The 230,686-nt window shown below is 37.8% G+C and carries 236 protein-coding genes and 1 other annotated feature (1 of these 237 cut by a window edge); of the genes, 19 read left to right on the top strand and 217 right to left on the bottom strand.

Translation table 11 applies throughout. From position 1 onward, the window contains the following. From glnA to rpsP, 109 genes are all read right to left on the bottom strand, one after another. Nucleotides 1-784, bottom strand: partial view of a type I glutamate--ammonia ligase gene (gene glnA, locus FHR85_RS01180; protein ID WP_208379565.1) — the 5' portion only. 551 nt of this gene lie to the left of the window's left edge; the window shows 784 of its 1,335 coding nt (coding positions 1-784); it begins with the start codon at nt 782-784; its stop codon lies off the left edge, out of view. Between the two features lie 27 nt (nt 785-811). After that, the gene (locus FHR85_RS01175) at nt 812-1,216 is read right to left on the bottom strand and encodes a MerR family transcriptional regulator (protein WP_167260199.1); all 405 of its coding nucleotides are present in this window, start codon (nt 1,214-1,216) and stop codon (nt 812-814) included. Nucleotides 1,217-1,322: 106 nt separating this feature from the next. Further along, complete coding sequence (locus FHR85_RS01170) at nt 1,323-2,558, bottom strand: methionine gamma-lyase family protein (RefSeq protein WP_167260197.1); 1,236 nt, start codon at nt 2,556-2,558, stop codon at nt 1,323-1,325. Nucleotides 2,559-2,564: 6 nt separating this feature from the next. Then, nucleotides 2,565-3,800 carry a GTPase HflX gene (gene hflX / locus FHR85_RS01165; RefSeq protein WP_167260195.1) on the bottom strand — a complete coding sequence of 412 codons (1,236 nt, stop codon included), beginning with the start codon at nt 3,798-3,800 and terminating at the stop codon, nt 2,565-2,567. Nucleotides 3,801-3,917: 117 nt separating this feature from the next. Further along, entirely contained in the window at nt 3,918-4,139 is a 222-nt protein-coding gene (hfq, locus tag FHR85_RS01160) for an RNA chaperone Hfq (protein WP_167260193.1), read from the bottom strand. A 24-nt stretch (nt 4,140-4,163) separates the two neighbouring features. Beyond that, on the bottom strand, nt 4,164-5,117 hold the full coding sequence (gene miaA, locus FHR85_RS01155; RefSeq protein WP_167260191.1) for a tRNA (adenosine(37)-N6)-dimethylallyltransferase MiaA: 954 nt from the start codon (nt 5,115-5,117) through the stop codon (nt 4,164-4,166). A 17-nt stretch (nt 5,118-5,134) separates the two neighbouring features. Further along, the gene (gene mutL / locus FHR85_RS01150) at nt 5,135-6,979 is read right to left on the bottom strand and encodes a DNA mismatch repair endonuclease MutL (protein WP_167260189.1); all 1,845 of its coding nucleotides are present in this window, start codon (nt 6,977-6,979) and stop codon (nt 5,135-5,137) included. 23 nt (nt 6,980-7,002) lie between these two features. Further along, a complete protein-coding gene (mutS, locus tag FHR85_RS01145) occupies nt 7,003-9,552 on the bottom strand; it encodes a DNA mismatch repair protein MutS (protein ID WP_167260187.1) in 2,550 nt (849 codons plus the stop codon). A gap of 100 nt (nt 9,553-9,652) precedes the next feature. Next, complete coding sequence (gene cotE, locus FHR85_RS01140; protein WP_167260185.1) at nt 9,653-10,183, bottom strand: outer spore coat protein CotE; 531 nt, start codon at nt 10,181-10,183, stop codon at nt 9,653-9,655. Nucleotides 10,184-10,611: 428 nt separating this feature from the next. Beyond that, nucleotides 10,612-11,022 carry a YlbF/YmcA family competence regulator gene (locus tag FHR85_RS01135; RefSeq protein WP_167260183.1) on the bottom strand — a complete coding sequence of 137 codons (411 nt, stop codon included), beginning with the start codon at nt 11,020-11,022 and terminating at the stop codon, nt 10,612-10,614. Further along, nucleotides 11,023-12,594: a tRNA (N6-isopentenyl adenosine(37)-C2)-methylthiotransferase MiaB gene (miaB, locus tag FHR85_RS01130; RefSeq protein WP_167260181.1), complete on the bottom strand. Its 1,572-nt coding sequence runs from the start codon at nt 12,592-12,594 to the stop codon at nt 11,023-11,025. It lies immediately after the preceding gene. 141 nt (nt 12,595-12,735) lie between these two features. Further along, nucleotides 12,736-13,638, bottom strand: a complete 903-nt coding sequence (locus FHR85_RS01125) for a dipeptidase (protein WP_167260179.1) — start codon at nt 13,636-13,638, stop codon at nt 12,736-12,738. Nucleotides 13,639-13,768: 130 nt separating this feature from the next. Beyond that, nucleotides 13,769-14,029, bottom strand: coding sequence for a stage V sporulation protein S (locus tag FHR85_RS01120; RefSeq protein WP_017186088.1), 261 nt, complete (start codon nt 14,027-14,029; stop codon nt 13,769-13,771). A gap of 112 nt (nt 14,030-14,141) precedes the next feature. Next, nucleotides 14,142-14,939, bottom strand: coding sequence for a TIGR00282 family metallophosphoesterase (locus FHR85_RS01115; RefSeq protein WP_167260177.1), 798 nt, complete (start codon nt 14,937-14,939; stop codon nt 14,142-14,144). Nucleotides 14,940-15,029: 90 nt separating this feature from the next. After that, nucleotides 15,030-16,595, bottom strand: coding sequence for a ribonuclease Y (gene rny, locus FHR85_RS01110; protein WP_167260175.1), 1,566 nt, complete (start codon nt 16,593-16,595; stop codon nt 15,030-15,032). A 243-nt stretch (nt 16,596-16,838) separates the two neighbouring features. Beyond that, nucleotides 16,839-17,879, bottom strand: coding sequence for a recombinase RecA (gene recA, locus FHR85_RS01105; protein WP_167260173.1), 1,041 nt, complete (start codon nt 17,877-17,879; stop codon nt 16,839-16,841). An 87-nt stretch (nt 17,880-17,966) separates the two neighbouring features. Further along, complete coding sequence (locus tag FHR85_RS01100) at nt 17,967-19,208, bottom strand: competence/damage-inducible protein A (RefSeq protein WP_167260172.1); 1,242 nt, start codon at nt 19,206-19,208, stop codon at nt 17,967-17,969. After that, nucleotides 19,205-19,783: a CDP-diacylglycerol--glycerol-3-phosphate 3-phosphatidyltransferase gene (pgsA, locus tag FHR85_RS01095; protein ID WP_167260170.1), complete on the bottom strand. Its 579-nt coding sequence runs from the start codon at nt 19,781-19,783 to the stop codon at nt 19,205-19,207. The genes FHR85_RS01100 and pgsA overlap by 4 nt, the downstream gene beginning before the upstream one ends. A gap of 59 nt (nt 19,784-19,842) precedes the next feature. Beyond that, on the bottom strand, nt 19,843-20,802 hold the full coding sequence (locus FHR85_RS01090) for a helix-turn-helix domain-containing protein (protein WP_167260168.1): 960 nt from the start codon (nt 20,800-20,802) through the stop codon (nt 19,843-19,845). 17 nt (nt 20,803-20,819) lie between these two features. Continuing rightward, on the bottom strand, nt 20,820-21,614 hold the full coding sequence (locus tag FHR85_RS01085; protein WP_167260166.1) for a DUF3388 domain-containing protein: 795 nt from the start codon (nt 21,612-21,614) through the stop codon (nt 20,820-20,822). Between the two features lie 189 nt (nt 21,615-21,803). Then, nucleotides 21,804-22,064 carry a DUF3243 domain-containing protein gene (locus tag FHR85_RS01080; RefSeq protein WP_167260164.1) on the bottom strand — a complete coding sequence of 87 codons (261 nt, stop codon included), beginning with the start codon at nt 22,062-22,064 and terminating at the stop codon, nt 21,804-21,806. Nucleotides 22,065-22,134: 70 nt separating this feature from the next. Further along, nucleotides 22,135-22,863 carry an elongation factor P 5-aminopentanone reductase gene (gene ymfI, locus FHR85_RS01075; protein WP_167260162.1) on the bottom strand — a complete coding sequence of 243 codons (729 nt, stop codon included), beginning with the start codon at nt 22,861-22,863 and terminating at the stop codon, nt 22,135-22,137. 1 nt (nt 22,864) lies between these two features. Further along, nucleotides 22,865-24,154 (bottom strand): EF-P 5-aminopentanol modification-associated protein YfmH, encoded by a 1,290-nt coding sequence (gene yfmH / locus FHR85_RS01070; RefSeq protein ID WP_167260160.1) that lies wholly within the window; start codon nt 24,152-24,154, stop codon nt 22,865-22,867. After that, complete coding sequence (gene yfmF / locus FHR85_RS01065; protein ID WP_167260158.1) at nt 24,147-25,436, bottom strand: EF-P 5-aminopentanol modification-associated protein YfmF; 1,290 nt, start codon at nt 25,434-25,436, stop codon at nt 24,147-24,149. The genes yfmH and yfmF overlap by 8 nt, the downstream gene beginning before the upstream one ends. A gap of 66 nt (nt 25,437-25,502) precedes the next feature. Continuing rightward, entirely contained in the window at nt 25,503-27,797 is a 2,295-nt protein-coding gene (locus FHR85_RS01060; protein ID WP_167260156.1) for a DNA translocase FtsK, read from the bottom strand. A gap of 91 nt (nt 27,798-27,888) precedes the next feature. Beyond that, complete coding sequence (locus tag FHR85_RS01055; RefSeq protein WP_167260154.1) at nt 27,889-28,104, bottom strand: YlzJ-like family protein; 216 nt, start codon at nt 28,102-28,104, stop codon at nt 27,889-27,891. Continuing rightward, nucleotides 28,101-28,766, bottom strand: a complete 666-nt coding sequence (locus tag FHR85_RS01050) for a ClpP family protease (RefSeq protein ID WP_167260512.1) — start codon at nt 28,764-28,766, stop codon at nt 28,101-28,103. The genes FHR85_RS01055 and FHR85_RS01050 overlap by 4 nt, the downstream gene beginning before the upstream one ends. 653 nt (nt 28,767-29,419) lie before the next feature. Then, the gene (gene dapA, locus FHR85_RS01045) at nt 29,420-30,286 is read right to left on the bottom strand and encodes a 4-hydroxy-tetrahydrodipicolinate synthase (RefSeq protein ID WP_208379564.1); all 867 of its coding nucleotides are present in this window, start codon (nt 30,284-30,286) and stop codon (nt 29,420-29,422) included. An 18-nt stretch (nt 30,287-30,304) separates the two neighbouring features. After that, nucleotides 30,305-31,519 carry an aspartate kinase gene (dapG, locus tag FHR85_RS01040; protein WP_167260152.1) on the bottom strand — a complete coding sequence of 405 codons (1,215 nt, stop codon included), beginning with the start codon at nt 31,517-31,519 and terminating at the stop codon, nt 30,305-30,307. A 14-nt stretch (nt 31,520-31,533) separates the two neighbouring features. Continuing rightward, the gene (locus FHR85_RS01035) at nt 31,534-32,583 is read right to left on the bottom strand and encodes an aspartate-semialdehyde dehydrogenase (RefSeq protein ID WP_167260150.1); all 1,050 of its coding nucleotides are present in this window, start codon (nt 32,581-32,583) and stop codon (nt 31,534-31,536) included. A gap of 72 nt (nt 32,584-32,655) precedes the next feature. Further along, on the bottom strand, nt 32,656-33,246 hold the full coding sequence (locus tag FHR85_RS01030) for a dipicolinate synthase subunit B (protein ID WP_167260148.1): 591 nt from the start codon (nt 33,244-33,246) through the stop codon (nt 32,656-32,658). A gap of 15 nt (nt 33,247-33,261) precedes the next feature. Then, complete coding sequence (dpaA, locus tag FHR85_RS01025) at nt 33,262-34,137, bottom strand: dipicolinic acid synthetase subunit A (RefSeq protein WP_167260146.1); 876 nt, start codon at nt 34,135-34,137, stop codon at nt 33,262-33,264. Between the two features lie 113 nt (nt 34,138-34,250). Then, nucleotides 34,251-34,484, bottom strand: a complete 234-nt coding sequence (locus FHR85_RS01020) for a YlmC/YmxH family sporulation protein (RefSeq protein WP_167260144.1) — start codon at nt 34,482-34,484, stop codon at nt 34,251-34,253. Between the two features lie 33 nt (nt 34,485-34,517). Beyond that, nucleotides 34,518-35,738 carry a M16 family metallopeptidase gene (locus FHR85_RS01015; protein WP_167260142.1) on the bottom strand — a complete coding sequence of 407 codons (1,221 nt, stop codon included), beginning with the start codon at nt 35,736-35,738 and terminating at the stop codon, nt 34,518-34,520. A gap of 57 nt (nt 35,739-35,795) precedes the next feature. Further along, entirely contained in the window at nt 35,796-37,910 is a 2,115-nt protein-coding gene (gene pnp, locus FHR85_RS01010; protein WP_167260140.1) for a polyribonucleotide nucleotidyltransferase, read from the bottom strand. Between the two features lie 157 nt (nt 37,911-38,067). Continuing rightward, nucleotides 38,068-38,337 carry a 30S ribosomal protein S15 gene (rpsO, locus tag FHR85_RS01005; protein ID WP_167260138.1) on the bottom strand — a complete coding sequence of 90 codons (270 nt, stop codon included), beginning with the start codon at nt 38,335-38,337 and terminating at the stop codon, nt 38,068-38,070. Between the two features lie 127 nt (nt 38,338-38,464). Next, nucleotides 38,465-39,412: a bifunctional riboflavin kinase/FAD synthetase gene (locus FHR85_RS01000; RefSeq protein WP_167260136.1), complete on the bottom strand. Its 948-nt coding sequence runs from the start codon at nt 39,410-39,412 to the stop codon at nt 38,465-38,467. Nucleotides 39,413-39,426: 14 nt separating this feature from the next. After that, complete coding sequence (truB, locus tag FHR85_RS00995; RefSeq protein WP_167260508.1) at nt 39,427-40,341, bottom strand: tRNA pseudouridine(55) synthase TruB; 915 nt, start codon at nt 40,339-40,341, stop codon at nt 39,427-39,429. Between the two features lie 68 nt (nt 40,342-40,409). Continuing rightward, nucleotides 40,410-40,754 (bottom strand): 30S ribosome-binding factor RbfA, encoded by a 345-nt coding sequence (rbfA, locus tag FHR85_RS00990; protein ID WP_167260134.1) that lies wholly within the window; start codon nt 40,752-40,754, stop codon nt 40,410-40,412. A 25-nt stretch (nt 40,755-40,779) separates the two neighbouring features. Then, nucleotides 40,780-41,058, bottom strand: a complete 279-nt coding sequence (locus FHR85_RS00985) for a DUF503 domain-containing protein (RefSeq protein WP_167260133.1) — start codon at nt 41,056-41,058, stop codon at nt 40,780-40,782. Beyond that, nucleotides 41,059-43,284, bottom strand: a complete 2,226-nt coding sequence (gene infB, locus FHR85_RS00980; protein WP_167260131.1) for a translation initiation factor IF-2 — start codon at nt 43,282-43,284, stop codon at nt 41,059-41,061. It lies immediately after the preceding gene. A gap of 17 nt (nt 43,285-43,301) precedes the next feature. Next, nucleotides 43,302-43,604: a YlxQ family RNA-binding protein gene (locus FHR85_RS00975; protein ID WP_167260129.1), complete on the bottom strand. Its 303-nt coding sequence runs from the start codon at nt 43,602-43,604 to the stop codon at nt 43,302-43,304. Further along, the gene (rnpM, locus tag FHR85_RS00970; protein WP_167260127.1) at nt 43,601-43,873 is read right to left on the bottom strand and encodes an RNase P modulator RnpM; all 273 of its coding nucleotides are present in this window, start codon (nt 43,871-43,873) and stop codon (nt 43,601-43,603) included. Before rnpM ends, FHR85_RS00975 begins: the two co-directional genes overlap by 4 nt. 15 nt (nt 43,874-43,888) lie before the next feature. Next, complete coding sequence (gene nusA, locus FHR85_RS00965; RefSeq protein ID WP_167260125.1) at nt 43,889-44,989, bottom strand: transcription termination factor NusA; 1,101 nt, start codon at nt 44,987-44,989, stop codon at nt 43,889-43,891. 18 nt (nt 44,990-45,007) lie between these two features. Next, the gene (rimP, locus tag FHR85_RS00960; protein WP_167260124.1) at nt 45,008-45,478 is read right to left on the bottom strand and encodes a ribosome maturation factor RimP; all 471 of its coding nucleotides are present in this window, start codon (nt 45,476-45,478) and stop codon (nt 45,008-45,010) included. 238 nt (nt 45,479-45,716) lie between these two features. After that, nucleotides 45,717-50,024 (bottom strand): PolC-type DNA polymerase III, encoded by a 4,308-nt coding sequence (locus FHR85_RS00955; RefSeq protein WP_167260122.1) that lies wholly within the window; start codon nt 50,022-50,024, stop codon nt 45,717-45,719. Nucleotides 50,025-50,105: 81 nt separating this feature from the next. Continuing rightward, complete coding sequence (locus FHR85_RS00950) at nt 50,106-51,800, bottom strand: proline--tRNA ligase (protein ID WP_167260120.1); 1,695 nt, start codon at nt 51,798-51,800, stop codon at nt 50,106-50,108. A gap of 82 nt (nt 51,801-51,882) precedes the next feature. Further along, nucleotides 51,883-53,139 carry an RIP metalloprotease RseP gene (gene rseP, locus FHR85_RS00945; protein WP_167260118.1) on the bottom strand — a complete coding sequence of 419 codons (1,257 nt, stop codon included), beginning with the start codon at nt 53,137-53,139 and terminating at the stop codon, nt 51,883-51,885. A gap of 16 nt (nt 53,140-53,155) precedes the next feature. Then, nucleotides 53,156-54,301 (bottom strand): 1-deoxy-D-xylulose-5-phosphate reductoisomerase, encoded by a 1,146-nt coding sequence (gene dxr, locus FHR85_RS00940; protein ID WP_167260117.1) that lies wholly within the window; start codon nt 54,299-54,301, stop codon nt 53,156-53,158. 24 nt (nt 54,302-54,325) lie between these two features. Further along, nucleotides 54,326-55,114, bottom strand: coding sequence for a phosphatidate cytidylyltransferase (locus FHR85_RS00935; RefSeq protein WP_167260115.1), 789 nt, complete (start codon nt 55,112-55,114; stop codon nt 54,326-54,328). Between the two features lie 12 nt (nt 55,115-55,126). Next, nucleotides 55,127-55,873, bottom strand: a complete 747-nt coding sequence (locus FHR85_RS00930; protein WP_167260113.1) for an isoprenyl transferase — start codon at nt 55,871-55,873, stop codon at nt 55,127-55,129. An 83-nt stretch (nt 55,874-55,956) separates the two neighbouring features. Continuing rightward, on the bottom strand, nt 55,957-56,514 hold the full coding sequence (gene frr / locus FHR85_RS00925) for a ribosome recycling factor (protein WP_167260111.1): 558 nt from the start codon (nt 56,512-56,514) through the stop codon (nt 55,957-55,959). Nucleotides 56,515-56,516: 2 nt separating this feature from the next. After that, nucleotides 56,517-57,239, bottom strand: coding sequence for a UMP kinase (gene pyrH / locus FHR85_RS00920; RefSeq protein ID WP_167260110.1), 723 nt, complete (start codon nt 57,237-57,239; stop codon nt 56,517-56,519). 81 nt (nt 57,240-57,320) lie between these two features. Beyond that, nucleotides 57,321-58,205 (bottom strand): translation elongation factor Ts, encoded by an 885-nt coding sequence (gene tsf / locus FHR85_RS00915; protein WP_167260108.1) that lies wholly within the window; start codon nt 58,203-58,205, stop codon nt 57,321-57,323. A gap of 99 nt (nt 58,206-58,304) precedes the next feature. Beyond that, complete coding sequence (rpsB, locus tag FHR85_RS00910; protein WP_167260106.1) at nt 58,305-59,057, bottom strand: 30S ribosomal protein S2; 753 nt, start codon at nt 59,055-59,057, stop codon at nt 58,305-58,307. A 148-nt stretch (nt 59,058-59,205) separates the two neighbouring features. After that, nucleotides 59,206-59,766 carry a hypothetical protein gene (locus FHR85_RS00905; protein ID WP_167260104.1) on the bottom strand — a complete coding sequence of 187 codons (561 nt, stop codon included), beginning with the start codon at nt 59,764-59,766 and terminating at the stop codon, nt 59,206-59,208. A 26-nt stretch (nt 59,767-59,792) separates the two neighbouring features. Then, the gene (locus tag FHR85_RS00900; protein WP_167260102.1) at nt 59,793-60,098 is read right to left on the bottom strand and encodes a hypothetical protein; all 306 of its coding nucleotides are present in this window, start codon (nt 60,096-60,098) and stop codon (nt 59,793-59,795) included. Nucleotides 60,099-60,165: 67 nt separating this feature from the next. Continuing rightward, the gene (locus FHR85_RS00895) at nt 60,166-61,674 is read right to left on the bottom strand and encodes a DUF342 domain-containing protein (RefSeq protein WP_167260100.1); all 1,509 of its coding nucleotides are present in this window, start codon (nt 61,672-61,674) and stop codon (nt 60,166-60,168) included. 21 nt (nt 61,675-61,695) lie between these two features. Beyond that, the gene (locus FHR85_RS00890; protein ID WP_424923972.1) at nt 61,696-62,457 is read right to left on the bottom strand and encodes a FliA/WhiG family RNA polymerase sigma factor; all 762 of its coding nucleotides are present in this window, start codon (nt 62,455-62,457) and stop codon (nt 61,696-61,698) included. 18 nt (nt 62,458-62,475) lie between these two features. Continuing rightward, nucleotides 62,476-62,802 (bottom strand): hypothetical protein, encoded by a 327-nt coding sequence (locus FHR85_RS00885; RefSeq protein ID WP_167260098.1) that lies wholly within the window; start codon nt 62,800-62,802, stop codon nt 62,476-62,478. Next, nucleotides 62,802-63,299: a chemotaxis protein CheD gene (locus tag FHR85_RS00880; RefSeq protein ID WP_167260096.1), complete on the bottom strand. Its 498-nt coding sequence runs from the start codon at nt 63,297-63,299 to the stop codon at nt 62,802-62,804. Before FHR85_RS00880 ends, FHR85_RS00885 begins: the two co-directional genes overlap by 1 nt. Beyond that, a complete protein-coding gene (locus tag FHR85_RS00875; RefSeq protein ID WP_167260094.1) occupies nt 63,296-63,925 on the bottom strand; it encodes a chemotaxis protein CheC in 630 nt (209 codons plus the stop codon). The genes FHR85_RS00880 and FHR85_RS00875 overlap by 4 nt, the downstream gene beginning before the upstream one ends. Before the next feature lie 27 nt (nt 63,926-63,952). Then, nucleotides 63,953-64,417: a chemotaxis protein CheW gene (locus FHR85_RS00870; RefSeq protein WP_167260092.1), complete on the bottom strand. Its 465-nt coding sequence runs from the start codon at nt 64,415-64,417 to the stop codon at nt 63,953-63,955. Between the two features lie 11 nt (nt 64,418-64,428). Continuing rightward, nucleotides 64,429-66,474, bottom strand: coding sequence for a chemotaxis protein CheA (locus FHR85_RS00865; RefSeq protein ID WP_167260090.1), 2,046 nt, complete (start codon nt 66,472-66,474; stop codon nt 64,429-64,431). An 11-nt stretch (nt 66,475-66,485) separates the two neighbouring features. Further along, nucleotides 66,486-67,553: a protein-glutamate methylesterase/protein-glutamine glutaminase gene (locus tag FHR85_RS00860; protein WP_167260088.1), complete on the bottom strand. Its 1,068-nt coding sequence runs from the start codon at nt 67,551-67,553 to the stop codon at nt 66,486-66,488. A 3-nt stretch (nt 67,554-67,556) separates the two neighbouring features. Next, nucleotides 67,557-68,423, bottom strand: a complete 867-nt coding sequence (locus tag FHR85_RS00855; protein ID WP_167260087.1) for a P-loop NTPase — start codon at nt 68,421-68,423, stop codon at nt 67,557-67,559. Then, a complete protein-coding gene (gene flhF / locus FHR85_RS00850) occupies nt 68,420-69,565 on the bottom strand; it encodes a flagellar biosynthesis GTPase FlhF (protein WP_167260085.1) in 1,146 nt (381 codons plus the stop codon). The genes FHR85_RS00855 and flhF overlap by 4 nt, the downstream gene beginning before the upstream one ends. Then, the gene (gene flhA, locus FHR85_RS00845) at nt 69,562-71,598 is read right to left on the bottom strand and encodes a flagellar biosynthesis protein FlhA (RefSeq protein WP_167260083.1); all 2,037 of its coding nucleotides are present in this window, start codon (nt 71,596-71,598) and stop codon (nt 69,562-69,564) included. Before flhA ends, flhF begins: the two co-directional genes overlap by 4 nt. A gap of 23 nt (nt 71,599-71,621) precedes the next feature. Next, entirely contained in the window at nt 71,622-72,707 is a 1,086-nt protein-coding gene (flhB, locus tag FHR85_RS00840; RefSeq protein WP_167260081.1) for a flagellar biosynthesis protein FlhB, read from the bottom strand. A gap of 1 nt (nt 72,708) precedes the next feature. Then, nucleotides 72,709-73,488, bottom strand: a complete 780-nt coding sequence (gene fliR / locus FHR85_RS00835) for a flagellar biosynthetic protein FliR (protein WP_167260079.1) — start codon at nt 73,486-73,488, stop codon at nt 72,709-72,711. A 1-nt stretch (nt 73,489) separates the two neighbouring features. Next, complete coding sequence (fliQ, locus tag FHR85_RS00830) at nt 73,490-73,759, bottom strand: flagellar biosynthesis protein FliQ (RefSeq protein ID WP_167260077.1); 270 nt, start codon at nt 73,757-73,759, stop codon at nt 73,490-73,492. A 21-nt stretch (nt 73,760-73,780) separates the two neighbouring features. Beyond that, entirely contained in the window at nt 73,781-74,449 is a 669-nt protein-coding gene (gene fliP, locus FHR85_RS00825) for a flagellar type III secretion system pore protein FliP (protein WP_167260074.1), read from the bottom strand. Beyond that, complete coding sequence (locus FHR85_RS00820) at nt 74,442-75,122, bottom strand: flagellar biosynthetic protein FliO (protein ID WP_167260072.1); 681 nt, start codon at nt 75,120-75,122, stop codon at nt 74,442-74,444. The genes fliP and FHR85_RS00820 overlap by 8 nt, the downstream gene beginning before the upstream one ends. A 22-nt stretch (nt 75,123-75,144) precedes the next feature. Beyond that, nucleotides 75,145-75,507 (bottom strand): response regulator, encoded by a 363-nt coding sequence (locus FHR85_RS00815; protein ID WP_167260070.1) that lies wholly within the window; start codon nt 75,505-75,507, stop codon nt 75,145-75,147. Between the two features lie 21 nt (nt 75,508-75,528). After that, nucleotides 75,529-76,752 carry a flagellar motor switch phosphatase FliY gene (gene fliY / locus FHR85_RS00810; protein WP_167260068.1) on the bottom strand — a complete coding sequence of 408 codons (1,224 nt, stop codon included), beginning with the start codon at nt 76,750-76,752 and terminating at the stop codon, nt 75,529-75,531. Next, on the bottom strand, nt 76,745-77,743 hold the full coding sequence (gene fliM, locus FHR85_RS00805; protein WP_167260065.1) for a flagellar motor switch protein FliM: 999 nt from the start codon (nt 77,741-77,743) through the stop codon (nt 76,745-76,747). The genes fliY and fliM overlap by 8 nt, the downstream gene beginning before the upstream one ends. Nucleotides 77,744-77,774: 31 nt before the next feature. Beyond that, entirely contained in the window at nt 77,775-78,197 is a 423-nt protein-coding gene (locus FHR85_RS00800; RefSeq protein WP_167260063.1) for a flagellar basal body-associated FliL family protein, read from the bottom strand. Further along, nucleotides 78,181-78,408: a flagellar FlbD family protein gene (locus tag FHR85_RS00795; RefSeq protein ID WP_167260061.1), complete on the bottom strand. Its 228-nt coding sequence runs from the start codon at nt 78,406-78,408 to the stop codon at nt 78,181-78,183. The genes FHR85_RS00800 and FHR85_RS00795 overlap by 17 nt, the downstream gene beginning before the upstream one ends. A gap of 41 nt (nt 78,409-78,449) precedes the next feature. After that, a complete protein-coding gene (gene flgG / locus FHR85_RS00790) occupies nt 78,450-79,379 on the bottom strand; it encodes a flagellar basal body rod protein FlgG (RefSeq protein WP_167260059.1) in 930 nt (309 codons plus the stop codon). 83 nt (nt 79,380-79,462) lie between these two features. Continuing rightward, nucleotides 79,463-79,840 carry a TIGR02530 family flagellar biosynthesis protein gene (locus tag FHR85_RS00785; RefSeq protein ID WP_167260057.1) on the bottom strand — a complete coding sequence of 126 codons (378 nt, stop codon included), beginning with the start codon at nt 79,838-79,840 and terminating at the stop codon, nt 79,463-79,465. Beyond that, nucleotides 79,833-80,297 (bottom strand): flagellar hook capping FlgD N-terminal domain-containing protein, encoded by a 465-nt coding sequence (locus FHR85_RS00780; RefSeq protein ID WP_167260055.1) that lies wholly within the window; start codon nt 80,295-80,297, stop codon nt 79,833-79,835. Before FHR85_RS00780 ends, FHR85_RS00785 begins: the two co-directional genes overlap by 8 nt. Continuing rightward, the gene (locus tag FHR85_RS00775) at nt 80,297-81,823 is read right to left on the bottom strand and encodes a flagellar hook-length control protein FliK (RefSeq protein ID WP_167260053.1); all 1,527 of its coding nucleotides are present in this window, start codon (nt 81,821-81,823) and stop codon (nt 80,297-80,299) included. The genes FHR85_RS00780 and FHR85_RS00775 overlap by 1 nt, the downstream gene beginning before the upstream one ends. Nucleotides 81,824-81,855: 32 nt before the next feature. Further along, entirely contained in the window at nt 81,856-82,434 is a 579-nt protein-coding gene (locus FHR85_RS00770) for a MotE family protein (RefSeq protein ID WP_167260051.1), read from the bottom strand. Between the two features lie 17 nt (nt 82,435-82,451). Further along, nucleotides 82,452-82,892, bottom strand: coding sequence for a flagellar export protein FliJ (gene fliJ, locus FHR85_RS00765; protein WP_167260049.1), 441 nt, complete (start codon nt 82,890-82,892; stop codon nt 82,452-82,454). Beyond that, on the bottom strand, nt 82,889-84,208 hold the full coding sequence (gene fliI, locus FHR85_RS00760) for a flagellar protein export ATPase FliI (protein WP_167260504.1): 1,320 nt from the start codon (nt 84,206-84,208) through the stop codon (nt 82,889-82,891). Before fliI ends, fliJ begins: the two co-directional genes overlap by 4 nt. A 7-nt stretch (nt 84,209-84,215) precedes the next feature. Then, the gene (gene fliH, locus FHR85_RS00755) at nt 84,216-84,968 is read right to left on the bottom strand and encodes a flagellar assembly protein FliH (protein WP_167260047.1); all 753 of its coding nucleotides are present in this window, start codon (nt 84,966-84,968) and stop codon (nt 84,216-84,218) included. Beyond that, nucleotides 84,961-85,974, bottom strand: a complete 1,014-nt coding sequence (gene fliG, locus FHR85_RS00750) for a flagellar motor switch protein FliG (protein ID WP_167260045.1) — start codon at nt 85,972-85,974, stop codon at nt 84,961-84,963. The genes fliH and fliG overlap by 8 nt, the downstream gene beginning before the upstream one ends. An 18-nt stretch (nt 85,975-85,992) precedes the next feature. Next, a complete protein-coding gene (gene fliF, locus FHR85_RS00745; RefSeq protein ID WP_167260043.1) occupies nt 85,993-87,576 on the bottom strand; it encodes a flagellar basal-body MS-ring/collar protein FliF in 1,584 nt (527 codons plus the stop codon). A gap of 43 nt (nt 87,577-87,619) precedes the next feature. Next, nucleotides 87,620-87,892: a flagellar hook-basal body complex protein FliE gene (gene fliE / locus FHR85_RS00740; RefSeq protein ID WP_481731103.1), complete on the bottom strand. Its 273-nt coding sequence runs from the start codon at nt 87,890-87,892 to the stop codon at nt 87,620-87,622. Nucleotides 87,893-87,947: 55 nt separating this feature from the next. Beyond that, nucleotides 87,948-88,403, bottom strand: coding sequence for a flagellar basal body rod protein FlgC (flgC, locus tag FHR85_RS00735; RefSeq protein WP_167260039.1), 456 nt, complete (start codon nt 88,401-88,403; stop codon nt 87,948-87,950). Nucleotides 88,404-88,406: 3 nt separating this feature from the next. After that, complete coding sequence (flgB, locus tag FHR85_RS00730) at nt 88,407-88,787, bottom strand: flagellar basal body rod protein FlgB (protein WP_167260037.1); 381 nt, start codon at nt 88,785-88,787, stop codon at nt 88,407-88,409. Nucleotides 88,788-89,007: 220 nt separating this feature from the next. Then, nucleotides 89,008-89,787, bottom strand: coding sequence for a GTP-sensing pleiotropic transcriptional regulator CodY (gene codY, locus FHR85_RS00725; protein ID WP_167260035.1), 780 nt, complete (start codon nt 89,785-89,787; stop codon nt 89,008-89,010). A 17-nt stretch (nt 89,788-89,804) separates the two neighbouring features. After that, nucleotides 89,805-91,199: an ATP-dependent protease ATPase subunit HslU gene (gene hslU, locus FHR85_RS00720; RefSeq protein ID WP_167260033.1), complete on the bottom strand. Its 1,395-nt coding sequence runs from the start codon at nt 91,197-91,199 to the stop codon at nt 89,805-89,807. Continuing rightward, a complete protein-coding gene (gene hslV, locus FHR85_RS00715) occupies nt 91,199-91,762 on the bottom strand; it encodes an ATP-dependent protease subunit HslV (RefSeq protein WP_167260031.1) in 564 nt (187 codons plus the stop codon). The genes hslU and hslV overlap by 1 nt, the downstream gene beginning before the upstream one ends. 15 nt (nt 91,763-91,777) lie before the next feature. Beyond that, a complete protein-coding gene (gene xerC, locus FHR85_RS00710; protein WP_167260029.1) occupies nt 91,778-92,677 on the bottom strand; it encodes a tyrosine recombinase XerC in 900 nt (299 codons plus the stop codon). A 250-nt stretch (nt 92,678-92,927) separates the two neighbouring features. Continuing rightward, on the bottom strand, nt 92,928-95,003 hold the full coding sequence (gene topA, locus FHR85_RS00705; RefSeq protein WP_167260027.1) for a type I DNA topoisomerase: 2,076 nt from the start codon (nt 95,001-95,003) through the stop codon (nt 92,928-92,930). 242 nt (nt 95,004-95,245) lie between these two features. Further along, nucleotides 95,246-96,157: a DNA-processing protein DprA gene (dprA, locus tag FHR85_RS00700; protein WP_341770912.1), complete on the bottom strand. Its 912-nt coding sequence runs from the start codon at nt 96,155-96,157 to the stop codon at nt 95,246-95,248. A 74-nt stretch (nt 96,158-96,231) separates the two neighbouring features. Continuing rightward, nucleotides 96,232-97,134: a succinate--CoA ligase subunit alpha gene (gene sucD, locus FHR85_RS00695; protein WP_167260025.1), complete on the bottom strand. Its 903-nt coding sequence runs from the start codon at nt 97,132-97,134 to the stop codon at nt 96,232-96,234. Between the two features lie 16 nt (nt 97,135-97,150). Continuing rightward, the gene (gene sucC / locus FHR85_RS00690) at nt 97,151-98,311 is read right to left on the bottom strand and encodes an ADP-forming succinate--CoA ligase subunit beta (protein WP_167260023.1); all 1,161 of its coding nucleotides are present in this window, start codon (nt 98,309-98,311) and stop codon (nt 97,151-97,153) included. A gap of 118 nt (nt 98,312-98,429) precedes the next feature. Beyond that, nucleotides 98,430-98,699: an EscU/YscU/HrcU family type III secretion system export apparatus switch protein gene (locus FHR85_RS00685; protein WP_167260021.1), complete on the bottom strand. Its 270-nt coding sequence runs from the start codon at nt 98,697-98,699 to the stop codon at nt 98,430-98,432. After that, the gene (locus FHR85_RS00680; protein ID WP_167260019.1) at nt 98,696-100,876 is read right to left on the bottom strand and encodes a DUF4175 domain-containing protein; all 2,181 of its coding nucleotides are present in this window, start codon (nt 100,874-100,876) and stop codon (nt 98,696-98,698) included. The genes FHR85_RS00685 and FHR85_RS00680 overlap by 4 nt, the downstream gene beginning before the upstream one ends. A 42-nt stretch (nt 100,877-100,918) precedes the next feature. Then, the gene (locus FHR85_RS00675) at nt 100,919-101,689 is read right to left on the bottom strand and encodes a ribonuclease HII (protein WP_167260500.1); all 771 of its coding nucleotides are present in this window, start codon (nt 101,687-101,689) and stop codon (nt 100,919-100,921) included. A gap of 57 nt (nt 101,690-101,746) precedes the next feature. After that, a complete protein-coding gene (ylqF, locus tag FHR85_RS00670; RefSeq protein WP_167260017.1) occupies nt 101,747-102,592 on the bottom strand; it encodes a ribosome biogenesis GTPase YlqF in 846 nt (281 codons plus the stop codon). A 126-nt stretch (nt 102,593-102,718) separates the two neighbouring features. Next, a complete protein-coding gene (gene rplS, locus FHR85_RS00665) occupies nt 102,719-103,063 on the bottom strand; it encodes a 50S ribosomal protein L19 (RefSeq protein ID WP_167260015.1) in 345 nt (114 codons plus the stop codon). A gap of 101 nt (nt 103,064-103,164) precedes the next feature. Continuing rightward, entirely contained in the window at nt 103,165-103,914 is a 750-nt protein-coding gene (gene trmD / locus FHR85_RS00660) for a tRNA (guanosine(37)-N1)-methyltransferase TrmD (protein WP_167260498.1), read from the bottom strand. Beyond that, nucleotides 103,914-104,432 carry a ribosome maturation factor RimM gene (gene rimM, locus FHR85_RS00655; protein WP_167260013.1) on the bottom strand — a complete coding sequence of 173 codons (519 nt, stop codon included), beginning with the start codon at nt 104,430-104,432 and terminating at the stop codon, nt 103,914-103,916. The genes trmD and rimM overlap by 1 nt, the downstream gene beginning before the upstream one ends. A gap of 5 nt (nt 104,433-104,437) precedes the next feature. Continuing rightward, a complete protein-coding gene (locus FHR85_RS00650; RefSeq protein ID WP_167260011.1) occupies nt 104,438-104,824 on the bottom strand; it encodes a YlqD family protein in 387 nt (128 codons plus the stop codon). A 77-nt stretch (nt 104,825-104,901) separates the two neighbouring features. Further along, nucleotides 104,902-105,129 carry a KH domain-containing protein gene (locus FHR85_RS00645; protein ID WP_167260009.1) on the bottom strand — a complete coding sequence of 76 codons (228 nt, stop codon included), beginning with the start codon at nt 105,127-105,129 and terminating at the stop codon, nt 104,902-104,904. A gap of 14 nt (nt 105,130-105,143) precedes the next feature. After that, nucleotides 105,144-105,416, bottom strand: a complete 273-nt coding sequence (gene rpsP, locus FHR85_RS00640; RefSeq protein WP_167260007.1) for a 30S ribosomal protein S16 — start codon at nt 105,414-105,416, stop codon at nt 105,144-105,146. Between the two features lie 193 nt (nt 105,417-105,609). Here rpsP and FHR85_RS00635 point away from each other — a divergent pair, with 193 nt between their 5' ends. Next, on the top strand, nt 105,610-105,987 hold the full coding sequence (locus FHR85_RS00635; RefSeq protein ID WP_167260005.1) for a PH domain-containing protein: 378 nt from the start codon (nt 105,610-105,612) through the stop codon (nt 105,985-105,987). Between the two features lie 72 nt (nt 105,988-106,059). On the opposite strand, the gene ffh is transcribed toward FHR85_RS00635, so the two are convergent. Genes ffh through smc form a run of 4 tightly spaced genes read right to left on the bottom strand, consistent with a single transcriptional unit; the run spans nt 106,060 to nt 112,375 of the window. Beyond that, nucleotides 106,060-107,400 (bottom strand): signal recognition particle protein, encoded by a 1,341-nt coding sequence (gene ffh, locus FHR85_RS00630; protein ID WP_167260003.1) that lies wholly within the window; start codon nt 107,398-107,400, stop codon nt 106,060-106,062. A gap of 12 nt (nt 107,401-107,412) precedes the next feature. Beyond that, nucleotides 107,413-107,739, bottom strand: a complete 327-nt coding sequence (locus tag FHR85_RS00625; protein ID WP_167260001.1) for a putative DNA-binding protein — start codon at nt 107,737-107,739, stop codon at nt 107,413-107,415. A gap of 11 nt (nt 107,740-107,750) precedes the next feature. Further along, nucleotides 107,751-108,773 (bottom strand): signal recognition particle-docking protein FtsY, encoded by a 1,023-nt coding sequence (gene ftsY, locus FHR85_RS00620; RefSeq protein ID WP_167259999.1) that lies wholly within the window; start codon nt 108,771-108,773, stop codon nt 107,751-107,753. A 32-nt stretch (nt 108,774-108,805) separates the two neighbouring features. Further along, entirely contained in the window at nt 108,806-112,375 is a 3,570-nt protein-coding gene (gene smc / locus FHR85_RS00615) for a chromosome segregation protein SMC (protein ID WP_167259997.1), read from the bottom strand. Nucleotides 112,376-112,754: 379 nt separating this feature from the next. Between smc and FHR85_RS00610 the strand changes: the two genes are divergently transcribed. Continuing rightward, complete coding sequence (locus tag FHR85_RS00610; protein ID WP_167259995.1) at nt 112,755-112,976, top strand: DUF1128 domain-containing protein; 222 nt, start codon at nt 112,755-112,757, stop codon at nt 112,974-112,976. Between the two features lie 39 nt (nt 112,977-113,015). On the opposite strand, the gene rnc is transcribed toward FHR85_RS00610, so the two are convergent. The 9 genes from rnc to sdaAB form a co-directional block, all read right to left on the bottom strand. Then, the gene (gene rnc / locus FHR85_RS00605) at nt 113,016-113,729 is read right to left on the bottom strand and encodes a ribonuclease III (RefSeq protein WP_243864117.1); all 714 of its coding nucleotides are present in this window, start codon (nt 113,727-113,729) and stop codon (nt 113,016-113,018) included. Nucleotides 113,730-113,754: 25 nt separating this feature from the next. Then, complete coding sequence (locus FHR85_RS00600; protein WP_167259993.1) at nt 113,755-113,988, bottom strand: acyl carrier protein; 234 nt, start codon at nt 113,986-113,988, stop codon at nt 113,755-113,757. Nucleotides 113,989-114,028: 40 nt separating this feature from the next. Beyond that, entirely contained in the window at nt 114,029-114,769 is a 741-nt protein-coding gene (gene fabG, locus FHR85_RS00595) for a 3-oxoacyl-[acyl-carrier-protein] reductase (RefSeq protein ID WP_167259991.1), read from the bottom strand. After that, nucleotides 114,769-115,713 carry an ACP S-malonyltransferase gene (fabD, locus tag FHR85_RS00590; protein ID WP_167259989.1) on the bottom strand — a complete coding sequence of 315 codons (945 nt, stop codon included), beginning with the start codon at nt 115,711-115,713 and terminating at the stop codon, nt 114,769-114,771. Before fabD ends, fabG begins: the two co-directional genes overlap by 1 nt. Then, a complete protein-coding gene (plsX, locus tag FHR85_RS00585) occupies nt 115,706-116,719 on the bottom strand; it encodes a phosphate acyltransferase PlsX (RefSeq protein WP_167259987.1) in 1,014 nt (337 codons plus the stop codon). The genes fabD and plsX overlap by 8 nt, the downstream gene beginning before the upstream one ends. Before the next feature lie 15 nt (nt 116,720-116,734). Then, on the bottom strand, nt 116,735-117,298 hold the full coding sequence (fapR, locus tag FHR85_RS00580) for a transcription factor FapR (RefSeq protein WP_167259985.1): 564 nt from the start codon (nt 117,296-117,298) through the stop codon (nt 116,735-116,737). A gap of 70 nt (nt 117,299-117,368) precedes the next feature. Continuing rightward, nucleotides 117,369-119,405, bottom strand: a complete 2,037-nt coding sequence (gene recG / locus FHR85_RS00575) for an ATP-dependent DNA helicase RecG (RefSeq protein WP_167259983.1) — start codon at nt 119,403-119,405, stop codon at nt 117,369-117,371. A 6-nt stretch (nt 119,406-119,411) separates the two neighbouring features. Beyond that, nucleotides 119,412-120,296 (bottom strand): L-serine ammonia-lyase, iron-sulfur-dependent, subunit alpha, encoded by an 885-nt coding sequence (gene sdaAA, locus FHR85_RS00570; protein ID WP_167260493.1) that lies wholly within the window; start codon nt 120,294-120,296, stop codon nt 119,412-119,414. 20 nt (nt 120,297-120,316) lie between these two features. Continuing rightward, on the bottom strand, nt 120,317-120,979 hold the full coding sequence (gene sdaAB, locus FHR85_RS00565; RefSeq protein WP_167259981.1) for an L-serine ammonia-lyase, iron-sulfur-dependent subunit beta: 663 nt from the start codon (nt 120,977-120,979) through the stop codon (nt 120,317-120,319). 184 nt (nt 120,980-121,163) lie between these two features. Between sdaAB and FHR85_RS00560 the strand changes: the two genes are divergently transcribed. Then, the gene (locus FHR85_RS00560) at nt 121,164-122,426 is read left to right on the top strand and encodes an NCS2 family permease (RefSeq protein WP_167259979.1); all 1,263 of its coding nucleotides are present in this window, start codon (nt 121,164-121,166) and stop codon (nt 122,424-122,426) included. Nucleotides 122,427-122,834: 408 nt separating this feature from the next. Here FHR85_RS00560 and FHR85_RS00555 read toward each other — a convergent pair whose 3' ends face one another. Beyond that, nucleotides 122,835-124,499, bottom strand: coding sequence for a DAK2 domain-containing protein (locus tag FHR85_RS00555; protein WP_341770910.1), 1,665 nt, complete (start codon nt 124,497-124,499; stop codon nt 122,835-122,837). Nucleotides 124,500-124,529: 30 nt separating this feature from the next. Beyond that, a complete protein-coding gene (locus tag FHR85_RS00550; protein ID WP_167259975.1) occupies nt 124,530-124,889 on the bottom strand; it encodes an Asp23/Gls24 family envelope stress response protein in 360 nt (119 codons plus the stop codon). A gap of 191 nt (nt 124,890-125,080) precedes the next feature. On the opposite strand from FHR85_RS00550, the gene rpmB reads away from it, so the two are divergent. Then, complete coding sequence (gene rpmB / locus FHR85_RS00545) at nt 125,081-125,269, top strand: 50S ribosomal protein L28 (protein ID WP_167259973.1); 189 nt, start codon at nt 125,081-125,083, stop codon at nt 125,267-125,269. 54 nt (nt 125,270-125,323) lie between these two features. Here rpmB and spoVM read toward each other — a convergent pair whose 3' ends face one another. From spoVM to FHR85_RS00475, 14 genes are all read right to left on the bottom strand, one after another. Next, nucleotides 125,324-125,404 (bottom strand): stage V sporulation protein SpoVM, encoded by an 81-nt coding sequence (gene spoVM, locus FHR85_RS14595; protein WP_167260491.1) that lies wholly within the window; start codon nt 125,402-125,404, stop codon nt 125,324-125,326. 26 nt (nt 125,405-125,430) lie between these two features. Further along, nucleotides 125,431-126,075: a thiamine diphosphokinase gene (locus FHR85_RS00535; RefSeq protein ID WP_167259971.1), complete on the bottom strand. Its 645-nt coding sequence runs from the start codon at nt 126,073-126,075 to the stop codon at nt 125,431-125,433. A gap of 18 nt (nt 126,076-126,093) precedes the next feature. Then, nucleotides 126,094-126,744, bottom strand: a complete 651-nt coding sequence (gene rpe, locus FHR85_RS00530) for a ribulose-phosphate 3-epimerase (protein WP_167259969.1) — start codon at nt 126,742-126,744, stop codon at nt 126,094-126,096. 2 nt (nt 126,745-126,746) lie between these two features. Further along, nucleotides 126,747-127,628: a ribosome small subunit-dependent GTPase A gene (gene rsgA, locus FHR85_RS00525; RefSeq protein WP_167259967.1), complete on the bottom strand. Its 882-nt coding sequence runs from the start codon at nt 127,626-127,628 to the stop codon at nt 126,747-126,749. Beyond that, nucleotides 127,629-129,659 (bottom strand): Stk1 family PASTA domain-containing Ser/Thr kinase, encoded by a 2,031-nt coding sequence (gene pknB / locus FHR85_RS00520; RefSeq protein ID WP_167259965.1) that lies wholly within the window; start codon nt 129,657-129,659, stop codon nt 127,629-127,631. Beyond that, nucleotides 129,650-130,411, bottom strand: coding sequence for a Stp1/IreP family PP2C-type Ser/Thr phosphatase (locus FHR85_RS00515; RefSeq protein ID WP_167259963.1), 762 nt, complete (start codon nt 130,409-130,411; stop codon nt 129,650-129,652). The genes pknB and FHR85_RS00515 overlap by 10 nt, the downstream gene beginning before the upstream one ends. A gap of 19 nt (nt 130,412-130,430) precedes the next feature. Next, nucleotides 130,431-131,786, bottom strand: a complete 1,356-nt coding sequence (rsmB, locus tag FHR85_RS00510) for a 16S rRNA (cytosine(967)-C(5))-methyltransferase RsmB (protein ID WP_167259961.1) — start codon at nt 131,784-131,786, stop codon at nt 130,431-130,433. Between the two features lie 4 nt (nt 131,787-131,790). After that, on the bottom strand, nt 131,791-132,732 hold the full coding sequence (fmt, locus tag FHR85_RS00505) for a methionyl-tRNA formyltransferase (RefSeq protein ID WP_167259959.1): 942 nt from the start codon (nt 132,730-132,732) through the stop codon (nt 131,791-131,793). A gap of 27 nt (nt 132,733-132,759) precedes the next feature. Beyond that, nucleotides 132,760-135,168, bottom strand: a complete 2,409-nt coding sequence (gene priA / locus FHR85_RS00500; RefSeq protein ID WP_167259957.1) for a primosomal protein N' — start codon at nt 135,166-135,168, stop codon at nt 132,760-132,762. 9 nt (nt 135,169-135,177) lie between these two features. After that, a complete protein-coding gene (gene coaBC / locus FHR85_RS00495; RefSeq protein WP_167259956.1) occupies nt 135,178-136,374 on the bottom strand; it encodes a bifunctional phosphopantothenoylcysteine decarboxylase/phosphopantothenate--cysteine ligase CoaBC in 1,197 nt (398 codons plus the stop codon). 500 nt (nt 136,375-136,874) lie between these two features. Next, entirely contained in the window at nt 136,875-137,075 is a 201-nt protein-coding gene (gene rpoZ, locus FHR85_RS00490) for a DNA-directed RNA polymerase subunit omega (RefSeq protein WP_167259953.1), read from the bottom strand. Next, nucleotides 137,072-137,692 (bottom strand): guanylate kinase, encoded by a 621-nt coding sequence (gene gmk / locus FHR85_RS00485; protein WP_167259951.1) that lies wholly within the window; start codon nt 137,690-137,692, stop codon nt 137,072-137,074. Before gmk ends, rpoZ begins: the two co-directional genes overlap by 4 nt. An 11-nt stretch (nt 137,693-137,703) precedes the next feature. After that, entirely contained in the window at nt 137,704-137,964 is a 261-nt protein-coding gene (gene remA, locus FHR85_RS00480; protein ID WP_167259949.1) for an extracellular matrix/biofilm regulator RemA, read from the bottom strand. Nucleotides 137,965-138,036: 72 nt separating this feature from the next. Further along, nucleotides 138,037-138,915: a YicC/YloC family endoribonuclease gene (locus FHR85_RS00475; RefSeq protein WP_167259947.1), complete on the bottom strand. Its 879-nt coding sequence runs from the start codon at nt 138,913-138,915 to the stop codon at nt 138,037-138,039. Between the two features lie 126 nt (nt 138,916-139,041). Here FHR85_RS00475 and FHR85_RS00470 point away from each other — a divergent pair, with 126 nt between their 5' ends. Further along, on the top strand, nt 139,042-140,760 hold the full coding sequence (locus tag FHR85_RS00470; RefSeq protein WP_167259945.1) for an Rqc2 family fibronectin-binding protein: 1,719 nt from the start codon (nt 139,042-139,044) through the stop codon (nt 140,758-140,760). Nucleotides 140,761-140,907: 147 nt separating this feature from the next. Here the strand turns inward: FHR85_RS00470 and FHR85_RS00465 are convergent, their stop codons facing one another. The 41 genes from FHR85_RS00465 to FHR85_RS00265 form a co-directional block, all read right to left on the bottom strand. Then, nucleotides 140,908-141,174 carry a hypothetical protein gene (locus FHR85_RS00465; RefSeq protein WP_167259943.1) on the bottom strand — a complete coding sequence of 89 codons (267 nt, stop codon included), beginning with the start codon at nt 141,172-141,174 and terminating at the stop codon, nt 140,908-140,910. Between the two features lie 160 nt (nt 141,175-141,334). Continuing rightward, entirely contained in the window at nt 141,335-141,595 is a 261-nt protein-coding gene (locus FHR85_RS00460) for a hypothetical protein (protein ID WP_167259941.1), read from the bottom strand. Nucleotides 141,596-141,755: 160 nt separating this feature from the next. Next, nucleotides 141,756-142,382 carry an orotate phosphoribosyltransferase gene (gene pyrE / locus FHR85_RS00455; protein WP_167259939.1) on the bottom strand — a complete coding sequence of 209 codons (627 nt, stop codon included), beginning with the start codon at nt 142,380-142,382 and terminating at the stop codon, nt 141,756-141,758. Beyond that, complete coding sequence (pyrF, locus tag FHR85_RS00450) at nt 142,360-143,073, bottom strand: orotidine-5'-phosphate decarboxylase (RefSeq protein ID WP_167259938.1); 714 nt, start codon at nt 143,071-143,073, stop codon at nt 142,360-142,362. Before pyrF ends, pyrE begins: the two co-directional genes overlap by 23 nt. Then, on the bottom strand, nt 143,046-143,972 hold the full coding sequence (locus FHR85_RS00445) for a dihydroorotate dehydrogenase (RefSeq protein ID WP_167259936.1): 927 nt from the start codon (nt 143,970-143,972) through the stop codon (nt 143,046-143,048). Before FHR85_RS00445 ends, pyrF begins: the two co-directional genes overlap by 28 nt. After that, on the bottom strand, nt 143,969-144,730 hold the full coding sequence (locus tag FHR85_RS00440) for a dihydroorotate dehydrogenase electron transfer subunit (RefSeq protein WP_167259934.1): 762 nt from the start codon (nt 144,728-144,730) through the stop codon (nt 143,969-143,971). Before FHR85_RS00440 ends, FHR85_RS00445 begins: the two co-directional genes overlap by 4 nt. After that, nucleotides 144,727-147,927 (bottom strand): carbamoyl-phosphate synthase large subunit, encoded by a 3,201-nt coding sequence (carB, locus tag FHR85_RS00435; protein ID WP_167259932.1) that lies wholly within the window; start codon nt 147,925-147,927, stop codon nt 144,727-144,729. The genes FHR85_RS00440 and carB overlap by 4 nt, the downstream gene beginning before the upstream one ends. Beyond that, nucleotides 147,894-149,018, bottom strand: coding sequence for a carbamoyl phosphate synthase small subunit (locus tag FHR85_RS00430; protein ID WP_167259930.1), 1,125 nt, complete (start codon nt 149,016-149,018; stop codon nt 147,894-147,896). Before FHR85_RS00430 ends, carB begins: the two co-directional genes overlap by 34 nt. Then, on the bottom strand, nt 149,011-150,282 hold the full coding sequence (locus FHR85_RS00425) for a dihydroorotase (protein ID WP_167259928.1): 1,272 nt from the start codon (nt 150,280-150,282) through the stop codon (nt 149,011-149,013). Before FHR85_RS00425 ends, FHR85_RS00430 begins: the two co-directional genes overlap by 8 nt. Beyond that, nucleotides 150,266-151,162: an aspartate carbamoyltransferase catalytic subunit gene (locus tag FHR85_RS00420; RefSeq protein ID WP_167260489.1), complete on the bottom strand. Its 897-nt coding sequence runs from the start codon at nt 151,160-151,162 to the stop codon at nt 150,266-150,268. Before FHR85_RS00420 ends, FHR85_RS00425 begins: the two co-directional genes overlap by 17 nt. 11 nt (nt 151,163-151,173) lie before the next feature. Next, nucleotides 151,174-152,520, bottom strand: a complete 1,347-nt coding sequence (locus FHR85_RS00415) for a uracil-xanthine permease family protein (RefSeq protein ID WP_167259926.1) — start codon at nt 152,518-152,520, stop codon at nt 151,174-151,176. A 140-nt stretch (nt 152,521-152,660) separates the two neighbouring features. Further along, nucleotides 152,661-153,200, bottom strand: a complete 540-nt coding sequence (gene pyrR / locus FHR85_RS00410) for a bifunctional pyr operon transcriptional regulator/uracil phosphoribosyltransferase PyrR (protein WP_167259924.1) — start codon at nt 153,198-153,200, stop codon at nt 152,661-152,663. Between the two features lie 183 nt (nt 153,201-153,383). After that, nucleotides 153,384-154,298 (bottom strand): RluA family pseudouridine synthase, encoded by a 915-nt coding sequence (locus tag FHR85_RS00405; RefSeq protein ID WP_167259922.1) that lies wholly within the window; start codon nt 154,296-154,298, stop codon nt 153,384-153,386. Then, the gene (lspA, locus tag FHR85_RS00400; RefSeq protein ID WP_167259920.1) at nt 154,270-154,764 is read right to left on the bottom strand and encodes a signal peptidase II; all 495 of its coding nucleotides are present in this window, start codon (nt 154,762-154,764) and stop codon (nt 154,270-154,272) included. Before lspA ends, FHR85_RS00405 begins: the two co-directional genes overlap by 29 nt. Before the next feature lie 487 nt (nt 154,765-155,251). Continuing rightward, the gene (gene ileS, locus FHR85_RS00395) at nt 155,252-157,996 is read right to left on the bottom strand and encodes an isoleucine--tRNA ligase (protein WP_167259918.1); all 2,745 of its coding nucleotides are present in this window, start codon (nt 157,994-157,996) and stop codon (nt 155,252-155,254) included. A 60-nt stretch (nt 157,997-158,056) separates the two neighbouring features. Then, nucleotides 158,057-158,269, bottom strand: a binding site (T-box leader). Between the two features lie 84 nt (nt 158,270-158,353). Further along, nucleotides 158,354-158,911 (bottom strand): DivIVA domain-containing protein, encoded by a 558-nt coding sequence (locus FHR85_RS00390; RefSeq protein WP_167259916.1) that lies wholly within the window; start codon nt 158,909-158,911, stop codon nt 158,354-158,356. Nucleotides 158,912-159,000: 89 nt separating this feature from the next. Beyond that, nucleotides 159,001-159,774, bottom strand: coding sequence for a YlmH family RNA-binding protein (locus FHR85_RS00385; RefSeq protein ID WP_167259907.1), 774 nt, complete (start codon nt 159,772-159,774; stop codon nt 159,001-159,003). A gap of 26 nt (nt 159,775-159,800) precedes the next feature. After that, nucleotides 159,801-160,067, bottom strand: coding sequence for a YggT family protein (locus FHR85_RS00380; protein ID WP_167259905.1), 267 nt, complete (start codon nt 160,065-160,067; stop codon nt 159,801-159,803). A 21-nt stretch (nt 160,068-160,088) separates the two neighbouring features. Next, nucleotides 160,089-160,526 carry a cell division protein SepF gene (locus FHR85_RS00375; RefSeq protein ID WP_167259903.1) on the bottom strand — a complete coding sequence of 146 codons (438 nt, stop codon included), beginning with the start codon at nt 160,524-160,526 and terminating at the stop codon, nt 160,089-160,091. A 15-nt stretch (nt 160,527-160,541) separates the two neighbouring features. Continuing rightward, a complete protein-coding gene (locus tag FHR85_RS00370; protein WP_167259901.1) occupies nt 160,542-161,216 on the bottom strand; it encodes a YggS family pyridoxal phosphate-dependent enzyme in 675 nt (224 codons plus the stop codon). Between the two features lie 14 nt (nt 161,217-161,230). After that, nucleotides 161,231-162,022, bottom strand: coding sequence for a peptidoglycan editing factor PgeF (pgeF, locus tag FHR85_RS00365; RefSeq protein ID WP_167259899.1), 792 nt, complete (start codon nt 162,020-162,022; stop codon nt 161,231-161,233). 67 nt (nt 162,023-162,089) lie between these two features. Beyond that, nucleotides 162,090-162,329: a YlmC/YmxH family sporulation protein gene (locus FHR85_RS00360; RefSeq protein ID WP_208379560.1), complete on the bottom strand. Its 240-nt coding sequence runs from the start codon at nt 162,327-162,329 to the stop codon at nt 162,090-162,092. A 148-nt stretch (nt 162,330-162,477) separates the two neighbouring features. Then, nucleotides 162,478-163,260 carry an RNA polymerase sporulation sigma factor SigG gene (sigG, locus tag FHR85_RS00355; protein WP_167259897.1) on the bottom strand — a complete coding sequence of 261 codons (783 nt, stop codon included), beginning with the start codon at nt 163,258-163,260 and terminating at the stop codon, nt 162,478-162,480. Between the two features lie 97 nt (nt 163,261-163,357). Beyond that, nucleotides 163,358-164,077 (bottom strand): RNA polymerase sporulation sigma factor SigE, encoded by a 720-nt coding sequence (gene sigE, locus FHR85_RS00350; RefSeq protein WP_167259895.1) that lies wholly within the window; start codon nt 164,075-164,077, stop codon nt 163,358-163,360. Nucleotide 164,078: 1 nt separating this feature from the next. Then, a complete protein-coding gene (gene spoIIGA / locus FHR85_RS00345; protein ID WP_167259893.1) occupies nt 164,079-164,987 on the bottom strand; it encodes a sigma-E processing peptidase SpoIIGA in 909 nt (302 codons plus the stop codon). Between the two features lie 143 nt (nt 164,988-165,130). Further along, nucleotides 165,131-166,258: a cell division protein FtsZ gene (gene ftsZ / locus FHR85_RS00340; RefSeq protein ID WP_167259891.1), complete on the bottom strand. Its 1,128-nt coding sequence runs from the start codon at nt 166,256-166,258 to the stop codon at nt 165,131-165,133. Nucleotides 166,259-166,318: 60 nt separating this feature from the next. Further along, nucleotides 166,319-167,620, bottom strand: coding sequence for a cell division protein FtsA (ftsA, locus tag FHR85_RS00335; protein WP_167259889.1), 1,302 nt, complete (start codon nt 167,618-167,620; stop codon nt 166,319-166,321). 131 nt (nt 167,621-167,751) lie between these two features. Then, the gene (locus tag FHR85_RS00330) at nt 167,752-168,546 is read right to left on the bottom strand and encodes a cell division protein FtsQ/DivIB (protein ID WP_167259887.1); all 795 of its coding nucleotides are present in this window, start codon (nt 168,544-168,546) and stop codon (nt 167,752-167,754) included. Nucleotides 168,547-168,774: 228 nt separating this feature from the next. Next, the gene (gene spoVE / locus FHR85_RS00325) at nt 168,775-169,881 is read right to left on the bottom strand and encodes a stage V sporulation protein E (protein WP_167259885.1); all 1,107 of its coding nucleotides are present in this window, start codon (nt 169,879-169,881) and stop codon (nt 168,775-168,777) included. Nucleotides 169,882-169,939: 58 nt separating this feature from the next. Then, the gene (murD, locus tag FHR85_RS00320) at nt 169,940-171,286 is read right to left on the bottom strand and encodes a UDP-N-acetylmuramoyl-L-alanine--D-glutamate ligase (RefSeq protein WP_167259883.1); all 1,347 of its coding nucleotides are present in this window, start codon (nt 171,284-171,286) and stop codon (nt 169,940-169,942) included. Beyond that, nucleotides 171,286-172,242 (bottom strand): phospho-N-acetylmuramoyl-pentapeptide-transferase, encoded by a 957-nt coding sequence (gene mraY / locus FHR85_RS00315; protein ID WP_208379571.1) that lies wholly within the window; start codon nt 172,240-172,242, stop codon nt 171,286-171,288. The genes murD and mraY overlap by 1 nt, the downstream gene beginning before the upstream one ends. Before the next feature lie 60 nt (nt 172,243-172,302). Further along, nucleotides 172,303-173,655, bottom strand: a complete 1,353-nt coding sequence (locus FHR85_RS00310; protein WP_167259879.1) for a UDP-N-acetylmuramoyl-tripeptide--D-alanyl-D-alanine ligase — start codon at nt 173,653-173,655, stop codon at nt 172,303-172,305. Between the two features lie 12 nt (nt 173,656-173,667). Beyond that, the gene (locus FHR85_RS00305) at nt 173,668-175,146 is read right to left on the bottom strand and encodes a UDP-N-acetylmuramoyl-L-alanyl-D-glutamate--2,6-diaminopimelate ligase (RefSeq protein WP_167259877.1); all 1,479 of its coding nucleotides are present in this window, start codon (nt 175,144-175,146) and stop codon (nt 173,668-173,670) included. A gap of 65 nt (nt 175,147-175,211) precedes the next feature. After that, nucleotides 175,212-177,152 carry a stage V sporulation protein D gene (locus FHR85_RS00300; protein WP_167259875.1) on the bottom strand — a complete coding sequence of 647 codons (1,941 nt, stop codon included), beginning with the start codon at nt 177,150-177,152 and terminating at the stop codon, nt 175,212-175,214. 207 nt (nt 177,153-177,359) lie between these two features. Next, complete coding sequence (locus FHR85_RS00295) at nt 177,360-179,564, bottom strand: penicillin-binding protein (protein ID WP_424923971.1); 2,205 nt, start codon at nt 179,562-179,564, stop codon at nt 177,360-177,362. Between the two features lie 3 nt (nt 179,565-179,567). After that, nucleotides 179,568-179,948 (bottom strand): cell division protein FtsL, encoded by a 381-nt coding sequence (gene ftsL, locus FHR85_RS00290; protein WP_167259873.1) that lies wholly within the window; start codon nt 179,946-179,948, stop codon nt 179,568-179,570. Between the two features lie 2 nt (nt 179,949-179,950). Beyond that, nucleotides 179,951-180,925, bottom strand: coding sequence for a 16S rRNA (cytosine(1402)-N(4))-methyltransferase RsmH (gene rsmH / locus FHR85_RS00285; RefSeq protein ID WP_167259871.1), 975 nt, complete (start codon nt 180,923-180,925; stop codon nt 179,951-179,953). 23 nt (nt 180,926-180,948) lie between these two features. Then, nucleotides 180,949-181,380, bottom strand: a complete 432-nt coding sequence (mraZ, locus tag FHR85_RS00280) for a division/cell wall cluster transcriptional repressor MraZ (protein WP_167259869.1) — start codon at nt 181,378-181,380, stop codon at nt 180,949-180,951. A 173-nt stretch (nt 181,381-181,553) separates the two neighbouring features. Next, nucleotides 181,554-183,179: a bacillithiol biosynthesis cysteine-adding enzyme BshC gene (gene bshC, locus FHR85_RS00275; RefSeq protein ID WP_167259867.1), complete on the bottom strand. Its 1,626-nt coding sequence runs from the start codon at nt 183,177-183,179 to the stop codon at nt 181,554-181,556. A gap of 43 nt (nt 183,180-183,222) precedes the next feature. After that, entirely contained in the window at nt 183,223-183,594 is a 372-nt protein-coding gene (locus FHR85_RS00270) for a DUF3397 family protein (RefSeq protein ID WP_167259865.1), read from the bottom strand. A 3-nt stretch (nt 183,595-183,597) separates the two neighbouring features. Then, complete coding sequence (locus tag FHR85_RS00265) at nt 183,598-184,467, bottom strand: ketopantoate reductase family protein (protein WP_167259863.1); 870 nt, start codon at nt 184,465-184,467, stop codon at nt 183,598-183,600. Nucleotides 184,468-184,614: 147 nt separating this feature from the next. On the opposite strand from FHR85_RS00265, the gene FHR85_RS00260 reads away from it, so the two are divergent. Then, a complete protein-coding gene (locus FHR85_RS00260; RefSeq protein WP_167259861.1) occupies nt 184,615-185,091 on the top strand; it encodes an N-acetyltransferase in 477 nt (158 codons plus the stop codon). 54 nt (nt 185,092-185,145) lie between these two features. On the opposite strand, the gene FHR85_RS00255 is transcribed toward FHR85_RS00260, so the two are convergent. From FHR85_RS00255 to FHR85_RS00240, 4 genes are all read right to left on the bottom strand, one after another. Beyond that, complete coding sequence (locus FHR85_RS00255) at nt 185,146-185,592, bottom strand: RsfA family transcriptional regulator (protein WP_167259859.1); 447 nt, start codon at nt 185,590-185,592, stop codon at nt 185,146-185,148. Nucleotides 185,593-185,663: 71 nt separating this feature from the next. After that, entirely contained in the window at nt 185,664-186,428 is a 765-nt protein-coding gene (locus FHR85_RS00250) for an enoyl-CoA hydratase/isomerase family protein (protein ID WP_167259857.1), read from the bottom strand. Nucleotides 186,429-186,510: 82 nt separating this feature from the next. After that, a complete protein-coding gene (rpmF, locus tag FHR85_RS00245; RefSeq protein WP_167259855.1) occupies nt 186,511-186,684 on the bottom strand; it encodes a 50S ribosomal protein L32 in 174 nt (57 codons plus the stop codon). Between the two features lie 42 nt (nt 186,685-186,726). Further along, nucleotides 186,727-187,287: a YceD family protein gene (locus FHR85_RS00240; RefSeq protein WP_167259853.1), complete on the bottom strand. Its 561-nt coding sequence runs from the start codon at nt 187,285-187,287 to the stop codon at nt 186,727-186,729. Between the two features lie 186 nt (nt 187,288-187,473). On the opposite strand from FHR85_RS00240, the gene FHR85_RS00235 reads away from it, so the two are divergent. Next, nucleotides 187,474-188,685 carry a nucleotidyltransferase gene (locus tag FHR85_RS00235; RefSeq protein WP_167259851.1) on the top strand — a complete coding sequence of 404 codons (1,212 nt, stop codon included), beginning with the start codon at nt 187,474-187,476 and terminating at the stop codon, nt 188,683-188,685. Nucleotides 188,686-188,763: 78 nt separating this feature from the next. Here FHR85_RS00235 and FHR85_RS00230 read toward each other — a convergent pair whose 3' ends face one another. Beyond that, nucleotides 188,764-189,783 carry a SepM family pheromone-processing serine protease gene (locus FHR85_RS00230; protein ID WP_341770907.1) on the bottom strand — a complete coding sequence of 340 codons (1,020 nt, stop codon included), beginning with the start codon at nt 189,781-189,783 and terminating at the stop codon, nt 188,764-188,766. Further along, nucleotides 189,784-190,572, bottom strand: a complete 789-nt coding sequence (locus tag FHR85_RS00225; protein WP_341770917.1) for a patatin-like phospholipase family protein — start codon at nt 190,570-190,572, stop codon at nt 189,784-189,786. A gap of 123 nt (nt 190,573-190,695) precedes the next feature. Between FHR85_RS00225 and ylbJ the strand changes: the two genes are divergently transcribed. Further along, the gene (gene ylbJ / locus FHR85_RS00220; protein ID WP_243864115.1) at nt 190,696-191,916 is read left to right on the top strand and encodes a sporulation integral membrane protein YlbJ; all 1,221 of its coding nucleotides are present in this window, start codon (nt 190,696-190,698) and stop codon (nt 191,914-191,916) included. Nucleotides 191,917-191,930: 14 nt separating this feature from the next. Here the strand turns inward: ylbJ and coaD are convergent, their stop codons facing one another. Genes coaD through FHR85_RS00200 form a run of 4 tightly spaced genes read right to left on the bottom strand, consistent with a single transcriptional unit; the run spans nt 191,931 to nt 194,630 of the window. Continuing rightward, nucleotides 191,931-192,413 carry a pantetheine-phosphate adenylyltransferase gene (gene coaD / locus FHR85_RS00215; RefSeq protein WP_167259845.1) on the bottom strand — a complete coding sequence of 161 codons (483 nt, stop codon included), beginning with the start codon at nt 192,411-192,413 and terminating at the stop codon, nt 191,931-191,933. Beyond that, nucleotides 192,406-193,005, bottom strand: coding sequence for a 16S rRNA (guanine(966)-N(2))-methyltransferase RsmD (gene rsmD, locus FHR85_RS00210; RefSeq protein ID WP_167259843.1), 600 nt, complete (start codon nt 193,003-193,005; stop codon nt 192,406-192,408). Before rsmD ends, coaD begins: the two co-directional genes overlap by 8 nt. Before the next feature lie 40 nt (nt 193,006-193,045). After that, complete coding sequence (locus FHR85_RS00205) at nt 193,046-193,264, bottom strand: hypothetical protein (RefSeq protein ID WP_167259841.1); 219 nt, start codon at nt 193,262-193,264, stop codon at nt 193,046-193,048. Continuing rightward, nucleotides 193,257-194,630 (bottom strand): hypothetical protein, encoded by a 1,374-nt coding sequence (locus FHR85_RS00200; protein WP_167259839.1) that lies wholly within the window; start codon nt 194,628-194,630, stop codon nt 193,257-193,259. The genes FHR85_RS00205 and FHR85_RS00200 overlap by 8 nt, the downstream gene beginning before the upstream one ends. A gap of 138 nt (nt 194,631-194,768) precedes the next feature. Here FHR85_RS00200 and FHR85_RS00195 point away from each other — a divergent pair, with 138 nt between their 5' ends. After that, nucleotides 194,769-195,158: a DUF7147 family protein gene (locus FHR85_RS00195; RefSeq protein ID WP_167259837.1), complete on the top strand. Its 390-nt coding sequence runs from the start codon at nt 194,769-194,771 to the stop codon at nt 195,156-195,158. Between the two features lie 29 nt (nt 195,159-195,187). Here the strand turns inward: FHR85_RS00195 and FHR85_RS00190 are convergent, their stop codons facing one another. Genes FHR85_RS00190 through ylbD form a run of 3 tightly spaced genes read right to left on the bottom strand, consistent with a single transcriptional unit; the run spans nt 195,188 to nt 196,358 of the window. Then, entirely contained in the window at nt 195,188-195,475 is a 288-nt protein-coding gene (locus tag FHR85_RS00190; protein WP_167259835.1) for a YlbG family protein, read from the bottom strand. A gap of 20 nt (nt 195,476-195,495) precedes the next feature. Then, complete coding sequence (locus tag FHR85_RS00185; protein WP_167259833.1) at nt 195,496-195,942, bottom strand: YlbF/YmcA family competence regulator; 447 nt, start codon at nt 195,940-195,942, stop codon at nt 195,496-195,498. Between the two features lie 56 nt (nt 195,943-195,998). Further along, a complete protein-coding gene (ylbD, locus tag FHR85_RS00180) occupies nt 195,999-196,358 on the bottom strand; it encodes a spore coat protein YlbD (protein ID WP_167259831.1) in 360 nt (119 codons plus the stop codon). A gap of 184 nt (nt 196,359-196,542) precedes the next feature. On the opposite strand from ylbD, the gene FHR85_RS00175 reads away from it, so the two are divergent. Then, nucleotides 196,543-196,920 (top strand): YugN family protein, encoded by a 378-nt coding sequence (locus tag FHR85_RS00175; protein WP_167259829.1) that lies wholly within the window; start codon nt 196,543-196,545, stop codon nt 196,918-196,920. 166 nt (nt 196,921-197,086) lie between these two features. After that, the gene (ytvI, locus tag FHR85_RS00170) at nt 197,087-198,145 is read left to right on the top strand and encodes a sporulation integral membrane protein YtvI (RefSeq protein ID WP_167259827.1); all 1,059 of its coding nucleotides are present in this window, start codon (nt 197,087-197,089) and stop codon (nt 198,143-198,145) included. A gap of 49 nt (nt 198,146-198,194) precedes the next feature. Here ytvI and FHR85_RS00165 read toward each other — a convergent pair whose 3' ends face one another. The 12 genes from FHR85_RS00165 to cyoE all read right to left on the bottom strand — a co-directional run bounded on the left by FHR85_RS00165 (nt 198,195) and on the right by cyoE (nt 210,902). Continuing rightward, a complete protein-coding gene (locus FHR85_RS00165; protein WP_167259824.1) occupies nt 198,195-198,650 on the bottom strand; it encodes a DUF420 domain-containing protein in 456 nt (151 codons plus the stop codon). A 6-nt stretch (nt 198,651-198,656) separates the two neighbouring features. After that, nucleotides 198,657-199,574, bottom strand: a complete 918-nt coding sequence (ctaG, locus tag FHR85_RS00160) for a cytochrome c oxidase assembly factor CtaG (protein WP_167259822.1) — start codon at nt 199,572-199,574, stop codon at nt 198,657-198,659. A 164-nt stretch (nt 199,575-199,738) separates the two neighbouring features. After that, entirely contained in the window at nt 199,739-200,671 is a 933-nt protein-coding gene (locus tag FHR85_RS00155; protein WP_167259820.1) for an ABC transporter permease, read from the bottom strand. A 14-nt stretch (nt 200,672-200,685) separates the two neighbouring features. Next, nucleotides 200,686-201,687 (bottom strand): ABC transporter permease, encoded by a 1,002-nt coding sequence (locus FHR85_RS00150; RefSeq protein ID WP_167259818.1) that lies wholly within the window; start codon nt 201,685-201,687, stop codon nt 200,686-200,688. A gap of 102 nt (nt 201,688-201,789) precedes the next feature. After that, a complete protein-coding gene (locus FHR85_RS00145; RefSeq protein WP_167259816.1) occupies nt 201,790-203,502 on the bottom strand; it encodes an ABC transporter substrate-binding protein in 1,713 nt (570 codons plus the stop codon). A 48-nt stretch (nt 203,503-203,550) separates the two neighbouring features. Then, nucleotides 203,551-204,519 carry an ABC transporter ATP-binding protein gene (locus FHR85_RS00140; protein ID WP_167259814.1) on the bottom strand — a complete coding sequence of 323 codons (969 nt, stop codon included), beginning with the start codon at nt 204,517-204,519 and terminating at the stop codon, nt 203,551-203,553. Further along, nucleotides 204,494-205,513: an ABC transporter ATP-binding protein gene (locus FHR85_RS00135; RefSeq protein ID WP_167259812.1), complete on the bottom strand. Its 1,020-nt coding sequence runs from the start codon at nt 205,511-205,513 to the stop codon at nt 204,494-204,496. Before FHR85_RS00135 ends, FHR85_RS00140 begins: the two co-directional genes overlap by 26 nt. A gap of 211 nt (nt 205,514-205,724) precedes the next feature. Next, a complete protein-coding gene (gene ctaF, locus FHR85_RS00130) occupies nt 205,725-206,054 on the bottom strand; it encodes a cytochrome c oxidase subunit IVB (protein ID WP_167259810.1) in 330 nt (109 codons plus the stop codon). A gap of 3 nt (nt 206,055-206,057) precedes the next feature. After that, nucleotides 206,058-206,678: a cytochrome (ubi)quinol oxidase subunit III gene (locus tag FHR85_RS00125; RefSeq protein ID WP_167259808.1), complete on the bottom strand. Its 621-nt coding sequence runs from the start codon at nt 206,676-206,678 to the stop codon at nt 206,058-206,060. Then, a complete protein-coding gene (gene ctaD, locus FHR85_RS00120; protein WP_167259806.1) occupies nt 206,671-208,527 on the bottom strand; it encodes a cytochrome c oxidase subunit I in 1,857 nt (618 codons plus the stop codon). Before ctaD ends, FHR85_RS00125 begins: the two co-directional genes overlap by 8 nt. A gap of 36 nt (nt 208,528-208,563) precedes the next feature. Continuing rightward, entirely contained in the window at nt 208,564-209,868 is a 1,305-nt protein-coding gene (coxB, locus tag FHR85_RS00115; protein ID WP_341770906.1) for a cytochrome c oxidase subunit II, read from the bottom strand. A 95-nt stretch (nt 209,869-209,963) separates the two neighbouring features. Further along, on the bottom strand, nt 209,964-210,902 hold the full coding sequence (gene cyoE / locus FHR85_RS00110; RefSeq protein ID WP_167259804.1) for a heme o synthase: 939 nt from the start codon (nt 210,900-210,902) through the stop codon (nt 209,964-209,966). 331 nt (nt 210,903-211,233) lie between these two features. On the opposite strand from cyoE, the gene FHR85_RS00105 reads away from it, so the two are divergent. Continuing rightward, nucleotides 211,234-212,142 carry a COX15/CtaA family protein gene (locus FHR85_RS00105; RefSeq protein ID WP_243864114.1) on the top strand — a complete coding sequence of 303 codons (909 nt, stop codon included), beginning with the start codon at nt 211,234-211,236 and terminating at the stop codon, nt 212,140-212,142. A gap of 290 nt (nt 212,143-212,432) precedes the next feature. Here the strand turns inward: FHR85_RS00105 and pyc are convergent, their stop codons facing one another. The 3 genes from pyc to glsA form a co-directional block, all read right to left on the bottom strand. Continuing rightward, on the bottom strand, nt 212,433-215,879 hold the full coding sequence (gene pyc / locus FHR85_RS00100) for a pyruvate carboxylase (RefSeq protein WP_167259800.1): 3,447 nt from the start codon (nt 215,877-215,879) through the stop codon (nt 212,433-212,435). Nucleotides 215,880-216,178: 299 nt separating this feature from the next. After that, a complete protein-coding gene (locus FHR85_RS00095; protein WP_167259798.1) occupies nt 216,179-216,469 on the bottom strand; it encodes an Fpa/YlaN family protein in 291 nt (96 codons plus the stop codon). A 92-nt stretch (nt 216,470-216,561) separates the two neighbouring features. After that, the gene (glsA, locus tag FHR85_RS00090; RefSeq protein WP_167259796.1) at nt 216,562-217,491 is read right to left on the bottom strand and encodes a glutaminase A; all 930 of its coding nucleotides are present in this window, start codon (nt 217,489-217,491) and stop codon (nt 216,562-216,564) included. Between the two features lie 107 nt (nt 217,492-217,598). Between glsA and FHR85_RS00085 the strand changes: the two genes are divergently transcribed. Beyond that, nucleotides 217,599-218,078: a hypothetical protein gene (locus FHR85_RS00085; RefSeq protein WP_167259792.1), complete on the top strand. Its 480-nt coding sequence runs from the start codon at nt 217,599-217,601 to the stop codon at nt 218,076-218,078. Nucleotides 218,079-218,146: 68 nt separating this feature from the next. Further along, a complete protein-coding gene (locus FHR85_RS00080) occupies nt 218,147-218,737 on the top strand; it encodes a YhcN/YlaJ family sporulation lipoprotein (protein ID WP_167259790.1) in 591 nt (196 codons plus the stop codon). Between the two features lie 43 nt (nt 218,738-218,780). On the opposite strand, the gene FHR85_RS00075 is transcribed toward FHR85_RS00080, so the two are convergent. After that, nucleotides 218,781-219,032, bottom strand: coding sequence for a hypothetical protein (locus FHR85_RS00075; RefSeq protein ID WP_167259788.1), 252 nt, complete (start codon nt 219,030-219,032; stop codon nt 218,781-218,783). Nucleotides 219,033-219,167: 135 nt separating this feature from the next. Here FHR85_RS00075 and FHR85_RS00070 point away from each other — a divergent pair, with 135 nt between their 5' ends. After that, complete coding sequence (locus tag FHR85_RS00070; protein ID WP_167259786.1) at nt 219,168-219,371, top strand: YlaI family protein; 204 nt, start codon at nt 219,168-219,170, stop codon at nt 219,369-219,371. An 80-nt stretch (nt 219,372-219,451) separates the two neighbouring features. On the opposite strand, the gene FHR85_RS14315 is transcribed toward FHR85_RS00070, so the two are convergent. Next, entirely contained in the window at nt 219,452-219,781 is a 330-nt protein-coding gene (locus FHR85_RS14315) for a YlaH-like family protein (RefSeq protein ID WP_167259784.1), read from the bottom strand. 130 nt (nt 219,782-219,911) lie between these two features. Here FHR85_RS14315 and FHR85_RS00060 point away from each other — a divergent pair, with 130 nt between their 5' ends. After that, nucleotides 219,912-220,091, top strand: coding sequence for a DUF5325 family protein (locus FHR85_RS00060; protein WP_167259782.1), 180 nt, complete (start codon nt 219,912-219,914; stop codon nt 220,089-220,091). Between the two features lie 32 nt (nt 220,092-220,123). On the opposite strand, the gene FHR85_RS00055 is transcribed toward FHR85_RS00060, so the two are convergent. Next, entirely contained in the window at nt 220,124-220,924 is an 801-nt protein-coding gene (locus FHR85_RS00055) for an inositol monophosphatase family protein (protein ID WP_167259780.1), read from the bottom strand. Between the two features lie 158 nt (nt 220,925-221,082). Here FHR85_RS00055 and FHR85_RS00050 point away from each other — a divergent pair, with 158 nt between their 5' ends. Further along, nucleotides 221,083-221,718: a YktB family protein gene (locus tag FHR85_RS00050; RefSeq protein WP_167259778.1), complete on the top strand. Its 636-nt coding sequence runs from the start codon at nt 221,083-221,085 to the stop codon at nt 221,716-221,718. 434 nt (nt 221,719-222,152) lie between these two features. Here the strand turns inward: FHR85_RS00050 and FHR85_RS00045 are convergent, their stop codons facing one another. The 3 genes from FHR85_RS00045 to FHR85_RS00035 form a co-directional block, all read right to left on the bottom strand. Beyond that, nucleotides 222,153-222,425, bottom strand: coding sequence for a UPF0223 family protein (locus FHR85_RS00045; protein WP_167259776.1), 273 nt, complete (start codon nt 222,423-222,425; stop codon nt 222,153-222,155). Between the two features lie 13 nt (nt 222,426-222,438). After that, nucleotides 222,439-223,398: an NAD(P)H-dependent flavin oxidoreductase gene (locus tag FHR85_RS00040; RefSeq protein ID WP_167259774.1), complete on the bottom strand. Its 960-nt coding sequence runs from the start codon at nt 223,396-223,398 to the stop codon at nt 222,439-222,441. A 104-nt stretch (nt 223,399-223,502) separates the two neighbouring features. Then, complete coding sequence (locus tag FHR85_RS00035; RefSeq protein WP_167259772.1) at nt 223,503-223,607, bottom strand: GapA-binding peptide SR1P; 105 nt, start codon at nt 223,605-223,607, stop codon at nt 223,503-223,505. A 231-nt stretch (nt 223,608-223,838) separates the two neighbouring features. Between FHR85_RS00035 and FHR85_RS00030 the strand changes: the two genes are divergently transcribed. Then, nucleotides 223,839-224,546, top strand: coding sequence for a class F sortase (locus FHR85_RS00030; protein ID WP_167259770.1), 708 nt, complete (start codon nt 223,839-223,841; stop codon nt 224,544-224,546). Nucleotides 224,547-224,813: 267 nt separating this feature from the next. Here the strand turns inward: FHR85_RS00030 and FHR85_RS00025 are convergent, their stop codons facing one another. From FHR85_RS00025 to FHR85_RS00010, 4 genes are all read right to left on the bottom strand, one after another. Continuing rightward, on the bottom strand, nt 224,814-226,160 hold the full coding sequence (locus tag FHR85_RS00025; RefSeq protein WP_167260481.1) for a copper amine oxidase: 1,347 nt from the start codon (nt 226,158-226,160) through the stop codon (nt 224,814-224,816). A gap of 204 nt (nt 226,161-226,364) precedes the next feature. Then, a complete protein-coding gene (locus FHR85_RS00020; protein WP_167260479.1) occupies nt 226,365-227,159 on the bottom strand; it encodes an anti-sigma factor in 795 nt (264 codons plus the stop codon). Next, nucleotides 227,152-227,718 carry an RNA polymerase sigma factor gene (locus FHR85_RS00015; protein ID WP_167259768.1) on the bottom strand — a complete coding sequence of 189 codons (567 nt, stop codon included), beginning with the start codon at nt 227,716-227,718 and terminating at the stop codon, nt 227,152-227,154. Before FHR85_RS00015 ends, FHR85_RS00020 begins: the two co-directional genes overlap by 8 nt. 203 nt (nt 227,719-227,921) lie before the next feature. After that, the gene (locus FHR85_RS00010; protein WP_167259766.1) at nt 227,922-228,836 is read right to left on the bottom strand and encodes a polysaccharide deacetylase family protein; all 915 of its coding nucleotides are present in this window, start codon (nt 228,834-228,836) and stop codon (nt 227,922-227,924) included. Between the two features lie 146 nt (nt 228,837-228,982). Between FHR85_RS00010 and FHR85_RS00005 the strand changes: the two genes are divergently transcribed. Further along, nucleotides 228,983-230,518 carry a glycine betaine uptake BCCT transporter gene (locus FHR85_RS00005; protein ID WP_167259764.1) on the top strand — a complete coding sequence of 512 codons (1,536 nt, stop codon included), beginning with the start codon at nt 228,983-228,985 and terminating at the stop codon, nt 230,516-230,518. Nucleotides 230,519-230,686: the final 168 nt, after the last annotated feature.

Below are 230,686 nucleotides of genomic sequence, written 5' to 3'. Positions count from 1 at the left end.
TTTCATCATAAAAGGCATTTTCTTTGCCAGCAAATAATGACATGTTTGCGTGCATTCCTGAACCGTTCACGCCGAATAATGGCTTAGGCATGAATGTCGCATGTAATCCGTGTTTACGAGCGATCGTCTTAACGACGAGCTTGAACGTTTGGATATCGTCACAGTGCTTAACCGCATCAGAATATTTAAAGTCAATTTCGTGTTGTCCTGGCGCAACCTCGTGGTGTGAAGCTTCGATTTCAAAGCCCATTTCCTCTAGTTCTAATACGATATCGCGACGGCAGTTTTCACCTAAGTCTGTTGGAGCTAAGTCAAAATAGCCACCTTTATCGTTTAGTTCCATTGTCGGCTCACCGCGTTCATCTAATTTGAATAAGAAGAACTCTGGCTCTGTACCAATATTAAATGCTGTATACCCGAGTTTTTCCATGCGCTCTAAATTACGCTTTAAGTTATAACGTGGGCAACCTTCAAATGGTGTGCCATCTGGATTATAAATGTCACAAATAAAACGTGCTACTTTACCTTTTTCAGATGTCCATGGAAAGACAACGAATGAATCTAAATCTGGATGTAGTAACATATCTGATTCTTCAATACGTACAAAGCCTTCAATTGAAGAACCATCAAACATCATTTGATTATCAAGTGCTTTATCTAGCTGACTGAGTGGGATTTCAACGTTCTTGATGGTGCCTAATAAATCCGTGAATTGTAAACGAATAAATCGAACGTTTTCCTCCTCTATACGTTTGTAAATCTCTTCTTTTGTAAATTTAACCAAAATAAACGCCTCCTCAAATTTATTCAGTTAATGGTAGAACCGCGAAAGCTCTCCCTTAACAAGTGATGATTGATTCATATAACCAGACTCCATCAACTCACGTCGTAACATTTTGTGTAAGTCTTTTTCTGACATTTTCTCAGTCTCTTCTGAAGCCGGTTCTTTCTGGTTATGTTGTTCGTGTTGTTCTGTTTTAACTTTCAAGACTTGTTTGATGCCGGCAAGATTGACGCCTTGATCGATCAATTCTTTAATTTCGAGTAAACGATCGACATCGTAAAAGGAAAACAAACGTCTATTTCCCTGTGAACGAACAGGCAAAACTAACTCTTTATCCTCGTAATACCTAACTTGACGAGCGCTTAGCTCAGTTAAATCCGTTACAACGCTCATCGAGAATAGTGGGAGTGCCTTACGATCTTGATCAGCCATCACCAACACCTCCAATATAGATAATATTATATGCAAAGTTATAAGATATGTCAACAGATGTTAAGAAAGTTAACATAAAAAATAAGAAGTACAAAATTCGTACTCCTTACAAATAGTTAAGTTGTTTTAAAGCTGAAATAATAGCTAGTTTAACATGTTCATATGTTAAACCACCTTGAACATACAACGTATAAGGCGCGCGGATAGGTCCGTCAGCTGTTAACTCTAAACTAGCTCCTTGAATAAACGTCCCTGCTGCCATAATAACTTCATGATCATACCCAGGCATAGCACTTGGTTGCGGTGTTACATAGGCATTAACTGGCGATTGCTGTTGAATAATTTGCGCGAATTCAACCATATCATCTTTAGATTGAAAGGTAATGGATTGAATTAAATCAGTACGTGGTTCATCTTGATTAGGATTTGTTGTGAACCCAAGTTTACATAATAATGTTGCGGTAAAGTAAGAACCTTTCAGTGCTTCACCTACTGTATGGGGAGCTAAAAATAATCCTTGGAACATTTCTTGCAAACTATTTAATGATGCGCCTGTTTCCTTACCTAATCCAGGCGCTGTTAAACGATTGGCGCACTTTTCAATTAAATGTTGCCGTCCAGCTATGTATCCTCCAGTTCGTACAATGCCCGCTCCAGGGTTTTTAATCAATGAACCAGCTATTAGATCTGCACCCACTTCTGTTGGTTCTGCAGTTTCAACAAATTCTCCGTAGCAATTATCGACAAAGACAATCACATTCGGGTCAATTGATTTTACAAACTCAATCATTTTTTTGATATCTTCAATCATAAACGATGGCCTATCTGCGTACCCCTTTGAGCGTTGAATCATAACCATTTTAGTCCGTTCATTCAGAGATTGACTTATCAATTCAAAGTCTACGCCCCCACTTTCAGTCAGTTCCACTTCTTTATAATGAATGCCAAAGTCCGTTAAAGAACCATCCGCTTCACCTGATGCACCAATCACACCTTGTAGTGTGTCATAAGGCGCTCCTGTAATACTTAATAATTCATCGTCTGGGCGTAATATGCCGAATAACGTCGTCGAAATAGCGTGTGTACCCGATACGATTTGAGGACGTACTAAAGCATCTTCCGTTTGAAATACTGAGGCATAAAGTGCTTCAAGTTTCTCGCGCCCCAGATCATCATACCCATACCCTGTAGTTGGGTTAAAATGAATATCAGCAATGTGCTGCTCTTGAAAGGCTTGAAGCACTTTGGTCTGATTGAGTGTCACAGATTGTCCTATTTGATTAAATTGATCTGCTAATTTCGTTTCAACTTCATGTATCGTTTGCCAATCTTGTTCGTTCATATGTCCTCACCTTTTTGTTAATGTTGTATGAATAGGGGAACCTTCTGGAACATATCCCTCTAATTCAAATTGTTCTTGATCTTCATTGAACTGTTCGTGTTTGACGATTGTTTCTCGTTTTAATTGATTCAGTAGTTTCCCCTCACTACTTGAAAGAGAAACACGATAATGCGTCCAGTTGTTAAGTAGTGCTTGTTCAATTTCTTGTTTTAAATCATCATAATCAGATGGTTCTAGCGCAGACATTTTAACGCTTGGTGTCGAATAAGGGATGACTTCGTCAGTAATTAAATCCACTTTGTTATAAACCGTCAACATAGGTATATCACCAGCACCTAATTCATCAAGAATGTTATAGACGGTCTTTTCCTGCTCAACTGATTCCTCATTAGATGCATCAACCACATGCAAAATAAAATCAGCTTCTACAACTTCTTCAAGTGTGGAACGAAATGCTGCAATCAATGTTGTGGGTAGATCTTGAATAAATCCGACCGTATCAGATATTAAGAATTCAAAACCACTTGGTAGAGTGATTTGTCGTGTTAAAGGGTCTAAGGTTGCGAACAGTTTATCTTCTTCCAATGAACCTGTTTCACTTAACCGATTGAAAATAGTTGATTTGCCCGCGTTTGTATAGCCAACAACAGCCATTTGAAAGGCTGAATTTTTCTTGCGACGCTGACGATACTGATCTCGCTGTTTAGCCACTTGTTCTAAAGCGCGCTTAACTTCTGTAATCCGTCGACGAATATGGCGCTGATCGGTTTCTAATTTGGTTTCACCAGGTCCTCGCGTTCCGATTCCACCACCAAGTCGAGAAAGTGATGTACCTTGGCCGTGTAAACGCGGTAATAAATATTGAAGTTGAGCTAATTCGACTTGTAGTTTACCTTCTTTCGTTCGTGCACGCATCGCGAATATATCTAAAATCAACTGAGTGCGGTCAAGAATTTTAATTTCCCATTTATCTTCTAAATTTCTAGACTGTGATGGCGTTAACTCTTGATTGATGATCACGACATCAATCTCATAATGATCAATGTATTGCTTAATTTCTTCTACTTTTCCTGTCCCAATATATAAAGCTGAATGCACTTTATCCCGATTTTGAATGAAGGTTTCATTCACATCGACATCGACTGTATAAGCTAAGGCTTCTAATTCTTCTATAGATGACTCGAATAAATGTTCTGGTGTATCAGGTGTATGACATCCGACTATAATGGCTTGCTCTTTCATAAATGGACTCCTTTATCTTCATATAAGTTTATTGTTAACGAAAACTTGTTCGCAGTCAAACAACATGAAATAAGCCTACCACTTATTTTGTGATAGGCTTAATGATTAACATTATTATTATGAGTCCAAATCAATATTTTTAACCGGTGCAAACGTTGAAATGGCATGTTTAAAAATTAACTGTTGGCGCCCTTCTGTTTCAATTAAAACGGTGAAATTGTCGAAAGATTGAATGATTCCTCTTAGTTGGAAACCATTCGTTAAAAATACCGTTAACTGAACCTTTTCCTTACGTAATTTGTTTAAAAAAGCATCTTGAATGTTCGCTGAATTCGCCATAATTCTTCCTCCTCTATCTATCTCTTAATTATTATTATTCTGCTTGTGATTTAAAAATCCTGCTAAATCTGAAAAAATTGTCTCAAAAGTTTTTTCGTAACGATTAGGATCAATGGTGTACCAATGAACGTCAGGGAGTTTATTGCGATAATAGGTTAGTTGACGCTTCGCAAACCGTCTGGTATTTTGCTTAATTTGACTAATGACGTCATCATACGTCACTTCATTTCGAAAATAGGGAAGCCATTCTTTGTAACCAATGCCTTGCATCGCTTGAATAGCTGCCCCATATGCCTGGTATAACGCAGATACTTCATCGTATAGTCCTTCTTCAATCATCTCATCAACGCGACGATTTATGCGATCATACAGCTGTTCCCGTGGCATATCTAATCCAATCATATAAGGTTGATAAGGGGATGCATTAGACTGTACTTGCTCCAGCTGCGACATCGTTTTCCCCGTCCGCTCATAAACTTCTAATGCTCGAACCACTCTTCTAATATTATGAGGATGGATCCTGTTTGCTTGTTCAGGATCAACCTGCTTTAATTTCTCGTAATAAGGATCAATGCCATTCTGTTCGATTCCTTGCATCATCGAGTCTACATAATCTTGGTTACGGTCAACCTCTGAGAAATTAAAATCATAAAGCGCAGAATGAATATAAAAACCTGTACCACCAACGACAACAGGTAATCGATCTCTTGAAGTCATTTCATCTACTAATGACTTCAAATCCGATTGAAAATGAGCAGCAGAATATTGACCATCTTCTGGTAAGAAATCAATTAAGTGATGATCAACACCATCCGCTTCTTCTGTCGTTACTTTAGCTGTCCCTATATTAAACCCCCGATAAAACTGCATGGAGTCGCCATTAATGACTTCTCCATCAAATCGCTTACTAATTTCTATGCCTAATTTACTTTTACCAACAGCTGTTGGACCGATAACGCTGACAACAATCGGTTTCATACTGCCCCTCATTTCTATTACATAATTCGTTTGAACATCCGTTGAATTTCATAATCACTAAAGTGTACAATGATTGGTCGACCATGTGGGCAAGTATAAGGGTCTTGGCACGACCGTAATTCATCAATCAAATAGTTCATTTCTTGTTGGCTCAAGTAATGATTAGCTTTAATCGAGCGTTTACAAGACATTAAAATCGCTGCTTCTTCTCGTATTTTCTCAATACTGATGCCTTTTTCTTGCGCTAAGTCATCCACCATATCGCGAATGGTTAATTCTTCAGCTCCTTCAGGGAACCAAGTAGGATAAGCTCTTACCAGATAACTCTGATCACCGAATGGTTCTAAGTATAAGCCAATTGATTCCAGCTGTGAACGATTTTCTTCTATCGTGATCGCTTCTTGTGCTGTGAAATCGAACGTCAATGGAACGGATAAAGTCTGCAATTCATGATCAGGTTTACCTAATTTCTTTTTAAAGTACTCATATTTAATCCGTTCTTGAGCAGCATGTTGATCCATTAGATATAAGCCTTGTTCATTTTGAGCAAGAATATAAGTGCCATGTAATTGCCCAATCGGACTTAAAAAGGGAATCCGTTCACTTCCCGCTTCAGTCGAACCAATTGGTGACACTTCTGGTTCCTCTTGTTCTGATCGCGGTTGTGTCTCAGTTGTTGAAACGGGCTGATCGGCTGGTTGGTTTGTTTCAGATTGAAAAGAAGTTAACGATTCAGCAATGTGGTGGTTATTAGTTTGGGAACCTTGACCAACCATTACTTCTTGTTTCGTCTTTTCATTCCTGTTTGTTTGAGTGAAATCTAATGTTGTCTGTTCAGATGGTTCTTGCTTTCGTTGTTTCCCTTCAGGTATCAACTTTTGTTCATGTAAGACGTCGTAGATTGTATCTTTAACCAATTCAAATAAAGCATTTTCCTTACTGAAACGCACTTCCGTTTTAGCTGGATGAACGTTTACATCAACTAAATAAGGATCCATTTCAATTTGCAAGACCACCACAGGATAACGACCGATCGGCAAGAATGTATGGTAACCCTCTAATATTGCCTTATTAATTTTAGGATTTTTAATATAGCGACCATTTACGATTAACGAAATATAATGCCGATTAGCACGGGTGATTTCAGGTTTTCCAATATAACCCGTTAAATTATAGTCTAGAGAATGATTTTCCACTTTGAGCATATTTTTCGCGATATTTGAACCGTAGATTTGTTGAATCGTTTGTAATAATTGGCCATTCCCAGGTGTGAAAAATAGTTTTTTTCCATTATGCTCACATTCAAATCGAATATCAGGGTGTGATAATGCCATACGGTTAATGACATCGGTTAAATGCCCAAGTTCAGTGTGGACTGTTTTCAAATATTTTAACCGTGCAGGCGTATTATAAAACAGATGTTCAACAATGATTTCAGTACCTTGTCGTTTCGTATGTTTTTGATGTTCTTCTACTTTTCCCCCGTGAACCACAAGCTCTGTTCCTGTTTCTTCACCTGTAGACGTTCTTAATGTCAATTGGCTAACCGCTGCGATACTAGCCAATGCTTCACCGCGAAATCCTAAAGTTTCAACGCGAAACAAATCTTTTTCATGAGCGATTTTGCTCGTGGCATGACGACCAAATGCTTTGGGTGCATCAGTTTGTGTCATACCACGCCCATTATCAATAACTTTAATCGAGCGAAGACCAGCTTCTTCAAGTTCTATTTTGATCCACGTACTTCCTGCATCTATACTATTCTCTAATAATTCTTTAATGACAGAAGCGGGACGTTCGACGACTTCACCCGCTGCTATTTTATTTGAAAGGGTGCTCGGTAGTTCGATGATTGAGTTCATTTATACCGTCCCTCCTCTCACTATTATTCCTTCAAACGCTTTTGGAGTGAATGAAGTGTATTCATGGCTTCCATTGGCGTCATTTCCATCAAGTTCAAGTTTTGAATATCTTTATAGACTTCTAACTCCTGATGTGTTGATTCACTAGCTGTTTCTTCAAATAGAGTTAATTGCTGCTCTTGTACTAAATCATCTTTAATTGATTGAGTACTTTCAAATGTCTGTAACAGATAGTTAGCTCGGTCAATAATCTCATCAGGTAGATCCGCTAATTTAGCCACATGAACACCATAGCTTTTGTCTGCTTTTCCAGGTTTAATATGGTGTAAAAAGACGACTTCTCCATCTTGTTCATCCACTTCAACGTGTACATTTTGTAAATGCGTTAAGTGTTCCTCAAGTGTCGTAAGCTCATGATAATGCGTAGCAAATAACGTTTTAGCGCCAACATGATCATGTAAATACTCAACAATAGATTGAGCTAAAGCCATGCCGTCGTATGTGCTTGTCCCTCGACCAATTTCATCAAATAATATCAAACTATGATCAGACGCGTTCGAAACAGCATTTTGAGCTTCTAACATCTCGACCATAAATGTACTTTGACCAGAGACAAGGTCATCCGCCGCACCAATACGCGTGAAAATTTGATCAAAAATCGGTAAGTCCGCCCGGCTTGCGGGTACAAAGCAACCAATTTGCGCCATTATGGCTAGTAAACCAAGTTGCCGCATATAAGTACTTTTACCGGCCATATTAGGCCCTGTAATTAACAGAATATCCGTATCTTCTTCCATGAAAAAGTCATTAGGCACGAACTCTTCTTGCATCACATGTTCAACAACAGGGTGACGAGCACCTTGGACAGCTAAGACCTGCGTATCATTCATGACAGGCTTTAAGTAATTATTCTCTTCACTGACAAATGCAAAGCTCACTAATACATCGATTTCGCTAATTTGTTCAGCAAGACGTTGTAATAAAGGAATATACTGTTTCATTTCCTCACGAATCTCAACAAAGAGATCGTATTCTAAAGCAACACTCTTGTCCTTTGCTTCTAATATTAATTTCTCTTTTTCTTTTAATTCTGGCGTAATAAAGCGCTCAGCATTAGCAAGTGTTTGCTTTCGCTCGTATCGTTCATCATCAATAGAATGTAAGTTGGCTTTCGTTACTTCAATGTAATAGCCGAACACTTTGTTGTAACCTACTTTGAGTGACTTAACGCCTGTTCGTTCACGTTCTGCAGCTTCTAATTCCGCTACCCATTGTCGACCATTACGGGATGCCTCTCGATATTCATCTAATTGACCGTGATAGCCATCCTTTATAATGTCACCTTCTGTAATAAGAATGGGTGGTTCTTCATGTATGCTAGAGTCTAATAGCTGATACATCGCGTCATATGGTGAAATATCACCTAATAAATCAGTAATTAAATCATCATCAAATTGATTAAGCGTCGCTTTTATATCCGGCACTTTTGCTAATGATTTTTTCAGTTGAAGTAAATCACGTGCATTGACATTTCCATATGAGACTCGTCCAGCCAACCGTTCAAGATCATAGACATGTTTAAGTTGATCGCGTAATGCTTCTCTTTCAAAAAACATGGTCATAAGGGACTCCACTTGAGCGTGTCTTTTTTCAATCGTTTCTTTTGATAATAGCGGGCGATCAATCCATTTCTTTAATCGTCTTGCACCCATCGCTGTAGAAGTTCGGTCTAATACAGACAAAAGTGTTCCTTTTTGGCTCTTATCTCGAATGGATTCCATGAGTTCTAAATTGCGTTTAGAATAAAGATCTAATTTCATATATTGTTCAACTGGAACGTATTCTACAGCTTGAAGATGACTTAGAAAACGCTTCTGAGAATGATGAATGTACTGAAATAAGCGGCCAAACCCATTAATAAGCTCTTTGCTTTCTAATCCTTCAACTAGATAATCGAAATCATCCGGAATAGATGTTTCATCTTGGTAAGATAGGGTTACATTTAAATAGGCGCTTAAGGAGGATTGTTCTTCTTCCGGAAAACTCGTCGGAAGCACAATTTCCTTAACAGGCCGATTATAAAGTTCACTAAGAACATCTTTTAATGTGGCTTGCATTTTACTAATAAACGTTTCACCAGTTGTTAGGTCCGCATACGCTACGATATAACCATCAGGTTGATGATCAATTGAAGTTATGTAGTTGTTTTCTGATTCATCTAACATATTCCCTTCCATAACAGTACCTGGTGTTACGATTTGTACGACCTCTCGCTTAACAACACCCTTCGCTGTTTGCGGATCTTCTACTTGCTCACATATTGCAACTTTATAACCTTTATCAATCAGTGTTTTAATATAACTTTCTGCAGAGTGAAAAGGAACCCCGCACATTGGGATTTTTTCATCGCCTCCATCCCGCTGTGTTAAGGTGATTTCAAGTTCCTTTGCAGCTTTTAAAGCATCATCAAAAAATAACTCGTAAAAGTCACCTAAACGAAAAAATAAAAAGGCATCTTTATTTTCATCTTTTACTTTCATATATTGTTCAATCATCGGCGTATATCTTGCCATGTTGGTTCCTCCAATTGTCATGCTCTATCCGACATTATAGCACAAATAATAACTAAAATTAAAAACCATACAGTTGGGAAAACAACTGTATGGTTCAAGTTTATTCGCGGTCAACTTCGATATCTGCTAACTCTGAGTCCAATCCACTAATATCAACTTCATCTTCATCAAAGCCATTTGGTTCAATTTTAGCCCATACTTTAGTTTCACCAATCAGATCCACAACAAACTCACGTTCTAAATCAACGCGTATTTGCTTTTGCTTCTCATCAATTTCGCATTCAAGCGTGTTAGGTTGTTGCGTTGCGCGTGCCACAACATCAAATTGATTGGTTAAACTTTTTTGGTCTTTCATGGAAATTGGTACTTGATCACTATACTGTTTGCGCTCTGTGATAACTTCTGTTTTAGTATTATCGGAATAAGAGTACCAAATATTAATATCATAAGTACCAGTGATATCAACGACATGACCGCGTTTTTTCGCTTCATACTGATGATTGATCACCCAACAACCTAATATACTAGATGGTTTGTAGTTGGGTGAAACATGGTGATGGTCCTCTGTATACTTTTTCCCCTTTCCACAAACTGCTTTCGTAATAATCTCTCGATAGTCTCGACCTGACATATCACGTTCCTCCTTTTTCATTTCGCCACTATATTCTTATGTTAATTGGGCGTTTGATGTGAATCATCTTGTGACGATTAGAAACGTTATAGTGTCATTCATATGCAGTTGCCTAGTTGAGTGTTAATAATAATTGACCAGAATTAAAGAGATTGCACAAATAATAGTCAGTTATACAAAGGACGATTGTTTGAAATAGTTATAAGTAAGCAGTAATAAAGCGGAATCAAAACGCGTAGACGCCTGCGGGAACAGCACGTGTCTCGAGACCCCGCAAGCCCCGCCTTTGGGCTGAGGAGGCTCGAGCCGTGCCCGCGGCAAGCGAAGTGTTTTGATGGAGCGTCATTCAAGCAGAAAACGCGAACGATTTTTATAAAAATCGTTCGCGTTTTATTTTGCATTATTAAATTTTGTCTCAAACACTGTGTTTAATATTTTAGTTCTTTTCCTGTTTCACCTTTTAAAACATTACCGCCTGTTGCACGAATAATTTCATTCGTGACTTCTTCAGCGATCGTTTTGGATACGCGTTGTAGAATATCATTCACAACAACTTGTGTTTCTTTAAATTCCTGGACAACAGGAATTTCATCAAGTTCTTCTTGAAGACGGTCCAGTTCTTCTTCCACTCGTTTTTGAGCTTCAGACTTTTCATAATGCTGTAAATTAACCGCTTGTTTTTGTAAGGCTTTAATCTTTTTAATATAAGCTTGGACTTTATTGTTTTGATTCAATTTTACTTCGAGTTGCTTAAAGCGTTCAATCTCTTCTATTTGTGATAACTTTACAGCTAAATCTTTCGCTTCTTGAACGACTTCTTCTCTTGTATATTGTGCCATTTAATTCACCTCTACAGCTTCTTTAACCATAACGCCGTCTAATGACCACGTTTTAGCTTGAGTAATTTCAACTTCAACAATGTCACCAATTGATGACTTAGGAGCTGTGAAGTTTACTAACTTACTATGCTCCGTATAACCAGCTAAAACGTCAGGGTTGTTTTTACTTTCACCTTCAACAAGGACGTTAACTGTCTGACCTTCATATTTCTTCATTGCTTCTTTCGCATAAGCATTTACTTTATCATTCAAACGATAAAGACGTTGTTTCTTCTCATCTTCGGTAACCTCATCTTTAAACTTATCAGCTGGTGTACCATCACGTGGTGAGAAGATGAATGTATAAGCATGTTCAAAACCAACTTCATCATATAATGTCATGGTATCTTCAAACTGCTCTTCCGTTTCATTTGGGAAGCCAACGATGATATCTGTTGAGAACGTCGCATGCGGAATAGCTTCTTTTATTTTACCGACGAGTTCTAAATATTGTTCGCGTGTATATTTACGTCCCATAAGTTTTAACACATCAGAATTACCTGATTGAACAGGTAGATGAATATGCGGCATTAAATTATCGCCCTTGCCTAAAACTTCAATTAAACGATCGTCAAAATCACGCGGGTGTGATGTCGTGAAACGAACCCGTGGGATATCGATTTTACGAACTTCATCCATTAAATCGCCTAAACCGAAATCAATATCTAAGTCTTTACCATAAGCATTCACGTTCTGACCAAGGAATGTTACTTCTTTATACCCTTGGGCAGCTAAATGACGTACCTCTTGGATAATGTCTTCTGGACGGCGACTACGTTCTTTACCACGCGTATATGGAACAATGCAGTAAGTACAGAATTTATCGCAACCATACATGATATTAACCCATGCTTTAATTTGACCTTTACGACGTTTAGGAAGGTTTTCAATCACGTCACCTTCTTTAGACCAAACTTCAACAACACGCTCTTTACTTAGATAAGCATTTTGCACCAGTTGAGGTAGACGGTGGATATTATGTGTACCAAAAATTAAATCAACATGATGGTGTTTTGCTAAAATGCGATTAACAACTGATTCTTCCTGTGACATACAACCACAAACACCAACAATTAAGTCAGGGTTTTCGACCTTCAATGATTTTAAGTGGCCAAGTTCACCAAACACTTTGTTTTCCGCATTTTCACGAATGGCACAAGTATTAAGTAAAATCATGTCGGCTTCTTTTTGATCGGTTGTTGCTTCATACCCCATCTCTTCTAAGATTCCGGACATAACCTCTGTATCATGTTCGTTCATCTGACAGCCATAAGTACGAATTAAGTATTTCTTGCCAACTCCTAAGTCGCGGAATTGCTCTTCAATTTCAAAATCATCATGATATTGAATATCTTGTTTACCGCGTTTTTGTGCTTTACGTAAGTTAGGTGGTTCGTACGTCGCTTCAAAATATTTAACAAAATCATCTGAAGTTTTTTCCTTCAGACGGTTTAAATTTTTCTCCTCGCTTGCCTGATTTGACGCATGACTTTGTTTAATTTGATTCTGTTCATGTCGTTGTTTTTCGTTCATGACAAGACTCCTTTCCTCTAATACCGAAAACCAGTTCCATACCTATATTCAGTATAAGTGCTCAAACGGATTTTAACAATAATTAGCCGGTAAATACAACCTAAAAAGATTAAAGATGTCATGAATCATTCATAAATTCTATTATAAAAATCGAACAGCATTATCATAACGCATGCGATATACATCATCACTAGGATAATGTTGAGCTAGTTTATGATAAAGATTACGCACAGCTTCGATATCTTCTAATCCTTGGATCGTTTCAGACATACCATCGAAATCAGAACCGAAACTGATGGAATCCCGTCCACCTAACTCATACATATGATTGATATGATGCAGTAATTCTTCAATAGTTACGCCTTCATTTGCCGTGAAATAGGGTACGAATGTTATTCCGACAGGGGCTTTTAGTTTAAAAAATTGCTTTAATTGCTGATCCGAAATGTTTCGCTCATGTTGATAGATGGCTTTTGCATTCGAATGAGAAATCATAGGGCGATCAGCTAGCTCTAAAACATCATCAATACCTGCTGGTGATAGATGAGAACAATCCACAAAGGCATCATATTCATTAATAATCTGAACTGCCTCTTTACCTAAAGTAGTTAATCCTAATTCTTCATGATCCACACAAGTTCCTGAAAGGGCATTAACGTTATTCCAAGTGAGACCAACAGCCCGTACGCCGAGCCGTAGTAATGTTCTTAACCTCATTAAATCTTCACCAATAACATGGCATCCTTCTAACGTTAAAACAGCCCCTTTTTCATGTGGGCTTAAAGCCTCAACGTCTTCTTTAGTTTGGACCCATTTAACTTCAGGATAAGGTTTAATAATTTTTTCATGAAAAAGATCAATCATCTCAAGTGCACTCTGAAAATAATCTTGATTCGTCTCAGGTGGAACAAAGATCGCAAAGTATTGTACTTGAACTGGGCTGTTAAGCCATTTGTTATATGAGATATGTAAGTCATCATTATTGAAAGATTTATGTGGTTCCTCCCAGAGTTTCATTAAAACATCGCAGTGCATATCAATCATATTATTCATCTCCTTATATATGGTCTATACGCGCAAGCATACATGATATCGCTATCACTATGCACTAACAATATTTGGACAAAAATAAAAGTACAAAGCTTTGAAAGCCTTGTACTTTTTGTTGAGTCCCTTATCTTGGTTCAACAATTAATTTAATTGCTGTGCGTTCTTCCTGTTCGATCGTAATGTCTGTAAATGCTGGAATACAAATTAAGTCTACACCACTAGGAGCAACAAATCCTCGTGCGATGGCGACAGCTTTCACTGCTTGGTTAAGAGCACCAGCTCCTATAGCTTGAATTTCTGCAGAACCTCTTTCACGTAACACATTTGCTAAAGCACCTGCAACTGAGTTCGGATTTGACTTTGATGATACTTTGAGTATTTCCATTCCTAGTTCCTCCTTCAATTACTATAATGATCTCATCATTAATCTATTCAGCATTTTTACGACCTATTCCTTTTATTATGAATGAATTGTCGGAAAAATTCAAATAATCCACTCATTCAAAATTTAAATGATCGTCATTCACTAGGATTCGTTCAATCTTTTTAGCTTCACCTGTGTTTTGATCAACATCAATCACAACGCCACTTAAAACAGTTTGATCTGTTTCTGGTACATCAAACTTAACGGGAAGTCCTGTTTTAAACTTACGAATAACAGCATCTTTATCTACACCTAGGATACTATTATACGGGCCTGTCATTCCGACATCTGTAATATAAGCTGTTCGATTAGGTAGAATGCGATTATCTGACGTTTGAATATGTGTGTGTGTCCCAACGACAGCACTCGCACGACCATCTAGATACCAACCCATGGCCTGTTTTTCACTAGTTGCTTCAGCATGAAAATCCACAAAGATAATATGTGCATTCCGTTTAGCCTGTTCAATTAACCCATCAACGACTGTAAATGGATCATCAATCGGATTCATAAACGTACGACCTTGTGCATTAATGATGGCTATTTTAGTTTTCCCAATTTTAGCGTATTGCATTCCTTTTCCAGGTGTTCCTTCAGGAAAATTTGCAGGCCTAACTAACTGATCAGTGTCATCTATGAAATCAAATACTTCTTTTTTATCCCAAGCGTGATTACCCAAGGTGACCATATCAGCACCCCACTCAAGAATCTGATGGTAAATCTTTTTCGTGATCCCTTTTCCATGTGCAGCGTTTTCACCATTCACTATTGTAAAATCAGCACGGTGTTGTTTTTTAAGTTGTGTGATTTGTTGTTGTAATGCGTCGCGACCAGGTTTCCCAACAATATCTCCAATAAATAAAATTTTCATAATTTTATCCTTTCCTTATCTTCTCTAGTAAATCGTTACATACTTTCTCTCCGTAGTCAAAATAAAAAAGACGGCTGTTAAGCCGTCTTTTTACTTCGCATAGTCAACTGCTCGCGTTTCGCGAACGACTGTTACTTTAATGTGACCAGGATAATCTAAACCTTCTTCGATCTTATGACGAATGTCACGCGCTAACGTAACAGCTGTTGCATCATCAATAGCATCCGGACGAACCATAATTCGTACTTCACGTCCAGCTTGAATCGCAAATGATTTCTCAACACCTTCATATGAGTCCGCAATTTCTTCTAGTTTTTCAAGTCGTTTAATATAATTTTCTAATGACTCACTTCTAGCTCCAGGTCGTGCAGCTGATAATGCGTCAGCCGCAGCTACAATAACAGAAATAACGCTTGTTGCTTCCTCATCACCATGGTGTGAGGCAACAGAATTAATAACTGTTTCATTTTCCTTGTATTTCTGTGCTAGTTCTTTACCAATTTCAACGTGACTTCCTTCGACTTCGTGGTCTACGGCTTTACCAATATCGTGTAATAAACCGGCACGTCGAGCTAGTTGTTCGTCTTCACCTAACTCAGCTGCTAGAAGACCTGATAGATAGGCTACTTCTAATGAGTGTTTCAAGACGTTTTGGCCATAGCTTGTACGATATTTCAAACGACCAAGAATCTTAACCAGATCAGGATGAATACCATGAGCACCAATATCGAAGGTTGCTTCTTCACCCACTTCGCGAATGTATTCATCTACTTCACGACGAGATTTCTCAACCATCTCTTCTATTCGAGCTGGGTGGATACGACCATCTTGTACTAGATTTTCTAATGCAATTCGAGCAATTTCACGTCGAATTGGGTCAAAACCAGATAAAATAACGGCTTCAGGTGTATCATCAATAATTAAATCAATACCTGTTAATGTTTCAAGTGTACGGATATTACGACCCTCACGACCGATAATCCGTCCTTTCATCTCATCGTTCGGTAAATTCACAACAGAGACTGTCGTTTCAGAAACGTGTTCTGCTGCAAGACGTTGAATAGCAAGAGATAGAATATTTTTCGCTTTCTTATCTGCTTCTTCTTTCGCCTTAGTTTCCTCACGTTTAATGATCATAGCTGTTTCATGAGACATGTCATTTTCCACACGGTCTATAATCACTTGCTTAGCTTGTTCTTCTGTTAATCCAGAAATACGTTCAAGTTCAGCCTGTTGTGTAGTCATCATTTCTTCCACTTTGCTTTCAGCTTCATTAAGTTGTTGTTGCTTTTCATTTAATGAATTCTCTTTGTTTTCTAACGTAAGCTCACGTTTATCTAACGTTTCACTCTTACGATCGAGGGTTTCCTCCTTTTGCATCAGCCGATTCTCTTGTTTTTGCACTTCATTACGACGTTCGCGTAGCTCTTGTTCTTGTTCTTGCCTTAAGCGATTTGTTTCATCTTGCGCCTCTAACAGTGCTTCTTTCTTCGCTGCTTCAGCATTCCGACGACCTTCATCTTCAAGTTTTCGAGCAAATTCTTCAGCACTCGAAATCTTCGCTTCAGCTATTGAACGACGAATAAAATAACCAACAACAGTACCGACAACCAAAGCTAGCAAAATGGAGATGATTAACGTTACCATACTATCCATACTTTCACCTCCTCTTGCTATAAAATTGTTTCACTCTTTCATTTCATTTCAGTCGGTAATGTACAATCATTCATCATAAGCATTAAAGTATAAAATGAAAATTATACATATTAATTTTAAGCCTGTCTAGCACTCATGTCAAGGAATTGTCAAACAATTTATAAATTTGTCTATTGCTGTCACCCATAAATAAAGCTGCTCAACACCATCTTTAATGATTGTTGAACAGCTTATTCATATAACCTACTCTAAGTCTAATTTTTCTTGATCTTCGGCTTCTTCTTCCGCTGTTTCGTTTTCATCTATGCTGTAATGAGCTCGAATTTCATTATAAATTTGGTCATATACCGCTGGATTATCTTTTAAATATTGTTTCGCGTTCTCTCGACCTTGACCTAACTTATCACCGTTGTAAGAGAACCATGCACCGCTCTTTTGGACAATATCAAGGTTGGCTCCGATATCGACTAATTCGCCTTCTCTTGAAATTCCTTCACCGTACATAATATCAACTTCAGCCTGTCTGAACGGTGGAGCCACTTTGTTTTTTACAACTTTAAGTCGGGTCTTATTTCCGATCATTTCATTACCTTGCTTTAACGTCTCTGCACGACGAACTTCTAAACGAACAGAAGAATAGAATTTCAACGCACGACCACCTGTAGTTGTTTCAGGATTACCAAACATAACGCCAACTTTTTCACGAATTTGGTTAATGAAAACAGCTGTCGTATTTGATTTGTTAATAGCACCAGAAAGCTTACGAAGAGCTTGAGACATTAAACGTGCTTGCAAACCAACGTGTGCATCTCCCATTTCGCCTTCAATCTCAGCTTTTGGAACTAGCGCAGCTACAGAGTCAACGATAATGATATCGACTGCACCACTACGTACAAGTGCCTCTGCAATTTCTAACGCTTGTTCACCTGTATCAGGTTGTGAAAGCAATAATTCGTCTATGTTAACCCCTAATTTACGTGCATACACAGGGTCTAACGCATGTTCAGCATCAATAAATGCTGCTTGGCCACCTGCGCGTTGTGCTTCAGCGATTGCGTGTAACGCAACAGTTGTTTTACCAGATGATTCAGGGCCGTAAATTTCAACAATTCGTCCTCTTGGATAGCCTCCAACACCTAAGGCAACATCTAAACCAAGTGAACCACTTGAAACAGTTGAAATTTCTTGACCTTCTTGTTCACCCAATTTCATAATGGATCCTTTACCGAATTGTTTCTCTATCTGCTTTAATGCCATATCTAACGCTTGTTGACGATCACTCATTTTCTTATTCCCCTTTCTTATCACTATATCTATCATACTACGATTTTAATGTTTTGCCAAGAAAAAAGCGAATATTTGTTCTGTTTTTTATTGTCGTACAATCTGATCATATAAATATTTCATACCGGCATCTGTTGCTGCTTGCCTCACATCCTGTCGGGATCCTGTGAATTGGAATAACTTAGAATGAACATTTCCATAAACTGATAGGCCAATATAAACTGTCCCCGCTGAAATGCCATTCTCATCATTAGGTCCTGCCACTCCAGTAAAGCTTATCGCAACGTCAGTATTTAATTTATGTGCAGTTCCTGCAGCCATAGCTTTTGCACACGCGGGACTCACCGGCCCTTCACCATTTAATATAGTAGCTGGTACATTAGCTAATTCTTGCTTAGATTGATTATTATATGTAATCAAACTTCCATAATAAAACGATGATACCCCGGCATGATCTACAATCGTAGATGAAAATAGTCCACCAGTTAAGCTTTCACATGAAGCTAATGAAATGTTTTGAGCTTTAAAATGTTCAATAACTTGCTCCGTTTTAGATCGAGGTTGATTAACCATGTATTTGCCGACGCGAAAACGAATAAGTTCTTCTAATTCATCAAACATATCTTCTGCGTCATCTTGTCGATTAGTTTTCGCTGCTAATCGAACCACCACATATCCATCTCCGGCTAAAGGGGCAATTGTTGGATTGGTCTGTGCCTGAATTAAGTCTAATAGTTCAGTTTCTAAAATAGATTCACCTATCCCTTGAAAATATAAAGTACGATAATATAGTTTACCATCTGTTAAACCAAGCTGATGTAGGTAAGGCACAATGCCATTGGACATGATATCTTTCATTTCTTTTGGGACTCCTGGTAAGAAAAACCAGTTAACACCTTGATGGTTAAATGCTAAGCCTGGTGCCATGCCGACAAAATTTTCAAAAGTGTGACCACCTTTAAAATGTAAAGCTTGCTTACGATTGTTCTCAGTCATTGAGATGTTACGGTCGTCAAAAAATTGTACAATTTGGTTCATAACTTGTTCATCAATCAGTAAAGACGTATCAAATAACTCAGCCGCCACTTCCCGTGTTAAATCATCTTCTGTTGGTCCAAGACCTCCAGTTACAATCACAAGATCAGAACGGTGTTGAGCTTGCTCGAATACAGCTTTCATTCGGTTAGCATTATCTCCAACCGTTTGATGATGAAGCACATTTAATCCGACATCATTTAATTTTTCTGATAACCAGCTCGCATTTGTATCAACAATTTGACCGAGTAAAAGCTCTGTTCCAACTGAGATTACTTCGCATCGTAAAGTCATTTTGAACCCCTCATAACATGCCAGTTCTTCTTAAAGTACTCTACGCCAGAAATGACTGTTACTAAAGCAGCAAGGTATAACAAGATTGACCCGATTGGTAATCCTAAATAGGAAAACGGGAAATGATGCAAGATGAGAAATGCAGCTGAACCGATTTGTAAAGTTGTTTTCAGTTTGCCCATTTGACTTGCTGCAAGAACAATCCCTTCTCCAGCAGCTACTAAACGTAATCCAGTTACAGCAAATTCACGACTTACGATAATGATCACAATCCATGCAGGAGCCATTTGTAATTCAACTAGGCATATAAGGGCTCCTGAAACTAGCAATTTATCTGCCAAAGGATCAAGAAACTTACCTAAATTAGTCACCAAATTATATTTACGTGCATAATAACCGTCTAACCAATCTGTTAAGGACGCTATAATGAATAATATTCCAGCTAATAAGTGAGCGATGGGTAGATCATAAGCCCCAATATCAAACTCTCCCCAATTCAAAGGCGCAACGAGAAGGATTATAAAAATAGGAATTAAAAACAATCTAGAAAGTGTAATTTTATTTGGTACATTCATACATAAACCTCCAAAGCTATAGTGTTTCAAAAAATAATCCTTTGCGAACTGCAAAGGATTTATGATTCTTCATTCTGCCATTGAATGATTACGTTTTGACGAACCGTGTCATTTGGATTAATTTCATATTCAATCGGCTGACCGTTCACTTCAACAGTAAATGCACTTGCACGTCCAATAACTAGCTCCATTTCACCTGAAGTATTTTCATAAGTGAACGTTTCAGGTGCATTTTCAGTGTTGAACATACCTGATATAGGTTGAGACGTACTGCCATTTTCAGAAATATTAACTTGTAACCACGTCTCATCATCAGAATTTAGAGTAATTTCAATAGGACCATTGTGTGCAACTTCATAAGTCGTGGTTGGTGTCCCACTCTCATCAACATTTGCCACACTAATTTCGGGTTCGCTATTTTCTTCTGATTCTTCTTCTGATGCCTCATCTCCATTGTTACTATTATTATCTTGAGATGAATCATTATTGCCTTCTTCATTAGATGAGTTATCTTCTTGATTACTATTTTCATTAGTGTTCTCTTCTTGATTATTCTCATCTTCTTCAGGAGCACTAATAATTTCTTCTGAATCATTGTTATTCGAATCATCAGTCATGGCAGGCTGAATAAAGTTGACCACTGAATACCATATCGCAAAGCCGACTCCAATTAATAAGATAAAAACAAGTAATTTCGGAATCATTGAAAACATCTGTTTATTCTTTTTACCTGATTTACCTGCAGAACGCGATGGGGTCATATATTGCTGACTTGTCGGTTCGCTTACAGTAGGTAATTCATTAGCATGTTCATCTAATAGCTCTTCACCATTTAAACCTACAGCATTCGCGTATTCTCGAACAAAAGCTCGTATATAAAAATTACCAGGTAAAGTTGACCAATCATGCTCTTCAATTGCGGATAAATAGCGCTTTTGAATTTTTGTTTCTTGAGCTAATTGTTCAATCGTAAGTCCTTTAGCTTCTCTTGCTTCTTTTAGTCTTTCTCCTACTTCCATTTATTAACACCGTCCAATTAAAAATCAAACATGGAAAATCCATCTTGTTCTTCGAATTCTGGTTTTTGAATATGCTCATATTGAATTTCTTCATCTACATTATTACGTAATTCAATAAAGTAATCGAAGTCATCTAAAGTGTACTCTGAGTTCTGCACAAATGCTTCTGGATGTTCAACAACTTTAATAGCTGGGATTCCCATTACTTCCCGAATAAGTCGCCAATGGCTTTCTGTTGAGCGTTTCACTGAGACCATTCCATCAATTATAAATAAATTATCTTTCGCATACTCATCTTTAATTAATTGGCTACGAACCGTTTGTTTTAATAAGGTGCTCGATAAGAACAACCATCGCTTATTTGCACAAACACTTGCTGCCACAATGGATTCAGTTTTACCAACTCGTGGCATACCTCGAATACCGATTAATAAGTGACCTTCCTTTTTAAATAGCTCTGCCATAAAATCAACAAGTAAACCGAGTTCATCTCGAACGAAACGAAATGTTTTCTTATCATCTGAGTCACTTTTAATATATCGACCATGCATCACAGCAAGACGATCACGGAGTTTAGGTCGTCTAATTTTCGTCACACGAATAGTATCCATTGTATTTAAAATGCTGATTAAACGATCGATTTGACGATCATCTTTGCTTAACAAGAGCATTCCTCTTCGTTGATTTTCGACACCATTAATCATAATAATATTAATAGAAAGCATGCCGAGTAAAGAGGATATATCCCCAAGTAAACCAGGCCGATTATGTTTAATTTCATACTCTAAGTACCAATCTTTTCGATCATCCATCTAATCAGCCTTTCTATAGTAATTGTTAACATAATATTCATACATGCTAAGTCTATCATAAATTATTTTCGTAACAATGAAAAGATAGAATGCAATAAATTATAAATAAAATCCTTTCTTTGGAAATCATCACACAAAAAACTGGATCGAGTTGTATCACCCGACCCAGTTTTTTAATTGATCCTAACGTTATTCATGAGTTCCCTCATTTTGGACTACTTTGACCATCATATTAGCGATTGTATGTCGCTCTTCATCTGAAGCAACATTCCATAAGTCGCGTAGCATCGCTTCTTCATTATTCTTCGCATCAACTTTCGTTGCTAAGTGTTCTCCGACTTGATAAGCCATTTCATTAATGGTTTCTTGATTAACACCTTGATCTTGTGCTTGGTGAAGTCGATCACCTAGGAAATCTTTCCATTGGTCAAAATTATCTAAGACGGACATCGCAAAGCCTCCTTTATTTTATTCACTAGTAGTGTGAACGAAATAGAGACATTTATACATGAGGCTGTGTTTAGTTTATGCCACCATTCAAACGCAATAACTGACCATTAAAATAACTGGATTGAGAAGAGCATAAGAACTGTACGGCATCAGCAACTTCCTCTGGTTGACCCATCCGTTGTAAAGGAACATCTTGTAACCAATCCTCTACTTCTTCATCAGATAAATGTTGATTCATTTTCGTTGCTATTAGACCTGGTGCAACACCATTCACTCGTATATTAGATGGACCAACTTCTTTTGCTAATGATTTCACAAACTGATGTTGAGCACTTTTCATCATGGAGTACCATACTTCATTGCTAACTCCGATCTCACCCCATATGGAAGAAATCACAACAATGGTCCCATGTTGGTTTCGATTCATTGATGGCAAGAAGTGTTTTGCGATTCGTGTCATTGACTTAACATGCACATGATACAAATCATCCATTACCTGATCAGAAGTATCAGTGATTAAACCGGAATAACTCTGTCCTTGTGCAAAAACAATGGTATCAATGTCAAAAGGAATTGACGCTAATAACTGATCCGTTTCCTGGTCTGATCGTAAATCAGCCTGTACGGTTAATAAAACAGTGTCGTGACTTAATTCCTGTTCAATATGATTAATCACGTCATCATTTTTATAGTAATGCAAAATGAATTGTCTATTCGGGTTAGCTGAAGCTAATTTACTAACAACAGCTCTTCCAATATCACTACTCGCTCCGATAATCAATATAGTTTCTGTTTGCACACTATTCACCTTCTGGAACAATCGAGCAAACGGTTATTTGATCATCATCAATCCAAGATTGGATCTTCTCTTGAAAACGATCAACCGTTAATTGTTCTAATGTCGGGAATACATCGCGAAAATCAAGACCAAGTTGATGGTATTGGATGACGTTATTAGCGACAGTTTCTAAATTGTTGTATTCACGTAGCAATTCACCATATTTCTTCTTCTTCACTCGTTCGAATGCATCTTGGTTAATTTGATCTGTTTTGATTGAATGAAGCATTTCTTTCACGCGTTCACCGAATTTTTCGGGTTCCATTGTGCTAGCCCCAATGGCAGTGAATCCAAATGATTTCTCCAACATGTATTCTAAGCGTAATGAATCAATGATTAATCCTTCTTGATATAATGATTCATAATGCAAACCACTTTTTGAAAAATAGATATCCAGAGCTAAATCGCGAATTAAATCGTTCTCTAAAAGAACATCTGGCTCTAGTGCATCTGGTTTTTCTTTTATACCAACCATACATTTTGGTGTGTTAATTGGCATTTTAATTGTCTTCTCGTTCTGGTCAACACCAATCGGTTCATCTCCGTAATCACGATTAATTTCAGGCGAATGATCAAACGTTTTTGCACTTTGATTTTCTTCTACTAGGTGCATCATTTGTTGAGCATCAAATTGGCCTGCAATCACTAATTGCATATTGCCTGGATGATAAAAGGTGTTGTAACACGTATATAAATCATCAGCAGTGATGTCATTAATGGAATCAACCGTTCCTGCAATATCAATTCTTACAGGATGATGACGGTACATCGAGCCAATTGTGCCGAAAAACAAACGCCAGTCAGGTTGGTCATCGTACATTCGAATTTCTTGCTCGATAATGCCTTTTTCTTTTTCGACGCTTTCTTCAGTGAAATAAGGGTTTTGGACAAAATCTAACAACGTTTCCACGTTCGCTTCAATTTCTGTTGTACTCGAAAATAAATAAGCCGTCTCAGTGAATGAAGTAAAAGCGTTAGCTGAAGCACCTCGTTCAGAAAATTGTTGGAAGACATCACCATCTTCCTTTTCAAACATTTTATGTTCTAGAAAATGAGCGATTCCATCAGGTACTGTTACCATTTCTTTTTGATTAATCGGACTAAATGATTGATCAATGGAACCATAATTGGTTGAAAAGATTGCAAATGTCTTTTCCATATCTTGCTTAGGATATAAATAAACATCTAATCCATTATCTAATTGTTTATGATAGACAGTTTCTTGAACTTTAGGTATATCAATCTCATGCATCTTGAGCACCTCCATCTTCGCTCGTTAACAAGTAAATTGTATCAAGTGCAACAAGGTTAGCCACTTTTTTTACGTCGTCTTTCGTTACTTCTTGAATAGCATCAATAACATCTTGGTTTGTTTGTTGTTTTCCACCAACCACTTGCTGATAATGCCAGTCAATAATCCCTCGTGATTGATCAAGCGTTTCTTTAAGACTGTGGATGATTGCTTTTTTTGTTTGTTCTAATTCATCATCTGAAATATTGCCTTCTTGGATGCTTTCATGTTGTTTCATAATAATATCTTTTGCTTCTTCATACTTTTCAGGGGCAATACCACTGAAAACAAATAATAAGCCTTTATGACTCTCGAAACGTGAAGCTGCATAATAAGCAAGTGAATGTTTTTCTCGCACATTCAAGAATAATTTAGAATGTGGAAATCCACCGAAGATTCCATTGAACACTTGAAGTGCTGGATAATTCTCATCACGATAAGTGATCTGTGTACGATAACCGAAATGCAATTTAGCTTGTTGAAGTTTTTGAGCTTCTGAAATAGTGTTCATTTGTCCCGCTTCAACTTGATCAGCTTCTTTAATCTCGACAGGATTTTGGCGTTCTAATTGAAATTCTGATTCAAATAATTGCTGAACCGCTTCATCTTCAACGTCGCCTACTACATAAATATCCATACGATCATGTTGAATCATATCTTGATATGTGTCATATAAAGTCGTTCCATCTATGGAATCTAAGTCATCAATATAGCCGTGTGAACGAATGCCAAATGATTCGTCTTGGCACATTTCATCAACTAACCGCATATTCGCATATTGCATCTTTTCATCTACAATTGAGTTAATTTTGTTCTCTAATGTTTCTTTCTCTTTTGCCACTAAATCCGGATCAAATGCTTGATCGATTAATTTCGGATTAGCGACTACTTCATGGAGAAATTGAACTCCTTGTTTAAGCAAATCATTTTCTGCATCAATGAATTTTTCGTTTGGTAAATCTAAAGTTAACGTAATAATATGATTTTCGCCTTTTTTAGCTCCATTGATGGAAAACTTAGCCCCATATAAGCGATCTAATTCTAAACGTAGTTCGCGTTCAGACGGGAATTTCTTTGTCCCTTTCTGTAATACGAAAGGTAACAATGCACGACTCGTAATGGTGTCACGTTCAATTGGTCGTGCAAATTTTAATGCAATCGTATTAGTTTTGAATTTAGTCGTTGGGATCATATGCAATTGATAATCTTGATGGTCAATTTGATTGTCAACGAGTGTATTCATGTTTGTCCTCCTAACATATTCTTTACTGTAGCATTTCCGTACTGATTGAAATCATACGAACTTCAATTAAGACGGTGATTGTTCTTCAGGCTGTGTCGATGTTTGTAAGACTTTTCTTGGTTTACTACCTTCATAAGGTCCTACAACGCCACGTTCTTCCATTGCATCAATTAACCGCGCTGCACGCGTGTAGCCGATTCTGAATTTTCGTTGTAACATTGATACACTAGCACTTTGCATATCAACAATCAATTGAACCGCTTGATCATAAAGTTCATCATCTACTTCTTCATGTTGTTCAGGTGTCTCTGACGGAATCATATCATCTTGATACTGCGCCTTTTGTTGTTCGACGCAATAATCTGCAATCGATTCTACTTCAGAATCATCAAGAAAAGCGCCTTGAATACGTGTTGGTTTTGAAGCACCAACAGGTAAGAAAAGCATGTCCCCTTTACCGAGTAACTTCTCGGCACCACCACTATCTAAAATTGTTCGTGAATCTGTTTGAGAAGAAACACTGAACGCAATACGTGATGGAATGTTAGCTTTAATCACTCCTGTGATGACATCTACAGATGGTCGCTGAGTAGCAATGATTAAGTGAATACCTGCAGCACGAGCCATTTGTGCCAAACGGGTAATGGCATCTTCCACTTCATTCGATGCCACCATCATCAAGTCAGCTAATTCATCAATAAGAACAACGATGTATGGTAACGTTGGGTGGTTTTCATCCTCTTCTTCATTAACACGCTTAATATACTCATTATAACCTTCGATGTTACGAGTACCTGTTTCAGAAAACAACTCATAACGGCGCTCCATCTCTGAAACGATTTTCTTAAGCGCTTGCGAAGCCTTTTTCGGATCAGTTACAACTGGTGCTAATAAATGAGGGATCCCATTATAAGCATTAAGTTCGACTTTTTTCGGGTCAATCATCATCATCTTAACTTCATGTGGCTTAGCTCTTAGTAAAATACTCGTAATAATGCCGTTAACACAAACACTTTTACCACTACCTGTAGCACCAGCAATAAGCATGTGCGGCATTTTATTCAGTTCTGCTGTGATCGCCTCTCCAGCAATGTCTCGACCTAGTCCAAACAGTAACTTAGCAGGATTTTGTTGAATAGGTTGCATAACTTCTTTCATAGAGACTTGAGCCACTTCGTTATTAGGCACTTCAATACCAATAGCTGATTTACCTGGGATTGGTGCCTCAATTCGAATATCTCTTGCAGCTAAAGCAAGGGCTAAATCATCATGTAAGTTAACAATCTTGCTAACCTTTACACCCACATCCGGATAGACTTCATACTTCGTAACTGCTGGTCCAACATGAACTTTTGTTACTTTTGCTTTTACACCAAAACTATGAAAAGTCTGTTCAAGTTTTTTAACTGTGGACTGTATTTGCGATTTCTCCTGTTGTTGAGAATGAGCTACAGGATTTGATAACAAGTTCAAAGGTGGTAAAGAATAATCTTCGTTTTCTAATTCTGTTAACGGTAATGATTCATCGACTTGTTCGCTTTCCTGATCCACTCGTTCTGTCCACTCACTTGTTTCGATTTCATTAGTACTTGCATTTTGTTCAGCTGGTGGATCCACATCTGACTCAAAACTTTCTATAACTGGTTGTTGTTCAGTATGTTCTTGATTCTCAGCAAACGTCACATCAACTTCTGGTTCTTCAGAAGCTGTTTCATTTTTAACTCGCTCTGCTTTTTCGTCCTTCTTAGTTTGACGTTTCGCTTTTATGTTTTCCCAAAATGATTGAAATGACGATAACATGTTTGCCAGCACATCTGACAAGGACTTTTCTAATAAAAACATAATGCCAATGACAAGTCCGAAAAATGCTAACACCTTTGCCCCTGGACCTGATAATAAATAAAAAGTTAGTAAGAACAAAGTTGCTCCGGACATACCAGAACCAATATTGGCATAAGCTATAGAGCCATTTTGATAAGCATCAAAATAATCCCATGTCACGGTGAAAATTGATGAATTTGTTTGTGTAATGACATCATCAAAAGCTTGTAAATGCGTGAATAAGATAAGCGATGTCATAAAGACATAAAATCCGATCCAACGATTAGTCGTAAATGATGGCCATGAGCGTTTAAATACGATATAAAAACCTAATCCAAGCATAAAAATACTTGCAATTGCATACCAAAAACCAAATAGCCATTGTAAAACACTTGTAAGAAGATTCGGTATGACCCCTTCATGAATAGGCTCAATACCACTTGAAAAGATTGCGATTAAAATCAATAATAATCCAATTAATTCAAATTTCAAAAACGGCGGACGTTTATTGCGTTTTGTTTTTCGTTTCTTTTTTGCCATGTCTATCACCTCAAAAAGCGTAAAGCAGCCTTAGAAATAGGCTGCTTTCATCAACTTAATTATATCATAGACATGACGCTTTTTGGGATAGTTATAAATAATAAATTGAACCAGGTTCCAGTCGTTTGTTGAGATAGTCTTGGGGGTTTGTCGAAGTCATGTGCACAATCTCATAACCATGTGAACTAGGGTCTCGTTTTAATTTAAGCGTTGCGTGATTAACATTAACCCATTGAAAGGCTTCATGTTCCTGTTCTTCTTCCATATCAAATATTTCGTCTTCACGTAAAGGTGTATAAATAATCATGATTCTGATTCTCCTTGAGGATTTCGTTCTTCTATTAATGAGTTCAAAGTACTCATCGCTTCTTGAACGCCACCAATCGAGTCAATTAAACCATGGTCAACCGCATCTTGCCCAACCACATTGGTACCAATATCACGTGTTAAATTTCCTCTAGCAAACATCAATTCTTTGAATGTGTCTTCATCAATTTTAGCATGATGTGTCACAAAATTAATGACGCGATCCTGCATTTTATCTAAATACTCAAAAGTTTGAGGAACCCCTACAACCAAACCAGTCATCCGAATCGGGTGAATGGTCATAGTTGCTGTTTCAGTAATGAATGATTTTGTAGCTGCAGTTGCAATCGGAACACCGATCGAATGACCACCACCTAGAACAATCGATACAGTTGGTTTAGATAACGATGAAATCATTTCAGAAATGGCTAAACCTGCTTCAACATCACCACCAACTGTGTTAAGTAAAATAATAACCCCTTCTATTTTAGGGTTTTGCTCAATCGCGACAATTTGGGGAATCAAATGTTCATATTTGGTTGTCTTATTTTTAGCTGGTAGCTGTAAATGACCCTCTATTTGGCCAATAATCGGTAACACGTGGATGTTAGAATCTGAAGTTTGTGGAACATTTGTCGTACCTAACTGTTTGATTTTTTCCATTAGATTGTCTTTTTGTTGATTTTGATCTTCTTGGTTATCACTCAACGTAAACACCACCTTCTAGCAAGTAGTGTTAACGGTTTTGATATTATCATTCATCACTTTTGCAAGATTATTGGTTTCTTCATATCGTTTTGCAGCAAATTATATGATGGTATTGATAGCGCCGTTTATGATGCCAGAACATCGGTGGTATAAAACAAGGATAACAAACAAGGAGTTAGCGTGCTTTTACTAATCAAATCGCTAAGTTGGCGTCAGGTGAGGAGCGTAGGTGGTGACGCCTGGTCGACTAAAAGCGGTCACGTCCTGTGACCAACGCCGACATTAGGCCGTCCGGGCCGTCACGGGAATAGCACGCGTCTCGAGACCCCACAGGCCATGCTTTTCGGCCGAGGAGGCTCGAGCCGTGCCCCTGCATAGAAAACACTGCGAAAAAAACGAACGTAGTGAGATTGAGCAGATGTTGCACTTGTGCCCTATGGGTGCAAGCATCCACCGTAAGCGGATCACATGATGCCAACGGCCACCATCAAACCTTCACGCTAAATTGTGTATCAACCCCAACAAATATTTTAGAGCCATATTTTAGAGTCTAAATATAAAACTCCGGACGAATTGGGGATACGTCCGGAGTTTTCTTCATACTGTTATTAAGTATCTAATATCGATTTTAATTGATTAAATTCTTCAAGTGATAGATCGACTAACGGCCCACGTACAGAGCCAACATCTATCCCTTGATAATTTAATGCTGCTTTCACTGGTGCTGGTGAAGGAGCCATAAAACATGCACGCATAGTTGGCAACCATTGACGATGTAGTGAGGCAGCCTTTGTAACCTCACCTTCGAGGTACGCTTGCGTTAATTCCTGCATTTGATTACCAATTATATGAGAGGCAACAGATACAACACCATGACTACCAATAGCAAGTGAAGGTAGTGTCAGGTGATCTTCTCCTGAATATAAAGAGAAATCATCACTTGTTTGCTCAATAATGTCACTCATCATATTTAAATCGCCACTAGCATCCTTAATCGAAACAATGTTATCGATTTTAGATAATTCCACGGTCGTTTCAACTGGCATATTAATCACAGACCGCCCTGGTATATTATAAAGCATAATTGGCAATGTTGTTTCCTGGGCGATTGTAGAAAAGTGATGATATAAACCAGCAGGGTTTGGTTTATTATAGTATGGTGTCACAAGCATAATACCATCTAATCCTGTACTTGAAGCTGCTTTGGTGAATTCAGCCGAAGCAGAGGTATCATTATATCCTGCACCACCTATCACACTGATTTCTTGGTCAACTAAACCGACAACATATTCAAAAAGTTGCAATTTCTCATCATGAGTAAGTGTTGGAGACTCTCCTGTTGTTCCTCCTAAAACTAACCCTTCTGAACCGTTATCAATCAAATGAGTCACTAATTTCTCTGTTTTCTTCAGATCAAGACGCCCCATTGAATCAAACGGTGTTACCATTGCAGTTAAGACACGGCCAAAATCCATCAGCACACCCCTCCTATGTTAACGCTCTTCTAAGAACACTTGGTGTAAAGCATTAACCGCATTTTCTAAATCTTGCTCTTTCACTAACACCCAAATCGTCGTATGACTGTCAGCCGATTGTAAAATCGGAATATTATAACGCGTTAAAGCTTTCACAACTTTCGATGCTACACCAGGGACACCTTGTATTCCAGCACCTACAGTCGACACTTTAGCACACTTCTCTACAATTTGATAACGGTATTGAAATGCTTCGATAATCGTTGTCGTTTGAGTGAGTCGATCGGTCGGTACCGTAAATGTGATGCCATCCATTGATATGTTAAAGAAATCTACCGATATTTGAGCATCTGCTAATGCTGTTAACACATCATTGTGTAGTGTCACCGGATCATCCTCTGATAATACTTTAATTTGAGTAATACCAGATACATGTGCTATTCCCGTTACAAGACGGTCTTTAAACCCTTGGTCAACGGTATGATCTTTTTTCGCTGTAACAAGTGTGCCAGCATCTTGTGAGTACGTTGATCTCACCCGAATTGGAATTTTCTCCTGCATCGCAATTTCAACAGCGCGTGGATGGATCACTTTCGAACCCTGATACGCTAAATGGACAATTTCATTATAGGTCATAACTTGCAATGTACGCGCATTTTCGACAATGCGTGGGTCAGCTGTTTTAATACCATCAACATCGGTGAAAATGTCAACATAATCAGATTGTAACGCACCACCTAAAGCAACAGCAGATGTATCAGAACCGCCACGACCTAGTGTCGTCACATTGCCGTCTTCATCTTGCCCTTGGAAACCTGCTACTACTACAACATCGTTTGTTTTTAAATATTTGACGATATCAGTTGGATCGACTTTATTAATACGAGCATCCGAGAAGTCATTTGTTGTTAAAAACCCAGCTCTTGCTCCTGTTAATGATGTAGCGGTAACGCCTTGTTGTTGTAATTCATGCGTCATAACAACTGAAGAGATCGTTTCACCACATGACATTAATAAATCTGTTTCACGTTTCGTAATATGAGTTTCAGGATAATCAATTAAACCTAAAAGCGAGTCAGTCGCATAAGGATCCCCTTCACGACCCATTGCAGAAACGACTATCACCACTTGATAACCTTCTGCTAAAGCATCTTTAACATGTTGGATGGCACGCTCCCGCGATTCAGAATCTCTTACCGACGTACCACCAAATTTTTGTACTAATGTCTTCATCTTTGCACCTCAACTTATTGTTCTGTTGTCATTTCAATTAATGTTTGCGCAATCTGTACTGAATTCCAGGCTGCGCCCTTTAGTAAATTATCTGAAACAACCCAGAGGTGAAAGCCGTTTTGCACATCTAAATCTTTACGAACACGCCCAACAAAGATTTCTAGCTTACCTTCAGCGGACAATGGTGTCGGATAACCTTGATTCATAATGTCATCTTCTAGTACAACGCCTTGCCCTTCCTTAATAGCTCCTTGCATTTGTGGAACCGTAACTTGATCATCATCAATTTCGATATAAACACTTTCTGCATGAGAATAGAAGAAAGGTAAACGAACACATGTTGCAGCCACACTTAAATCAGGAGCTTCCATGATTTTTTTCGTTTCGTTAATCATTTTCATTTCTTCAAATGTGTAATGGTTATCTTCAAACGTATCAATTTGAGGTAATGCGTTAAATGCGATTGGAAAATGTTTAGGTTCTGATTTTACTGGCATAATTTCTGTATTAACTGTAGTTCCGTCTAACATAGCTTGCGATTGGTCTTTTAACTCTTCAACAGCATCCAATCCTGAACCTGAGACAGATTGATATGTGGAAACAATCACTCGATTAAGCCCATATTTTTGACGAACAGGCTCTAAAGCACCCACCATTTGGATTGTCGAACAGTTTGGATTTGCAATAATTCCTTTGTGGTTTTTAAGTGCTTCACGATTAACTTCTGGAACCACAAGTGGTACATCATCATGCATACGAAATGCACTCGTGTTATCAACGACAACAGCACCACGTTCAACCGCTTCATTTGCTAGTTGTTTTGAAATTGATCCGCCAGCAGAAAATAATGCAATATCTATCCCTTCAAATGCTTCAGGCGTAGCTTCTTGAATCGTAATATTTCTTCCACTGTATTCAATAAGTTTACCGACTGATCGTTTCGATGCTAAGGGTCTCAATTCTTCAATAGGAAATTCAACCATTTCTAGCATTTCGATCATCTTTTGACCTACTGCTCCTGTTGCTCCGACTATTGCTACATTGTATCTGCTTTTAGCTTCCATGATTCTAATAACCTCCATAATAACGTTTTTATTTTCTAACTCACAGTTTATCATATTTTATGAGAATTAACACTATTGGTCAAAAGGCTGTAATAACGGCTGTAATTGCTCACCATCTAACGCTTTCTCAACTGTTTGAGGTAATAGAGACATGTGAGCGACTAAAGAAGTTGGCTTCTTAATGGGGTTATCCTGACCATACGGTACAAAATAAATATGCTTTGCTGGTAGTAACTTTGCTAGATTTTGCGCGTTAAATCCAAGTGCATCATTTGTTGAAATAGCTAAGACAACTGGACTTCTATTACGCAATGTCGCTTTAGCCGCCATTAAAACAGGACTATCAGTGATCGCATTCGCAAATCGACTAATCGATGCACCTGTCATAGGTGCCACTACCATACAATCAAGTGGTTCTTGGGGACCTAAAGGCTCTGCTCCAGGAATCGAATCGATAATTGGTCGTTCGGTAATCGATTGGATTGTCTCAAGATGTTGCTTCGCTTCACCAAATTTCGTATCCGTCGTTTTAACCGTACTAGATATTATCGGAACAACATCTGCTCCTAAGTTAACCAACTCTTCTATAACTGGAAATGTTTCATCATAAGTGCAATGTGATCCAGTCAAACCAAACCCTATTCTTTTTCCTTTTAATTCCACAGTAAAAACTCTCCTTTACTCATGATCTTGAATAATCATTTGAATAACATGAGCAAGCATTTTACCTGCCGTTTTTGGAGCAACTAATCCTGGCAAACTCGGAGCCAGCATTGTTTCAATTCCTCTCTTCTTTGCAAATCTAAAATCAACACCACCTGGTTTTGACGCTAAATCAAGTATAAAACAAGACGTTGGCAACTTTTGAATAACTTCTGGTGTTACAACCAATTTTGGAATGGTATTAATCATTAGATGTGCTGTTGATGCGGCGTTTAGTAATTGATCATAAGTTATTGGAGTAGCGTGTGTTTCATAAATACGAGCTAAATCAGCATCACTTCTCGCATAAACCGATACGCGAGAACCTAAACCTTGGAAAGACTTTGCGATTGTTTTACCGACACGCCCATACCCTAAAACAACGACATTTGCATCATGTAAAGTGACATCAGTATGTTGAATCCCTAACATAATTGCTCCTTCTGCAGTTGGTATTGAATTGTAAATAGCTAAATCATCTCGATTCATTAATGCAGTAATAGCAATAGACGATTCGCTCAGTTGATTTAAATATGGCGTCATAATCCCAGTGAAGACCGTGCAATCATCCGAAAAAGAAGTAAACCACTCATCTGATAACTGAATCGATGGTCGTCTGAAGTGGGTGTCAACAAACCCTTCTTCATCAACGCCTGAAATCGGTAAAACTACAAAATCAATTGTCGTATGATCAACCTGTTGTTCTGTTATGGAAATGACACCCGTCAATTCATCTTCAGCATCATCAAAACCAATAGCATAAACACTAGCATCATATAATAATAGTTGCTTCATTAATTCAATATATCGGGCGTCACCACCAACAATTAAAGCTGTTTTGCCTGTTAACATCTCATCACCTGCCCATGTTCATTCAGTCCATATTATCCTATGTATAAACAGTCAAAACGTGAAAAAGCTGGTTCCTTATTAAAAGAAACCAGCTTAGCATGATAAATATGTTATCAATCTCTTTTGATTACAATCATGTCTTCTCCAATGACTTCGATATCTTTCCATTGAATCGATGTAGATGCTTCACCTTTTTTTAATCCAAGCATGGCATAATCCTGAATAACAATTTCTTCAATTTGTCCAGTCTCACCATTGATCGTAAGGTCTGTATGCCCCAGGACACCCAATCGTTCACCCTTGTCTGCATCAATTAATTCTTTTCCAGTTAAGTCATGATACCGCACCTATAATCACCTCGCTAAATAGCTGTTAAACTATTATATGCTCTTAGGTACAATCCATGCACGGGCAGGTTCTTTAGAGAATAAGTCTTTCGCTACTGATTGAATATCTTGGTGTGTAACACTCTCTAAATTAGTTATGACATCATCAACAGGCATATGGGGTTCATTTAATAACTCATTTCGACCATTCCGCTGCATACGACTACTTGTGTGTTCCAAACCTAATACAAGTTGCCCTTTTAGTTGTTGTATCGTATCTAGCCGTTCTTGTTCTTTAATACCGTTTTGGCGAATGTCAGAGATAATATCAAACATAATCGCTTCTACATCGTCTAACCGTTCATATGAAGTTGCACTATAAATCGTTAAAATACCATTATCTCTAAATGGATTATGATAAGAGAAGATATCATACGCTAGTCCACGGTCTTCCCTAACTTGTTGAAACAGTCGGGAACTCATCGCTCCTCCTAGTACATTATTCAAAATGGTTAAAGGATACATCGTCTGATCACCAATTGGATAGCCATCAAATCCCAAGCAGACGTGAGCCTGACTAATATCTTCTGTTAACTCTAATTTTCTATGATTAAACGTATGAGATAGAGAGTCTTGTTTAGCATCACCAGTTGATAGTTCACTAAAATACTTTTCTACTAACTTATGAAATTGATCTGGTACCTGTCCAGCCACTGATAAGACGATTCGCTCTCCAGTGAAAAAACGCTCTTTGAACTTGATGACATCTTCACGCGATAACGACGACAACGAATCACGTGTTCCTAAAATAGACTGCCCTAAAGGATGACCTTGATAACTAGTTTCTTGTAAGTAATCATGAATGACATCATCTGGTGTATCTTCTGTCATAGCAATTTCTTCAAAGATTACGTCCTTTTCTCGTTCAAGTTCATCTTTATCAATTGAAGAATGTAAAACCATATCTGACAAGAGATCAAGAGCTTCTTCAACATGTTCATCCATCACCTTGGCGTAGAAGCATGTATACTCTTTAGATGTAAAAGCATTTACATGTCCACCAATTCGATCAAAGGCTTCCGCAATCTGTTTAGCTGTTCTTCGATTGGTCCCTTTAAATAACATATGTTCAATTAAATGGGCCATTCCATTTTCTTCAGTTGATTCATTTCGAGTTCCAGAAAGAATCCAAATTCCTATTGTAACAGAACGAACATGTTCGATTCGTTCTTCAACAATTCTTAGTCCATTACTTAATTGGTATCGTTCTAACATACTGATCGCTCCTATATGTAAAAAAAGAACTGGTTAAAACCAGCTCTTTGGTTCAATTTATGATGTTGATTGTTCTGTCTCTTCTTCTTTAAGCGCTGCCTTACGTGATAAATTAACGCGCCCTTGTTGATCGATTTCTTTAACTTTAACAAGCATTTCATCGCCAACATCAGCAATGTCAGTTACATTTTTCACATGAGCTTCGTCTAGTTCACTAATATGCACTAAGCCGTCTTTACCACTGAACAATTCAACAAACGCACCGAATTTTTCAACGCGTTTTACTTTACCAAGGTAGATTTGACCGACTTCTACTTCACGAACTAAGTCTTCAACAATCTGTTTTGCGTGATTAATCTTATCGCGATCTGGTGATGAAATAAAGATACGTCCATCTTGTTCAATATCGATTTTCACATCTGTTTCTTCAATGATCTTATTGATTTGTTTACCACTCGGACCAATCACATCACGAATCTTATCAGGATTGATTGATAACGATTCAATCTTAGGTGCATATTCAGAAAGCTCTTGGCGAGGTTCAGAAATCGTATCATTCATATGCGCTAGAATATCCATGCGGCCGTTTTTAGCTTGTGTCAATGCTTCTTCTAGAATGTCACGTGATAAACCATCGACTTTGATATCCATTTGAAGAGCCGTTACACCCTCTGTAGTACCAGCTACTTTAAAGTCCATGTCACCTAACGCATCTTCCATGCCTTGAATATCAGTTAGAACTGAATAATTATCTCCAGATTTCACAAGCCCCATTGCGATACCCGCAACTGGCTGTTTAAGTGGCACACCAGCTTGCATCATAGCCATAGTTCCTGCACAAATACTTGCTTGTGACGTAGAACCATTTGACTCTAATATCTCTGATACAACACGAATCGTGTATGGGAATGTTTCTGAATCAGGAATAACAGCTTCTAATGCACGCTCACCTAATGCACCATGGCCAATTTCACGACGTCCTGGACCACGTACGGGACCTGTTTCACCCACGCTGTACTGCGGGAAGTTATAATGATGCATGAAACGTTTCTCTTCTTCTAAATCTAATCCATCTAAAACTTGCACATCACCTAATGGACCTAATGTAGCTACACTTAATGCCTGTGTTTGACCACGTGTGAACATAGCTGAACCATGTGTACGTGGTAATACATCAGTGCGGGATGATAGTGGACGAATTTCATCCAACCCACGCCCATCAGGACGAACTTTATCGACCGTAATTAAACGACGTACTTCCTCTTTAACAATGGAATCTAACACTGATTTCACTTGAGACAAAACGTTGCTTTCCACTTCTGCTTCTTCATATTGAGCGACAATGTCAGCCTTAGCAGCATCAATTGCTTCTTCGCGAGCCTGCTTCTCTTCCGTTTGGATCGCTTGGACAATTTTATCTTTAGCTAAATTAATGACTTCTGTTTTTAAATCTGCTTCAGGTTGGAATAACTCAACTTCCATATTTTCTTTACCAACTTCAGCCATGATTTCTTCTTGAAATGCTACCAATCGCTTAATTTCTTCATGACCAAACATAATCGCTTCTAACATAATATCTTCTGGTACTTCTTGTGCACCAGCTTCAACCATGTTAATCGCATCTTTAGTACCTGCTACCGTTAATTCAATGTCACTTTCTTTTGATTGTTCAACGGTTGGGTTAATAACAAATTCACCGTTAACACGACCTACGTGAACACCTGCAATTGGGCCGTCGAACGGAATGTCTGAAATGCATAATGCCAGCGAGGAACCAATCATGGCAGCGATTTCTGAAGAACAGTCTTGATCAAGACTCATAACAGTACTCATAACTTGTACTTCATTACGAAAACCATCAGCAAATAATGGTCGAATAGGACGATCAATTAAACGTGATGTTAGAACGGCTTTATCACTAGGTCTACCTTCACGTTTAATAAAACCTCCTGGAATTTTACCCACCGCATATAATTTTTCTTCATAATTAATAGTGAGTGGGAAAAATGGTAAATCTTTCGGTTCATTTGATGCTGTTGCTGCGACTAAAACGGAAGTATCTCCGTAGCGTACCATCGCTGCACCATTAGCTTGTTTCGCAACTTCGCCTACTTCAAAAGTCAGTTGGCGCCCAGCGACATCAATTGAATATGACTTCATTTCATTCGTCATAATATTTACGACTCCTTCCAAACTGTTGCTTATGTAGTCACAAGAAACACGTTTTTCATTCTATTTTATTATAATCATTTTAACATGACAAAATACGAAAAGTGTTTTAAGAATAAAAGAAAAAGCGGGTACTACCCCGCTTTTTCTAACCTATAGCTTATCGACGTAAACCTAATTTGTTAATTAGATCACGATAACGTTGGATATCTTTGTTACGTAGATAATTTAACAAATGACGACGACGACCAACCATTTTCATTAAGCCACGACGAGAATGGTGATCATTCTTGTGCTCACGTAAGTGCGTGTTTAGTGTTGTGATTTGTTCAGTTAAAATCGCAACTTGCACTTCTGGAGAACCAGTATCGTTCTCGTGTGTTTTAAATTCGTTGATTAATTCGCTTTTGCGTTCTTGTGATAGGGACATCCTATCCACCTCCTAAATTAGTTTAATCCCCTTCTTCCTCGCATTCGGCGGAGTGACGTAATGCCAAGAAAAAGGTTATAATTCGTACATTAATTACAATACATGTTATAAAGCGATAATGCAAGTGTTAGCTAGAATAAGAACGAATAAAATTTTTCGCTTCTATTTCATCTTGTTCAATGCGTTTTATAAGTTCTGTCACTTCTGAAAATGCTTCTTCATCACGTATGTAATGTAAAAACAAGACTTCTATATTGACCGCATATAGATTGTCATCAAAATCGAAAAGATGGGCTTCAATAATTGGTTGGTCATGTTCTTGATCAAATGTAGGATTAAAACCAACACTTGCCATGCCATCATAACATGTGCCATTCACATAGACTTGAATTGCATAAACGCCAACACGTGGAATAATATGTTCCGGATTAACATCTAAATTGGCTGTCGGGTAACCAATTTCTCGTCCTCTCTGATAGCCATACACGACATTCGCTTCAATTGAAAATGACCGACCTAATAACCGTTTAGATTCAGCCATGTCACCTTCTTTTATTAGATCACGAATTCTCGATGAACTAATTTTTTCACCATTAGAAGAGACTTCATCGACAACTGAATAAGTTAATGCATTTTTAGCGTATTCATTCATTTGTTGTATTTTACCTGCGCCTTTATGGCCAAAAGAAAAGTCAAACCCACCGACTACGTGCTTCACATTTAGCGCAATAAAAAATTGATCAACAAACGCTTGAGGTGATAGTTGAGCTAAATCATGATTAAATGTTACAACCACAACGTAATCTAAATTAAATTTTCTAAATTCCTTCATCTTTTCATTATGTGTGGTAATCAAATAATCTAATAGTGGTTGATTTTTAATAACAGTTAATGGATGAGGACTAAACGTCATGACCCCTGATTTTATTCCTTGTCTTTCTGCCTCATCTATAGCCTTTTGAATAACCCGCTGATGCCCAGTATGCACACCATCAAAATATCCTACTGCAAGACTAACATCATCAAGTACCGGCATTGGTTCAGTTTGCTTTAGACTTAATTCAATTACTTCCATGTCTGTCACCTTCTTTACGTTTGCAAAACTTTATATGGTTTCATTAAATCTGACTTCGTCGGGTGGGGTTGATATAAAGCGATTAATTCACCATATTCCGATTCCACTCGAAACAAATCATTTTCTTTCAGTTTATCGGGGATTGGTAGGACTTGTCCATGCTTAAAGCGAATTATTTCATCATCCCCAACAACATAAACTGGTATTTTTGTCAAAGCTCGTCCCGAATCTTGTATAAAAGATTCTAACAATGCAGTTCCTTTTGCTTCTTCAAGTTCAGTAAATGTTACCGTCTCATCTCGATGAAAAGTTCCAGCTTCTTCGCGAATTAAATGCGTCATATGAGCTGGGTAACCAATCTCGGCTCCGATATCAACACATAAAGTTCTGACATATGTTCCACTTGAGCAATAAATCCGAAATGAAAAACGAACATCTTTATTTGAATACTGTTCGAATTGGTCAGTAGCTAGCTCAATAGAATGGATCGTAACATCTCGTACAGGCCTTTCAACTTCTAACCCTTCTCGAGCATATTCATACAGTTTCATTCCATTGACTTTAACTGCAGAATACATCGGTGGGATTTGCCTAATTTCACCTTTAAACTTTTCTATTGCATGCTTGCAGTCTTCTAAAGTCAGAGATGGGTCCACTATCTTAGAAGTTACAGTGTCACCCGTATTATCTTCTGTTGTCGTTTGCTGCCCTAAAGAAACCTCGGCTACATAGGTTTTGGTATGATCGGTAATAAAGCTAGTTAATTTAGTCGCTTTTCCAACTGTCATTGGTAATACACCTTCAACATTCGGATCCAATGTGCCTGTGTGACCAATTTTTTTGGTTTGCAGTATTCCCCGCAATTTATTAACACAATCATGCGATGTCATACCTTTTGGTTTCCATAAAGGGATGATTCCATTCATGATAACACCTCATTTTACAATCAAACAGACTAAAGGATAGACCTAGTGTCTATCCTTTAATCATTGACTCTTTATTCATCATTCAAATCCTTTAAAATTCGTTCAATACGATTACCATATTCAATCGCTTCATCGATCTCAAACGATATTTCTGGTGTCTTTCGTAAACGAATTCGTTGACCAATCTCGGACCGAATGAAACCTTTTGATTTTGTTAAACCAACGAGTGTTTCTTCTTGTTGAGCATCATCACCATATATAGAAATAAACACTTTTGCCTGTTGTAGGTCACCAGTCACTTGGACATCAGTGACTGTTACAAAACCTACACGAGGATCTTTTATCTTACGTGATAAGATATCGCCCATTTCTTTTTTCATTTGTTCGGCGACACGATTAGCTCTTAAATCACTCATTTTCATTCACCTCTTACTATTCCATTTACAGCCATTCATATTGAATAACTGTAATTTCTAGATCTGCACGTTCGTCAATTCGGTTGACTGCGTTTTGCAGAATCTGTTCCGCAATGACTTGATTTTTTGCTACACAAGCTATCTCAAATGCAGTCCGTTGCCACAGATCGTGATAATCGATTTCAGCAATACTAACATTTAAATTCTTACTCGCTTGATGCATTGTTTGCTTGATAATTGAACGTTTTGCCTTTAATGACTGGACATCATAAATTAAGCATTCAACATAAGCATAACCAATCATTTAGCGCTCAACTTCCTCCATGATAAAGGCTTCGATTATATCGCCTTCTCTAATATCATTATAATTCTTAACCGTGATACCACACTCGTAATTTTGTTGTACTTCTTTGACGTCGTCTTTGAAACGTTTTAGTGAATCAATTTCTCCTTCAAATTGCACAACGCTATCACGAATAACACGAACTCCAGAATTACGAGTGATCTTACCATCCGTTACGTAAGAACCTGCAATCGTACCAATTTTCGATACTTTAAATGTTTCTCGAACTTCAGCTTGACCGATAATTTTCTCTTCGTAAACTGGATCTAGCATACCTTTCATGGCTGCTTCCATTTCTTCGATTACTTTATAAATAATACGGTGTAAACGAATTTCTACGCCTTCATTTTCAGCCGCCCGTTTAGCATTATTATCTGGTCGAACATTGAATCCAATAACAAGACCGTTTGAAGCTGAAGCTAAAATGATATCTGATTCGGTGATTGCACCAACACCAGTATGAATAATGTTAATTTTTGCACCTTCAACTTCAATCTTACGTAATGAAGATGCTACAGCTTCCGCTGAACCTTGCACATCAGCTTTGACAATCGCATTAATTTCTTTTAGGTCACCTTGTTTGATTTGATCAAATAATTCATCAAGGTTTAACTTACCTGTTGATTCACGCTGCTCTTGAATTTGTTTTTGTTCACGCATTTGAGCAACTTGTTTCGCTTGCTTATCATCTTTAAAGACTAAGAACTGGTCGCCTGCTTGAGGAACACCATTCAAACCGATCACTTCTACTGGCATAGATGGTCCAGCTTTAGATGCGGACTTTCCGAGATGGTTACTCATCGCACGTACTTTTCCGTAATGATTACCTACAACAAGCGAATCACCTTTATTCAAGGTTCCGTTTTGGACAAGTAATGTTGCGACACTTCCTCGACCTTTTTCTAGTTGTGCTTCAATAACGGTACCGTTTGCTACTTTAGCTGGGTTAGCTTTTAACTCTTCAACTTCAGCGACAAGGTTAATCATTTCGACTAAGTCATCAATACCTTCGCCTTGAAGAGCAGATAGTGGAACATAAATTGTGTTACCGCCCCAGTCTTCAGGTACAAGGTCATAAGCCATTAGTTCTTGCATAACTCGGTTAGGGTCTGAACCTTCTTTATCCACTTTGTTAACCGCAACAATAATTGGAACTTCAGCTGCTTTAGCGTGGTTTATAGCCTCAATTGTTTGCGGCATAACGCCATCATCAGCAGCAACAACTAAAATGGCGATATCAGTAATTTGCGCACCTCGAGAACGCATGCTAGTAAATGCTGCGTGTCCAGGTGTATCTAAGAACGTGATCTTTTTATCATCTTGTTCAATTTGATAGGCACCAATATGCTGTGTAATCCCGCCAGCTTCACCTTCTGTCACTTTCGTTTCACGAATGGAGTCAAGTAGTGTTGTTTTACCATGGTCAACGTGTCCCATAATCGTGACAATAGCTGGGCGTACACTTAAATCTTCTTCAGCATCTTCAATGATATAGTTATTGATGTCTGTTTGATCAACGACAACTTCTTCTTCAACTTCAACTCCATAATCATCACAAATCAGTTCTATTGTCTCGGAATCTAATTGTTGATTAATCGTCGCCATAACACCGAGCATCATTAACTTCTTAATAATTTCTGAAGAGTCTTTATTTAATTTGTCAGCTAATTCTCCAACTGTTAATGAGCCTTGATAGGTGATCTTATCAATTTGCTCTGATTGATTTTGTTTCTGTTGTTTTTGATTGCCCTTCTGTTTCTTAGCATTATTCTTCTTGTTGTTCTGTTTATTCTGGTTTTGAGATTGGTTAGATTTATTTTGCTGCTTATTCTGTTGTTTATTCTGTGATTGATTCTGGTTTTGTTGTTTACTGTTTTGATTTTGACTTTGATTTTGGTTTTGTTGTTGATTGCTGTTTTGATTCTGTTTATTAGAAGATTTGTTATCTTGTTTTGGTTGCTGGCTTTGTTGCTGAGTTTGTTGTTTTGGTTCTTCTTTTTGAGAATCTTTAGATGTTGTTTGTGCTTGCTCTGGTTGATAGATTTCATCTAATTGACGAATTGTATTATCAGTTATTGTCGACATATGATTTGAAATCTCAACATCAAGTTCTTTTAATTTATTAATAACTTCTTTACTTGATACGTTTTGTTGTTTGGCATATTCGTATACGCGCATTTTTTTCATACATTCACCCCCGAATATTATTCCGATAACTTTTCTCGGAGTTTGTTCGCAAACCCTTGATCTGTTACCGCAACGGCAACACGTCCATCTTTTCCGATTGATTGCGATAATGTTTTCCGATCGCTCACAATAACGTATTGAACGTGATAACTTTTACACTTATCTGTTAATTTCTTCGTCGTATTGTCCGAGGCATCATTTGCAATTAAAACAAGTTGAGCTTCATTATGACGAATACTTTCAACAATATTTTCTTCTCCTAAAATCAACTTCCGAGCGCGATTGGCTAAACCGAGCATGTTTAAGTAAGATTGATTCATGATGATTCACTCACATGTTGCAGTAATTCATCATATAACGTTTCATCAACATCAGCATTTAAATGGCGGTTTAACGCTTTTGTTTGTTTCGCTTTTTTAATCGTGGAAACATCCCTACTTAAATATGCACCTCGACCATTTTGTTTACCCGTTTCGTCAATGAATACGTCACCCTCTTTATTTCGCACAACACGAATTAATTCCTTTTTGGGAAACATTTCTTGAGTTATGACACATTTACGCAATGGTTGTTTCTTTTGTTTAGCCAACACTCTCTCCCCCTTTTACACTTCCTCGTCTTCTTCGACTTGATCAGCTACTTCAGAAGCTGCATGATCAGAAGCATCTTCTTCATTTGCTTCAGATTCACTCTTGATATCAATTTTCCAACCAGTCAAACGGGCAGCCAACCTAGCATTCTGTCCTTTTTTACCGATTGCTAATGAAAGCTGGTCATCCGGAACAATAACTGTTGTTGCATGTTCTGCTTCATCAACTAATACATCAATCACTTTGGAAGGACTTAATGCATTCGAAATATAAACAACAGGATCCTCTGAATAATGGACGATATCAATCTTTTCTCCATTTAACTCATCAACGACTGTCTGGACACGCTGTCCGCGTTGACCAACACAAGAACCAACAGGATCGATCTCTGGATCATCGGCATGTACGCTGATTTTAGAACGGTCTCCCGCTTCACGAGATACGGACATAATATCTACAATACCTTCATAGATCTCAGGCACTTCGATTTCAAACAAACGTTTAAGTAACCCTGGATGTGTACGAGAAACATATACCTGAGGCCCTTTGCTCGTATTTTCAACCTTTGTTACATAAACTTTTATGCGGTCATGCACTTGATACGATTCGCCTGGCATGACTTCATTCGTTGGTAATTTACCTTCAACTTTTCCTAAGTGGATGTATAAATAGCGATTATCCATTCGTTGTACAGTGCCAATTATAATATCATCTAAACGGTCAACAAAGTCATTGTAAATCACACCACGTTCCGCTTCACGAACACGCTGTGTCACAACTTGCTTAGCTGCTTGAGCAGCAATTCGACCGAAATCTTGAGGTGTCACTTCATGTTCCACAACATCTTCTAATTCATAAGAAGGGTCAATCTGTTGTGCGTCCTCTAATGATACTTCTAATTCCTCATCTTCAACTTCATCTACGACCACCCGACGTGAAAATACTTTCATGGTATTGTCGTCAGAATCTAATTCAACACGGACGTTTGTGTTTGAGTTGAAGTTTTTCTTATAAGCAGAAACGAGCGCAGCGTCTAATGCTTCATACAATACTTCACGATCAATTCCTTTTTCATCAGCTAACGTTTCCATTGCTTCAAACAATTCTCTATTCAACTGTTAAACCTCCCCAATTTAAAACTGAACAGCCAAATGTGCATTGGCTACTTTTTCATATGGAATTGTCACTTGTTTCGTTTGTGTTTTTACTTTGATTTCAAGTGTCAATTGATCATTAACAAACTCTTTTAAATCACCGAAAAATTCCTTATCACCATCAATTGGCTCATAAGTTTTGACGTAAATATAAGAACCTTCAAACCGTTCAAAGTCTTCTCTTTTCTTTAATTTACGCTCTACTCCTGGTGATGATACCTCTAGAAAATACGCTTGCTCTATAGGATCACGTTGATCTAACTCTTCGCTTAGTTTTTCACTAACGCGCTCGCAATCTTCGATATCTACACCGCCTTCTTTATCGACATAGACACGTAGAAAATGATTTTTGCCTTCTTTTACAAATTCAACATCGACCAGCTCTAAGTTCATGTCTTCAACAATCGGTTGTACAATCTCTTCTGTTAATGAAATGATCTTCTGACTCATATTATACCCTCCTTCATCATGTTACTATCAACATATCGTCATCAGATGTAAGGCATCTGTTGCTGTTACAAAAATTTGCCCTGCTGTATAAGGTGAATCGAGCAGCAGGGTAGACAAAACGAAAGAGTGGGAAGAACCCACTCTTTCATCGTAGACGTATCTTTTGCTAATCTGTCAATTAATATACCATAAATAGGTATGTCATGCAACCACATGCAGATTTAACACCTTTATTTGATCAAAACAGTGATAATTGATTTTGATCAGGTAACTCACCTAGACAACCGTGATTGTCTAAATACTCCAGTACTGTCTTAGAGATACGAGAGCGCTCACGTAAATCTTCTTTTGAAAGAAATTCGCCGTTTTCTCTAGCTTTAACAATATTAATAGCAGCGTTTGTTCCTAAGCCATCAATCGCGTTAAACGGTGGAATTAACGTATCGCCATCAACGATAAACCGCTGACTATCAGAACGGTATAAATCAACTGATTGGAACTGATAACCTCGCATCGTCATTTCAAGAGCAAGTTCTAGAACAGTCAATAAACTCTTTTCCTTTGGCGATGCTTCATTGCCTTTTTCTAAAATATCTTCAACCCGTTGTTTAATAGCTTCCGAACCTTTAACCATTGTATCAATATCAAAGTCATCAGCTCGAACTGAAAAATAAGCTGCGTAAAATTCAATTGGGTAATGCACCTTGAAATAAGCAATTCGAACTGCCATTAATACATAAGCTGCTGCGTGTGCTTTCGGGAACATATATTTAATCTTCTTACAAGATTCAATATACCAATCAGGCACGCCATGGTTTTTCATTTCTTCGATCCATTCATCTTTCAATCCACGACCTTTACGAACATATTCCATAATCGTAAAGGCTAAGGATGATTCCAAACCTTTTTGTAATAAATAGACCATAATATCGTCACGGCAACCAATGACATCGCCAATTTCGCAAATTCCGTCATTAATTAATTCCTGAGCGTTACCTAACCACACATCAGTACCATGAGATAAACCAGAAATAATAACTAATTCAGCAAAACTTGAAGGCTTCGTATCTTCAAGCATTTGGCGAACAAATCGCGTACCAAACTCTGGTACACCTAAAGTCCCCGTTTTACATAGAATATCATCTTCATTAACTCCTAACACCTCAGGGCCACTAAAGATTTTCATCATTTCAGGATCATTGGTTGGCACCGTTTCTGGGTCTATACCAGTTAAGTCTTGCAACATTCGAATAACTGTCGGATCATCATGTCCCAGTATATCTAGTTTTAATAAGTTATCATGAATGGAATGGAAGTCAAAATGCGTTGTTAACCATTCCGAACTAGAGTCATCTGCTGGATACTGAATGGGTGAAAAATCGTATATTTCATAGTCATCTGGAACGACAATAATTCCTCCGGGATGCTGACCTGTTGTCCGTTTCACACCAGTACATCCTTGCACAAGTCGGTCCACTTCTGCTTGACGATACATGAGTTGATGGTCTTGAGCATAACCTTTCACAAATCCATAGGCCGTTTTCTCAGCTACAGTTCCGATTGTTCCTGCTCGATAAACTTTATCTTCACCAAATAACACTTTTGTATAATGGTGAGCAACCGGTTGATACTCGCCAGAGAAGTTCAAATCAATATCCGGAACTTTGTCACCTTTAAATCCAAGGAATGTTTCAAACGGAATATCTTGTCCATCTCGACGATAGGCAGTTCCACACTGTTCGCAATCCTTTTTCGGTAAATCAAAGCCTGAGCCGACACTACCGTCAGTATAAAATTCGTGATACTGACAGTTCGGACAAACATAATGTGGTGGTAATGGATTAACTTCAGTGATTTCCATCATGGTTGCGACAAATGAAGAGCCAACAGAACCACGCGAGCCTACAAGATAACCATCGTCTAATGATTTTTTCACGATCTTTTGAGAAATTAAGTAGATAACCGAGAAACCATTTTCAATAATACTGGTTAATTCAGTATCTAATCGCTTAGACACAAGCTCTGGTAGTTCATCACCGTAAATTGACTTAGCACGTGTATAACACATGTCACGAATTTCATCATCTGCACCTTCAATGTTAGGTGTATATAATTCATCTTTAATTGGTTTAATATCATCTATCTGATCAGTGACCCACTTGGTATTCGTGACGACGATTTCTTTTGCCACATCATCGCCTAAGAAAGCAAAGTCTTCTAACATGTCTGCAGTTGTTTTGAAATAAACATCTGGAATCGTTTGTCGATTTAATGGGTTTCCACTTTGTGATGCAATTAATATTTGTCGATAAATCTTCTCATGAGAATGCAAGTGATGCACATTACCTGTAGCGACAACGGGTATATCTAATTTCTTACCAATCGACACAAGTTTCTTAATTAATTGCTTAATGTGTTCGACCGATTGAACATTTTCCTTTTCGATCAAATGATAGTAATTCATTGGCGGTTGGACTTCTATATAATCATAGAATTCAGCAACCTCTTCTGCTTCTTCTTCTGATTTAAGCGCAATCGTATCAAAAAGTTCACCTTGATCGCAGGCTGATCCAATAAATAGCCCATCACGATGTTTCTTGAGTTGTGAACGAGGAATTCTTGGAACACGATAAAAATAATCAATATGTGACATCGAAACAAGCTTAAATAAGTTTTTTAAGCCTTCGTCAGATTGGGCAATAATCGTAGCGTGATTTGGGCGTGAACGTTTATAAGTATCGCCCTGCCCTACATAATTATTTAAGTCCGTATGTGTCTCAATATCTTTTTCTTTTGCCGATTTGACTAAACTCCACAATAAATAACCTGTCGCTTCAGCGTCATAAATAGCACGGTGATGTTGAGTTAAATCAATATTTAGATGTTTACAAAGTGTATTTAATCTGTGATTTTTTAAATTTGGATATAATAATCTAGCTAATTCCAATGTATCAATCACTGGATTGGTCACTTTTGGTAAGTTGAACTGCTTATAAGCTGCGTTAATAAAACCGATATCAAAGCTAGCATTATGAGCGACTAATATATCTTCACCACACCATTCATAAAATTCACGGCTTACCTCTTCGATTTCAGGTGCGTCTTTAACCATATCATCAGTAATGCCGGTTAAATCGATTGTTGTTTGACTTAACTTTTGGTGTGGATTGGCAAATCGTTCAAACCGATCGATAATTTCTCCGTCATGAACTTTTACAGCTGCAAGTTCTATGATCTTATCATAAGCAGCAGACAAACCAGTTGTTTCAACGTCAAATACGATATAAGTAGCATCGTGTAAGGTCTGGTTTGCCTCGTTATAAGCAATTGGCACACCATCATCAACTAAGTTCGCTTCAATTCCATACAGCACTTTTACACCATGCTTTTGACTCGCATTATAGGCCTCAGGAAATGCTTGTACGACACCATGGTCTGTAATCGCGACAGCTTCATGTCCCCATTTGGCAGCTTGTTCAACTAAACTTTCAGCAGATACAGTCGCATCCATTTGACTCATCGTCGTATGCGCATGAAGCTCAATCCGTTTTTCACCATCAATCCCTGGGTCTTGCCTTGCTTTAGCTTTAACCTCATTTAAATCTTGACCCATCATTATTAATTCATTTGTATAAGTATCAGTCTGAATACTACCTCTAGCTTTTAACCACATGCCCGCTTTGACTTGTGCAAATAATGCCTTCTGTTCATCACCTTTAGAAAACATTTTAATTTGAATTGAATCTGTATAGTCCGTGATGCTAATAATGAGTAAATCTCGACCAGAACGAAGGTTACGAATATCTACATCAAAAACATAGCCTTGAATGACCATGCGTCGCTCTTCTTCTAAGATAAGGTGCATTTCAACAGCATCTTCTTTGATCTCATGACCAACTTGAAGAGGACCCACTGTTCCACTTTCGGTAGTTTCAGCTTCTTCTTTAGCTTTTTGTCTTTCAGCCTGTTCTTGCATCGCCTTTTGAACCAAAGTACGTTCTTCTTCAAGTTTTTGTTGTTGAAAGGCTTGAATAGCTTCTTCGTTTTGGCTTACTTCAAGTTGAATATGACAAGTCTTAAGACCATGCTTGTGACAATAACTTTGAAATAACGGATCGAGTTTTTTCTTAACCATATTAGCTTCAGCGTCATTACGAGCATTCAGAATGACACTTGCACCCTCAAGTCTAGGCGTCTGATTACAAATAAATTCTTTATAAGCTGGAAACAAATCATGGACTGAATGAATGAAATCAAACCAATAGGCTTGGAAAGTGCTTTCGCTTACTGTCGATTCATCTGTTGTAATTTGTACATCAACAGATGCCACATGGTGAAAAGCTGTTTGTAAATTCGCTTTAAATAATGAGATCACATCAAAATCAAACGGGTTTGGATTATGTAAATGAAAGATCCACTGTTTCGTCGATTTATAAACCGTTAATTTCTCTAAGACCGTCTGATCAAAATGATTGTTCACCACTTCTTCAGGCATATTTATTTGTTGTAATAATAACTCTAATTTTTCACGTTTATTTAAATCCATACTCGATTCCTCACTTAAAAGGTGGACTTATCATGATTTTAGAAACCCTTGCCTATTCATAGACAAGGGTTTTGATTGTAATCATAACGTTTTTAAAAATGAAACAAGTTCATCTACATGAATATCTTGTTGTTCGCCAGTTTTTCTATTCTTGTATTCTACATAACCTTCATTTGCACGTTTACCAATCGTCACGCGATGCGTAATTCCAATTAAATCACTATCATTAAATTTCACACCCGCTCGTTCTTGACGATCATCGTATAACACATCAAAGGATTGTTCTTGTAAGTTTGTGTAAACTGTTTCTGCTAAATCAACTTGTTCATCTTTTTTCATATTAAGATTGATTATATGAACATCAAATGGCACAAGGGAGTCTGGCCAAAACATGCCTTGTTCGTCATGGAATTGTTCAACTACGGAAGCTAGTGTACGTGACACCCCAATTCCATAACAACCCATAATATAGGTTTGGGCACGTCCTTCTTGGTTTAAAAATGAAGCGTTTAACTTGTCCGCGTACAGAGACCCAAGTTTAAATACATGGCCTACTTCAATACCTTTTGCAAACTGTATGGTACCATGACCATCTGGAGAAGGATCTCCTTCTTCAATAAAACGCACATCAGCGTACTGTGTAACCTCAAAATCGCGCTCTGGTGTCACATTGCGGTAATGATAACCATTTTCATTGGCACCACAAGAGGCATTAACTAACGGTTTAACAGCATAATCAGCAATAACTTCAACATCTTCAGGAACATTAATCGGGCCTAAAGAACCAAATCCAGCACCAACTACATCAATCGTTTCTTGTTCTGTTGCTAACTCAATAAACTTAGCATCGAATAAATTTTTGAGTTTAACATCGTTCACCTCGTGATCACCACGTGTTACAACCATTACGAAACGATCATCCACTTTAAACATGATGGCTTTCATACCTTCTTGTAAGGAATGCCCTAAGAAGTCAGCTACTTCCTGCATCGTTTTCGCATTTGGTGTTTCGATTTTTTCAAGTGGTTTAGGTTCAGTCTCTGACTTCTCTTGTGTTGGCAGGACTGGTGCCATTTCAACGTTGGCAGCGTAGTCAGATTGATCTGAATAAGCTATTGTATCTTCACCAATATCTGATAAGACCATGAATTCATGTGTGTCTTTACCACCCATAGCACCTGAGTCAGCTATAACGGCTCGGAAATTTAATCCACATCGTTCAAACACGCGCTTATATGCTTCAAATAAACGATTATAAGCTTCATCGAGAGACTCATAAGTTTCATGGAAGGAATAAGCATCTTTCATTAAAAACTCACGACCGCGCAATAATCCGAAACGAGGTCTTTTTTCATCACGGAATTTGCTTTGAATTTGATAAACAGTTAACGGTAATTTTTTATATGAATTGATTTCATCTCCAATTAGAGATGTCACAACTTCTTCATGCGTTGCCCCTAATGCAAATTTTCGTTCATGACGATCATTTAGCCTCATTAATTCAAGCCCCATTGTCTCCCAACGGCCTGAAGCTTCCCATAGTTCCGCTGGTTGCAAAGTTGGCATCTGAATTTCTTGTGCGCCCGTACGATCCATTTCTTCACGAATAATGGTTTCTAATTTGCGTAAAACACGCTTACCTAACGGCAAAAAGTTATATACACCAGATGCCAGTTTACGAATATAACCAGCTTTTAATAACAACTGATGACTTGGAATGTCTGCTTCTTTAGGTACTTCTCGTAAAGTCGGTATTAGCATATTACTTTGTCTCATACAATTTCACCTCATTTGTTATATTCCCTGATCAGTTATGGACAACTATGATCACTCATTTAATCTAGTCATGTAAAACCAATTACATAAATAGCCGTTCAATGTCATTCCACGTAACAGCAATCATTAATAACATGAGTAATGCAAACCCAATAAAGTGAACAATCCCTTCTTTTTGAGGGTCGAGTGGTTTACCTCGAATAGCTTCAAGTCCAATGAATATCAATCGACCACCATCTAATGCAGGTAGAGGTAATAAGTTTACAATACCTAGATTGATACTGAGCATCGCTGTCCACATGATATAGTTAAAGAAACCCGTTTGAACTACGTCATCAGTAGCTGAATAGATGCCGACAGGACCTGCTAATGCATCTAATGATAATTGACCTGTCACAAGCTGGCCAAGAGCGTCTAATATAAGAATCGTCATATCATAAGTCTGGGTGAAACCATAAGCAATCACATCACCTGGCGCATCTTCAAAATGTCTTCGAACACCCAATTGACCAATAGATTCTCCTTGTTCTGTAACTTCAGCAGGAGCAACTGAAGTGGTGACAAGTTCATCTCCTCTTTCCATTGTTAATTCTACTGTTTCTCCAGGTCTTTCTTGTACATACCTTACAAAATCAGTCCATGTATTAATCGACTGATCATCGATAGAGACAACTTGGTCACCTGCTTCAATATCGACTGCTGCAGCAGGTGAATCCTCTTGTACTTCTCCGATAATTGCTTGTTCAGCCGGAACACCTTGAGCAAATCCAAGTGCAATGAACAATGCAATCGCTAATGCGAAGTTCATAAATGGTCCTGCAAAAACTTGTAGTCCTTTTTGGATTGTGTTCTTACTTGAAAACTGGCGATCATATGGAGCAATTAAAGTTTCTTTTTCATCCATGACGAATAAGGCTTGTCGATTAACACTATATTTATGAAAAGTATCAGTGTCTAAATCATTAGCTTCAATTGTTAATTCATGATCTAGATCAATTCTAGATACCTCAACAACTTTTGCATCTGGGTGATTTGACTTATTATTGACAATGATTTTATTGACTTCACCTAAGTCATTAAATTCTAAGCCAATATGATGACCAGGTTTCAAGTCGATAATCTCTGGGTCTTCACCAGCAACTCTTACATAACCACCAATCGGTAATAATCTAACCGTATATAATGTTTCGTGTTTACGGTAAGAAAAAATTTTCGGACCGAAACCAATGGCAAATTCTCGTGCAAGCATTCCTGCCCTTTTCGCTAAAATCAAATGGCCTAACTCATGAATAAACACGAGTAAACCAAACATAAATAAAAATGCTATTATCGTATTCAATCCAAGCACCTTCCTTTTAGTGACGGCGTCTTACACGTTTGCGTGTTTCTTGATCAATATCTAAAATCGTATCTAAATCGGGTGTTTCAATTCTTTGATGTTCAGATAATGCATCATAGATCGCCTTCTCGATACCTAAAAAATCAATCTGATCATTTAAAAATAACTGCACTGCTTCTTCATTTGCTGCATTTAATACAGTTGGCATAGAGCCACCTTCACGACCAGCCTGATAAGCCATGTCTAGACAAGGAAAACGATCAAAACTCAAGTCTTGAAAGTGAAGCGTGCCGAACGAAGTTAAATCAAGACCTGATGATAAATTATAAGTCGTTCGATCAGGGTAGGTTAGAGCATATTGAATAGGGATTCTCATATCTGGTGTACCAAGTTGTGCCATGACATTCTGATCAACAAATTCAACCATACTATGAATAACACTTTCTTTATGCATTAACACGTCTATTTGATCATAAGGCACATCAAAAAGCCAGTGTGCCTCAATGACTTCCAAACCTTTATTCATCATGGTAGCAGAGTCAATTGTAATCTTCGCACCCATGCTCCAATTAGGATGTTTTAAAGCATCTTCTTTAGTAACACCAACCAACTCATCTCGTGTATAGTCACGAAAACTACCTCCTGAAGCTGTGATGACCATTCGCTTAATTTCACTCGGATTCTCACCTCGTAAACATTGATGAATAGCAGCATGTTCACTATCAACAGGTAATAAATCAACCCCATATCGGTCAGCTTCAGCTTTTACAAGATGACCTGCCGTAACTAGTGTTTCTTTATTTGCAAATGCAATTTGTTTTCGGGCACGAATAGCCGCCAATGTAGGTTTTAACCCAACACTTCCTAATAAGGCGTTAACCACTAAGTCCACATCAGGCTCTGTAACCAATTCATTTAAAGCGTCTAATCCAGAATAAATTGTAATGTTATGATCAATTTGATTGATTAATTGCTCCTTAACTGAGCTATCCTTCACAACCACAACAGACGGTTTCAAACGCTCTATAATGGGTTTCGCAACATCTATTCGTGTACCAAATGCCATCGCATACAAATTAAATTCGGATGGATTGGCTTCAATAATATCTGAGGTTTGTACACCAATAGATCCTGTTGCCCCTAATAAGACTATATTTTTCATTGTCTACCCTCATTCATGATTAAATTAAAGGAACTGTAAAAAGTGTAGAAAAGGTAACATAAAAATTAAACTATCAAAACGATCTAATATGCCACCATGACCTGGTAATATCCGACCAGAATCTTTCACTCCGTAAGTACGTTTCAGTGCTGACTCAACTAAATCACCTAATTGTGCCAAGATTGAACCTAAAATGGCAATCAAGATAACTATTATCATATTATCATACAACGGATTAAACATTTCAAATATTAAGGCGATAATGACCGCACTTGCAATTCCTCCATTAAATCCTGCAATTGTCTTTTTAGGGCTAATCTCAGGCCATAATTTGCGTTTACCAATCGAACGACCAATCAAGTATGCTCCTGTATCAGTAAACCAGATAATTAAAAATGCAAACAATATATAATCTAAGCCTAGTAAGCGCGTTTCAATAACGGTTGCAAATCCAACGCCAACATAAATGAATGATAAAAGTATAAAAGCCATGTCGCTATACGTCACATGGTTTTTTACAAGTACAATATAAGCTAATAAAGTAAACGCTGCTAATAATGCCAATTCGGTCAGATTAATTGGTAAGTTTACTAAAAATGAATAAATAAATAAATCAATAAATCCAATCCACAATAGCACAAAACTTAATATAGCAGGAAAACTGAACAACGTGATATTTTTCATTTGGAATAATTCACTAAGTCCAACGGTTGCTAAAAGCCCTATAACTAATATAAAAGGCCAATCACCATAAACAATAAATGGAATAAATATAATTAGCCCAATTACAGCTGTTAAAACGCGTTGTTTCAATACATCACATCCCTACAATCCACCGAATCGTCTTTTTCGATGTTGATATTCCTTAATGGCTTCATCTAATGCATTCTCGTCGAATTCTGGCCATAATTGATCGGTAAAATAAAATTCTGCATAAGCTAATTGCCATAATAAATAATTGCTTAATCGTTTTTCACCGCTCGTTCTAATTAATAAATCAGGATCGGGAACCGTATAAGTTAATAAATGTTGTTCAATGACATTCTCATCAATTTCATCAATTTGAAGCGAATTTTCCTGAACATCTTGAGCGATTTGTTTTGTCGCTTCTACAAGCTCTTTACGACTACCATAATTCAAAGCCAATATTAATGACATACCATCGTTATTCTTCGTCTCTTCAATGGCTTGGTTTACTGCTTTCTGAGTGAAATCCGGAAGGGAGGCAAAATCTCCAATTGTCGTAATTTTAACATTGTTTTCTTTTAACCCTGGTAAATATGTATCAAGAAATTGAGATGGTAACTTCAAGATAAATTCAACCTCTGAATGAGGGCGTTTCCAATTCTCAGTAGAAAAAGCATAAAGCGTTAAAGCTTTAACACCTAGGTTCGAAGCACGTTTTACTACTTTTTCAATTGATTTCATTCCTTCACGATGGCCAGCCACTCTTGGTAATGCACGTTTTTTTGCCCATCGACCATTCCCATCCATAATAATCGCAATATGTTGCGGGATATTGTCTGAACTTATTTCTTGTTTTTCATCTTTTTCATTTTGACGAAAAAGCATACTGATCCCTCTCCAATATAACATTTAAGAAAAATTCAGCTTTCGCCGCTAAAGCGAAAGCTGTCAGAAACACTTATGATGTCTTATACTTCAGTCATTTCTTTTTCTTTAGCTTCTAGCAATTGATCGATTTGATCAATGTGCTTATCTGTTTCTTTTTGAACATCATCTGTATAAGAACGTAACTCATCTTCAGTGATTTCACTATCTTTCTCTAACTTTTTCAATTGATCGTTAGCTTCACGACGAATGTTACGAACTTGAACCCGAGCTTCCTCGGCGTATTTTCTAGTAATCTTCACAAGTTCCTTACGTCGCTCTTCTGTTAGTGCTGGAATGTTAATGCGTATGAGTTTTCCGTCATTATTAGGTGTCAAACCTAAATCCGCTTTCTGGATTGCTTTTTCCATATCACCAATTGCAGACTTATCAAATGGTGTGATGACAAGCAAACGTGCTTCTGGTGCAGAAACATTAGCTAACTGATTTAAAGGTGTTTGCGCACCATAATACTCTACATAAACCGTATCTAGAATAGCCGGATTCGCACGACCAGCTCGTACTGTTGCTAATTGTTTCGAAAAAGCATCAACAGCACCTTTCATTTTGTCACGGCAATCTTTAATCACTTCGTCACTCATCACTATTTCCTCCTAATAATTGTACCTATTTCTTCTCCAGTAACAACTCGTTTGATGTTACCTTCCTCCATAATCGAGAATACTATTAATGCTATGTCATTGTCCATACATAATGAAGATGCAGTAGAATCCATGACGCCCAATCCACCATTCAATACTTCCATAAAACTTAATTCATGGTACTTAACAGCATCTGTATTTAAGGATGGATCATCTGAATAAACACCATCTACATTATTCTTAGCCATTAGTATAACATCTGCTTCGATTTCTGCAGCACGTAAAGCAGCTGTTGTATCAGTTGAAAAGTAAGGGTTTCCTGTACCTCCAGCAAAAATGACAACGCGCTGTTTTTCTAAATGACGCATGGCTTTCCGGCGAATATAAGGTTCTGCTACCTGACGCATCTCAATTGATGTTTGAACACGTGTCTCCACCCCATAATTTTCTAAACTATCTTGTAGAGCGAGCGAATTCATGACAGTTGCAAGCATCCCCATATAGTCAGCATTGGCACGGTCCATGCCAACTTCACTACCAACCTTGCCACGCCAGATATTGCCACCACCAACAACGATCGCAATTTCTAATCCTAGGTCGTGTATTTCTTGAATTTGTTTAGCAATTGACTTAATAAATCGTGGATCAATCCCATTACCTTGTTCCCCACTTAAGGCTTCTCCACTCAATTTTAGAACAACTCGTTTGAAATCAGCTTTAGACATATTTACCTCCGTCATTATGTAAATATTAAAGACTTGTTTTAAAATAGGGAACACAATGTGTCCCCTATTTTAAACAAATCTTTACTTCTTAACTTGGCTCATGACTTCATCAGCAAAGTTTTCTTCACGTTTTTCCATGCCTTCGCCGACTTCATAACGAACGAAAGTTTTGATTGTTGCACCTTTTGATTCAACATATTGTTTTACAGTTTGATCAGAATCTTTAACAAAAGCTTGATCTAAAAGACAAATTTCTTCAAAGAACTTGCCTAAACGGCCTTCAACCATTTTCTCTACAATATGCTCAGGCTTGCCTTCTTCAAGTGCTTGTTGTTTCAGACGTTCACGTTCTTTATCAACAAGCTCTTGGTCAACTTCATCACGTGATAAATATTGAGGGTTGATTGCTGCGATATGCATTGCAATATCTTTTGCTACAGCTTCATCATTTGTACCGTCTAAATGAGCTAGCACACCAATTTTACCACCCATATGGATGTAATTTCCGATAGCACTGTTTTCGCCTTGTTCAAACACCTCGAAACGGCGAAGTGAAATCTTCTCACCAATCGTAGCAATAGCTGATGTAATATACTCACTTACCGTCTGGTCTGTACCATTAATTTTTTGTTCAAATGCTTCTTCAACCGTAGTTGGACGATGATTTAGAATATGACTTGCTAAATCATTTAAGAGTTGCTTGAACTGTTCGTTCTTAGCAACGAAGTCCGTCTCTGCATTGACTTCGATCATAGCAGCTGCTTGATCGTTTGCAACAATATGTGTAGATCCTTCTGCTGCGATACGATCCGCTTTTTTCGCTGCTTTAGACATACCTTTTTCACGTAGGTATTCAACAGCTTTGTCTAAGTCACCGTCAGTTTCTTGTAATGCTTTTTTACAATCCATCATGCCTGCGCCAGTTTTTTCACGCAGCTCTTTTACTAAATTCGCTGTAATTGCCATTAAAATGTCCTCCTTAGGGAATAGTTAATTTATAAGAGTTCATAGATATCCAGTGTAAAAAAGGTGATAAAAGGTCCTACCTCTTATCACCTTAACCTTTTACTCTTGAACGGCTTCTTTTTCTTCTTCGTCATCAGAAGTTACTTCTTCAGCAACGTCTTCTGTTGCCTCGCCCTGTTTAACTTCTAAAATCGCGTCAGCCATTCTTGTTGTGATTAATTTAACCGCACGGATAGCATCATCGTTTGCTGGAATAACATAATCGATTTCATCCGGATCGCAGTTTGTATCAACCATAGCTACAATTGGAATATTTAACTTATGCGCTTCTTTTACAGCGATACGCTCTTTGCGTGGATCAACGATAAATAGTGCATCAGGAATGCCATCCATATTTTTAATACCGCCTAAGAATTTCTCTAGACGATCTTTTTCTTTAAGAATCATGACGACTTCTTTCTTAGGAAGAACATCGAAAGTACCATCTTCTTCCATGCCTTCAATTTCTTTAAGACGACTAATACGTTTTTCAATAGTTTGGAAGTTTGTTAATGTGCCGCCTAACCAACGTTGGTTGATATAATGCATGCCAGCACGAGTAGCTTCTTCCTTCACTGTATCTTGTGCTTGTTTTTTCGTTCCAACGAAAAGAATTGTGCCTCCATCTTGCGCAACATCCTTAACGAAGTTAAACGCTTCATCAACCTTCTTAACTGTTTTTTGTAGGTCAATGATGTAAATGCCGTTACGTTCTGTGAAAATATAACGTTTCATTTTCGGGTTCCAACGGCGTGTTTGGTGACCGAAATGGACACCTGCTTCTAGCAATTGTTTCATTGAAATTGCTGCCATAATAAAATCCTCCTAAATGGTTTTTATTTTCCTCCGACTGCTTCATACGAAAGCGAAACTCGATTCACGAGCACCTTCACTTACCTCCACAGACGTGTGTATTAACACCAAAAGTAAATATATCACATTACAATAGGGTAGGCAAGTCTTAATGCGACATTTTATAGTGAAATTTTATCATCAATTCAACCTCAGTATAGCCCATTTCCAGGTATTTGGCTATTGATTCAACGGAATAACCTTGATCATACATTTGAAAAGCTTTTTGCTGTGGTGTTGAGTCATCCGTTGTCTTTTGAGAGCTAATTTCTACTTTATCTTCTTTATCAGCAATCATTCCACTAATGTCAAACGGTTGTGTTGTTTCTGTTTTTTGTACACTGGATGACTTTTCAGCTTGTTGGTTATCTTCCTCGTTTACATACAATGTAGCTTCTGATGCTTCATTATTAGTTTTAACATTATTGTAATTGTATGAATTTTCTTTTGTTTCACTTGCTTGAGATTGCCGTTCAAATTTCGACATTTCCTCAAGCAATTTACGATTCTCATCTTTAAGTTCCAATAAATATGAATTAAATAAATCTTCAATTTCCCGAATACGCTTTTCCGGATCAGAATTAGATTCATCTATATGTCTTAGTCTTTGATATAAATATATAATAGCGATAAATGAAACCCCGTGTAAGATAAGACTAAATATTTCCACTAATTATACCACCTAAATCTTGTATCTCACCTAGATAAGTCCACTCGATTACCTAGATAAGGATGAGGAATTTGCTGTTTTGGTTCTTTTCTAGATTGTTGTCCAGCATCTTGTGACCAGTTATTCTCTGAATGCTCGTCACCTTCATTTCGAGCGGGTTCAGATTCATTTGTCTCTAAGACTGCTTTTCTTTTGCGTTCTAATTCCTTTAATTGTTCTTCACTTAATACATCTTGCATAACTTGTGCTCTTTGTTGTAATTGATCTTGAAGTTGACCAGCATCTTGTGTTCTTGGAAGTGCAACCTGCAATTCAACAGCTTTCCAACTCATGTGATCACCTCTTCATTATCAGTTACTAACAAATTAATCATCAGCAACTATTTGTGATTAACAACACTTAAACTAAAGGATTAATAGAAAAATCTAAATCCTGAAATATGACGGATACTTTTGACGTTTCTTTATTAATCACTTTAGCGTATTTACCAACGTTAATTTCTACATTCGGGTATATTGTATCATGAATCACGACTTTTATTAACTGATTTGATTGGTCATCTGGCTGGCTTTTAGCATAGACTTTGTATTCATCATTTAATTCATTCAATTCTAATCTAGCTTTTTCATAAGAATGTTGTTGTCTTAATAAAGTCACACGCTCTTTGCTTGTTAAGTCACGGACGGCTTTTAATTGTTCAAACTTATCCCCAATAGTCTTTAGTTTTTTGAGCTGATCGACGAGTTCTTTCATGCGATCTTCTATATAGGATTTCTTTTCGACTGCCTTCTTGTTTTCACTCAAGTATAATTGAGTTTTAGTACTCATGCGATTACCAACATCTCTTGCTTCAATATAATTCCCGCTCGAAACAGAACCACCTATAATATGCCCTTTTTGACAAATGACTTGTTCTCTTGAAGTCACATGACTATGCAAAATTGAATTATTGACTTGAACCTTTCTACCTGCTTCAAGATTAGCTTGATTGACATTACCAGCAAAAATATCTAATGTCGCTTTGACAAAACCTTTCCCTAATGCGGATATTCCTTCTTTAATAAAAACTGATCCACCTGCCTCAATCTTAGATGCTTCAACAATTCCTTGTATCGTTATATCGCCACGAGCTTTCAGCGCAAAACCTTCAGGAACATCACCTTTAATGACAATCGAACCATTGAAATCGATATTACCCACACTCAAATCAAGATCACTAGAAACTTGATAGACGGGCAATACTTGAACTTCTTTATCAGTGAAATGCACTTGGCCACTATTTGTTGCATAAATAGTTAATTGCTTGTCATTGATTTTAGTATTTTCGCCAGCTTTGATTTGGACATCTTTACCTGGCTTAGGAGCAATCAGTTCACCATATATATCTTGGCCTGATTCACCTTCTGTCGGCTTTATAATCGTAATTAATGGATCATCAATTTCCACAATAGGAATCTTCATCATTTCTTTAAAATCAACTTTTTGAGCAGTTTCGTCTACTTGAGTCTGAGTCATCAAGCTAATATGATAATCAATCGATCCATCCTCGCCATTGATAGGCGCATCACCAGTAGCAATGACTTGAGCATATGTGTTTTCGTCATCATATTCCCCATTAACAATCACTTCACAAAACGATTGGATTGCCATATCATCCAATCCATATTGAATATTTTCTTGTGCAAGAAGTTTGTGGATTGCTTTCACAGTAACTATTTCTTCAATATTGAACGTTTCTTCCGTTAATTGAACTGTTTCTGTTTCCAGTTCATCTGAAGGATCATCTTCTTGAGATTCTTGATGTTCAATTTCTGCCTGCAAACTTTTTAAATAGTCAATATTGGCTTCTAAAGACGCTTCGAGACGATCATTTGATACTTTAATCTTAATAAAGTCTATTAATTCCATTCTGAACGCCCCCCCTTTTTATTAAGCGGATAATAAATGATAGAGCTTGGCAATTGCCTTTGAGTGAATTTGTGAGATTCTTGATGTAGAAAGGTCTAAAACTTCACCAATCTCAGTTAATGTTAATTCTTCTTTATAAAATAAACTCAAAACCATTTGTTCATTTTCATTAAGTTCATGCATCTTTTCAATCAGCTCATGGATGCTTTCTTGATTGACCAGTTGTTGGTCAGGTTGAATTTCATATGTATCAGGGATCGTATTTCTTAAATTCTCTCGTGGTTCATCACTTTGTTCGTCTGTTTTATCTTCAATTGACAGTACATGGGCAAACAGCGTATCCTTTAACACTTCTGCCACTTCATCTTCCGGCATTCTCAAGTAATTCGCAAGTTCTTCTACAGAAGGTTCTCTTTGTAGTTTTTGCTCAAGTGTTTCATATCCTTGTTCGATTTCTTTCGATTTCTCTCGAACAGAGCGGGGAAGCCAATCTTCTTTGCGTAAACCATCAATGATTGCGCCTCGTATTCTAAAGGAAGCATAAGTATCAAACTTTAAGTCTCGGCTTGTATCAAATTTCTCCAACGCATCAACTAACCCCATAAACGCAAGACTTTTAACGTCCTGGCGGTCAACATTTCTTGGTAGGTGGGAGTGAATACGATTGACTTGATAATCTACTAAGGGCATGTAATGTTCAACCAGTAAATTACCCGCTTCTTGGTCTTTTGTTTCCTGCCATTTATTCCATAAGGCAGTCATTGACGTTGTTGATTTATTCAATGGCATGCACCCCCAAGCTTAAGTTTCACGTTGTTGTTCTTCCTGCAATAATGTCCGAACCTGTTCTGCGGCTTGATTATGATCAATTTCTTCTTGATTCTGATCAGATTGACCATCTTGATGACTCGTTTCTGAATAAGTTTCAACAGCTAAAGTCTCTTTTTTTGTTTTAGTAACAAAGAATAAAGCTTTTCGAATCAAGTACATGATCAGAAAAGTTAGAATAAATATGATTATACTACGAAATAAAGCGTGTTCTGGAGTATTATTCGTAATTGCTAGAATAAAGGTATAAACCGCTACAACTGTTGACGTCAGAATATTATATAAAATAGATCCAACCATTAGATATAAGTCACACCTTCATGAATTGTTCTAATTTTTAGTAGTGAATCATCTATCATAAATTCGATTGTTCGCCCTTTATTGCCACCACAATCTTCTGAAACAACTGGAATGTTATGTTCTTTTAATAACGCACGTACTGCCTCAGCATTTCGATACCCAATGCGCATCATTTCACTACTATTAGTTGAGTTGAACATTTGAGCACCTCCAGCCATTTTTGCTTTTAATCGTGACTTTCTAATACCTTGAGACTCCATTAATTTCAGTAGAGCTAGTAGACCAGTATCAGCAAACTTTGCTTCTTTAAATGTTTGATTACGACTCATCGACGAATCAGGTAACATAATATGGACTAAACCAGCAATCTTGTTCGTTTCATCGTATAAAACTAACCCAATACAAGATCCTAATCCTGCTGTCATAATGGTTTGTGGGTGTTGGGCAACATTCAAATCTGCAATTCCAACTTTAACGGCTTCTGAAACTTGTGTCATGACGAATGAACTCCTAGAGCTTGAAAAATCGTTGCATAGGCATCGGGATTCGGTAAAAGGAAGAAATGTCCTTTGATCGCTTGGTCAAACCCTTCTATATCGTGTAAAATCGTTTCAATCATAATGGCTTGATCAGATACGGTTGATATCTCCAGTAGTCCTTGCGTTAACATAGCCCCAACCATATCTATAGCAGCATGCGGCACAGATTGATTAATATCTAATTGTGTAAAGTCAGAAAACGCCCGCAAATAAGATCCTGTTAAAATATTTCCAAGTTCAAGAAATGCTGACGTTGCTATTTCATCACCTTCAGAGACTTTTTCAGATGGGTCACCAATCATCAATTGTGCAAATAAATCTGCTTCATCTGGTGGAATCATAAAAAACATATTCCCCGAAATATCTCCATTTGCTTGTACAAATACAGTCGCTTGTACTTCGTCTTTGCCGCCTATTTCCATCATCATTTCGTCAAAGGTCACTACATTTACAACAGGTACATCCATAGATACTGAACGATTGATTAAATGAGATAATGAAGTAGCTGCATTCCCAGCGCCAATATTACCGATTTCTTTCAGTACATCTAGATGAATTTGTTCAAAATTAAAGTAATCATTCATCATGAATTCCTCTTCTTTGTATAATAATTAGTCAATGGTTGATAGCTCATCAAATTCTTCTTCTGAAAGAACCTTTTCTAAGTTTAATAGAATCAGTAAACGCTGATCGATTTTAGCTACCCCTCTAATATAATCGGCATTTACTGCTCCGACTACTTCAGGTGATGGCTCAACTTTTTCTTGTGGTACATCTACAACATCGTTAGCTGCATCCACGATGACGCCAATACTCTTATCATCCACATGAATAATAATAATGCGTGTACTTTCTGTTTGTTCTACCGTTTCTAACCCAAAACGTTCCCGTAAGTCAATAATTGGTGTAATCACACCTCTCAAATTCATCACACCTTTTACGAATTTAGGTGCACGGGGAACTCGGGTGATATTAAAGATTCTTTCAATCGAACCAACATGTTCAATTGGAATACCATATTCTTCATCTTTTAATTTGAAAACGATGACCTTATCATCTTGCATGACTTCACTCATAGAATTCCTCCTTACTTAATTAGTGCATTACTATCAACGATTAACGCCACTTCACCATTACCTAAAATGGTTGCACCAGAAATAGCAAATACATTTGATAGATAATCACCAAGACTCTTCAAGACTATTTCTTGTTGACCAATAAATGAATCTACGACTAATCCTGCCATTTGGTCACCTTTACGAACGACAACAACAGAATAATAGGTTTCTTCTTCGTCTTTTGCACTTGGCACTTCGAATACTTGACGTAAATCAACTAGTGGAACGATATGACCTCTAAAATCAATTACTTCTTTATTATGGGCTTTCATCACATCAGTGTGTTTAATAACGGCTGTTTCAATGATCGATGATAACGGAATCGCATATGTCTCTTCTTCGATCATAACCAACATGACAGAAATAATGGATAAAGTAAGAGGTAATTGGATAGAAAAAGTTGTTCCTTTTCCATATTCAGATTCAATTTCGATTGAACCACCTAAGGATTCAATCGTGCTCTTAACAACATCTAAGCCAACACCACGACCGGATATATCCGAAATTTCCTGGGCTGTAGAAAAACCACTAGCTAAGATCAGTTCATTAATTTGCTTATCTGTAAGACTGGATGCTTGATCACTACTAACAACACCATTTTCTATAGCCTTATTAAGTACTTTTTCCTTATTAATTCCTTGACCATCATCACGAATTTCGACGAATACATGGTTCCCACTATGAAAGGCTTTTAATAACATATTACCTTGAGCTGGCTTACCTTTTTGCTTTCTTTCTTCAGGCATTTCCACTCCGTGATCAACCGCATTTCTGATCAAATGAACAAGTGGATCCCCGATTTCATCAATGACTGTTCGGTCAAGCTCTGTTTCAGCACCTTCAATTTCCATATTGATGTCTTTTCCGAGTTCACGTGTTAGCTGACGTACCATGCGTGGGAAACGATTAAACACCTGTTCAATAGGTACCATACGCATCGTTAAGATAATATTTTGTAAGTCACCAGAAATACGTGAAATTCTTTCAACCGTACCTTTTAAATCATTGTGATTTAATTCTTCTGAAATTTGTTCCAGTCGTCCACGATCAATTACCATTTCTTCAAATAGATTCATTAGAGCATCTAAACGTTCGATGTTAACACGGATTGTTTTATTACCAGCTGCCTTCTTTTGCTGATCGGTTGGTTGGTCGTTCGTTTGATCATTCGATATTTCAGGCTGCTCATTAGAAACAGCTTGGTTTTCTTCAGTTGTTTGCTTGTCATCAGAAGACTGTTCTGCTTCTAGCTCAAAAGGCTTAATGATCACCTCACGAACTTCAGAGACCTTCATGATTTTAGCTTTTAATTCTTCATCTTGTTCTGATGTAACAAGGATGAGATCAAAATGATTTTCAAATTCCTCATTTTCTAATGCGTCTACGGTTGGAACTGATTTAATTACTTCACCACTTTGCTCAAGAACCTCAAAAACCATATAAACGCGTGCGACTTTTAACAAGCAGTCCTCAGAGAGCGAGACAGTGATGTGGTAAACATTTTGACCGTCTGTTTTGGCTTGTTCTAAAACTGTTCGTTCAAATTGATCTACCGTTAATCCTTCAACTGAAGAGGTTGAAGTTTCGGATTCATCATCTATTACAGCAGGTGATGTTCCCGTTTGTGATAGTTCCTCTCCTTTTTCAATCGCATTTAATTGAGTGACAACTGATTCAACGTTCATTGACCCTGTACCACCCTCAGCGATATCAGCTGTCATTTTCTCAAGATATTCTAATGAATCTAATAACACATCCATTACATTTGAGTTAACAGTGATTTTTTCGTTACGAATGGCATCTAAAACATTTTCCATTTTATGTGTTAAATCTGACAAATCCTCATATCCCATTGTCGCAGACATTCCTTTTAAGGTATGGGCTGCACGAAAGATTTCATCAACGATCGATAAGTTAGACGGGTCTTTCTCTAATTCTAGTAAGCCATCATTAACAACTTGTAGATTCTCTTTACTTTCATCAATAAATACATCTAAGTATTGGTTCGATTCCATACGTGACCTCCTCATTGTTTCACGATTTCAACAATAGCATCTGCCATTTCATTGATTGGTTTAATTAAATTAGGGTTGGCTTGTTCAACGATTGATTTAGGCATTCCGTAAATGACAGCTGTTTCTTTCGATTCAGCAATTAAATATGTAGAAGAATCTTGTTCTTTAAGGTACTTAGCACCTTCAGTTCCGTCACTGCCCATTCCAGTTAAGACAACTGCCACTTTGTTCATGTGAGGTACACCAGCAACTGACTTGAATAATTTATTCACACTTGGACGATGACCATTAACAGCTGGTGTCTGTTCTATTATTGCTGCCAAAGATCTCCCGATTGATTTAACTTCAAAATGGTTATCACCTGGCGCTATATAAGCGTGCCCTTTCTTTAACAATTCTCCATGTTGGACTTCCTTAACAGAAATTTCAGATAATCGATCCAATCGTTCTGCCAAGGACTGCGTGAATTTAGCGGGCATATGTTGGACAATTAATATCGGACAACTAAACGATTCAGGAATTCTAGATAATAATTCCTGCAATGCTTTAGGTCCTCCAGTTGATACACCTACCACAACAAGTGTTTGCTCGTGCTGAAATTTCTTGGACGGCTGGTTTCTATTAATTGTTAACTCATTAGGTGTCGCTTCAGGCAAAAGAGCCATAGACCTGTGCAATTTAGCATGCGCTGCATCTTTTGCTTTCTCGCAAATTTCAACACTTTTTTGGGCCAAATCAAGTGAAATGGAACCAGATGTTTTATTGATAAAGTCAATCGCTCCATACTGTAGAGCTGTTATCGTGCTTTCGGCCCCTTCATAAGTTAAACTTGACAACATGATAACGGGTGTAGGATAGTCATCCATAATACGTTTAAGTGCTGTTAAACCATCCATGATAGGCATTTCAATATCTAACGTCACAACATCCGGATTAAGCTTTTCAACCTTTTTTAGACCATCTTCGCCGTTTCGAGCAGTGCCTATCACTTCTAAACTACTATCATCATTAATAATGTCTGAAATAACTTTTCGCATAAAGGCAGAATCATCGATGACTAATACCCTTTTCTTATCCATAGTTCAATCTACCTTTCGTGAGAAAAATGATCGAAGTCGTTTAACAAATTTACGATCTTGTTCAATTCCGTCATCCTGATTCAAGTAAATATCAACTAAATTTCTCATTTGCTTGCTAGCCTTACTCTTAGGTGAAACTAAATAATAAGGTTGTTGTTGTTTGACTGCTTGAACAACAGTTGAATCATCTGGGATGTACCCTTTGTAGGATAAGTTTTGATTTAAAAATTTCATCACGACAGCATTTAATTTCGTGTAGGCAAATTCTCCTTCATCACGGTCACTTGCACGATTGACTAATAAAGATAGTTGCAAATCTTGACGCTTACTATGTGCAACCAATTGCTTTATAGCTGCGTAAGCATCCGTAATCGATGTTGGTTCTGTCGTTGTCACGACAACACTTTCATCAGCTGCTTGAATAAAGGCTAAATGTTCTTCAGACATACCTGCACCTAGATCAAAAATGATATAATCATAGGCTGTCGTTACATGTTGTAGTTGCCTGATAAAATAGTCGTATTTAGAACGGTCAAGGTGAAAGAAATCTGACAAACCCGTTCCAGCTGCAATATAGGACAAACGTTGTGGACCTGCTTCTATGATATCAGAAATTTGTAACTTTTTCTCTAACATTGTCGATAAATTTTGTCTAGGTTGTAGGCCCAACAAGATATCAATATTTCCCATACCAATATCTAGATCAAATATTAGGACGCTTTTGCCTTGTTCAGATAATGCCATACTAAAATTAAGAGCGAAGTTAGACTTACCGACCCCGCCTTTACCACTAAAGACTGCAATGGTGCGAGCTTGGTTTTGCTCGTGTTGCAATACACGTTGCCTTAGTTCATGGGCTTGATCTGTCACGACTGATCACCTACTATCAAATCCGTCATTCTCTGTGGAGATGGTGGTTCAATATCATCCGGAACGTCTTGACCAGTTGTTAAATACGCAATTCTAAATTGATGTTGTTGCCAAAGATTTAAGATTGAACCTAAATAACTCGTTTCATCTAACTTCGTTAAGATCACTTGATTAATCGATAAACTACTAAATTTAGCATATATATCATCTATGTCCTCTTCTTTTGAAGTAAGTGATAAGACGCAAAATAATTCATCATGATCTTCAAATTCAACAAATTGTTTCATTTCCTCAATATAACGATCTTCCCTAAAATTTCTACCTGGTGTATCAACAAATACAATATCCTTATCAGTGAATTTTTCCTTAGCTTGCAAGAAATCTTCGTGATTATAAGCGACTTCAACAGGTAAGTTCAGTATTTTAGCATAGGTTTTCAATTGATCAACCGCAGCAATCCTGAATGTATCTAATGTGATAAGGCCAACATCTAATCCTTGATTAATAGAAGAATCAGCTGCTAGTTTTGCTAATGTCGTTGTTTTTCCTACCCCAGTAGGTCCGAATAAGAAGATATGTTTGGACCTAGCATCTTGTTCATATTGAGTCGCACTTTCCATCTTGTGAAAAATTTGATCTTTTACGATTTGCCAATAGACAGAAGTATCTTGTGATTTATTGTTTGTATAGTATTCTGTCATAACTGGCTCCATCAACTCTTGAATAGTATCCTGGTCAATTCCTAGGTGCCCCAATTCATAAGCAATTGAATCAGTTGGAGTCGGATAATAATTAGAGCTTTGATTAGAATCCTTTAAAGATTCACGAAGTTCTTTGATCTCCTTGATTAAATCTTGATCATGTGATGAAGGCTCTTGAGTTGGTTGTTTAAGATTTAATGATGGTTGATGATCCAATTGAAAATTAACATTAGGTTCTTTTACACTTTTCGCTTTTGTTTGTTGCATAGGTGAAGGGTCCACGGCAGCTACTACTTCTATATTTTTCTTTTTAAATAAGCCGAGAAATCCTTTTGTTTTTTTCTCTTTAGAATTTAAAATAACTGCCGAATCACCAAGTTCTTTACGTACATCCTTCATTGCCTCTGGCATTGTCGGTGCCGTATATTTTTTCACTCTCATGCTATGTTCACCACCCCAGCACTTTCGACTTCTAGATCTGGTTCAAGTTCGTTATAAGATAGTACAACCACATCTGGTAAATAGCGTCCAATCATTTGTTTTACGTATCTTCTAATCGCTGGTGAGCAAAGTAAGACAGGTGTTGCATCATCCATAAACGCTTGACTTGCTTGTTGATGAATGGATTCGATAATTTTTTGTTGCGTTTCAGGATCCATCGATAAGAAATTTCCATGCTCTGTCTGTTGAATATGTTCAGCGATTTTTTTCTCAACTTGTGGTGACAATGTGATAACCTTCATCTGATAGTCAGATGTTGCAAACGATTGGGTAATTTGCATTGATAGGGATTGTCTACAATATTCTGCTAGCAAATCTGTATCATTAGTCATCTTCCCATAATCAGCCAGTGTTTCGAATATAACTGGCAAATTACGAACAGAGATTTGTTCTTCTAATAGTTTTGATAACACTTTTTGAATTTCGCCTACAGATAGAGGTTCAGGCGTCACTTCATCCACTAGCGTTGGATAACTTTGTTTTAAGTGATCGATTAATTGTTGTGTTTCTTCGCGTCCCAATAATTGATGAGCATATCGTTTAATAACTTCAGTAATATGCGTCGAGACAACTGAAGGTGGGTCAACAATTGTATAACCTGATAACTCTGCTTCATCTTTCATATCTTCGGAAATCCACTTAGCAGGTAAACCAAAAGCGGGTTCTACAGTATCAATACCTTCTATTGAGTCATCTTCCATACCTGGAGACATAGCGAGATAATGATCTAAGTAAAGTTCTCCTTTTGCAACCTCATTTCCTTTCACTTTTAGCTGATATTCGTTCGGATTCAACTGAATATTATCTCGTATACGGACAACTGGAATGACAATACCTAATTCTAACGCTAACTGCCGCCTAATCATCACAACACGATCTAGCAAGTCTCCTCCTTGATTCGCATCAGCAATCGGAATTAACGCATAGCCAAATTCGAATTCTATCGGATCCATATTTAGAAGATCGACGACATTATCAGGTTGAGCCACTTCTTGTTCCTCGGATTGTTCCTCATGTTCACTTTCTTCATATTGACTTTGTCTTTCTTGAGCTTGTGCTAAATATCGGCCACCAAAAGCAAGGATTGCTGCAATAAATGTTGTTAGAAAGATATTTATTGGTGTTAAACCAAGCATAAATATCGTTCCAGCTGCCACATACATTAGACTTGGATAACGGAATAATTGGCCTGTCACATCATGTGATAGATTACCTTCAGCAGCAACTCTTGTCACAACAATACCAGTCGCAGTTGCAATTAATAAGGCGGGTATTTGAGATGTTAAACCATCCCCAACAGTTAAACGAAGGAAGGTATTCACGGTTTCACTAAAAGATAGACCCCACTGTGTCATACCGATAATAAAACCGAAGATAATATTGACGAGTACAATTACAATACCAGCAATAGCATCCCCTTTTACGAATTTACTGGCACCGTCCATAGCACCATAAAAATCCGCTTCATTTTCAATTTTTTCACGGCGTGCTTTGGCTTGTTGTTCGGTAATCATACCAGCGTTTAAATCAGCATCAATACTCATTTGCTTACCAGGCATCGCATCTAAGGTGAAGCGGGCTGCCACTTCTGATACACGTTCTGCACCCTTAGTAATAACAATAAATTGAATAATAACGAGGATTAAGAAGATCACAAAACCGACAAATGGATTACCACCCGTCACAAAATTTCCAAACGTATCTACGACATTACCAGCGTCAGCTTCTGATAAAATCGAACGTGTTGTTGATACGTTAAGCCCTAGTCGAAATAACGTTAATAATAATAATAATGATGGAAATATAGCAAAATCTAGAGCTTCTTGTGTATTCATTGTGACGAGAATAACAATTAAAGCTAATGATATATTCGTCAAAATCAAAATGCTTAATAGCCATCCTGGAAGTGGAATGACTAACATGACGATAATTAATATAACTCCTAATAGTACCGATAAATCTCTTGCTGACATGCTTCAAAATCCTCTCTTCGTACTTACTTAGCTTGTTTCTCCATTTTGTAAACATAAGCTAATACTTCTGCAACTTGTTGGAAGAAATCCTCAGGAATCGTTTCATCAATTTCTACAGAATTATATAGGCCTCGTGCAAGTTGACGGTTCTCGATCCTGACAACTCCATTCGCTTCGGCAACTTCTCTAATTTTAAGAGCAACATAATCTACCCCTTTAGCAATAACAAAAGGAGCTTCTGCTCGCTCTTCGTCATATTTTAAAGCAATCGAATAGTGCGTAGGGTTCGTGATCACAACATCTGCTTCAGGCACCTCACTCATCATACGTTGCTGTGCCATTGAACGTTGGCGCTCCTTCATGCGTGATTGAACAAGCGGATCACCTTCCATATTTTTGTTTTCGTCTTTAATATCTTGTTTTGACATACGAATATTTTTTTCATGGTCATGACGTTGATAGATATAATCTATGACAGCAATGATTAACAACATAAGCGTTGCTGCTACACCCATAATAAGTGTTAATTGACCAAAAAACGCGATCGCATTAGGAACTGATTTTTGTGATAATGTCATCATATCAGAGCGATTAACCCATAGAATGGCAAAACAAACAGTAGCTATAGAACTAACTTTTAACATGGATTTTAAAAATTCCACAATGGCTCTTGCTGAAAATATGCGTTTAATCCCATTAATAGGATTTACTTTGTTTAAATCAAACTTAAGTGGTTCACCTGTTAGTAAAAAACCAATTTGTAAATAATTAGCTACTAACGCTGCTGTAATCGCAACGGCCATAATTGGTAAGACAACTTTTATAGCTTCAACAGATACTTGAAACAAAGCACTCTCGACATTTTCGGGAGTAACTTCATAGTGAATCAGCTCAGTAAATGTAAATATGAATACACTTGATAATGTATCGCCTAGCGTTGAACCAAAGCTCACCATGAAAACAAAAACAGCAAACAACAAAATCGCCGTCGTAATATCTTGACTCTTAGCCACTTGTCCTTTATTACGCGAATCTTGACGCTTTTTCGGTGTCGCTTGTTCAGTTTTTTCTTGGTTAAAATATTGTAAATCTAAACGAAGTAACGACACATTATGCTCCCCCAATTAGTTCCATTAACTGTCTCATCGTTTGAAACATATATTCAAACAATTTAGAGACTAATAATCCAAAGAAACCAAAACTAATAAAAATAGTGAAGAAACTAACTAATATTTTAAGTGGTAGACCAATGATGAAAACGTTCATTTGTGGTACTGTACGAGCTATCATGCCTAAGGCCACGTCTACCAAAAACAATGTGCCAACAATCGGAATCGCCATTTGAAACGCTAATAAAAACATCTGTGACATCGTCATTATGATAAATTCGGCAAAAGACTCTGTATGAATCGGAATCATCTCTTGAAAACCGATAAATTCATAACTATAAAAAATGCCATCGATTAAGAGATGGTGAGCATTGGTTGCGACTAATAATAGCGTTGCAATAATATAGTAGTACTGACCGATAATGGGACTCTGTGCCCCAGTTTGAGGATCGACTACGTTTGCAATCGCAAAACCCATCTGAAAATCTATAAAGCCACCAGCAACTTGGACAGCCGTAAAAATGATATAGGCAACAAGTGCAATCATAATTCCAATGGTTAGTTCTTTTAAAAGTAATAATATGTATTGGCCATCTACGACTAAAGCTGGACTGTCTAACGTAAGATACATGATCCACGATAAAATAATGATTAAGCTAATCTTAACTCGGTTAGGGATTGTCGTATATGCAAATAAAGGAACAAACAATATAAACCCTGTTAATCGAGCTAAAATTAAAAAGAAAGCCGGAATTCTCGTAATGTCTAGTAACTCAATCATATTAACCAACTATATTAGGAATTTCATTAAAAATACTAGTCGTGAATTCAATCAAACGTTGCAACATCCAAGGGCCTAAAATGACGATGGCTATAAACACAGCAATAATCTTAGGGATAAATGCTAATGTTTGTTCTTGGATTTGTGTCGTCGCTTGGAAAATCGCTACTGCTAGACCAACGAACAATGCAATTATTAATAGTGGCCCTACCACGATTAAGATGGTATAAACGCCTCGTTCTGCTAATGCAACAACCATATCTGGTGTCATATTGATTCCTACTTCCTATCACTATAAATAACTTTCTAAGACCGAATGGGTGATTAAATACCAGCCATCCACAATTACAAATAACAAGACTTTAAACGGTAATGAGATCATAACTGGTGGTAACATCATCATTCCCATCGACATCAGAACACTGGCTACTGCCATGTCGATCACAAGAAATGGTATAAAAATCATAAAACCCATTTGAAAGGCTGTCTTCAGCTCACTAATCACAAAAGCCGGAATTAATGTTGTTAATGGAATATCTTGGACAGATTCAGGTGTCTCTGCATCCGTATAATCCATAAACAAAGCTAGATCCTGCTGTCTAGTATGTTCCGACATAAAATCTTTAAAAGGAATGCTTGCTTCATCATAAGCTTCTTCTAAAGTAATTTCGTCATTGAATAACGGTTGTAGTGCTTCTTCATTCACTTCATATAATGTCGGAGCCATGATGAAAAAGGTTAGAAACAGTGCTAGTCCAATCAACACTTGATTTGGAGGCATTGATTGGGTTGCCAGTGCTGTTCGAACAAATGATAATACGATAACAATACGAGTAAAACTAGTCATTAACACAAGAATACTCGGTGAGAGTGTTAATACGGTTAAAAGTAATAATAATTGAACAGCTGTTGAAATTGTCCCAGGATCATTCTCTGATAATAGATTCATAAATTCATTCATTGCTATCGTCTTCCTTATCTTGATAACGTTTCCTCATACGTTGTCTAGAGTTTTTCATGGTTTCTAACTCTGTTTTAAATTGGTTTTTAGTTTCAGCTTCTTGATAACTATTCTTCCGTTTGTTTTGAAAACTTTGGAAGATAGATTGAAATGACATATTACTTGAAGCCTCTTCAGGCGTCGTCATTAATTGATCAATTGTGTCTTGATCTTCAATTTTCGTTAAATAATTAACGTCATCTCCTACACCAATTAAATAGAATTCATCTCCAACTCGAACAATCTGAGCGGATTTGTTATGTCCCAATGAAACGCCACCTATATTTTCGAGTGCCCGCGTCTGTTGATAGTTTCTAGTTCGCTTTTGAATGAATTTTAATACAATATATATTAAAGCTAATACGAGAACTAAGGCTGCAATCATTCGTAAAAAGTCTAAAAACAGCGACTGATTCGACGAACCAATAGCTTCCTCGTTTTCTGAGTTATCTTCAGTCGGTTGATCCGCAATTGGTTCGTCCGTCTCGTCATTACTATTTGGACTGTTATTTGATTCTGATTCTAAACAATCAGCCACACTACCATCACACTCTTCATCAGCTACTACCACGATTGGGCTAATGATTAACATCATCAATGCTATGACCCCAACCCAAATAACACGTTTATTCATCGTCTTCCTACCCCACAACCATTTAACTTAGTGCTTTACCAATTGCTTCTAGTACACGATCAGCCTGAAACGGTTTAACAATAAAGTCTTTTGCTCCGGCTTGGATCGCATCGATTACCATCGCTTGCTGACCCATCGCTGAACACATCACAATTTTCGCATTACTGTCTTGACTTATAATTTCTTTTAATGCTTCAATTCCGTCTTTCTCTGGCATCGTAATATCCAGTGTTACTAAGTCAGGATTTAACTCTTTATATTGTTCTACGGCCGCTTCACCATTCTCTGCTTCCCCAACTACTTCATAACCATTCTTCTCTAAAATATCCTTGATCATCATACGCATAAATGCTGCATCATCTACGACTAAGATTTGTTGTGCCATAATGTAATCCCCCTAATTTAATTATCGTAATTTTTGAATCCGTTCTGCTTGACTTAAAATATCTGATACTCTAACACCAAAGTTTTCATCTATAACGACAACTTCACCTTTGGCAATCAGTTTGTTGTTAACGAGAATATCAACAGGTTCTCCAGCAAATTTATCAAGTTCGACAATGGAACCCGTGTTAAGCTCTAATATTTCCTTGATACTTTTACTTGAACGCCCTAATTCAACCGATACATTCAACGGAATATCCATTAGTAAATCTAAGTTTCGTTGCTCATCTTGGCCAAGTTGAGGTTGTTTTCCGAACTCTTCAAATTGCGCTTGATCAACGCAATGATCTTCTCCCTGTTGAAAAGCTTTTTGACCTAGTTGTTGTGAATTTGTTTGCGCTTGTGTTGATTGTTGGCTCTGGTCAGGTTTTGGTTCTGGTTGCTTTTGCTGAGTTTCTTGCTTTGGTTGAGCAGGTTCTTCTTGAGTAGTTGATTCTGTTTCAACAGGATCTTCTGCATTCAGTAAGCTATCAACAAATTCTTTTGCAAATTCAACAGGTAATAATTGCATGATATTAGAATCAATTAATTCACCTACTTGCAATTGAAAAGAGACTTTCACAAAATTATCTTCTTGTGGTATATAATCTGTTCCTTCACCTTTTTCAACATCCAATACCGTTATATCAGGTGGTGTAATATCAACGCGTTTATTAAATACTGAAGACATACTAGTTGCAGCAGAACCCATCATTTGGTTCATCGCCTCTTGAACAGCACTTAATTGAATTTCTCCTAATTCATCAGCTGGATTGGTACCATCACCGCCTAACATAAGGTCTGCGATAATCGCGGCATCTTGATTCTTGATCACAAATAAGTTCATTCCTCTAAACCCATCTGTATAGTCTACCTTGACAGCTACATGTGGTGTAGGAAATTCGTCGACAAGTGATTCACTGTCGATTGCTGAGACAACAGGTGTGGTAATCTCTACTTTTTGATTTAATAAAGAAGATAAGGCCGTAGCTGAACTACCGAATGAAATATTACCAATTTCTCCAATGGCATCAATCTCAATATCTGTCAGAAAATCTTGTAATTGACTTGATGTTTGTCCACCCTGATTGGAATTTTCGTCTGTCTGATTAGCATTTTGATTGCTGCCAGAGTTCTCTTCATCACTTGAACTGTTCAATAGGGCGTCTATTTCTTCTTGAGATAGCATATTATCATTATTATTCATGGTCATCTTCACCCCTTAATTCATCTAGAATTTGAACAGCCATATGGCGCTTTTGTTTACCAGGCTGAACATTAAATTTTGGCTCATCATTCACATATAACGTAAGCGGATCATCAATAGCTTGATCCAACATGATGACATCATTATGGTTTAAGTTTAAAAATTCTTCTATCGAGATGTCGGATTCCCCTAGAATCGCTTTCGCTTCTACATCGACTTGAGTTAAGCTTTTCGATAAATGCTGATAATCTTCTGGATTACTTTGCGACTTCTCATTTTGCATCCAATAGTGCACTGAAAGCTTGGAAATAATCGGCTCCAACACCATGTGAGGTATACAAATATTCATCACACCCGTACTCTCACCAATCGTTGTATTTAAGGAAACGACAACAACTGTCTCGTTCGGCGATACCATTTGAATAAATTGAGGATTTGTTTCAAATTCTTCTAAGGTTAGATCGATATCAACCATCGATCCCCAGGCTTCTTCTAATGATTCAAAAGCTCGCTCAAATAACCGTGACATGATCCTACTTTCAATTTCGGTTAAATTTTCAACCTTATTTGTTCCAATGCCTTCACCACCTAAGACTCGATCAATTATGGCATAAGCAATATTTGGGTTAACTTCATACAATAAGCGCCCTTCAAGTGGATCTACCGAGAAAATGTTTAACACGGTTCGCTGTGGCATTGAACGGATAAATTCTTCATATGGTACCTGATCTACAGAAGCTACAGTTACTTCAGCATAAGACCTTAACTGTGCTGCAAAAAATGATGTTAGAAGCCGCGCAAAGTTTTCATGAATTCGTGCTAATCCACGAATCTGATCTTTTGAAAAACGTAAGGCTCGCTTGAAATCATAATCACGTATTTTACGTTCATCTGTTTGTTGTTCTTTTAACTCTTCTGCGTCCATTTCACCAGTAGAAATAGCCGACAAAAGCGCGTCAATTTCACCTTGGGACAGAACATCATCCGCCACTTTCATCACCTCCATTGTGGAGTGTTTTCATTTATTGTACTGCCTTCTGGGTAATAAAGACGTCAGTAACTTCACCTTCATCTAAGCGATCATTAATCGCTCCTTTAACATCTTCTCTAACCGATGTTAGTTCATTACGGAAATCACTACCCTCAAGAACTGTCAGCTCTTCGATAATCGCATCATTAATAACGAAATGATCACCTGATTTTAACTGTTCGCTCGTGTCTTGATTATCTGTTACTATGCGAAATTGCACACGTATAAATTGTCCATCTGCTAAATCAGTGGTGATCTCATCAGTGACAAATGAACTTTCAGCCATATCGCTGATTGTTGGTTCACTATCACTACTCTCATCAAAATCGACATAGATTAATAGAATAATAGCAACAATACCAACAATCGTTAATGTAATGATGGTTGTTAGCATGATCTTAATCGGTTTCGACATCTTCATCAACTACCTTTGCTTGGAGATCAACTAAACCTACTTTTTTATAGAATTCAACTGATCTTTGAATAATTTCGTCTGTTGATTCTTTTACGAAATAGGTCTTTCCATTCGATAATGTGATTGTCGTATCAGGTAATGCTTGGACCTTTTCTATGTACAATGCATTGACGACGAATTCTTCACCGTTTAAACGGGTTACATCAATCATAAATGATAAGTGGGGCTAAGCGACGTTAGCCCCTTTCCTCCTTATCGTTTTAAGTTTACTAGTTCTTGTAGAATTTCATCTGATGTTGTAATCACACGCGTATTGGCCTGGAAACCACGCTGTGCCGTGATCATCTCAGTGAATTCTTCAGATAAGTCAACGTTCGACATTTCTAAAGCACCAGCGTATAGGCCACCAGTTCCGCCTTCGCCAGGAGCAGTTAGAGTGTTACCAATAGCCGCAGCATCTTCGTCTCCCATTAGGCCTGCATTATCCGTTAGTGTGAAATTGTTACCGCCTGATTTTTCCAAACCACCAGGATTCGAGAAGTTGGCTAGAGTAATCTGACCAGCAATACGCGCTTGACCTGCTTCGTTGACATAATTCACGACACCGTCAGAAGAAATATCAAAGCTTTGCGCACCATCAGGGATTTGAATTCGACCAGGTGCACCTTCTAAATCAGTTTCTGGGTCTTCTGCAGTAGCATCAGTAGCATAATCACCAACTAAGTACTGTCCACTAGAATTAACAATATACCCTTGACCATCTAAATAAAAATTACCCGCTCTGGTGAAATTGATTTCATCAGGATTATCACTATTCAAGTAATTTATTGCATCATCACCGCCACCAGCTGAATTGGTACGGGTTGCTACAGCAAACATTCCGTCCCCTTCAATCGCTAAGTCTAAAGGGCGATTAGTTGTCTGTCGTGTACCTTGTGTATGAATATTATCGATGCTTCCGGTGTTAGACCCTAAACCAACCTGCATCGGATTCTGCCCACCTAATTGATCACCACCTGGTGCTGTTGCCCCTTGTGTGGTTTGACTCATTAAGTCAGCAAATGTTTGACGACCTTTTTTAAAGCCAAATGTATTGACGTTTGCAATGTTATTAGACGTTACGTCTAGTTTTTCCTGGAAACCACTCATACCAGATATACCTGTGTAAAATGAACGTATCATGTTTTATGCATCCTCTCTTTTTGTTCAGTTTATTAACTGCTTCTGTCGGTCAGCAGTTTGACGGCTTCCTTTCGGTCCAGCCGTTAATCTTCATTCAAAATAATTGTTCCATTAATATTCGTCAGTAATTGATTCGAAGCTTCAGATCGGTCCATTGCAGTGACAATCGTGTCATTTTTTGTACTTGCAACTAACACAGAATCGCGCATAACAATGGCTGATTCAGTAATCCCTTTCTGTTTGGCTTCGTTCATTTTTGATTCTATTTGTGACCATTGTTGATCACTAATATGAATCCCACGTTCATCCAAACGCTTTTGAGCATGTTTACTGACCTTAACTCCTTCATCGGCAACTTGTTGTAAAACTGACTTAAATGATTGATTTTGTGATGGTTCTGTTTTCGTTTTGTTTGGTAAAGGTAATGGCTGTTGATGATAAACTTGATTGATCTTATTCATTGGTGCCACCATCACTTCCTTGGTTGGATTGACCAATTTGAATGATTTGTGAAGCACTAACCTCATCACCATTTTCAAGTGTTAACGCTAAACCACTCTCACCTTTTCTAACCGATTGAACGACATCAGACTGTTCGACAACATTCCCTTCATCATTCGTTGTTTCATAATGGACAGATTGACCAATTAAATTAGACATCTGTAAGAAGTCTGAGTAACCTTGGTTTTGAGTCATTTGTTCAATACTATCTGCCATCTTTGTTGATTGTTCCAACTCAGTAAAGGTTGCCATTTGTGCTACGAAGTCTTTATCCTTCATTGGATCTAATGGGTTTTGGTTTTTTAATTGTGTCATTAAAATTTCTAAGAATGCGTCTCGCCCTAAATCTTGCTTACCTTCTTGCTTAATGGGTTGCTGATTTTGGGATTGTAGCATTAAAGATTCATCAATTTTCATTATTCCACCTCCTCACTGACTAAAAAGTCTTGGAATGACAGAGGTTGTTCTATTTCTTCTTCCTCTATGTCACCTAACTGGTCTTCTTCAAACAGTTGTCCTTCCTGTTCTTCTTGTTCAGCCTGTTCGTCATTCATATGTTGTTTCGTGAAATCAGTATTAGCTTGATCAACACTTCGTTGTTCGATTACCACTTGGTTGGGTTGGAACATATGTCGCAATTGGTTGATGTTACTTTCTAACATTTCGCGAGCTGCTTGTGACATCACAGAGATTTTAACGCCCATTTGACCATCTATTTGCATAAATTGCAAGGTCATTTGGCCTAAGTTTGCAGGTTTCAATTGGATCGTTAAATTTTGTGCCCCATTAGCTCTACCAAAATTAGAAGATTGAATAATTCTTTGTAACTGCTCAATCATCTGTTGCTGGCTACTCATATTACTCGTCGATTGCTGACCATTTGCACGCGCTAAATGAATCGTAAACTGTTCTAATTTAGACATTTGATTTTGATCGCCAAATAATTGATCTAAACGTGCAGCTGACATGGATTGGTCACTTGTTTGATTATTTAATAATTGTGTAAGTGACTGACGAATCGCTGCAACATCTTGTCTGTGTTGTACCGATGGTTGATTCAAGTTTTGTTGATTAATTTGTTGTTGTAATTGCTGTAATAATTGCTGCCATTTATTAGATGATCCTGACTGTTGATTAAACGTCATATTCTGTTGTTGGCCAAATAATGATGCGATCACACGAGCTAATGCTTGTTCCGTTTGTTGTACTTGATTTTGATTGCCAGTCGTTAAAGAATCAATTTGTTGTAGGTTAATAGCTGGAGCATTCATCAATAGCTGACTGACTTCCTGTTGTTGTATGGATTCAAGGATTTGTTGAAGCGAATCCTCATTTAAAGATTCCAAATTCACCTGATCAAGCTCACTTACCAAGGATTTAAATTTCTCTAGTGATAGACCTAATTGCTCTAAGCTTAGATTATCGGTTGATTCAATTAAATTTGACAGGTCTTTTTTACTTAATTGACTTAAGTCAACATCTGATTTTGACTGTAATTGTTTTAATGAATCTAATAGTTTTCCTAATGATTGTGATTGATTACTAGGATCAAGATTCGTCATCTGATTATGTGTTTCTAATAGTAGCTTTCCTAAAGCATTTAAATCATCAACGTTTAGTTGATTCATAAAGGAATTAGATTGACCCATAAGCTGATTGATTGTGTTCAATAACTTTGTTGTGTCTTCATCAGAAAGACTTTCAACTACCTTAGTGATATCACCATCTTCGGATTGTAATTCTTCTTGAACCTTCTCAACAATTGATTTAACTTCACTTTCAGACATTGTCTGATTTTTTTGTTCAATGCTTTGAGAACTATGTCTGCTTGATGCACTATCATAAGCATTTTTAAATCCTTGTCCACTCGGAGATTTTACATTAGCATTATTCATTATTGGTTGGCTTTGAGCTGTTGGCATCATAGCTACGAGTCCATTCATTTTTTCACCCCCTTTCAAAAGGTTAAAATTAATTATTCACCATTTGATCTTTGGACTAGTGCATTAGACAGGGTCGCTGCTAATTCTGCGTCCATCTCTGCGAGAATTGTTCCGCGCTCGCCATCATTCATGCCTTCTAAAATATCAAGTACAACCGATTGTTCCATATTGGCCATAACACTTGCTGCATTTTCCTCATTCATCTCAGTAAAAGAACGCGCCAATTGTGATATTGATTCTTCTCGACTTGCTTGTGTTTCCTCTTGAGATTCTAATTGCTCCGTTAACTGATTAATTTCATTAGACAATTCTTCTATTTCTTGATCTTTTGTATTAATCGTTGCTTCTAACTCATCAATAGTCGCCTTTTGATCTTGAATAGTTGCTTCATGATTAGCAAGCTGTTGTTCTTGTGTTTCTTCTTCAGGCGTTGAAACAAAAGAACCAACAACCGGCATTTGACTACCATACTCTTGAGCTTTTTCAATCGGATTAACACCTGCAAATGTTGAAATAATTAAGACCAAGGTTATCGCAAAGATAACGGGAATAATAATAACAAATAGAAACCATTGAAATTTACTTGTATTTGTTTCTTTATTTTGATCCATAGCCATACGATCACCTTTTATTTCGCTCTAGAATAATGCTGTACTGCAATTTCATCTAAGAATTCTGACTCTGCTTGTTTATTTAATTGGTTTTGTTTTTCTTTTTTATTATCTATGATTTTATTAATTTTCTTTAATTCTTGATGAGCAGCCTGTACAGCATCCTGTTTCTTATACATGTTCAACCTTGCTTGGTGAACTTTCTTCTGAAGATCACTTTCTTGGTCTTGAATTAAATTGAAATAATTATAATAACTCGTCATCCAGTCGACTTTTATTCCTGATGTCATCTGATTATCTAATTGTTTTTCTAAACCTTCTTTAGATTTGAGTAATTCATACAACTTATTAGCTTCAGTCTCAAAGTGATCTACAGCGCGGTTATAATTCGATCGTGCATCATCTAATTCTTGTTCACGAACTTGATAAAGTTTTTGAAACGTATTTAGATCATTCATGAATTATCACCATTTTTAAATAGATTTTGTAATTGTTGATAACTTTCTTCAGCCGTTACTGCTTCATTCATTGATTGGGATAGAAACTTCATAATTCTTGGGTAATAAAAGATAGCTTCATCCACTTCCGATGATGATCCTTTTTTATAGGCACCTATTTGAATCAGTTCACGATTTTCTTCGTATGTAGCTAATAATGATTTAACACGGTGAGCAAGCTGTTGGTGCTCTTGATTAACGATTTTAGACATGAGTCGACTTATTGATTTCATAATATTAATCGCCGGATATTGTCCTTGTTCAGCAAGCTGACGGTCTAAGACTAGATGACCATCTAACAGTCCTCTTACAGCATCAGAAATAGGTTCATCTAAATCATCTCCATCGACTAAAACAGTATAGAAGGCTGTGATACTTCCTCGTTGATCAGGCCCTGTACGTTCTAATAGTTGTGGAAGTAAAGCAAAAACACTTGGCGTATACCCTTTTGTTGTAGGTGGTTCGCCACTAGCTAACCCAAGTTCACGTTGTGCCATCGCAATTCGTGTAATCGAGTCCATCATCAAGTTGACATGATAGCCCTGGTCACGAAAGTATTCAGCAATAGCTGTAGCAGTACTAGCACCCTTAATACGTTGTAACGCCGGCTGATCTGAAGTGGCGACAACAACAATCGATCGCTTTAATCCTTCAGGTCCTAAGTCATGTTCAATGAACTCTCGTACCTCACGACCACGTTCGCCTAATAAAGCAAACACATTAATTTCTGCGTCACTATTTTTAGCTAACATTCCAAGCAAGGTACTCTTACCAACACCACTACCTGCAAAAATACCTATACGTTGCCCTTTTCCTACAGTTAAGCAACTATCAATGGCTTTAATCCCAGTTGATACAACCTGGTCAATTGGCGTTCTAGAAAGAGGGTTAGGTGGTTTCTGTTCTATATCAAATGATGTAAGATTACCTGATAAAGGTTGTTCATCTATTGGTTCACCTAATCCGTTTAATACTCTACCTATCAATTCTTCTCCTACTTGAATATGAGGTGTACGATGGGTGGATTCTACTAAACTATCAGGCCCGATTTTATTCGTTTGCTCATATGGCATAAGTAAGACATTCTGATCTTGAAATCCTACTACTTCAGCCTTGATTGCATCACCTTGCTGACCAGTATAGATAAAACAAACATCACCAATATTTGTCTCAGGTCCTTTCGATTCGATCAGCAGACCAACACTTCTGTTCACTCTTCCATATCGTTTAACTGTGTTAGTTTGTTCAATTTGATTTAAGATACTTTCAACGACCATAGTAAGATTATCTCTCCACTTCATTAAGTAAAGTCCGTTTTAACTCATTGAGTTGAGTATCAATCGATGTATCAATTTGACCTTGCTCAGTTTCAATAACACAACCAAAGTCTTTAATAGATTTTTTAGGATAGATCGATAGAGTTGAATAATTATTAAGCATTGCTTGTAGTGATGCTTTATAATCTAACACCATTTGATATTGGTTTACATGGACATATACTTTAATTTCTGGCTGGTCTGATACTTCTTCTATTGCCTCTTGAATAATTGGCATCAACCTTGATTCGTCTTCTTGCAAATGTTGGTGAACAATTTTTTCTGAAGCTTTCATGGCAATCAATAAAATTGTATCTTCTGCAGATTTAATATGTTCGTGATAATCAAGGTTCGCCTTTTCTATAACAGAATTTGTTTTATCAATTAATTCATTATATTGAGCTTCACCTTGCTTTTCACCTTTTTGAAACCCTTCTTGATAGCCTTGGTCATGAGCCTGTTTATAAGCTGTTTGTTTCTCCTGTTCGAATTGCTCTCGTTCTTGATTGACTTGACTATAGGCGTCGTTAATTATCTGTTCCGCTTGTTGTTTCGCATCTGCTAGTTTTTTTTCTGCTTCTGCTAATTTTTCATTAAGAATCGCTTCTGTATCAACTTCATGATCATCATTATGTATTTCAGGTTCTTGTTGAACCTGAACGGGTTTTAATTGAATCGTTTTATGTTCATTACTCTTTGAAGAACGGTAAAGATTAGACAATGATATCGTCACCTCCACCACGTGCGATAACGATCTCACCCATCTCCTCTAAGCGGCGGATCGTACCAACGATACGTGTTTGAGCCTCTTCCACATCCTTCAATCGAACAGGACCCATGATTTCAATTTCTTCTTTCATCGTTTCAGCCATTCGATTAGACATATTATTAAATAATGTTTCTTTAACTTCATCACTTGCCACTTTGAGTGATAACATTAAGTCTTCATTCTCAGTATCGCGAATTACACGCTGAATAGCACGATTGTCTAGGGTCACAATATCTTCAAATACAAACATACGTTTCTTAATATCTTCTGCTAACTCAGGATCTTGTACTTCTAAGTCATCTAAAATCGTACGTTCCGTTGTACGATCAACGCTATTTAAAATGTTGACAATAGACTCAATTCCACCTGCTTCAGCATAATCATCTGTTACTGTCGTGGATAGTTTTTTCTCGAGTAAATGTTCAACCTCATTAACAATTTCAGGAGATGTTGATTGCATGACAGCTATTCGTCTTGCTATATCTGACTGAGATTCCTCAGGTAAATTTGATAAAATTTGGGATGATTGTTCAGCATCTAAATACGATAAGACTAAAGCAATTGTTTGAGGATGTTCATTTTGAATAAAGTTATAGATTTGACCAGCATCTGCTTTACGTGCAAAATCAAATGGTTTGACTTGAAGTGAAGTGGTCAAACGATCGATAATCTTACCAGCTTTATCATCTCCTAATGCCTTTTCGAGTACGGTCTTTGCGTAGTTAATTCCGCCTTGAGCAATGTAATCTTGAGCGACAGCTATTTGATGAAATTCATCCATAATGTCGTCTTTTTGTTCTGAATCCACTTTCTTTACAGATGAAATTTCGAGGGTTAATTGCTCAATTTCTTCTTCAGTTAAATGTTTATAAACCTCTGCAGACACATCTGGCCCTAAAGAAATGAGGAGTGCTGCCGCTTTTTGTTTTCCAGATAAATCTTTCTTCTGAGCAGTCATATGACGCCTACTCCCCCTTTAATCATCAATCCATGAGCGAAGTAACTTAGCGAAATCTTCTGGTTTATCTTTCGCCATTTGTTCAAGTTGTTTTCGTCTAACATCAGATTCTGTTTCTTCTCGTTCTAGTGTATAATCTCGTTCTTCTTGGGTGACTCGTTGTTCAACAACTTCATCGACTTCTTCGTTTTGATTGCGTCTTCTTAGTAGAATGAATAGTAGAATAACAACAGCTAAAATCAATAAAGCTCCAGCTATATACATCCAAGTTGGAATCCCTGCGCCACCTGATTCAAATTCAGGTGCACCAGAAAATTCTTGAAATACAATTGAATATTTGTCTGCTGGGTCAAACGTTTCTTCTTCACCTGGGATCGATGTTTCAACAACTGTTGATAGAATCGATTGAACATCTTCTTCAACAGCCACTTGTTCTTCTTCAGTTAATTGCACCGTTTCCCCTGTTTCATTCTCAATAGTATTATCAACTGCCACTTGAATACCTAAATCTCGTATTTCATAAGGGCTCTCTACAATCTCATTACGGACACGATTGAACTCATTATTAATTGTTTCTTTAACATTCTCATACTCTGAAACTTCTTCTCCGTCTTCTGTAACAGCGGGTAATTCAGGTATATCACCTTCACCATCAACCATGTTTCCTCCGTCATAACCCGTATAAGTTTCGGTTACACGTTCAACACTGACAGGTAGTCCTTCCATTGTTTCCATATCAACTGGTTCGACCAGTTGCTCGACTGTGTTCTCTTGAGAGAAATCTATATCAGAAGTAACAGAAACAACGACTTTGTTTTGTCCCATCATCGTCCCTAGCATTTTCTGGACTTCACGTTGAATATCTTGTTCAATATTATCTTTAATTTGTTGATTTTCAGCATATGTACTACCAGTACCAGTTCCAGAACCTTCTAAGTCATAATAGTTAAAATTTTGATCCATAATAGCAATGTTTTCAGGTTTAAGGTTTGGTACAGCTTTTGAAACCATGTGATACAAACTTTGCACTTGACTTTGATCAAATGAGTTTCCGTAGCCTGTATTAATCGTTACTGAGGCTGATGCTTCACCTGTTTGATCTGCAACAAAGACAGATTCTTCAGCTTCATTAATTAATACATTCGCCTCTGAAATACCTGAAATACTCGTGATCAAATTGGATAACTCTGTTTGTAAAGCATCACGTTCGATAATCTGTCTTTCTTCATCAGTCATACCCCAAGAGACATTATCACTAAAAAATGAGTAGTCAATATTTCCACTGTCTGGAATCCCTTGGGCTGCTAAATCAACAACCAACTCATCAGATTGTTCTTCAGGGACAAGGATTGTTGTCCCTCCATCCTCTAGTTCATGTGGTACGCCTTGAGATTGTAATTCTTCTCGCAAACTCCCAGCTTCCTCTACCGTTAAATTGCTGTATAGAGGAACCATATTCGGTGAACTTGCAAATAGGGTCAAAGAAATGATCAGTACAATAATCCCCAAAGTACCTGCAAGGATGAGTGATTTCTGAGGAGTTGTTCTTGTTTTCCAAAACTCTGTTACTTTATTTCTATATGTCTTTATTGTTTCGTTCATTGTAGTCCTCCGACTCTCAGAAAATCTTCATCAATTGGTTATTTTATAGTTGCATACGCATGACTTTGTTATAAGCTTCTACAGCCTTGTTTTGTACTTCAGTAGCTGTTTGCAAAGTTACACTAGCTTTTTCCGCCGCGATCATAACATTATGTAAATTATCAGCTTCACCATTCACAAGAGCATTTGTTTGCTGATTAGATGCTTGTTGTGTTTCATTCACTTGATTAATCGCGTTCTTCAACTCTTTGGCAAAGTTTTGTTGAACATCACTTGCACTAACTGTGTTATTTTGTTGAGTTTGTTGCTTAGCCATCTCACCAGTTGCTTGGGTGAAAAATTGTGGATCTATCGGTTTCATTTAAATCACCTTACCTTCCGATCTCTAACGATTTCATCATCATCCCTTTTGATGCATTTAATGCCGTTACATTTGCTTCGTACTGACGGGATGTCGACATGAGCTCAAGCATTTCTTCTAATGGGTTAACATTAGGTTTTTGAACATAACCTTCTTCATTCGCATCAGGATGTGATGGATTATAAACTTGTTGAAAAGGAGATGGGTCTTCCTCAACCGAATTAATACGGACCCCTCCACCAGGGTTGTCACTTCGGTTTAATGATTTTTGTAAGAATGAGTCAAAACTCGCACCTCTCGATTCCTGGGAAACAATTTTACGACGATACGGTTCCCATTCACCATCTTCATTCATTTCAGCACGAGTTGTATCAGCATTGGCAATATTTGACGATACAACATCCATTTTAAAACGATTAGCTGTTAAAGCACTTGCGTTCGTATTCATACCTGAAAAAATACTCATGATTTATCTACCTCCTACGACGGACTTAAGTGAACTGAATTTACCGTTAATTCGTTCAGTTAGCGCTTCATAATACAGTTGATTTTGTGCTAATTCATTCATTTCTTTATCAATATCGACACTGTTTCCATTATGGTTATATGTCGTATTTTGTCTAGAAGTCACATTAAATGATGATTCCTGATCAGAAAAAGGAATATGTTGTTGCTCAGTACGTTTTGCTTCAAAACTTGCAGCATTTAAATGATCCTTAAAATTTACATGTTTAGCTTTGTAACCCGGGGTATCAACATTTGCAATATTATTCCCAATAGTTTGATTCCTAGCTGAAGAATAATTAAGTCCTTGCTCTAAGTTACTAATCGTTTGACCAAATAAACTCAATCGACCCCCACCTTTCCTTTTAAATTTTCGAATTAATATGTATTGTCGCATTTCCTTATATTATTGCATAAATTCTCAAAAAATAACACAGAGTTTCGCTCAAAAATTTTTATATTTTGTCGATATTAATAGATTGGGTTCTATAGAACTAGTAAAAAAATACTATATTTTAACTAAAAAAAGGATAGCTGATTTTGATCAGCTATCCTTTAGTCTTAGTTTATAGCATATTGACTTTTTCTAATTCTACTAAGAATTTGTCATTTAATACTTTAATATACGTTCCTTTCATTCCTAATGACCGTGATTCAATGACGCCTGCACTTTCTAGCTTACGTAATGCATTCACAATCACTGAACGTGTAATACCTACACGATCTGCCACTTTACTAGCTACAAGCAGTCCTTCGTTTCCTTCTAATTCATTAAAGATGTGTTCAATCGCTTCAAGTTCACTATATGATAATGAATTGATTGCCATTTGAACAACAGCTTTACTGCGAGCTTCTTCTTCAATTTGTTCAGATTTTTGATGTAAGATTTCCATGCCTACAACCGTAGCACCATATTCAGCTAATAAAAGGTCATCTTCTTCAAAAGATTCTTCGATTCGACTTAGAATAAGTGTCCCTAGTCGTTCACCGCCGCCAATAATCGGCGTAATTGTTGTTAAACCATTTTGAAATAACTCTTTGTTTTCAACTGGGAAAGCTGTGTACTCACTATCAATATCAATATTGGCTGTTGTTTCTTGAATACTAAATAAATTGTTTGTATATTCTTCTGGGAACTGGCGCTCTTCTAACATCGTTTTCATTCTTTCGTTTTCAATCTCTTGTTTAATAGCAAAACCTAATAACTTACCTTTACGACTCAATACAAAGATGTTCGCTCCGATCACATCACGCAATGTAGCAGACATGTCGTTGAAGTTAACGGCTTTCCCTTGTGTTTTTTGAAGCATTGCGTTAATCACGCGTGCTTTTTCTAATAAATTCATCTTTCATTCCTCCTAGATTATAAGATATATTCAGATAGATCTTTATTTTTAACGATGGAAGATAACTTGTCATCTACGTAAGGTGCTGTAATCTCGATTTTTTCCATCGTGATATCTGGTGCCTCAAATGATAGGTCTTCTAATAATTTTTCCATTATAGTGTGTAGACGTCTTGCACCTATATTATCTGTTTCCTGGTTCACTTCGAACGCAATTTCAGCGATCCGTTCAATTGCTTCTGCCGTAAACTCAACACGAATACCTTCTGTTTCAAGAAGCGCGGTATATTGTTTGATAATCGCATTAGACGGTTCCGTTAAGATGTTGATAAAGTCTTGAACAATTAGCTTATTCAATTCAACACGAATCGGGAAACGACCTTGTAATTCAGGGATTAAATCAGACGGTTTCGCTGTATGAAATGCTCCAGCTGTAATAAATAACATGTAATCCGTTTTAATTGCTCCATACTTGGTCATAATCGTGGAACCTTCAACGATTGGTAAGATGTCACGCTGAACACCTTCTCGCGAAACATTCGCTTGTTTATTATCTTGACCACAAACTTTGTCAATTTCATCAATAAAGATAATGCCCGATTGTTCAGCTTGCTCAATAGCCTTCTGGTGAACTTCATCCATATCGATTAATTTTTCTGCTTCAGTCTGAGTTAGGACTTCACGAGCATCTTTAACAGGTAGTTTTCGCTTTTTGGTCTTATTCGGCATGAACTGACTGAGTGCATCTTGCATATTCATACCCATTTGTTCCATACCCGAACCTTGTAACATGTCAAACATTGACGATTGTTGTTCTTCGACCTCAATGGTCACTGTTTCATTTTCTAGTTGTCCTTGATCAAGTTGCGTTTTTACTTGTCGGCGTTTATTCGCATAATTTTCTTGTTCTTCAGCGTCTTCTTCTGGCTGTTGTTGCTGCTGATTAAACAACATTTCTAATGGATTTTTAGAAGCTTGATTTGATTGCTTTTTCTTACCGCCAACAAGTAAGTCTACTAATTGTTCGTTAGCGGCTTCACGCGCTCTAGTCTGAACTTCTAGCATCTTTTCTTCTCGTACCATGCGGACGCTAGTCTCAACAAGATCACGAACCATTGATTCGACATCTCGACCAACATAACCAACCTCTGTAAATTTAGTCGCTTCTACTTTAGAAAATGGTGCCCCAACTAACTTAGCTAAACGACGAGCTAATTCTGTTTTACCAACACCTGTTGGGCCAATCATTAGAATGTTTTTCGGGACAATTTCATCTCGCATCTCTTCAGATAAATTCATCCGACGATACCGATTTCTTAATGCAACGGCTAAAGCTCGTTTAGCATCAGTTTGACCGATAATATATTGATCCAGTTGGTCTACAATTTGTTTAGGTGTTGCTTTTGTACTCATTAATGAGAATCTCCTTTATTGTCTAGTGTCTCTAAAATAATTTCGTCATTGGTATAGACACAAACTTCACTTGCAATTTGTAGAGCGGCCTGCGCAATATTTGCTGCGGATTGATCTTCAGAATAACGTTTTAATGCACGCCCGGCACTTAAGGCATAATGACCTCCTGAGCCAATCGCTAAAATATCATCATCTGGTTCGATCACTTCACCCGTCCCTGAAACTAGCAACATTTGATCTTCATTCATGACAATCAACATTGCTTCAAGGCGACGTAACACTTTATCGCTTCGCCATTCTTTGGCTAATTCAACTGCAGAGCGACTAAGATTACCATTATACTGTTCTAACTTAGCTTCAAACTTTTCGGATAATGTAAAAGCATCAGCAACTGAACCAGCAAAGCCAGCTAAAACTTGACCATGATATAATCGTCTTACTTTTTTAGCTTTATGTTTCATAACGACAGCATTACCAAATGTAACTTGTCCGTCGCCTGACATTGCAGCTTGACCTTTGTGGCGCACTGCAAAAATCGTTGTAGCATGAAACGATTGTTCCATTTTATCCCTCTTTCACTACGCTCGTGGATGAGCATTGTTATAAATGTTTTGTAAATAATCCTTGGTAACATGGGTATAAATTTGGGTTGATGACAGACTTTCGTGTCCGAGTAATTCTTGGACTGAGCGCATATCTGCACCTTGATTTAGTAAATGCGTTGCAAAAGTATGCCTTAACTTATGGGGATGAATAGTACTTGTTATAGCGGCACGTTTCATCATTTCATTTAAAATATAGCGTACACCTTCGTCAGTTAAAGGATCACCTCGGTGATTCAAAAACACATAATCAGACGTCTCATTCGCTTTATCGGCTAATTCAATTCGACCATCATGTAAGTATGTAACTAAGGCGTCTTCAGCATACGCTCCAAATGGAACATAACGCTGCTTCTTTCCCTTCCCTTGTACTAGAACTGTTTTTAAGGAAAAATCGAAATTGTCTTTTTTCATTTGAACAAGTTCACTCACACGAACACCTGTCGCATAAAGCATTTCGACAATGGCTTGATTTCGTTGACCAAGTGGTGTACTTACATCTTCAGTTTCAAACAATTTAGCTAATTCTTCCTCATAAAAAAATTGAGGTATTTTCCGGTCACGCTTAGGTGATGAAACATACTCGATCGGATTAACACTAACAAAGCCTTCTTTCTCTAAAAATGTATAAAAAGATCTCAGGCTTGATAATTTACGTGAAACCGATACTCGAGAAAGACCTTCTTCGTATAGTTCCGTTAAATAGATACGAAGATCGGACTGTTTAATCTCAGAAAATCCATCAATCTGTTCTTTCGTGATAAAGCGAGAGAATTGATCTAAATCAGTCATATACTGATCAACCGTATATGAGGATGCATGACGTTCTACCACTAGAAATTGTTTGAAATCATGCAATAGCTTTTCTGACGTCACAAAGACCCCTCCCCCTTAGCTTTACCATTTAAAATTTTATCAAACTTTTCAAAATAATACAACAATTTTCACATTGTTGTCACTTTTTGCTGAGCACCGTCATTTCAATTATGAAGCTTACTCACCAATAGCAAATTTTAAACGAAGTGAAATTGTGTGTCAATTTAAAATACTTAACTATTTTCATCTTTCACAATTTGTTTGAAAAATATACAAAAAAAGAGCTAACGAATAACGTTAGCCCCTCATATTATGATTGTTCAGTTTCGCTATAATCACATTCTGTACATTTAACTTGTGTGCTTTTCTTTTGTTTCTTTTCAACCATTAACGAGGCACATTTTGGACACGGTCTTTGAATCGGTTTATCCCAAGAGATGAACTCACACTCAGGATACTGATCACATCCGTAAAACGTACGATTTTTCTTACTTTTACGCTCTACAATACTACCTTTTTCGCAACGCGGACAATCAACACCAATCTCTTTCAAGATTGGCTTAGTATTGCGGCAATCAGGGAAGTTCGAACATGCCATGAACTTACCGTATCGTCCCATCTTATAAACCATTTCGTGACCACATTTTTCACAGTTTTCACCAGCAGGTTCATCTCGAACTTCAATTTTTTCGATTTCTTCTTCTGCCTTTTCTAAGCGTTTTTCAAAATCTTGATAGAAGTCATCAATGATTTTTCGCCACTCTTTTTCGCCATCTTCTACACTATCTAAATTGTTTTCCATATCTACTGTAAATTGAACATTAATGATTTCAGGGAAATATTGTTCTAATAAATCAATGACGATCGTTCCAAGCTCAGTTGGAACAAAGCGACGATTATCTAAGGCGACATACCCTCTACGTTGTATAGTATCTAAAGTCGGCGCATAGGTTGATGGTCGTCCGATTCCTTTCTCCTCAAGTGTCCGAACTAAACGAGCTTCGGTATAGCGTGGAGGTGGTTGCGTAAAGTGCTGATTAGGTGTAATATCCTGCGCTGTTACTTGATCTCCTTCTTCTAAAGGAGGCAACATTTTCTGTTCATCTTTCTTTTTATCATCTTGACCTTCGACATATACTTCCATAAAGCCTTTGAATTTAACTTGAGATCCTGTCGCGCGGAATTCTACCCCGTTATTCATAAGATGCGCTGTCACGGTATCAAGCACGGCTGGTGCCATCTGACTAGCCACAAACCGTTCCCAAATCAATTTATACAACTTATATTGATCATTAGATAACTTGGGCTTGATCGTTGTTGGCTCTTTATGAATAGCTGTCGGTCTGATTGCTTCGTGCGCATCCTGAGAACGTTCATCATTTTTAGCTTGTTTTTGTTTCCCAAGATGAGACTGACCAAACTTCGCTTCGATTAATTCAGCAGCTTCATTTTTAGCTGTATTAGATATACGAGTTGAGTCTGTACGCATATAAGTGATTAAACCTGTCGTTCCATCTTTACCACCTAAATTTATACCTTCGTATAATTGTTGAGCAATCATCATCGTCTTTTTAGCTCTGAAATTCAATTTCCGGAAAGCTTCCTGTTGTAATGAGGAAGTGGTAAAAGGTGAAGATGGATTTCGTTTACGTTCACGTTTATTCACGCTTTGAACGTCAAATGTTTCTCCATCTAGTCTGTTCAATATTTTTTGTACATCTTCTTCATTTTTCAGATCTGTTTTTTCACCATCAATTCCATGAAACTTGGCTTCGAATTTTTTCTTTTTATGAGTAAACTCTGAAGTAATTGACCAATATTCTTCTGGCACAAAATTATTAATTTCATTCTCACGATCAATAATCAGTTTAACGGCAACAGATTGAACACGACCTGCACTTAATCCCTTTTTGATTTTCTTCCATAATAATGGACTAATATTGTAACCGACGAGACGATCTAATACTCGACGAGCTTGTTGAGCATTGACTAAGTCCATGTCAACCTCTCGTGGTTCTTTAAACGATTCTTTAATGGCTTCTTTCGTAATTTCATTAAAAACGACTCGACATTTCGCGCCTTCTTCAATTCCTAAACTGTGGGCAAGATGCCACGCAATGGCTTCACCTTCACGGTCAGGGTCGGCTGCGAGATAAACTTTTTTAGCTTTTTTAGCTGACTTTTTTAAATCATCTAATACTGGCCCTTTTCCTCTTATCGTAATATATTTCGGATCATAATCATTTTCTACATCGACTCCCATCTTACTTTTTGGTAAATCGATGACATGTCCCATTGATGCTTTAACTTTGTATTTTTTGCCTAGATAACGTTCAATTGTTTTGGCCTTTGCGGGCGATTCTACAATAACTAGATAATCTGACATGTTTGATGCCTCCTACGAGGTGATTTCGTGTGTTTACGTCATATTATAGTTGTCAAAATGGTATTTGCATTAATCGCTTGTTCTACAAATTCACCTTGCATTATAATCTCATTCATTATTAAATAACTTCTATGCATTTGTCAAACGGTTAAACGAAAAAATGTTCGACAATGGATATCTAAACGCTGTCAAAAAACATGGTTTTGATTAAATTTTAAAACATTTTTGGGGAATATAATCATTTAAGTTTGAGGAAGTGGATGGTTGTCATTCATCCATGATCCTGAAGATAAATATGAATGAAGTTGTTCAGGTGTTGTAACGGGGACAGCACCCTCGTTCAATAAATGATGGCAGCCTTGTGCTTGCGGTAAAAAGATACTATCTGGGATAACATATACTTCTTTTCCTTGTTCTAAAGCTTGGTCTGCTGTAATCATCGTGCCACTACGCTCCGTCGCTTCAACAATCAACGTCGCAGTAGATAAACCACTAATCAAACGATTTCGTTCAGGAAAATGCCATTTTTGGGGTTTTGTATCTGGGGGATACTCTGAAAGGATTAAGCCTTTATTAGCAATTTGTTCATATAATGGACGGTGTGATGCTGGATACATATAATTAAAACCAAATCCTAGTATGGCAATCGTATTACCATTTTGATTCAATACGTATTGATGACTCAAACTATCTATGCCCTTTGCCATCCCACTAACAATTGACCATGTTTCGGTTAAAAGTGGTTTAAGCATATAGGAAATCTTTCGCTCGGCATATTGGGAAGGTTTTCGTGAACCAATAACACTTAATTTAGGAGTGTTTAATAAAGAGAGATCACCTTGATAATATAAGATTAATGGTGGGTCTGGAATATGGCGAAGTGATTCGGGGTATGTTTGATCAAACCAACTAATAACTGGCTCAGAGCAAAATTGTTGCCATAACTTTCGCTTAAAGGGGTCGCTGTGGATTAATTGTTGTAATTTTGTTGAATGATCATGAGAAATTCTCAATAGTTGTGAGAGTTCTTTAGGGTTAGCTAATAATAATAAATCAAGCTCATAGTTTTCGAGGAGATAGCGTGATAGGTTCTTCCTTTTAACGAGGCGGGTTTGTAAAATAAGATAAAGTAAAAACGTTTGTTTTTTAGTCACATAACAACACTCCTAACCTATGGATAAAAATCGAGTTGGGCAACACGATCATGCGCCCAACTCGTTATTACATATTAATGAGTTTTACACTTGTCATAAAGATTGTTTTCCTTTAATGTTTCAATCATTGTTTCGCCAATGACAGCTGGAGTTGACGCAACACTAATGCCACAATCATTCATAACACGAATTTTCTCTTCAGCAGTACCTTTACCACCTGAGATAATCGCACCTGCGTGACCCATACGTTTTCCTGGAGGAGCAGTTGCACCACCGATGAAGCCTACAACAGGCTTGTCCATATTAGCTTTGATCCACTCTGCTGCTTCTTCTTCAGCTGTACCGCCGATTTCACCAATCATAATTACAGCTTCTGTGTCAGGATCTTCATTGAAAGCTTTAAGTGTATCGATGAAATCTGTACCATTCACTGGGTCGCCACCAATACCAACAGCTGTTGATTGACCAAAGCCATTTTCAGATAATTGATGAACCGCTTCATACGTTAATGTACCTGAACGGGATACAACACCGATGTGACCTTTTTTATGGATGTAACCAGGCATAATACCAATCTTACATTCTTCTGGTGTGATTACACCAGGGCAGTTTGGTCCTACTAAGCGCGTTTTCTTCCCTTCCATATAACGCTTCACCTTAACCATGTCTTGTACCGGAATATGTTCCGTAATACAAATAACTAGATCAAGTTCAGCATCAACCGCTTCCATGATTGCGTCAGCCGCAAACGGAGCAGGTACGTATACAACAGACGCGTTCGCACCTGTTTCTTCAACTGCTGAATCTACTGTATTGAATACAGGTACACCTTCTACTTCAGTGCCACCTTTTTTCGGTGTAACACCTCCGACGATTTGCGTACCGTAGTCAAGCATTTGTTTCGTGTGGAAAAGGGCTGTTCCACCTGTAATACCCTGAACAATTACTTTTGTGTCTTTATTAATAAAAACGCTCATTTTCGTCCGTCCTTTCTTATTTTACTAGAGATACAATCTTCTCAGCACCGTCGGCCATTGAATTAGCAGACGTGATATTTAAGCCTGATTCGTCTAGAATCTTCTTACCTTGTTCTACGTTTGTACCTTCTAAACGAACGACCAACGGAATCTCTAAGCCGATTTGCTTCGTAGCTTCAACAACACCTTCAGCAAGCACGTCACACTTCATAATACCACCGAAGATATTAACGAGGATGCCTTTAACGTTGTCATCGGACAAAATGATCTTAAATGCTTCTGTTACTTTTTCAGCTGAAGCACCACCGCCAACATCTAAGAAGTTAGCTGGTTCGCCGCCATGGTGTTTAATGATGTCCATGGTTGCCATTGCAAGACCGGCACCGTTAACCATACAACCGATATTACCATCTAGGGCAATATAACTTAAGTCATGTTTAGATGCTTCAATTTCTTTATCATCTTCTTCATCTAAGTCACGATAATCAACAACGTCTTTTTGACGGAATAATGCGTTGTCATCAAAGTTTAATTTCGCATCAAGTGCAAGAACTTCACCATCACCTGTTGTTACAAGTGGGTTAATTTCTGCTACTGAACAGTCTTTTTGAACAAATACGTCATACAAGCTCATCATGAACTTAACCGCTTTGCCTAAGTACTCTTCAGGGATATTAATATTAAACGCTAAACGACGTGCCTGATAAGGCATAAGTCCTGTCACTGGATCGATTACCTCTTTGAAAATCTTTTCAGGTGTCTCAGCCGCTACTTCTTCAATCTCAGTACCGCCTTCTTCTGAGCCCATCATAACAACACTAGAGGTTGCACGGTCCATGACAACACCGATATAATATTCGTTTTGAATGTCACAGCCTTCTTCGATTAGTAACCGATTAACTTCTTTACCCTCAGGGCCAGTTTGGTGAGTTACTAATGTACTACCTAAAATTTCATTCGCGTGTTCACGAACGTCATCTAAGCTTTTAGCGATTTTTACACCGCCTGCTTTACCACGTCCACCAGCGTGAATTTGTGCCTTTACAACAGTAACATCTGAACCTAACTCTTTAGCCGCTTCGACAGCTTCATCAACTGAAAAAGCAACTTTGCTGTTAGGTACTGCCACGTTGTAAGAACGGAAAATTTCCTTCGCTTGGTACTCATGAATGTTCATGTTACATCCTCCCATCAAAAGTCACTACAATATACTTAATTAATTAAAACCACACTTCTATCATTATACATGAATTGTGTCGTAATCAAAAGAATCTGTCACATTTTTATATGGTTTTTTAGTATTTTTTGTCTAATTGATAAATGAATACAAATACTTCGGCAACAGCTTGGTATAAATCTTCTGGAATTTTCTCATTTATATTAAGTTCACTCATTAAATTCATGAGCGCTGGATCTTCGTATACAGGAACATCATGATCTGTTGCGCGTTCCAATATTTCATCAGCTACTAACCCTTTACCTTTAGCAACGATCTCTGGTGCATCGTCTGACGCTTCATTATAGCTTAATGCCATAGCTTCCTTGCGTTTATAATTTTCAGTCATACGCGAAAATCCACCCCTTTATAAGACGACTCAACAGATTCTTCTTGTTGAATATCTGGATTTTGTAGCTGTTTTTCGATCGGTTTTACTTGTATTTGATTGAGTTCATACTGTTTATCTCTTAAATTCAATTTAAGTGTTTCAGTCAATCCATTAACTAAAGGTTCCAACTCTTTAGGATTCTCATGATAGATATCTAGTGAGACTTCACCTTGTTTAACCCGCATATCTAAAACCGTTTGTTCAAGATTTGGTAAATCTAAGTAAAACATAACACGACAGTTCTGGGGGTGAATGGACCCATCCGCTTGGCGTTGGCCTTCAAAGTCCATCCATAAATCCTCATTCAAACCTAACATTTCCTTCGGTAACTGAGCAGAAAATTGCATCCAATCTTTCGCTGTATCTTGCATAGATAGATGCATGGCTTGCAAAACTTGATTCATTTGCCCGAATGACTCTTGTCCTGTCTGCGCAAAAGTTGCTTGTAGTAATTGACCCATACCTGGATAATCTTGACGTACCATTTGCGCTTGTACCATATCCTGCTGATTGAACATAGCTTGTAACTGTTGCATGACTTGGTTAAATGACGCGGATTGTTGAGGTTGAGTCAACAATTGCTGCATCATATTATTTAAAACTTGCATAGCACGCGCATCTTGTTGTGTCATTGACTGAGCATTAAATTGAGCTAGTTGTTGCATTAATTGCTGTCCATTCTCACTACTTAATAGTTGCTGTACTTGAGCGGGTTGGTTTTGATTAACAGCTTGCAGAACTTGTTGCAGCATTTGTTGATTAGGTTGAGATAATTGGTTTTGTACTTGGGCTAATGCTTGTTGCATTCGATTGGTGGCTTGATGATCTTGTTGTGTCATATTAAAAAATGTTTGAAACTGATGCATCATTTGTTGCATATTAGTTGGTTGTGATGATTGCATGACATTTTGCCAGATTTGAAGCCCACGACTTTGTTCTGAGGTTAATTGATTTCCTAACAATTGGTTTAAGTTCTGCATCAATTGTTGACCAGAATCACTATTTAATAATTGCTGAGCCTGTGTGCCTTGATTTTGATTTAAAAACTGAACTAATTGTTGCATTGTTTGTTGATTAGTCGATGATAAATTCGATTGCACTTGATTAAAGACAGGTAATTGTGTCACATTTTGCAGGAAATTCAATCGTTCTGTTCCTGCCTGTTGAAGTTGACTTAATTGATTCATAAACGATTGCATTAACTGCTGTGTTTTTAGCCCACCTGGTAACTGTTGGTTCGCTAACTGCTGAAAACCGGATTGCACTTGATCTGCCGTTAAATTATAAGGTAAGGTCAAATTGGTTGATGTTGCTGCGCCACTTGAATCGATATTAAATGTGATCTGATTGTTTAAAGCCCAATTAGACCATGTACTAGACCATTGAGCAAATGTCGTTTGCTGACCAATGACACCAGCTTTTTGCAACATTTGAAACGTTGTCTCAGATCCACGTCCGATTTCAGATAAAATTTGATGAGTTAATTGTGCCATCATTTGTTGATTTGATATCTGGTTTCCACTAAGCGCTTGTATGTATAAACTTAACTGCATTTGAGCATTCGTCAATTGACTAGACCCGCCCAATTGACCTTGCATTTGCGACAATGTTTGTTGGACAGAAAGAGGATTATTAATTCGTTGATCCACTGCTTTAAATGTCTGTTCAGTTAAAGGGAACTGTCTGGTGAGCATTTCACGTAATACCGTTTGGGCATCATGACTTTCACTTCGGGCTAAAGATAATAATGTTCCTACATTTTGCTGGCTGACAGGAAGTTGTTCCCGCAACATCTGAGCAAGCATTGTCGTTTCTTGCCGACTTGCTTGTTGATGACTGGCGTTTAACAATGTTCTAGCAGCATCCATGGGTGAACGAACTGGTTCTTCACTGACCACTTGTAAGTGAAGATTAGGATTTGTGCGATTCACTTGTAATAAATAGTTTTGATTGGACTGTAAATTAGCATTTAATTGAGCGACTACTTGTTGCTGCCCTAATTGAACGGCTGCCTTATTATCAGGGAAAAACTTCATCACACGTCCAGACACAACTTGACCTTCACGTAAATTGACCTGGTTTGAATTTGCCTGTCCCGTTCGAATTGATTGAAACACTTTATTTACTTCAGCCATTAATATTCACGCCTTATATTTTTCATTATTAAACGTCAAAGTTTATACATATGACGTTACCGGATTAAATGATCGTCGGTGAAGTGGTGTGGGTCCGTGTTCAGATAATGCTTGTAAATGATTAGTTGTTCCATAACCCATATTACGGTCAAATTTAAAATCAGGATATGTATGAGCTGCTTCTACCATCATATTGTCACGTGTCACTTTAGCTATAACACTTGCAGCAGCAATCGATATGCTTCTTTGATCACCTTTCACCAGTGATTGCTGAGGGCACGACAACTCCTCAAGTGTCATCGCATCTAACAGGCAATAATCAGGCTCTTGATTCATATCATTAATCGCTTCTTGCATAGCTTGTTTTGCTGCTTGATAGATATTAATTTGATCGATTCTATTCGCATTGACTATACCGACACCAACAGCAATCGCATTATCCATAATTGCTTCATAATATTGCTTTCGTTTTGGTTCAGAAAGTTGTTTTGAATCATCAATTCCGATTAGTGAGGAATCAAACGGATCTAAAATGACAGAAGCGGCTACTACTGGACCAGCTAGTGGCCCTCGTCCCACTTCATCAACACCTGCTATAAACCGGTAACCATTTTGATACTGTGTATCTTCGAATTCCTTCATCTTCTCGAACTTAACCTTTAATTGTTCTTGCTTTTCAATCCGTTTATCATATTGATTGATTAGTTTCTGTACACCCGAGCGTGTATCTTCCCTTAATAAGGCTAATTGTTCACTTGTTACCTCATCTGATTCTACCATCGTCTTAATATGACGAATGGTTAGTTGACTCACATCCACCACAATCGTCTCCTTTATTTCTATATCGACATATTTCAATAAATTATAAGTTTAAATATGGTCAAAAGTTATACGACCTAAATGACCTTGTCGTAAGTCTTTAATAATGACATCTGTCACTTGATCATAATCAATATTCCCACCTGACATTAAGCAACCACGTTTTCTGCCAATAGTATCAAACCATTCAACTATATCTTCACTTTCTAGATTCAGGCTTGGATAACGTTGAGTTAATGCGTCAGGATAATGATTTTTCATCGTATTTAAGATATAGACCGCAATATCATCTAAATACAAAATTTGATCTTTAATCGTACCAATTGCTGCTAGTTTATAGCCTACCTCTTGTTCTTCAAACTTTGGCCATAGAATTCCTGGAGTATCTAATAATTCGAATTCACCTTGAATTTTAATCCATTGTTGTTTCTTAGTAACACCTGGTTTATCTCCTGTTTGAGCTTGTTTTTTACTGGCCAAGCGGTTAATAAGGGTTGATTTACCAACATTAGGAATACCAATGATCATAGCTCGTAATGAACGGGGATTAATCCCTTTATTACGTCTTCTTTCATTAACCTGTTCACTAATTTGTTTGGTTTGCTTCACTATTTGTTTGATATCATCTTGGTTATTAACATCAACAGCGAGTGCATAGTGCCCTTGTTGTTGAAAATGATTAATCCAGCTTGTAGTTAGCTCTTGATCAGCCAAATCTTTTTTCATCAATAATATCAATTTTTGTTTCTCTTGAATGACATCTTGAAGCATTGGATTTTGACTTGAATATGGTACACGGGCATCAACCAATTCAATTACAAGGTCTACGAGTGACAGTTGTTCTTCTACTTCCCGTTTCGCCTTTGCCATATGTCCTGGAAACCATTGAATCGCCATACCATCACCTCATTAATTAATTTTATACTTAGTATACCCTTTACGTGTCAGGTTGTCTTTTAATTTGTCGTAAAAAAATAGAGCTTGACGACGTAAGCGCCAAGCTCTGTTTGTTTCTTCTTATACCTATCGTCTTTCTGGGATACGCGCTGCTTTACCACGTAGATTACGTAGGTAATAAAGCTTCGCACGACGTACGCGACCACGACGAGAAACTTCAATTTTGTCAACACGAGGTGAATGGATTGGGAATGTACGCTCAACGCCTACACCGTAAGAAATCTTACGCACTGTAAACGATTCGTTGATTCCACCACCACGACGTTTAATGACAACACCTTCAAACACCTGAATACGTTCGCGGTTACCCTCGACAACTTTAACGTGTACTTTAACTGAGTCACCAGCACGGAATTCAGGTACGTCTGTACGTAGTTGGTCCTGTACGACCTGTTCTAAAATCTGTTGCATATTTGTTCACTCCTTCCAACTAATGCTCTTACTTATCCAAGTAGCGGAACATCGTTATCGACTTAAGAAGACTTAAGCACTAAAATAATATATCATACACCTTAGTCTGTTTCAACACCTAGCTCGTTTTTTATTTGATTTAATAGCATTATTTCTCGTTCAGTTAATTGTGATTCATCAATCAGATCAGGTCTTCTTTCATAGGTTCGTTTCATGGATTCATATTCTCGCCAATCATCAATTTTTTGATGATTACCTGATAACAAGACTTCAGGTACTTGATGACCACGAAAATCCTGTGGTCGTGTGTAGTGAGGATGTTCTAACCATGGCGTAGAAAATGAATCCTGTTCTGCAGATTCTTCGTTCCCTAATACTTCCGGCAATAACCGAATCACGCTATCGGCCACCACCATAGCTCCCAGTTCACCGCCAGTTAATACATAATCACCAATTGATATTTCATCTGTTGCTAATTCAGTACGAATTCGTTCATCGTAACCCTCATAATGACCGCAGATCATAATCAAATGCTCTTCCTCTGCTAATTCTTCAGCTTTTTGTTGAGTATAAGGTTCACCTTGAGGACAAAGTAAAACAACCCTCGGCTTCGATTTACGTTGCTTTTGTAAATCTTCAACAGCATCAAAAATCGGTTGTGGTGTAAGCACCATACCAGCACCGCCACCATATGGGTAATCATCTACTTTGTTATGTTTATTCGTCGTATAGGTCCGAAAATCAATCAGGTTATAGTCATAGGCACCTTTATCCTTTGCCTTCTTCAAAATAGACGATTCAAAAACACCTTGGAACATTTCAGGGAATAAAGTTAAAATGTCCAATTTCATCATGGGAGTAATCCTTCCATATATTCAATCGTAATCAGCCCATTTTCAATATCTATATCTTTTACGATATCATCAATAAATGGTATGAGGGCATCCTTTGCACCAGGCTCAGGACGATCAACTACCCAAACATCATTTGCGCCAGGTTGCATCACTTCTTTTATCCGACCAAGGTGTTCCCCAGTTGTGAAATAAACGTCACAACCGATAATTTCGAAATAATAGAATTCATCTTCATCCAATTCATGTAGATCTTCAGCACTAACATAAAGTGTCGTTTGTTTTAATGGTTCAACAGACTCCATGGTGTCATATCCCTCGAATGTGAGAAGGTCGAACTGCTTGTGTGCCCGATGAGACTGCACAATGATCTCTACCATCTGATTATTCCAATTCATGAAAAGTCGATTTCCAGTTTCATAACGTTCATTAAAATCCGTAACCGACATGACACGAACTTCACCTTGAACACCATGTGTATTAACAATCGTTCCTACTTTTAAATAATCTTGGTCCATGTATATCACCTATTTATTTTAACAATTTTTCCATCTTGAACGACGATCTCTCGATTACCCATCAGTTCATCCCAGTTATCACCAATTGAAACCTCAACGATTTCTTCTACCTCACGTTCGGTCATTTCACTGCCTAATGGTAATTGATTTAATTGTTCAAGTTGAAATTCATACCACTCGATTGACTGTTGGCGTTTCAACTCTTCTTTAGCAAATTTTTCTTCAACTTTTTGAGGATCAAATTGTTGTTTAAGAAGTTTTTTCTTTTCAAACACGAGTTGATCAATTTCTTTGCGTTTTGCAGAAATTTCATTTTCAAAATGATATTGCAATTTTTCTTTACTGGTCTCAGTTAATACTTGCTTCACTTTGGTTTGACGGATAATTTTCATGAAGATCACCTGTAGTTTATGACTTTAATCCTTGGGCATGCAAAAAAAGGGAAAGGTTTTGAAACCCTCTCCCCCTTTTACATAATATCAACATAAACCTTTTTATGCGTGTCCGAATTAGCGGCATGAACCACTGTACGAACAGCCTTTGCGATACGACCGTTTTTGCCAATCACTTTCCCAACGTCATCTTCATGAACAGTTAAGTGGTAACGGATTTTTTCATCCGTTTCCTCAACGTTAACATGAATCTGTTCAGGATGATCAACTAACGGTGTCACAATCGTTTCAATTAAGGGTTTCATGATATCACAAATCCTTATCCGTTATTTTTTGACTCGTGAAACTTCTTCATGATGCCCTTCTCTGAGAACAAGTTACGTACTGTATCGCTTGGTTGAGCACCTTTAGTCATCCAGTCAAGTGCTTTCTCTTCATTGATTGAAACCTCTGGTGTTTCTGATACTGGATTATATGTGCCAATTTGCTCGATGATACGACCATCACGTGGCGCGCGTGAATCTGCAACAACGACACGATAAAACGGATTACGTTTAGAACCCATACGTTTTAGACGAATTTTAGTTGCCATGTCTTACACCTCCATTAAATATCTTATCACAAGTACAGATTGTAGCAGACAGTTCAAAGCGTGTAAAGTATTTTTGCATGACATATTAAAAATCTTTATTATTTCTATTTAAATAAGCATACTATATTAGCAGGAATTCTGCTATGTTTGTCTAATTATAAACAGTGTAAGCTGAATTCAAGGAGGATTCTAGATGGGATTATTTGATGGATTAATGGGTAATGCTTCAACCGCAAAAGCAGAAGAAGTCGAAGAAGAATTAAGTGACTTATTAATTGATAACGAAAACGTTGACGTGGCCTTTAAATTGGTTCGTGATTTAATCGTTTTTACAGATCGCCGACTAATTATGGTAGATAAACAAGGGATGACAGGTAAAAAGACAGATTATCATTCCGTCCCTTATAACAGCATCTCACATTTTAGCATTGAAACGGCGGGTACCTTCGACCTTGATGCCGAACTTAAAATCTGGATTTCAAGCGGTGCACAGCCAACCATTAGTAAACAATTCAAGAAGGATCACAGCATCTACGACATCCAGAAAGTGTTAGCTTCGAAGTGCACTTGATTTAAGGCAGCTCCTAAAAACAAACACCACTCTATCGCTTATGTCATTCTGCGATACAGTGGTGTTTATATTTTACATAAACGGCAGATTCATGCCGCCTTTTTTACCTTTTTTAGAACTCGTCATTTGTTTCATCATCTTCTTCATTTCTTCAAATTGCTTTAACAAGCGATTCACTTGAGCAACTGACGTTCCAGAACCTTGAGCAATCCGTTTTTTACGGCTAGCATTAATAATACTAGGTTCAACACGTTCTTTTTTAGTCATCGATTGGATAATCGCTTCAATATGGGATAATTGTTTATCATCCACTTGCATGTTCTTCATGCCTTTCATTTTGTTCGCGCCAGGCATCATATTAACTAATTCATCAAGTGGTCCCATATTTTTCACTTGTTCCATTTGTTCTAAGAAGTCTTCAAATGTAAATGATGCAGATTTCATTTTATTCTGCATTTCTTTCGCTTTCTTCTCATCGACTTCTGACTCAGCCTTTTCGATCAGGCTGAAGACATCACCCATCCCTAAAATTCGTGAAGCCATGCGATCAGGATGGAAAGGCTCAAGCTGATCTAACTTCTCGCCCATACCAGCGAATTTGATTGGTTTACCAGTGACAGAACGAATAGAAAGCGCAGCACCACCACGCGTATCCCCGTCAAGTTTCGTCAAGATGACACCACTTATGTCGAGCTGACTATCAAAGCTCTCAGCAACATTAACGGCGTCCTGACCCGTCATTGAATCCACCACTAAGAAAATTTCATCAGGATTCATATTTGTTTTAACTTGTTGTAATTCATCCATTAGATCTTCATCTACGTGCAAACGACCTGCTGTATCAATGATGACATAATCATGATGCTCAGCTTTCGCCTTCTCAATCGCTTCATTAGCAATATCTACTGGATTTGCTACTGTTCCTTTTGAATAAACAGGTAAATCAAGTTGTTCACCGAGTGTTTCGAGCTGATCAACCGCTGCTGGTCGATAGACGTCTGCAGCAACAAGTAGGGGGTTACGATTAGAATTTTTACGCAAATGATTCGCTAATTTACCTGTCGTCGTCGTTTTACCGGCACCTTGCAAACCAACCATCATAATAACGGTCGGTGGTTTATTAGCCACCGCAATTTTACTTTGTTCACCGCCCATCAGTTCAGTCAGTTCGTCACGAACCACTTTAATAACTTGTTGGCCAGGCGTTAAGCTTTCCATTACTTCTTGACCTACAGCTCGTTCTTTAATTCGTTTAATTAAATCTTTTACAACTTTATAGTTAACGTCCGCTTCAAGTAATGCCAAACGGACTTCACGTGTCATTTCTTTAACGTCTGCCTCACTAACTTTACCTTTACCTGTAATCTTCTTCATCGTTTCTTGCAGACGTTCGGATAATCCTTCGAATGCCATATGGCTGACCCCCTAGTCTAGGTTTTCCAATTGTTCTAGTAGTGCTTGAATATCATCATATTTCTGATGAGATAATTTTTGTTTCATCGCTTGAATCAGTTCATGTCGCTTTTCAAAATAACGATATAAACCGAGATGGTCTTCATACTCTTCAAGCATGAGTTCTGTACGTCTTATGTTATCATATACAGCTTGTCTACTGACATGATAAGTTTCGGAAATTTCACCTAGCGAATAATCTTCTAAATAATATAACTCCATATAATTGCGTTGTTTCTCTGTTAATAACTTCTGATAGAAGTCAAATAAATAATTCATGCGTGTTGTTTTCTCTAACATGATGACACTCCTCAGTTATTTTTGTCATCCGAATCATCTTCATCATTTTCAACACGTGTCATCAGATCACCAAATAAACCATAAACAAATTGATGAGCATTAAACGGTTGTAAATCAGTAATTTGTTCGCCTAGACCCACATATTTGACAGGTATATTCAGTTCATTTCGAATAGCCAGCACAATACCACCTCGTGCTGTACCATCCAACTTCGTTAGAACGATTCCAGATACATCTGTCGCTTCTTTAAACGTCTTAGCTTGACTTAAGGCATTTTGACCCGTTGTTGCGTCTAACACGAGTAATGTTTCGTGTGGTGCATCAGGGATTTCTCGCTCGATTACTTTATGAACTTTAGACAATTCTTTCATTAGATTCACTTTGTTTTGTAAACGACCAGCCGTATCACAAAGTAAAACGTCTGCACCTCTCGATTTGGCTGCTTGAATGCCATCGTAAGTGACAGCTGCAGGATCAGCTCCTTCACTATGCTTAATGACATTAACACCAGCACGCTGGCCCCAGATATCCAGTTGGTCAATCGCACCAGCACGGAATGTATCACCGGCAGCCATTACCACTGATTTCCCTTCTTGTTGTAACTGGTAAGCCAGCTTTCCAATTGAAGTTGTCTTACCTACACCATTAACACCTACAACTAATATAACGGTTAAATCGCCTTCTTGAATATTTAGCGCTTCAAGTGATTCATCATCATCACCATAGTAAATCTCGACTAACTTTTCAGAGATGACTTCCTTTACTTCCTCTGTATCTTTTATATTACGACGTTTTACTTCCATCTCTAATTCTTCAATAAACTCCATGACTGTATTAACGCCAACATCTGCTGAAATTAGAATTTCTTCTAGCTCTTCAAAGAATTCCTCATCAACTTGACGATAACGCGCCACTAGATCATTAACTTTAGTCGTAAATGAGTCTCGTGTCTTACTTAAACCATCTTTAAATTTATCAGTTACTTCTTCTGTTTGTTTGCTTACTTTATCTTTTAACTTTTTAAAGAAACTCATCGTACCTTCCTTTCTACTACACCCATTACATTCTAATTATATATCATCTCTTCAGTCTCTTCCAATTTAACTGATACCATCTTTGATACACCTGACTCTTGCATCGTAACGCCATAAAGAACATCGGCATACTCCATTGTCCCTTTACGATGTGTAATCACGATGAATTGTGTTTGTGCGGAAAATTCTTTTAGATATTGAGCAAAACGAATAACATTTGCTTCATCTAAAGCAGCTTCAACTTCATCTAGTACACAGAACGGAACAGGTCTAACGCGTAAGATCGCAAATAACAATGCAATTGCAGTAAGAGCTCTTTCTCCACCTGATAAGAGACCAAGCTGTTGTAGCTTTTTCCCTGGTGGTTGAGCGATGATATCGACACCCGTTTCTAATAAATTGTCCGGGTCTGTCAGTTTCAGTTCAGCATGTCCACCACCAAATAAAGACTTAAATACTACTGTAAACTGTTCTTGAATTTGGCTGAACGTTTCACTAAATTTACGCACCATTTCTTCGTCCATCTCACCAATGATGCCATTTAATGTTTCTTTAGCTTCTAGTAAATCATTACGTTGATCAGTCAAGAATGTATAACGTTCTTGAATGCGATCATATTCTTCTATCGCACCAAGATTGACGTGACCTAGTGCTTTAATATCTTGTTTAATCGTCTGTACCGATTGTTTTGCTTCTTCAATATCATCTGATGGTCCATATTCTGACTTCGCCCGTTCAAATGTCATAGCATATTCATCTTGCAATTGTTGCAGACGATTTTCAAGTTCAACATCTAAGCGATTTGCCTGAACTTCTTGTTTCTGTAATTGTTGGCTTTTCTCATCGTATAAACGATTTTTTTCTTTCACCTCACGTTCTAGGTCATCTTTCAACTGACGTTGTTGCTCACGTTGCTCTTTGGCGTCATCTAATTGTGTATTAACTTTGACTAAGCGCTCACGATGGTTACTTAATGAGTCCGATAAACCTTCGACCGTTTCAGCTTTTTCATGTGATGTTTGTAATTCATGCAATTCTTGTTCTAATTGTTCTTTTTGTTGCTTTTCTTCTTCTAAAGATCCTTTCAATTGCTCCAAGCGCTCTTCTTGGTTACGGACATCACTATCTTGTTCAGCTAGTTTAATTTGCAAATGATTAAGTTGATCTTGCTGCTCGTCTTGCTCAGCCTTATAAGAAGATTGATTCTCAGTTAAATCATCAATTCGCTGCTTTAATATTGCTGCTTGTTCATCTTGATTCGAAAGTGTTTCATTTAATTGCTTCAACTGTGTCTGAAATTGATTTTTATCATCTTCATATTGTTTCGTTTCTTGATCATACACTTCTAATTGGTTGTTAATATGATCTAACTGGATACGGTTCGATTGTTTAGCTTGTTCGACTTCTTGTAAAGATTGATTCAAAGTGTCACATTGTTTTTCAGCATCAAGACATTCTTGTTTGATTGTCTCTAATTGTTGACGTTTAGATGATAAACCTGATTTAAATTGTTCTGTTTTTGTTTCATATTCTTGCAACTTTGTCTGAACATCTTCTAATTCGCGCTCACGGGTAAATAACGAAGCTTGTTGATTTTGCTTCTTAGCACCACCGCTCATTGAACCACCTGGATTGACTACATCACCTTCTAAGGTCACCAGTCGGTGGCGATGATTAATAGCTTTAGCCATAGCGTTAGCATCTTTAAGTGTTTCAGCTACGATTATATTACCTAATAAATTATCTGCGATTGAACGATAGGTATCCTCTACTGTCACAAGTTCTGAAGCCACACCAATAAATCCGTCTAAATTCTTCACAGTATTATAGACCTGGTCACCTACCCAGCGTGATTTCATAGTCGTTAATGGGAGTAACGTTGCGCGACCACTTTTAGCTTGCTTTAAAAAGTGGATCGCATCACGAGCATTTTTATCGTTTTCAACAACAATATGCTGCGCTTGTCCACCTAAAGCTGTCTCAAGGGCCGTCACATAATTCTGATCAACATCGATTAATTGGGCAACTGCGCCATGAACTCCTGACAACTTCCCTTTTTCTTTCGCTTGTAAAATCGATTTAACTCCGTAATAAAACCCACTATAAGACTCTTTCATGTCTTCTAACATATCTTTTTTCGAACGTAATTGTTCAATCATTCGATAGGCTTGGTTAAGTTTATCGTCATCAGCTTGAATTTCTTCTTGTAAAGCGTCACGTTTAGATTTTTGATCCTCGAAAATATCGCGTTTCGTTTGCAATTCTTTATTTAGCTCAGTTTCTTTTTGTTCATTTTCTGCTAAAGTTTTTTCAAGTTGTTCACGTTCATTTAACATTTCGTTGAAACGCGTGTCTAACCGTTCTTTTCGTGCTTCTAACTGCTCTAATTGTTTATCAATAGAATGTTTCTCATTTCGATTAGCTGCTTGATCATTCAGAAGATCAATATATTCAGCTTTCAGTTGCTCGATGGTGTCTTCGATGTTTTCATCTCCAGACGCCATAGCTCGCTTGAGTTCCTTGATTTGATCTTTTGTTTCTTGGCGCGATGATTTTAGTACATTTAACCTAGATTGATAATCGTCAAAATCAAGTTGAAGTTGATCGATTTGATTTTGATGTGATTCAATGGATTGCTCGAGCTTTTCCTTACTTTCGTCATAATGCTTAAGCCGTTCAACTAAAACATTCTTCTGTCCTTCAAGTTGTTCAATCTCTTGTGTTAACGACAGTTTCTCATCTTGTAACTTGTTAATTTGTTGTTCTAATTGATTAATGGTATTGGTCTTGTCTTCTAAGTTTGCTTCATCCTGTTGAATCACCGTTTTTTCTTCGGTCAATGCCGATTTAAGTTGTTCAATGGAATTTAATAATTGTTCCCAATCTTGATGAATGGTTTCTATTTCTGCTACAAGTAATGAAACTTCAACTTGTTCTAACTCATCACGCTTAGTCATGTATTCTCTTGCGATATCAGCCTGCTCTTGAAGTGGTTCTAGCTGACCTTCGATTTCATGAATGATATCTTCAACACGACTTAAATTATCTTCTGTTTCATCGAGTTTCTTTTGGGCGTTTAATTTACGTTTTTTATATTTCAATACACCTGCTGCTTCTTCAAAAATACTACGACGTTCTTCTGATTTAGAGGATAGAATTTCTTCAACTTTTCCTTGGCTAATGATTGAAAAGGCTTCCTTCCCTAAGCCAGAATCCATAAATAAATCTGTAATATCTTTTAAGCGACAAGGTTGTTTGTTTAATAAGTATTCACTATCACCTGAACGGTAAACACGTCTTGTGACCGCTACTTCATCATAATCAATTGGTAATTGATGATCATGGTTATCTAAAACAAGTGTTACATCTGCAACGTTTAGCCCTTTTCGAGTATCGCTACCCGAAAAAATGACATCTTCCATTTTCGAGCCACGTAGGGATTTAGCAGATTGTTCACCTAATACCCAACGGATGGCATCAGTAATATTCGATTTGCCACTTCCATTGGGACCAACAACTGCTGTCACTCCTGGAACAAAATCGACTGATACACGTTCCGCAAATGATTTAAATCCGACTGTTTCAAGTTTTTTTAGGAACATGACTTTATACACCTACTCATTTCATGCTACACTTTAATTTATGTATACGTTAATTAATATCTATGGTCTGTTATAATTTAGAATTGTTTTAATTCTTAAACTCTCATAGTTGTTGAATTGTGAGAAGCGAAGGTGGCGACTCCTGCGGGAACAGCACGTGTCTCGAGACCCCGCAGGCCATGCCTTTGGGCCGAGGAGGCTCGAGCCGTGCCCGCGGAAAGCGTCCACCGAAAGCGAATCACAATATCAACAACGGACTTTAGCATAACCAATTATTAAAATAATTGTTCAATCAACGCTATGATTGTCAACCTTTACATTTTATCATAAATGAAGAGCTCACAGAAGGCTCAATACAACGAATAGGAGAAGTGATTTTATGAATTTAAACGAACCAACAGAAGAAAACCTAACATACATCATTGAAGACTTAGCTCAAGAACTACAGGTGTTAAATGCTGCCCTATTAAAACCAGGCGATTATGATCTTGATCATTACTATGATATTAAGGACATTTACGACATGGTTAAAGCTCAAGGACAAGTAAGCGTGGCAGAAATCAATGCTATTATCAATGAACTAAGTAAATATCGTAAGTAAAAAATGACCAGCCTATTGTAGGTTGGTCATTTTTTATCGTTAATCTGTTTGTTGTAATGCTTCTTTCGCTGCTTCTTGTTCTGCTTCTTTTTTTGAACGACCGCGTCCCTCACCAATTTGATTATGATTTAAGAAAACACCTGCAATAAATTCACGATTATGATCAGGTCCTTGCTCATCAATTATCTGATACGAGACATTCTGGCCTTTCTTTTGCATTTTTTCTTGTAGCTTGCTTTTATAATCCATCACATGCGAAAAAGCACCAGGTTCAATACTTGGGAAAATATTTTCTTCTAAAAATGCTAGGGCTGTTGTAAAACCTTGATCTAAATAAATTGCACCCATTAAAGCTTCAAAAGCATCTGCTAAGATAGCCGAACGCTCTCTGCCACCAGATACCTCTTCACCTTTCCCGAGTAATAAATATTGCCCTAAAGATAATTCTCGATTAAATTGTTCAAGCGATGGTTCACAAACGATATTAGCACGAAATTTAGTTAATTCCCCTTCGCTCATGTGAGGGTATTGTCTAAATAAGTATTGTGATACGGCTAATTCTAATACAGCATCACCTAAAAATTCTAATCGTTCATTATCTTCTAATGATTGGTCTCGATGCTCATTAACATATGATGTATGCATAAAAGCTTGTTTTAATAATGATTCGTTTTCAAAATAAAGATTAAAACGTTCTTGAAATTGTTTGATATCCATATCGTCACCTTTTCTAATAGAAAATGAGGATGACATCATGAGCCATCCTCTACTTTCTCAGTTACTGACTGCTGTTTATGTAATTAACAGCATCACCTACTGTATTAATTTTTTCTGCATCTTCATCAGAAATTTCTAAATCAAACTCATCTTCAAGCTCCATTACAAGCTCCACAACGTCTAATGAGTCTGCTTCTAAGTCATCTTTAAATGAAGCATTTTCAACTACCTTTGATTCGTCTACGTCTAAACGTTCAACGATGATTTTTTTGACACGATCAAATACGTCTGCCATGTCGTTCACCTCCCTTCAAAGAACTATAATAACTTTACTATTACATGACCATACCACCATCAACATGTAAGGTCTGGCCAGTCATGTACTTCGCATCATTAGAAGCTAAAAAGCGAACTACGCGAGCGACATCTTCCGGGTCACCTAGACGATTAAGCGGAATCATATCATACATTTGTTGCTTCTGCTCGTCTGTTAAATCCTCAGTCATATCTGTTGCAATAAAACCAGGAGCAACAGCATTAACATTAACATCCCGCGCAGCTAATTCTTTTGCTACTGATTTTGTCATACCAATCACACCAGATTTGGCTGCTACATAATTAACTTGTCCAGGATTACCCATGACACCAACAATTGAAGCAACATTAACAATCTTACCGCCACGTTGCTTCATCATTTGACGTGTCACGCCTTTAATACAATTGAACACACCTTTAAGATTCGTGTCAATAACTTCGTCAAATTCTTCTTCTTTCATACGCATTAACAAATTATCTCTTGTTATTCCTGCATTATTCACCAAAATATCTACAGAACCAAATTGATCGACTGTTTGTTTGATCATGGCGGTAACTTCTTCAGAACTTGAAACGTTTGCTTGATATGCTATCGCTTCTTGTCCAAATTCTTTAATCTCTTCAACGACTTCATCGGCTCTCGCTTGATTACCAGCATAGTTAACGACAACATTAGCACCATTTTTGGCTAATTCCAAAGCAATCGCTCGGCCAATACCACGTGAGGCACCTGTTACAAGCGCTGTTTGACCCTCTAGCATTATGATTCCTCCTTTAAGTCAGCAATAAACGCGTTCAATTGCTCAACGTCTTGAATATTATAAATTGTAGCCCGTCGATGCACTTTTTTCACCAGACCGGCTAACACTTTACCGTGTCCTATTTCTACAAAAGCATCAACGTCTTGTTCGACCATGTTTTCAAGTGTTTGTTTGAATTTCACAGGGGAATATAATTGTTCTATTAAAAGAGAACGTATGGTTTGCTCATCTTGTGTCGGTTCTGCTGTCACATTAGCATAAACAGGAATAGCAGCCGACTGAATTGAAATTTCATCTAAGATTGCTTTAAATTGATCACTAGCTGGTCGCATTAAATCTGAATGAAACGGTCCACTCACATTTAATGGTAACGCGCGTTTTGCACCAGCTTCTTTTAACTTTTCGATTGCTTCATTAACACCGGATACCGTTCCGGAAATAACCGTTTGACCAGGGCAATTATAATTGGCGACATTAACTGTTTCGCCAGCTTCACTTACAGTTTTCGTAATCTCATGAATGGTTTCATCATCTAATCCTAAAACAGCTGCCATTGTACCTTGACCGCTCGGCACTGCTTCCTCCATCAATTTACCGCGTTTGTTAACAATTTGAATCGCATCTTCAAACGAAATGGAACCAGCAGCATATAAAGCTGTATATTCTCCTAAACTATGTCCTGCTACCATGTCTGGTTGAATACCTGCTTGACGAATTTGTTCTAAGATCGCAACACTATTTAATAATAAAGCTGGTTGAGCATTCTCAGTTTTTGTTAACGTTTCTTCTGGTCCATTTAACATTAAATCAGATAATTGATAACCTAAAACATCATCCGCACGCTTAAATAATGCTTGTACATCATCAAATTGATCATAAAATGCTTGGCCCATTCCAACTTCCTGAGAGCCCTGACCAGGAAATAAAAAGGCTAGTTTAGTCATTTTGTGACTCCTTTCCTTCATTCATTACTTCGACATCTTGTTGAATTAAATGAGTAACATCTTGATCAACAATGCTATGTGTTTGTTTAATCGCACTAAATATCGCTCTACCATTTGATGAGCCATGCGCTTTGATAACTGGTGCTGCTAAGCCGAAAAGTGCCGCACCACCATACTCTGAATAATCTAATTGATCTTTAATACCTCTTAAATCTGACTTAACCATACCAGCTGCTAATTTGGATTTGAGGTTTTTGGAAAAAGCAGATTTAATCATTGAAAACATCGACATAGCCGTACCTTCTATTGACTTCAAGGCAATATTACCTGAAAAGCCATCAGTCACGACTACATCAGCAACACCTTCTAATAAATCTCGCGCTTCGACGTTGCCTACAAAGTTAATTGGGGCTTCTTCCAACATTTCAAAAGCTTGTTTGGTTAATTCAGTCCCTTTACCATCTTCTGTTCCGACATTTAATAAACCTACGCGTGGTGCTTTTACTTGTCTAACATTTTCAACGTAGACTGATCCCATAATACCGTATTGCATTAAGTGTTGGGCTTTCGCTTCTACGTTGGCCCCAACATCTAATAACAGAAATCCGCTTCCATCAATAGTTGGTAACGTTGGACTTAAAGCTGGTCTCTCGATTCCTTTGATTCGACCGACTTTGAATAATCCAGTACTCATTAACGCACCCGTATTACCTGCTGAAATACAAGCATCAGCATCACCATTTTTTACCGCTTCAGCCATTAAGACCATTGAGGAATTCTTTTTCTTCTTAACGACTCGAGCAGGTTCATCATCACTTTCGACTTTTTCTGTAGTATGGTGAATCGAGATTCGTTCAGATGCTCCATTTAAGAGCGGATTGATTTGTTCTTCATCACCGAATAAAATAAATTCTACTTCACCGTAATGACTAACAGCTTCTTTTACACCCTCAACTACAGCATTTGGAGCGTTGTCACCGCCCATGGCATCTATTGCAATTTTCATATCGGTTAACTCCTTTTATTCATCAGTTGATCGATACATATGAAAGCGACCATGAAAGACGACTTCTTCATCAACGTAACTCGTAACGTCCACAATCGTGTGGCCTTTATCATCATCACCTTGTACTTTCGCCTTCGCAATCACTCGCTCATACAATTTTACAGGACGAGTGAACCGTATATCGGATTGCGATGTTAAAGCCAAATCATCATCTATAACGGCAACAGCAAGTGAATTAGCTTGAGCAAATAAATGATGACCTCTGGCGATTTGATTGCGTGAAAATACGTGTTCAGAACTAATATCAATCAGTGATATAGCTGATTGGTCTAATTCTAAATGTACAACTTCACCAATTACTTCATCCAAAGGTAGTGCTTTAACGGTTTCATCCCATTGTTTTTCGGCAACATATTTAATACGCTCGCGTAATTCTGGAATTGATAATTCTAACCGATCTAGACGGATCGTTTGAATACTCACACCGAATTTATTAGCTAATGCTTCATCTGTAATAAACGGTGTTTCATCAATCAGCTGTGTCAACTGTTCTTGCCGTTCTTTTTTCTTTTGTTTCATGTCATACACCGTCCATTTTATGACTAGGTCCTAATAGTAATATATAATACGTCACCGTTAGATGCAAACATTAATCAAAAATTCGTTCTTGGATTAATGGATCGGATTCAATCAATTGTTTTAATTCACCGTAATCTGGATTGTTCTCTAATCGATTCTCTTGCATGACACGGACTGCGTCTTGCCTTGCGACTTCTAAAGCACGGTAATCTTCTACAATATTCGCAACTTTAAATTCTGGAAGACCACTCTGTCTTTTGCCAAAAAAGTCGCCTGGCCCACGAATTTGCAAATCATGCTCTGATAACTCAAAACCATCAGTTGTTTCACTCATAACACGCATACGTTCTTGTCCGTTTTCAGTTTTAGGATCTGACATCAAAATACAATAACTCTGATCACTACCACGCCCTACACGACCTCGCAATTGATGTAACTGCGCTAATCCGAATCGTTCAGCGTCGTAAATGACCATCGTCGTGGCATTTGGAACATTCACGCCAACTTCTATCACTGTAGTTGAAACAAGCAATTGGATTTCATTGGCTGCGAATTGTCGCATGATATCCTCTTTCTCTTGAGCACTCAGACGACCATGCATAAGACCTACGTGAATAGAGTCTGGCATCACTTGATTTAATGTTTCATAAATTTCAACTGAATTTTGAATATCTAATTGATCTGATTCTTCTATTAAGGGGCAAATCACATAAGCTTGTTGTCCCTTACCAATCTGGTCAATCAAAAACTGGTGAATTCGTTCTGTCATTTGATGCTTAACCCAATATGTTTCAACAGGTAACCGTCCTTCTGGTAACTCATCAATAACAGATACGTCCATATCACCAAATGAAGTGATGGATAGTGTTCTCGGAATTGGTGTTGCTGTCATAAATAACACATCAGGGGTTAAGCCTTTATCACGCAATGTTTTGCGTTGTTCTACACCAAAGCGATGCTGTTCATCAATAATGACTAATCCTAATTGTTTAAAGATCGTATCATCTTGAATAAGAGCATGCGTTCCCACTAATAGATCGACTTCACCATTAGCCAATTCTTCTAAGATCGCTTCTCGTTTTTTACCTTTAATCGATCCAGTTAATAAACGAATTTTAAGCTGATCGCCGAATAAGTCATTAAGAGAATCCTCATGTTGTTCAGCTAGTATTTCGGTAGGAACCATTAGAGCTCCTTGTTGTCCTGATTGCGTTGTTGCATATAAAGCAATGGCTGCAATGACTGTTTTTCCGGAACCAACATCACCTTGTAAAAGACGATTCATTCGTGTCTCATGCTTTAAATCGTTCAGAATTTCGTCTAGAACCCTCAACTGACTCTGGGTTAATTGGAAAGGTAAAGCATCGATAAACGTTTGAACTTTTTCTTCGTTATAACTCTTTTGAGTTCCGATTGATTGAGCTTTGTTCTCTTTTCGAATATATTGCATTTTTAATTGAAATAGAAATAATTCTTCATAAATAAACCGGCGTCTAGCATGTTTTAAAGAGGTTTGTGAATCGGGTTGATGTAAATGACGAATAGCTTCTTGGCGTACTGGTAATTTATAGTCTTGTAAGTATTGTTCAGGTAATATTTCCTCGATTTCTTGTAAAGAGGATTTCAAAGCATAGCGAATTAATTTTTTAAGTTGATAGACTTTTAAATTCCCTTTTGTATGATACACCGGTTCTATTGATTCTGCTTCATCAAATGACTTAGGATGATACTTATGTACAGTTAATTGTAAACGGTGCATATCCCATTTGCCTGTGAGTGTCACAGTTTCACCTGGAATTAGCTTATCTTTTAAGAAATTTTGATTAAAAAACACAGCCTTTACTGCTACGACACCAACTTGAATGGTACAAGTCAGTCGTGATTTTTTCTTACCAAAAAACGACACATTTGGTTGTGAAACGACTTCGCCTTCAATCGTCGCCACTTCTTCATGCTCAATATCTTCTAAATTCTTCAGTTCTAAGAAGTCATAACGAAAAGGAAAGTGGAAGAGTAAATCTCCCACTTTCGTAATATCAAGCATTTCTAACTGTTCCTTTGTTTTATCACCCACATTGGGGATGATTTCAACTGACTCTTCTAACAACGTTAATCACTCACTTCCCATAGCAGGACCAAACACTTTTTTCGCCAACTCTCGGCCTGTAGGCGTAGCAGCTAAGCCACCTTCTGCTGTTTCTTTTAAAGCTGGTGACATGCTTTCGCCAATACGGAACATAGCTCCAATCACTTCGTCTGTTGGAATTCGACTAGTTACACCAGCTAACGCTAAATCGGCTGAGACAATCGCTTGGGATGAACCCATCGCATTTCGTTTAACACATGGGACTTCAACTAGACCGGCAACAGGGTCACAAACTAATCCGAGCATATTTTTAAGTGTAATGGCCATTGCTTCAGCAGATTGTTGAGGTGTTCCACCAGCCATTTCGACCGCTGCCGCACTTGCCATACCAGCTGCTGAACCGACTTCCGCTTGGCAACCACCTGCAGCGCCAGAGATCGAGGCATTATTGGCAACCACCTGACCGAATGCACCTGAGGTAAATAAAAATCGTACCATTTGTTCACGAGTAGGATTTAACCGGGGTTTTAATCCAAATAGTACGCCTGGAACACAACCTGCACTTCCTGCTGTAGGCGTTGCACAAATCGTACCCATCGCCGCATTCACTTCATTTGTCGCCACCGCTTTACTAACAACATCTAATAGCATATTTCCTGACAATGATTCCTGTTCAGCCATATACTTTTGGATTAAAACGGCGTCACCACCTGTTAAACCAGATTTGGACTCAACCCCTTCTAATCCATCTTCTACGGATTTTTCCATAATATCTAAGTTACGTCCCATTTCAGCAAAAATTTCTTCACGAGGCTTTCCTGTTTCATCAACTTCTTGACGAATCATCACCTCTGATAATGAAATCCCATCTTCTTCAGCTTTTTGGACGAGCTCACTTACATTTTGAAACATCATGCTGTCTCACTCCTTCCCTATTCAGAAATTGTTACTACTTGTAAAATGTGATCGCAATCATCTAATTGATCCATCACATCATTTGGAATCTTCTCATCAGTCTCAATGACCATCATGGCTTCTTCTCCTGCTTCTCGCCTTGATACTTCCATGTGACCAATATTAATCTTATACTCTGCTAAAACATTTGTGACGGATGCAATAGCACCAAATCGGTCATTATGCATCACCAATATCGCTGGTGAGCTGCCGGATAAACGTAATTCAAAACCGTTTAATTCCGTAATCTCTGCTTTGCCCCCACCAATTGAAATACCGACTAACTCGAAGGTGCTTTCTTGATCACCCAATTCAATCCGAGCTGTATTCGGATGTTCTGACGAGCCATCTTCTTCAATGATTTCTATGTCAACGTTTTCATCTTTAGCCAAGGCTCTAGCATCACGAATCCGTTCGTCATACGTATCAAAACCTAGTATTCCACCAATTAACGCTACGTCTGTTCCGTGACCCTGATACGTTTTAGCAAACGAACCATATAAATGGATTTTAGCCCAATCTGGTTTACGACCAAATAATTCTCGTGCCATTTTACCGATCCGAGCAGCACCTGCTGTATGCGAACTCGATGGACCAATCATGACAGGTCCAATAACATCGAAAACCGATCTGAATTTCATGCTTGGCACTCTCCTTTTCCCTTTTCCGTTATACTTCTATTCTATCGTTATTTGTCCGAAATTCCAACCGTTATTCTCTTTGGATACCCTGATTCAGTTGATATTTTAATATACAGTGCTTATAATATTGTTTGGGTTTTACAACCTGGGAGGGTGAGGGCTCACAAAAAAAGAAGGAGTCAACATGAATAATTGGCCAAATAAAAATTGGTTAAATGAAATCATCGCTGGCCTCATTGGTTATTTAACGACTGTTTACATTGTCGTGGTTAACAGCTCCATCCTAAGTGATGCCGGCATTAATCGTGAAGATGCTATGATTGCGACGATTTTAGCCAGTGCCATCGGCTGTTTACTTGTCGGTATTTGGGCTCGAGTTCCAATTATCATCATACCCGGAATGGGCGTGAATGCATTATTCGCTTACTCAATTGTTGAACAATATCAATTCACTTATGAACAAGGATTGGGTGTTGTCGTTGTTTCTGGTTTGATTTTTCTTCTCACAGCTATTACACCACTGGGTGAAGCATTTAAACAAGCTATACCAGATGCTTTAAAGCATGGCATCACCATTGGACTCGGCTTATTTCTAGTCCTAATTGGTTTGGAAAACGGTGGTTTAATTGTAAGTGGTGAACATTCGATTATTTCACTCGGTGACTTTTCTTCACCGTCTGTAATCGTTAGTTTATTGTCTCTACTTGTTGGTGTCATATTGTTTGTGAAGAATGTACCAGCTAACTTTTTACTAACAATGGTCATTGGTACTGGTATTGCATATGTATTTGGCACTTTGGATACAGAACAGACATCCATCACTGCAGAAAATATTGCAAACTTCCTTGTCTTGCCAACTTTTGGACATATGGTAGATTTCACATTCTGGATAGCTGTCTTACCTTTAGCTATAGTACTCATCTTTGAGAGCATGGGATTATTACATGGCCAACTCGATATGATTGATCGTCATGAATCATTTCACCGTGCTAACAAAAGTAGTGCTATCACAGCTATGTTGAGTGGATTCCTAGGAACTTCACCTACGATCCCAGCCGCTGAAACAGCTGCTGTGACTGCAGCCAAAGGACGAACAGGTTTAGCGAGTATTGTAATTGGATTATTGTTCTTATCAACGTTCTTTCTAATCCCTTATATCTCGCTCGTACCAGCGAATGCAATCAGTCCCATCTTAATCATTGTTGGTGTCTTGATGATGCAATCAATCAAACACATTAATATTGATGATATGACTGAGGCATTCCCAACATTTTTAATTATGTTTATGATTCCGTTCACGTACAGTATTGCTGACGGGATGGCATTTGGTTTTATCGCTTACCCGATTGTCAAAATCGTCTCAGGGCGTAAACAAGAATTAAAACCACTCATGATTTTAATTTCAATATTATTCTTAATTGAATTTATTTTAAAAGGGATTATGTAAGAAAAAAGCTGTTTTAAGTTGATTTTATTCGCAACTTAAAACAGCTTTTTAATTATTGACTCCGTTAAAGTCCGTTGTTGAAATTGCGATCCGCTCTCGGTGGACGCTTTCCGCGGGCACGGCTCGAGCCTCCTCGGCAACTAAAGGAACTTCGGCTAAGTTCCGGACGTCCTGTCCGAACGCCGAAGTGACCCACATCCTGTGGGCCTCTGGGGGTCTCGAGACACGTGCTGTTCCCGTGACGACCCGGACGGTCTAATGTCGACGTTGGTCACAGGACGTGACCGCTTTTAGTCGACCAGGAGTCGCCACCTTCGCTTCTCACAATTCAACAACTCCGTGCTTAACTATTCAAATCAACACTAAATCTAACAGAGCGTAATTTATAAATCAATATCATTTTCTATATTATTCGACAGATAAAATATATGAATAAATAGGTTGCTGACCTTTATGCACTTCAACTTCTATTTCTTCAAAATGTTCTTCAATATATTCTTCCATACGTTGAACTTCTTCATCTGTTCCTTCTTCGCCTTGTAAAATCGTCACAATCTCGTCTTCTTCATCATTTATAAGATTATTTAATAGTTCAAAAATCGCTTCGAGTTTGTCACGATTAACAGCACTTATTGATCCATCGATAATACCCATGAAGTTACCTTCTTGAATCTCACGACCATCAATTTGTGTATCTCGTACAGCATATGTTAGTTGCCCTGTTTTAACATGTTGCATAGCTTCACTCATCGACGTCACATTATCATCGATTGTTGCTTCTAAGTTCAACGCTAGCATGGCACTCATACCTTGAGGGACCGTTTTAGTCGGTACCACATGAACTTCAGATTCAACTAATTCATTAACTTGTTCAGCTGCCATGACAATGTTTTTATTATTAGGTAAAACAAGTACTTTCTCAGCATTAGCTTGTTCAACAGCTGTCGCGATGTCCTGCGTACTAGGGTTCATCGTTTGACCACCCTCGATCACAACCGTCGCTCCTAAACTTTCAAACATTTCCTTAATTCCTTGGCCCATGCCAACGGTAACAACTGCTAATGGTTGTTTTGGTGAATTCTTTTGTTCTTTAGGTTGTTCACCCACGATTGACGTATGTTGTTCACGCATGTTTTCGATTTTAATATTAATTAAGCTTCCATATTTTTGGGCAAGGTTCATAACCTTACCTGGATGCTCTGCGTGAATATGTACTTTAACGACTTCATCATCAGCAACAACAAGTAAAGAATCGCCATATTCACTTAATTCATGACGGTAGGCATCTTCATCAAAAGGATTATTTTGCAATTTATCCTCTTCAAACTTTACCATAAATTCTGTACAGTAACCGAATTCAATATCTTCAGTTTCCATAAAATCTTGATGCATTTTATGATGTTCAGCACTAACCATATCATCAAGGGATGGATGAGACTGTGTTTCAGGGACTTCTTCACCTTTAAGCGAGGCTAGAAATCCTTCATAAACTGTTACTAATCCTTGTCCACCACTATCAACAACGCCAACTTCTTTTAACACTGGTAATAATTCAGGTGTACGTTCAAGTGAAGCTTTAGCTTCATCCAATACAGCTGTGAAAAATTCAACCAGATCTTGATCGTCATTAGCAATGTTCTTAGCTTGATTAGCAGCGTCTTTTGCCACAGTTAAAAGCGTTCCTTCAACTGGTTTCATAACGGCTTTATATGCGGTTTCAACCCCTGATTCTAAAGCATCAGCTAAGTCTTTAACTGTTAAGGTTTCTTTCTCTTTAACACTCTTAGAAAAACCACGGAATAACTGAGATAAAATAACACCTGAATTACCACGTGCTCCCATTAGAAGGCCTTTAGCCAAAGAATTAGCCACTTCTCCAATATGATCAGAAGTCACTTTTTCTACCTCTGATGCACCCGAAGTCATCGTTAAATTCATATTTGTTCCGGTATCTCCATCAGGGACCGGAAATACGTTTAATGAGTCAATCATTTGTGATTGGTTTGATAAGTGGTTCGCTCCTAATAAAACCATCTGAGCGAACTGCTCACCTGTTAATGTATGATTTGACACAACATTTCCTCCTTCATCCACAACAATCATCTAAGTCGTTACGCGAACGCCATGAATATAAATATTGACTGATACGACGTCTAATCCAACCATTCGTTTTAAAGCATATTTAACCTGGTTTTGGACGTTATGAGCAACTTCTGAAACTTTCGTACCGTAGCTAACGATAATATACATATCAATATTTAGTTTGTCATCTTCTTGACGTACGACAACACCTTTAGTGAAATTTTCTTTACCTAAAATCTCTGATAAGCCGTCTTTTAATTGCTTTTTAGAAGCCATACCAACTATACCATAGCATTCCATTGCGGCGCCACCAGCAATTGTCGAGACAACTTCATTCGTGATCGATACTTGTCCATATTCATTATTAAATTCGATTGACATAACCATCCTCCTTGGTTGATGACGATAACTAACGTTATTTTACTATATAAGGTTTAATTTTAAAAGCTTTGTTACCCCTTTCAATCTGTCAAGTATATAAACTTGATAAGGTAAAATTCCATCGTTGAAATCAGCTCGACCATATGATAAAGTATATAAAGTGATAGAAAGAGAAGTAGGAGGGATTTTAAATGGCTCGTAAATGCAAAATTACCGGACGCAAAACGTCAACTGGTAATCACCGTTCACACGCAATGAATGCCAATAAACGTAAATGGAAATCAAACGTTCAAAAAGTACGTATCATGGTAGACGGTAAACCACAAAAGGTTTATGTTTCAGCACGTGCTTTGAAATCTGGTAAAGTTCAGCGTGTATAATGTTAATCAATAAAAAACTCGCTTACAATCACGCATTGTAAGCGAGTTTTTTTGTTAATCCTTCTTCACTAACCCTAACATTGATTTGACAAGGCCACCTAAAAATCTGGGTAATTTAATCGTATGAAACGTCATCTTCCCCCTCCTATACCTAACGCTTCTTATTGATCACGGCTCTTTATCACTATTAATATGCCACGAGTAAAAAAATAAGTACCGATTTTTTCATTCCATTCATTGGATACAGTCAAAGAGGAGCCACTTTTAATGGAATAGCTGTCTAATGGATATTTAAAACCGTCTAATGTTAAATTTTCAACGGTTTCTGTTAATGCAAGAAAAGAGATATAAGGAAATGTATGATCTCGATTAATAGTATATGTCCCTGGTTTTTTTAGTGTTATTTCATTTTGTTTATCACACAACCACGCATCGATTTGATGGGGTATAAAAGATTGAAGTAACATTAAATTAACCCATTCATGGTCTCTTCTTCCGCCCATGGCACCGAAAATTAAGACTTGATCAGGATTCAGTGAAATCGCTAAATTTATGGCTATCTCTAAATCTGTATCATCTTTCTCAGATGGATGAATTCGAACATCATGACACACATCTTGAATACCGGCCAATTCTTCAGAAGTTACAGAATCGAAATCGCCCACTGCATAGTCAAATTCATTTAATGATTGACTTAGAATTTTAGCTCCTGAATCGACTCCAATCCAAGTCGTAATCGATGGGTATTGTTGAAATGATGGTATATCAACTGGTGGTCCACCAGCGACTATTGCCACTTTTTCCATGGCAGGATCCTCCTAAACTTATTTATAACTAGATCGAATAGCTTCTATTGCTGCTTTGCGATCATCATATTTGAAAACAGCACTACCAGCGACTAATACGTCAGCTCCAGCTTCAACACATGTTTTAGCTGTTTCTGGTTTAACGCCACCATCGACTTCAATTTCATAGTCAAAACCGTAATCTGATTTAAGTTGAGCTAGCTCTTCTATTTTACCAACAGTCGAATCAATAAATGATTGACCACCAAAACCGGGATTTACTGTCATCACTAACACTAAATCAACGTCTTGCAAAATCGGTTCAATCGATGACACAGGTGTCGCTGGATTAATGACGACCCCAGGTTTTACATCATGCTGTTTAATTTGTTGAATGACTCGGTGTAAATGAGGGCATGCTTCTTCATGTACAGAAATGATGTCAGCTCCTGCTTCAGCAAAAGCATCAACGTACTGATCTGGATTTTCAATCATAAGATGAACATCCAATGGTAATTCTGTTACTGGACGAATCGCTTCTACAATCATAGGACCAATTGTTATATTAGGTACAAAATGACCATCCATAACATCGACATGAATATAATCCGCCTGACCTTCTACTGATTCGATTTCATCTTTTAATGTTGCAAAATTAGCAGATAAAATAGATGGAGCAACCTTCGTCATATTTAATACCTCGACTTTCTTTGATTGATTTCTTCAAAAAACTGTTGATAGTGGTGATAACGAAATTTTTCAATATCACCTTCAGTTACAGCTTGTTTCACTGCACATTTCGGCTCGTTAATATGGTAGCACCCTCGAAACTTACAGGCATCTTCATAATTCAGAAATTCAGGAAAACAGTGACGTAAATCCTCAAGCGATAACTCATCAAAATCCAACGCACTGAAACCTGGTGTATCAGCCACCAACCCACCACCTAATGAATAAAGCTCTACATGACGTGTCGTGTGTTTCCCTCGACCAAGACTTTGAGAAATATCATTTGTTTCAATGTTTAATGAGTCATCCATTTGATTTAATAATGTTGATTTTCCTACACCAGATTGACCAGCAAAAACAGACGTTTTATTGCTTAGATAAGGTTTAAGTTGGTCGGTTAATTTAACTGGTTCATTAGACGTTTGCACAATCGGATAACCAATTTGTTCATAGGCTTGACGGTAATATTCGATTGTTTGTCGATGATCATCTGTTAATAAATCGTCCTTTGTGAAAATGATCACGGTATCTAGTTGTTTATGTTCAATCAACATTAAAAATCGATCTAGCAATAATGGATTAAAATCAGGTTCAACTGTTGATGTAACAACAATAGCTTGGTCGACATTCGCAATAGGTGGACGGACTAATTCATGGTGGCGTTTCTCTATATCGGTAATGGTACCTGTTCCGTCCTCTTCTAATGTGATATCGACATCATCACCAACTAATGGGGTGATTTTTTGTTTACGAAATAATCCACGTCCTTTACAACGATACACTTGACCATCAACCATCACATCATAAAATCCGCTTAATGCTCTCATTATTTTGCCTTGAACCATTTACTCACTCTCTCCTGAATCATATGGGATTGTTTCTTGATAAACTTGCTCTTCCTCTTTAATAACCAATACTTCACCTGTTGAATCTGGCGCAATTGTTAAATCTACTTCATACGTTGTGTCTTCACGTATGACATCTTCTTCATAAATATCTTCTATACTATTGTCTTGGTCTTCGATATAAATACTGACTTCTTGACCTTGGGGCTCTTCATTTTCTTGATTTGACTGATTAGCTTGGTCACCATTGTTGGATGAACCTTCTCCGTTATTATTTTGATTATTCTCAGTTTGTGAACCATCATATTCAACTGTGAATGATACGGTTTCAGTAATAGGTTGTGGTTCTGGGCCTTCCGACACGAAAACTTTCACCTCATCGCCTTCTTCTAGCTCGCTTTCAGGGCTTGGCTCTTGACGAATGATACGCCCCTCTGAAAACTCTTCTGAGTGCTCTTCTTCAGTTAATAATGTTAGATTATGCTCTCCAGCGTAATCTTGAACTTCATCTAATGTCCAATTCGTAAACGATGGAATTTCTGTCGATGGCGGTCCTTGACTAATATCAAAAATAACTCGTGTCTCTTCCGGAATGATCTCTTGTCCTGGTTCGGGCTGAATTTGATTGATGATCTGGCCCTCTGGTTGTTCCGACGTTTGTTCGTAGTGAATAACTTCTTGGTAACCATTCGCTTCTAAATAACGTTTCACATCATTAAATTCATCCCCTACATAATCTGGGAATTCTAATTTTTCCTGACCGAGACTGGTGTAAAGTGTTACGGTCGAACCTTCCTTAACCGTTGAGTCCGCATTAGGCTCAGAACGAACAACTAAACCTTCATCTATTTCTTCAGAAAAAACTGATTCTCGCTCGACATCCAAATCTAAATTTGATAGTTCTGTGACTGCATCTTCATAGGTCGTTTCTTTTACATCTGGAATAGTAACATCCTTAGGCATAAATAGACCCGGTAAAACAAATAATGCGAGTACAATAGCTGCAATCACAATAAATAATCCTACTGTTATCCATATACCCCATTTTTTCGAGCGTTTATCAGAACCATTTTGTTTGCCAGGTACAATCGTTTCAGATTGATTACTATTAGCTACTGAATGAGTACTCTGTTCTTCATTAATAGCCGGAATAGCCTTGGTATCTTCACCTTCTTCAACAGGTGGAACATACCTTGCTTCGTTAAGTCTTGATGGATCAAAGACAGTTTCTAAGCTCTGTCTTAACTCTTCTACTGTTTCATATCGCTCTAATGGATTTTTGACGGTTGATTTTAATACAACATTTTCTAAACTTTGAGGGATATTCGGGTTAAAACTTCGAACAAATGGTGGTTCCGTTTGCATATGTTTTAAAGCAATCGATACTGCTGATTCTCCTGAAAACGGAAGCCTTCCAGTTAGCAACTCATATAAAACAATACCTAATGAATAGATGTCAGATTTATTGGTTGCTAAACCACCTCGTGCTTGTTCTGGTGATAAGTAATGGACAGAACCCATAACATCATTGGTTTTAGTTAATGAAGTCGTGCTTAAAGCGCGAGCGATTCCGAAATCCGTAATTTTTATATGTCCCGACTGATCAATTAGTATATTCTGTGGCTTAATATCACGGTGGACAATGCCATTTTGGTGGGCATGTTCCACGGCATTTGTAAGTTGAAGCATGATATGCACAGATTCTTCCATTGGAACATGGCCTTGTGATTGAATATATTGTTTTAATGTCATGCCATCAATATATTCCATCACCATATAGTGAATATCGTCTTCCTGCCCTACATCATATATGCTAACAATATGTTCGTTAGATAAACTAATTGCCGCTTCAGCTTCACGATTGAAACGCTCGATAAACTCTTGGTTGTCAGCATATTCAAGTCTTAAGATCTTAATGGCGACTTCACGGTTTAGAATTAAATCTTGGCCTAAATAAACATTAGCCATACCACCGCCGCCTATGTATTGAATAATTTGATATCGATCATTTAATACATTGCCTAAGACCACGTTGAATCACCCGACTCATTAAACGATAGCTCAACTAATATTGCTGTAATATTATCTTCGCCACCGAGTTCATTTGCTCGTGCAATTAATTGTTCTACACCATCATCAATCGTCTCACTGGTCTGAACAATGTGTAGTAACTCATCATTTGAAAGCTTATTTGTTAAGCCATCTGTACAAAGTAAAGAATAAACAGGGCTCTGAGCAGGATAACTTATAATATCTACGATAATTTCTTCAGCTGTTCCTAAGGCTCGTGTTAGGATATTTTTTTTAGGATGGCTTTCAGCTTCTTCTTCCGTAATATGACCTTGATGCACTAATTCATTAACGAAAGAATGATCTTGAGTCTTCTGTTCAATCGTGTTAGGTGTGATTTGATATAGACGGCTATCACCAACATTAGCAACAACTATTGTCTGACCAATAAATGCTGCAGCAACAAGCGTCGTTCCCATTCCAGAACATTCTAAATCACTAGCAGCATGATCGACTAATACATCATTAACTTCCTGCACGACCGTATCAAGCCACACCTCTAACTCTTGAACATCATAGAAGGGCTCAGTATCTTCCCAGTAAGATTGCATATGTTTAGTTGCCATACGACTGGCAACATCACCTGCTTGATGTCCACCCATTCCATCAGCAACAACAGCTAATAATTGTTCCCCTTGATTATAAAATAAACCACCACTATCTTCATTCGCCTGTCTTACTTTACCTTTATCTGATTTAAACACTGCATGCATAGGTGTATTGCACCTCATTTCACTTCAAATTACTTTTAAAACGTAAACGCGTGATAAAAAATCCGTCTGCCGCAAAGTCATGCGGAAACAACTGTAATCCAAACTCACTTAAGCCTGATAATGACTGACAAGCCTCAGGAAGTTCCTCGAAGAAACTCGGATCCACTTCTAATTGAGGGACTCGTTCTAATAACGCCTTGATTTGATGTTCATTTTCCTCTTGATCCACCGTACAAGTACTATAGACAAATTGACCATCTTCTTTTAGTAACGGCATAAGTGCATCAAGAAGTTGTCGTTGTACATCAGCTAATTCTGATATATTTTCTTCAGATTTTTGATACTTAATATCTGGTTTACTTCTTAAAACACCTAGGCCTGTACATGGTGCATCAAGTAAAATACGATCAAATGACCCATGATCGTGTTGTTCATTCAAATGACGACTATCCATAGGTGTTGTGATGATGTTATTTAACCCTAATGTTTCAGCCTTGTCATTTATGAGTTTAATTTTAGATTCGTGTAAGTCATAAGCATATAGTGTTCCTTCTCCTGCCATCTTTTCAGCCATATGCGTTGCCTTACCACCAGGTGCACTACAAGCATCAAGTACGGACATTTCAGAAGACGGGTCCACCATTTCTGAAACGAGCATAGAGGTTTCATCTTGAATGGTTAACTGATCAGGAAAGAGACTGCTTTCTAACACATTTCCTTCTGTTATCACTAATCCTTGTGAGGATAAACGAGATGGCATGGTTTTGATTCCTTCTTGTTCTAAATGTGATATGGCTTCATCTCGCTCGATTCTTAATGGTTGAACTCGCATTGACACACGTTTTGATTCAATATTGGATTCACACATTTTTCTCGTTGTCTCAAAACCGTATTGTTCAACCCATCGCTTCACCATCCATGTTGGGTGACTGGTACTGACTGCAAGTTTTTTTATCGGGTCGTCAATAGAATCAAGTGACGGTATTCCTTCGCGTTGCACTTGGCGTAAAACACCATTAACGAATCCGCTAATCCCTTTATGACCTCGCTTTTTGGCAATCGTAACCGCTTCATTAATGACGGCATGGTCAGGAATTCGGGATAAATAAATCGTTTGATAAAGAGACATTCTAAGTAAGATTCTCACCCATGGATCGAGCTTTTTCTTACCAACGAAATGTTTTAAATAATAGTCTAGTGTCATTTGTCGCTGTAACGTGCCATAAACCATTTCAGTTAATAACCCACGGTCTTCTCGTTTTAAATCGTGTTTTGAGATAGTCTGATTAATCAAAATATGACTAAAACTACCGTCTTGATTCACTCGTTCTAGTAAATTTAATGCGATTTCGCGTACTGTCTTCGTCTCTGCCATCCTATCACCCTAATTGATCGCCAACAGTAAAGAAGTCAGCTGAACCTCTTAGAAAGTCGACCGTTTTCATGCGTTTCTTACCTGCTGGTTGAATTTCAGTTAATCTAAGTATACCACCATCACCCGTTGCAATATCGACACCTTCATCAACGTCTACGGAAACTATGCTGCCTGGTTTTTGATTCGTTTTATCTTGCACCTTCTCAGCAGCCCACACTTTAATTGATTGATCGTGGTATGTCGTAAATGCAACTGGCCATGGATTTAAGCCTCGGACTTGATTGTATATATTCTGTTGTGTATCTGAGAAATCGATACGTTCAACATCACGTGTGATATTTGGTGCATAAGTTGCTTCTTCGTGGTTTTGTTCGGTCGGTTCAATAGACCCTTCAAATAGTTGTGGGATTGTTCGCATCAATAATTGGCTACCTACTTCGGCCAATCGATCATGTAAATCAGCGACAGTATCATCGTCATGAATAGCAACTTTTTCTTGCGATAACATTGCCCCTGCATCCAATGCTTTCACCATGTACATAATGGTAATACCTGTCTCTTTTTCACCATTTAAAATAGCGTAATGAATAGGAGCACCACCTCGTAATTTTGGTAATAGTGACGCATGGACATTAATACAGCCAAATGGAGGACTTTCTAATAATGGTTCGGGTAGGATTTGCCCATAAGCAGCTGTGACAATTAAGTCAGGATGATAATCAAGAATCGTTTGATAATCATGCTTAATTTTTTCAGGTTGTAATACTGGAATTTCATGTGATTGAGCAAACGCTTTAACTGGTGATGGCGTTAACTTTTTCTTTCTTCCTTTGGGACGGTCAGGTTGTGTGACTACTGCCACCACATCATAACTAGATTCGATTAGTTGTTCTAATACTGGAACACTGAAATCAGGTGTCCCCATAAATACAATTCGTTTCGTCATAGCAAACTCCTTTATCTATGCTATTGATTACATAAAATTATACGGTTCAAAATCAACCGTTAGTTGCAAATCATCTTGATTCATTTCTTTTTGAAAATGATTGAGAACATTTGATAACGCTGCCTCAACATCTTCTCGCTCTCTATATTTTATCATGCATTGATATCGATAGCGATCTTTAATCCTTAACATTGGTGATTGTGTTGGGCCTAACATTTGTGTCGTATCACCTAAATCACGAGCAAGGATCTGAGCCACTCGTTTTGAAGCATCGACTGCTTTTACGTGATTGGTATGAGATAGATTAATTAAAACTAAATAATAGTATGGTGGATATCCAAATCGTTTACGCACTTGCATCTCACGTAAATAAAATGCTTGATAATCATAATCTGCTGCCATTTCAACTGTATAATGTTCTGGTGTATAAGTTTGTACAACAACTTCGCCTGTTAATTCATGTCGCCCTGCACGACCACTTACTTGAGTTAATAATTGAAATGACTTTTCCGCAGCACGGAAATCTGGCAAATGAAGTAATGCATCAGCTGCAATCACACCGACAAGTGTTACGTTTTCAAAATCCAACCCTTTAGCAATCATTTGCGTGCCAAGCAATATATCTGCTTCCTGATTAGCAAACTGATTTAATAAGCGTTCATGTGCACCTTTGCGACTAGTTGTATCGACATCCATACGAATAATACGAGCGTGCTGAAACTGTTCTTGCAAGGCCTCTTCGACTTTTTGAGTTCCTGTTCCAAAAAAACGAATGGCATCACTTTCGCAACTCGGGCAGGTATTTGGCATGGGCCGTTCATCGCTACAATAATGACATTTCAGCTTGTTTTGGGTTCTGTGATAAGTCATGGAAATATCACAATGCTCACATTGGATCGTCTCACCACATTCTCGGCACATCACAAACGTAGCGTACCCTCGTCGATTAAGTAATAGAACGACTTGTTCCCCGCGTTCGATTCTTTCATTGATTTTATCAACTAGGGTATCAGAAAACATCGTGCGGTTCCCTTTAGCCAGTTCTTCGCGCATATCGACTATATCCATTTCTGGCATAGCTTGCTTATTCACGCGTTCTGTCAACTCCAGTAGACGGTACACACCTTTTTGTGCCCTTGCATAACTTTCTAATGTGGGAGTTGCACTTCCCAAGATAACTGGGCATTGATGAAATTCACCACGATATTTTGCTACTTCACGTGCATGATATTTAGGATAGTCCTCTTGTTTATACGTGTTTTCATGCTCCTCATCAATAATGATGATTCCTAGGTTATCGAAAGGGGCAAATATAGCGGACCTTGCACCTACTACTACTTTAACTTCTCTTCGATGAATTTTTCGCCATTCATCGTATTTCTCACCAGTTGATAAGCCACTATGGAGCACCGCAACATCATCACCGAATCTCGACTTGAATCGTTCAACCATCTGAGGTGTTAGAGAAATTTCCGGAACAAGCACAATCGCTTCTTCCCCTTTGTTTAACACCGTTTCAATTGATTGTAAGTATATCTCGGTTTTCCCACTTCCCGTAATACCATGTAATAGGAAAACATCATGTTTGGTTTCGTGAATATTCGTTAGGACAGGGTCCATGACATTTTGCTGTTGCTCGGTTAAAGGTAAAGATTCTTTTGCTTCAAATGGTTGCGAATGAGGATCTCGATATATCTCTTTTTGAACAAGGTTTATTAGCCCTTTTTGTTCTAAAGATTTAACTGGACTTCTAGTGACACCTAAAGTCTCTTGCAATTGTTTTAATCGTACAGGTTGTTCTTGATTCAGTATCCATTCTAGTATATCGTGTTGTTTCTTAGCCTGATTGGAGAATTCAGCTAGCTTTTCTAGTGTGTCAGGCTCACTTAAAGCTAGTTCGGCATATGTATCCTTTTTTACTCGATTTTTCCCTTTAACAACATAATTAATTTCAATAATTCCGTCTTCGATGTGACGTCGAATCTGAGAATCAGGAATTTTAGCGTCAATTAAATCTTGAAAAGGAAATACTTCACGTCCTTGGGAAATAGCTTGCCAATTTTCTGGTAATAATGTTTCGTCTGTCTGTAACCAAACTTCCTTACTATATTTCGCTTTAAAAACAGCTGGTAACATAGCTTGTAAAGCAGAAATTCGAAAGCAAAGCGTTTCATGTTGTAACCATTTCGATAAATGGATTAACTCAGATGTCAGGATTGGTTTGTAATCCATCACTTGTTGGATGGGTTTTAAGTTTTCAAACTCACTCTTACTTGTTAGATCAACAACAAATCCCATAATTTGTCGTGGCCCAAACGGCACAATAACACGAATTCCAGGTTCTACGATTGTTTGTAAGTCTTCTGGAATTTGATAATCAAATAGAGCGTCAGTTGCAGATACTGGAACGTCAACAACTACCTTTGCGATGTTCACCCTTTTCACCTACATTTCTTTCGTTAAGATCGACCACAATTGTTGTGCAACTTTTTCTTTAGATTGAAGCGCAATTGATTGATGCTCACCTTTATTTGTTAGGACTTCAACAGCGTTCGTGTCCGTCTTAAACCCTTGTTCATCTTGGCTAATATCATTAACGACAATCGCATCTAAGTTCTTGCGGGCCATCTTATCGCGACCGTACGTGATAGGATCATCTGTTTCTGCTGCAAACCCTACTAGATATTGAGTTGTTTTCACTTCACCAAGGGCTTGTAAAATATCTCGTGTTCTTGTTAATTCAAGTGTTAAGTCACCTGATTGTTTCTTCATCTTACGGTCATGCTGATTGGTTGGCTTATAATCAGCAACAGCCGCAGCTTTAACTACAATATCTTGATTATTAAACCTGGACATGACCGCATCATACATTTCTTCTGCAGTCGTCACATCCACACGTTCAATATTAGGAGGCGTTTCCAGTTCAACTGGACCGCTGACTAATGTGACATTTGCACCTAATTCACGTGCTACTTTAGCAATGGCAAAACCCATCTTACCTGAAGAATGATTGGTAAAATAACGAACAGCATCTACTGCTTCAATTGTCGGTCCTGCTGTGACTAATACTTGTTTTCCAGCTAAGGGTTGATAAGCGTCTTGTTTTTCAGTTTGTTCTACCACATCGATAATGCGCTCTGGTTCTTCTAATCGGCCTTTACCTACGTAACCGCAAGCTAAATAACCATCACCTGGTTCAATAAAACGATAGCCGTATGCCTCAAGTGTCGTTAAGTTATGCTTAACAGCTGGATGGTCATACATATGAACATTCATCGCTGGCGCTACATAAACAGGGCTTGTCGTTGCGAGTAATGTTGTTGTTAACATATCATCTGCTAAACCATTGGCAACTCGCCCTAATAGATGTGCTGTTGCTGGAGCTAAAATGGTTAGGTCAGCCCAATCTGCTAAATCAATATGAGCGATTTTTTCGGGATTTTTTTCATCAAAGGCATCTGTGTAAACAGGATTTCGTGATAGAGCTTGAAATGTTAATGGATTAACAAATTCTGTAGCCCCTTCTGTCATGATTACCTTGACGTCATAACCACGCTGAACTAACTTGCTCGTCAGTGCACATGCTTTATACGCTGCAATGCCACCTGAAACTCCCAATAATACATGTTTTTGCTGTTCCATGGGTTTCGCCTCCATCTTTAACATGACGTTCAATTTCATTAATTTCAACTAAAATCTGTTAAAGCTTAGTATTGATTTTCAATTGATGTAGCACTGAGTTGTTGAATTGTGAGGAGCGAAGGTGGCGACTCCTGGTCGACTAAAAGCGGTCACGTCCTGTGACCAACGTCGACATTAGGCCGTCCAGGCCGTCACGGGAATATCACGTGTCTCGAGACCCCCAGAGGCCCACAGGATGTGGGTCACTTCGGCGTTTGTGATTGACGTCCGGTACTTAGCCGAAGTTCCTTTAATTTCCGAGGAGGCTCGAGCCGTGCCCGCGGAAAGCGTCCACCGAAAGCGGATCACAGTTCAACAACGGACTTTAACAAAGCTCTCTACTAAAAAAGAACAACCTGATCATAAGCAGGTTGTTCCTTGATTGGGTCATCATGTTTTGCGCTAGGTGGTGCATGGCTCAATGCCATCTCATCACCAACCTGCATACGCTAAGATACCTATTATTTATAGTCTTCAATCGTTAGCTTATCTTCGATGATTTCTTCTAATGCTTGACCAACATACTTCGGTGACTTATGGTCATCAAGCATATAATTCTGTTCATCATGCAATTCACGTGCACGACTTGAAGCTGCAATCACTATTGCATATTTTGAGTCAATCTTTTCTAATAAGTTGTCTACTGACGGCTCTAAAATCATAGATCAACACTCCCTAAAGCTTTTTTATATTGTGAAGCGATGCGCTCTCGCTTACAGTGTTCACTTTCAACAATGGATTCAATACGTCTAACTGCAGAATTAATATCATCATTCACGACTACATAATCGTATGCATCCATCATTTCAATTTCTTTTTTCGCTTCATATAATCGATTACTGACAATTGATTGATCTTCAGTGCCTCGATTAATGATGCGATTTTTCAATTCTTCTAAACTTGGTGGGAATAAAAAGATAAACACACCTTCTGGGAAGTTTTCTTTAACTTGCAAAGCACCTTTGACCTCTATTTCTAAAAACACATCACGTCCTTGGGCTAGTGTCTCTTCAACATATGTCTTAGGTGTTCCATAATAATTCCCCACATACTCAGCATACTCAATTAATTGGTTATGTTCAATCATCTTTTTTACTTCTTCTTTCGTTTTAAAGAAGTAATCGACGCCATCTTCTTCGCCTTCGCGAGGGTTGCGCGTCGTAACGGAAATTGAGTAAGCTAATGCTGGATCTTGATCGAAAAGGGCTTTTCGAACCGTTCCTTTCCCGACACCAGAGGGGCCAGAAAGGATAAACAGAATTCCTTTTTCATCTTTCACAAAACTTCCTCCTAGTTGTCGATGTTCATATCTTCATTAACGACACGTTGTCCAACTGTTTCCGGTTGCACAGCAGATAAAATAACGTGGTCACTATCAGTTACGATTACAGCACGTGTACGTCTTCCATATGTAGCATCTACTAACTTATTACTATCACGTGCAACAGTAATAATTCGTTTAATCGGGGCTGATTCGGGTGATACAATCGAGATAATGCGATTGGCAGACACAACATTACCAAACCCGATATTAATTAATTTCAAATTCATTATTGTCTCCCCTAACTTATTTCTTTATAGAATACTTCTATTATAGACTAAATATAAGCAAAAACTCAAATATTATTCTATATTTTGGACTTGTTCTTTGATTTTCTCAATAACACTCTTTAATGCGATTGCTTGCTTACTTAAAACAATATCATTCGCTTTCGATCCAATTGTATTCGCTTCACGATGCAATTCTTGAGATAAAAAATCTAACTGGCGACCAACAGCTTGATTAGAAGATAGCAATTCATCTATTTGTTCAGTATGCGACAATAGACGTGTCACTTCTTCCGTTATATCTCCCTTATCGGCCAACATTGCTACTTCTTGAACTAAACGTTGGTGATCAACATCTACTTCCTTCAATGTATCTTTGAGTCTAACTAATACACGATCATAGTAATGTTGTTTCAGCGTTTCACGGTTATCGTTCAATTCATTTGCTAGCTTTTTAATCTCTTCATTATACTGTAACACATCTTGCCTTAATGTCCCACCTTCATCGATTCTCATTTGATAAGTATTGGCGAGCGCTTTTTCCAAAGTAGCCATAATCACTTGCTCTAACGCTTCATCTACTTGGTTAGATTCGTCTTTTTCAAACAAACCCTCTAGTTGTAATAGATGATTAATCGTTATATCGCCCGACATCCCTGTTTCGTCTTTAATTTCATCTACTTTAGCTAAATATTGATTCAATAAAGGCCAATTAACATTGATTGTGGGTTCACTCAATGATTCTCCATTCATTTGAACCCATATGTCTATTCGTCCTCGATTAAACCAATTTCGACACTGTGTTTTTATCTTATCTTCTAAAGCTGTTAATTCTCTTGGCAATTTAAAAGAAAAATCTAAAAAGCGATGATTCACGGTTTTGATTTCTACAGATATTTGTCGGTCATGATATGTTTCAACAGCCTGGCCATATCCTGTCATACTTTTTATCACAATAATCACCATCTTTTATTTAGTACCTAACATATTCTCGCATTATTTCGAATAACTTTTCAACTAATTAATGGTATAAAATCCGTAATTGTTCATGCTATACTGAAAACCTATGAGGTGATAAATATGCCATTTGATGGAGTAGTAACCCGTGCGATCACGAATGAATTAACAAGTTTACAAGGTGGTCGCATTCAAAAAATATACCAACCAACTGATAGCGAGCTCATTTTAACTGTTCGTAGTGGTGGGAAGAATCACAGCCTACTCATCTCAACGCATTCAAGTTATGCTCGCATTCATTTAACGAATGAAAAATATACAAATCCGAAAGAACCACCGATGTTTTGCATGGTCTTACGTAAATATTTAGGCGCTGGGTTCATCGAATCGGTTGAACAAGTTGAATTAGAACGCATTATTCATATTAAAGTCCGCAGCAAAGATGAAATTGGCGATGAACAATCCAAAACCTTAATCATCGAATTAATGGGCAAACACAGTAACGTCATGGTCGTCGATCCTGAACGTAATGTCATATTAGACAGTTTAAAACACATCAGTCCAGCACAAAACCGTCACCGGACGATTTTACCTGGTCAGACGTATATTGCTCCGCCTGAACAAGGTAAACTTAATCCGCTTGAACTAGACGGTGATACATTTGTCCGTAAGCTCGATTTCCTCCAAGGAAAAATCGACCGACAAATGTTGAATCTGTTAATGGGATGTTCACCACTTGTTACAAAAGCATTAGCAAGCGAGGCTTACTTAGGCGATAATCAAGCGTATGCTGACGTGTTTGAGACATTTAAGGATCATTTGATTAATCATCATTATGAACCGAAACGCGCAATCGGACAACAGGAAGACTTTCATGTCTTACCAGAAGTCACTTTTGACCAAGAGACGAAAACGTTCGACTCAATCAGTGGCATGCTAGACGATTATTATGCAGGCAAAGCTGAACGCGACCGAATAAAAAATCAAACACATGATTTAATGCGCTTCTTAAAAAACGAAAAAGCGAAAAATGAACGCAAAATCAAAAAACAAGAAAAAACGTTAGCCAAAGCTGAACAAGCTGAAGACTATCAAAAATATGGCGAACTATTAACGGCCCACTTACACCTCGTGAAATTAGGTGATGAAACGGTCGATGTCATGGATTATTATGACCCAGAACAAAAAACGATCACGCTTGAGTTGGATCCAAACAAGTCGCCAAGTGATAATGCACAATATTATTTTAAACAGTATCAAAAGTTGAAGAAATCAAAAGAAGTCGTCCTCGTTGAAATTGAAAAAGCCAAACAAGAAATCGACTATTTCGAACGCTTAATTCAACAACTCGAACAAGCAAGACAAGATGATGTGCAAGATATGCGCGAAGAACTCGAAGAAGAAGGTTATTTAAAAGCAAAACAACAAAAGTCGAAGAAGAAAAAACAAAAATGGTTGCAACCTGACCACTATCAGGCCTCAGATGGAACAGAACTCATCGTGGGTCGCAATAATAAACAAAACGAATTCGTGACGAATCGAATGGCAAATAAGAATGATATCTGGTTGCATACAAAGGATATTCCCGGCTCACACGTCATTATTCGCCATAGTGATCCAAGTGACGAAACCATTTTAGAAGCGGCGATGATCGCGGCATACTACAGTAAAGCGAAACATTCATCAACTGTGCCAGTCGATTATACAGCGATCAAGCATGTCCGTAAGCCAAACGGAGCGAAACCAGGCTATGTCACATATGACAATCAACAGACTGTCTATGTGACACCTGATGAAAGACAGATTGAGCAGATGAAAGTAACGGAAGACCAGCCGACATAATACCGTTTCGTTAAATAATAATTAATCAAAATAATACCCGAAAGATTGATTTTTCAATCTTTCGGGTGTTTCTTTTTAAATGAAGTGCAATAATTATATTGTGAAATTCATGTCATATAAAGTATATAAATGATGGCGGCAGGTTTCTTAAGTAGGTTGGCCCATACCAGAAACAACTATAATTAAAAATATAAATGCTCCAATACCGATACTTGCAATTAACGACATAATTGGGATTATATTTTTCTCTCTTTTACGCATGATCCCAATCAGGGCCAAAGTTACAGCGATTACTAAAGGTAAAAATAACATTACTTCAGAAAAGTCTCTACCTCCCAGCATAGCTATAAAAATGAAAATAGGTATGACACTAAAAACGAATGACGACCAACTTAATATAGTCATCTTTTTCATCTCTAAACCCCCTTCATTGAACGTTCTTTAGTTTAAAGCCCTTTTCAATGTGGTTCATTTTATGTAAAAAGATTTATGTTACCCTAAATAACTAGTAACCATTTATACCTTGTCCAACTATTATACTCCAACAACTCTTAATCAACATATCCATATACTATTAGCTACCTACTGCTAAACCAACTATAATTAAAATCGGGTATGCAAAAACTCCAAAACTTATAATAAAGGCTATTAAAGGAATGATATTCTTTTCATTCTGCTTATAGAGGGCTATGATTGAAAACCCTATAGATACAAATAAAGAGAAACCTATTAATAATAGCGAAATTTCATAACCTCTTAATAGCATGAATATAGCAAAAACAGGTAACATACTTAAAGCTAAAGATACCCAACTGACTGTACCAATCTTTTTCATCTCACAAACTCCTAAATTAGATTTTATAAATGATATAAACGACACTATACCATAAAAATCCTTTTTTGAGAATCTTCTGGAAAGCTTTAACAGAGGAAAATAGTGAATTGTAAGAGATTCAATTAATTAGTTGTTATAAGCTACTTATCCTAATTAAATTTTAAGATTCAGAGCTTGTTAATATAAGATTATCACGCCACTCTAGTAAGGCATTATATTCATTTTGATTTATTTCACCTTTATCCCTCAATAAGTTGGCGATCTCATCAAATGTCACTAGGCTAGTATTAATAATCCCCTTTTGATTGAACTGTTCTTCTGCCACGTCTAGTCCATAAGTGAAGATCGATAACACATACAACACTTCGCAACCTTTTTCCCTTAAGGCTTCGACGACCTTTGTTGCACTTTGTCCAGTCGAAATCAAATCTTCAATCACGACAACTCGATCACCTGAATCGACGCGACCTTCAATCATGTTTTCTAACCCGTGCCCTTTCGGTTTACTGCGTACATAAATCATCGGTAAATCTAGCAACTCCGCCGTAAAAGCCGCATGAGGAATTCCTGCTGTGGCACATCCAGCAATCACATCGACTTGGGACCTGTCAATTTGATTAGCTAATTGCCCCGCAATTTGTCGGCGAACCTGTGGATAGGACATCGTTAAACGATTATCACAATAAACAGGTGACGTAATACCTGACGACCATGTAAAACGTTCATTCATATTTATTTTTATAGCTTCTATTTGAATTAACTGTTCAGCTATTGTTTGCTGAGGCATAGGACCACTCCTTTACGATTGATTGATAGATTTCCTTTGGATTGTGAGCTTGTGTGACAGCACGACCAACCACAATCATGTCACTTCCCGCTTCTTTTGCTTTAAGAGGAGTCGCTATACGAGTTTGATCGTGATGATCCCCATTTGCAAGACGAATCCCTGGGGTTAATGTTTTAAAATCTAAACCACAATATTGTTTAATCAAAGGGACTTCATGAACCGAGCAAACAACACCATCAGCCCCACTTTCTTGACCAACACGTGCGTAGTGTTGCACTGTTTCTTCCATACTTTTTTGAATTAATAATTCCGATTCGAGCATTGTCTCATCTGTTGAGGTTAATTGGGTGACGGCTAATAATTGAGACTTGCTATTTTCAGCGATTAATCCATTTTTAGCAGCTTCAATCATTTTGCTTCCACCTGCTGCATGGACGTTCACGATTGATGGTTCATACTGTGCTAATCGTCGCATGGCTTCATAGACGGTATTAGGAATGTCGTGTAACTTTAAATCTAAAAAGATCGGATGGTGCTTCCTTTTTAAATAATCGATGATGCGATGCCCTTCACTATAAAAGAGTTGCATGCCAACTTTGACTGGAACACCTTCTAAATGATGATTTTCTAAAAAATATCTAGCTTCCTCAACACTTCGAACATCTAATGCGAGGTAGATTGATGGCTGCATCGTGCGTCCCTCACTTCTTTTACAGAATTAAACCCATAAGCTTGTAATGTGTTAGGTAAGTCTTGAACTAAACGTTCGCAGATAAACGGATTTTGGAAATTCGCTGTTCCAACCGCGACTGCATCAGCACCAGCTAGTAAGAATTCGAGTACATCCTCCGTTGATTGAATGCCCCCCATTCCAATAATGGGTAAATCTGTTTTTTGACGGACTTGATGAATCATATGGATTGCAATTGGTTTAATCGCAGGTCCTGATAGACCACCTGAACCATTGGCAATAATCGGCGATTGTTGATGTAAATCAATACGTCTTCCTGTTAAGGTATTAATCATTGATAGACCGTCTGCTCCAGCCTTTTCTACAGCCGTTGCGATATCCGTAATATCTGTTACATTTGGGGAGAGTTTAACGAAAACTGGCTTAGTTGACACTGATTTAACGGCTTGCGTGACGTGATAGGCTAAGGTTGGATCCGTCCCGAACTGCACGCCACCTTCTTTTACATTGGGACATGAAATATTTAATTCTAATGCTTGAACGACAGGCTGTTCAGACATTTTTTTAGCGACCTCAATGTATTCCTCAAGTGTGCTCCCTGCAATATTGGCTATGACGGGTACATTATACTGATTTAAGAAGGGCAGTTCTTGTTCAATAATCCCGTTAACGCCAGGGTTTTGTAAGCCTATCGCATTTAACATGCCCGAGGATGTCTCAGCAACTCGAGGTGTCTGATTACCAAATCTCGCTTCACCCGTGGCTGCTTTAATAGCTATCGCTCCTAGTTGATTCAAGTCATAGAACGCACTAAATTCACGACCAAAGCCGAAACAACCTGATGCTGGCATGATCGGATTGTTTAAATGTAAATCACCTAACGTGACTTCTAAATTCATAGAATCACCTCATTTGCTTGTAATACAGGGCCATCTTGACAAATTTTTACATAACCCTTGTCATTCTTTGCTTCACAAACACATGCAAAACAAGCGCCGACTCCGCACCCCATTCGTTCTTCGAAAGATAATTGACCATGCGTATCTGTCATTTGTCTTTGTACAGCTTGTAACATCGGCGATGGTCCACAAGCATAATAATATTGAAAAGGTTGATCTAACTGGTTGATGACATCTGTGACAACTCCGTGGTAACCATAAGTTCCATCGTTTGTTGCTACATAAGTCTCAGCTAATTGTTGAAAAGCAGATTCATAGAAAATGGCTTCATGTGTTGCGAACCCTAAAACAACGGTTACTTGATGATGTCTTACAAGTTGTTTTGTTAAATGGTATAGCGGTGGAACGCCGACACCACCTCCGACAATTAAAATATGATTACCTTCTGCATGTTTAATTTCAAAACCATTACCGAGTGGGCCAAGTACATTTACCATGGTTCCTTCAGTAAGAGTAGACAACCATTTAGTTCCATCACCTGTTACATGATAGATGAGCGTAATTGTTTTTGAGATACGGTTAATATCTGCAACTGATATTGGTCGACGAAGCATATTTAACTTTCCATCACCAATTTGTATATGAACAAACTGTCCTGATTGTATTTGAAGCGGAATCTCTTCACCTGATATCACCATTTCAAATGTGTTTAACGCAATGCATTCGTTTTTCTGAATCGTCATATCTTCAATGATCATACGTTCACAACCTCTTGCTTCGGCATTGGACTCGCGGCAAAACTCATCGACTCAATCACACTTACCATCGCCCCAGCTGTATCTAATGATGTTAAACACGCAATACCATGTTCTACCGCACTACGGCGAATGCGAAAGCCATCTGTTTCTGTCTGCTTACCTCTGGATAAAGAGTTGACGACCAAATGAACATGACCTTCCTCAATAACATGTAAGATGTGGCACTGATCATCCTTAATTTTGTTCACTTCTTCAACCGCTAATCCAGCCTCTCGAATCGCTTGTGCTGAACCAGTTGTCGCATACAATTGAAAACCTAAAGCGTTCAACCTTCTAGCTAAATCAACCATTTCTGACTTGTCTTGATCCGCTACTGTTAATAACACGCTGCCTCCTGTTGGAACTTTTAAACCTGACGCTAATATTCCTTTATACAGAGCCTTTTCTAATGTCTGATCACGTCCAATCACTTCGCCTGTAGATTTCATTTCTGGACCAAGTGTGATTTCGACCTGACGTAATTTCTCAAATGAAAAGACAGGGACTTTAACCGAAATCGTGTCGTCTTCTTCACATAATCCACCCGCAAACCCGAGATCAAATAAAGTTTCACCTAGCATAACGCGGGTTGCGATATTTGCCATCTTCACGCTAGTCACTTTACTTAAAAACGGTACTGTACGGCTTGAGCGTGGATTGACTTCTAACACATAAACATCGCCATCATGATAAACGAACTGAATATTGAGCAATCCTTTTACATTTAACGCCCTAGCAATTGCCGTCGTGATTTCGGCACACTTTGCTTTGACTGAATCCGGAATATGTTGAGTTGGATAAACAGCCATGGAATCACCAGAATGCACGCCTGCCCGCTCGATATGTTCCATAATGCCTGGAATAACAACCGTCTCCCCATCACTAATAGCGTCAACTTCTAACTCCTGACCGATTAAATATCGATCGATTAAAACTGGTCGTTCCGGATGAACACTGACTGCTTCACTCATATATCGTGTTAATTCAAATTCTTCATGAACAATTTCCATTGCGCGTCCACCTAAGACATATGATGGGCGAACTAAAACTGGATAACCGATTTCTCGTGCGAGCTCTTTCGCCTCTTCTTCTGTTGTTGCCATACCAGCTTTTGGCCTTGCGATTTGGCAGTCTTCTAATAACTGATCGAACTGATCTCGATCCTCTGCTCTGTCGATGGATGATTTCGACGTTCCTAAAATCGTCACCCCTCGCTTCTCTAACTCATCGACGAGTGATATCGCTGTTTGTCCCCCGAACTGGACAATTACGCCTTCAGGTTGTTCATGATCAATGACGTGCATGACATCTTCAATCGTTAACGGTTCAAAATATAATTTATCGGATATTTGGAAATCAGTTGATACTGTCTCAGGATTGTTGTTGATTACAATAGCTTCATACCCCGCTTCTTTAAGTGCTAATACAGAGTGAACCGTCGCGTAATCGAACTCAATTCCCTGACCTATTCGAATCGGCCCTGATCCGAGAACAACGACTTTTGGACGCGTGGTACGAATCGATTCGGTCTCTTCTTCATACGTGCTATAGAAATACGGAGTTTCTGATGCAAATTCTGCTGCACATGTATCAACCATTTTATAAACAGGAATGATGCCATGAGTCCGACGCCATTCATATACTGTTTGTTCGTTAGTTTCCCATAAACGAGCTATGGCTTGATCGGAAAAGCCTAACTCTTTAGCCTCGATTAAAGGTTCAACTTGCCAGAGCTGTTTAACTAGTTGTTGTTCGACTACGATAAGTTGGTTAAATTTGTGTAAAAACCAAGGATTTATTTGGGTGATAGCGTGAATATTGTCTACTGAATACCCACGACGAAATGCTTCACCTAACACGAATAAGCGTTCATCATCTGGTTTCGCTAATCGTTCTTCTAACTCTGTTTCTTCAACCTGTCTTAATACGGGTAAATGCCATTCTTCCGTTCCTATTTCAAGTGAGCGAACCGCTTTATGTAGCGATTCTTCAAAATTGCGACCAATCGCCATCACTTCACCAGTTGCTTTCATTTGCGTTCCAAGCTGACGATTAGCAGCTTGAAACTTATCAAACGGCCAACGTGGAATTTTCGTAACGACATAATCTAAAGCAGGCTCAAAATGCGAATATGTTCGGCCAGTGACAGGGTTTTTCATTTCATCTAACGTTAATCCGACAGCAATCTTAGCGGCCAATTTCGCAATCGGATAACCCGTTGCTTTCGACGCAAGCGCACTTGAACGACTGACGCGTGGATTCACTTCTATGACATAATACTGAAAACTATTCGGATCTAACGCCAGCTGGACATTACAGCCACCTTCAATATTTAATTCGCGAATTAATTTAAGCGACACGTCGCGTAACAGTTGATATTCACGGTCACTTAACGTTTGGGACGGGGCAACAACAATCGAATCTCCCGTATGCACCCCCACTGGATCAATATTTTCCATATTACAAACAACAATGGCATGATCTTCGCCATCACGCATGACTTCATATTCAATTTCTTTAAAACCTGCGATATTTCGCTCGATTAAACATTGACTTACAGGTGAAACAGCTAAGCCATTTTGAACGGTTTCGATTAACGTGGCTTCATCTTCACACATGCCACCTCCTGTTCCACCTAACGTGTAGGCTGGTCTTACGATCGTCGGATAACCAATTTGCCCTGCAAACTTAACCGCTTCATCTACTGAACTGACAATCGTACTTTCTGGAATTGGTTCATTAAGTTCAAGCATTAATTGCCGAAAAAGGTCACGGTCTTCAGCCTTTTCGATCGCTTCTAAATTAGTTCCTAATAATTCAATATCATAAGCCTCTAACACACCTCGTTGATGTAATTCGGTCGCCATATTCAAACCTGTTTGACCACCTAAAGTCGGAAGCAAGGCATCTGGACGTTCTTGGCGAATGATTTTAGCTAAAAAATCACCTGTTAATGGTTCCATATAAACAACATCTGCTACCGTTTCATCAGTCATAATCGTTGCAGGGTTTGAATTGGCTAGAATAACTTCATAGCCTTCTTCCTTTAACGCCTGACATGCTTGTGTCCCTGAATAGTCAAATTCAGCTGCTTGCCCAATGATAATTGGTCCTGAGCCAATCACTAGGATTCGTTTAAGATCAGTTCGTTTTGGCATAACGTCACGCCTCCTTCTTTAGTCTGTTTCATCATGGCTAAAAATTGATCAAATAACCCGTTAGCATCATGCGGTCCGGGTGCGCTTTCTGGATGAAACTGAACAGTAAACACTGGATATTCCTGGTGACTCAACCCCTCGATTGTTCCGTCATTTATTGCCCGATAAGTTACACGGAGAGACGTGTTGGATAGGGATGATTCTGACACCGTATATCCGTGATTTTGCGATGTCATCCAAACCTCACCAGTATCAACGACTTTGACAGGGTGATTGACACCACGGTGACCAAAATCTAACGGTTCAGTGTCAGCACCAGCTGCTAATGCGATGAGTTGATGACCAAGGCAAATTCCGAATATCGGAACATATCCGATTAAGTCTTGAACAAGGTCGATTCCTTCTTGGACATCTTTTGGATCACCTGGCCCGTTCGATAACATGACACCATCTGGCTCGAGTTGTAGCACCTCTTGGGCCGTGACATCATAGGGTACGACCGTCACGTGACAGCCTCTTTCTGTTAATTCGCGTAACATGCCATGTTTCATCCCGTACTCGACTAAGACAACACGATAACCTCTACCTGGAATCACATATGGTTTAGCAGCAGAGACACGCTTGACTTGATCATCTGCCAGTGTTGTATCTTTCATCGTTTCTAATAAGGAATCCATTTCATCTATATGATCTAGTAAGACACCTCTCATCGTCCCTTTTTGTCGGATCTTCTTAACAAGTCGTCTTGTATCGATCCCTTTTAATCCTGGGATATCTTTTTGTGTTAAATACTCATCTAATGACATCGTACTTCTAAAATTTGAAGGATACGTTGCCACTTCTTTGACGATTAACGCTGATAACGCAGGTCTTACCGTTTCAAAATCATCTCGGTTAATCCCGTAATTACCAATCAGAGGATACGTCATCACGATCAATTGATCACAGTAAGATGGATCAGATAATGTTTCTTGATAACCTGTCATTCCTGTTTGAAACACAACTTCTCCGATATGATGATTTAAGTCAGCTCCAAACGCTTGCCCTTTAAATAAAGAACCATCTTCTAGCAACAAGTAACGCTTATGCATATGTCTCCTCCTTTTGCCAAACAATGTCACCGTTCATCATCGTTAACGTTGGAATACCTTTAACTGTATAGCCGTGAAATGGTGTATTACGTCCTTTTGATAAAAACTCACCTGAATCAATGACAGTTTCATTTGTTGTATTGATGAGTACCAAATCAGCAGGTGCACCCATTTCGAGTCGACCATACGGTAAGTGAAATATTGTCGCTGGTTTTACGGTTAGCCAATCGATCAGTTGTTCAATGGACCAATGACCCGTTTCAACAAAGTGAGTGTATAGAAGGGGAAAAGCCGTTTCTAACCCGACTATCCCGAACGGTGAAGCTAAAAACCCGTTAGATTTTTCATCTGAGGTATGAGGCGCGTGATCGGTTGCGATACAATCGATTGTACCGTCTTCTAGCCCTTCAATTAACGCTTGACGATCTGCTTCGCTTCTAAGTGGCGGGTTCATTTTATAATGAGCATCGTCTAATGGAATATCATTTTCTGATAGTAGTAAATGATGAGGTGTGACTTCAGCTGTCACATGGATGCCAGCTCGTTTCGCATCTCGTATAACTCGAACAGACTCTTTCGTACTGACATGACAAACGTGGTAATGACAATGTGCAGCTTCTGCTAAAAGGACATCTCGCGCAATTTGAACGGATTCACTAAGCGATGGAATTCCTGGTAAGTTTAATGATCTGTTTCGTTCACCATCATGCATAACCCCACCATATACAAGGGAGTTATCTTCACAATGAGTGACGACTGGTTGACCCACTTGAGCTGCTTGTTGCATGGCTTCAAACATGGTGCCAGCTGATTGCACGCCTACCCCATCATCGGTGAAGGCAACAGCCCCTTGTTTGGTTAATTGCTTCATGTCTACTAAAGATTCACCAGTTTGGCCAGTTGTAATCGCTGCATAAGGTAGCACACGCACGAAAGCATCACGCTTAATTAGGTCTTGAACAAAGGCAAGATTAACTTCCTCGTCTGGAATAGGATTGGTATTCGGCATCGCACAAATCGTTGTAAAACCACCGCGCGCAGCAGCTTGTGTTCCTGTAGCGATCGTTTCTTTTTGCTCTCCACCCGGCTCACGCAAATGCACGTGTAAATCAACGAAACCAGGCGCAACCCGTTGGCCACGACCATCAATCACATGATCGGCTTCACTTAAGTCTACATCGCCAATACTCGCAATTTTACCTTGATCAATTAACACATGCGTCATTTCCCCTTGATACATCACATTTTTAATCAGTTGTCTCATTATGTATACCTCCTTGATTAAGTAATAAATCGATCACTGCCTGCCTTACATACACGCCATTTTCCATTTGTTTAAAAATGAATGACTTCTCACTTTCCACTAACTCAGAGTCGATTTCAACGCCTCGATTGACCGGGGCTGGGTGCAGGATCATACTGTTGCTTCGCATACGCTCAGCCCGCTCAATCGTTAAACCATATGATGTTAAATAATGATCTAAACTGACTGAACTTTCATGACGCTCAGTTTGCACCCGTAGAAGCATCATGACATCAGAATCTTTTACAGCATCATCGATTGATTGATATGGAAATGGCAATGTATCATCTTGCCACGCCTCTGGAGCAGATAGCTTTACGTGAACGCCAAGCCTATTTAACGCAAACGCATTCGACCTAGCGACACGACTATGCCGAATATCACCACAAATCGTCACTGTTAACCCCGCGAATTTTTGGAACTGTTCTTTGATTGTCATTAAGTCAAGCAAACATTGAGTCGGATGCTCACCTGTCCCATCACCCCCGTTTATAACTGGGACGTTTATGCCAGTTAATTGATCGAAATAATTTGCATCAGGATGGCGAATGACAACAAAGTCGGCTCCGATTGCTTCAACCGTTTTCACCGTGTCGTACAAAGATTCACCTTTTGTGACACTCGAAGTTGCTTCAGAGAATGATAAGACTGGTATGTTAAGTTTCTGACAAGCCATATCAAAGCTCATCTTTGTCCGTGTCGATGGTTCATAAAACAATAAAGCCCCTGTTCGCCCGTCAAATGATTGATACCGTTCCTCACGTTTGTACTGTTCAGCTAGCTGAAGAACATCGTGAATCTCATCATTTGATAAATCATCCATTTGATATAAATTCACAATTACCTTCCCCCTTATGATTCATCCTCAAATAATTGACCATTTCCTCTAGCGTTCTCTCCACCAGGTAGAATTGCATTCAATATAATTCCGACAATCGTTGCAACCGCCAATCCAGGAATCTCAACTTGCTCGCTAACCGGAATAGCAACTCCCCCAATTCCGATCACTAAAATGACCGAGGTAATAATCAGATTCCGTTTAATACCGAGGTCTACTTGATTGTCAATCAACATCCGCATACCACTCGATGCGATCACACCGAATAATAGAATGGAAACACCACCCATAACCGCTTCAGGTATGGATTCAATTAAGACAGCTATGATATCGATAAATCCAAATAAAATCGCTAGAACAGCTGCACCAGCAATGACAAACACACTGAAAACTCTTGTAATCGCAAGTACCCCGATATTTTCACCATATGTTGTGTTAGGTGGTCCGCCTAAAATTGAGGCAATCATTGTTGCCACACCGTCACCTAAAATCGAACTACCTAAACCAGGTGACTTAAGAAAATTCCGATCAGCCACTTTTGATAACACCATTTGGTCACCAATATGTTCTGTGATCGTCACTAGAGCGACTGGGACCATGATAAAGACGACTGATAGACTTAATACATCGAGCGGTTGATAATCGACAAATGGAATGATGAAATCTGGCACGACAAACACTGCATTCATCATTTCTCCGAATGAACGACTGGACGTTAATGCTTGAAAGCTTGATTGAATTCCATCTGTTTGAACAATGCCTACCATTAAAGCTGTAAGATAACCACCGACAATCCCGAGTAAGATTGGGATGACGTTAAAGAATCCTTTAAAGTAGACTGATCCAATAACTGTAATAAGTAAAGTGATCAGCGCTACGAGCATGTATGTAAAATGAATATTCCCATCACTGTTATACATCGCCATATCGATCGCTGTCGGTGCTAAACCTAAACCGATCACCATAATCACAGGACCAACTACGACAGGTGGCAGTAATTTAAGTAACCAATTGACGCCGCTTACTTTGATCAACATGGCAACCAAACCGTAAACAACCCCTGCTAAAAAAGCACCTACCATCGCACCCGGTAAACCATCAGCTACACTCGCAGCTTGAATCGGTGCAATAAATGCAAAACTTGATCCTAGATAAGCCGGTATTTGACCTCGTGTTATAACGAGATAAGCTAATGTTCCGATACCACTTGTCACAAGCGCCACATTTGCTGGCATTTCAACTAAGAACGGAACTAAAATCGTGGCACCAAACATGGCGAATAAATGTTGTAAACTGAGCCAAAACCATTTCGCTTTATTTGGTACATCTCTTACGTCTAATACTTTTTCCTGTTCACTCATTTGCTCCCACTCCTTTTTGTGCTATAAAAAAAGCCTCTTTACGATAAGATCGCAAAGAGGCATACGTACACTTTTCCCGATGTACGTCACTTCACGACCTTATAAGCCTCACTGGACTTCCTTAAAGGTCCCCTATTTAATTATTCGTAGATGCTCACTTGTTCTTGTTTATCCGTTTCATTTAAATGAACTTTAATGACTTCTTCTTGAGAGGTAGGGATGTTCTTCCCTACGTAATCAGCTCGAATTGGCAATTCACGGTGACCACGATCAACTAAGACAGCGAGTTGAATTTGTTTAGGTCTGTCAATATCAACAATTGCGTCCATCGCTGCGCGAACTGTTCGTCCTGTGTATAACACATCATCAACTAAAATCACTGTTTTTCCTTCTAGGGTTTCGTTAATATTCGTTTGATTTAACTGGGCTTCATCATGGTTATCGATTTCAGTTAGATCATCACGGTAGAGCGAAATGTCTAACTCGCCAGTTGGAACGGTGACCGATTCAATTTGTTCAATTGTTTGTTGGATCCGATTGGCAATAGGTGTTCCTCTTGTTTTAATCCCTACTAATACCAAATCTTCAGTTCCTTTGTTGCGTTCAATAATCTCATGCGATATCCGTTTTATCGCACGTCCAATTGCTGCTTCATCTAATAACTGTGTTTTTTCTTCCACAAGATCACCTCCGATTGTCACTAAAAAACCCCTTTCCCGCTACTTCAGGTAACGAGAAAGGGGTTTAGATACACGAATCCCTAACTATGTTTATATCGTTACCTTACTAGCCTCACGGGACTACGTTTAAAGGTTTTAAATTTTATTTCACTATCACATATTCTAACGTGTTGTAGAAAAAAGTCAAGTCATTCTCTTAATTTTTTCAATCGTATCTAAAAAGATTTGTGGTGGCTCTGCGGTGATCATCATATCCTCACCACTTATTGGATGTGTGAATGATAAAGTTTTCGCATGAAGAGCCTGGCCATCAGTATCTAAGGTTTTACGATAACCATATTTGGGATCACCCACTAATGGATGATTAATATACTTAAAGTGTATACGAATTTGATGCGTTCGCCCCGTCTCTAGTTCACAACTGACATGTGTGTAATCATTGAACTTTTCAACGACGGAAAAATGGGTAATAGCTTCCTTACCTTCATCTACTATCGCCATTTTTTGGCGATCATTAGGATCACGTCCAATAGGAGCATCAATCGTACCTAGTTCATGCGAAATAACGCCATGTACGAGTGCTTCATATTGACGTTTAATCTCCTTATTCATTAATTGTTCTGATAGTCGCTCATGCGCTTTGTCATGCTTAGCAACAACTAACAGGCCACTCGTATCTTTATCAATGCGATGAACAATACCTGGACGATTAACCCCATTTATACCAGACAAATCGTCACAGTGATATAATAAGGCGTTCACAAGTGTCCCTTTTTCGTGGCCAAACGCAGGATGAACAACCATCCCTTTAGGTTTGTTCACAACAAGCAAATGCTCATCCTCAAATCGAATGTCTAATGGGATATTTTCAGGCTCAAGTGTCATATCTTCTGGTTCTGGCTCTTGCCATTCCACAAGATCGTTCAATTGACATTTGTAATTATTTTTTACTTGTTTCCCGTTAACAGTCACATGTCCATCCTTCACCCATGACTGAACCTGGGAACGAGAAGCTTCTTGATTTAATTGCGCTAAAACATGATCAAGACGTTTTCCTTGATACGTTTCATCAACTTCGATTTGTTGTTTTTCCGTCATGTTTTTCACCTTTCTTGTTCTGCCATTCATCATATAACATCAAGATAATAATCAGAATAACACCAACTGTTAATGCACTGTCCGCTACGTTAAATATCGGGAAGTTATAATTAAGTATCATAAAATCAAAGAAATCGATCACTTCTTGAATTCGGAGTCGGTCGATAAAATTACCTATTGCACCGCCTAGTATGAAGGCTAATCCAATATTCAATAATCGGTATCCATGACGATACTGAATCATGTAATAGATGATCACACCAACAACGAATACCGTTACGATATAGAATAACCACATTTGGTCTTCTAGCATGCCCCAAGCGGCTCCACTATTTCGGTGGGATGTGATGTGAAAGAAACCTGGAATGACTTCAATTGAATCTCGAACGTCCATCGTTTTAACGACAACCCATTTTGTAACTTGGTCTAGGGCTATTAAAAATAAAGCTAATATATAATAAATCAACGCATCATAACCTCCATATTCACTTTTTTCCTCTTGCATTTTACCATAAAACGACTGAAAACACGATGAATGTTGTTAATCTAAACACTCCGTCAATGACCGTTATTGAATTGTGATCCGCTATCGGTGGACGCTTTCCGCGGGCATGGCTCGAGCCAGGCAGCTACATCGAATAAGCTTCTCTGCTACTTGCACCGAGGAAGCCTACTTCGAAGCGTTACGAGAAGACGCAGGTGCATCCCTCGGCCCAAAAGCGTGGCCTGCGGGGTCTCGAGGCTCATGCTATTCCCGTGACGGCCCGGACGGCCTAATGTCGACGTTGGTCACAGGACGTGACCGAACTTAGTCGACCAGGAGTCGCCACCTTCGCTTCTCACAATTCAACAACTCAGTGCTCAACCTTACAAATCTCACACTAAAATAATACATAACCAATCAAAAACGAGCTAACCCTGGTTCTTAAGGGTTAGCTCGTTGAATGAGCATATTAAGATGATAAAACGTCTGCACAACGGTCACATAAATCTGGATGATCACTGTGTTGACCCACAGAATGGGATGATACCCAGCAACGTTGACATGTTTCACCTTCATGGCGATCAACTGCAACTGATACATGCTCATAAGCTTTCGCTGGATCATAATGTTCGACAACAGAAGCTTCTGAGACAATTAAATATTGATGAAGATGATCCACAGACTCTAATAAGTCACGTGTTTGTTCATCTTTAGGCACAATAGTAACATGTGCTTCTAAGGATTTACCAATCACCTTATCATCACGCGCAGCTTCTAAGGCCTTTAAGACATCTTCCCGGACAGCCATTAATTGTTGCCATTTCGCTTTGGTATCTTCTTCACCAACGACATGACGAGCATCTGGCATATCCGTTAACTGTACATTTTCAGCTTCAACACCAGGAATATGTTGCCATAATTCATCTGCTGTATGAGCTAAGATTGGTGAGAGTAGCTGAGTCAAACTAACGACAATCTCATGATAAACCGTTTGAATACTACGTCGACGATGGCTATCTTGTTTTTCGATATATAAGACATCTTTCGCAAAGTCTAGATAGAACGAGCTCAAGTCGACTGTACAGAAATTATTGATTGTATGATAAATGGTTGCGAATTCATAATTATCATACGCTTTTCGTACTTTGGCTACCGTTTCTTGCAAACGAATTAACATGTAACGGTCCACTTCTTCTAAATCTTCTTCAGCAACACGATGGATGCTCGGATCAAAGTCATGTAAATTACCTAACACGAAACGCATCGTATTACGAATTTTACGATAAACCTCTGAAACTTGTTTTAGAATCTCATTGGAAACTCGAACGTCAGCACCATAATCTGAGCTTGCCACCCATAGGCGTAAAATGTCAGCACCAAGCTGTTTCATGATTTTAGACGGAACCATCACATTTCCAAGTGACTTACTCATCTTTCTTCCATCACCATCTAGAGTAAAGCCATGGCTTAAAATACCTTTATATGGTGATTCGCCAGTAATTGCGACGGCAGTCGTTAATGAGGAATTAAACCAACCACGGTACTGATCAGAGCCTTCTAAGTATAGATCAGCTGGACGATCTAAATCTTCTCGCTCTTGTAAGACACCTTGGTGAGTCGAACCTGAATCGAACCATACGTCCATGATGTCCGTTTCTTTTGTAAATTCACCATTTGGACTTCCTGGATGAGTAAAGCCTTCAGGTAATAAATCATTAGCATCGCGTTCGAACCAAATGTTTGAACCGTGTTCACGGAACAAGTCGGAAACGTGGGCAATCGTTTCGTCAGTAATGATTGCTTCGCCATTTTCCGCATAGAATACAGGAATTGGTACACCCCATACACGCTGACGAGAAATACACCAATCCTCACGATCACGCACCATATTGTACATGCGTGTTTCACCCCAATGTGGGTGCCAGCTAACGTTTTCAATTGCATCTAATAGATCATTACGGAAGTCACTAACAGAAGCAAACCACTGTGATGTCGCACGGAAGATTGTCGGTTTCTTCGTACGCCAATCATGTGGGTATGAGTGAGTCATAAATTCAAGTTTTAATAATGCACCATTTTCATTTAATTGCTCTGTAATTGATTTATTTGCCTTATCATAGAATTCGCCAGCAAAACCAGGTGCTTCTTCGGTGAAAACACCCTTCTCATCCACGGGACACAATGCATCTAAACCATATGTTTTACCAACCCAATAGTCTTCTTCACCATGACCAGGTGCTGTATGAACACACCCTGTACCAGATTCAGTGGTTACGTGATCTCCTAGGATAATGAGTGATTCACGGTCATAAAGTGGGTGCTGTGCTTTGGCATATTCTAAGTCTTTACCTTTATGACGAGATCGAATGGAATATTCTTGCCATTCTGCTTTTTCAGCAACTTCTTCTAAAAGATCTTCTGCAATTACAAAGTTTCCTTGATCTGTCGATACCACGACATAATCAAGATCAGGATGCACAGCAATTGCTAAGTTAGCCGGAATCGTCCAAGGCGTTGTCGTCCAAATGACGAATTTCTCATCACCATTTAAAACACCATTTCCATTCGTTACATCAAATGCAACATAAATTGAAGGGGATTTTTTATCATGATACTCAATTTCCGCTTCTGCCAAAGCTGATTCAGATGACGGTGACCAATAGACTGGTTTCTTCCCTTTATAGATATATCCTGCTTTCGCCATTTCACCAAATACACGAATTTGTTGTGCTTCAAAAGATGGATTAAGCGTAATATAAGGATTATCCCAATCGCCTCGCACACCTAGTTGCTTAAATTGTGTTCTCTGATTATCTAGCTGTTCTAGTGCATACTGTTTACACATTTCACGAAACTCAGGAACAGGAACTTCTTTACGATTAATTTTCTTTTTCTTTGTTAAAGCCACTTCAATCGGTAAACCATGTGTATCCCACCCTGGAACATATGGTGCATGAAAGCCGGCCATAGATTTATAACGGACGATAAAATCTTTTAGAACTTTATTTAATGCGTGCCCCATGTGTAGATCGCCGTTCGCATATGGGGGGCCATCATGTAAAACGAAAAGCGGGCGCCCTTTTGTCCGTTCTTGCACTTTTTCGTAAATGGCTTCATCTTCCCATTTCTGTTGCATTTCTGGCTCACGGTTTGGCAAATTACCGCGCATCGGAAATTCCGTTTTCGGCATTAACAATGTGTCTTTATAACTCATGAGAATCCTCCTTATATATCCTTCTTAATTATGTTCACAAAAAAAGCTTTCCCATCCCTAATAAGGGACGAGAAAGCTCGCGTTACCACCCTAGTTGAATGACCTTCATCATTCCACTCGTCATTCGTAACGTGAATGAACCGCCCTTTTCTACTACCATTTCAAAAAGGGTGCTCCAGGATGATCTTCCTACAAGTGTTATCACTAGGCTCACACCAACCCTAGCTCGCTTTGATAACTTTCTTGAAGTACTGTTCCTTTCAATGCAATCGATTATATTATCGTTTCATTATGATTCATGATAAAAAAATTATAGATAATTTCCGATAACAAGTCAAGACTTAGTGTCATTAAACACTAGTAAGAAGAATCAGATGTAGAATCATTGGCATAACCCTGACCCTGTGGTGTTGTTTCATATAAATGTTGTTGATCATCTTCTTCAGAAGTATCTATTTCAAATAAGTCTTCCCAATCACTGTTATCAATAATATCAAGCTGAGCTTCTACTAACATCTTTAAACGTGTTCTGAAGACTTTAGCTTGCTTCTTCAGCTCCTCAATTTCCATTGAAACTTGTCGTGATTTAGATAATGCATCATTAACAATACGATCAGCATTCTTCTCGGCTTCTTTAATAATTAATTTAGCTTCTTTATTAGCATTATTCTTCACTTCATCAGCCGTTTCTTGTGCAACAAGAATGGAGCGGTTCAATGTTTCCTCAATGTCACTAAAATGATTCAGTTTTTCTTCGGCTTCATTGACACGCTCTTCTAATTGCTTTTTTTCACGAACAACTTTCTCAAAATCTTTAATGACTTGATCTAGAAATTCGTTAACCTCATCTTCATCATAACCACGAAATCCTCTTGTAAACTCTTTATTATGAATATCTAACGGCGTAAGACCCATTGATTTGAACCCCCTTTTGTTTTCGATGCAGTTCTCTGTATATCATTAATTCGACAAAACCATCTGTATTCCTGCAATAAAATACGATATTAATTTAGTTTTGCCGTTTTAATACGAATCTTTTGCTTCTTTGTTTCCCCAAGAATATCAACGACTTGACTACGACCATATGATTTTAAGGATATCAGATCACCAGGTTGTAATGAAAAGGACGAATTATTGACTGTACGATGATTTATCTTAACAGCTTCTTTCTCAATTAATTGTTGTGCTTTTTGACGGGAAATCTGATAAATTTCTTTTAATATAGCATCTAGTCGAGTTGATGAAACCGTACCATCCTTCTCTTTCCACTCATAGCTAGGCGTTAAGATGTCGTCTTGTGATACATCACGTAAATTAATCCGAGTGTTTCTAATCTTGTCGATATTCATTTGTAGATACATGGCCAAATCACGATCACAGATGATTTGAAATTGACCATCTTCTACAATTAAATCCCCTAATTTCTTTCGATGCAAACCTAACGACATGACCGTTCCAAGTAGATCACGGTGGCTAAGCGAAACGAATTTTGCATTATACTGTCCTTGTAAGATCGAGAGATTATAATTTTCTTCTTTTACATCTTCATAGAAGGGTGCTAGTATAGCTCGCTTTCGTTCGGATCGATCATATCCACCATGAAAGGTCAGATTAAATTGCTCATCATAACCAATAATAGACCGAAATATTAATTGTTCTCGCGGATCTAGGAAATCACTTAAAACAGGGGTGTATTGTCGTTCTACTTGATCGCGCCAATCAAGTACTTGGTCAATAAACGGTTGTTCTTCTGCCCTAAAGTGTTGATATAAGTCCATAGCTTCCTCTTTCTATCATGTATAGCTTACATTAAAAAACTTGTGAAAATAAAATATAAACCATTCGTTGCTAAATTTAAAGCAATAATCGCAACAATTGGTGATATATCTATCATTCCAAGTGAAGGAATGATTTTACGAAATGGTTCTAAATACGGCTCAACAGCTTTTTCTAAAAATTGACCAATACCCGACTCACGTGCACCTGGAAACCAGGACATTAGAATATACCCAATAATCATAAATGAATAAATTTGAACTGCTGTTAAAAGCAGACTTAATATTTGACCCAAAATCTCTTCATCCTCTCAAAGCTACTGTTCGTCATCATTAAAAATTTCTGAAATACTACCTGATATATTAACGTTTTCTGGGGTACACAAGAATGTTTTTTGCCCTAATTTTTGAATATCACCATTCAAGGCATTAACGGTACCACTGAGAAAATCGACAATTCTTAATCCTGTTGGGTGTTCTACACGTTGTAAATTAATCACAACTGATTTCTTCTTCTTAACGTGTTCAGCAATCTCTTGAACATCATCAAAGTCGGTTGGTTCAAATAAAACCATTTTGGCATCGTTCTGAATTGAGGTTAGACTGACCACATTATCATGTGTTTGAGGTTTCACAGGTTGTTCTGCCTCTTGTTGATGAGTTGCTGGTTGTTTTCTATAACTTTTGGATTCTTCTTCAAAAGAAGGTTGTTCATCAAGATCAAAAAATGATTTGAATTTGTCTTTAAAGCTCATTGCAATCCTCTCCTATTATTCTTGTCCTACTAACCTTGATCCAATCCGTATGTGAGTTGCTCCTTCTTCAATTGCTATTTTAAAGTCATGACTCATTCCCATAGATAAATGTTGACACGGAGCAAACGAGAGGTTTAGTTGTTGAATATCATCACGTAGTTCTTTTAATGAACGGAAACTCTGACGGATCATCGTTTCATCTTCAACTAACGGTGCCATTGTCATCAAACCTATCACTTTTATATTTGAGTACTGCGAAAGTTCCTCAATAAAAGTTATAACTTCACTAGGGTCCAAACCATGTTTAGAATCTTCACCACTCGTATTGATTTGAACGAAACAAGGAATAGTCTGATTGGCTCGTTTGTTTATTTCTTTCGCTAAAGAAATGCGATCTAAAGAATGAATCGTTGTTACGTTTCCAATCACGTCTTTCACCTTTCGAGATTGTAACGTGCCAATAAAATGCCAATTAGCTGCTTGTCCGATTGCATCATATTTATTTAAAAATTCTTCCGACCGATTTTCTCCTAATTCTGTTATGCCTGCATTGATTGCTTCATTTGCTCTTTCGATGCTCACATATTTTGTTACAGCGATAGTAGTCACCTCATCAGGATCACGATCAACTCGTTGGCAAGTATCAACAATATCTTGTTTGATTGTCTCGAAGTTTTGTTTAACTGACATATTATTCATCCTTATTACGTTAGTGTTAAATAAGCCATCATGCGACCTGTTTGACCATGGTCACGTCGAAATGAATAAAACAAATCACTGGATTCATATGTACAATATTGAGTGATCGCAATTTGTTCGGGTTTAACCCCAGCTAATTGCAAATATAAACGATTAAGTTCTTTTAAATCTAATAAATAACGATCTTGCTGAGACCTCTTTAGAACTTGCTGAAATTGATTTGGAATCTGACTAGAAACTTTCTCATCAACTTCATAATATGGTTGAGAAATACACGGTCCAATCGTTACAAATAACGCATCAGATGAAATACCTTGTTGGTTAAAGGCCTCAACCATTTTATCGGCTATACCATTAACAGTCCCACGCCAACCTGCATGAGCTAAACCAATCCAACGCTCTTGAGGTGCGACGAAATATAAAGGCACACAGTCGGCATAAAATGTGGTTAGAACATGATTTTTATCATTGGTAATCATACCATCAGCATCTATTACTGTCTCATCATGCTTAGTAGCTAAATCATCAAGGTCCGTTAAATCTTTTACAACTGTACTATGGACTTGATTAAGTGTTCGCCAATGTTCAAGCGGTTCGTTCAGTTGCTGACTTATGTACTGTCGATTTGCTAATACATCTTCCAAACGATCATTTACATGTAGAGCCATATTTAAATAATCATACGGTTTTTCACTATACCCATTTCGTCTTGTTGTAAAACCCGATTTCACATGGAATTCATCCCAATTTGAAAGGGGCATAAGTGCAGTACCTTGATCTATAAATGGTTCGTTCATAATAAGACTCCTTTTCATAACATTTTATCATATTTCAAAGGGTAGTGCGTACGTAACGCGCCTTTTCTTAAGAATATTTCGATCGGCTTATTAAAATCACGTCATGACCAATCATTTGAATTTGAGCCCAATCAATCCAAAGTTCTTCTTGCTCTCCAAAAAGGCCCAACCATTTTCCTTTGGTCGAAATAATGATCGATTGAATCAACCCAATGGTGACATCTATTTCTAAATCCGTTACGACACCGAGTCTTTCCCCGCTCTCAACATCTATAATATCTTTTGTTTGAAGCTCTGACAACAACATGATGCCGACCCCCTTTATAGTTTATCCTATGTTATATGATTTAAAATCTTGCTCAACGCTAAAAGCTAAATAAAAAAAGATCCTGAACCTTTAAAGATTTAAGGCTCAGAATCTTTGTATTGATCGTTTATTTATTGCTTGTCTACTCTTAAGAATCAAGAACTGTCTTGTTCATCTCCTTAATGGCTGATTTTTCTAATCGAGACACTTGCGCTTGTGAAATTCCGATTTCATCTGCTACTTCCATTTGTGTCTTACCTTCAAAAAAACGTTGATTAATAATTAATTTTTCTCGTTCATTCAACTTTTTAATTCCTTCACGAATCGCTAGTTCATTAAGCCAAGAAGAGTCTTTTTGTTTATCATCTTTTAATTGATCCATGACGAAAATAGGGTCGCTTCCATCATTATAGATTGGTTCAAATAATGAAACAGGGTCTTGAATAGCATCTAATGCGAAAATAACATCCTCTTGAGGCAAATCCATCTCTTTTGCTATTTCTTGCGTTGTAGGTTCTATAGACCGTTTACTCATCAAGTTCTCCCTAACTTGTAAAGCTTTATAAGCTACATCACGTAATGAACGAGAAACCCGTATTGGATTATTATCTCTTAAGTAACGTCGTATTTCACCGATAATCATCGGAACAGCATAAGTTGAAAATTTAACATTCTGACTTAGGTCAAAATTATCAATTGATTTCATTAAACCTATACAACCTACTTGAAATAAATCATCTACGTTTTCACCACGATGATTAAAACGTTTAATCACACTTAATACTAATCGTAAGTTACCATTAACAAGTTCTTCTCTTGCGGACTCATGACCTGCTTGTAAACGTTTGAACAGAAATCGCATTTCTTCATTTGTTAACACTGGTAATTTTGATGTATCTACGCCGCATATTTCCACTTTACTTTTCGTCATTGTTGCCCCTCCCACCTGGAGTTGATCTCAATAATCATTGTTTCCAGAATGGGAAAATTTATGCGGACTTAATAGCGACTAACTATAGAACAATTGTTTAAGCCATTTTGTTAAACTCACGTTTTAATCGTTTAATAATTTTTTTCTCTAAGCGCGATATATAGGATTGTGAAATGCCTAAACGGTCCGCAACGTCTTTCTGCGTTTGTTCATCATAACCACTTAATCCAAATCGCATCTCCATAATCTGTTTTTCTCTGCCGTTTAGAGATTCCATTGCTGACTTAAGCAGGGTTTTATCAACTGAAAATTCGATATCCTTCGTGATTAAATCATCATCCGTTCCTAGTACATCTGATAGTAATAATTCATTACCATCCCAATCGACATTTAAGGGTTCATCAAACGATACTTCTGTTTTACGTTTATTGTTTCGTCTTAAATACATTAAAATTTCGTTCTCAATACATCGTGAGGCATATGTTGCTAATTTAATTTTCTTCTCAGGGTTAAACGTGTTAACTGCTTTAATAAGGCCAATTGAACCAATACTTATTAAATCTTCAATATGAATTCCCGTATTTTCAAATTTTTTAGCAATATAAACAACTAAACGTAAGTTATGTTCAATTAATAATGACTTAGCAGCCTGATCTCCGTTCATCAAACGATCCAATACATTTCTTTCTTCATCCTTTGATAAAGGGGGTGGTAATGCTTCGTGACCACCAATATAATATATTTCATCTGATCTTCCTGAAACCTTGAACCATAGAATCATGCACTTTTCTTTGATTCGTAACCATAGATTTTTCATCTTAAGATACCCCCTTATAGTGTTTGATTTGCATCTGTTTGGATTGCCACAACATGGGATGTAGTAAACAATGGACATCCATTTGTTGTGACAACTTACCTTCATGAAATCCAACATATACGTGTGGTGTTTTTATTTGTGTAGAATCTGTATGAACCAAAACCTCATCAGCTAAGAAGACAGGTAATAAACCTCGTTCACCACCTGCCTTTTGAAACGGAATCCAGTGTAAATCATCAGTATGTTGAAAGACTGATTCATCTTGTTGTTTCATCAATAACAATGTTTCCTCACTGAACCAGTTTCGAAAGGTTTCTTCATCGAGTAAGATAACGGGTTTCTTCGACAACGGATGTTTTAATTGATTGCCTGTGTCCAAAAACCCCTTAACGGTAATACTTTTCTCTAATGCCCGAATCGTGATCAGATAGAATTGGTCATGTTTCATTTGGTTAACAGTCAGTTGCTGTAATTGATGTTTCGTTAAGAAATAAGCAACAGGAAATAACACCAAAACGACACCCCAGCTTAACCAATTACCAAATGGTGTAGCACCTTGATCTAATAAAACATCGTGACTCATCATAAAAAAATGTAACCCAAACATAGCGCCACCGATTGTAAAATTAATAAAATAAAATGATAGCCATTGAAGTAGTAATTGCGTTAATCGTTGATATTTGAATGCGATCAGTATAATTAAAATGGAATAAATCAATTTCACGATTGGTAACGTTACCCACTCAAACGATAATGATAATTGAAGCGGAATGATCAAAGATGCAAAAAAAGCGGCTAAAGCAATTCGTTTCGGTTGATAAATACTTTTAGTAGCCCAACAAACAAGTAATAACACCATCCAATCAAATAACAAGTTTAGTAGCCAGATTAAATCAACATATAATGGCACGTAACACATCCTTTAATTCATAAACTGAACAGCTTGACTATATATCTTGAGTATAAAAAAAGAAGCCGAAGAAACATGTCAGTTTCTCGGCTTCTAGTGTTACTTATTTTGCAAACTTTTGTCTTATTTCGGTTTCACTATTCTTATTGATCGCGATTACGATTACGTAAGAATGTCGGGATATCTAATGTATCCTCTTCATACGCAGGGCGTTGTTGTTGCTGTACGGGACGCTCGCGACGTGGTTGTTGTTGCTGTGATGTCGACTGAGTATTGGACTGTGCAGGTCGAGAATGTTGTGTGATTTGCTCATCATTATTTTCATCAAAACCAGTTGCAATAACAGTTACGACAATTTCTTCTTTTAATGTTTCATTAATCACTGAACCAAAAATTACGTTAACTTCTTGATCAGCTGCAGAAGTAACAATTTCCGCTGCTTCTTGTACTTCAAACAAGCTTAAGTTTTGGCCACCGGAAATATTCATTAGTACACCGTGAGCACCATCAATAGATGTCTCAAGCAATGGTGATGAAATGGCTTTCTTGGCAGCTTCAGATGCACGATTCTCACCTGTTGCAATACCAATGCCCATTAAGGCTGACCCTTTATCAGACATAATCGTTTTAACGTCTGCAAAGTCCACGTTAATTAAACCTGGGACAGCAATTAAATCTGAGATACCTTGAACACCTTGTCGTAATACATTATCAGCTTCGCGGAAAGCTTCTAGCATTGGTGTGTTCTTATCAACTAATTCAAGTAAACGGTCATTTGGGATCACAATCAGTGTGTCGACACTTTCTTTTAATGTATCAACACCTGTTGTTGCATGAGTAGAACGCTTACGACCTTCGAACATAAATGGTCTTGTAACAACACCAACAGTTAAAGCCCCTACTTCTTTAGCAACTTGTGCAATGACAGGCGCAGCACCAGTACCAGTACCGCCACCCATTCCTGCAGTTACAAATACCATATCTGCACCTTGTAGTGCTTCTTCTAATACATCTTTGCTTTCTTCTGCCGCTTTCTTACCAACTTCTGGGTTTGCACCTGCACCTAAGCCTCTTGTGAGTTTTTCACCAATTTGTAATTTGGTATCAGCTTTTGATAAATTTAACGCTTGTGCATCTGTATTAACAGCAATAAACTCGACATTTTGTACGCCATGCTCAATCATTCGGTTGACAGCATTAGAGCCGCCGCCACCGACACCAATTACTTTGATTGTTGCTAATTGTTCCATATTCGCTTCAAAATCTAACATGTCTCGTTCCTCCTACTTTCATTATTCCCAACTCATACTACCTTTGAAGGAAACGTGCAATTAATCAAAGAAGTAGTTTTGTATTTTCTTCATGAAACCTTCTTTATCTTTCGTTTGTTCCTTTTCCTTACGTTTAGGTTGCTCTTGTTTTGGTTGTTGTTGTTTTGGTTTCGTATTAGGTTCTAGGTTTGACTGTTGTGTCTTAATACCACTGCCAAACTCTTTACCTTGTATTTTCGCATTTCGATAGGCGAATTGCAAGGTACCTAAGCCAACTGAGAATTGTGGCTCACGAACCCCAATATGCTTTGGCACAGACAAACGAACATTGGTTCTGAATGTATCACGTGCTAAATCAACAACACCTGGTAATTGCATAAGTCCTCCAGTTAGTACATACCCACCAGGTAAGTCTGGATAACCCATCCGTCGAAATTCTTGTAAAACAAATTGGAATATCTCATCTAAACGAGCTTCAATAATTTCAGCAATTTCAACTTGGCTAACTGTTTTCGTTTCATCATTACCTATCGATGTCACTTGAAAAGTATGATCTTCATTTGCTGTTTCTAATTGAGCATGACCATGATTTAGTTTAATCTGATCAGCCTCTTCAGTTGAAGTCTTTAATACGATAGAAATATCTTTAGTAACATTGTCTCCACCAAGGGGTATAACAGATGTATTAATTAGATGGCCATCCGCAAAGAAGGATACTGTTGTACTTCCAGCACCAACATTTACTAAACCGACACCTAATGTTTTTTCGTCTTGTGATAAAGCGACTTCACCAGCAGCAAGTGGTTGTAAACTAATATCCTCCACATGTAATCCTGCTCGCTCAACACATTTTAATATGTTATGTAGGTTTGTTTTACCACAAGTGATTAATGTTCCTTGCATTTCTAACCGAACACCAATCATGCCACGAGGATCTGAGATTTCATCCTGTCCATCAACAATAAATTGTCTTGGAATAACATCGACAATTTCACGCTCAGGAGGGATTTGCATAACTTGTGATGCTTCTATCACTCTTGCAATATCTTCTTGTTCTATTTCACGCGTCTCACTCGATACAGCGACAACACCATGACAATCTTGTAATTGAATATGATCGCCGTTAATCGATACAACGACACGTTGAATTGTCATATCAACCATTCTTTCCGCTTGATCTACGGCGCTTTGAATAGCATGAACGGTTTGATCAATATCAACAATAGCACCTTTCTTCATTCCTGATGATTCTGCTGTTCCAACACCGATAACATTAATCGTGTCATTTGAAACTTCTCCAATGATGACCTTCACTTTGGATGTCCCTATATCCAAACTCACCAAAATTTCACTTCGGTTCATGATTGCACCTCCAGTAACTGCTCCGTTTTCTATATCGATTCAACGCATCCAATGCGCTTAAACTTCTAATGTATAATAATTCAACTAAAGAAGGCTGAATCCCTGCATAATCTTACAACTTTCTACATTTTTTACGAACCATTATCAATCTCGACCCGCTCCTCATCGTCACTTGATTCGTAAGGGACGAAATATGCACCGACATCAAGATGAAGAACACCTTCCATTGATTCTTCTTGAATCTGCGCTGCAATGGATGGATAGGATTCCATCTTATCAGCTAATTGATCAATCGTTGCAATAATTTCTTGTCCGTCTATTGTGAAAAGCCGAACACGCCGTTGATCCTGATCATTTGGTTCGTAATATATTTCAGATATTAACCGTGAAATGGAATCAGGCATACTAGCCATTTGTTTTGCAACATCTTGTAAAAACTCCCCTTCAAAATTATGGAGTAAAGGTGCGTCTTCACGTGGTAACTTTAATTCGACACGCTCTAATCGTTCACCATTTTGCAAGATTGGATAGAAATAATCACCTGACTGTTGATAAGCAACACGTTCATATTCAGACACCGATATAAGGACTGTATTATACCATTCTCTTGATATTTCAACCTTTTCAATTTCAGGATGTTGCTCTACCTGCTCTTTTATTTCATTTAATTTCAGTTGCCAAAAAGAATCATCTAATTGCACAGATGATAGTTCAACTATTTTTTCAGTTTCTAGAGTTGAATTGCCGGTCGTTTCAATCGACTTGACATGACTAAGTGGCGATTGTATGTAAACTATAATTAGGATTAATAATATAATCAAGATCATAACCATATAAAATCGCCGGTTTGCACGTCTTTTGCGCGAATGTTTTAATTGCGGCATGCGTTCTTCTAACGAAACAACTTTTTCTTGATCATCAGCCATCGTTAAAGCGGCTCCTTACAGACTTATCACTTTATGAAGTGACAGTCATCCTATCTTATCAATTTATTAACCCATTATAGCATAGATTTTCGTAATAATAATAAGGTATTTGGGGCTAAATTAAAGATTTTCTCAAAATTTTGGCTTCACTATTTAAACATTAATTGATTAAAAGAGCCAAACATAAAAACAAGCTCGCTATGTTAGCGAGCCAAAGTAAATCTCTATTTACGTTTTTATTTTCGCATATTGACTAATATTTAACAATAATCCTAGCGAGATTAATGTAATAGTTAGTGATGATCCACCATAACTCAGTAATGGTAATGTTATTCCAGTTACAGGTATTAATCCAATCACAACACTAATATTAATCATAACTTGAATAGAAAACATAGCCGTAATGCCAAACGCTAATAATGAAGCGCTTAAATCCTCAACGTTTAAGGCTATAATAATTCCACGCCAGATAATGATAAAAAACAGTCCAATGATCACACTACCACCGATTAAGCCTAATTCTTCAGCAATGATTGCAAAAATAAAATCTGTTTGTGGTTCAGGGAGATAAAAATATTTCTGCATACTCTCACCAAACCCGAGCCCCAATAAACCACCTGGACCAATGGCATATAATGACTGAATGATTTGAAACCCATCACCTAAAGGGTCCTCCCACGGATTTAAAAAGGCTGTAATTCGATTAATGCGATACGGTGCAGATGCGATAAGGGCCACAAATCCAACCAATCCAAGCATTGCTAACGAAACAAAATGACTTATTTTTGCACCAGCTATATAAAGCATCAACATTCCTGTACCGACTAATACAACCCCTGTCCCTAGATCAGGTTGTAGCATTATAAGACCAAAAGGAATAATCAACAACAATAATAGTGGGAAAAATCCCTTTTTAAATTGATGCAATCGATCTTGCCACTTAGGTAACCACGCTGCGAATAACAGGATCACGCCCACTTTCATAAATTCGCTCGGCTGTATGCTAAACGCACCAACGCCTACCCAGCTCTGGGCACCTCCACGTACCATGCCAATACCAGGGATTAATACAATGATTAAAAATATGAAACACGCTCCATAAATAATGACAGCGAATTTCAAAAACTGTTCATACGGCGTTTTAATCATAAAAATGATACCTAATAAACCAAGAAAGGCAAACAACGCTTGTCGTTTCAAATAAAATGTTGGATCATCGAACTTGTATTCTGACCAGACTGATGATGCACTATAAACCATAAGCAAGCCAATCACTAATAATGAAATAATTGCAAATAATAAAAATCGATCAACAGAGTGATGTGATTTGAACAAAAAAACACCCCTAACTTCAAAGAGGAAGTTGGGGCTTACGTCATGGACAAGCCCCTCACTAGAGCTTATGCACGACTTCGATAAACATGTCACCACGATCTTCAAATGTTTTGAACTGATCCCAACTGGCACATGCTGGGGATAATAAAATGACGTCACCTGCTTCACTTTGCTGGTAGGCTTCATTTGTTGCTTCAACTATATCTTCGCAAATTGTTACAGCATGAAAATCATGTTCATAAGCTGATTGCGCAATCTTCTGTGCTGACTCACCATATGCTACACAGTATTTTACGCTATCAAATTGCTCAATGAGCTCATCAAATGAAACACCACGATCTAATCCGCCAGCAATTAAAACAATTGGATTGGAAAAAGCCTGGATAGCTTTTGTGGTCGCCAAGATATTGGTGGCTTTTGAGTCATTATAAACATAACGACCATCAAGAGATTTCACAAATTGTAAACGATGCTTAACCCCTATAAATTGCTTTAACACCGATTCAATAACTGAGTGAGGAACATTAAACTGAGAAGCTACAGCAATACTAGCTAACACATTCTCTAAATTATGGTCACCAGGTAAGGCGACATCACGTTTAGCCATTAACTTCTCTTTGCCAATGTATAGGTCGCCATCAAGGCATGAAACACCATGAGGCATAGAATTTATCATAGAAAACGGTGTTTGTTTCGCCTGAAACGATTCATGGTTTGATGTAATTGTGGAGTCATCATGATTATATACAACAAAATCTTCTGCTGTTTGCCGTTCAACTAAACGTAACTTGGAATTAACATAATCCTCAAGCGTTTGATGATAATCAAGATGAGCTTCCGTAATATTTAACAACACTGCAATGTCTGGTTTGAACTGATGAATAGCTTTTAGCTGAAAAGATGATAACTCCATGACAACTGGTTGACCTGGCTTCTGTTCACGAACAACTTCTGAGGCAACCACACCAATATTACCTGCTAGAAGTGGGTTTAATCCTGCTTCATCTAAAATTCGATGGATGAGTGTTGTCGTTGTCGTTTTACCGTTCGTTCCTGTAATGGCAACAAGTGGCCCATCGACTAAGAGATACGCTAGTTCTATTTCAGTTACAACAGGCACACCTTGTTTTTCAGCTTCAGCAACAATAACATGTTGATGAGGGATCCCCGGGTTCTTGACTACAAGATCCACACCATCTAAAACTGATAAAGGATGATCACCTGTGACGACGTCGACACCCAAGCCAGCGAAGTATTGAGCCGTTTCGTTTTGTTCAAATGATTGCTTATCATTAATCGCAAATGAAATATGACTATCATATAGTAATTGAGCAGCTGCTTGTCCGCTCTTAGCTAAACCTAATACAAGTACATGTTGATATGGAAAATTCTTTAACGTTTTCACTAAATAAACACCTCGATGTAAACGCCTAATGCTGCACAAATAAACCCTACAGTCCAGAAAGTAGCTACAACTCGCCACTCAGACCAACCACTTAATTCATAATGGTGATGTAGTGGGCTCATTTTCAAGACTCTTTGTCCAGTAGCTTTAAACACAACAACTTGTAACATAACTGATAAAGTCTCAACAACAAATACACCACCAATTAGAATTAATAATAATTCTAATTTCATTAAAATCGCAATAATTGCTAATGATGCACCTACTGCAAGAGAACCTGTATCACCCATAAAAACTTTAGCAGGATGACTATTAAAGACTAGAAAGCCTAATAGTGCCCCTACCATTGCAAATGTGAAAATAACAATTTCTGACGGTAAACCATAAGCCCAACCAATAATACCAAAAGCAGCGAAAGCAATCGATGCTGTTCCTGAAACTAAACCATCTAATCCATCTGTTAGATTAACGGCATTCGATGTGCCGACAAGCATGAGTAAAATAAGTACACTATAAAGCCAACCGAATTCTAGCGATAAATCTGTACCAGGTAGTGTAACAGCCGTTGAGAAATCACTATTATGTAATATCCAATAAACAACAACTGCAATGACAACCTGAGCGAGCATTTTTTGTTTTGAAGTTAAACCTAAATTACGTTTTTTAACAATAATAATAAAATCGTCTAAAAATCCAATCAAGCCATAACCAACTAGTACAATGAGTGCAATCGCTAATTCTTTAGTCATAAATAGTTCTGTCTCAAACCATGTAAGCGCCAAACTAGCTATAACGGTAGCGAATATGATCATTAATCCACCCATAGTTGGTGTACCAGATTTAACTTGATGTGATTCCGGTCCTTCTTCGCGAATGCTTTGACCGAATTTCAATCGTTTTAGAAACGGAATAAATATTGGTGAACACATCACGGTTATTAAAAAACCCACCGCCATGGTAAACAAGATAATCGACTGTGACACAATTAGAACTTCCTTTCTTCTACATATAAAAAATTAATTCATTAACTCATCAATAATTTTCTCCAACTGCATACCTCTAGAAGCTTTGAATAAAATAACACTATCGTTTTTTAAATAAGGCTTAATTAAAGAACTAGCGTCTTCATTAGACCTAACATGAGTTTTATATCCTTTAAAGTTGTCAGATAAACCCTCATGAATAAAACGACTAGCATCACCAATTGTAATTAATGCAGTGATGTCAGAATCTATTGATGCTCCTACTTTCTTGTGTTCTGCTTCAAGATGCTCGCCCAACTCAAAAATATCCCCTAAAACGAGAACTTTATTTTGTTGTTTCATGTTTTTGACTACATCAATAGATGCTTTCATAGATGTAGCTGACGCATTGTAGGCATCATTAATCAAGAAAGCACCTGATTCTGTTTCGATTTGTTCGAATCTCATACCAGGCAAAGTTAAGTCCGCTAATGTTTGAACCATCTCTCTTTCTGGAATCTCTAAAGCACGACCAACAGCAAGCGCATATGCACTGTTTTTCGCTTGATGACTACCCAGTAATGGAATCGATACAGGCATTTCATTGATCATGAAAGTGGTTTGATCATCATGCTGTTCAATTTGGGAAACAACATAATTCAATTCATTCGCAAAACCACAGGTAAGCATCTGCTGAGATAAAGTGACATTTAATAGTGGTTCATCTCCATCCACAATGACTAACCCAGATTTCTTCATCCCTTCAACGATTTCTAATTTAGCTTGTGAAATGCCTTTGCGACTACCCAAGTATTCTATATGTGATTCGCCAATATTAGTGATGACAGAAATATCAGGTTGGGCTATTTCTGATAAGCGGGCTATTTCACCGAATTGATTCATTCCCATTTCTAATACGAGTACCTCAGTATTTTGAGGCATTGCCAGAATGGATAGGGGCATTCCAATTAAGTTATTTAAGTTACCTTCAGTCTTAGAAACCTGATAAAAAGGTTTCAAACTAGAACTTATAATTTCTTTTGTTGTCGTTTTACCGTTTGACCCTGTTATACCAATTACTGTTGGATTAATTTTGTTTCGATAGGCTTGTGCCAATTCTTGCAGAGCCGTTAATGAGTCATCAACGAGGAAAAACGGTATACTGTCAGGTTTGTTTTCAGGGAATGGTTGGTCCTTCTGCCAAATAACTGCGACAGCTCCCTTATCTATAGCCTGCAAAACAAAATCGTGCCCATTGAAACGTTCACCAATGATTGGCACGAATAACCCTTGAGATACCGATTTTCGGCTATCAGTATAAATTTCTTGTATCTGTACTTCTTCTTGTATGTCCCCTGAAAATTCTGGGAAAAGTTGGTTTAGAAAATTAAAAGTAAATTTAGTCATTGTCCTGCTCCTTTATGACTTTTGCCGCGCTAAAATTAATTCACGTGCTACCTCTCGATCATCGAAATGATGACGTTCACCAGCAACATCTTGATAAGTTTCATGACCCTTACCAGCAATTAAAATCATATCACGCTCACCCGCGTTGTCAATGGCTGCTTTAATCGCGTCTCGCCTGCTTTCAATCACCTTAAAATAGTTACTTTCATCTAAGTGATTAGTCATGTCTTTCAAAATGGCATGCGGATCTTCTGTTCGAGGATTATCGGAAGTGAATATAACTTCATCACTATAGGCTATAGCGGCATCAGCCATTTTCGGTCGTTTTGAACGATCACGGTCTCCTCCACAACCAACAATCGTAATAACTCGCCCTTGTTTTAATTCTTCAATTGTTTGCAACACATTTAAAAGAGAATCAGGAGTATGCGCGTAATCAACAACAACCGTGTAATCTTGGTTGGCATCTACCAATTCAAATCGACCAGGAACACCTTGTAGTTGTTCGATGGCACTTTTAATCATCTCTAATGATAATTCATGTCGATAAGCTACGCCAATTGCAGCCAATATATTATATATATTAAACTTACCTGACATTTTCGTGGTAATTGGAATATCACCAAGCGGCGTCTTCACCACGAATGATAATCCATGCGGGGACAACTCATAGTCTTCAACTTGAATAACCGCTGATTGTTCTAAACTATATGAAATAATTGATTGAGCGGTTGACCTCATCATGACACCACTGTATGAGTCATCTATATTAATGACGGCTGATTTAGTTTTACCTTGTAACGACTGTCCTAATTGCGCAAATAATAACGACTTCGCATAAGCATAATCATCCATGTGCGGATGATAGTCAAGGTGGTCTTGTGATAGGTTCGTAAAAACAGCGTCATCGAAATCAATACCTAGCACTCTTCCTTGTTTTAAAGCATGTGAGGATACTTCCATGATCACGGTATCAACATTTTCTTCACGCATTAAATGTAAGTGTCTATGTAAAAATAGGGCATCAGGCGTTGTGTTTTCAACAGGGATTCGTTTATCACCTATTTTCATATCTATTGTGCCTATCACAGCAGTCTTTTGTCCTACTTCTGAGAAGATTGCATCAAGTAAATACGTTAAGGTTGTTTTTCCATTAGTCCCAGTAATTCCAATTACGTTCATGCTTTCACTTGGATAGCCATAAAACGTATTAGCTAAATCCGCTAAAACATGGACAGCACTTGGTACTAATATAACTGGCACATCGACATCCACCTGTTTTTCAGCAACGATCGCTTTAGCACCTTGTTCAACAGCTAACCCAGCATAATCGTGACCATCTACTGTCAAACCTTCCATACAAATGAATAGTGCCCCATTGCTTACTTGTCTAGAATCCATTTCAATAGCTGCAATTTCTATTTCCTGAATAGTTTCTCGATCTATAGCATTTATCGTTTGTGTTGATTGAATTAATTCGTATAAGTTCATATAATCACTACCTTTAATACAGTTTACCTATACTATTATAACAAATTCTGTCTAAGTCGAGGAACTCAATTTTCGTCTTTTTCTGTATCACCCAAAAATACACGTATGGTTGAACCTGATTCAACCACTTCACCTGCAGCTGGTGATTGCGAAATGACCGTGTCCCCTTCACCTTGCGCATCAATTGTCACATTTGTTAAATAACGCGAGAGATCATCAACCGACTCCCCAATAAGCTCTGGTACTTCTACTGTAGGTTGCTCTGGCCATTGGAAATCTTTCGCTAAACCGTCATCTCTTTTTGGAACGTCTAACTCTCGTAAAGAATCTTCAATGATTCGACCTGCAATTGGACTGGCCACAACCCCACCAAACTGAATAACGTCTTTAGGATTATCAACGGCAATATAAACAAGTAATTCAGGATCATCTGCTGGTGCAAAACCCATAAAAGATACAATATGATTATTATCTAAGTAATTGCCATCTGGCCCAACTTTTTGAGCTGTTCCTGTTTTACCTCCTACACGGTAACCATTAACATAAGCACCTCTACCTGTTCCTTTTGCCACCACATGTTCTAAAGCATTTCGCACTTCTTCAGACGTTGATTCTGAAATGACTTTATCTCTCAAAGTGGGTTCTTTACTTTCTTTCATATCTCCAGTTTGACCATCAACAATGCCTTTTACAACATGGGGTTCATACAGATATCCGCCATTAATTGCAGCAGAAACCGCAGTTAATTGTTGTATAGGTGTAACAGAAACCCCTTGCCCAAAAGCTGTGGTCGCTAATTCTACAGGCCCAACTTGACTTTCATCGAATATAATTCCTTTACTCTCACCTTCCAAGTCAATACCTGTTTTTTGACCAAATCCGAATGTATCAATATATGAAAATAGTCGTTCTTCCCCTAACTTTTGACCTAAATTAACAAAACCAGGGTTACATGAGTTCTGAACAACTTCTAAATAAGATTGATCGCCATGGCCTCCACTTTTCCAACAACGAAGACGTGCCCCGCCTACTTTCGTATGACCATGATCATGATAACTATCATCTTCCAAGTCAACTACACCTTCTTCTAAGGCAGCAGCAAGGGTCACAATTTTAAAAGTTGAACCTGGTTCATATGTACTGAAAACTGGAAGGTTACGATTATAAACACTAGGTTCTACAGATTGATAGTTATTCGGGTGGAATGTTGGACGACTTGACATAGCTAGAACTTCCCCGTTAGATGGGTCCATAACGACAGCCATCGCTCCATCTGGATTATATTCTGCAACGACTTGATCTAACTCTCGTTCAATGATTGATTGAACATCTTTATCAATTGTTAAAGCTAGATGATCACCATCACGCGGTGGCGAGTAACGATTGGATCGATTTTCCAACCTACGACCTTTATTATCAGAGAAAAATGATAAAGCACCTGACTCACCACTTAAAACATCATCATAACTTGCTTCAAGTCCCATTAACCCTTGGTTATCGATCCCTGTAAAACCTAAAACATGCGCCAAGTCATCATCATTTGGATAATGGCGAATTGAATCCTCTGCCAAATATAAACCTGGTAAATTTAAAGAACGTATTTTATCGGCTTGTTCATCAGACAATTGACGGCCTTCAGGGTGAATCGCTTCAACTGAGACTTCTTTCGTCACATGGTCTCGTAATTTATCTTGTTCAATATCAATAATCTGAGATATTTCATCTACCACTTCATCCACATTTTCCACTTGTCGGGGTACAATAACTAGACTGGGCGCTACTTCATTTTCGACCAGAACATCACCTTCACGGTCAATAATCTGCCCCCGTTCTGCTTGAAAAGGTATATCTCGACTCCACAAATCTTCTGCCTTTGCTAGTATTTCTGGACTGGAAACCAATTGAACATAAGCTAATTTAACAATCATAATCAAAAAATAGACAGCTAACAAACACAGCAATATGACGAGTCGTTTTCGAACAGTCACAAAAGAAATTCGTTTCATCTTCATACCCCTTTTATTCACAATAATGAGCTTGTACTCATAATATGTATGAAACGATCAATATATCACCTGTTGCTTTCATCATCTTGATTCTGTTGTGATTCATAATTTAATAATTGTCATGAAAAAACCCAGATGATTTCAAATATAGAAATCATCTGGGTTCTAGAATAAAAATTTCAAAAAGTATAGATCTAGTATGACGATCTATTCTTCTTCATCGTTATCTTGATTTTCTTGATCAGCTTCTCCGCTAGTATCAGATAGTTCTAATACTAACTTTTGATTAGATTCAAAGGTTGCACCTGGTTTTATATTTTGTTTCTGTACAAATCCTGTTCCTATATAATCTAACTCTAAATCATTCAATCTACCGAAAGCTAAAGCATCACGTAATGTCCAACCAGTCATATCAGGCATTGTTAATTCTCCATTAGTTTGAAGTAACACTCTTTGACTAGCTACAACTTCTGTATTCTCCGCAGGCCACATAGATTTGATTTGCTCACCTGAACCTATAACCTCTACATTCAAGCCCTTCTCTTCTAATGTCGCGACAGCTTCATCCGTTGATTGGCCTGTTACATCGTTAAGGCTTTGCTTCTTAGTTTGATCAACATTCTCTTGATCAGGGGTTACATCAAGGTAATTTAAACTGTTTTCCATAACAGTGTTATAGATAAAAGACGTTGTTTCACTACCTTGGTAACGATATTCAACATCTGGTTGTTTAACCGCTACATACATCATCAATTCAGGGTCATCTTTAGGTGCCATACCTATATAAGAAAAGACATAGTTGCCTCCACCCTTCATATATAGACCTGTTTCTGGATCAGGTATTGATGCAGTACCAGTCTTACCGAATGATGAATACTGATTAAGTTCAAATGCACCAGCCGTACCTTCTTCTGCTGTCACAACCCGACCTAATAAGTCTTTCATTTGTTCCGTTGTGTCTTCACTAATCGGTTGACCTACAACTTCACGTTCAGTTTCCTTAACCTTATCTCCAGTTTCCGAATCTGTGATATGAGAAACAACATAAGGTTTCACCATTTTTCCACCATTAGCAAATGAAGTGGCAGCCTTCATAATTTGCATTGGCGTGAAAGTTGAACCTTGACCATATGCGGTTGTGATTTGTTCCCAAGGACCACCATATGATATGCGACCTATACGTTCACCATTAATATCAATTCCTGTTTTACGATCGAAGTGAAACGCTTCTAGATAATCCATATAAGTGTCTGGTCCCATATAATTCCATAATAGTTCAGCCATAGCGACGTTAGAGGATCTTAGAACTCCTTCGTCAAAAGTAATCGTCCCCCAACCATCTACGTCATGGTCATGTATAGATCGACCTTGTTCATTAATTTTAAATTCACCTGATTCATATGTTGCTTGTCCATTATAAACACCTGCTTCCATTGCAGATGCAACGGTGAAAATCTTCATTGTTGAACCTGGTTCAAATGGTGACGAAATCATATCATTATACCAATTTTCGATATTTTCTCGTTTATTCGGGTTAAATGTTGGTCGATTTGACATGGCTAAAACTTCGCCAGTATCAGGGTCCATAACTCCTGCCATAATTCTTTCTGGATCATATTCATTTTCAACGGTAGTCAATGCATCCTCTAAAAAGGACTGGATTTTCTGATCAATTGTTAAATGCAAATTATTACCGTCTTCTGGTGCCTGAACATTTTTATCAGCATTTCGAATAGGGTCACCATAACTATCTTGTTGATAATTGACATAACCGTTTTGACCTGTCAATTCTTCATTATATCGTCGTTCAATACCATACACACCAGTGATTTGGTTATTATTTTCACCGCCATAACCTGTATAGCCAATCACCTGCGATGCATATAACCCATTAGGATAGTAACGATCGAGTGATTCATTGAAATATATTCCTGGTAAATCAAGTGATTTTATTTCTTCATAAGTTTTTTCAGATAATCCTTTTCCTATTTGGCCAAATTCTGTTTGATACCGATTTTCCTCTACACCATTGGAAAGGATCTCCTTAATTTCGGCTTGTTTAGCATCTAAAACAGATGCTAGTTCAGAAGCCGTACGATCAACATCTTTAACATGGAGAGGCGATGAAGAATCTCCGGTATAGGATTCATCTAAGATCGCATACATATTATAAACTGGCTGATTGTCGGCCAAAACCATGCCCGAACGATCATAAATCAAACCACGTTCTGCTGGCACAACTTCTTCCGTTTCACGCATGTTCTCTCCGTATTTAACCAAATCAACATTATGAACTTCTCCTGTCGCTTGTATGTATAGAAAGCGACCTAAAATTACGAGAAATAAAAATGAAAAAATAACGACAACACCGAGTAACATGAAATTCATTTGGTTCTTCTTCAAGATGATCACACCTTATGGCATACTCGACGCTTGTTTCACTTCTGCATGGCGAATGTTCAATCCATTCTCTTCAGCAATTGTTAAGATACGATTAGGGTTACTAAGCTCTTGAACATTAGCATGTAATGAATCGTTTTGTGTTCTTACCTCAGTTAATTGAGAATCTAATTGTTCGACATCACGATTTAATGAATCAACTGAAGAAGAAAAATTCACAACAAATGTTGCCATAACTGCAATTATTAATATCCCACAAATATAAATAACTTTCTCACCTTTTGTAAACCAAGGTTTTTGAACAGGTGGTTGTTGTGGGCTGTGTTGATCATCTTGTCTTCTCGTGGGTTGAACAGGTTCTTGAACGTGATACGACCTAACTTCCTCAAGCGCCATGTTTAACTTCTCCTTTCTTCTAGTGCATATTTTTCGTCCCATTCAGTCACTTTTTCAACGATACGTAATTTAGCCGATCGAGATCGTCTGTTCTCATCCAATTCACTTTCAGAAGGAACGATTGGTTTACGTGTTATCATCTCAAACGGTGGTTGTACTTCTTCGGGTAACAACGGAATATCTTTAGGAATAGGTGGTTCTGAACTCCATTTCTTCATCGCTTGTTTGCAAATCCGATCTTCTAATGAATGAAATGTAATAACAGCTAAACGTCCACCAACAGCTAATTTTCTTGCTGCTTGATGCAATGCATCTTGAAAAACGTTTAGTTCGTCATTCACAGCAATTCGAATAGCTTGGAATATCCGTTTGCCAGGATGACCACCCTTACGTCTAGCAAAGGCTGGTATTGCTTCTTTGATGACATCAACCAATTCTAATGTTGTTTCGATTGGCTTTTCTTCTCTTTTTCGCTCAATCTGCCTAGCAATTTGTTTAGAAAATTTCTCTTCCCCATATCTAAAAAAGATGCTAACCAAACTTTCATAAGACCACTCATTAACAACTTGATAAGCTGTTAAATCTTCTGACTGGTCCATTCGCATATCTAATGGTGCATCTTTATGAAAACTAAATCCACGTTCACCTTCATCCAATTGGGGTGAAGATACGCCTAAATCGAATAAAATACCATCAACTTCAGAAATTCCTAATTCATCTAAAGTTTCTGTCAATGTAACAAAATTTCGATTCATAAAGTTTGTTTGAGCTTCATAACCTTGTAGTAATGATTGGGCATATTCTAGAGCTGTTTGATCTTGATCAAAAGCTATAAAGCGTCCATCACTATTCAAGAGTTCACAAATACGTTGGGCATGACCAGCACCACCTAGCGTACAATCAACATAAATTCCATCAGGACGAACATTAAGCCCTTTAATTGTCTCTTCATTTAGTACACTATAATGATCAAACATGGGGTTTGCCTCTTTTCGTCACATTAAATATCAAAATCAAGTAGATTCTCTGCAATTTCGCTAAAGGAATCCTCAGAGCCTTCTACGTATTCATCCCAAAATTCTTTCGCCCATAATTCAACTCGGTTTGAAACACCAATAACAGTACATTCCTTGTCCAAATTGGCATACGACCGAAGTGATGAAGGGATGTTAATTCTTCCTTGCTTATCAATTTCACATTCCACTGCGCCTGAAAAGAAGAAACGCGTGAATGCTCGGGCATCTTTCTTCGTCAATGGAAGCTGCTTCAATTTCTCTTCTAATTGCTTCCACTCGTCCATAGGGTATGCAAATAAACACTTGTCTAATCCGCGCGTGACGACGAAAGTTTGACCAAGTCCTTCACGAAACTTGGACGGCACAATCATACGTCCTTTTGCGTCTATATTGTGTTGATATTCTCCCATGAACATAGACTTTGCCCACCTTTTCAACAAGTTTACCACATCGCTCCACTTTTCACCACCATGTATTTAAAATTTATCAAAAAAATACACGTATAGTTTAAACTATACGTGTTCAATCCTTGCTATATAGAGGTTTTTTTAGTGTGGTAGAAAAGTGGTAGCGGGTGGTGACTCAGTGGTTACAGATAAACAAGTTGGTGATCTTGTTCCCAACGAGCTGGCAACTTGGTTAATTCTTGGGGTAATGATAACCCAATTTCATTCAACCAATAAGTGATATTCCAAATCCGCTCTTGTAAACCACCCTCCGGTCTATAGAACAAGTCTAGTGTATCAAAATGATTAACAGTTACTTGGTTTTTTTCCTTTACTGCCTGCATTAATCGGTTTTCTATATAATTGATTTGTTCTTGAATTTGATCCAGATTCGTTTGAGTTAGATCGTGTAAATCAGAGCTAATCGATGCCGCTAAATCTTGTAGTGGCTTATGATCCTGGGTGAATTGTTTCTTCACTTCATTCACTGTTTCGTCAATAGGCGACTGAGTTTGACGTTTTAACCAATTCATCTTGTCTTGGTAAGTTCCATAATTAATCAAATCCGTCGCGTTTATTTGATAGTCATTTAACAATGTTTGGTGATTCCGTTTCATTAAAGTTAAAGATAAACGTGGCGTTACAATTGGCAACTGCAAGTCTAGAGCTACAAAAGCATCTTTCAAAGCTGCCCAATAAGCAATTTCACCCGGACCACCGACAAAGGATAACACAGGAAATACACATTCTTGCATTAGAGGTCGGGTGACCACATTATTGCTGAATTTCTCAGGTGACGCTTCAATCGTTTCTTTTAGAGATTCTTTGGTGAAACGAGCTCCTCCACCTTTCGTCACGAAATCCCCTGAATCATCAACTTCTAACAATAAACGTTCACCTTCATGATGATAGAATAAATGTGCATCAGTTGCCGTTACATCTAAAGAAACGTGATAATCATCTTTTGACAATTCTTGCAATCGATTAACAACAGAAGTTGCGATTTCTTGTTGATGATCGACAATTTTAATGAAATAATCTTTTTCCATTCGGCGCAAATCGTCATCTGCTGCATCAACCAAGACTAGCCCTTCTTCTTGGAATAACTGTTGAATAAAACAGGCAAAAAAGTCTACATAGGTATCACTTGCTAATAAAGCTTGCGTCACTAAATCATAAACTGCTTTCGTATGCTCAGTTTCTTGGAATGATGCAAAGACACGATCTACAAACGCTTGCGTATCTTTTGGTAATTCGCGTTTTGAAAGTGGTAATTTCACATCAAACGGAGTCTGGTCATTAATTCTTGTTTTATGTAACTCATTCTCATCAAGCGTATAGACATGATCGACTTCTAAAAAATCATGGTCTTCTCCAGCCATCCAAAAAACAGGAATAACAGGCTGTTTTAAATAATCTTGTTGTTCTTTAGCTTGAATGATTATTGATACAATCTTGTGAATGGTATATAAAGGACCTGTTAACAACCCTGTTTGTTGACCACCAATCACAACAGAAGCATTAGGATCTAATAAGGTATCAATTTGTTTTTCTACTTGATCCGACATCCCCCATTTTCGATTCTGCGTCTTTAATATTTCGACTAAATTCTCACGTTGATACTTTTGTTTTGTTATATAGTCTTGACGACGTTTGAAGTTATTAATTTGAAACGGATCATAGTAAAAATGCTGATAAATTGATTCTTTTCTATCTCGATAATCTTGCATTAATTTGGATTGATCTAATTTTATTGATTGTACGTCCATCATGATACCTTCCTTTAATTACACATCTATATTTTCGATTCAATTACAAATTCATTAAGATAGCTACAGGCACTAACAAAAGATAAGCTACTGATAACATAACAAAACTTAAGCGCCAAACAAAACGAACCGCTCGAATAATTATTATTTCTTCTTCTCGCCGCCATTGAATGGTTAAGACAATAGCAAAAATAATGATATAAGCTAATAGCGTTTCCCAGAAAGGAACGATATTAAATATGTAATCTAATAAAGCAATATCAGCAAAAAGAAATAACACAGTAGAATAATCGGCAGCTCGTTTTGTCGACCGCGACGCTTGTCCAGTCCATTTCCTAAACACCCAAAATAGAATAAAAAAGGTTAAAAATGGAACAGTGGACAACACTGCAATAATCGTTCCAAAATACGCCACCACTTACACCTCACTTAAACATTCTTTCACCTTTATCATTTGATATATTAATTCATGAGTCGGGCATTGTTCAGAAGCTAACTGAACAAGGTAACCATTCATATAATCTATTTCTGTTTGTCTTCCACGTTTAATATCCGCTAACATCGAAGACGTATTTTCACTTGTGTTACGGCATACTGACTCAACCCGACCCCAAATAACCTCATCGTCTAAATCTAATACCTCCGTTGCTTCTAATACCAATCGATGTGCTAATCGTCGTAAACGATTTACTTTTAATATTGTTCCATTTTTAACACCGTAAATAGCAGTTAATGGGTTTATAACGCTATTGATAACAAGTTTTTCTTCTATTGTTTTTTGTAATGAATCCTCTATAATAATAGGGAAATGATCATGTTGAAGGTGATTTAAACTAAACGTTTCTGTATGATTAAGAGGAGCCAGTCGTATAAGCCCTTTCCCTGTATGTAAAACATGGTGATCATTTTCACGCTTAACACCATGCTCGCAGACACCGATAAACTTTTGCAAGCCCGTTAAAGCGTTAATCTTTTCAACATGTCCGAGACCATTCTGTAAAAACACAACATGGTTAATTTTATCGTTCGCTTGATCAATCCGTTCTAGAACATTATCTAAATCTGTTTGTTTCGTACATACAAACAACCAATCATGTGCTTGTAGTGCTTGCGTCATTTGAACATTCGGATAAACTGGTGTTTGATCATCTTTCTGTATGCCTTCACGATCCAGCGTAATCTTCTGGTCCTCTCGCTTCACATAACAAGTGACCGAATAACCCATTTGACTTAATTCATGTGCGACAAATAAACCCAATGCACCAATACCAATTACACCAACTGACATCACCATTCACCTACCCACTATCGTACCTTCACTTCTTATTTTAGCAAAAAATATCACGATTAGGGATGGAATTTCTGAGGACAATCGTTTTCATTAACGTGCGATTGTACTATAATAAGTATCAGAAAACGTAAGGAGGTCCGAACCATGCCAACGAAAGTAGAACCCTTATTAATAAATTTTAGAACGCTAGAAGAATTTAAAAAATTCAAAGCATACGGTATTCAAGAATTATCAATGTTAGAAGACTTAGAAAACAATATGATCGAAAACAACAGCGAATCACCATTTTACGGTATATATTATGGTGATGAACTCGTTGCTCGTATGAGCTTGTATCGTGTTGATGCCAAGTATGACTATTACTTCGAACCACAGCAAGACTTCTTACAACTATGGAAATTGGAAGTCTTAAACAGCTTCAGAAATCGTGGATTTGGTAAACAGTTAGTAGACTTTGCCAAAAGTTTTAATTTACCTATTAAAACTAACGCACGTATTAATTCTCATGGTTTCTGGGAAAAACAAGGTTTTCAACCCGCTACTTATGAATTACAACGTGATTTCGGCGAAAATCCTTTCATTTGGTTACCTGAAGGTGTCAGCGAAAAAGGTAGTGAATAATACAAAAAGCACCTCATCCCTTGTTCATATTGGGATGAGGTGCTTTTACTTTAATCAATCTGTTTTATAACCATTTACAAATGGCCGTGTTAAATGATGAATTTGTGACAAACATGTTTGGTAAGCTTCCAATTGCTCTTGTAATTTTTCAACTTTATCTGGTTGTTCAAACTCACCATACTCTTGTTTTAAGCGTTTGAGTTGAGCAATCAAATCATCAAATCGTTCGCTTTCTTGTTTGGGCATCTCTTCTTCAAAAGTTTGTAATCGTTGTCTTCCCAATTGTTTTCGATCTTTTTTAGCCAGTTCAATCGCCTGATCATAATGCTTTCTTAAATTAGCATTCCAACGAAAGCCACAAGCTTGAGCAGTTCGATTGAGCTTTTCCCCTACTGACTGAAATGCTTTCATTTGGGTTTTTCCTTCTCTTATGTAGCGAATAACCGTTTCAGCCAATAATAGATCTTCATCTTTAGTCCATGCATCTTGTCTTGTCGTCATGTCTATCCCTCCTTTACTAGCAATCATTACTAGTAAGGTATGCATCTAGAAGATTAGATAGACTAGTGAATTTATTTTCGATTAAAAAATTGAGCAACGGCTTGATGATGTGCTTCACTAACCCACAAATAACTACAAGATTTTACTTCATCATCCATACGAGTTTTTAACATTTGTAAATCAAATTGTTGCAACCATTGTTGCTTCCAATGTTTTAATTGTTCGATGTCACGATTAAGAAACGGCTTCATAAGCTCACTTTCCCAAATATCATCATGATTTGAAAATACCCCTTGAGCAAAGCGATTGGCAATTAACTGATCAGCCTCACGAACATCGGCCGTCACTAACCAATAATAAGCATCTTGTTTATGGATTCGCTCATATAGTAAAGTGCCACCACCCCAACCAGTTGAAATACCAAGTTGACCTTGTGTGAATCCATAATTGCTTCCCGATTGAACAAAGCGAAAATCACAAGCACTCGCAAGTTCCATGCCGCCACCTCGTGCTAGTCCATTCATCCAAGCAACTGTTGGGACAGATAGTGTTGTTAACTTCCATAGAACGGATTTCATCGGCTCTAACATGGTAAGCGCTTCTGGTTGCGTTAGATCACCATGAAATTCAGATAAATCACCACCCGCACAAAAAACTTCTCCTGCACCTTTAATAATCACAAGTTTTGTATGTGGATCATTATGTAATTGATCAATAGCTTGTTGTAATTGTTGGATCATTTGTGCTGATAAAGCATTGCGCTTTTCCGGTCGATTTAAAGTGATTGTTGTCACATTAAAGGATTCATTGTAATCCACATTGATTAAATTTTCCATTATATTCACCTACATGATGAGATTAGTTAATAAAAAAGATGCCTCTTGTTGAGACATCTTGATTAGTTAATGGGTTGTTGATTTATTTCTCAACAACCTCTTTTCCGTTGTAATGACCACATTCTGCACATACGTGGTGAGGTTTTGCATATTCACCACAATTTTGGCATTCTACCATACCTGGTAAATGTAGTTTTTTGTGCGTACGACGTTGGCGTTTTACTTTACTTGATGTTTTGCGCTTAGGTACTGCCATGTTCTACACCTCCTTAATCAGTCCGTTTTAGGATCGATTGAATTATTCATCATCTTCAAAATATTGTTTTAGGGATGAGAGTCTAGGATCTACTTTCTTTTGTTGTTCTGATTCTTTCTCTTGCTCGAATTTCTTTTGCTGCATCGCTTCTTTTTCTAGATATTCATCTTCACCTAGAACAGTAAATCCTTCTTGCTCATCAACAACATCCTCGATTTTAGTACCTTCACTAAAAACGCGAATGGGAACTTCCAATAAAATATTTTCCTTGATATAAGGCGTTAAGTCAAGGACTTCACGGTCAACGAAAAAGATTTCATCATCTTTTGAGGCTTTATATTCCACCTGAGTGAATTGTTCATATGCTTCAACCGTAAAAGGATAAGGCACATCAACTAATGTCCTTGCACATGGCAAGATCATTTCACCAGTAATGTTTATTCGGAACGTAAAAATACCTTGATTTAGTGTAGCTTCAACCGAAACATCAACTGATCCAATCCGGCGAATATCATTATCGAAATCCTCTAACTCACTAACATCAACCGTTTCCGTAATTGTGTACGGCGTATGTGCCACAATTTTTTGTAATGCAATATTCATTATAATCACCTCAAGGCAACAAGAGTTATTTTAAAAGGTATTCAGCCTTTTGTCAATATTTTTTCTTAACACCATCTTAAATCATACATTTTTATATAATTTATATTCATCATACCATATCGCCCTTGTTTTTTGAGCGATTTATTTCTACGATAGACTTAATGATAATAAAAAGGATGAGTCTAAATGAAAGCATGTGGCCTGATCGTTGAATATAACCCATTTCATAACGGACATTTATATCATCAGGAAGCTTCTCGCACGAAAACAAATGCAGAAATTACCGTAGCAGTCATGAGTAGTTCTTTCTTACAACGTGGAGAACCAGGCATTATTGATAAATTCTCTCGTACCCAAGCAGCCCTTAAGCATGGTGTTGATGTTGTAGTCGAACTCCCGTTTATCTATGCCGTTCAATATGCTGACCTTTTTGCTCACGGAGCTGTCTCGATTTTAAATGCATTAGGTGTCGATTATCTTTGCTTCGGAAGTGAATCTGGAGATATTACGGAATTCACCGAGAATTACGATTATTTTAATGAACACGAAGACCTGTTCAATGAAATACGACAAAACCATTTGAATGAAGGCCAATCTTTTCCTCAAGCTAGCACCAAAGCCTATGAAGCAATTGGTTTACGCGATGGAAAACTTGATTTAGGTCAACCGAATAACATTCTTGGATTTAGCTATGTAAAAGCAATCCGTCATCTGAATAGTTATATTCAACCCGAAACCATCACTCGTACTAAAAGTCATTATCACGACGAGACCATCGATTATTCCATCGCTTCAGCAACAAGTATTCGTAAAGACTTGTTTAATGAAGGAGAATTATCCGATTTATCAAAAAAGGCATTACCTGACGAGACCATCAACCAATTGATTACCTATCAGCAGACAAGTGGATTATGGCATGAATGGGAACTATATTTTCCACACCTTCAATTACTTGTTCAAACGCATTCTCATGAGCAGTTACGTCATATTCACGGTATGATTGAAGGATTGGAATATCGTCTTAAACAAACAGTTAACCAAGCAAATAATTTTCAAGATTGGATGGAACGATTAAAAACGAAACGTTATACATGGACACGTCTTCAAAGAATGTTTGTCCACTTATTAACAAACACAACTAAAACAGAAGTTGATCAATACAAAGAAAGAAAAGAACCACCTTATATACGTTTACTTGGTATGAGTTCAATGGGTCGCGAATGGATTAATTTACGCAAAAAATCATTAGATGTTCCACTCATATCAAACCTTCAGCAATTAAACGATCCACTCTTAAACATAGAAGAACGTGCAACTGATGCCTATTATAGTCCTATACCCCCTCATAAAAGATATTCATTAAAGCGGCAAGAAATTAAAGGGCCGATTATCACTTAAGTGATGATTACTAATATAAGATAAAACTCTAACGATCCTCCATGAACGTTAGAGTTTTATTAATAACTTATTTTTTACTTATTCCATAGATTCTAAATAATCAACAGCGTCTTGGAAATTGTCTACCGGCACAACGTCAAACGACGCATCTATTTCTTCTGCAGTCTTTTGCGCTACTTCATAATTTGATCCTTCACTTCCATTTTCATTAGGTGCAAAGAACAAATCAGCATTATCTTTCTCTGCGGCAACAACTTTCTTATCAATACCACCAATCGATCCTACTTGACCATTATAATCTATAGTACCTGTACCAACGATATTTAATCCGTTAGTCAAATTTTCATCCGTCAATTGATCATAAACTTCTAAAGCAAACATTAACCCGGCGCTTGGTCCTCCGATTTGACCACTTTCATACTCAACTTCTGGTTCAACAGACACATCACGGTCGGTCACTAGCGAAACACCCATCCCTGGTCGATCAGGATCTTGAGGTAACGGCGCCAGTTCTACACTCACGTTCAATTCCTCTTCATCTCTTAAAAGTGTTACATCTATGGTATCTCCCATACCAAATGAGGATGTTCGTTCAATTATATCATTTGTTGATTCAATTTCTTGACCATTAATAGCGATAATTTCATCACCTGGTTCAATCACATCATTTGCTGGCATATCAGGTAAAACTCCTGCTACAAATGTGCCATTATAATTGATTGTGATATCAGCATCGGCCGCTTCATAGGCAACGACTGTTGCGGCTTCTTGTGAACTCTCCATATAATGTAATTGAGTTTCCATATATTCTTCTTGACTAATACCTTCTGGTCGCACCTCTTCAAGATCAACAATGTCATAATGATCTTGTAACATAGCCCACCCATAATAAATAGGTGTGGCTTGACCACCACGAACTGTCACTAAATTAAATTGCCCTTCACTTCTTTCTGTTCCTTCGATTTCAACAACATCCGTCAATGATGTCGTATCTCCTGGTTGGTATATATAATAATCCAGCTTATAAAACGAAAGAAACGCAGCTACTGCAATAGTTAAGACTAAGATTACTAAATGTTTTCTGTTAAATCCCATCATTTATTGGTTCCAACCTTTCATCAGCGTTTGAATTTCTGTTATCCGTCTTTCCGCTTCTTCTTCTCCTTTTTGTAAGATTTCTGCAGTGTTTGAATAATTTCGCGAGCTAAACGGATAAACTTCTGGTCGCATGACAATATCTGCATCGATCATCATATGATCCGTAATATCATCTTGCATTATATCAATACTTTGCATGATGACATCATAAATTGATTGAATGTCTCCATTTGCTTCAAATTTAGAGCAATCCACAGCTATGACAATATCTGCCCCCATATCACGAACAACTGATATAGGAACACGGTCAATAACTCCACCATCAACAAGAAACTGATCATTTATCTTTTCTGGCACAAAAACTCCTGGAATGGAAATACTCGCGCGTACAGCAGATGCAGCATCCCCGTCGCGAAAAACCACTTTTTCTCCCGTGTATAAATCTGTTGCGACGATTGACATCGGAATCGTAAACTCTTCTATAGTTTTTTTATATGTAAATAGTCGAATATACGATTTGATTCTTTCACCTTGTAATAACCCCATTCTTGGTACTGAAACGTCCATGAAGTATTTGCGTTTAAATGTTAAAGCCAATTTATATAAATCATCGACATTTTGTCCGGCTGCATAAAAAGCTCCTACTAAGGCACCCATACTACTTCCAGCAATATAATCAATCGGAATTTTATGCTCTCTTAATTTCTTTATGACACCGAGATGAGAGAACCCTCTCGCCCCGCCAGAACCTAATGCTAAACCAATCGTTGGTCGTGTCATTCTTAACACCTCTTCTAGACAATGAGCCCCTAGCATATATATAGACAAGTCACAGTTACAAGTGCTCTATTAATGCATATTTTACTACGCTCCAACTTATTCGTACAGTTAGAATGCAAGGAGGCAACAAACTTGTTCAAATTTGCCACATTCTATTATGCCTTGATTGTCTTATTCTTTGCAATTGCTATGATTCTTTTTCCTGATCAAACATACGAAGCTTCCATTCGAGGACTTACGTTATGGACTGAAATTGTGTTCCCATCATTACTACCTTTTTTTATCATAGCAGAATTATTACTAGCCTTTGGTGTCGTTAGGCTGATTGGAATATTATTAGAACCACTCATGCGCCCTCTGTTTAACTTACCTGGTGCTGGTGGTGTTGCTATTGCGATGGGTCTTGTAAGCGGTTATCCATCCGGTGCCAAAATTGCGACGCGTTTATATGAAGAAAAAGCCATATCGACTATAGAAGCAGAAAGATTAATTGCTTTTACGAATGCTTCCAACCCTTTATTTATCTTTGGCGCAGTTGCAGTAGGATTCTTTCATAATCCTACGTTAGGATGGCTTATTGCGATTAGTCATTACGGGGCTAGTCTATTAGTTGGTGTATGCATGCGTTTTTATCTTCGTCATTCGGACACTAAAAGCGAGAAATCCAATCAACAGTCATCATCGAAGCTTGGAGAAAAAATCAAACACATGTTATCCACCCCACAACCACAACAACAAAAACCACTCGGCCAACATCTTGGAGATGCTGTCTATTCTTCAGTCAAAACGTTGGTCATGATCGGTGGATTTATTATACTTTTTTCCGTCATTAATAAATTGTTATTTTTATCTGGTGTTTCTGAATGGCTAAGTTCTATTTTAGAAAAAGGGCTTCAATTTATTTCTCAACCTGGAGAATTAGCACTTCCCATTATTAGTGGACTATTTGAAATTACTTTAGGGGCACAAATGGTTGCACAAACGGACGAAGCCACTTTATTTGTACAAGTCATCTTTGTTAGTTTATTACTAGCTTTCAATGGACTATCCATTCATTCACAAGTCGCCAGTATCATTGCCAACACTGAGATTCGTTACAAACCCTACCTGATTGGACGTCTATTACATATGGTATGGGCGGTTATACTTGTGCTACTCTTATACCAACCTATTTATTTAGATCGTCAAACATCTAATCCACAAGACGTTCCGGTCGACACGTCTAAAACAGCTGACCATTGGGTTATTAACCTCTTGAATGATATCCAAACATTTGGCCCCTTAATTACTAGTTTAACTATATTGGCGACAGTCTGGTTGATGATAAAAAATATGACCCAACGTACTACATGACGTTGGGTCATTGATTAAGCTTTGTATTTTTCGATCAAAGCTTTTTCAACAGGTTCTGGCACAAGTTCTGATACGTCAGAATGGTATCGAGCGGCTTCTTTCACCATACTTGAGCTTAAAAATGAATATTTGTTATTGGTCATCATAAATAACGTCTCTACTTCCTCATTTAAATGACGGTTCATTGAAGTTATTTGCATTTCATATTCAAAATCACTGACCGCACGCAACCCTCTTAGAATAGCTGTTGCATCCTTTTCATCAGCGTAATCTACTAATAATCCATGACTAACATCAACCGAAACATTGCTAAGATCTTTGGTCGCTTCACGAATCAATTGAAGTCGCTCCTCTATTGAGAATAAAGGTGATTTTGATTGATTATTAAAGACAGCTACGATCACATGATCAAACACTTCAGAACCTCTTCTAATAATGTCTAAATGACCGTTAGTAATGGGGTCAAAACTTCCTGGGCAAATGGCTGTTTTATACATTAGTATCCTCCTGTTTCTCATAACGATAGACCGTAACGGCGATTGTATTGCTATATTTATCGTAATGTTCTTTTTCAAATAAAGCTTGGCTTTCTGGTAATGTATCATTTGGATCATGTTCACAAATAATCATGGCATCAACATTTAACACTTTATGATCTATAAGCGCTTCGAATAATTTATCAAATGACACTTTCCCATAAGGGGGATCAAGAAAAACATAATCAAATTGTCTGTCTTGTTTACCGGCTGCTTTTATCGCACGAAATGCATCCTGGCGAAACACATCATAATTCTGATCAACTTTAAGTGTCTTTAAATTGTTGTGAATCGTTTTTACAGCTGCACTCTGAGCATCAACAAACACGACATGTTCAGCGCCTCTACTTAATGCCTCAATCCCTAAGCCACCGCTTCCTGCAAACAAGTCTAAAACTTGTCCACCATCAAAAAAAGGACCAATTCGATGAAATAAAGATTCTTTGACTTTATCAGTAGTAGGTCGTGTACTCATTCCCGGTACCGCTTTCAAATTTCTTCCTTTATATTTTCCTGATATGACTCGCATGGCCTCACCAACTTTTTTGTTCATCTCAGTAATATCTTTATAGAAGTATAGCGAAATGTCAATGTTACAACAGAAATTTGCTTAAAAATGTATAGCTTTTCTTGAAATGGCCATACTGATAACAAGAGCGGTATTGAGGAATCCGTTCTAGATTCGGAGAAGTCTTATCATTCCCCATAAGACCTTCTTCCGGTTTCTCCTCTCCCTTTTTGTGCTCTTTGTTAACGCAAAGAGATTGTGGCTCTTTTTCAAACATTTGAAAAAGAGCCGTTTTTTTATTCAAGTCGTATCTCTTCGCTATTCTCTTCAAATGTTCGGTTAAATATTTCACTAAGTAAACTTATACTGACATAAAATGACTCATCTGTTTCAAACCATGCTGATTGATCAACTTGGAAACGAGTATCATCAATCATGTAAACAGAGCGATCCAAGTAAAAGCGGTACTCCTTTTCATCAGACTCCACGAACCACTCATTTCGTTGATCAATAGAGAAACCATAAAGATCAAAAGCAGTCATAAAATTATTCATCTTCATATAGACTTGTTCATTTTTCCGCTTCAAGTCATAGTCAACTTGCTCACCATTGATATACAACGACCTTGTTTCATCACCAAACAACGAAACAAAAGACTCACTTGAATCATTTAACTCGAAAAATTGCGTCTGATACCCTAATAAACCTGATAACAATTGATCTAGGAGTTTAATAAGCGAACCTTGATTCATATCTAAACTCATAAGTCGCTGAAATAGCTTACTCTGTTCTTCATTAGTTAATGTTTCTGTTAAAGCATTAACAAGTGGCTGATCAACGTCTTGTTGATAAAATAAATTTGTTAATGTTTGAATAACTTTCTGGTCTCGCTCAACATCAGTTGAAACAGATTGCAAATAACTTTCAAACATTTTTTCAGTAGAATTATTTAAGTTGCTTACAATAACCAAATGATCTGTAATCACTTTTTCTAAATTAGGATTAACAATTAACAGTTGATCATGCGACTGATTAAATGTCTTTTGTAAGGTTTGTAATTTTTTCTGAGAAATAGCTTCATACGATAAGATATTTAAACGGTTCAATCGTTCTTGATAGCTCACAGGCTCTTTTAATTTGATTAACGGTGGTTCTACAGAATCTTCAAATTGCCATTCATAATAATGAATATTATTTCGCTCACTATCTAGCACAGGCGGCCTGATACTATGCCATTGCCCTTGTTTCTTCCCTGATAAGGTCATTCGGATGTTTCGCGAATTTTGATCACGTTTCTCTGGATCTAATTTTACGAGCCAATCATTTATGTAATAAACAGATGGAACAATCGTTGTTTTAGCAACTTGATATTCTAAAGTATAGGCCCCTTGTGAATTCACAATCAACTCATCATTTTCAACCTGACACTGTTTTTCTAAACAAGATATAGAATTAACCTGGCCTGGAAGACTTATTGGGATTTGCATTTGTGATAAAGAGTCCAATTGATGTTCGATCATCAATGTCTCATCAGTCTCGGTTACTCTCACTGTTTCATCAATGACTAAATCTTTTTCGGGAGTAGATTCTTGGAATGACGACCAGTGATAGCCCCCTAACAAAACGCTTGTCACTGTTAAAAACACTATTATACTCATGACTGTCCGCATGTATACAATCACCTGTAGCTTTTGACTTCATCTAGCATATAACGTTCATTTTATCAAATTCGACTCAATCAGACTATGATTTCACAAAACAAAGACAACATGCTACATTAAACCTGTATCAAAAGGAGGAACAGAAAATTGACACAACATATAATAAAATTAGGTGAAGGCTATGGTGACGTTTATGAATTAATCACGTTAATTAATTCAATGCCTGACCGCGTCCAACATTTATTAGTACTACACACCACAAAAGATGATCAGGATAAGATTTCGTTTGCCGCTATTATGAAACCTACAAGTCAAGCTCACTTCTTGCCAATATACGTGTGCTTAGAAGGTATGCCTAAGCCTCAAGAAGGTCAAAGCCACGCTCGATACGAAGCATTTAATGAATCTGCAAAGCAAATCGGAATCAATCTAATAGAATTTGACGTACCACCTTCAACCAAATATCATGATGAATCTTTATTCTTTCAACAACTCATTGCCGTCTTCAGATTAAACCACTTACTGCCACCGATTTGAACACAAAAAAAGGGTGATTGTTAGTACAATCACCCACTTTTATAGTAACTTTCCATTTCAGCTTCAAGGTCATGCGTTTTATTCAACATCCCTTGATAAGCCGTATCTATATCTGGTTTATGAGAACGTTCAACAGATTTTACAAAAGATAATTCATTTAACTCATCCTCTATATCTTCTAAATCTTCTTGGTTCACATATAACACAGCATATTTCAGACGCTTTGACGTATAAATTAAATGACCATAACGACGTAATTTTTTAGCTTGCTTAATATGTTTAAACCAGATGATTAAACCCTGTCGCTTTGTGAACAATCAAGATTCCCCCATTTCACCTAAGAGGCTTCACAGCCGCAATCACCGCCGCTGCCACAACCGCAACTATCTCCCGTGTCTTTCAATGCAACACCATCACGTGGAGCTTTAATGTTCGGACTTACAGCACCAGCTACAATTTCTGATACATCATCTAAAAATGATTGTAATTGCGTCTCTTTTTGTTTGAATTCTGCCACAGTATCATGCATATCCAAATCACGTTTTACTTCTCGTATTTCTTTCATAATTTTGGTGTAATCTGGATGATAACGGCCAAAACGTTGCACATCTTCATAATCATCTTTCATTTGTTGAAAGTTATTCATGAGTCTTTGTGCCTCAGGGTCACCATATAATTGTTGTTTGTGTTGCTGATATATCTCATAGTCTTCCGATTGCTTAATCATTTCACCAAGCTTTTCTGCTTGTTCTAATACTTCTATAACTTCCGTGTTCGCTAACATCTACACACCTCCATACCATCATCATAACAAATATTATTCAGAAAAACCAATATCCTTTAAAATGGAAATCGTTTTTTGTCCGGACCTTTCTTCATTTGTTTAAATTGATCTGATAAGTGTTCTATTTGAGCTAAAGCTCCCATTAATTGATTAACATTCTTTTCAACTTGATCAATATCAATTTCTGAAATCTTTTTTAAGACGTTTTGTATATAATCACTATTACTTTGACGTGTCTCTGTTTTTGTTGCGCCAAACTGCTTCCAAAAGCCTTCTTCTTCCCCTTTTTCTTTCCATAAATTAAACAACGTTTGCCAAGTATAATGCCCTTGTCGAACTAAATTTATAAGCTCTGGTCTCGTTTCAACAAATTGCTTAAATTGATGCAGTTCTGGTGGTAAATGAACCGGTGACATACAGTTACCTCCTTATATCCTCTTTATGGTATATTACGACATACAACCTAATTGAGTTCATAAAGAACCACCCGATTTGATAAAATTGTTACAACTCAATGGAATTTAGGGATTAATAATTGATAAATTGTTGATTTCATAATATGATGAATTTGATGAGAAGAATTTAGAAGAGGTGACCATAATGGAAATTACAAAGTTCTCAATTGATGAGACTGTTGTTAAACAGCAACCGTTAACCCATGTTTTAGAACAAAACGGCTTCGTTCTTGCTGGTCAATGGGATTATGAACGTGCCACATATGATTTGAAAATTGAATCACCTGAAAAAAATATTACTTATTATCTAAGATTGCGTGGAATTGCAATTGAGGGTGATGTTGACAAAGGAACTGCTTTAATTCAGTTACTACCACCACTCCTTGGAAAGCATTATTATCCACATGGTGTAGAATACGGTGATGAAGATTTTCCTAATAACGTCATTGACCGTAGTGAACGAGTTTTAAGCAAAGTAGAAGAAGATTTACAACAGTTCAAAGAAGAACAATCACAACAATAGTAATTAAAAGGTGACCAAATAGTCTATTTGGTCACCTTTCCCTCATAAGTCTCCATTTTTTATTCAAACGGCTTCAATAATCAGAATTTTGAGTCAAACAAGCATAAATTCTACTTTACTATGTTATAATCATTCTATAAATGTATGAAAGGAGACACTATTCCCATTGTTTAAATATTTATCTAAAAAACAGTGGACGTTGATCTTCTTGGCTATCATAGCGATCATCGTCGGTTACTTTATTTTACCTATTTCAATTCCACTTATATTAGCTCTTTTTACAGCTCTTTTATTAAATCCTGGCGTGAGCTGGTTCATGAACCGACTTAATTTAAAACGAACGATGGCGGTTACCATTGTCTTCTTTATCTTCTTAACTGTCACTGCGACAATTGGTACATATACGGTTACGAAGACAATTGGCCAAGTCGTGAAACTAACTGAAAACGCTCCTGAATATATCGAAGAAGTCGAAGATATGTTGATCGATATGCAAGATAATATTAATGCATTTACGGAAGATTGGCCTAACCAATTCGTTCAAGAAGTTGAACAAACTTCGATTCAGCATTTACAATCCGTAGAGCAACAAATCATGGATTATGTTGAAATAGATCAGGTAGCACAATTCATTCTTAATATACCCGACTTCTTAATCAGTTTTATCGTCTATCTTATTGCACTTTTCTTATTCATGTTGGATTTACCTACTCTCCGAACGAAAATGTATAATTTGATGACAGACGAAACTCAAGAAAAGTTTAAATTCATGAATAACCGACTGGCCTATGTACTTCTTGGCTTCTTTAAAGCTCAATTTTTAGTCAGTTTAATTATCTTTTCTGTTACGCTTGTAGCATTAATATTTATAACGCCTGAAATTGCGCTTTTGATGTCAATTATTATTTGGGCTGTAGACCTGATACCGATTATAGGGTCTATTATAATCTTAGGTCCTTGGTCCATTTATATGTTCCTAGCTGGTGACACACTAATGGGAATTCAACTTGGAGTCTTAGCGATTGTACTGCTCGCGATTCGACGTACTGTTGAACCTAAAGTGATGGGGCATCATATTGGCTTAAAACCATTACCAACACTCATCGCTATGTATATCGGACTACAATTAATAGGCATCCTCGGATTCTTTATCGGTCCAATTGTGGTTATCATTTTCAATTCGGCTCGTGAGGCAGGAATTATAAAATGGCGTGTGAAGATCTAAATAAAGCTCCCTTTTAAGGTAAATCATTACCTAAAAGGGAGCTTGTTTATTAACCACCAAAAATTGCTCGAAATAAGCTTGTACTATGGCCGCTATCATATAAAACATATAATAATAAATAAACCATAACGCCTGTAATTGCTGTGAAAAACCAGATAATTGCAGTTACTGGACCTATTTTTCTATGCTTACTGATACGGCGTTTGAAAGCTAAATAAAGCGTTACAATCCCAAAAGCAGCACCTGTTGTCGCTAAGATAATATGAAACACTAGGAAACTCGTGTAATAAATTTGCATATCATCTGGACCGCCAAATGTCTGATTCCCGAGGAAAATTGTCCTTGAAACATATAGTATAAAGAATGTTAAGGCGGAAATCGCTGCAGCAATCATCGTTCGTTTATGAGCAGTTGCTTTACCATTCGCAATTAACACCCAACCAATCGCGACTAAGATGGCACTCAATACAATAAAAACGGTACTAATGGTTGGTAAAAACGGCATTCATTGTCATCCTCTCTCTACAGTTGCTTGTTGTTCTAAATCTTGCGGGAGCGGGTCAATTCCTCTTTGATTTTCACTTTGGAACCAGTTATAGAAAAGACGAGCTAAAATTCCGCCATACAATAATTCTTGTGAAACTTTCATGATAATACCAGCTGCTTGTTGGTCGCTAACAAGTTCCATATTTAAGAACACTTGTGGTCCACCGAGGTTCATGCCACTTAATACACTTGGTGGTACACAAAGTGCTAATGCTTGCATAAAGGCGTCTGGCTGAGAATACGTCGCATACAACGGTGTATCAGCGAAAATAATTAATGCACAAGCAGGTGTTAACAACATGCCAGCACCAAATATATACAACAGTTTAAATAAAGGCTTGATTTCCACTCTCTTTTCTAATGGGCCAAAGATCGGCCACCACATAAACAAAGCAAAAACTAATAAAAGGATGGTAACAGCCCAGTGTACAGTGATATGAGACTTAGTAAAATCTAGAATTAACGGTATATGATAGATCGAAAATAATAAATTAAACATCACTAAAGCCATTAGCGGGCGTGTAAACAGCGATAAAACATGTCTAAGCCCAGAAGCATTAAATACCTTGCTCCACCACTCTTTTGGAATACCTTTAATGATTAAAATCGGCGTTAGCAAGTATAAGATAGCCATCTGTCCCATGTGAGCCATCAACATAATATGTGACATCAAATAAACCGGCGATCCTTTTACAAGATAGAAAATAGCTAATGCTGAATACATTGATATTTTCTGTTTTTTAGTCGGTGCTTCTGATAATCCCGCTTTATGTTTTAATGGTCCGGTAAATAAATAATACAGAATCACTAACGTAAGCGTGATTATAATTATTTCTGGATTCCATAGGGCTTGGAATCCAAAAATTTGTATTTTATCCCACATAATCTTCACCTCTGAAGTCTAGTTATCACATCATTTACCTTCAGTATACATGATAACATCTTCACACTCGACTAATTCCATTAACGTTAATAAAATTGTTGAATTTGCCAACACATATTTAAAGCCTAAAAGAGTGTCATCTCTTTTAGGCTTTAAATCAATCCTCAATTTTTCATTTTCGGATCGAGTGCATCACGTAAACCGTCACCGATTAAATTAAATCCAAGCACCACAAGCATAATTGACACACCAGGGAAAATCAAAGTCCACGGCGCTAATTGAATAAAATCTCTTGAATCAGATAACATTTTCCCCCACTCAGGTGTAGGAGGTTGTGCACCTAAACCTAAAAACCCTAATGCAGCTGCTTCTAATATAGCTGTCCCGAATCCAAGTGTTGCCTGAACAATAATCGGCGCTAAACTGTTCGGCAAAATATGATGAAGTAATATTCGACCTCTTTTCATCCCCTGTGCCTTGGCGGCCAAAATAAATTCTTCTTCCCTTAAACTGATTACCTTAGAACGAACGAGTCGACCAAAGATGGGAATATTTATAATAGCAATAGCGATTAAGGCATTTGTTAAAGATGCTCCTAAAATAGCCACAACCGCAATCGCTAGTAAAATACTAGGAAAAGCAAGTAAAATATCAAAAATTCTTGAAATTAACATATCCACCCAGCGCCCAAAGTAACCTGATATAATCCCTAATAAAGTACCAAACACTAAGGCCCCAGTCACAGCTGTAAAGCCTGTGATTAATGAAATTCTTGCCCCATAGGCTAGTCTTGTAAAAATATCACGACCTATATCATCTGTTCCTAGCCAATGATCAGCCGAAGGGGGTTGCAACCGATTGATAGGGTCATCCCCATCAAATTCATATGGTGATACAAATGGCGCAACAAATCCTAAAATAATAAAAAAGAGAACGAGTAAAAAACCGGTAATAGCTAGAGGACTTTTTCTTAATTGTTTTAAAGCATCTTTCCATGGTGATATCGCTTCGACATCCTCTTCTTCTTGATAAGGGTTGGGGTTATATACTTGTGACTCGTCTTCTAATTGTTCGCGCTGTTCTTCACTTGTCTTCATAATAACTAACCCCCTTAATATTTAATCCTTGGATCAATAAATGCATAGAGTAAATCAACAATGAGGTTGATCATAACGAATAAAAAGGCGATAACTAAAATACCAGATTGAATCACTGGATAATCGCGATGATTTATTGCCTCATAAACATAACGACCTAAACCAGGCCAAGCAAAAATTGTTTCTGTAAGAATAGCACCACCTAGTAAAACCCCTGTTTGTAAACCAATCACAGTTAGTACTGGAATAGTTGCATTTCGTAATGCATGCTTATAAATAACTAAAAATTGTCCTGAACCCTTAGCTCTTACAGTTCGAATGTAATCTGATTTCATTACTTCCAACATACTCGAACGCGTCATACGAGCAATAATCGCCATTGGAATAGTACCTAGTGCCACAGCAGGTAAAACTAAATGTGAAAGCACTTGAATTAGGCGATCAAAATCCCAATGCAAAATAGCGTCGATCACATAGAAATGCGTAATGGGTTCGATTTGACCGGTGCTAGGTTGTCTACCAGAGGAAGGCAACCACCCTAATTCCTGGGCAAAAACCCATTGTTCCATCAATGCTAACCAAAATATTGGCATTGATACACCGACCAAAGCAAAAATCATAGCAGCAAAATCTAACCACGAATTTTGCTTCCAAGCACTTATAATGCCGGCATTAATACCAATGATAATAGCAAATAACATAGCAAAGAAAGTTAACTCAAAAGTCGCAGCTATACGAGGTAAAATTTCATGACTAATATCACTCTTTGTTCTTAAAGATGAGCCTAAGTCACCTTGTAATAAATCAGCCAAATAAAAACCATATTGTGTGAAAAACGATTCGTTCAATCCCATAGATTGTTCTAATTGCTGAATCGCTTCTTGTGTCGCCGTTTCACCTAAGATAACCTGAGCTGGATTACCAGGGATCAAGTGAACGATTGAAAAAACGATTAATGTCATCCCTAATAATACTGGTATTAGCATTAACAAGCGACGGATCGTATAGGCAAACATGTTTTCCACCTCAGTTCTTTCATCATTGTCTATGTAGCCAGTTATAGTTGATAAATTGAAGAAAGGTAGTAGAGGTATGCTCTACTACCCTCCCTCCTCTTATTATTCTAATTCTACTTCTGCAAGTGATTCACTTGTTGATGGGTGTGGTACATAATTTTGAACACTACTTAATGAAGCTAGAACTGGTTCAGAGTGAACAAGCGGAATCATTGGTGAATCTTCATAAATAATTTCTTGTGTCTGTTTGTATAATTCAGCACGTTCCTCTTGATCTGTTGCAACTTTCGCCTGATCAAGTAATTCGTCTACTTCATCATTTTGATAGAAAGAACGGTTACTTGAACCAGCATTATCACCATGTAACAAACTACTTAAGAAATAATCAGGATCACCATTTGTACCTGACCAGCCAAGCATGAACATTTCTTGTTCACCTGCGGCTGTTTTCTCTAAGTACGGCGCCCATTCTTCACGCACAATATTAACAGAAACACCGATTTCAGATAGGTCTGATTGAATAATTGTTGCCACCGTTTCAGCATCTGGCATATACGGACGGGCTACGGGCATCGTCCATAAATCAATTTCAAAGCCATCTTCATAACCTGCTTCAGCTAATAATTCTTGCGCACGTTCTAAATCATATTCGTATAATTCTAATTCATCATTATAACCCAAATAATTAGGTGGAACTGGGTTTACAGCCGGCTGAGCATAACCAGCGTACATTGCTTCAGCAATTTCTTCGCGGTTAATCGCATGGTTAATTGCTTGACGTACCGTTGCATCGTTGATCGGTTCTTTTTCAGTCTGGAAGCCTAAGTAACCAAAATTATTTGCAGCACGAGTGTAAAGTGTTGTAGCATCATCTTCTTCTACACCTGCCGCATCATCTGGGTTTAAACCGTCCATAATGTGAACTTCACCAGAATTTAGTGCAATTAAACGAGACGAGTTATCTGGAATAACTTCAAACACAACACCGTCTAATTTAGGTTGACCATCCTTGCGATAATCTTCAAATGCTTCTAACTCAATTTGATTATCTCTTTCCCAACTTACAAATTTAAATGGTCCAGTTCCTACAGGGTTTTCGTTAATTGCTGCTCCATGTTCTTCTAGAGCTGCAGGAGAAGTAATCGCAAAGTAACTCATCGCCATGTTTTGTAAGAAGAAACCTAATGGGCGTTTAAGTTGGAATTCAATCTGATGATCATCAACGACATTAATGGAATCAATCACGTGACCTTCATCACCGTCAAAACCACCAAACATAGTGCCATACATTGAATATGCGTACCCTTCGTCTTCAAATGCGTACGTATCATCAGCACCTGACCAGCGATCAAAGTTCGTTTTAACCGCTTCTGCATTAAATTTAGTACCATCATGGAAAGTAACGCCCTCTTCAAGATGGAATGTATACGTTAAGCCATCATCACTTACTTCCCAGTCATGTGCTAAGCCTGGCTTAATTTCGAAAGATTCTTTTTCAAAATCTAACAAACTCTCATAAATTTGTTTAGTGACACGAGATGACTCACCATCCGTTGTACTAGCAAAGTCTAGACTTTCTGAATCACCGCCGCGTGCATAGACAAGAATATCTTCTCCATCTCCAGAAGAAGCCTCATCGCCACTTTCACTTTCACTACTTTCTTCGCCATCATTACCAGACTGTTCTTCTGATTGCCCATCATCAGACGAGCCAGAATCAGATGATGAATCTTCACCATCATCGCCACCACAAGCTGCTAACACTAAAAATAAGGTTAGTAGCATGGCTACCAAAAAGGAAAACTTGAGTTTCATACCTTTACCCCCTAAATAGATTTTTTATAGATAACATTTGTAGCACATTTATTCATATAAATGACATGCTACATAATGTTGATCACTATGATCTTGAAACGTCGGTGTAACCTCTTGACATATATCCATCGCCTGAGGACATCTTGTGTGGAATGGACATCCAGACGGTGGGTTTGAAGGACTAGGTACATCACCTTGTAAAATAATGCGTTCACCTGTCTCGTCAGGATCCGCTACTGGTACAGCTGACAATAATGCTTGTGTGTATGGGTGTTTCGGATTCTCGTATAATTCATCCTTATCTGCCAACTCAACCATGCGCCCCAAGTACATAACGCCTACTCGATCACTAATATGTTTCACAACACTTAAATCATGAGCGATAAACAAATAAGTTAAATTAAATTGATCTCGTAAATCTGACATCAAATTCAATATCTGTGATTGAACTGAAACATCAAGAGCCGAAACAGGTTCATCGCAAATAATTAGCTTAGGGTTATTTGCTAAAGCACGAGCAATTCCAATCCGTTGACGTTGGCCTCCACTAAACTGATGGGGATATCGTGATGCATGATAAGCACGTAGCCCAACAATCTCAAGCAACTCTTTCACACGCTCTTTTCGCTCTTTCGCGTTTGTCATGCCATGAACTAATAAGGGTTCAGCTACTATTTTTTCCACCGTATGACGAGGATTTAGTGAAGCATATGGATCTTGAAAAATAATCTGCATATCACGTCTAAGCTGCCGCATTTCCTCACTATTGACTTGCGTGATATCTTGATCGTTAAATTTCACTTCGCCTTCTGTTGGTTCAATTAACCTTAACAATGCTTTTCCTGTTGTTGATTTACCACAACCAGACTCACCAACAATACCTAGGATTTCACCTTCATTAACTGTAAATGACACATCATCAACAGCCTTGACAGCTCCAACCTTTTTGCCAAAAACGCCACCACGAATATCAAAATATTTTTTTAAATGATTAACTTCTAGAATCGGTTCCTGCATGTGTTGCCACCTCCTGTTCTTCAAAGTCGTCATACAAGAAACAACGAGCGTATCGATGATCTTCTGTTTCATATAGAGCTGGGTTCTCACTAAAACAACGACCAAATGCATATTCACAGCGCGGAGCAAATCGACAACCTACAGAATCCATGGTTACTTTTGGAACAGTACCAGGAATAGAATATAGTTTTTGTTCCTTTTCATGAAGATTAGGAAGCGAGCGTATTAAGCCTTTTGTATATGGATGTTTCGGATCTTTCAATATTTCACGAACTGTTCCTTCTTCTACCACCTGACCTGCATACATCACAACCACTCGATCACACATTTCAGCTACAACCCCTAAGTCATGTGTAATCAATAATATGCCAGTATCTTTTTGTTTATTTAAATCACGCATTAGATCAAGAATTTGGGCTTGGATCGTAACATCTAAGGCAGTAGTCGGTTCATCAGCTATCAAAAGTTCCGGATCACAAGCCATTGCCATCGCAATCATAACGCGCTGACGCATTCCGCCAGAAAGTTGATGAGGAAACTCATCAACCACTTCTGAAGCACGTGGAATACCTACTAAATCTAACATTTCTATAGCTTTTAAACGGGCTTCTTTTTTAGACATTTTATTGTGCATTCGAATTGCTTCAACTAACTGATTTCCTATCGAATACAAAGGGTCTAATGAAGTCATCGGTTCCTGAAAAATCATGGCAATCTCATTTCCACGTATTTGCCTCATTCTTTTTTCAGAGGCAAAAGCAAGATTTTCACCTTTAAAATTAATCTCACCGCTAACAATTCGTCCAGGCGGGCTTGGAACTAATTGCATAACAGAAAGTGATGTCACGCTTTTACCACAACCTGACTCACCAACTACACCCACAACTTCACCCTTATTTACATGAAAACTGACGCCATCAACAGCAGGTATTTCACCACTATCTGTAAAAAAATGTGTATGTAAATTATTTAATTCTAATATCGTATCCGACATGTTACCTCCCCCTTTGCCGAAAATTAGTGCTACTTTTGTGAATTTTCGAAATTCTGTATGTAGTTAAATATACTTAATATCGAGAAAATAATCAAGCCTATTTGCAATCTTTTTATAATTTTATGACAACCATCCTCAAAATATTGACTGATATTGAGCAATAATTGAACAAAAAAAGAGCTCAGAATTGATCTGAGCTCTTTTAGAATCTTTACCACCATGTAATAGTCGTAAGCGCAAGAATGGTTAAAACAGCAGCAAATATACCAGAATAGATCATTACTGCTGGCCACTGATGGCCTTCCTCATTCATATGCATAAAGTAATATAATTGGAAAAGAACTTGCACAGCGGCTAAGACTAAAATAATTGGAATAGTAAACATCGCACTCACTTCTGCAATAACTAAGCCAAAAGCAATTAGCGTGAAGGCAATCATCATCACAAACGTGACAACTTGATGTTTCATTTGCTCGCGATGCTTTTTCTTATAAAATTCATGCTTCTCTGAGTTTTCTACGGAATTGGTGTGATCTGCCATCGATTAGCCCACCTTTCCTAGCAAGTATACAACTGTGAAAATGAATACCCATACGACGTCAATGAAGTGCCAATAAAGACTACCAATATAGAACTTCGGAGCGTTGTATAAGTTCAAACCACGTTTTGCATTACGAATCATGAGCGCTACAAACCACGATAAACCAAATGCAACGTGTGCACCGTGGAAGCCTACCAGTGTATAGAAAGCACTAGAAAAGGCTGATGTCGTAAAGCCAAATTCATAACCATGCACGTAATGATAAAATTCATAAATCTCCATGCCCAAGAAGCCGAGTCCGAGGACAACTGTAATTCCTAACCATAATTGCATCTTCTTAAAGTCATTGTTTTTCATGTGATACATAGCGTAAACACTTGTCAGTGAACTTGTTAAAAGAAGCACCGTCATAATGAAAACAAGACCTAATCCAAAGATGTCTTCTGCTGCTGGACCACCAGCATTGGAATTACGTAAAGCTAAAAAGGTACCAAACAAACTTGCGAATAAAACAGTTTCTCCGCCTAGGAAGAACCAAAAGCCCATAAATTTGTTACGGCCTTCAAGGGTGGCTCTTTCAGGATTCTCAGGCAGATCACCTGATTTAAGAACGTCTTCAGCCATTCGAACCATCCCCCTCTTCTTCTAATTCTTCTTTATGAACATGATAACCAATATCATCTTTCAAGGAACGATATAACATTGAACCAAGTGTTGTCGCAAATCCGATACCAGCTAGAACCCACATACCGCCTTGATACATAATACCGAAACCGGCTATAAATAAGCCAAGTGAGATCATAAACGGTGTCAATGAACGGTTAGGCATATGAATGTCACCTAATGGTTCAGCAGGCTGGATTTTGCCGTTCCCTTGCATTTTTTCAATCCATAAAGGATCTAAACCACGTACAAGTGGTTCTTGTTTAAAGTTATAGAAAGGTGGAGGTGATGGAATGGACCATTCAAGCGTACGTGCATCCCAAGGGTCTCCAGAAACTTTTTCACCTTTCATTTGTGTCTTCACAACATTGTATAAGAATACAAGTGTACCGACTGCCATAAAGAAGGCACCTATAGTACTAATTAAATTAAACAAGTCTAGGTTTTGACCTTCAAGGTACGTCCAATAACGACGTGGCATTCCCATTAAACCAAGGAAGTGTTGTAAGAAGAATGTTAAATGGAAACCAATAAAGAATAACCAAAAGAACCAATGGTTTAGCTTCTCATTTAATAACGTACCAAACATCTTCGGCCACCAATAAATAAGACCTGCAAAAATACCAAGTACAACACCACCCACGATGACGTAGTGGAAGTGTGCTACAACGAAGTAAGAGTCGTGATATTGGAAGTCAGCCGCGGCTGATGCCAACATAACACCTGTCATACCACCAATGGTAAAGGTTGGTATAAAACCGAGAGCAAAGACCATCGGCGATGTCATCCTGATTTGGCCGCCCCATAAAGTAAATAACCAGTTAAAGATCTTAATACCTGTGGGAACAGCAATTGCCATTGTTGCAACCGCAAAGATTGAGTTAGCAATTGGGCCAAGTCCTACGGTAAACATATGGTGTGCCCATACCATGAAACCAAGGAATGCGATTAAGATCGTCGCAAATACCATGGATGAATAACCAAACAAACGTTTTTTAGCGAATGCTGGTATAACTTCACTAAACACACCGAATGCTGGGAGAATTAAGATGTAAACTTCTGGGTGTCCGAAGATCCAGAATAAGTGCTCCCAAATAATAGCATTACCACCCATATCTGGGTTGAAGAAATTTGCTCCAAATAACCGATCAAATGTTAAAAGGAATAAACCAACTGTTAAAGCTGGGAATGCAAATAGAATTAAAACACTTGCAATAAATGATGTCCACGTAAATAGCGGCATACGCATATATGTCATGCCTGGTGCACGCATATTAATCACGGTAACAAGGAAGTTGATACCTGCCATTAATGTACCAAAACCTGCAATCTGTAAACCAATTGAGTAATAATCTACACCATGGCCTTCTGAAAAGACTGATAGTGGTGCGTATGCTGTCCAACCAGCATCAGGTGCGCCACCTGTAAACCAAGATATGTTTAAAAATATCCCTCCGAAGAAGAATAACCAAAATCCTAGTGCGTTTACAAATGGAAATGCAACGTCCCGCGCACCGATTTGTAGTGGCAATACAGCATTCATGAGCGCAAATAAGAGCGGCATGGCTGCTAAGAAAATCATGGTTGTTCCGTGCATCGTTAACACTTCGTTATAAAATTGCGCTGAAAGGAATTCATTTTCAGGTACAATTAGCTGTATACGGATCAGCATCGCCTGAAGTCCACCTACTAGGAAGAAAAACATTCCGCCGATTAGGTAGAGAATAGCGATTTTTTTATGGTCAACCGTAGTAAGGTAATCCCATAAAACTGAACCAATACCAGCTTTTTGATTAGCTGTCGTGCTCACGCTTGTAACCTCCCTCTATTCATAAGTCTCTATACATTACTCATCTGAGTTACTATCTGAATTATCATTAGAGTTCTCGCTAGAACTACCTTCAGAATCACCCTCAGAATTATTTCCAGACGATTCGTTGTTTCCTGACTCTGAATCTGAACCTGATTCAGAATTATTATTTCCTTCAGAATCGCTATTTCCTTCACCTTCACCAGAGCCTTCACCTTCAGATTCTTCTGGGAATAATCCACTTAAATCAGAATCTTCATAAACACCATTATTAGCACTTTCAGGTGTTACGTCACTAGGGCTTAGTGTCATTAAGTATTCCATCACTTGATTAATTTCTTCATCGCTTAAGTCATATGGAGCATCCATCATGGAGTTACCAGGTTTCATTTCTTCACCTTTAGTAGCAATCCATTCACGAAGATTTTCTTCGTTCATGTCAAAGACTCCAGCTAACTTTTCACGATCAGCAAAATTTGTGAGGTTTGGTCCTGTTTTATTTGGAGAAGAACCTATTGCGTGACAAGACATACAATTATCTGCAAATACTTGTTGTCCTGCTTGTGCTGTTTCAGATTCTGGTTCTTCTTCACCAGAAACAGATTGCATATCTTCTACCCATTGTTCAAACTCTCCTGGGCTTACAGCTACAATCTTGAAGTCCATGAGTGAGTGAGACGGACCACATAACTCAGCACATTTACCCCAATATACCCCTTCTTCTTCTGCTTGGATATACATCTCATTTTTATTTCCTGTAGGGTTAACGTCCATCTTACCTTGGATTGTTGGAACCCAGAATGAGTGAATAACGTCATTAGAAATCATTGATAAGTTCACTCGACGATCAGTTGGGATGTATAACTCTTGACTTGTAGTGACTTCTAAATCTCGATATTCAAAATGCCACCAATATTGGCTCCCGGTTACATCTACCCAAATTTGATCAAGTTCTTCCCCTTCTTCAGTCGTTTCTGGACTAGTGTCTGCTAATGCAAACGTATACTGAATAGTTGGAACTGCCAAAATGAGGAGTAAAATAATTGGAATCACTGTCCATAATGTCTCAAGGGCGTGACTACCTTCAACCTGTTTCGGCACAATATCTTCTTGTCCTTTCTTTTGACGGAACTTGAAGATAACAAAGACATAAATAATCATGACGATAACAAAGACAAATAACATAATCACGATACTTAAGATCATTAGGTCTAGAAGCATCGAGGCTCCCTCACCACTCGGTTGTAACGCACTTAAAAATGACTCGCCACAACCTGAAAGGATTAGGGCCATGACTGTTAAAGCGAATACAGCTTTAAACCGACTCATCCAGCCTTTCATTTTGTTTGATACCTCTCTTTCTCTTAATTCATTGTTGTTTTATGCCCAAAGCATATTTATTCATTAATTAAGAAAATAAAAATTTCTTAATTGAATCACAAGAATGATGGAATTGTTGCAACAACTAATCCCACGAAAAACAATGTTAAATAATTAAGGGAATATATGAACATCCATTTTGCCCATTTCTGATCATCTTTCATCAGAAAACCATATAACCCTAAGATGAACCATCCTATGTTTAATAATGTAGCAAACACAATAAAGACCATACCTAATTGGAAAAAGTATAATGGTAATGGTAATAAACAAGCTGTATAGATTACCATTTGTCTTTTAGTGATTTCATTACCATAAACAGATGGAAGCATTGGCACTCCAGCATTCGCATAGTCATCCTTTTTACGTATAGCTAGCGCTAGAAAATGTGGTGTTTGCCATATAAACATAATTAAAAATAATACAAATGCCGCCGGATGTAAAGTGCTATCAACAGCAGCCCAACCAATTAATGGCGGTGCTGCACCTGAAAAACTTCCGACAACGGTATTAATAGTATACTTTCGCTTAGACCACATTGTATACAAGACAACATAGACAAACCAGCCCATAAAACCGAACAAGGCTGCCTGTATTGTTGTTGCATATAAAGTTAATAAACCAATAACAGAAAAAGCAATACCTAACCCTAAGATAACAGGTAGAGGAATTGTACCAGTAATCGTAGGACGTGATTTAGTACGTCCCATATCAATATCAATATCGCGGTCATAATAATTATTAATGACACAACCACCAGCGATAACCAAGGCTGTTCCGAGCATGACTAAGAGGAATGTTCCCCAATGCTCAAGCGGATTTTGGTTCGTGAAATGTAATGCCAACCAAAAACCTGCAAAAGTTGTAATTAAATTGGAGTTAATAATGCCAATTTTAATTAGCGCCAAAAAGTCTGCCCATAGTGATTTTACGCTAGATTGGGATTGATCAACGATATTGGTCGTCGCTTTTTCTGCTGAGCGCACTTCACTCATAGCATTCGACCTACCTCTCAACCTTTCTACATTGAAAAGGATAAAATATGACAATGTATTACAAAACTATTGTATCATGTTACATCTGCCACTTCTATTTAATCATATAAAAAATCTTAAGTTGTGAAGAATCTGTGAAAAATCTGTGAGAAATCTCCACAATTTAAACTTAGCATATTTAATAAAGTTTTAAAACGACTAAGCCTTGTTTTCATGGCATTATTCAATAGATTGTTATAATTTTGTAACGTTTTATATTTTCGCTTGGGCCATATTTATATTAAGATGTACTATGAAATGGATAGTCATGAAAAGAGGTGTCAACAAGACATTGAAATATATCTTACATCCTAAGGTCGTTGCTGTTGTATCTGTCATAACGATGTTTTTCGTTTTAGTTGGCGGCGCCCTTGTAACAAAAACAGAATCAGGTTTAGGTTGTGGCAGAAGTTGGCCACTCTGCCATGGCACACTTATACCGGCTGACATAAACATTGAAATGATCATTGAATATAGTCATCGGATGGTTTCTGGAGTCGCTATAATAATCATTTTACTATTGTCTTACCAGGCTCGGAAATACTATTCACAAATCAAAGAAACTAAATTTCTGATATTTATTACGATTCTTTTTATCGTTATTCAGTCCTTATTAGGTGCAGCTGCTGTTCTGATTGAACAAACACCACTTATTAAAGCATTACACTTTGGGATCTCTCTAGTTTCGTTCGCTTCAGTATTTTTACTGGCTGCCATTATTTTTAACGTCGATGAGAAACTTCATACGACAATGGTCAAGATTCCAAAAACAATTCGTGTCCACCTATATAGTTTATTCGTATATACGTTAATTGTAGTTTATACAGGGGCCCTTGTCCGCCACAAGCAATCAAGTCTCGTATGTGGTGGCTGGCCATTCTGTTCAAATGATAATCCATTTGCCCTTAGTAGTTTCTCAGTTGAACAAGCTGTTCATATGGGCCATCGTTTATTAGCAGGTTTATTATTTGTTTGGGTGATTGGTTTACTTATTTACATTCTCCGTCACTATCGTCAAAATAACTTTTTATTATATGGTTGGACGATTGCATCATTATTAATTGTATTCCAAGTCGTTTTAGGAGCATTAATTATCATAACGATGCTAAATGCGACCATTGCGTTACTCCATGCTGTGATTATTTCACTATTCTTTGCGTTATTATGTTACATGATTATGATTGCAAGACGTTCCATTTAATTAAAAAGGCTGAGACAAAACCCCATAAAGCAAAGTAAAACCCGAACGATTTAATTGAAAATTAAATCGTTCGGGTTTATTACTTGATTCACGCTCCATCAAAACACTTCGCTTGCCGCGGGCACGGCTCGAGTCTCCTCAGCCCAAAAGCGGGGCTTGCGGGGTCTCGAGACGCGTGCTATTCCCGCAGGCGTCTACGTGTTTTGATTCCGCTTTATTACTGCTCACCTATAACTATTTCAAACATTCGTTATTTGTATAACTAATTATTCTTTTGTCTCAGCCTCTTATTATGAATCCATTTCAACAAGTAAATCCCCAGATTCTAACGACTCTCCATCTTTTACAAGAATTCGTTTCACTTTACCATCAAACGGTGCTTGTATGGTTGTTTCCATTTTCATGGATTCTGTAATCATCAGGTGATCATTTTTCTTCACTTGCTCACCTTCTTTTACTAATACACTAACCACTGTACCAGGCATAGACGCACCAATATGGTTTGCATTGCCTTCATCAACTTTAACACGTGCCTGCGTGACATCTTGAACACTTTCATCACGCACAATGACTTCTCGTGGCTGACCATTTAATTCAAAGTAAACCACACGCGTTCCATCTTTTTGAGCTTCTCCGACTGATACAAGCTTAACCATTAATGTTTTTCCTTGCTCAATTTCAACAGCTATTTCTTCACCAAGTCGTAAGCCATATAAGAATGAAGGTGTGTCTAGGACTGACACATCACCGTATTGATCAACAAACTTTTGGTAATCCAAAAATACTTTTGGATACAAAGCATAGGATACAATTTCAAATGGCGTCACTTGTCGATCTAGTTTCTCGTAAAGTTGCTCTTTTAATGCTTCAAAATTAACAGGTTTGAGTGTTTTACCAGGACGTGTTTCAATAGCTTCTCGACCTTTTAACACAATACGCTGTAATTCTTTTGGAAAGCCTTTATAAGGTTGGCCGATATAACCTTGGAAGAATTCAACGACAGAATCAGGGAAATCAAGCGATTCACCCTTTTCATAAACATCATCAACGGTCAATTCGTTTTGCACCATAAACAATGCCATATCACCAACAATTTTTGATGATGGTGTAACTTTAACGATATCGCCAAACATATCGTTTACATTGCGATACATCTCTTTCACTTCATCCCAGCGATCACCTAAGCCAACAGCTTTCGCTTGTTGTTGTAAGTTTGAGTATTGACCGCCTGGCATCTCATGAAAATAAACTTCTGGGTGAGGTGATTTCAACCCGTTTTCAAATTGATTATAATACTGTCGAATATCTTCCCAGTATCTTGATAAATAATTGTAAGACGCAATATCAACATTTGGTTGCTTACTAGAACCTTCTAAAGCGTAATACAGACTATTCGCACTAGGTTGAGATGTACTACCAGCCATAGCACTTGTTGCCACATCAACTGCATCGACACCAGCCTCTACAGCGCGAGAATACATCATAATACCATTACCACTCGTATCATGTGTGTGTAGGTGAATTGGAATTGATACTGCTTCTTTTAGTGCGCTAATCAATTGATAAGCTGCTTCAGGTTTCAATAACCCGGCCATATCTTTAATTCCTAGAATATGAGCTCCTGCTTCTTCTAATGTTTTCGCCAGATTAACGTAATAGTCTAGATCATACTTATCGCGTTTAGGATCTAAAATATCACCCGTATAGCAAATAGCCGCTTCAGCTACTTTGTTTTGCTTACGAACAGCTTCAATGGCTGGGATCATACCTTCAACCCAATTCAAGCTATCGAAGATTCTAAAGATATCGATTCCTGCTTCAGCACTTTGTTCAACAAAATCATCAATAACATTATCTGGATAGTTTTTATATCCGACTGCATTACTCGCTCTGAGTAACATCTGGAAGAGTACGTTTGGCATTTTCTCACGTAAAGTTTGCAGTCGTTCCCATGGATCTTCTTTCAAGAAACGGTATGACACATCAAATGTTGCTCCGCCCCACATTTCGACTGAGAATAAATTAGGTAATAATTTTGCTGTTGGTTCAGCTACTTGATATAAATCTTTAGAACGAACACGTGTTGCTAATAACGACTGATGAGCATCTCGAAATGTCGTGTCAGTTAACTGCACTTCATTTTGTTCACTCAACCAATCAGCAACTGCTTTAGGACCATGTTCCTCTAAGATTTGTTTCGTTCCATTTGGGTATGGCGAATGTTTATCCACATCAGGTAATCGCGGATTTGAGAACAGTGGTTTTTTATCAACTCCCGTTGCTGCAGGAGCGTTTACCGTTGTATAGCCTAAATAAGACAATAATTTCGTTCCGCGGTCAAATCTTTTCGAGAACACAAATAATTCAGGTGTAGTATCAATAAACGTCGTGTCATAAGTCCCATTCAAGAACTTATTATGCTGAATGACATTCTCTAAAAATGGAATATTCGTTTTAATGCCTCGAATACGGAATTCTTTTAAATTACGAACCATCTTATGGGCAGCTTGTTCAAATGTAAGCGCCCATGTCGAAACTTTAACGAGTAAGGAATCATAATGAGGCGAAATAACAGCACCTTGAAAGCCATTACCAGCATCTAAGCGTACACCGAAACCTCCACCTGTACGATAGGCCATAATTTTTCCTGTATCCGGCATGAACTGATTAAGTGGATCTTCTGTTGTAACACGTGATTGAATGGCATAACCGTGTGTAATGACATCCTCTTGTCTAGGAATACCAACATCATGACTGTGTAATGTATAACCCATTGCGATACGGATTTGTGACTGAACAATATCGATCCCTGTAATCATTTCAGTAATCGTATGTTCTACTTGGACCCGCGGGTTGACTTCAATAAAGAAAAATTCATCTTCAGTTACTAGGAATTCAACTGTCCCAGCGTTAACATAATCAACTGAATTCATTAATTTCACAGCTGCATCACAAATATCTTCACGTTGTTTTTCATCTAATGAAATACTTGGAGCAATTTCAACCACTTTTTGGTGACGACGCTGAATTGAACAGTCTCGTTCATATAAGTGGACAATATCCCCTTGGTGGTCACCTAAAATTTGTACTTCAATGTGTTTCGGTTGTTCGACTAGTTTTTCAACGTAAACCTCATCACTACCAAAAGCAGCTCTTGCTTCTGATTTTGCACGTTCATATGAATCGCGAAGAGACTGACGTGTGCGAACAATGCGCATACCACGTCCACCGCCACCTAACGCAGCTTTAATCATAATCGGTAAACCATGTTCTTCAACAAACGTTTCTACTTCTTCAACAGATGATACAGGCCCATCCGTTCCTGGTATAACGGGTATATCAGCATTCACAGCCGCTTCTCGCGCTCTTACTTTATCACCAAACGTATGTAATAAATCGCTTGATGGTCCAATGAAAGTTATTCCTTCTTCTTCACATCGTTTAGCAAATTCAATATTCTCAGATAGAAAACCATAACCTGGGTGAATCGCGTCAACATCGACTTCTTTCGCTAATTCAATGATCCCCTCGATATCTAAATAAGCATCAATTGGTTTTTTACCTTGACCAATTAAGTACGATTCATCAGCTTTATAACGATGATACGATCCTGTATCTTCTTCTGAATAAATCGCTACTGTTCTAATATTCATTTCTGTACACGCACGAAACACACGAATCGCAATCTCTCCTCGATTCGCGACCAAAACTTTATTAAATGATTTAAGGTCTGCCATAGTTTTACCTCCAATGAATGATTATTCTAAGCATCGATTAATACTTGATTACCATTAGGATATTTACTTAAATATCTGAATATTTTTTAGATTACATGAAAAAATTATTTTTGTCTAATGATGTAATGCTTCGAAATAAGGCTAATACCAAAGAATATTGCATCTCATTGATCAAAAAGACTAATTTTAACAGTTGTTGGTGGATTTTATTAATAAAGCACTATAATACCAATGAAATCGAGAAAATAAAAAAAAACTCAAACTAATAACTTATATTAAGCCATTAGTTTGAGTTTCTATTAAGTCGACTTTTGTGCCTGAGCCGCATCGTGTAAGGCACTTAACTCTCGCTCTAAATTCTCCATGATTTCTTTACCTGTATCTTCGTGTATTAAATTTAAACGAACAGCGAAATTAATCTCGCGAGACAATCCAAACATTTGTGTATCTAAAACCTCTTCGTAAAGAGGACATTGCGGCATAGTTAAGTTATCCATTTGCACTTTAATTAATTGCAATATTTTATCCGCATCTGCCTTTAAGAGGGCGAGTGCTTGTTCATTTTCTTCAAGCGCTACATGAGATGACACGAAAATTCCCCCTTACCTATTAATCCTATCTACTTAATTATACTACCGTTTCACAGCTGAAAATGCAAGAAATCTAGTTATAAAGAAGAATTTTAATAAATCGACCATTTCTTTTCTTGTGCAAGTTTTTCTAATAATTCGATGCCCACTACACTGTTACCCTTCTCATCTAATGAAGGCCCAAATACAGCCAGACCTCCTTCATTTTTGATTACACCAAGTATTGCTCCGGAAACTCCACTTTTAGCAGGGATCCCCACATTGATCGCAAATGTTCCAGAGTAATCATACATTCCACATGTGACCATAAAAGTCTTACAAATTCTTGCGACAGTTGCTGGTATAAGAGGAACATTCGTATCAGGATCTCGCCCATCATTCGCAAAAACAGCACCGATCCTCGCCAATTGCTTTACATTCAATTCAATCGCACATTGTTTCGTGTAGACATCTAATAATTCTTCAACACTTCCTGTAATGATTCCATTTTGTTTCATGAAATAAGCTAATGAGCGATTCAAAAAAGCTGTCTGAAATTCAGATTCAGCAACGTCGCGATCATAAGAAATTGAATCATCTTGACATAAACGTCGAATAAAGTCTAAGATTTCTTCCACCATCTCTTCAGAATGACGACCACGAATCATATTGGTTACGGCAAGCGCTCCAGCATTAATCATTGGATTGAGTGGTTTTCCCGGCGATTCAAGTTCTAACTTACGTATCGAATAAAAAGGATCACTTGAGGGCTCTTTACCTACACGATTAAATACCGCTTCTTCTCCATGTTGAATTAACGCCAACGCTAATATGAAAACTTTGGATACACTTTGTATGGTAAATGTATAATTTGATTGTCCAGTACTTGGACTTTCACCATCAACACTATAAAAAGCCGCCGCACTAATTTCAGGACTTTGATTAGCTAAGGCAGGAATATAATCGGCGACTGTTCCATTATTAGCATAAATTCGCACATGTTCTAACCAGTAATCAAGTTCTTTCTTTGAAACAAAACTCATTATCATCTCTCCTTAATGCATGATTAGCTATTTTTAGATATAATCAACTTATCGGTCTATAAAAAATGACCCAAAATTGATTGTTCTTATAGAAAGAGGTGCACGTCATGATCGTACAAATTAAAGGAAACGTTGGCTTTCCAATCACTCTCGATCCCACTGTATGGATTTTTGATGACCGGAAAGTGTTATTAGACGAAGTGTTTAATCAAACACCACAAGATGAACAACAAGAGGATAAAGCGGATGATGCTTTAACAGTTCAACAGTATCAACAAAAAATTAATCCTCCAATTAACGATAGTGTCGATCGATACAATCGAAAGAAGGCATTAGAAAACAGTTATGTGATGCCACTTCAACATTTCATCCATAATGCAGAGCCTAGCGCTGATGCTACAGAAGCCATTTTACATACCGATAATGGTGAGAAACGTATTTCGATTTCAGATTTAATTAATTGTTATCTATTGTTCTCAGTTGATGGAAAACCATTAAAAGAATCTGGTCCTGTTCATGTGATTTTACCTGATGGTTCTAATCAAGCTAATCCTTATCAAGGTGTAGGCGAAATTACCGTCGTTTAAAATTGGATAATCTTGTTACGATTAAAAGCTCCTTTTAACTTAATACTAAGCTAAAAAGGAGTTTTTTGATGAGATATTTTATAATTGGCTCATTTCTTTTAGCGCTTATGGGAATGTATGCTTGTCAAAATGAACCTGAAATGGATTCAATTGATTCTAATATCAATGAAGAACACATTATTCAAGTCGAAGATTCAGAAAAACCCCAAAACCGCGACCATACGAACCAAGAAGCAGCAGATCGTCTCTCCCAAATTGCTGCTGAAGTCGAAGAAGTTGAAGAAGCTAATGCATTAGTGTTCGGTCGTTATACGATTGTTGGTATTAATGTGACTGATGATCTTAGTCGCTCACGTGTAGGTAGTGTTAAATACACGGTTGCTGAAGCATTAAAAGATGACCCATACGGCCATTATGCATTTGTTGTCGCCGGTGGAGATATCGTTGCACGTATCCAAGAAATCAACCGTGGTATCCGAGAGGGAGAAGCACAACATGTCATTGTTAATGAAATAGCTAATCTTGTGGGTCGTTACATTCCAGAAACTCCTCCAGAATCAAATCAAGCTCCTTCATATGAAGAACAAACGAATGAACAGCAAACGGACGAACAGCAACGCCACCCTCAAAACCCACCTCAGCAGGAAACATCTTCATAATAAAACTAACTCCCAAAAAGGATTGACTTTTTGGGAGTTAAATTTACTCTGACTTCACTTCATTATAATATTGCACACCGAATTGAGATCCTTCTGCTACCATTTCAGAATTTTCAAGATCATCTAATTCAGGCTTACCCGCTTCCTCAATCGGGAATCTTTCTCCTGTTAAGTAATTTGTAAAATCATTAATTTTGTTTTTTACATCCTGACGTCTATTCTCATCAATTAATAAATAAGATGTGACGGCCGCTCCAGCAGCAATTGCTGATGAAATAATAAGTTTTCTAGACATAAAAGTTCCCTCCTGAAATGAAAAATTTCTTAGTTAAGGTATTCCCTGATGCTACTATTTCAAACATCGAAATGACAATTTTTTGTTTGTCGTGCTATAATACAAGCTATAGATGAATTAATTGAGGTGATCGAAATGCGTGCACAATGTGTGCTATGCGATCAAATAGACAAAATCGATTCGGTTTCACTATTAGCAAAGCAATTACGGAAAAAAAGAAAAATTTCCTATCTATGTGAAGAGTGTTCTGAGCGTATTACAACTAAAACAATTGAGCGAAAACAATCACCACACTTTAAAACTTATCAAACGGATGAGTATGATGAATATTTAAGATAGGTTGAGAGCGAATTTTTTACAATTCTCATTAAAAAATTCCGGAAGGCTTAAGCAATTTAGCCCTCCGGAATTTTAACATTCTAATTCGTATTTCGTTCACGATGGAGGCGAAAACGATAAATACCTAACACCGCCGATACAATCATTAATACTTCAACAATAGGTAACGAAAAGACCGCAAATAAAATTAATAAAAAGCAACCTAATACTAACAGTCCATAAACAATCAACGATTTACCGATCGGCAATTGTTTAGCAAACCCTAATTTATATGTGATGATCGCAAATACAGCAATAGCTAAAAATAATAACCAAAAGCCCGCTTCACCGCCAACATCTACAAGAAAATATTGTTCAATCGGTGCAAAGCGAAAATGCTGGTCTGCTGCTTCAATTGATTCTGAGTCCACAATAATCCCTCTTTTCTAACCTTCTTACCCTTTACCATCATACTAAATCCGAAAACGTTGTGCTACATAGGAATTGAATGTTTTCAAAATTTGTCACATCGTGTACACTTAATATGAATGAGGTGAAATCATGAAATACGAAACGAAAATGCTCATACTTGCTATTATTATCGTATCCTGCTTTATAGCAACCGCGATTGTCATCAGCTATAGAAATTATGGGTTAATGGCCCTCTTTTTCTTCTCAGGTTTAGCTTTAATGGGATATGGCTTTAAATTAAAAAGCGAATATCAACGTGATGAACAATAAACGAGCGCTTACTTAACGTAGGCGCTCGCTTTCTATTTCGGTTCAATATAAGTTAATAGCTCAGAGTGGATTGCCTGATTAGCACAAATTACCGTATTTTTTTGTAACAAATCAAGAGGCGATCCATCTATTTGCGTGGTCATACCCCCCACTTCATTCACTAGAATCATTCCAGCAGCTACGTCCCATGGAGCTAGACGCATAGTGACATAGGCATCGATAATCCCTTCAGCAATAAAAGCAAATTCTAAAGCAGCCGATCCATACGAACGAGTTCCTTTGGCCTTAGCAATAAGCTGATGAATCGTCGTTTCCTTCAGACGCCGATTAGGCATAGCCCAAACATTATTTAAACCGATTAGAGCGTCCTCTAGTGTTTTCGTTTGATCCAAGGATTGTAGGCGTCTTCGGTTTTTGTAAGCTCCTTGACCACGTGCAGCTTCATACATCACATCGCCCATCACATCATAGATGAGGCCAATCTCGCCAATTCCTTCATGATAGATACCTACTGAAATTGCAAAAAATCGTTTCTGATGAACAAAATTCATCGTTCCATCGATAGGATCAATAATCCATACGGTGCCTTCTAGTGATTTAACATCTTCACCTACACCTTCTTCCCCCATCACTTGATGGTCAGGATAGATCGACTTAATTTTATTAAGTAAGAATTGTTCTGTCGCTTCATCAACTTCAGTCACTAGATCTTTGTGATCTTTTTTGGTATTAATCTGATACGGGCTTTCCATCATATCTCGGATCAATTGACCAGCATCATAAACCCATTGTTTAGCTTGATCTAACATCGATTGTTTGCTGCGATTATCCATTAACAGAACCCCTTTTTCTCTATTCAGTAACTATATTATAACAAAAATAATTAACCCGCATAAGCTAAAGGGTTTCATGCTACAAGATGAGCTAAATATGTTAAAATAACTAACGAATTCGACATAATACGAACATTAATTGAACAAGGAGTGTTTGCATGACAACGTTTAATGGATTTAGCCAAAAAGACTTTGACGTTTTTACGATTGACGGATTAGATGAGCGAATGACTGAGCTTAAAAGCCGCATATCGCCCAAACTTCAAGATATTGCAGAACGTTTAGAACCTACTGTTTCCTCACTTGCTGGCGATCAAATGTATATTCACGTTGCTAAACACGCACGTCGTAAAACAAATCCACCTAACGACACGTGGGCTGCCCTTGCGAATAATCAACGTGGTTATAAAAAGCTTCCGCACTTCCAAATTGGCATGTGGGAATCCCATGTATTTATTTGGTTTGCCGTTATTTACGAAAGTCCAATTAAAGAAGATTTCGCAAAACAATTAAAGGCAAACAAACAAGAGATTCTCAGTCAAATTCCTGATAACTTTGTATGGTCTAAAGACCACACAAAACCTGAAACAATTAGTCATAAAGATGTTAAAGATCGAGAATTTGATGAACTTGTGGAACGTTTAGAAACGGTGAAAAAAGCCGAAATATTATGTGGTCAAGTTTTCAATCGTGATGATGAACGTTTACAGGATGAGGAAACGATGATGGAATTATTTGATGAAGCTGTTAGAACACTAATGCCGCTTTATAATCTGACGAAAAAACTACAGTAACCAAAAGAGGTTGAGACAAAACTAATAATGCAAAGTAAACCCCGACCGATTTTTATGAAAAATAAATCGGTCGGGGTTTCTGCTTAAATGACGCTCCATCAAAACACTTCGCTTGGTTCTACGTGACATAAGCTCAACATCAGCTCTGCTTACGCAATCGCTGTGTTTCCTTTACCGGGGCACGGCTCGAGCCAGGCGACACCATCGAATAAGCTACCTTGAAACTTGCACCGAGGAAGCCCGCTTCGAAGCGTTACTAGAAGACGCAGGTGCATCCCTCAGCCCAAAAGCGGGGCCTGCGGGGTCTCGAGACGCGTGCTGTTCCCGCAGGCGTCTACGTGTGTTGATTCCGCTTTGCTACTGCTTTCCTATGATTATTTCAAACATTCATATTTTGTATAGCTAATTATTATTTTGTTCCAACTTCTTAACTATTAAGTCATAGAAAATGAGTCTTGTTCATTCAATTCTTGTGCTTTTTTCACGACTCGATAAGGGATATAATCCGTTTCTTTTTCAAAAGTTTTAAACATCGATTTTTCTTCACTCTTAGAAGGCACAACTGCTTTGAATTGTTTGTAATCATCTAATACTTGTTTTGCCGTTACTTGTTCTTCATAAGCCGATTCTACTGTGTTAAAAAACTGAATAACTTGCATCACTTCTTCCGTCGACCAATCAGGATCAATCGGGTAATGATAATTCATATTCTGTCACCTCTTACATTTGCCATTGTTTTTGAATACGTGCCACGTCTGATTGAATAGCGCTAAATAATTCTTCTACTGTCGGTATATCCTGAATTCGCATAGCAACTTGACCGGCCCAACCAAAACCTTGAGCTTCGAGCCCATCATAAATATAACGTTTATTAGCTTGACCACTAATATAATCTTTTAGTCCTTCATATCCTGCTTCTTTTGCTTCTAACGACAGAATTTCATCTGTCCAATTATTTTTTAAGGCTCGCGCAGGTTGACCTAGAGATGATTTAATCACAACAGTTGATTGTGCATCAGCATTAACGAGATCCTGCTTATATTGTTCATGCGCTTGAACACACTCTTGTGTCGCGATAAACCGTGTCCCCATTTCAATCCCTTCTGCACCTAATGCTAAAGCAGCCATTAATCCACGTCCATCACTAATGCCACCTGATGCAATAACTGGAATATCAACAACATCAGCAACTTCAGGAGTTAAGACAAAGGTTCCGAGGTCATCACGACCAATATGACCGCCTCCTTCTTGACCTACAACCATCACTGCATCTGCCCCCAGTTCAGCAGCTTTTTCTGCTTGGCGTTTGGCAGCTACTAATACGAGCGTTTTGATACCTGTGCCTTCAACTTGATCTAAAACAGGCTTAGGATTGCCACCTGTTACTGAGATTGCTGGAACCTTTTCATCAATCGCTACTTGCACCATGTGACTAAACTCTCGATGCCCTTGCCCAATGGCGAAGTTTACACCAAATGGGCGATCTGTTTTTTGTTTCAATTTATGTACTTCCTGGCGTAAAGCGTTTTCGTCAGGTAAACTCATAGCTGTTATTTGACCAAGTCCGCCAGCATTTGAAACAGCAGCAGCCAAATCAGCATAAGCTAAATGAGCTAAACCTCCTTGGATGATAGGCCACTCAATGTTTAATAATTCTGTTACTCTTGTGTTTAAACCCATTGCGTCCCCTCCTTTTTAATTAGTATAGCATTTTCCCTTCGAATTGAAAAAAGCACACGGCCTATACCGTGTGCTAAAACTTTGATACTGAAAGCGATTTCAAACTAGTGTTTATGACAAGAACACTGACTACTATAAATTACTGTCACTTTTTCAACTTCAAAGTGATCAATAACACGTTGACACTCTTTACAAACAATTGTGCCCATGACCATCGCTCCTTTATCAGAAAATGATATAATTTTAGGTTAATAACAGTATATTATGTCATACTAATTTTTGCAACAGGTTATAATAATTATCTGCAAAAAAATTGTTTCTGTTTCCTTAAGAAATGTGATATAGCAACATTTTGATTTATACAATTAGTTAATTCTATGATCCAAGTGATTAATTTAATCGTATGCTAAATAAATCTAAAAAGGGGGAGTGTAAATTAAATGAAGCCCATAATAAGTTTAATCTGTGTTTTATTTTTTCTTATTTTTTTAATTGGTTGTGCGAGTTCTACACAGAACCAGATGAGTTCAAATAATTCCACTGATTCAGAAAGTGCTTTTGAAGAATCAGAAGAAAAGCAAGATAAAACATCTTCAAATGATGAAATCGAGAAACGTAATACAAAAAGCAAGATTCAAACTTCAGATCATATGCAAAACGAAAATTCATTTTCAAGTAGTGATATCATAAAGGATGAACGAAATGGTATTACACCTACACGCATAAAAGTTCCCGCTATTGGTGTAGACACCAAAATCGAGCATGTTGGACTACTAGATAATGGTCAAATGGATGTACCGGATGGACTTGAAAATGTTGCCTGGTACGAACCGGGTACCAAACCTGGTGCACGCGGCAACTCAGTTATTGCTGGACATGTAGACGATACAGTCAATCCTGCAGTCTTCTATGATCTGCACAAACTAGAATCTGGTGATGAAGTAATCATAACTGATAAACATGGCAAAGAACTTACTTTTGAAGTTTTTAAAAAAGAAGTTTACCCTAGAAAAGACTCACCAGTAAAAGAAATTTTCGGTTATTCCCATCGTAGTCTTCTCAACTTGATTACTTGTGAAGGTGAATTCGATCACGAATTTAATGGCCGGGAAGAACGGTTAGTAGTCTATACAGAATTGAAAAAATAAAAGCAAGGCAATCGCACCGAATGCGATTGCCTTCTTTATGTATTAGGTCTTAGACTTTTTATGGCTCTGAATGCAGTTTATATTAGAGTTTTATTATATAAAGTATCGGATTAATAAACAGCATTAGAAATTGATAAGATTCCACAGGCTTTAGAATGGATCTTGAAATGATTCTTAAATTATTGAACTAATAGTGAGTAGATCAAAGTTGTCTCAAAAAAAGAACCGTCCTAAATATGGACGGTTCTTTTAACTTTGATTGTATAATTATTGTTCGGATCTTCTAATATAGAATCCTGTGGCTACAATTGCTGCAAGAATTCCAATTAGTGCAGTTATTCCAAAGGTTGACATGCCTTCATCTGCGGGTGCTAGACCTGTTTTTGGCATTTCTGATGGTGATTTTTCTTGGAATTTATCTGGGAACTGATCAACAAATGCTGTTGATAGACCTTCAGCGGGATTGAACATATGTGCGTATGCTTCACGCGTGTTATCATATGCCATTTCATAATCACCTGCCACATAGTTATCAAATGCACCTATTAATTGATTCACATGCATTTGAAGTCCTTCAGCCAATGCGTCAGATTCTAGGCGTTCATCTGTTGCATTTTCAAGGAAAGTTGAAAAGTCTGTTCGGTACTGATCAAGTGCATCTAGTGCTGCTTGTTTCGCTTCTTCATCCTCGGCTCCTGTTGCTTGAACGTATTCAACAAAGTTACCGATGTGTGCCGCCCACATTTCTTTAAACTTCTGTCCTGCTTCTTCACCATATATTGATGAAATCGCCGCTGCCAAGTCATCTGTGTTATTGCTAAGTGCTGCTGCAGATGCATCAAAATCTTCTGAACCGTCAATTCCATTTTGCATTGTCATTACAGCTAGTCCAGCATGCTCAGATAAAAGATTATTTAAGTCTGAACGAAGGTCTGCCGCTGCAGTTGCTGGTGACATTTCATTAAACTTATCTGGGAACTGATCAGCAATCGCTGTTGATAAACCTTTACTTACCATATACATATGACCAATAGCTTCACGCTCATACTCATATGCTGTTTCGTAATCGCCAGCCACATATGCATCAAAGGCTCCGATCAACTGGTTTACGTGCATTTGCAACCCTTCTGCTAGCGATTCAGCTTCTAAACGTTCTCCCGTCGCTGTTTCTAGAAACTCGGAAAATTCATTCTTATACTGAGCAAGTTCATCAAGTGCTGCTTGCTTTCCTTCTTCATCCTCTTCGGCAGTAGCCATGACATAATCAACGAAGAATCCAATGTGATCTGACCACATTTGGTTAAACTGTTGACCAGCATCTTCACCATATACCGATTCAATTGCTCCAGTTAAATCTTCTGTGTTCTCGTTAAGCGCTGCTACGATAGCATCGTAATCTTCTGCACCATCTGCACCTTTACGCATAGCTTCAACGGCTAAGAACGCATGTTCACTTAAGTAATGATCTAATGTCGCTCGAAGGTCAATTGCTTCATTCTGTACTGTAGGCTCCATTTTCTGACTGTCGTGATCATCTGCGTTCACCGTCATCGTCCCTGGAATTACCAGTGATACCGCCAAAGGTACAACCATTAATCCTCTTTTCCAATTCATCATTCTCCACTCTCCTTTTTATTGATTTCACTGAGCATACGTGGAGGTTGATGATTTGGATCACTTCTATTATAAATTATTTTGAAATTTTTGTTGAAATAATTATGTGACATGCACTTTGTCATATAAAAAACATTTGCCTCATGCCATATCACTTCAATAGTTAAGAAGCAATATCACACAGACAAATGTTAATGGTGCTATTTATAAACCAGCAGCTAATAAGATATCCCCTTGAGGAACTTCACTGTTAGGGGTTGGCTCAAGCGTGATGGCAACGGTATCCCAGTTTACATCTTCTAAGCTATCTAAATTAAAGGAAACAGCTCCGCTACCATTTTCACTAGGAACGAAGGTACCAGCCCTGTAAGGCTGTTCATCTTCTAATAACCATACTTGGTAGGCTTCCTCTCCAGACACTTCCTCTAAATTATCAGCTTGCACTAATAATGTCCGACCTTCTTCGTTTTCCAAAATCGATGCCTGACCGGTCGCGTCCATTACTTCAGTTGCATCTAGGGCCACGGATTGAATGAGTTGGTCTGTTTGATTTTCAGATTCTTCGACAGGAGTATCGGCAGTTTCATTCATCTCCATGAGAAGATATATATTTCCTACAAGTGATAGAAATAAAATTGCTGCAATGGTATAAAATGAACCTTGCTTTTTCTGAACCCTTCTTTTTGAGTCATTTTTATGAATAAATGGAACATTTCTCTCTGCTTCTTTCTCCTCTTTTCCTTCTACAGTTTCTGATTCATTACTTGAGTTCGTTTCATTATTTGCGAAAACATTCCCAAGCACACGGTCCTTCATACCTTCAGGAGGTTTAACAGGCTCGGAAGCAAAAGGGAGATCTTCGTGTAATGTGTTTAATTCAGCTAATTCCTGTTGGCATTCCAAACAGTCCTTTAGATGTTCTTCAAATTCTTCCTTCTCTTTTATTGATAACTCCCCGTTAAAATAATCAATCAACCAATTACATTTTTCGTTATTCATCACGCGATCCCCCCTTTTCATCAATTGTCGTCAGATGTTTCTTTAGATGATTTAATGCCAGTCGTATCCTTCCTTTGACTGTCCCAAGCGGAATATCTAGTCTTTCAGATATTTTTTGTTGTGACATTGCATCAAAGTAGAACAAATGGATAACTTCTAATTGATTTGTATTCAATTTACGCATAGCCTCTCGAACCCTTTCAGCATCCTCTTTCCACTCGAACAGCTCTTCTGTTAAAGGTTCTTCACTATACAGCGAATCTCTTTCTTCTAACGTGTAGGTTTGAACTTTCTTTTTTCTCATGATATCGATTGCGGTATTTCTTGCTACTGTCAGAATCCATGAAGAGAACTTTCCTTTCTTTTTTTGGTAAATCCCCTTCTTAGTCCAGATCTTAATAAATACTTCCTGCACGACTTCTTCAGACAGTTCGTTATTCTTCGTCATCTTAAAAGCAAACGAATACAGGAGCTTTTCATACTTCTCGTACAATTCTTCGAGCGCATGTTTGTCGCCCCGTTGGATTGCATCATATAATTCCAAATCCCGATCGCTCATATGAGTCTCCTTTTTATGCTAAGTTAGTTATTACTATTATAATTAAGAGATCAGCCTTTCACAATTTATAAGGATTCATTAAGAGTACGTTTGAAAAAAGTGATTGGATGATATTTATCAAAAATCTTCTACAATTCATATAGGAAATCCTAATTCAACAACTTTAACAAAAAAACTTGGTGACCACCAAGTTTTTTTGTTTCTTATTTATCTGTCGGTAACAATATAGTATCAGGGTTAAGCATGTCATATCCTTTGTCGCGCAAGCCTTGAACAATATCTTTCAAAGCTGCATTTGTCCATTCACGATCATGCATCAATAAGTTTGCTCCGTCTGATAATAAGTTTGTATTAACCATGATGTCTGCAATCGCATCTTTCTCCATGTAATCCTGCTTAAAATCATAGCCATACGACCAATTCATTAACAACATGCCTTCCTCTTCTACCAATTGCTTAGCAAAATCAGTGTTAACGCCATGTGGAGCTCGGAAAAACTCTGGTTTTTCACCTGTCACTTCCTTAATCAGTTGGTTAAGAGACAAGATTTCCTCACGCTGCTCTGATTGACTAATTTCACTCAGATTTTGATGACTATATGTATGGTTGCCAATCGAAAAACCCATCTCATGTATTTGTCTAACAATTTCTTGGCTTTCTTCATCTTCCATAAAAATGCCGTTCACAAAAAATATCGCTGATGCATCTAGTTCATTCAATGTTTTGGCCATTTCAAGGAATTGACCATCAGGCCCATCATCAATCGTAAGTAAAACAACTTCTGAAGGTGCGTCATTAATTGGTTTAAATGACCATACATCATTCATTTCATATAAAGGCTTTTGAACTTCTTCATCATTATTACCAGAAGTAGAGTTCTCGTTATCGTCTTCCACTTGATCTTGTTCTTCATCATTTTTTGCTTGAGCTTCATTTTCACTTGGTTCAGTTGTTTCCTCATTTGATTGATCTTCTGTTTCTTTCTTTTCTTCGTCTACTTGTTCATTTGATTGCTCTTCTTGATTATTAGTTTCTTCACTCGATTCTTCGTTTTCAGTTTCACTTCCACACCCAACTAATGCTAAAATGCACACAAAAAATATGATCCATTTTTTCAATTCTGTTCCCCCTCTTGATCGTCTCTAGTTATATTATATCTTACGTTGATCTAAAATGGATAGGTTAATTTATGACTGATTTATGTATGGATTAGAATGACTTGCTAAAACTAACGATGTCTTACTTTCAGATAGGAGGATGTTTTATGAAGAAATCCGTTACACGCGTATTTTATATATCATTAGTTATCGCCATATTATTTATTGCGTGGGGTGTCATTCCTGAAGAAACCTGGCCAAATTGGAACCTCAATACCGTTACAAATAATGTGCAAAGTTTCCTTGTTTCTAAATTTGGTTGGTTTTATTTATTATCTGCCACCGCCTTTTTAATTTTCGCTATTTATTTGATCGTCTCAAAATACGGAAACATTGTCTTAGGTAAAGAAGATGATGAACCTGAATACAATTACTTAACTTGGTTCGGTATGTTATTTAGCGCTGGTATGGGGATTGGTTTGATATTTTGGGGGGCCGCTGAACCTATTTCGCATTTTAACGCACCTCCGTATGATGTTAGTGGTGATGGCGAAGCTGGACGCGTTGCTATGCGTTATAGTTTCTTTCATTGGGGTCTACACCCTTGGGGAATTTACGCGATTTTAGCTTTAGCTTTAGCCTATTTTCAGTTCCGTAAAGATTATCCTGGACTAATTAGTAGTACACTGAAACCATTATTTGGCGACCGAATGGATGGCAGTTCAGGTACGATCGTTAACACGATTGCCGTGTTTGCCACTGTCTTCGGGGTAGCGACATCACTTGGGCTCGGTGCTCAACAAATCAGCAGTGGCCTAGGCTTCGTTAATGAAAATTTATCTAACACTGTCACTTTGCAATTAATTATTATTGGTGTCGTAACTATTTTATTTATGCTATCTGCTTTGACAGGTTTAGACCGTGGTATTAAATATTTGAGTACGACGAATATCGTGCTAATGTTTTTGCTATTCTTATTTATGTTATTTGCCGGACCGACCAACTTCATTATGAACTATTTCACGACCACCCTTGGTAGTTATGTTCAAAATTTACCGTTTATGAGTTTTCGTACAACGCCATTTAGTCCAGATGATACAGGATGGCTTGAAAGCTGGACAATATTCTATTGGGCATGGTGGATTGCTTGGGCTCCCTTTGTTGGTATGTTTATCGCACGTGTTTCACGAGGAAGAACCGTTCGTGAATTTATCATTGGTGTTCTTTTAGTTCCGACGATTTTTGGTGCACTTTGGTTTTCAGCTTTCGGCGGTTCAGCAATCTCCCTCGAATACCATCACGGGATGGACATACAAACAGTCATAAATAATGTAGGTGAAGAAGGAGCTCTATTCACAGTCTTAGAAAACTATCCCTTACAACTTGTCACCACATTACTGACAATCTTATTAATTAGCACATTCTTTATCACATCTGCCGATTCAGCTACTTTCGTATTAGGTATGCAAACGACTGGTGGCGATCTTAATCCTGATTTGAAAGTAAAACTTGCTTGGGGGGTTGTTCAATCGGCAACAGCTGCCGTTTTATTGTGGCAAGGTGGGTTAGGTGCTTTACAAACCGCTTCAATCATTGCCGCCTTCCCGTTTGTGTTTATACTCATAATGATTATATTCTCTATTGTCAAAGCCTTTCGGGAAGAAGCAAAACAACACGACCTCAAACGCCGCAAATATAAATAGTTTTGAAATAAATGCATTCATTTATTTCAAAACTCACTTCATTTATTTAATAAGTTCACTTATTTATTTAATAGGTTCTAAGTCAAATGTTGGGGTGCTCTCTTAAGAGCACTCCTTACTTATGCCATTTGGCCTTGTATATCCTTATATTTATGATGCAATAAGACT

Origin of the sequence: Alkalibacillus almallahensis, from assembly GCF_011761495.1 — a bacterium.
Classification (GTDB): Bacteria; Bacillota; Bacilli; order Bacillales; family Alkalibacillaceae; genus Alkalibacillus; species Alkalibacillus almallahensis.
Note: the sequence above shows the minus strand (reverse complement) of the source record. Positions and strands in the feature narration are given on the sequence as shown.

Excerpts from the sequence above, each read along its gene's own strand:
- rsmD (WP_167259843.1), bottom strand. The coding sequence starts at position 193,005 with ATGAACAAAAAAGTTGGTGAGGCCATGCGAGTCATATCAGGAAAATAT.
- FHR85_RS01115 (WP_167260177.1), bottom strand. The coding sequence starts at position 14,939 with ATGAAAATTTTATTTATTGGAGATATTGTTGGGAAACCTGGTCGCGAC.
- FHR85_RS00125 (WP_167259808.1), bottom strand. The coding sequence starts at position 206,678 with ATGGCTGAAGACGTTCTTAAATCAGGTGATCTGCCTGAGAATCCTGAA.
- FHR85_RS00240 (WP_167259853.1), bottom strand. The coding sequence starts at position 187,287 with ATGAATATTGCATTACAAAAAATTGTGGCACATACGCCGTACACAATT.
- FHR85_RS00470 (WP_167259945.1), top strand. The coding sequence starts at position 139,042 with ATGCCATTTGATGGAGTAGTAACCCGTGCGATCACGAATGAATTAACA.
- pgeF (WP_167259899.1), bottom strand. The coding sequence starts at position 162,022 with ATGAACGAACCATTTATAGATCAAGGTACTGCACTTATGCCCCTTTCA.
- bshC (WP_167259867.1), bottom strand. The coding sequence starts at position 183,179 with ATGGACGTACAATCAATAAAATTAGATCAATCCAAATTAATGCAAGAT.
- rimP (WP_167260124.1), bottom strand. The coding sequence starts at position 45,478 with ATGAGTCAGAAGATCATTTCATTAACAGAAGAGATTGTACAACCGATT.
- FHR85_RS00140 (WP_167259814.1), bottom strand. The coding sequence starts at position 204,519 with ATGCAGGAACCGATTCTAGAAGTTAATCATTTAAAAAAATATTTTGAT.
- ylbD (WP_167259831.1), bottom strand. The coding sequence starts at position 196,358 with ATGTCACCGGTTCATTTACCACCAGAACTGCATCAATTTAAGCAATTT.
- FHR85_RS00815 (WP_167260070.1), bottom strand. The coding sequence starts at position 75,507 with ATGGCACAACAAATCTTAGTCGTAGATGATGCAGCATTTATGCGTATG.
- FHR85_RS00650 (WP_167260011.1), bottom strand. The coding sequence starts at position 104,824 with ATGAAAATTATCCGTCAAACCAAAGTGAAGCAAGTATTAACTGAGACC.
- pyrF (WP_167259938.1), bottom strand. The coding sequence starts at position 143,073 with ATGCAGCCATCAATCTACCTCGCATTAGATGTTCGAAGTGTTGAGGAA.
- ftsZ (WP_167259891.1), bottom strand. The coding sequence starts at position 166,258 with ATGTTAGATTTTGAAGCGAATATGGAACAATTAGCAACAATCAAAGTA.
- fabD (WP_167259989.1), bottom strand. The coding sequence starts at position 115,713 with ATGACTAAACTAGCCTTTTTATTTCCTGGTCAGGGCTCTCAGGAAGTT.
- FHR85_RS00330 (WP_167259887.1), bottom strand. The coding sequence starts at position 168,546 with ATGGCTGATGATCAAGAAAAAGTTGTTTCGTTAGAAGAACGCATGCCG.
- sigE (WP_167259895.1), bottom strand. The coding sequence starts at position 164,077 with ATGAAAAATCTATGGTTACGAATCAAAGAAAAGTGCATGATTCTATGG.
- glsA (WP_167259796.1), bottom strand. The coding sequence starts at position 217,491 with ATGAGTTTTGTTTCAAAGAAAGAACTTGATTACTGGTTAGAACATGTG.
- FHR85_RS00005 (WP_167259764.1), top strand. The coding sequence starts at position 228,983 with ATGAAGAAATCCGTTACACGCGTATTTTATATATCATTAGTTATCGCC.
- FHR85_RS00780 (WP_167260055.1), bottom strand. The coding sequence starts at position 80,297 with ATGAAAATTGATGAATCTTTAATGCTACAATCCCAAAATCAGCAACCC.
- FHR85_RS00230 (WP_341770907.1), bottom strand. The coding sequence starts at position 189,783 with ATGATGGGATTTAACAGAAAACATTTAGTAATCTTAGTCTTAACTATT.
- FHR85_RS00785 (WP_167260057.1), bottom strand. The coding sequence starts at position 79,840 with ATGAATAAGATCAATCAAGTTTATCATCAACAGCCATTACCTTTACCA.
- FHR85_RS00300 (WP_167259875.1), bottom strand. The coding sequence starts at position 177,152 with ATGAAACGAATTTCTTTTGTGACTGTTCGAAAACGACTCGTCATATTG.
- rpsB (WP_167260106.1), bottom strand. The coding sequence starts at position 59,057 with ATGGCAGCAATTTCAATGAAACAATTGCTAGAAGCAGGTGTCCATTTC.
- FHR85_RS00975 (WP_167260129.1), bottom strand. The coding sequence starts at position 43,604 with ATGAATCAATCTTACTTAAACATGCTCGGTTTAGCCAATCGCGCTCGG.
- fliQ (WP_167260077.1), bottom strand. The coding sequence starts at position 73,759 with ATGACACCAGATATGGTTGTTGCATTAGCAGAACGAGGCGTTTATACC.
- FHR85_RS00950 (WP_167260120.1), bottom strand. The coding sequence starts at position 51,800 with ATGAGACAAAGTAATATGCTAATACCGACTTTACGAGAAGTACCTAAA.
- rbfA (WP_167260134.1), bottom strand. The coding sequence starts at position 40,754 with ATGAGTGATTTAAGAGCTAATCGTGTCGCCGAACAAATGAAAAAAGAA.
- ctaG (WP_167259822.1), bottom strand. The coding sequence starts at position 199,574 with ATGTGGGATAAAATACAAATTTTTGGATTCCAAGCCCTATGGAATCCA.
- FHR85_RS00260 (WP_167259861.1), top strand. The coding sequence starts at position 184,615 with ATGCCAACGAAAGTAGAACCCTTATTAATAAATTTTAGAACGCTAGAA.
- FHR85_RS00235 (WP_167259851.1), top strand. The coding sequence starts at position 187,474 with ATGAAAGCATGTGGCCTGATCGTTGAATATAACCCATTTCATAACGGA.
- FHR85_RS01120 (WP_017186088.1), bottom strand. The coding sequence starts at position 14,029 with ATGGAAATACTCAAAGTATCATCAAAGTCAAATCCGAACTCAGTTGCA.
- topA (WP_167260027.1), bottom strand. The coding sequence starts at position 95,003 with ATGTCAGATTATCTAGTTATTGTAGAATCGCCCGCAAAGGCCAAAACA.
- FHR85_RS01055 (WP_167260154.1), bottom strand. The coding sequence starts at position 28,104 with ATGATTATTTATACACCTTTACGTGAAGACGAAATATTTGATATGGAA.
- FHR85_RS01135 (WP_167260183.1), bottom strand. The coding sequence starts at position 11,022 with ATGGCACAATATACAAGAGAAGAAGTCGTTCAAGAAGCGAAAGATTTA.
- rimM (WP_167260013.1), bottom strand. The coding sequence starts at position 104,432 with ATGGACCAAGATTATTTAAAAGTAGGAACGATTGTTAATACACATGGT.
- rplS (WP_167260015.1), bottom strand. The coding sequence starts at position 103,063 with ATGCAACAGATTTTAGAACAGGTCGTACAGGACCAACTACGTACAGAC.
- FHR85_RS00560 (WP_167259979.1), top strand. The coding sequence starts at position 121,164 with ATGAATAATTGGCCAAATAAAAATTGGTTAAATGAAATCATCGCTGGC.
- yfmH (WP_167260160.1), bottom strand. The coding sequence starts at position 24,154 with ATGCATGAGATTGATATACCTAAAGTTCAAGAAACTGTCTATCATAAA.
- fmt (WP_167259959.1), bottom strand. The coding sequence starts at position 132,732 with ATGACGAAACGAATTGTATTTATGGGGACACCTGATTTCAGTGTTCCA.
- remA (WP_167259949.1), bottom strand. The coding sequence starts at position 137,964 with ATGAATTTGAAATTAATTAATATCGGGTTTGGTAATGTTGTGTCTGCC.
- FHR85_RS00310 (WP_167259879.1), bottom strand. The coding sequence starts at position 173,655 with ATGACTAAATTTACTTTTAATTTTCTAAACCAACTTTTCCCAGAATTT.
- FHR85_RS00145 (WP_167259816.1), bottom strand. The coding sequence starts at position 203,502 with ATGAAACTCAAGTTTTCCTTTTTGGTAGCCATGCTACTAACCTTATTT.
- FHR85_RS00155 (WP_167259820.1), bottom strand. The coding sequence starts at position 200,671 with ATGAAGACAAGTGAAGAACAGCGCGAACAATTAGAAGACGAGTCACAA.
- ftsY (WP_167259999.1), bottom strand. The coding sequence starts at position 108,773 with ATGAGTTTCTTTAAAAAGTTAAAAGATAAAGTAAGCAAACAAACAGAA.
- miaB (WP_167260181.1), bottom strand. The coding sequence starts at position 12,594 with ATGAACGAAAAACAACGACATGAACAGAATCAAATTAAACAAAGTCAT.
- fliI (WP_167260504.1), bottom strand. The coding sequence starts at position 84,208 with ATGGTCGTTGAAAGTATCTTAAATCAAATTGAACAAACTAACACAGTT.
- mutL (WP_167260189.1), bottom strand. The coding sequence starts at position 6,979 with ATGAACTCAATCATCGAACTACCGAGCACCCTTTCAAATAAAATAGCA.
- flhA (WP_167260083.1), bottom strand. The coding sequence starts at position 71,598 with ATGTCAGCAAGAGATTTATCGGTACTATTAGGAGTTATATTAATTATC.
- FHR85_RS00645 (WP_167260009.1), bottom strand. The coding sequence starts at position 105,129 with ATGAAACCCTTAATTGAAACGATTGTGACACCGTTAGTTGATCATCCT.
- FHR85_RS00060 (WP_167259782.1), top strand. The coding sequence starts at position 219,912 with ATGAAATACGAAACGAAAATGCTCATACTTGCTATTATTATCGTATCC.
- rpoZ (WP_167259953.1), bottom strand. The coding sequence starts at position 137,075 with ATGATTTTAGAGCCGTCAGTAGACAACTTATTAGAAAAGATTGACTCA.
- FHR85_RS00430 (WP_167259930.1), bottom strand. The coding sequence starts at position 149,018 with ATGCATAAGCGTTACTTGTTGCTAGAAGATGGTTCTTTATTTAAAGGG.
- FHR85_RS00900 (WP_167260102.1), bottom strand. The coding sequence starts at position 60,098 with ATGAGTTGGAAAGCTGTTGAATTGCAGGTTGCACTTCCAAGAACACAA.
- fliE (WP_481731103.1), bottom strand. The coding sequence starts at position 87,892 with ATGGCTAAGCAACAAACTCAACAAAATAACACAGTTAGTGCAAGTGAT.
- fliG (WP_167260045.1), bottom strand. The coding sequence starts at position 85,974 with ATGACTGCTCAGAAGAAAGATTTATCTGGAAAACAAAAAGCGGCAGCA.
- pgsA (WP_167260170.1), bottom strand. The coding sequence starts at position 19,783 with ATGAATGTACCAAATAAAATTACACTTTCTAGATTGTTTTTAATTCCT.
- FHR85_RS00955 (WP_167260122.1), bottom strand. The coding sequence starts at position 50,024 with ATGGATTTAAATAAACGTGAAAAATTAGAGTTATTATTACAACAAATA.
- sdaAB (WP_167259981.1), bottom strand. The coding sequence starts at position 120,979 with ATGAAATTCAGATCGGTTTTCGATGTTATTGGACCTGTCATGATTGGT.
- FHR85_RS00930 (WP_167260113.1), bottom strand. The coding sequence starts at position 55,873 with ATGCTTTTTCGTCAAAATGAAAAAGATGAAAAACAAGAAATAAGTTCA.
- FHR85_RS01080 (WP_167260164.1), bottom strand. The coding sequence starts at position 22,064 with ATGTCCGTCTTAGATAATTTTGACCAATGGAAAGATTTCCTAGGTGAT.
- miaA (WP_167260191.1), bottom strand. The coding sequence starts at position 5,117 with ATGAAACCGATTGTTGTCAGCGTTATCGGTCCAACAGCTGTTGGTAAA.
- FHR85_RS00035 (WP_167259772.1), bottom strand. The coding sequence starts at position 223,607 with ATGGGCACAATTGTTTGTAAAGAGTGTCAACGTGTTATTGATCACTTT.
- FHR85_RS00360 (WP_208379560.1), bottom strand. The coding sequence starts at position 162,329 with ATGTTGTTGTCAGAGCTTCAAACAAAAGATATTATAGATGTTGAGAGC.
- FHR85_RS00390 (WP_167259916.1), bottom strand. The coding sequence starts at position 158,911 with ATGGGTCTTACGCCGTTAGATATTCATAATAAAGAGTTTACAAGAGGA.
- FHR85_RS00370 (WP_167259901.1), bottom strand. The coding sequence starts at position 161,216 with ATGTCAGTTAAACAAAACTTCGAGACAATCAAACAAGATATTGTTGAT.
- FHR85_RS00135 (WP_167259812.1), bottom strand. The coding sequence starts at position 205,513 with ATGTCGGATACGATATTAGAATTAAATAATTTACATACACATTTTTTT.
- rsgA (WP_167259967.1), bottom strand. The coding sequence starts at position 127,628 with ATGGTTCAAGGCAAAATAATGAGAGCATTAAGCGGATTTTATGATGTG.
- FHR85_RS00200 (WP_167259839.1), bottom strand. The coding sequence starts at position 194,630 with ATGCGGACAGTCATGAGTATAATAGTGTTTTTAACAGTGACAAGCGTT.
- rpe (WP_167259969.1), bottom strand. The coding sequence starts at position 126,744 with ATGACGAAGGTTGCTCCATCTATTTTATCTGCTAATTTTGCAACATTA.
- dpaA (WP_167260146.1), bottom strand. The coding sequence starts at position 34,137 with ATGTTAACAGGCAAAACAGCTTTAATTGTTGGTGGTGACGCCCGATAT.
- rpsP (WP_167260007.1), bottom strand. The coding sequence starts at position 105,416 with ATGGCAACTAAAATTCGTCTAAAACGTATGGGTTCTAAACGTAATCCG.
- FHR85_RS00385 (WP_167259907.1), bottom strand. The coding sequence starts at position 159,774 with ATGGACTTATATCAACACTTTAGGGCAGAAGAACAACCGTTTATTGAC.
- FHR85_RS00870 (WP_167260092.1), bottom strand. The coding sequence starts at position 64,417 with ATGAGTGAAGTCATGCAAGATGATAAGGTCATCGTTTTCAAATTAAAA.
- ileS (WP_167259918.1), bottom strand. The coding sequence starts at position 157,996 with ATGAGTTATAAAGACACATTGTTAATGCCGAAAACGGAATTTCCGATG.
- rpmF (WP_167259855.1), bottom strand. The coding sequence starts at position 186,684 with ATGGCAGTACCTAAGCGCAAAACATCAAGTAAAGTAAAACGCCAACGT.
- FHR85_RS00040 (WP_167259774.1), bottom strand. The coding sequence starts at position 223,398 with ATGGGTTTAAACACAAGAGTAACAGAATTATTAAACATTGAGTGGCCT.
- rpsO (WP_167260138.1), bottom strand. The coding sequence starts at position 38,337 with ATGTCCCTATCACAAGAACGCAAAAGCGAATTAATCAACGAATTTAAA.
- recA (WP_167260173.1), bottom strand. The coding sequence starts at position 17,879 with ATGAGTGATCGTCAACAAGCGTTAGATATGGCATTAAAGCAGATAGAG.
- carB (WP_167259932.1), bottom strand. The coding sequence starts at position 147,927 with ATGCCAAAACGAACTGATCTTAAACGAATCCTAGTGATTGGCTCAGGA.
- tsf (WP_167260108.1), bottom strand. The coding sequence starts at position 58,205 with ATGGCAATTACAGCGAATTTAGTAAAAGAGCTGCGTGAAAAAACTGGC.
- FHR85_RS01100 (WP_167260172.1), bottom strand. The coding sequence starts at position 19,208 with ATGACTTTACGATGCGAAGTAATCTCAGTTGGAACAGAGCTTTTACTC.
- flgC (WP_167260039.1), bottom strand. The coding sequence starts at position 88,403 with ATGAGTATTTTTTCAGGTATGAATACGAACGCAAGTGCTTTAACAGCT.
- FHR85_RS00770 (WP_167260051.1), bottom strand. The coding sequence starts at position 82,434 with ATGGATCAAAATAAAGAAACAAATACAAGTAAATTTCAATGGTTTCTA.
- flhF (WP_167260085.1), bottom strand. The coding sequence starts at position 69,565 with ATGAGAGTGAAAAAATATACGGCACCGACAATGCCAGAGGCAATGAAG.
- rsmH (WP_167259871.1), bottom strand. The coding sequence starts at position 180,925 with ATGTTTGATCATTATAGTGTACTAAATGAAGAGACAATTAAAGGGCTT.
- FHR85_RS00440 (WP_167259934.1), bottom strand. The coding sequence starts at position 144,730 with ATGATCATTGAAGATATGACGATTCAGAAAAACGAATGCATTGCGTTA.
- dapA (WP_208379564.1), bottom strand. The coding sequence starts at position 30,286 with ATGGATTTTGGCCGTGTCTTAACTGCAATGGTAACACCGTTTGATTCA.
- fliP (WP_167260074.1), bottom strand. The coding sequence starts at position 74,449 with ATGAATGAATTTATGAATCTATTATCAGAGAATGATCCTGGGACAATT.
- coaD (WP_167259845.1), bottom strand. The coding sequence starts at position 192,413 with ATGTATAAAACAGCCATTTGCCCAGGAAGTTTTGACCCCATTACTAAC.
- FHR85_RS00820 (WP_167260072.1), bottom strand. The coding sequence starts at position 75,122 with ATGAATAAACGTGTTATTTGGGTTGGGGTCATAGCATTGATGATGTTA.
- FHR85_RS00415 (WP_167259926.1), bottom strand. The coding sequence starts at position 152,520 with ATGAGTGAACAGGAAAAAGTATTAGACGTAAGAGATGTACCAAATAAA.
- ftsL (WP_167259873.1), bottom strand. The coding sequence starts at position 179,948 with ATGGCGCTTGAGGAAGTTAGGTCGTATCACGTTCAAGAACCTGTTCAA.
- FHR85_RS00635 (WP_167260005.1), top strand. The coding sequence starts at position 105,610 with ATGGGATTATTTGATGGATTAATGGGTAATGCTTCAACCGCAAAAGCA.
- pyrH (WP_167260110.1), bottom strand. The coding sequence starts at position 57,239 with ATGTCTAAAGCTGATTTCAAACGAGTTGTTCTAAAATTGAGTGGAGAA.
- FHR85_RS00405 (WP_167259922.1), bottom strand. The coding sequence starts at position 154,298 with ATGACGGAAAAACAACAAATCGAAGTTGATGAAACGTATCAAGGAAAA.
- ctaF (WP_167259810.1), bottom strand. The coding sequence starts at position 206,054 with ATGGCAGATCACACCAATTCCGTAGAAAACTCAGAGAAGCATGAATTT.
- ftsA (WP_167259889.1), bottom strand. The coding sequence starts at position 167,620 with ATGAACCGAAGTGAAATTTTGGTGAGTTTGGATATAGGGACATCCAAA.
- coaBC (WP_167259956.1), bottom strand. The coding sequence starts at position 136,374 with ATGGAACAGCAAAAACATGTATTATTGGGAGTTTCAGGTGGCATTGCA.
- mutS (WP_167260187.1), bottom strand. The coding sequence starts at position 9,552 with ATGGCAAGATATACGCCGATGATTGAACAATATATGAAAGTAAAAGAT.
- FHR85_RS00460 (WP_167259941.1), bottom strand. The coding sequence starts at position 141,595 with ATGAAAAAGATTGGTACAGTCAGTTGGGTATCTTTAGCTTTAAGTATG.
- mraZ (WP_167259869.1), bottom strand. The coding sequence starts at position 181,380 with ATGTTCATGGGAGAATATCAACACAATATAGACGCAAAAGGACGTATG.
- smc (WP_167259997.1), bottom strand. The coding sequence starts at position 112,375 with ATGTTCCTAAAAAAACTTGAAACAGTCGGATTTAAATCATTTGCGGAA.
- FHR85_RS00680 (WP_167260019.1), bottom strand. The coding sequence starts at position 100,876 with ATGGCTGAAGTAAATAAAGTGTTTCAATCAATTCGAACGGGACAGGCA.
- FHR85_RS01170 (WP_167260197.1), bottom strand. The coding sequence starts at position 2,558 with ATGAACGAACAAGATTGGCAAACGATACATGAAGTTGAAACGAAATTA.
- sigG (WP_167259897.1), bottom strand. The coding sequence starts at position 163,260 with ATGACGAAAAGTAAAGTGGAAATATGCGGCGTAGATACATCAAAATTA.
- codY (WP_167260035.1), bottom strand. The coding sequence starts at position 89,787 with ATGAATTTATTAGAAAAAGCACGCGTGATTAACGCAATGCTTCAAAAA.
- FHR85_RS00865 (WP_167260090.1), bottom strand. The coding sequence starts at position 66,474 with ATGGAATCGAACCAATACTTAGATGTATTTATTGATGAAAGTAAAGAG.
- yfmF (WP_167260158.1), bottom strand. The coding sequence starts at position 25,436 with ATGAATACACTCGTTGACAATCAAATTGACCATCAAGATTATCAATTG.
- FHR85_RS00885 (WP_167260098.1), bottom strand. The coding sequence starts at position 62,802 with ATGGTTGGATCTATTTTATATAATATTCTGACGTCAACAGTTGTAGCG.
- fliJ (WP_167260049.1), bottom strand. The coding sequence starts at position 82,892 with ATGAATGATCTAAATACGTTTCAAAAACTTTATCAAGTTCGTGAACAA.
- infB (WP_167260131.1), bottom strand. The coding sequence starts at position 43,284 with ATGAAAAAAATGCGCGTATACGAATATGCCAAACAACAAAACGTATCA.
- fliR (WP_167260079.1), bottom strand. The coding sequence starts at position 73,488 with ATGATTGAGTTACTAGACATTACGAGAATTCCGGCTTTCTTTTTAATT.
- FHR85_RS00860 (WP_167260088.1), bottom strand. The coding sequence starts at position 67,553 with ATGGATAAGAAAAGGGTATTAGTCATCGATGATTCTGCCTTTATGCGA.
- spoVM (WP_167260491.1), bottom strand. The coding sequence starts at position 125,404 with ATGACGTTTCATACGATTAAATTACCCAGATTTTTAGGTGGCCTTGTC.
- FHR85_RS01015 (WP_167260142.1), bottom strand. The coding sequence starts at position 35,738 with ATGTTAGAACGATACCAATTAAGTAATGGACTAAGAATTGTTGAAGAA.
- FHR85_RS00020 (WP_167260479.1), bottom strand. The coding sequence starts at position 227,159 with ATGAATAACGAAAAATGTAATTGGTTGATTGATTATTTTAACGGGGAG.
- dxr (WP_167260117.1), bottom strand. The coding sequence starts at position 54,301 with ATGAAAAATATAGTCTTATTAGGGGCAACAGGATCTATTGGTGTACAA.
- trmD (WP_167260498.1), bottom strand. The coding sequence starts at position 103,914 with ATGAAATTGGACATTTTAACTTTATTCCCTGAAATGTTCCAAGGTGTT.
- FHR85_RS00610 (WP_167259995.1), top strand. The coding sequence starts at position 112,755 with ATGAATTTAAACGAACCAACAGAAGAAAACCTAACATACATCATTGAA.
- hfq (WP_167260193.1), bottom strand. The coding sequence starts at position 4,139 with ATGGCGAATTCAGCGAACATTCAAGATGCTTTTTTAAACAAATTACGT.
- FHR85_RS00255 (WP_167259859.1), bottom strand. The coding sequence starts at position 185,592 with ATGACGACAAGACAAGATGCATGGACTAAAGATGAAGATCTATTATTG.
- FHR85_RS00465 (WP_167259943.1), bottom strand. The coding sequence starts at position 141,174 with ATGAAAAAGATGACTATATTAAGTTGGTCGTCATTCGTTTTTAGTGTC.
- FHR85_RS00445 (WP_167259936.1), bottom strand. The coding sequence starts at position 143,972 with ATGAATTTAGAAGTCACGTTAGGTGATTTACATTTAAACAATCCGATC.
- FHR85_RS00425 (WP_167259928.1), bottom strand. The coding sequence starts at position 150,282 with ATGAGACAACTGATTAAAAATGTGATGTATCAAGGGGAAATGACGCAT.
- FHR85_RS00895 (WP_167260100.1), bottom strand. The coding sequence starts at position 61,674 with ATGGAATTAATAGACTTTATTAAGATTAAAGTATCAAATGATCGTCTC.
- rnc (WP_243864117.1), bottom strand. The coding sequence starts at position 113,729 with ATGTCATCCTCATTTTCTATTAGAAAAGGTGACGATATGGATATCAAA.
- FHR85_RS01090 (WP_167260168.1), bottom strand. The coding sequence starts at position 20,802 with ATGGAAGTAGGAGAAAGACTAAAAGAAGCAAGAGAAGCTAAAGGACTT.
- FHR85_RS00175 (WP_167259829.1), top strand. The coding sequence starts at position 196,543 with ATGGAAATTACAAAGTTCTCAATTGATGAGACTGTTGTTAAACAGCAA.
- rsmB (WP_167259961.1), bottom strand. The coding sequence starts at position 131,786 with ATGGCAGAGACGAAGACAGTACGCGAAATCGCATTAAATTTACTAGAA.
- FHR85_RS00055 (WP_167259780.1), bottom strand. The coding sequence starts at position 220,924 with ATGGATAATCGCAGCAAACAATCGATGTTAGATCAAGCTAAACAATGG.
- FHR85_RS00800 (WP_167260063.1), bottom strand. The coding sequence starts at position 78,197 with ATGTCGAAACCGATTAAGATCATGCTAACAACCATCATTACATTAACG.
- FHR85_RS01000 (WP_167260136.1), bottom strand. The coding sequence starts at position 39,412 with ATGGAAGTAATTGAATTAAGTCTAAAGCAAACTGAACCAATGCCGGTA.
- FHR85_RS00165 (WP_167259824.1), bottom strand. The coding sequence starts at position 198,650 with ATGCCGTTTTTACCAACCATTAGTACCGTTTTTATTGTATTGAGTGCC.
- FHR85_RS00550 (WP_167259975.1), bottom strand. The coding sequence starts at position 124,889 with ATGTCAATCGAATTTAATAATGAATATGGACAAGTATCGATCACGAAT.
- rny (WP_167260175.1), bottom strand. The coding sequence starts at position 16,595 with ATGGATAGTATGGTAACGTTAATCATCTCCATTTTGCTAGCTTTGGTT.
- cotE (WP_167260185.1), bottom strand. The coding sequence starts at position 10,183 with ATGTCAGGTCGAGACTATCGAGAGATTATTACGAAAGCAGTTTGTGGA.
- sucD (WP_167260025.1), bottom strand. The coding sequence starts at position 97,134 with ATGAGCGTTTTTATTAATAAAGACACAAAAGTAATTGTTCAGGGTATT.
- ylqF (WP_167260017.1), bottom strand. The coding sequence starts at position 102,592 with ATGGCGATTCAATGGTTTCCAGGACATATGGCAAAGGCGAAACGGGAA.
- ffh (WP_167260003.1), bottom strand. The coding sequence starts at position 107,400 with ATGGCATTCGAAGGATTATCCGAACGTCTGCAAGAAACGATGAAGAAG.
- FHR85_RS00375 (WP_167259903.1), bottom strand. The coding sequence starts at position 160,526 with ATGAGCTTTAAAGACAAATTCAAATCATTTTTTGATCTTGATGAACAA.
- rpmB (WP_167259973.1), top strand. The coding sequence starts at position 125,081 with ATGGCTCGTAAATGCAAAATTACCGGACGCAAAACGTCAACTGGTAAT.
- pyrE (WP_167259939.1), bottom strand. The coding sequence starts at position 142,382 with ATGCCTCAGCAAACAATAGCTGAACAGTTAATTCAAATAGAAGCTATA.
- FHR85_RS01085 (WP_167260166.1), bottom strand. The coding sequence starts at position 21,614 with ATGGATGATCGAAAAGATTGGTACTTAGAGTATGAAATTAAACATAAT.
- fapR (WP_167259985.1), bottom strand. The coding sequence starts at position 117,298 with ATGAAACAAAAGAAAAAAGAACGGCAAGAACAGTTGACACAGCTGATT.
- frr (WP_167260111.1), bottom strand. The coding sequence starts at position 56,514 with ATGAGTGACGAAGTGATTAAAGATTGCCGTGACAAAATGAAAGGTGCT.
- fliY (WP_167260068.1), bottom strand. The coding sequence starts at position 76,752 with ATGAATAATAATGATAATATGCTATCTCAAGAAGAAATAGACGCCCTA.
- FHR85_RS00050 (WP_167259778.1), top strand. The coding sequence starts at position 221,083 with ATGACAACGTTTAATGGATTTAGCCAAAAAGACTTTGACGTTTTTACG.
- FHR85_RS00775 (WP_167260053.1), bottom strand. The coding sequence starts at position 81,823 with ATGAATGGACTCGTAGCTATGATGCCAACAGCTCAAAGCCAACCAATA.
- FHR85_RS00185 (WP_167259833.1), bottom strand. The coding sequence starts at position 195,942 with ATGTTAGCGAACACGGAAGTTATAGAAGTATTAGAACAAGCAGAAAAG.
- FHR85_RS00305 (WP_167259877.1), bottom strand. The coding sequence starts at position 175,146 with ATGAACTTATACGAATTAATTCAATCAACACAAACGATAAATGCTATA.
- fabG (WP_167259991.1), bottom strand. The coding sequence starts at position 114,769 with ATGCTAGAGGGTCAAACAGCGCTTGTAACAGGTGCCTCACGTGGTATT.
- fliF (WP_167260043.1), bottom strand. The coding sequence starts at position 87,576 with ATGAACGAAACAATAAAGACATATAGAAATAAAGTAACAGAGTTTTGG.
- mraY (WP_208379571.1), bottom strand. The coding sequence starts at position 172,242 with ATGGCGGTGGGTTTTTTAATAACCGTGATGTGTTCACCAATATTTATT.
- FHR85_RS00875 (WP_167260094.1), bottom strand. The coding sequence starts at position 63,925 with ATGAATGATTACTTTAATTTTGAACAAATTCATCTAGATGTACTGAAA.
- pnp (WP_167260140.1), bottom strand. The coding sequence starts at position 37,910 with ATGACGAATGAAATGAAGTCATATTCAATTGATGTCGCTGGGCGCCAA.
- FHR85_RS01175 (WP_167260199.1), bottom strand. The coding sequence starts at position 1,216 with ATGGCTGATCAAGATCGTAAGGCACTCCCACTATTCTCGATGAGCGTT.
- FHR85_RS00045 (WP_167259776.1), bottom strand. The coding sequence starts at position 222,425 with ATGAATTATCATTACCCGATTGATCCTGATTGGTCGACGGAAGAAGTG.
- flgG (WP_167260059.1), bottom strand. The coding sequence starts at position 79,379 with ATGATACGTTCATTTTACACAGGTATATCTGGTATGAGTGGTTTCCAG.
- FHR85_RS01035 (WP_167260150.1), bottom strand. The coding sequence starts at position 32,583 with ATGGAAGCTAAAAGCAGATACAATGTAGCAATAGTCGGAGCAACAGGA.
- FHR85_RS00250 (WP_167259857.1), bottom strand. The coding sequence starts at position 186,428 with ATGGAAAATTTAATCAATGTGGATTACAATGAATCCTTTAATGTGACA.
- FHR85_RS00685 (WP_167260021.1), bottom strand. The coding sequence starts at position 98,699 with ATGACTGAAAATTATAAACGCAAGGAAGCTATGGCATTAAGCTATAAT.
- FHR85_RS00085 (WP_167259792.1), top strand. The coding sequence starts at position 217,599 with ATGATCGTACAAATTAAAGGAAACGTTGGCTTTCCAATCACTCTCGAT.
- FHR85_RS00265 (WP_167259863.1), bottom strand. The coding sequence starts at position 184,467 with ATGTCAGTTGGTGTAATTGGTATTGGTGCATTGGGTTTATTTGTCGCA.
- FHR85_RS01050 (WP_167260512.1), bottom strand. The coding sequence starts at position 28,766 with ATGGAAAAAATCAAACAGTTAGGTACGACAAATGTTCCACAAACTTCA.
- FHR85_RS01125 (WP_167260179.1), bottom strand. The coding sequence starts at position 13,638 with ATGATTGATATGCACTGCGATGTTTTAATGAAACTCTGGGAGGAACCA.
- pyc (WP_167259800.1), bottom strand. The coding sequence starts at position 215,879 with ATGGCAGACCTTAAATCATTTAATAAAGTTTTGGTCGCGAATCGAGGA.
- hflX (WP_167260195.1), bottom strand. The coding sequence starts at position 3,800 with ATGAAAGAGCAAGCCATTATAGTCGGATGTCATACACCTGATACACCA.
- hslV (WP_167260031.1), bottom strand. The coding sequence starts at position 91,762 with ATGGAACAATCGTTTCATGCTACAACGATTTTTGCAGTGCGCCACAAA.
- FHR85_RS00015 (WP_167259768.1), bottom strand. The coding sequence starts at position 227,718 with ATGAGCGATCGGGATTTGGAATTATATGATGCAATCCAACGGGGCGAC.
- FHR85_RS00600 (WP_167259993.1), bottom strand. The coding sequence starts at position 113,988 with ATGGCAGACGTATTTGATCGTGTCAAAAAAATCATCGTTGAACGTTTA.
- sdaAA (WP_167260493.1), bottom strand. The coding sequence starts at position 120,296 with ATGTTTCAAAATGTAAGTGAGCTCGTCCAAAAAGCTGAAGAAGATGGG.
- FHR85_RS00025 (WP_167260481.1), bottom strand. The coding sequence starts at position 226,160 with ATGAATTGGAAAAGAGGATTAATGGTTGTACCTTTGGCGGTATCACTG.
- FHR85_RS01060 (WP_167260156.1), bottom strand. The coding sequence starts at position 27,797 with ATGGCAAAAAAGAAACGAAAAACAAAACGCAATAAACGTCCGCCGTTT.
- plsX (WP_167259987.1), bottom strand. The coding sequence starts at position 116,719 with ATGAAAATTGCAATAGATGCCATGGGCGGTGACAACGCTCCAAATGCT.
- FHR85_RS00070 (WP_167259786.1), top strand. The coding sequence starts at position 219,168 with ATGCGTGCACAATGTGTGCTATGCGATCAAATAGACAAAATCGATTCG.
- dapG (WP_167260152.1), bottom strand. The coding sequence starts at position 31,519 with ATGAAGACATTAGTACAAAAATTTGGTGGTACGTCGGTAAGAGATTCT.
- FHR85_RS00030 (WP_167259770.1), top strand. The coding sequence starts at position 223,839 with ATGAAGCCCATAATAAGTTTAATCTGTGTTTTATTTTTTCTTATTTTT.
- FHR85_RS00985 (WP_167260133.1), bottom strand. The coding sequence starts at position 41,058 with ATGATTGGTTATGCTTATGTTGAATGCTTAATTTATGATGTCCAGTCA.
- FHR85_RS00880 (WP_167260096.1), bottom strand. The coding sequence starts at position 63,299 with ATGACACAAGTTTCAGAAGCCGTTAAAGTTGGAATTGCAGATTTGAAT.
- cyoE (WP_167259804.1), bottom strand. The coding sequence starts at position 210,902 with ATGAGTGAAGTGCGCTCAGCAGAAAAAGCGACGACCAATATCGTTGAT.
- hslU (WP_167260033.1), bottom strand. The coding sequence starts at position 91,199 with ATGAGTACAAAAGCAACACCTAAACAAATTGTAGACCAACTGGATCAA.
- FHR85_RS00535 (WP_167259971.1), bottom strand. The coding sequence starts at position 126,075 with ATGGAAAAAGTGGCAATAGTCGCTGGTGGACCACCAGTTGATATACCA.
- FHR85_RS00080 (WP_167259790.1), top strand. The coding sequence starts at position 218,147 with ATGAGATATTTTATAATTGGCTCATTTCTTTTAGCGCTTATGGGAATG.
- FHR85_RS00625 (WP_167260001.1), bottom strand. The coding sequence starts at position 107,739 with ATGTTAGAGAAAACAACACGCATGAATTATTTATTTGACTTCTATCAG.
- coxB (WP_341770906.1), bottom strand. The coding sequence starts at position 209,868 with ATGAAAGGCTGGATGAGTCGGTTTAAAGCTGTATTCGCTTTAACAGTC.
- sucC (WP_167260023.1), bottom strand. The coding sequence starts at position 98,311 with ATGAACATTCATGAGTACCAAGCGAAGGAAATTTTCCGTTCTTACAAC.
- FHR85_RS00515 (WP_167259963.1), bottom strand. The coding sequence starts at position 130,411 with ATGCATGCAGTGTTTAAATCAGATAAAGGTAAAGTAAGACAGGCGAAT.
- FHR85_RS00075 (WP_167259788.1), bottom strand. The coding sequence starts at position 219,032 with ATGTCTAGAAAACTTATTATTTCATCAGCAATTGCTGCTGGAGCGGCC.
- FHR85_RS00795 (WP_167260061.1), bottom strand. The coding sequence starts at position 78,408 with ATGATTGATGTAACCCGTTTAAACGGTGAAGAATTCGTCGTCAATGCA.
- FHR85_RS00150 (WP_167259818.1), bottom strand. The coding sequence starts at position 201,687 with ATGTTTGCCTATACGATCCGTCGCTTGTTAATGCTAATACCAGTATTA.